The organism is Mesorhizobium muleiense (assembly GCF_900099905.1).
GTDB lineage: Bacteria > Pseudomonadota > Alphaproteobacteria > Rhizobiales > Rhizobiaceae > Mesorhizobium > Mesorhizobium muleiense.
The window spans coordinates 49,091-279,776 of the sequence record NZ_FNEE01000001.1 but is presented as its reverse complement, the minus strand read 5'-3'; the positions used below and the strand labels follow the sequence as shown (position 1 = coordinate 279,776).

The window sequence follows — 230,686 nt, the reverse complement described above, 5'->3', positions numbered from 1 at the left end:
CCTCCGCTCCGGCAACCCAAAATGCATGGCACATCTTTGCGACCTGTACCGCATTGGCGGCCGGCGCCGGGACGTGCGCAGAATGTATATAGAGAAGCCGCATCCACAAAGCCTATCTTTCACGCGTCGCGGCAGGTCTGGTTCTTCGCCTCTGAGCCGCAAGTTCGGAGACCACGGGCTGGGCGGACGCACTCAGGTCGAACGACAAAAGCGCCCTCGCCCCAGTGGCTCCATGGGTTGCGATAGTACCACTCTCCGGTTGCCCTACCAAAATCGAGCGTCGCCCTTTTTCGCGAACTGACGGCAGGCCCAGCGGCAGCACACGCCGCCTCTTCACGGACAGGTTCTGACCACAGCCGTCATCAAAGCCCCAGCCAGCCAGCAATAATGTTGCGCTGTATCTCAGAAGTTCCGGAATAGAGCTTGCTGCCGATGGCATCACGCACGGCACGTTCGACCTCGAATTCGCTTAAGAAACCATAGCCGCCGAAGACCTGGACGACATCGAGCGTGGTGCGAACTAGCGATTCGCTCACAAAGAGCTTCGAAACAGCGGCGTCGAGGGAAACGGACTGGGAGCGCTCAAGGCCCCAGGCCGCCTTGTAGACGAGCAGTCGGGCCGCCTCCACCTGCATCTTCATGTCGGCGATCTTATGGGCGACCGCCTGGTGCTTAGAGATGGCCTGGCCGGACTGACGTCGGGTGCGCGTATAGGCCACTGCCTTTTCCAGAAGCCGCTCCATGGTGCCTATATGACTGGCGAACAGGCACGCCCGCTCCCAGTCCATACTATGAGCGAACAGCCTGGAGCCGCCGCCCACTCCACCGAGAACAGCGTCCTTCGAAACAAATACGTCCTCGAAGACAAGCTCCCCGATCGGAGACGTCCGCAGTCCCATTTTTTCGAACTTTTGCGCGACCCGATAGCCCGGCAGCGCGCGGTCCACGAGGAAGCTCGTGATGCCGCCGAAATATCCCTTGGCGCGGTCAGTGACAGCAAAGACGACGGCAACATCTGCCACCGGCCCGTTGCTCACGAAGGTCTTCGTGCCGTTGATTAGAAAGCCGTCGCCATGAGGCTCCGCCCGGGTTTGCATCGCAAATGCATCGGAGCCCGACTCCGGTTCGCTCATCGCATTAGCTGCGATCAAAGTGCCATCACAGAGCCCCGGAAGATATCGATTCTTCTGCTCTTCAGTGCCGAACTTCCAAATCGGCACCACGCAGGCCAGAAGGTGGGCGCAGATCGAGAAGACCAAGCCGGAATCCTCGCAGCCGTAGCCAAGCGCATCGATTGCAATGGCCGTGGACAGGGAATCGAGACCGGGTCCCCCGTAGGCCTGGGGGACTGGCAGGCCGGTCAGGCCCATCTGCGCGCAAGCCCCCCACAACTCGCGCTGGAATACTTGGTCTCGGTCGCGCTGCCTGACATCTTTATTGAGCTTATCTTGCGCGAAGCGAAGGATCTGGCCACGCAGGATACGCTGCTCCTCGTTCAGCGCGAAATCCACTACTCCATCCTCATCAGATGCTGGTAGTCGATTTTATCTGTCGAGGTCTTGGGAAGTAACTGCTGATGCGAGAACCAGTCCGGGGCCATGTAGGCCGGCAAGTTGTGGGCGCAGAACCGCTTCAGCTCGATGAGCGACAGCGCATGGCCGTCGCGCGAGGCATAGAACACCTTTATGGAGACGCCCGACTCTTCCGAGCGAGCGATCGCCGCCACCTCGGAGATCGCTGGATGGCGATAGAGCGCCGTCTCGATCTCGCCGAGTTCGATCCGATATCCCCGTCTCTTCACCATCCGGTCGCGTCGACCGCGGAAGGTGTAGACTCCGCCATCGCCTTCGATCACTACATCGCCGGTGCGGTACCAGCGACCGCTTGAATCGAAATGAAAAGCGGCGCTTGTTCGCTCAGGCATGTTCCAATAGCCCAGCATCACGGGAGCACCGCTGATTGCGAGCTCGCCTTCCTGGCCTCGCGGCACGTTGCGACCATTCGCATCGATCACCCGCGCCTCAACATGCGAGCAGGCGCGCCCGATCGGAAACGGCGCCGAGCGGTCTTCGGCGATCGTCTGCGGGATTTCGTAGTAGGTGCAGACGTTGGTTTCGGTTGGGCCGTAGAGATTCAGGTAGCGTGCGCGTGGGACCACAGCCTTTAGCCTGCGCAGATGCTTGACCGGAAAAACCTCGCCGGCAAATAGAATGAACCGAAGAGCGTGGTCGTCGCGAGCATCAAGACTGCCGTGCTCGACCAGAAGCGTGAGTACGGAGGGCGTGGAATACCAGACGGTCAACCGCCGCTCGGCGATAATCGACGCCATCCGGGCCGGATTCTTGCCGAGCTCCTCACCGATGAGGAATACGGTCGCGCCGTGCTTCAGCGGTACGAAGATGTCGAGAATAGACAGGTCGAAGTGGAAAGGCGCATGGGAGGAGAAGCGGTCGTTCGCGTCAGGGGCGAGGATTTCGGAACACCAGTCCACGTAGCTCGAGCCATTACGATGCGTCAGCATCACGCCCTTCGGCTGGCCGGTCGAGCCCGAAGTGTAAAGCACGTAAGCGAGGTTGTCCGGCCCCGGCCGCGCCGATTCGTCCTCCACCGCCAAGCCGCCGGCCTCTACGCCAGCCAGGTACGCCGCGAGCGGCGACGGACCGTCGGACCAGTCGAGCGGCAAGAGACTAGGTTCCGCAGCCAAGCGCGCCAACTCACAGCGCAAAGCTTCGGCCCGGGACGCCTCCACGAAAATCGCGCGCACGCCGCAGTCGTTAAATATGAACGCGTTACGCGCAGGCGGTGCCAGAGAGTCGACGGGCACATAGGCCGCGCCCACCTTCAGGATGCCGAACAGAACAGCGAGCGAGGCGATCGATTTTGGAAGGCAAATGCCGACGCGGTCCGCCGGCCGGACGCCGATCCGACGCAGATGGTCGCGGACTTGGTCCGACAGAGCGTCGAGCTCGCCGTAGGTGATCTGGCGCCCAGAGTTCGCCTCGACAGCGGCGCACGTCTGGGGATACCGCTTCGCGCTCTGTTCCAGATACTCATGTAAGGCAGCGACCGTCATGGCGAGCTCTATGTGGACGCCTGCTTCGACTGGACGAAATTGGCAATTTGGGCGATGGAGTTCAGGTTCTCCGGCACGAGTTCGTCAGGGGCGATTTCGATGCCGCAGGATTTTTCCAGGTAGGCAACGAGCTTAAGCGTCGCCAGCGAGTCGAGAATGCCGTCCGTTATCAGCTCCGTTGAATCCGTCAGATTCTCCGGCCTTTCACCGGGCAGGAACTCATTCAATATGAAATCCCTGGCCATCGTCCTGATCTGGATCGAGTTCATCGGTCCTCCTTTGGCGGAGCAACCGCCAGGTTCAGGGGAATTAGATCCTGGTGTTGCTGCAGGACCTCGTAAAGTTTTTCCGCGATGAGCCTATGGCCGGTGGCGTTTGGGTGTTTGTCCCAAGGTGCCACAAGAAGGGTCCGCCAATCATACCCGTCATACACACCGGAAAGATCGAGAACGTTGAATCCAGCCTCGGCAGCGAGGCGCCTCTCCAGCTCGGGACTGGTCCCCTCGTCCGGCCTGGGAAGATAGATCCAAGAGACCCCAACACCTTCTCGCTTCGCGGTTTCGACGATTCGAGAATAGATCACACGCAGAAGTCTTTCCTCATAGCGCTTGAGCTCTCTTGTAAGCACGTCGGGGTCGGTGCTGGTATCTATTCCGCTTTCGCGTACAATGTCGCGCACAAAGTCGTAGCGATATGCGGAGCCATTCTGGATTGCTTTCACGACCTTCTCTATCATTCGCGGAACAAGCCCGCTGTGCTCAAAGTAGAAAATGTAATTTGGTTTGAATGAAAGCACCCGATCCTCGATGATGGCCAGTATGTCCAGGCTGGAATAATCCCCGATGGCAAAGTTCAACACGTCGTAGTGTCGATACCCGCTGTCGGCCGCCTGTTCATTCAGCCGCTGCTCCAGCAGGCCCTCGAAAGTCTCCTCATCCGCGACGCCCGCACCGAAGACGTGCGAAGAGCCGACGATTGCTATTCGCAGGGTGCCGGGAGAAGGAAGCTTTTCGTAATCCTTATCGCGCATGCCCCAGCGGTTGATGTGGACCCGCGTTCCCTTAAAGTCTGCCTGGGAGATTGGACGCAGATAGGTCGTGGGAAGCGCACCCGTGAACTCGATCAGCGGCGACTCGTTTAACCCTTCCCATCCGTCGGGTGGTCGTTGGCCATAGACAATCCACAGTTCCGGGTTAAATGCGCCGACATTGACGAGGTTCTCGTAGTAGCCGCGCTCCAGGTTCGCATTGTCACGGCTATTCAGGTTCGGCGTTCTAATATCGGCCATTGCGGTGCTGACCGTCTCGCCGAAGCGATCGTGAACCACGGGGAGCGAGATGCAAACCGCGATCAACCCGCAGACACCGACCGACGCAACCGACCGTCGGAAACTGTACTGGCGGTCAGCGCCGCCGCGCGCGAGCGCAAGCGCAGGAATGCCAACGATAGCTGCCACCGCGACGAGTACGAGGGCGGGCGTCGTTTTGCCAGGGTCTTTCACGCCCACAGTGTCGAAGACCGAGAACCATTGCGGGACCGAGCTCGCGCTCCAAAAGGACCAAAGGAGGCAGATGACGACGAATACGCCAATAGTCCGGCCCGCGGTTTGCAGCGCACCGTTCCAGCTGAGCGCCCCGCCACGCAGGCGCCGCGTGCGACCGTGCCGCATTTCATAGAGGGCGTTGATCGTCACAAGCACGGCCAGGATCATCCAGAAGAGGAAGTCGTTCCAGGTGAATACCCAGGTGCCACGTAGCCAGAACCACTGATAGTTGTGCAGCAGCCAAGTCGCGACGAACGCCAGGAGGGTCGCGCTGACCAGCGCTACGCTCTCTCCCCAGCGTCGAAAACGAAAATACAATGGATAGTATACAATTTTCATTATGAAATCCTTCCAGTATATATTTATTCGACGCCAGAAATCTGTGAAACTTGAGGAAAGAAAGTACAGATTGTGGGTTTCTGGAAGATTAAATCCAAATAAATGCAAAATTCCGGTGATTATGTGAAAAGTTCCTGAAACCTTCAGGTAAAGTAAAAATGGCCATATGATAAATTGCAAAAGCTCAATCTGATTGTGTACGTCCGCAGCATCGATCACAAACCGCTGGTACACGATACGGTAGCATATCAAATGGACAGCGCCGCGGAACATCCACTGAACGCCCGTTTGATAGATGTAGTGCCGGTCAGCATTGTAGTAGCTGCTACGGAAAGTTCTAAAATCTACGACCGGAAAGAGCGGGAAGCACACGTTCGGCAACATGAAAAAATACGCGAGACGTTCCGAAACCGTCGCCATCCTCTGGTCACGCCGCATTTCATACGCATAGACAATGAGACGGAACATGAACATCGAAGCGAGCACGGGCCAGACGGCGCGCGTCCACGGGGTCGCAATCCAGTCCATTCGTGCGGCGGCGAGCCCGCAGCCGGCGCCAACCAGCGCCAGCACTCTCCATCCAAAAGCGATGGGTAGGTGGACAATTCCGATCAGTACGAGCCCAATGGCGGCGATCCAGGCGGCATCGATGAAACCCTCAAATCTCCAGTGGTGCCAGTTGGGCCCAAGGTTCGCGAAGACTGCGGCGATAGCCGCGAACGAGAGCAGCACGAAAAACGGCAGCCGGTAACGCTGTGGCAGGAAGTAGTGCACGCACCAGCCGGCGAGGGCAACGAGCAGGACGCGGACAAGCGCATTAGTCTCGAGCCTGAGGAGATAGACCAGCGCGATGAAGAGGGCCAGCTGGCCGGCTATGGCGAACCAAGCCAGGATGCTTCTCGACTCAGTCTCCGTAGGATCCGCCGACCAGGGAAGAGACAATGTCTTGGCCCAATGCACGCTGGCGCGCCTCAACCAGCTGCCGGCGGACATCGACAAGAAGTAGCTTTGGGGCACGCGAAAGATCCGCAAGCTGCTGGTCCCCCCTCCCATGGCCCCCATCTCCTGACGGGTAAGCGCCCGGTCCTTGGAGCGTTGCCTTGACTTCTTTGAACGAGTCCGGTTCCGCGCAAACGCAGAAGTTCCAGTACATAAGTTTATCACGACAAAATCGCTCCGCTGTGCCCGAGGTAACAGCGACCCGTCTCTAAGTCGCTTAAATCCAGCTAGCTAAATCTGACCGATTGAAAGCCGATTCCGAATGGGATCGAACTGCCCCGCAATCCGCGCCGCGAGCCGAACGCCGATGGCAGTCGACGCTCTATCTGCCTTGGTCATCTTAGTCCGGAACGCTCGGGCACATGATCGACGAATTCGCGGCACTTCCCGCCGAGGCAAAGGCGCAACTCACCATACTGGGCGATGGCCAATGCCGCGCCACTCTCGAGGAACAGGCGGCCCGGTTGGGCCTTTCCAGCAGGGTCACTTTCGCTGGCTCGGTCGAAGATGTCTTTCCATCCCTGTGGGAGGCTGAATTCAATCTTTCCACCTCGGTGTCGGAAGGTATGTCAAAGTCAAACGCTCCTGAAAACAGCCTCTATTCCTGGAAGACCGTTAAATACAATTCGGCCGAGGAGGCAATTGTTGCCTACGTGCTGGTGTGATACTTTACTTGACGGGAAAACTTGCCGTTGATAGCAACGGACCTGCTAAATGTTGATTGGCACACTAACTTTGCACACCGGTTACAACGAGGGGGCGCAGCTTCAGAGCCTCGCCCTCCAACGCTGCATTTCGGACCTGCGTCCCGGCTCGCCGGCGGAGATCGTGGACCACCGCTATCCAAGACGACTGGAGACTGGCTATGGGCCGGCGACAAACGCACGCCAGCGAACGCTTGCCGCCTTCGCCGATGGACTGCTGCTCAGCCCCAAGAGGTTCTACTCGGAGGATAGGTCACCAACGTTTCGCTACGTAAGCGACCGCTATGATGCGGTTGTGGTCGGTAGCGATGAGGTTTGGAAGATCGACTACGTCTCCCGTCTCGGTGGGCTGATCAAGCTTCAGACCAACCCACTATGTCCCCCATTTCCCAATGTCTACTGGCCAGAAGTGGCGTGCTCGAAGATAGCATATGCGGCGAGCACCGGCAGCAGCACCAAATGGACCGAAATGCCGCGCCGCAATCGATATTTGATGGCCAAATGCCTGAACGAATTTGTCGCGATCGGCGTGCGGGACGAGCGGACACGTGAGATGGTCCTCTGGGCAGATCCAAGCCTCGCGGATCGTGTGACATTGACCCCAGACCCGACAGTCACTCACGATCTAACTTCGAATGCCACTCATGAAAGCCTGCGCGTAAAGCTGGCTTCCTGGGGCGTGGATTTCAATCGGCCCCGGGCGTTGGTGATAGCCGGCCAGCACGAGCTCTATGCAGAGGCTACGACCTCTCTGCGGGCGCGCGGCGTGCAGATTGTATCGGTCTCGGATCGCAATCACCTCGCAGACATCGATCTCACCGAAAAGCCTATAGATCCCCTCGAGTGGGCAAATCTGGCATCACAATTCTCCTACTGCTTGTCAGAGCGCATGCATGGGGCACTATTTGCTCTGCGGAACCGGTGCCCGTTGATTTGCCTGGACAGTCGGCGACCTGCCATCGGCTTCCCCACTAAGAACGAAGCTTTGATGACGCTGATGGGCATTCCCTCTCAGTACGTGTGTATTCACCGCAAGGGTGCCAGGGACAATTTGCTGGACATGTGCGAAAATCTCGGAAAACTTGTTCACGACTACATGAAGATAGACAACCGACTCCGGGAACTAGCTGAGATTGGCCGTACGTTTCTGGACAGGGCCCTGCCTGCGGCCAAGTAAAAAAACAAATTAAGATGTTATAAAAATGCTTCGAAAACTGCAAATTCTTCTGTCTGCTCAAGCGAAGGTAATCATCTCCTACGTATATGACGTTGGAAATTACCTACGTTACAACGGGGATTCGCTGTTGGTTCCCAAGAAAGAGCGGCTATATTACCGAATAATCGTGGACGCTCACTCGATTGAGAAGGGCCTTTCTCTAAAGGACAGGAGGCCCGGTTTTGGCCAGGAAAAAATCAAGCGACTTATGAATGAGGTGTCCTCCTACGACACCTCGCTAGGGGCGTTTCCGCTTGAAATGGCTGTCGGCGCACTTCGCGCCTATGTTGACCTTCATCCACCAGGAGAGCCTGAGCAGCCCTTTGTTGAGACAGTTCGTCAATTCGTCGAGCGTTTCAATGGGCTTGATGGAGTCGCCTTCACCGGCGGGGTTCAAAGCGCCGTTCTGCCAATTGGGGGGCCAGCCCTCACACTCCTGGAAGGACTTCAGTGTCGTCGCTCGGTTAGATACTTTGACGAACAATTAATAGATCGCACCACATTGCTGGAGTTGGTACGCTTGGCCCAAGGTGCGCCATCCCAATGCAACAGGCAGGCGACAAGAGTATACCTCTACCAGGGCCGTCATCAAATCGATCAGATACTCGCCCTGCAGGGCGGGGCGCGAGGCTTTTCACAGTCCATATCAAACCTGGCCATTGTCACGTCAGACACAAGGGCCTGGCGAGGAAGCAATCAACGAAACCAGATTTATGTCGATGGTGCGCTGTTCCTAATGCATTTCCTGTTGGCCGCGGAGGCACTTCGGCTCGTGGCTTGCCCACTCAATCTTGCGGTCGATAGTCGAGTTGAACGGCAAATTCGTGACGTAGGTCGAATTCGAGCAGGCGAGAGATTGATTGCATGCGTCGCCCTTGGCCCTATGGCAGGTACTGCCATCAGATTTGCCAGGTCGCCGCGCAGGCCGATTGATGAGGTGGTCTCGTTTGTAACCGAGGAGTAAGTCTCCGCTGGCACTTGCAGAGCGATCGAACCAAGCTGGCTTCTCGGGGAAGGGACAACGTCTTGATCGACTGCCCGCTCGCGCGCCCCAACCAGCTGCCGCCGCACATCGACAATAAGTAACGTGGAGCACGCGAAAAATCCGCAAGCTGCGGGTCCGGCCCCTCCCATAAGTCCCTTAAAGCACTGCCTCCACTACTTTTTTGAACGAGTCCGGTTCCGATCCGATTTCGCGCAAACGAGGTGAGGCAGAAATATTGGTACAAGGTATACCACAAAATAATCTCTCCGCTGTGCCCGGGGTAACAGCGGCAGTTCTCTGAGACGTTTAAATCCAACAAGTTAGATCTGATCGACTGGAAGCCGTTGGAATAACCCTCCTTACGGACTGCATGTGTCATGGCCCAAGAAGGAAGGGCACACTTAGGATTCGGGGTTCATCTCCATACGGCATGCACCCACCGAGGCGTGGCATGTCACTCCAATGCAGTAGCACCGATATCGGGACGCATGGACCAAAAGCGCGGCTGGGCGTGGGAACGCACCCAACTGATAAATTCAGCGCGATCGGTGCGGCGATATGAAAGTACAGGACGCGGAAGGCAAGATTGACTTGGGGCGTCGACTGCGTATCGCTCATGTCATCACTCGTCTCATCAATGGCGGTGCTGATGAGAATACTGTCCATTCCTGCAATTGGGCCGCGCAAGGGGGGCATGATGTTGTCCTGCTACATGGCGAGACGGTCCAGCCGGAAATCATAGCTAAAGTGGACCCCCGGGTGGAACTCATTGGCGTCCCGGGCCTGACTCGGTCCATTTCGCCTGTCTCCGACATGCGGGCATTGTTGGCGCTCACCCGGAGATTCCGCGCGTTGAATGCCGACATCGTGCATACGCACACCAGCAAGGCAGGCATTCTCGGGCGGCTCGCCGCATGGGCGGCGGGAGTTCCAGCGATCGTTCATGGCGTGCATATCGTGCCTTTTGTCAATGTCGGCGTTGCCGAGCGGTTTGCTTATCTCGCCTTGGAAAAGCTGGCAGCGCCGATCACCAGTGCGTTCATCAGTGTGAGCGAGGGCATCCGCGACTTATGCTTGAGCGCGGGAGTGGGACATCCAGACCAACATTATGTCGTTCGTTCCGGATTCGATCTTGATCGTTTTCGCAACGCCGATCCGCCCGACGGTTGGCGCGATTTGTTGCGCTTGACGCCGGGCGCGCCGCGCCCGCCCGTGCTCTTGATGATCGCGGCTTTCGAGCCACGCAAGCGACACACGGAATTTCTGGACGCTTTCAACAAACTCGCCGTCCGCTTACCCGACGCGGTGCTTGTGCTGGCGGGCGACGGGCCGCTTCGCTCGACCGTTGAATCGCGGGCCAAGCGGCTTGGGCTCGAGCGCCAAGTGGTCTTTGCCGGTTATCGGGACGACCCCGAGCGGCTGATCGCGCTCGCGGATCTCTGCCTGCTCTGTTCCATGCGGGAGGGATTGCCCCGCGTGGTCATGCAATATCTCGCCGGTGGCAAGCCCTGCGTCGCTTGCGATCTGCCAGGCCTTCGCGAAGTGCTCCGCCCTGGTATCAACGGTATGATTACACCCGCGGATGATTTGGCGGCCATGGCCGAAGCCATTGCCGCCCTCCTGGAGGATCGTGAAAGACTCGCTTGCCTTGCCCAAGGTGCCACGGCGACGGATCTTTCGAACTGGGACGTCAAGCTGATGGGCAAGCGCATTGGTGCCATTTACCGCGAGGCTCTTGACCAGCATCAGGCAAGCACGGGAGTATCAACGATACCTCCTGTTCGAAATGTGGCACTTCCGCGGTGAACGGGTGCAGCCTATGCGTTTGACGGTGATCGGGCAGCTTGCCGGATTGGTTAGCGGTGCATACTTCGCCGATTTCGGGGATGAGGTGGAGTGCGTCGATCTGGATGATAGGAGGATCGATGCGTTGAAAGGCAGTGAGATGCCAAAGAGGCATCTTCTTTTTTGCACATGGAACGGGGTTGTAATCTTGGTGGCCGCCTTGGCTCTAGGAACGCTATCTGGCGGATTGATATGACTGCAGCAGAAGTTGCCTCCGCTTATCCGACGAAGACCCCGCGAGCCGAAGCTCTTCCCAGCACACGTGTTCTGCTCGTGCTCCCAACCTATTTTCCTGAGTCATATGGCGGTGCCGAACAACAGACGCGCCGATTTGCTCGGGTGCTGGTTGAAAGCGGCGTTTCCGCAACCGTTATGGCACCCAGATTGTCACACTCGACGCCGAAACGGTCCGTCATCGACGGAGTGCCCATCGAGCGCCTTCGCTTGCATGCCGCGCCGAATTTGGGCGGGCGGCATATGCTGTCGTTCCTGTCGTGGTGTGTCCAGGTAGTGATCTGGATGCTGCGCCGTCGCGACGAATTCGATGTCGTACATATCATCCATGCCCGACTTCACGCTGTTCCGGCGGCATTGGCAGGGGCCTTCCTGCGCAAACCGGTTCTCGCAAAATTGGGCCGGGGCGGACGGTGTTTCGATCTCGACGCTGTGCGCGAAAAGAAAATCATCGGTCGCTGGGCGTCCGCCTTGATTAAACGTCACGTCACAGCCTTCATCGCCAATAGCCGCCAAATCGCTAGTGATCTGAAGAGACATGGCATCGGCGCAGATCGCATTCATATGATTCCGAATGGGATTGATCTGCCCCACAAGCCGCGCCGCCAGCCGAGCACAGATGACACCCGACGCTTTATCTGCCTTGGCCGCCTCGATCCGGAAAAATGCCTTGAGCACATGATCGATGCGTTCGCGGCACTTCCCGCCGACGCAAAGGCGCAACTCACCATCCTGGGCGATGGCCAGTGCCGCGCCGCGCTCGAGGAACAGGCGGCCCGGTTGGGCCTTTCCGGCAGGGTCACATTCGCCGGCGCGGTCGAAGATGTCTTTCCTTTTCTGTCGGACGCAGATTTCTATCTTTCCACCTCGGTGTCGGAAGGCATGTCAAACGCCCTGCTCGAGGCCATGAGCTGCGGCGTGGTGCCGATCGTCACCGATGTCAGCGGTGCGTCCGACATTGTGGAGCATGAGTGCAGCGGCTTTTTGGCTCGCTCGCATGTGGAGTATTGCGGACTCCTTCGTCGCGCACTCGGCCTATCGAAGGCCGAGCGCGATGACATGGGAGAGCAAGCAGTGAACACCATCGCAATGCGCTTCAGCATGGAGAGGGCTGCCCAAGAGCAAATGAAGCTCTACGCGGCTCTTCTCAGGGAAGGGACCTCTTCGCTGCGCGTCCGGAGTGTGAATCGCACATGAAGCTCATCCTTTGCGCGCGGCAGCGGCATCCGCAGATTGTTGTTGAAGGCAACAAGACCGGGTTCAGTGAGCGGCTGCCGTCTCTGCGTTTGAATGGGGGCAAGGAGCTGCCGCCGAGGGAACAAACCAGATGAGGCTCATCCTCCAATATTGGTACCCCAAGCGGGAACAACACCGGACTACCACCGCTATCTATCGGTTTGACGGGATGTTTTCGGGCGTAGCGCTGGTGAGCTGCGGATGCCGTCATGAAGTGGCTTAGGCGCAGATGGACCTCCGGCTGGAGCGTGTTTTCAAGCGGATGGCGTCCATAGCGCGTCGGCGATTGCCGTTTCTGTCGTTGGCGCTTGAGATGGTGCGCGCCACTGGGATGCACAGGATGCTTGTCGTTGCATTGAGCCGTTTCAAGTAGTTGAGCGCATTGTTCTCAGTCAGGGTGGTAGGCGCGTGAACGAAAACCGGAATTTGACACGCGAGGCTGCCCGGGGACTTTCCTGGTCGGGCACAACTCTGCTGGCCCGAGTCTTATTGCATGTCCTGGTCACGGCCGTTCTCGCGCGCCTGCTCTCCCCCCGAGAGTACGGCATTGTCGGCGCTGCGATGATCATAGCAGCCATCGGCAATAACCTTGCCAATCTCGGCATGTCGCAAGTCGTGGTCCAGCGACGGGACATCGAGGAGCGCCATGTCGGAACCGTAGTTTCCTTGTCCATGATGATGGCTGCCATTCTCGGCTTACTTCAATGGGTGTTTGCACGGCAGATTGCCGATTTTCTTCGTGTGCCGGAATTGGTCCTCGTTTCGCGCGTCCTTGCGGTGATGATGGTCGCGAACGCGTTCAATCTGACCACCGAGGCCCTTCTGTCGCGGCACCTGAAATTCAAAATATCCTCCATGGCGAGGCTGGTCGCATGGATTGCTTCCCACGTCGGCCTAGCCATTCCGCTTGCCTATTTTGGGCTCAGCTATTGGGCCTTGGTGGTCGCGTACATGGCCGAGGCGTTCATCCTGGCCAGCATTTATTTTTTCATTGCCAGGGACTATCTCGTGAGTCCCCGTTTCGACATGCAGTCCTACCGCGATATCCGCAGCCAGAGCCTGGGCTATTCGCTGGCCGGTATATCGAGCTTCACCGCCAAATATATAGACAATATAATTGTGGCACGGTTGATCGGTACTGCAGAGCTTGGCATTTACTCGCGAGCATATTATCTGATCGCAATGCCGGCAAATCTGTTCGGCAATCTGAACAAGAGCGTCGTTTTCCCACTTCTGTCGAAGGTTCATCACGACAACGCGCGACTACGCAGCGCTCAGCTCAAGGCGTATGCTTTGACTGCTGCGCTCTCTATACCGACCAGCGCGTTTCTATGCTGCTTTGCAAAAGAGGTTGTGTTGACTGTCCTCGGCGAAAAGTGGATGGATGCTGTCGTTCCTATTACCGTGTTCTCTGTAGTAATGTATTTCCGCCTAGGTTATAGAGTTTCCGGAGCCGTGATGCTTGCGACAGGCCAAAGTTACCAAACAGCCTTCATGGCGTTCGTTTATATGTCACTTGTCGCTTCATTCGCATTGCTCTCAGCGCCCTACGGCGTGAACGCGGTGGCCTTTGCAGTGTCCGGCGCCATCGCGACGAGTTTCATCCTTTATGCGGCGGTCGGTTGTCGGATGACAGGATTATCAGCTCTGGATTTCGCGCTCGTCCATGTGCCGCCTGTCGCATTCGCCGCTGCGGTGTTCGCCACCGGCTCGGCGGTCAAAATGCTGCTTGCCGGATCGCCCGACTATCTTGTGCTCGCGACCGGGCTTTTCGTTACAGGTACATTGTCCGTTGTCACTGTCTATCTGAGAGCGTCGCTCCTCTTCGGGAAATATGGCGCGGAAGTTCTGCAAACGCTAACATCCAAGCAAACAAACCGAATGCATTAGATTTTCATAGCCCCACAATACCTGCGTTCTCGGCGTGTTTTTCGACAGACCATCAGAGGATATGGAATGCATCATGAAGGTACGGAGGCTTGACGATACAGTCGACGGAGTTCAGTCACGACGCCCCCTTACTGTAACCGGCTCAGGGGCGAGACCGTTTGTGAAGCCAGTTGTCAGGCAAGGAAATGCCAGATGAAGCTTATCCTCCACATTGGCACGAGCAAAACAGGAACAACTGCGCTACAATATTTCCTTTACGCGAATGCAAAGAAGCTCCGCGAGAGAAGAATTTACTATGCTGTACCTCCAAACCAGTTCAATTTTAACAGTGTTACCAACAGCTATTTGCTATCCGGCACGGACAACTTCCAGGCATTCTTCCTGCATCATCTGAGGGCGGCCGAACGAGACGGAGCGCACACGATCATTGCAAGTTCTGAAAACCTTTATTTGATCAGATACCTTGCGCGTTTCATGGCCAATAAATCCAGCGCCGACGCCCTATCACAGGAGCGCAATTTGATCGAACGGTTGCGTGCTTCCATTCCGGCGAAGATGGAATGCCGTGTGCTGTGTTATGTGAGAAGACCGGATCATTGGCTTGAGTCAATGTATAATCAGAACGTCAAGCGCGGTGTTCTGTTCACCGGAGATGTCCTCGACTTTCTAAACACGATCGAGGATAGTTTGGATTATCATCACTGCCTGTCCATCTGGCGCGAAGTCTTTGGAAGCAGCGCGTGTTTGGTACGCGTCTACGAGTCGGCGCTGCCGAATCTGATCGATGATTTCATGAAGGATGTCGTCGGGATCGAGTATCTCTCCGCATTCGTACGGCCCTATCGTCGGGCTAATGAACGCCTGAGCCGAGATGTCTTGGAGTATAAGCGCCTCAAAAACGAGCATATCCTGTTTTCTGAGCGGCGGCTGGAACGCAAGATCTATGCATTGGTTGATCGGAGAGTGACGAATCCCGACAATAATCACGAATACCTTTCACCCGATGAGAGAGCCGACCTCCTATCAAGGCTGGAACCAAGTATGAGGTTGCTACAGGCGGAGTTTTCTCTGCCCCCCTTTCCGCAACTCGATCTCGATGCGGCCAGGGCCACGTGGCAGCCCTATCCGGGACTTGCGCTCGAGAAGAGAAAGGAGATCGAATTCCACTACAACGCTGTTCAAGGTCGGATGGGCTTCCGTCTGGAGCGCATTCTGAGGCGATGGGCCTCCTTCACTCGCAGGCGGTTGCCTTTTCTCTCATTGATATTCGACTTTGCGCGCGGCAGCGGCATACGCAGATTGCTGTTGGAGGCAACAAACCGATTTCAATGACCGGCTGCCGGGCGCTAAGGACTGGATACCGTGAACTTGTCTACGCCTATCCCGTGCCTATTCCGGGCCAATCGGCAACGCCGTTAACTGCACAAACTCAGAAATTGTCAGCTCCATAGTCGAACAATTCCGCAGTTGCGCGGGTGCCTGTCCAAATCCGCTGTCGTGCTGAACGATCGAGGCGGGCAACCGCTCGGGTGTTGACGTCTGGTGCGATGTGATCGGGTGCTTCATCCAACCTTATCCGCAGCTTTTCGCCAGTTGTGGCGTTTGTGTTCGTCGTCCGCTCCGTCCCAAATGATTTGACCTTAAACCGGATACTTCCGTCCTCCGCTGCTGCTATGCCGAGCGCGTCGTAAAGGCCTTTTACAAAGGTATCCGGTGATTGGATCAAGTCCTCGAATCGAAGCAATAGCGCATCAGGCTTTCCCGAGGCTTTGAACATCAGGCTAGTCACATCATTGTACCATTTGATCGCGCGCGCCTCGCTGAGACCGCTGCGTATGAGCCCTTCGCACATCGGTAATGGATGCCGCGTAAGCACAAGGTTCCGCGCTTCCATAAAGCCGCGCGCAATCGCGTCGTCGAATGCGATGCAGTAATCCATCACCTTCAAAACGACGTAGCGCGCTTGGGACTTTTCGTTGCGCTCCCCGTGGCGGAGCGACTCGGCAGTCGCTGCGCGCATATGCCGCCAGAGGAAGGGAACAGACGCCCAGTTGACGGCCCCGCCAACATGGCACGCAGCCTTGCGCAGCTTGTAGAAACGTCCGAATACCCCCTCATGCCATTCGCGGTATGGCATCAACACATCCGGCGAGCTGCCGATGATATTCCAGACAATGTTTGACCCACCTCGGCCAAAGCAATTCAATAGAAGCGCATTGGGCGGAAGAGCCTTGCCCGGCCTAGTGAGAGGCGAAGCACCGATGCTGTCAGCGGTCTGCATCTGCTTTCTCCGTTATCGCATCAGGCGCGACACACTTTCCCTGGCTGTCGTTGAAAGGCTAAGACTATGATATGCTGCGGAGCTTGTGAGGAGAAGCGCGATATTAAGAAGTCTCATCCCGAAAACCAACAATTATTGGCACACGATAATGACCAACCGCATTTCTCGCCGCGATTTGGCACGGGCCGCATGCGCCGCCCTTGTGCTGACGGCATCCGGTCGCTCAGGACGGGATGCTCGGGCCGCCGGCCCGGCGGAAGGCTCGCTGCCGGAAGCTGACTCCTGGCGTCCTCGTCTGTTCCCGGAAATGATTGTGAAATCTTGGTTTCAGGAGGATCTGGCCGAAGGCGAAATCTCCTCGTGGCAATCCGGCGGCGTGAAGCCGGTGGCTGCGGTGCAAGCCGAGCCCTCCCTGCGCCCAACAAAGCTTCCGAATAACGGCGGCGTCCTCTTCAAGAAGGGCACGAAACAGGCGTTGACCTGGCCAGTCGATAAGGATGCCCCCTATCTCCACCGGTGGTGGTTGGTGATCGCCCGGTGCAATTCGGCGGTCAACGCCGACGCGAAAAACGTTTCCGTTCTTTGCGTCAATGGGGCGGAGGGTGGCTCGGTGCATCGCCAGCCGCAGGTCTTTTTCAAGCCCTCGGCCGGCACATTCATTTCGCAGCTCCATGACGGCAAGCGTAAGAGCGAGGAAGGGCAATGCTCGACGGATTTTGGCGACTGGAATGTCATGGTCGGGTACCGCCGCGGATTCGTGATGCAGGGCGTGGTGAATGGGGTCAAGACGGCCGGCCAGACGATTTATGCATTGGCGCCCAACCTGATGAAATCGCAGAGCTTCATGGGCGATGTGAACAGGCCGATGAGGGCCGATGTCGCGATCGACTGCGTCATCATCGGACAAAGCGAACTGAATCACTCGCAGGTCGACAAGCTGATGGGATGGGGCATGTGGCGCGTCGGCCGGCAATCCGCGCTACCCGACGTTCATCCCTATCGCCAGAGCCCTCCTTCAGCCGTGGATGCGAATGACAAACCGGCACGTTATGAGTTCGATTCAGCCTCGTGGGCGTCCTGGGCGGCCATCGGCAATGAGCGATATGCTCATCGTGGTGAGGCGGCGCCCCCGATCCACGGTTACACAACGGTTTTTTTTGACGACTTCGTTTCCAACACGGTAGTCGATGATTCCAAAGGCGCGCAAGGCAGCATCTGGTATGCGCCGACCCATCTGACGACCGTCGGTGTTGACGCCATTACCCAGCGGATCTCGGCGTCGCCCTCCTCCTATGTGCACGACGCCACCAGCCAGACGCTGGCGCTCCGGCTCTTGCATAAGGGCCGTTGGAGAACAGGTGCGTTCTCTTCCGTGAACAACAATGGCCAAGGGCGGTGTTGGGGAAAGGGGATCTTTGAGATCCGCGCCAGACTGCCGAAGATCGCAGCGCCCCGCCCTGGATTTTTTCCTGCTTTTTGGGCGTATGGCAGGGAGCATCTATTCTGGCGGACACGCAATCGTCTTGAGACGGACTTTTGGGAGTATGACGGCCTCAATGGGGCCTATATCAACATCAGCCAGCACGTGCACAAACCCAGACTAGGCTATGCAGATCCACGTATCGCCCCGCGTGACGTGCGCCGGAAAATCGCCGGCTATCAAGTCGACCCATCGAGTGGCTTTCCCGGAACGATCGACGTATACGATGGCGAATTTCATACGTGGTACGCGCAGATCGAGGATGATTATACTTATTTCGTGATCGACGGCTATGAAGTGGCGCGCGTTCCGACGACGCCGGAACTCGCAGCGAAAAAATACATCATGGTGGATTTCGCTTACGATGAAAAAAAGGGTCGCGCTCAACCGGACCCGTCGCAGACGTATGACATGGTCATTGACTATATAAGGGTCCGGCAGACGGAAACGGATCTGGCTAGGGTCCCGACGGGCTTCAGCGCATTGCCGGCCTTCTCGGGCCAGGCTTCACCGGGCCAGGCGCTGACCGTCGTACCGAACGTTATTGCGTCGCAAATAGAGTTTCTATGGTATCGTGACGGCGTTCCGATCGTGGGCGAAACCGGCACAAGCTATGAGCTCAGTTCGCGGGATGTCGGGCATAAGATTCGCTGCCATGTTCGCGCGGTCTCTGTGCTCGACCAGCCAGAAGCCTGGACCCCGGAGAGCGAGACCGTCGGCTAGAACGCATCGACTGCGCGACGCCAGCATGCGTCATCACTCTCCGTCGGACTGCCTGACGAGCAGCCAAGAGATTTCGATTCATATCGACCGGTCTTCTCGCCGGTAAAACAACCTTCCTTCATCCCGATGACTAGGCTGGGGGCGGCATACCGCGCGGGACGAACAGGTAGTTGACAACCTTGGGGTTTGCCTGCGCGGCGAGAAAGGCCCCTTCATCCTCGCAAGGCTCTAGCGCGCCTCGGTTGACTGCGAGGCACTGATACCCAGCACCAGCAACCTTACGAAACGTCTCCAGAGCATCCGGCCCGTGGTGCCTCTCAATCTCTATGAAGAGCGCCGGCCTATCGGTCCCGCTCAATGTCGTCCGCGCCCCGTCAAGAACGCTGCCCTCGTGACCCTCGACGTCAATCTTGATCAGACCGAATTTGGCACCGAGGCGTGCCAAGATGGCATCGATCGTCGTCACGGCAGTCAGGGACGTGACGAGCCGCACATTCCCCCGCGCCCTCTGAAACTCATCGACGTTGTCCTTGCCGATACTTCCGAGGCTGTGGAGAGCAGCGCCCCCCTCTGCGATCGGCACGGCGAGCTGCTCGACCCCGCTTGTGGCGCTGCACGCGGCACAGAGGACCGAAGCGCGTTCACCAAAGGCACGGCGCAGGAAGTTAGCGCGCTCTAAGTTAGGCTCTACCGCAACAACCTTGGCAAAGTGCTCAGTGAACGGCTGCGTGAAGAGGCCGGAGTTCGCGCCAACGTCTAGCGCTGCGGTGTCCTTAGGAATGTTGGACCAGACGTAACGCATCAGCGTCACAAGGTCCGCCTTGCTGTCGGCCCGCCGAAATTTCTTGCCCGCCCGCAACGCTACTGCTGTGGCGGGAAACAGACCTTCAGTTACTTCGACCAATATCCTTCGCACAATTGTGGAGCTAATATTGCATCTGCCCCGTTGGCAAGCCTTTAGATAAGGCTTGCGGAGTGCGAGGCCGATCATATGAGCATCTGAACGGGCAGGAAGATCGTCTCGTCTTCGACCTGGCAGAACGGCAGCGTCAGCAGGAACGTCACCATATCCGGCACGTGGGTGTGATACGCCCCGTCGTTCACGATGCGGACGAAGCGCGCGATGGAGGCATTGGCAGCCGTCTGCGGGTTTCAGTAAGTCCCGGACACCTTTTCCGGTAAGTCCCGGACACCGTTTCACTAACTCCCGGACAGTGATTCCGCTAAGTCCCGGATAGTTTCCGGGGTGGATTTGACGGTCGGTTCTCGGCTGCGCCGTTCTGGCATTTGGCTCTCTCATCATCGAACCGAGAGAGCCCATGCCAAGACGGAAGCAAGCGAGACGAACTAGCGTGAGGGATATCCGGACGATCCTGCGCCTGACCCATGAACAGGGTCTTTCGGTGCGCGAGGTGGCAGAGCGACTGAAGATCGGCGCGGGAGGCGTGGCTGTCGTGCTGGCCCCCGCCTGCGGGCCTTGACGACGATGCGGCGCTGGAACAGCGTCTGTTTCACCGAATGGGCCGTCCGCCGCAGGATCTGAGCGAGCCGGATTGGGCGCGGGTCGCCCGGGAGCTGAAGCGCGAAGGGGTGACGCTGACGCTTCTGTGGCAGGAATATCGCGCCGCCCTTCCCGACGGCTACGGCTTCACCTGGTTCTGCGACCGGTTTGCCGCCTTCCGGCAGCGGACGAGCGCCGTGTTCCGCAACCGGCATGCGGCTGGCGCGGTGATGCAGACCGACTATGCCGGGCAAACGGTGCCGGTGATCGATCCGGCGACCGGCGTCATTCACGCCGCCCAGATCTTCGTCGCGGTGCTGGGCGCCTCCAACCTGACCTTCGCCTTTGCCAGCTTCAGCCTGAGGCTGCCGGACTGGATCGACGGCCAGGTGCGGGCGCTCAGCTTCTTCGGCGGGATCACCAAGGCGATCGTCTGGGACAATTTGAAGGCCGGGGTTGCCAAGGCGCTGTGGTTCGAGCCGACGCTGAACGCGACCTTTGCCGCCATGGCCGAGCACTACGACACCACCATCCTGCCGACCCGCAGCCGCAAGCCGCGCGACAAGGGCAAGGTCGAGGGCGCGGTGCTGATCGTCGAACGCTGGATTCTCGCCCGGCTCAGGAACCGGTCCTTCTTCTCGATCGCCGAGCTCAACACGGCGATCGCGGAGCTGCTCGAGGAGCTGAACAACCGGCCGATGCGCCATGTCGGCAAAAGTCGCCGCGAACTGTTCGAGGAGATCGAGCGGGCGGCCTTGAGGCCGTTGCCGGCGGCGCCGTTCGAATACGCGGAATGGAAGACGGCCAAGGTGCATCCCGACTACCGACAAGACCTTCTACTCGGTGCCGCATCGGCTGATCGGCCGCACCGTCCAGGTGCGGCTCACCCACCGGGTGGTCGAGATCTTCCACGATCACCAGCGCGTCGCCAGCCATGTCCGGCGCTCGCAGCGCTCCGGCCATGTCACCGTCAACACCCACATGCCCAAGGCCCATCAGCGCTATGCCAATACGACACCGGCCAACCTGATCGGCCGGGCGGCCCGGATCGGCCCCAACGCCGCCATCCTGGTCGAGCGCATGATGCGCGACCGGCCACATCCGGAACAGGGATACCGCGCGGCCATGGGCATCCTGTCGCTGTCGCCGCGCTAAGGGCGGGAGCGCACCGAGGCGGCCTGCGACCGGGCGCTGCTGATCAACGCGATCACCTACGCCTCCGTCACCGCCATCCTCAAATCCGGCCTCGACCGGGCCAGCTCCGCAGGGCCGGCAAAGCCGACACCGCCGCACGCCAACATCCGCGGCTCCACCTATTACCAGTGAAGGAAAGGAAGAAAGAATGCTGACAAATCCAACGCTCGATCAGATGCAGCTCCTCGGGCTCGCCGGCATGGCCGCCGCTTGGCGCGAACTGACGAGCTCTGCCACTAGCAGTCCTCCCCGCAAGCGAGAAGGGTGAGCTTTCCCAACAGGCGGAAACCTCTTCGATATGCGATTGCCACAGCGGGCGGAACGATGGGGTCGTCGGCTGGAGCAGGGTGTTTCTCCGCGGGCTGGCATTGATACATCCAACAAGTTCTGTTTCCGGGAAAGAGAACATGCTAAAAGAATATCGCGCCGCGAGGGGGCTGTGATGCGTTATCTCCTCACATTCGCGATACTGAGCCTCTTCCTGCCAATCAGGCTCGAGACGGGTCTTGTATTGCTGCGTCCGTTCGAGCTGATCGCATTGCTGATGCTCGTGGTTGGCCTGGCGGCGGGGCGTTGGCGAAATTTGGTTTTTTCAGCCGGTTTTCTACTACTCCTGCCCTTCTTGGGCTGGCACATGGTCTCGGCCTTCAGCGTGGACGCAGAGAACGGCCTGCGCGAGCTGTTGCAGATGTCCATTGTGGGCGCCTTTGCGTTCGCCATCGCACAGGAGGTTAGATGGCTCGACACGCAGAAGGCCGTCAACATCTTGCTTTTCGGCATGGTGCTGATTCTCGCCTATACGATCTCCTGGCATGTGGCTCATGGCTACTCAGTCGGCTGGAAACAGTTGGCCGACCCAAGGCTCGTATTCACCTTCCTTCCAATTGCGCTCGCAGGGCTCCTCCTCTTCGCCAAACGGGGCAAGCGGCGCGCCCTTTGGTTTGCATGGGCAGGGATACTTCCCCTGCTCCTGCTATCCGGGGAACGCAAGGCGTTTTTGATCTATCTCTTTCTGACCGCTGCGCTTCTGATGCGCGGACGGCTCGCTGCAATGGTGCCAGCGATCGCCGCCGGCTTCGTGGGTCTTTTCGTGCTGTCGACCGCGATTGATAACGCCTATGTCGAGAAGCAAATGCAGACCATCGTCAATCCGCTGAGCATGGGGCAACACGAATATTTGGCCGCGACGGGGAAATATGCCCCCGGGGACACCCCGAGCAATGTCCAGCGCGCGTTTGCTTTCACTCTGTCCAGGCAACTCATCTCCGAACATCCACTGATGGGCGTGGGTACGAACCAATTTAAGAATATTATCGATAGGGATTTCAGCGGACTTCCTGACGAGTTGCGGCTGGGGATACATGGCGAGTTTCAACGCATCCTCACCGAGAACGGCATCATTGGGCTCAGCCTCTATATTCTCATTTGGATTGCTGCATGGTTTCGCTTAAGCCGCACTCTAAGCTGGGCCTTTTCTCACGGATTGATCGGAGCGGCCCAGGCACGGCTTCTGCCCCTCGTGCTTCTTGTTCCTTGCGCCTTTTACGTTGGAACCGAAGCCTCCGGCACACGAGCTTTCGTCACGCTAATCCTTGTCTCGCTCCTGCCTGAATTGACGCGGCACGGGCTTTGCCTATCATTACATAGGATGCGGAGGAGCCACCCCAGGAGCATAAGGCATCCTCGATTTCTCGGGAGCCCCTTGCTAGGAAACACAAGATGAGTGTTTCGGTCATCCTGACATGCCACAATGAAGAACGCTTCATCGTGCAGGCCGTGGAAAGCGTGATCAATCAGACCGCGTCGAGCCGAATCAAAGAGATCATCATTGTCAATGACGGCTCAACCGACGGCTCGGCGGAGGTCATCGAGGTGCTGGCTCGCAGGGAGCCGCGCATACATGTGCTGACAGCAGCGGGTGTCGGGCCTTCATCGGCGAGGAATCTTGCCATCAGACATGCTACTAGTGATTTTATTGCATTTCTCGACGGCGATGACTTCTGGGCTGAGGACAAGCTTGAGCGCCAATTGGCCGTCTTTGGCAATGGCTGCAAGGCAGGTCTTGTCTATGGTGATTTTGTCGATTTTTCCGCTCCGGATATTTCCGATGCTCTACACGTCACCGTTCGCCGCTATCGTGGGGACCAAAGTGATACGCTGCCGACATATTTTCTGCTTGATGGGCCGATTGTTCCCTCCAGTATCCTTATGCGGCGGCAGATTGTCGAAGATATCGGGTTGTTCAACGAGGCTTTATGGCTTGCCGAAGATACAGAGTTTTGTATGCGCGTAGCCGAGCGTTGGACATTTCAATATGTGGCCGGAGCACTCGTCTATAAACGACGCCATGACTCGAACGCTACCCGCAGACTCGATACGCTTCTGCCGGCAGCCGAACGCCTCACGCGAGAATGGATCATGCGACGGCCGGAGCTTGCGCACCTCGCGCGCCGGCGCAACGCGCGTTTGTACGCGAAGGCCGGCAATGATTGCGTGGTTAAAGGGGAAAAGAAACGCGGAGCGCGCTTGCTCATTCGCGCGATGCGGCACGATCCATTGTCCTGGCGGATATACGTTTGCATTTTCCTTTGCGCCATGCCGAGGGGCATGGATCCACAGGTGCGCCGCGCAGCCAAGCTATTGTTCTACCGGGCCGTGCGGAACGGCTATGCTGACGGCTCTTGAAGATGCTGGCGGAATGGGGAGAGGTCGAGCATCTCATGCGGCAGCCGGGGAATCCTTCCGTACCGATTATTCTGTACCGCCGCGGCGCGACCATCACGGAGGCGAAATCAGAGCTCTCTGGCGCGCGAGCTGCCGAGTATCCGGTTGTGCATGGTCAGCCGGCACTGATCGATTTCTCTTGCAGCCTCGTGCGTGCCGATGTGCTGACGGCAAGTGGGATCTCAGCCATAAAGAGGCGGCCGAACTGGCTGAGGATCACCAAGGGGTGGCTCTTCGGAACTGCGAATCTCAGCGCGCGCAACGTTGTCAGCTTTCGCGATCACGTTCTCTCCCATGGGATTGAGCGCCCCCTCGTGCTCATGATCGGCGCCGCAACCAAGGGGGCGGGGACCGATGGCCTTTATGAAACCGAAGCCGTTCGACAGATTGCATTCGACATCTACCCGTCCGCATACACGCATTTCATCGCGGACGCTCATCAGATTCCGCTTGCCAGCGGCTCGGTGGACGGCGTCTGCATTCAGGCGGTCCTCGAGCATGTGATTAACCCGGAACAAGTCGTTTCAGAGATATCTCGCGTGCTCAAGCCCGGCGGTCTCGTCTACGCCGAGACACCGTTCATGCAGCAAGTGCATGAGGGCGCATATGATTTTACGCGCTTCACTGAGGTCGGACATCGATGGCTGTTCCGGAATTTCGAAACGATCAGTCGTGGAGCCCTCGGTGGACCCGGCTTGTCACTCTACTGGGCGGCGAAATATTTCGTACGTGGCCTTACCCGGAGCCGGTGGCTTGGTGACGTCTTTAGTCTTCCCTTCGCGCTGGCCGCGCTTATGGACGGCATCATCAGAGAGGATCACAAGATTGACGGCAGCAATGGAGCCTATTTCCTGGGAAGGCTCACCGGAACCAGTATCTCATTAAGCAGCATTGTCGACGAATATCGGGGTGCTCAACGCTAGTACCGGGAACGGCGTCTCGTCCCCCGCGCTCAGCAGCTCTGTCCTCGGCCGTTCCATACGCCTGTGCGAGGCTGTCATCGGCAAGTCTGTCGCCCTTGGCCCGGCTGCAACAGACGGCGTCTTCGGCGCCTGGTTCAGGCATCAAAAAATGGAAACCATCGACTTCAATGGCTTCTCTCAGCCCCATTTCAGCTCCGGAAACGTCGCGCCTGCACAGGTTGCCCAGTCGAAGGTGCGTGCCCGTGATTTGGCAAGAGCACCGTCGCGCTCACGCAGTTCTGCATTGGCCACATAGGTTGCTATCGCGCGGGCCATCGCGTTCACGTCTTCCGGGGGCACCAGCACACCAGTGGAGCCCATGACCTCGGGTATGCCGCCGATGGCCGTCGCTATCGAAGGACATCCTTGCGCTCCGGCCTCAACCAACACTAGCCCGAAGCCCTCGATCTTTCCCTGTAGCTCTCGTGCGAACAATGTGTGGCACGCCGCACGGCGGTATAAGCGCTTTAAGTCGTCGTCGGACAGCCTACCGGTAGCGATCACTGGAACACGAGCTCGTGCCGCTTCATCCAATATCTTTGAGGCATAGGCCTGATCTTCGGCCCGTCCAGCCATCACAAAGATCGGATTATCTAATCCGTATTCATCGCGCGCGCTTGCGATAGCCCGGACAGTTTCCAACTGGCCCTTCCGAGGCTCAATACGTCCCACTGCGCAAATGACGCTTGCAGCTTGTGGTACAGCTGCAAGTTGCGGGTGTTCAAAATTCCCATGGATTGGCTGAAACCACATGGGATCCACGCCGAGATACGTGACGACACCCTTCCGGGGCATTCCAAAACTTTCGGAAAAGATCCGCAGCGTCGCATGTGAGTTGGCGAAAACGACCTCTGCTCCTTCGTAGGCGCGGCGTACAAACCGAAAAAGGATGGAATCGGTCCTGAATTTGCTGACTTCGCTGCCATGAACCATCGCTCGATACCCTCTGCGATGGAACGGTCGTAGCACAAATGTCACAAGTACACTGCGTATGTCGGCGGCCAAAAACAACCTGTCCTTAGGAACGTTGCGCAGAATAAAAAGCGCCCGCAGCGCCCCGAATGGAGAAAATTGATGATGCCGCAGAATGCGATGGGTATCCGGCTCCTGGGGAACGGCAGGAAGGTCAGGATAGGCAGGCGCTATGACGGTCGCAGCGTGGCCGCCAGCACGAACGATGTCGACCAACCGTCCGGCGTATGTTCCGATGCCACCAGGAAATGGATGATATTCGTACGTCATCAGGATGATGCCGTGCGGAGGCTGAGATATCATGGGTCAAGAACTCCCAATGCCGCCCGCCTCGCCTTTAGCCGATGAGAGGATACTGTAGGCGGGCCGCCTGCTCCACAACTAGGCCTGGTAATACCGATGATAACGTTCACTGTAAAATTCGGCGCTGCCGAACTTTTGGTACCGCTTGATTCTTTTTATATCGACCTTGTTGAGCAGAACGCCGATGCATTTATCCGCCAAGATCGGGTTGTTGTCGAGGATTTCGCGCACGAACGTACGAGCCGTCACACCCCATTCAACAACCAGAACAAGGCCGTCGAGGTGCTGGACAAAGGACCTCACGTCCGCGACTGGAGCCAACGGGGGCAAATCAACGACGACGTAATTGAACATAGGGCCCACCTTGAGCAGAAAGTCGCCCATTTTCTCGATAGGCTGCACGGTGTTTGCGAGCTTTTGTTGGCTCTGGTTCACGCCGGGCAGGAACCTCAACGGCAATGACTGATGGGCCAGCACGTCTCTCGGATTGAATTCTCCAGCCAACAAGTTGGCCAGGCCTCCTTCCCAGCCGTTGGCTAACATAGGGGACAATCCAGGATTGTGGATATCGGCATCGATCAACAATGTCTTACAACGCTGCATAGCAAGAACCATCGCTAAATTAGCAGCGACCAGAGACTTCCCTTCTCCCGGGAGGCAAGAAACGATGCCGAGCGCCTTGGTGCTCTTCTTTGGTAACTCGACGTCAACAGCGACTTTCACCGTTCGCATCGCTTCAGCGAATTCCGAGCGCGGATGTTGCTCTACCCAGTTGAAAGCGCTGTTCCCCACCTCGATGAACGACGGCTCTCCGGCAGCACGATCGTGCTTGTTTCGGCGAATTGGCTTCCCGTCCAGCAAAGGGATCATTCCGAGCGTCTGAAGTCCGAGCTCATCGCGCACTTGAGCCGTCGTGCGGAAAAAGCGCTCCCGGTACTCCCGAATTCCGCCCACACCGGCGCCAACCATGCCGGCGGCCACGACGCAGAACGCCAACGTAAGACTCCTGTTCGGAGAACTCGGTCTGCTGGGGGTTGGTGCCTCCGAGATAGTCCGCGCCTCCGTCAACGCCATCGAAAGGTTCTGCAGGCTCGCTTGGTACTGCTGCAGGACCTCTTCATATTGCGACTTGAGAGAGGACGCCTCAAGTTCGAGCTGGCGCAACGTAACCAGCGTTTCCTTGGTCAGCGTATTGTCTGTTCGAAACCTGTGGATTGCGAGCTCGGCATCGACCGATCGCTTCCGCACCGTCTCGAGCTCTTCCGCCAGTGCGCCGCGAGCTCGGATAATCGACTCGTCTTTGGCTCCGACTTGGTCAGAAATATAGATTTCTGCATACTTACTGGCTATTTTTTGCGCCATTTCGGCGCTAGGCGACCGAAATTGGACTTCCAGAATGTAAGAAAGCCCTACACGAGCTACCGTAATATTCTCAGCCAGAATGCCAAATGCCTGCCATCGAAGATCGGATCCTCGCGCGGCACTCGATTTCACCGGCGCTCCACTTGCTTCGGAACTGCCGATGAATGGCCAAAACAACCGAGCGACCGATCCTGTGAGACTGTTGAGCAATGAATATGGCGCTGACAAGAAAGAGCGATCGGCAGCGAGACCGAGGCTGTCAACGACCTTTAGCCCGATGCGGTCGGAACGCAACAATTCGACCTGACTCAGCATCATCGGGTCAAGCTGTGCGGAGCTTCCGCTCTCTGTTAACTTCGTCACGACGGATGGCTGGTTCTTGTCGATCAGGATTCTGGCCGTCGACTCGTACAAGGGCACCTCGGCCCAGAGATACGCCAGCCCCAGCACAAGTCCTGCGAGCGCGCATGTAAGGACGAACCTCAACTGCCGTCGCGCTGCCGCCACGAGTGTTTCGAGATCAATCGTTCCCCACTGAGGATCGCCGAATGTGAAGGCAGAATCCGGGTGCTTTTCAACTTCGCGGAGCATAAGCCTTCAAACCCGTGGCATGAGACTGGCAGCGCATTAGTGACAAACACCATACCACATCATCTGGCTAAATGTCTGCAAATTCAGTATCGACGCCCGCGGAGCACAGGGCACACTGCTCGGGGCGGGCATCAGCCCGCTCTTCGCCAAAGGCGCAACTCCTATCCTCTGATGCAATAAACCGAAACCTCACGAAGCCCATGCTCCGACTGCCGCAATTCCGCTGCATGTCGTAAGCTCCAATTGAAGGAAGAAATTGAGTCGTATTGCCAGATGGCAAAACATCTGAGCAAGAGATTCCGGGCTCCGGTTGAGCCTGTCTTGCGGGAAAGAGGGATGTCGATTGGAATGGCTCGTCGATCACAGGCGCGCGATAACGATCACCGCAAGGGTCCTGCGCGCATCTGGCGCCTCGCGGAAAGCCTCTCCGCTGCCCGAATGAGACAGGTTGCAGTCACATTTTGTTTCGTGGTGTGGGGTGTCATCTTGCTGATCGTCCTGCTCTAGCAGCCACAGCCTATAAAGGCGGAGAGTAGCCCGCCTCACTAAGTGGCTCGGCAAGTTGCTCCCTTTCGGACTCATCGCGCGATATGTGACTTCGGAGTCACCGATTCTTTGGAGACCGAGCGCCACACTAGCAGCATGACAGACAGCAACAAAGTACCCAATCTGTATCAAGACCCCACAAATTAACGTTTGGACAAACGTGCCCCAGAGGGAGCCGGTGAGCAAATATATACTGATGGCGAATGCCAACAGTACTATGATAAGGCCTCGCAAAAAAAGCAAAAAGGACATCGCCGTCCCACTCGCAACCGCTGACGTGACGCGCTCCTTGGCTATCCAGGCCTCAGCGCATTAACCATCATAACATATCGGAACGGGTCAGAGCGACCGATATATTAGCAGGTGCGAATAAAGACGCCGCAACCTGTGCCAGGACGCTTGCTTCCAGGCAACCAACTCCCGTTCGACGGCCAAGGGAAGTTTGCCACACGGACTGTATCTGCCGCGCAGCTTCCGTGTTTAGCGGAGCGGCGGACATGGCGGCCCCGCGTCAGGCGGGCCAATGCCGCTCAGGCCACCAGGACGCGACTGCCATCAAGCAGGTAGCGCGCCGACCGGCTGCTCGCTGGCCGGCGGTGTCATGATTGTGACGTCAGCCATAGCGTTTACGGCTCCACGACTGCACCAGATTGACGACTAGGAGCATCGCGAACGATGGCAAAACCATGATCGCCGCGATCGCGGCGGTCGCCGGATAGTTGTATTCTTCCAGCCGGATGATGATCAGAGTGGGCCGATTTCGGAACATCGTCTGCCTGGTTGCCATTGTTCAGAGCGTAAATTCGCCTCAAAAGGATGGCGTTGTGAGAAAGGTTTGCTTCGATGTCATGCTCGAGCGTTGCGGGGTGATCGTGAATGTTGAATAGATCGGTGCGCTGGATACGGGCAGGCAGCTGCGCTGCGCTCGCATGCATGTTTCTGTTGTTCGCAAACGCGAATCCGTCGAATGGCCTTGCCCTAGCAGAGGAGTACAATGCCGGCGAGTACCGTCTGCAGACTGGCGACGTGATCGGCTTCGCTGTCATAGGCTATCCCGAGATGCAAAAGCGAGCTGTGATCGACCAAAGCGGTGTAATTGTGTTGCCCGCCCTGGGCCCCCTAAACGTTCTCGGGAAGACAATAGAGGATGTTCGCAAGGAGGTAATTGAGGTTTTAAAACCAAAATCCCTTCCGCAACGATCCGCCGACGGCACTGAGACTTGGACTGGTTTTTACCCGGATCAGATTGTAGTTGATATTGAGGAATACCGACCCGTCTATATTGACGGGGACATTGCCGCTCCTGGGATTCAGCCCTTCAGACCAGGCATGACTGTCCGACAGGCTGTGGCGGCTGGCGGCGGCTACCAGCTCGGTCGCGGTGAGCTTCAAAACCCTGAAATGACAGCAGCGGACCTTGGCGGCCGCCTCCACATTCTGCGTATCAGGTATCAGGAAAGCGAAATCAAAGCTGCTCGCATAGAGGCGCAGCTGAGCGGCGCCAGAGCGATTGAGCTTCCGGACACAGAACGTGACCCGAGCCTCGAACCTCGTCGCGAAGAAGCTTTGCAGCAGGAGGGGAAGCATCTTGAAGCTGTCTATGCGGATCAGGAGAAGGAGCGCGCTTCAATTAAGTTGGCCGCAACCAAGGCGGCGGAACGAATGGGCTATCTGAAGGAGCAGCAGAAGGCGGATCAAGCGGGCGCAGCCGCAGATGCGGCGGAACTTGTTCGCCTCAAGAAGCTCTTCGAAAAAGGTCTGATCCAGATCACTAGCGTCAACAATGCTCAACGCGCAGTGCTCTTGTCAGCGACCCGCGCTTTGCAAACCAACGCTGAGATCGCTCAACTTGAACGCGACCAAGGGGATTTGCAGCGCAGTCTTGATAAGTTTATCGACCAGGGTCGAATCGACCTGTTGGCTGACTTGCAGACTGAACGCGCGGCGATGAACCAAATGCGCGCTGAGATGGATTCATTGACCAAACAAATCGCCTACGTGATGCAGATGCGCAGCGACCTTGTAGGCGAAGGGGACCGAATTACGATCGGTGTAACCCGCTCCACTGACGGACAGGCAGCGACGACCGAGGCGACTGAAGATACTCTGCTTGCTCCGGGTGACACCATCACAATTACGCTGGAGGTCCCACCAGGAGCGGCGGTCGCGAACTGAACTAAACAACTAAAGCCTGCCATTAAGCATCTAGCTTCAACAGCTTGGGCTCGGTACGCCCGAACAGGGACGCGCTCACCTCTCCAGATAAATCTCTTCATAAAGAGGCCGAGACTCGGCGTTTCGCATCCGGTTCACTCGAACCTTGATCCAGCGAGGAACCAGCCCCCGGCAGTAGACGTCGACCGTGTGAGGCAGACGTGAAATGGCCGTGCGCGGCTCCAGGACAAAGAGCTTCTTCGACAGGTACCAGGCTGCGGAAGGCCGCCCTTGAATCAAAGCCCTCACGGCAAGCGCATTGACCGTGTCAAGCAGATGGGCATTGAGATCGCTCCCAAATTGCGGATATTTCTCGCGAAACTCGGCTAGGACAATTTCATACGAACGAAACATCTGCATGACATCGCTCGACATGTTGCCGATCGTCCTCCGGTAACCCACAAGATGTTGTGGCACGACACGAAACTCGTAATTCTCCGCTATTTTGAGGCACATTAGAAAATCTTCGCAGCCTTGTGCGTTCCTCGCCCTCAGGGAAGGATCAAACTGTCCTGCCCGCTCGAATGCGGAGCGACGTACAAGCATCGAACTTCCGTTACCGACAAAGTTGTTTCTGCACATGCGTTGCAGCACGCGACCCTCAGCATCGGGCTGTTTGAAGGAAAATATCCGATCGTCCTCGTCGATCTCCGCAAACCAGCAATATGCCAGGCCAGCTGACGAGCCTCCTTCCTGCAGGACGCGCAGTTGCAGTGCGATTTTGGATGGAGCCCAAAGATCATCCGCGTCCACGAACGCTAGAAACTCCGCATCGGTGGCAGCGGCGCCGCTGTTGCGTGCGTGCGCAACACCCGCGTTCGGCTGCCTGAAAAGGCGTATACGCCGATCTTGCTCGGCATAGGCGGCCACGATTGACGCGGACCGGTCCGTCGACCCATCATCCACTACGACAATGTCCAGCGCCTGATGGCTCTGCTGGCAGATGCTGGTCAGCGTCGGGAGAATGGTTCTCTCGGCATTGAACATGGGCACCACGACGCCTATCACAGTGGCATTGTGCTGGCTCATTTGCCTTCGTCTTCTCTCACGACGTGGTAAAATGGCACATCAGGGCCGGTAGTTCCATCAGATTTCACTACTTTAGCTGATGAGGATTCAGCCACGGCGGCCAAGCGGCAAGGCAGAGGCCCCGGCGAGTTCCACTCAGCACTCCTGGAAGCGATAAAGTAGCGGCTTCCGGACTTTAGCTGGATATTTAGGAACCGCCCCCGTCGAGATCGCCGGCTGCCCACGCATGCACGCGATTCAGCCGTTCATCATTCAATCACCGCGATCCAGGACATACCGATATAGCGGCATGGCATCGGATCTCCAGGGCCGCCGCCGATATCGACCAGACGCAACGCCAAGATTACCTCCGGTCGCCGTGGGCCACCCGCAACTGGAAACGATGACGGGCGTTGCTGTGACGAACAGGATATAAGCGTATCTGGCAGCAAGCCTGGTTGAAGAAAGCCCGACGGTCATGAAGCCAATGAACGAAGAGCACCTCGCAGTGCTGCGCAGGCACATGGTCGAGATGATTGCAATCCATACCGACCTTGCAAGCGAAGAGCTCGGCAAGGCGGCGCTCGATGAACGGGTGATGGCAGCGATGCAGCGGGTGCCGCGCCATCTCTTCGTGCCAAGCTCGGTCGCGCCTTATGCCTACCAGGACATGCCATTGCCGATCGGCTTCGACAAAACCGTCTCGCAGCCGTTCATCGTCGCGCTCATGACCGATCTCCTTGCGCTCCAACCGCACGAGGCGGTGCTCGAGATCGGCACCGGCCTGGGCTACCAGACCGCAATCCTGGCGGAACTCGCCGGGCACGTTTGGAGCGTCGAAATCATCGAGGAATTCGCAAGCCATGCCGAGGCTCTGCTGCAGGACCTCGGTCTGTCCAATGTCAGCATTCGTGTCGGGGACGGGTCTCGCGGCTGGCCAGAGCACGCCCCATTCGACAAGATCCTGGTCAGCGTCGCGGCGGGGCGGGCGCCGCCGGCTTTGCTCGAGCAGCTCAAGCCGGGGGGCCGCCTGGTTATGCCTGTAGGCCCTGAACAAGGGCAGTTGCTGACGGTCATCGACAAGGATTCGGCAGGACAACTGAAGACCCGCAAAATCATCCCGGTTCGCTTCAGCCGGCTCGAAACGGTCTAACGAGGGGTGCGGACAACGGGCACGCAGGGAGCGCCAGGCGCCTCATCCTTATGGGATTTCGCGTCTCACGGCTGCTTCGCGTCGGCTCGTTTGAGCATCGCAAATGCGCGATTGATCCGTTGCAGCGCTGTCGCGTTGGCCACGAGTGCGTACAGCGTGAACCCGCCCGCCAGAATCCAGGGCGAAGCGGCGCCCATGGCGGTAGCCAAGCCGTCGGCGACCAACAGCACGCAAATGAACACCAGGCGTTCCATCCGTTCGAAGAAATCCGGCCACGCGTGGTTTTCTATGGGGATTTCGATCGCCGTCCGCGCCTTGGCGTAGCTGGTGAGGAGTCCGCCGGCGAACGCGATCATGGCGATCGCCCACAGGTCGGCGACCCAGCCTATTGCCGCAAACACGGCAAGTTCCTGATAACGGTCGGCCATGGCGTCGAAATAGCCACCCGCCTTGGTGCTCATATGTCTGCGACGGGCAACCGCCCCATCGAGCGCGTCGAAGGTGAAGGCAAATGCCAGGCAAAGGCCAAAGGCGAGGCTCGACTGGTGGTACAGATAGGCGGCGCACGACAGGGCGACGAGCACCAGCCCGCCTGACGTAACCTGGTTCGGGGTCATGCCGATCCCGATCAGCGGAGAGGCGGCGTGCTCCCATAGCGGGTCGATACGGCGTTTCATGAGACCGGCGATCATGATGACTTGGCTCCTCTGATGATGTCGACGTTTAACCGGCAAATTGAGGGTTCGTTCCAGCCCGTCGGCGCCGATCGAGGTGGTCAGCGCAATGCCCGTTGTGTCCGCTGTCGCAAAAATCGACTGGCGGTCTATAGCGCGTCGCGGCCTGACCGGCTCACGCCCGAGGGCATGCTTTTGCGCGACCGCATTAGCGGAAGTAACCGGAAAGACTGATACAACGCATATCCGCAATTCACCGGGAAACCGTTCGAAACGCCATGCGTAAATTACTGCCCAGGCTTGCTTACCTGCTCGCGACCTCTGCCGGCGCGGGATTATCTCCGGTATGGCCGGGCACCGCCGGCGCGGGCGTAGGAGTGGCCGTTGCCGCGGTCCTGATACCTGCAGCGCCTTGGCTGATCGTGCTCGCCTATTTCGCCTTTTTCGCCGTGGGAGTATGGGCGTCGTCGCATGTCGTCGCCCATACCAGGACGGAGGATCCGCAGATCGTCGTCATTGACGAGACCTTCGGCACCGCCGCAACGCTTTCCATGCTGCCGCTCGACCCGGTCTGGTGGGCAGCAGGTTTCCTTGCTTTCCGGTTCTTCGACGTCGCCAAGCCTTGGCCCATCGGCGTCGTGCATGAAAAGGTAAGGGGTGGACTCGGCATCATGCTGGACGACGCGGCTGCGGCTGTCTTCGCCGGCGCGACGCTGCTTTTGCTGAACGATTTGATTCACCGTTTGCCGTGAAGGAGGACATCTCAGTCTTCACCTTCCACCCAGCGCGAAAAAAAGACCTGTTTCCACTAAAATCTGCCGAAGCTGCGCTAGACCGCAGCGTCGCGCGGCCGCGCCAGATTGTTCGTTCCCTCCGGGTCCGGCGCTTGGCCATAGCTCATCTTCCTCATCTGCTCGATCACCCGCGCCATCTCCTCGTCGGAAAGGACCGGCGGCTCGCCAAGGCTAAGCGCCTGGACATACATGCGCGACAGGGTTTCGACCTCGTTCGCCAGCCACAACGCCGCTTCCATGGTCTTGCCGAGCGAAATCTGGCCGTGCTGGCCGAGCAGGCAGGCGAGGCGATCCTTGAGCGCAACCAAGGCATTGTCGGACAAGGCCTGCGTGCCAAAGGTTGCGTATTCCGCGCAGCGGATGGTGGTGCCGCCAGCCACTCCCGTCATATAGTGGAAGCTCGGGATCGTCTTGTGATGGCAGGCCAGCGTCGTGGCGTAGAGCGAGTGGCAATGCAGCACGACATCGACCTCCTGCCGCTCTTTCAAAATGTCACGGTGGAAGCGCCACTCCGAGGAGGGCCGTCGGCCGACATAGGTGCCGTCAAAGCCCATCTCGACGATGTCTTCGGGCGTCATCGTTTCGTAGGGCAGCGACGAGGGCGTGATCAGGAAACCGTCGCTAGAGCGCACCGACAAATTGCCGGCATTGCCCTGGTTGATACCGCTGGAGTTCATCCGGCGGCAAACATCCACCATTTCGCGGCGCAAAGCGCTGTCATCAGTCATCGATTGTTCCTTTGCTGGTCTTGCGCTGTTGCAAGTTGTTTCGCTTCGCCAGGTCGCGCCACCGCTGTGCATAGGCTGCGAGCGCCTCACGATCGCCGGCAAAGGCAGTCGGCAGGCTGACTGCGATCGGAGCCGGCGTGTCACGCGTTTCATGTTCGCCAAGTAGCGCCGCACCCGACGCGGTGCCATAGGAGTCGAGGTTGTAGACCGTTTCGGCGTTTGGCCGTAGTGCGGCAACCAGTGTGGCGTAGAGCGGGTCTCGCAGGAAGGTGCCATCCAATGCAACCAGCCCGTTTTCGTTCAGCGCATCGATACATTCTACCGTCAGCAGCGCGGCGTAGAGCACCGCGAGCGCCTTGCGCTCTGCAGGGGTTTCTGCAGGCGGCCCTCCAAACCGGCCGAGCCCAGCGCTGCCTGGAAACAGGCCGTCATCGTCGCCGAACGACGGCAATGCGAAAGTGCCGCGCTCAATCAGCAAGCTGACCAGCGCAGCGTCGGCTGCAGTTCCTTCTTGCCCCTGCCCTGCCACATGACTGAACTCTCGTCCGCCCATGGTCAAAACGCCGCCGACCGGGCGTCCTGTCACGTCGCTGTTCAGCACCATTCCGCGATTTTCATCGAGTTGGTCGAGAGGTGTCGCCGCGCACATTCCGACGATCCAGGTTCCGGTAGAGATCACGCAGGCGTCGCGCATGCCTGCCGCCTGGTAGCGGTAGAGGTTCAGGCTGCTGTCGTGGCCGCCTGTCAGGACAGAGAGCTCTTCCGGTATGCCGTGCCGGCGCGCCAGATCCTGCCGGATTGGCCCCAACCTCTCCCAGGCCGGATGAAATGGTGGCATTAGGCGCTGCCACCCCTGCCCCGCCACAATGGGCGCCCACTGCTTGCGCACATTGTTCCACAGATGGGATTGCGCCGAGAGGACCGTCGTTTCGGCCGATGGCACGCCTGACAGCCGCCAGGCCCAATATTGAGGCAAGCCCAGATACCAACGAGCCTGAGCGACGCGCTCCGGATCAACCTGCTGCATCCAGTACAGCTGGCGCGCCTGGTGGGCAGCCTTCAGCATGATCGCGCTGCCGCGATCGAAGAAATCGCCCGAAAGCGGCGCGTAGCCTTCGCGAATTGCAGGCGGCAGATCCTGCTCGTAGTCAATCATCGGCAGGGCACAAGTCTCGTCGGGATCTGCGTTCACCAAGACCCCTGCGGAGCCATGTCCGGTGCCGACCACCTTTTCCAGCGGATGGTGTCGGCACAAAGTGGCGAGCGAGCCGAACAGCCAGTCGGTAATGCCGTTGAGATCGTGCTGCCGCCAAGGTGGACCGGGCCGCACTTCGTTGTGAACAGAGAGGCTCTCCACGAGCACGCCGTCGAGCGTCATCGCGGAGAGCTTTATGTTGGTCTTGCCGACATCGAAGACGGCGATCCTTGCGCCGTCCGCCTTCTGCCCGTCACCCATCGTCTCAGATCAGACCGTATTGGCGAGCCTTGTTGCGCAGGAACGGCAAGCCATTGCCCATCACTTCGGCCTCGTCCTTGGCGACTGGCCGCCAGACCGAGAGGCCGTAGGAGACTTCGGGCGGCATGTTGATGAAGCTTTCCATGGCTAGTCCGCCCTTGAAGCCGATCGCCGCCAGCGTCGCGTAAATCTCGTCCCAGGGGCAGTTGCCGGTGCCTGGTGTGCCGCGATCGCTTTCAGACAAGTGGATGTACTTCAGGTGATCGCGGGCGGCCAGAATGCCGTTGCCGGCTCCTTTCTCCTCGATGTTCATGTGGTAGGTGTCGAGATGAACAAAGATGTTGTCGGCCCCGACTTTCTCGACCATCCAGACGGCCTGCGCGCCGGTATTGATCAAATGGTTCTCGTAGCGGTTCACCGCCTCGATTCCGAGCTCGATGCCGCGATTCTTGGCGTGCTTGGCGGCGACGGTCAGCACATGCGCGATATTGTCGTATTCCTTTTCGGTCGGTGGCAGGCCGGTGCGTTCGCCGATACCGCCAAAAATCACGCCGGAAAGCGCCAGCGCGCCCATTTCCGCAGTCTTGTCGATCGCCACTTCGAGATGTTCAATGGCGGCATCCGGCCGCACCGAGGCCCAGGCCCGCTCCGGCAGGCCAAGCGAGCAAACGGCAGGAAGATTGTGCTTTTCGAGCAAGGCGCGTGTGTGCGCGGCATCGACCGCCGGCGCGTTCAGAAGCGCGATCTCGATAAAGTCCATCCCGTATTTGACGGAAGCCGCGATCGCCTTCTCCGCGCCGGCCCGGTCCCAGTTCATCGTCCACATCGAGGTGTGGACCCCAAAACCATGCATCTGACTCACCCTCTGTTTGTGTTCAGGAATTTGAGGCGCCCGGCAAGCCAGCGCAGGATCATCACCGTGATCATCAGGATGCCCCAGACTGCCGTCGCAAGGTGCTGGCTTGCGCCCATCAGATTGAGTCCCGAGGACAGAAGCTGGAGCACGGCGAGCGCAACGAAGACCGGGATCACCCGACCGAAGCCACCGAACGGATTGACCCCGCCAAGGAAGCAGGCAAGCACGGTGATCAGCAGATAAGACTCGCCGTGGCCGACACGCACCGAATTGAAGCGCGCCAGCATGATGATGCCGGCGACCGCGCACATCGCGCCGGACAATGTGTAGACGAGAACCTGCACCTTGCGCGTATTGATACCGGAATAGCGTGTGGCCTCGATATTGGAGCCTATCATGTAGGTGTTGAAGCCTAGCTTCATGCGCGTCAGCAAGACGTGCCAGATCAGCACGCAAGCGATGAAGATGAGCAACGGCACCGGGATGCCAAAAATCGAACCGTAGCCGATCGGCGCCAGGAAGCCGGGAATGCCGGACACGTCGCCGCCGCGCGTCAGGAATTCGCCGAGACCGCGCAGGAAGATCATCATCGACAGCGAGACCAGGATCGGGTGAGCCTTGGTGTAGGCGATGACGAGCCCCATGATCAGCCCGCTCAGTGCGCCGACCGCGATGGCAAGGACCGAGCCAAGGAGGAAGGCGCCGATGCCCGCGTCGACGCCTCCCTGGCTCTGCAGTACCCAAGCCAGCGTCAGGCCGGCCATGTTGGCGGTGAAGGTGATGGCCAGGTTCAGGCCGCCGGTCAGGATCGGCAGCAGCATGGCGAGTGTGAGGAGGCCGAGTTCCGGCAGTTGGAAGGCGACGGATCCAAAGGTAGCGCGCGAAAGAAAGTTCGGCGCGGCAAAACCGAACACGATCATGACAGCTACGAACGCGGCAAACGGACCTGCAAGTTCGGGGCCGAGCGCGTTGCGGACGCGTTCAATCAAAACCGTCATGAAGGCACCCGTCGGCTTTTCAGGAACGGCAGCAGGCGTTCGATGCTGGTGTTCGAAAGCGTGATTGCGGCAAGAATGATGGCGCCGACGATCATCTTGAACGCGAAAGGCGACACGCCCATCAAATTAAGTCCGTTCTGGGTAATCGAGACCAACAGAACGCCCAGAATGCAGCCGAGCACGCTGCCCTTGCCGCCGCCGAGCCGCGCACCGCCAAGGACCACCGCTGCCAGGACGTCGAGTTCGCGCCCATAAAGGGCATTCGGCACAACCTCCTGCGCGTAATGCGCCTGGACGAGGCCGGCGATACCCGCCATCAGGCCAAGCCAGCCGAAGGCGATAAATTGCATGGCACCGATATTGATGCCGAAGCGGCGCGCGCCCTCCGGGTTGTCGCCAAATGCGTAGAGTTGGCGGCCGGTGGTGGTGCGCGTGATCAACGCCCAGGTAGCGAACACGCATATGGCCATAATGAGCACAGGCAGGGTGATCTCCGCCCAGGTCCCGTCAGCCATCTCTCGCTCGAACAGCACGACGCGGGTGGTGAGCCAGTCCGGCAGGTTGTAGATCGACACGCCGCCCGTGAAAAACATCAGCAAGCCGAAGAAAATGTTGAAAGTCGAAATCGTGGCGACGATCGAGATGATCCTGAACCCGTGGATCAGGAAGGCGTTGATGCAGCCCAACGCGACGCCCAATGCGCCAGCGATGATGAAGCCGACAATCCAATTCCCGCCGCCGATCCAGCCGAGGACGGTCGCGGTCAGATATTGCACAACGGAGGCAGCAACCGCGAAGGAAATGTCAATGCCGCCGGCGATCAGCACGACCAGCAGGCCGACGGCGAAGATGATGTTGACCGAGCTGGTGTTCAGAAGGTCAAACGCGTTGCCCAGGGTGAAGAACCGGTCTGTCGCGAACGAAAGGAAGACGCAGATGACTGCGATAACGGCGAGCAAAGCCAGTTCCGTTGCGTGGGAGCGGACAAACCTACGCATAGACCGCCTCCTCCATCGCCTGGAGGGTCGTAGCGCCCGGCGTAAATTCGCCGACAATGCGCCCCTGAGCCATGTGCAGCACACGGTCCGCGTTGAAATAGACTTCAGGCACCTCGTCCGAGATCAGGATAATGGCCAGGCCGCTGTCCGCCAGCTTGGAAACGATGTCGAAAATGCCGGCGCGCGCGCCGACATCGACGCCGACGGTCGGTGCGTCGAGGATAAGCAGCTTCGGGTCGGTCGCCAGCCATTTTGCAATGGCGACACGTTGCTGATTTCCCCCTGACAGGGTCGAGATCGCGTCGTCCTGCTTTCCGATCCTGACGCCGAGGTCCCTTATCCAGCGATTGACCAGAGATCGCTTGCGATCGCTCGAAATGAAACCGCCTGAAAGGATCTTGTCCAGCGAGGCGATGACCATGTTGTCGGCGATTGCCTGGGGCTGAATGAGACCGAGCGACAGCCGGTCTTCCGAAAGATAGGCGACGCCGGCGGCGATCGCGTCACGGTTGGAACCGAAGCGAACGGGTTTGCCATCCAGGGCGACAGAGCCCGATTTCGGCTTGCGCATGCCAAACAATGTCAGCGCCAATTCGGTGCGCCCTGCCCCGAGCAACCCGGTGATGCCGAGTGTCTCGCCGCGCCGGACCGTCAAGGACACGTCGTCGAATTCGCCGGGCCGCGACAGTCCCTTGACCTCAAGCATGACCGGGCTCCTGCTTAAATCCCGATGCAGGACGGAATAGTCGAAGGTCTTGCCCGTCATCAACTCGGTGATGCGCGACTGGGTCAGGCCTTTGGTTGGATAGACGCCAACCAGGGCGCCGTCGCGCAGCACGGTGACGCGGCTAGAGATTTCAAGAACCTCCGCCAGGCGATGACTGACGAACACAACGGCGACGCCCGACGCCGACAGATTGCGCACAACGTCCAGCAGATAGTCGGTTTCGGATTGGGTGAGCGACGCCGTCGGCTCGTCCATGAAGACGAGCTTTGCCTCACCGATGAGGGCGCGGGCGATTGCTACGATCTGCCGCTGTGCGATGGGAAAGTGGTGGAGTGCCAGATCGACATCGAAGGTAACACCAAGACGTTGCAAGGCGTTGATCGCGACCCGACGCATCTCGGCATAGTTCACCAGCCGCGGCCAGCGGCCGATGACGGTCTGGAACGCGATATTCTCGGCGACAGTCATCTCGGGAAACAGGGCGAGATCCTGCCAGATGACCTGAATTCCGCTGGCCTGCGCCGTAACCGGCGACATATGGGGGTAGCTCTGGCCATCATAATCGATTTCGGCGCCCGCCTCGGGCTTGTACACGCCTGTAATGACCTTGATCAGCGTGCTCTTTCCGGAGCCGTTCTCGCCGGCAAGACAATGCACCTCGCCCGGCAACACCTCAAAGCTGACATTCTTCAGCGCCTTCACGCCGCCGAACGTCATGTTGACGTTGCGGAGCGACAGCAGCGGCCGTGGTGCGGCGCCATCGAGTGCCTGATCAGCCATCGAGTCGAAACCTGGATCCAATCGCGTTTGCAATCCTGCAGCCGGGCCGGTTCGAGGCCGGGCCCGACTGCCATTAGCCCTGGGAGGCTTTACAGGCCCATCGCCGCGAGATCGTCGACAGTATCCTTGTTGATGGGGACGAGTTGATCGACGATGATGTTACGGTTTTCGAAGTCGGGCTTAACTGTCCCAAGCCCTTCGATCGTATCGCCATCCTTGATCTCTTTGCCCTTCATGAGATGGTCGGCCAGCGTGACGAAAACCTCGCCCGCCTGCTTCGGATTCCACATGAAGCCGCCGGAGATCGCGTCGCTTTTGATGAGCTTCCGGCCCTGGCCTGGCGAGAATGGTCCGAGCACGAAAATTTCGCCCACCTTCCGGCGCTCTTCGATTGCGCGGCCAGCGCCGATCGGGCCTTGGCTGCCGAAGGCGAGGAAGCCCTTCAGGCCGGGATTTGCGGAAATCAGGTCAAGCGCAGTGCTGCGGCTCTTGTCTACATCCTCGGCGACGCCATAACGTTCGCCGACGAGTTTCATGTCGGGATTATTCTTCTTCAGATACTCGATTGCCGCGTCGGCCCAGGCATTGTGCAGCGGCACCGTCAACGAGCCGACGAACACTGCATACTCACCCTTGCCGCCCATCTTCTCCGCCAGGAGCTTGGCGTGAGCCTCGCCGAAGCCGGTGGCAGACGCGAGTTCGAAATCCCAGTCGGCGCCCTTCTGGCCAGGCGATTCATGTGTGATGACGATGATGCCGGCGTCCTTGGCCTTCTGCAGGACCGGTTCAAGCACTTTCGCATCATTCGGCACGACGCCGACGACCTTGACGCCCTGCGCGATCAGATCCTCGATGGCGCGAACTTGCAGTGCTGGATCAGCGCTGGTCGGGCCGACCATGAATGCGTCGATCCCGAGCTTCTCGCCGCGCTCCTTGATACCCGCCTCCATTGCGTTGAACCACGGAATGCCGCCGATCTTGACGACGACGCCGACCTTGCCGGCCTGCTGTGCCATCGCAGCGAATGATCCGCCAATCATAAGGGTCACGGCAAGCGCCGCGATCAAGAGCTTTTTCATCTGTACTCCTCCCATAACGTTCCTAGTGGGAACACACTCGAGCCGTCGAACGACGGCGGCCGTTAGAAACCTCCCCGAAAGAGACGGGGCACTTCCCCATCAATCATCCACCGGTTTTCGCTTGCACAATCGATGGTGCAGAAACTATTGTGCATCGAGAAGCTCTCGTCAAGCGGGATATTGCTCTAAATAGACGCGCCGGAGGCGCCAGATGGATCAGCGGGTCAAGAAGAAGGCGACGATCTATGACCTGTCCGTGCTGTCGGGCAGTTCGCCGTCGACCGTGAGTGCCGTCCTGAACGGCACTTGGCGCAAGCGCCGCATCAAGGAAAGTACGGCGCAAACAATTCTCGGCCTCGCCGAACTCCACCAATACACCACCAATCTGCAAGCGCGAGGCCTGCGACGCTCGCGATCAGGCCTGGTCGGCCTGATGCTGCCCGTGCACGACAATCGCTACTTCTCCTCCATGGCGCAGACGTTTGAGGGGCATGTGCGCAGCCGCGGCCAATGCCCGGTCGTGGTTAGTGCCAGCCGCGACCCCGAAGAGGAACGGCGGACCGCGGAGACGCTGATCTCCTATTCAATCGACCAGCTCTTCATCGTCGGCGCCACCGATCCCGATGGCGTGCACGAGGTCTGCGAACTGGCGGGGCTGAGGCATATCAACATCGACCTGCCGGGAACGAAGGCGCATTCGGTGATCAGCGACAATTATCAGGGCGCGCGGATGCTGACGGAAGCAATCATCCGCCGCTTCGGCAACGACGATCCTCTGCGGCCGGACGAGCTGTTTCTGTTTGGCGGCCGCAACGACCACGCCAGCCGCGAACGCATCGCCGCTTTCCATGCGACCAAGAAGGCGCTGCTGGGCGCCGACCCTGACGATGGTGTGCAGTCCTCCGGCTATTCGCCTGATATAACTTTGCGTGCCTTCGAGGCGTTTTACCAATGCCGTGGCAAGCTGCCGCGCGCGCTGTTCATCAATTCGTCGATCAATATGGAAGGTCTGCTGCGTTTCATGGCCGGCCGGCCGGCGGAAATGTTCAGCGAACTCGTCGTCGGTTGCTACGACTATGACCCCTTCGGCTCCTTCCTGCCCTTCCCCGTAATCATGGTGCGGCAGAATGTTGAGGCGATGATCACGAAGGCATTCGAGCTGATCGATGAACCGCCGACGGCACCGCACACCTTCCTGATCGCGCCAGAGTTGATCCAGCCCAGGTCTGCATTGAAAGGGCCGCTGGATACGCTGAAGGATATAGCCTGAGGGTGACCCGGCGCTATAGGGCGACACGGCCTTGAGGTTTTCAATGGTTCATCGTGCCGACCCTCACGGGAGTGTCGCCGTCCTCAGCGCGAGCCAACTGGGTGGGTGCGTAGGCGCCTGTAAGAAGGTCTACAGCACCAAACGTTAGAAGCGATAACGGATGCCAAGAGCGTTCGCATTGGAACCCTCTGTCATATCTCCAAACGTGCCATCGGCGCCGGATCTATGGTGGAGTTGGTAGACGAGTTCGACGTTGGGAGCCTGCCTCACTCTGAACGAAAGCTCCGCGCCGACGAAGCCGAGGAATGACGCATCGCCATCGTGGCGGATTTCGCGTTCGCGCTCGATCTCAGTAGGGCCGGTAACGGCACTGAATCCAGCTGTCAGTGCGGGCGCAATCGCCAAATCACCAATGACCAGGCCGTGGTGGCGCAGTCGCGCTCCGGCCCAAAGTTCGCCAGTCGTATCGTCGTCCTGGCCAAATCTTATGGCCGCGCCGGCGACGCCACCAAGAACGAAGCCAGCGCCGATATCGACGAAATCGCGACCGTATGCAGCTCCGACTATATAGTTGTCGGTGTAGTCGGCACCGAAAACATTGATCGCGTCGCCGAAGGCCCCGCGCGTAAAGACGCCACCAAAGACAAAGACATCGTTCTTGGTCGGCAAACCGTCTGCGAAAGGGTCCTGGGTCGCAAAATAGATAAAGGGAGAATTGTCATCGGCGAGTCCAGAACTGACTGAAATGCCCAAGATCACCGCAGCCAGGGCCACTTGCAGTCCACGCATAGACAAGCTCCGAATCAATCCATTTCCATGGTTGGCAATTGCAATGGGGAAAAACAAGGTACGAACTGTTTTATCGCCAAAATACTGGATGCGGGTGGCTCGAACCATTCTTCAGGCTTTGCCGGGCGCGCGCAGGTGACCTTCGCCACAGGCCGTAACGGCGCAGTCTTCGGCCGCCGGCCTAACAGTAATGGCATCTGCCTATACCAATTCACGTGCGTTGCTGCGTTCGACTGCCCCGATCATCTGCTGAAGTTCCAAAGAAACCACGATTGAAGACCGTAGATCTCGGAACTTTTTCGCGCCGGCGCGGGTTGTCGATGGAGATGCATCGAACGCATGGGACGCCGGTGAAATGGCCATTCTTTCGGGAAAACCGGGAAGCTGTTGGGTGGCGGCAGCCACCGCTACGAACTATTCTCCGCTCGAGGGCTCGGTCCATGCCGATGCCGTTGTCGTGGGCGCCGGGGTTGTCGGGCTCACAACGGCGCTTCGCCTTTGCGAGGCCGGTCGGTCGGTGATCGTCATCGAAGGCCTGCGGACAGGCGGCCAGGTGACCGGCCGCTCGACGGCCAAGATCACGACGCAGCACGCGCTGATCTATCGCCATCTCATCGACACGTTCGGGCGGGACCTGGCGCAGACCTATGCCGATGCGAATTCCGCCGGCGCCGTGCAGATCCGGGATTGGGTTCACGACTATGCCATCGCCTGCGATCTCGAGAACAAGGATGCCTATACCTACAGCTGCGATGCAAGCCGGCGCGCGGAGATCGTGGCGGAGGCAGAAGCCGCGCGCCAGATTGGGCTGGACGCCGATGTCCTGGAGCGCGCGCCGCTGCCTTTCGAAACGGCCGCCGCCCTGCGTTTTTCCGACCAGGCGCAGTTCAATCCGGCGATGTATCTGGTTGGCCTGGCTCAAGCGGTGACGGCCCGTGGCGGACGGATTTTCGAAAACAGCCGCGCGATCTCTATTGGCGAGGCAAGCCGCTGGCGCGTCGTTACCGACAGCGGCACCGTTCACGCCGAGCATGTGGTCGTCGCCACCAATATGACAGTGAAGAGCCCCGTCGGCATGGCGAACCGGACCCAGCCGCGCTGCCACACTGCCATGGCGTTTCGGATCGATCACCCTCTTGCTGTCGACGGCATGTTCATCGGCATCGACGATCCGACGCATTCCATCCGCACCGGCCGCGACGCCGAAGGCCCGCTGCTTGTCGCACTCGGCCCCAAGTTCGACACGGGCCAGGATGGCGATGTGGCGAAACGGTTTGTCGAGCTGGAACAATGGGCAAGAATGAGCCTTCCCGTTGGGGACGTTGCGTGGCGCTGGTGCAATGAGGACTATGATACCGCAGACAGGGTTCCGTATGCCGGCGAACCCGATCCGGACAAAGCCTCCGGTTTTCATATCGCCACGGGATTCAACGCCTGGGGCATCACCAACGGAACGGCCGCAGGCATGATGATCGCGGATCTGATCTGCGCGCGGCCGAGCCCATTGCAAAAGCTCTATGATCCGGCGCGGCCTTATCCCGAGGACTTTCACCAGAATGGCCGCAGCCAATCGATTGTCTCAAGCCTCGACGACATCGTGCCCGGCATGGGCGGTGTGATCGTCAGGGGCGACGAAAAGATCGCGGCGTGGCGAGACGCTGAAGGGGTGCTCCACCCGGTTTCGGCGACATGCACCCACAAGGGCTGCACCGTGACCTGGAACAATGCGGACAACACCTGGGATTGTCCCTGCCATGGCTCGGTTTTCGCGGCCGACGGCTCGGTCATCCACGGCCCGGCTCGAAAGCCGCTTGATCCGGCTGCGCTGTAAACGGCGGCCACCGGCACGGGCCGGTGTTACCGTGCGTAGGTTCCGACCAACTCGGTCTGCTCCAGCGCATGCTTCCGGGCTTCCTTCCAGACGAGCTGCACGCCCGCCTGTCCCGGCACACTGAGGCTCGGCACGTCGAGCGCGGCCAGCCGGAAATGATAATGATGGACGCCATGTCCCACCGGTGGCTGCGGGCCATCGTAATAGGCATTGCCGAAATCGTTGGTGCCTTGCCTGAGTGCCGACGGGCCTGGCTTGCCGTCTTGCGCCTCGGCAAGCTCGCCGGCATCGGGCGGGATATTGAACACCGCCCAATGCCCGAAAACCCCGCTCGGCGCGTCGGGATCCTGCACGACGAGAACAAGGCTCTTGGTACCGTGGGGAATACCGGACCATTTTAGCGGTGGTGAGACGTTCTGGCCGTCGCGGGTATGCCTTTCAGGGATTTTCCCGCCCGCCGGGAACGCAGGACTGATAAGGGTGAGTGGCATTTCCATCTCCCCAAGAAACGAGACCAACTGTATCTGGCGCTATTTCACGCCGCTTGCTGAGCTGCCGCGACGCGCCTGATTTCTGCCGGCAAGGATTCCCAAACCTTGATCATCTGCCCCTCTCCCACGTGGTGAGCGAGCACCTTGGATACGACCCTGAATGCATCCTTGGAATCGACCGGTCGGGTGAATTCCAACTCCGCCTTGATTTTGGCCAGGAACTCGTCGAGCGACCGCAACTTCTCGGGAGTCGTGGAGGGCTGATATTGGTCGTAATAGGCGCCGCGCACGAGGATCGGCAGCTGCGAGCCGAGGTGGGCGGCAAGATCCGGCTGCATGCGGTCTCGCAAGGCGTGGAGCACCGCTCCAAGCACATGCCATGCGACCTGCCGATCCGGTCCGATCTCGGTCATGATCTCGTCGAGCCAGATGTTTGTTGTCTGCAGCGTCTTGTCGAATACGTCGAGTCCGGTGGCGCTCATCGGAAGCCTCCTTTCAACAGGTTGAATGACTCTTGGACGAAACGGCCTTGGTCGGCTGTTGTTCCCGTCCCTAAAGGCCGCCTCTCGCGAAAGCGTGTGATCTATTCGGCCAAGTTTACGCTAACGCGTTTCCATCGAGAGTTGGCCCGTCAAGATTTGGCCGTGGCCACGGCAACGAAAAGAGATTGCCCTTGCCTGCTGATGCGGAACAACATCGGCTTGTTCAGCTGGCGGGATTTCGCCCACTCCTCTTGGATGTCCGACGGCTGTGTCACATCCCGGTTGTTGGCCGAGACGATCACATCGCCAGGCTGAACGCCGTTTTCGGCGGCGAGGCTGTTTGGAGCCACTTCCTGGACGAACACGCCTGTAGTATCCGGCCGGAGTCCGAGCTGCTGGCGCGCCTCATCCGGAATTGGGCTGAGCGACAATCCAAGACGCGCGTCGGCCGTTTCCGACTTTGGAACGGCGCTGGTCTGTTGCTCCTCATCGTTGCGCTGTCCAATGGTCAGAGCTATTTCCTGTTGGCTGCCTCCGCGGTTCCGTGTCAGCGTCGTTTTTGTTCCCGGCTTTTGGCTCGCAGCCGCGAGCGTCAGATCATGGACGCTCTGGATGTCCTTGCCGTTAAAGCGTGTGATCACGTCTCCCGCCTGTATGCCTGCCTGCTCTGCCGGACTGCCGGGTTCGACCGAGGCGACCAGCGCTCCCTTGCTGCCGGGTATTCCAAGCGCCTCGGCAATCGACGGCGTGACCTCCTGGAGACGCACCCCGATGAAACCGCGCTCGATCCGGCCAGTGCGGATCAACTGGTCGACAACGTTGCGGGCGGTTCGGGATGGCACCGCAAAGCCAATCCCGATGCTGCCACCTGTGGGAGATACGATGGCCGTATTGACGCCGATCACTTCGCCGCGCGCATTGAACAGGGGGCCGCCTGAATTGCCGCGATTGATCGAGGCGTCGGTCTGGAGAAAGTCGTCGTAAGGACCGGCATTGATGTCGCGCGAACGGGCCGAAAGCACGCCGACGGTAACGGTCCCGCCGAGCCCGAACGGACTGCCGATAGCGATCGTCCATGCGCCGGGTTGTACTGCATCGGAGTCACCCCAGGCGGTCGCTGTCATATTGGGCCGTGGCTCGATCTTCAGCACCGCGAGGTCGGTTGCCGGATCGCGACCGACGAGTTGCGCAGGCAACGTCTGCTTGTCGGAGAACACGACATGAATTTCGCTTGCCTCGGCAACGACATGGCTGTTGGTGACGATGTACCCCTCGGAGCTGATCACAAAGCCGGAACCAAGGGCCTCTCGCACCTGCGGTTGCGCCGGTCCGAGGCCGGGACTGCCGAAAGGGCTAAGAAAGTCGCCCAGCGTCGCCTGGTCCTGGATGATCTGTTTGGTCGTTATTGCGACCACGGCCGGAATTTTCTCGCGCACGATCGCCGTGAAGTCGTTCGGGATTTCCTGAGCTGCGAGCGGAGCAAAGCCGCCGGCCGAGAGCATCAGAGTTCCGGCAATCAGGCCGGCGCAAAGTCTTTTGTTCAATACCGGTAACATGGCCTGCGACTCCTCCAGCGTTCAGTGATCAAGCATGCGACCGCTCCAGCATGAGCCAGCGGTTCACCAGCGGATTACGACAACCCTGTCGTTCCCGTTGGCGAGTTCGACAGCTTCGGTGCCGTCCGGTTTCCGGCTTTCGATCCGGGCACCTTCTACTGTTTCTATGCCGGCAATGTTGGCCGCAAAGGCCTCGTCAATCTCGGCGGCACAGACGAGGGTATCCGGGGGCAGATCCTTCACTTGGTCCATCAACTCGCGAAGCTTCATGGCGAACCTCCTTGGCACAGGCCCGGATTCTTTCAGCCGCACATTCCAACCATGTGCCTCCAGAAAAGTTCCCAGACGCGATTGCGGGCATGTCACAGGGACGAGATTCCGCCAACGATGCATCGGTGGTGGCATGGATCAGGGGCGCGGGCCGTGTTCACATGAATCGAGAGCTTCCTGCCTCCGACAAGGGACCTGGCCATGAGCCTTCGTCCGGCCGCCCTGAATGCAAGGCGTCGGCTCGATCAACACTGCGGCACCGGCGATGCCACCAGCCTTTTGCCGGCCAGCCGCTAACGAGAACGATCAAGACTTGTCGTCACCGTTCTTGGCTGGCCTCAATGCACAAACCTTGCCCTCAGCCAGGCCAGAAGTCTGTTCCCGGTAATCGTCCGGCGGACTCTGGCGGCAGCCCATCGCGCTTGCATCGTAGCACCAACGTGACAGTGACAGACGATGTTGTGCAACTGCCAGTCACTTAGCTCGAAGAAGCGCTTTGCCTCACCGTAGGTATCATCTTTCAGACCCATGGCGCGCAGCACCGGATCCTCATAGGCAACGGTGATCGGCGACCCCGCGCCACGCGCTACGTCACGAGCTTCAGGACTGAGATATTCGGTGCCTGAAAGGGCTCCGAGGCAACGCCGTGGATTTTGTTCGAGAAGCTCTGCCCAACGCTCGATCCGCTGCGCCCGAGTCATGACCGGGTATGTCGCCGAGGGCTCAACTTTCGCAACTGTCTGCAGTTGGTCGAGTGTTTGGTGTTTCATGGTCGGCTCCTTTCAACAGGTGGAAGTGCCCACGCCCTAACAGAAGATTATTGCGCTGCGACGCGCCGACAAGGCCGGAATTGGCAATGTCAGGAGTTTGCCCCTCGCCCGGTTCGTATCAGGAACCTTCCCGGGGGCCTGCTTGTTTTGGCTAGTGAAAGGAGACGGTCATGAGCACAAAACCACCACCCGTTCCGACAGAGAACCAAAGCCCAAAGGGTCCGGGCGACAAGAAGTCGGTTCCTGTCGACCAGACGCAGCACAGCCATTCCGCCCCAAATCCCGACAAACAGGGCCAGCAGGGCAACACGAAGGTCAATACGACCCATCAAGGCCATCAGCAGGACCGTTAGGTGATTTCATGTCCACGTCGAAGAAGACCCGCGCCAGTATTCGCCATGGCGGTCCTGGCGCATCGCACGAAAACGCCAAGGAGCCGCTGGTGATAGAAAAGCCGCCAGCCGATTCCGATCTGCGCAGCCGCAGCAAGATCTCAGGTGGCGGAGGCGAACGCGACAGCCACCATACTCATGACCCCGAAAAGAAGGGCGGCGGCACCCGGCCGGCAAACAAAGGGCGGTAGAGTGGCTGTGGCCTACTTTGGCCTACCGCCGCAACTTCCGACTGCGTCAGGCATTTTTGCTGTGATCGCCGTTCCTCCAGGCGGTCCGAGGCTGAGAAAGTTTGTCCCCCCGCGGGCTCCCGGCCGGCGGGTTGTCTCGTCAGCCTACCGGCTTTTCCCGCGAGACGAGCGACAGCGTTGCTACTTCCGGTGGAACAGGAAGCCCCCTCTGGGAGTTCATACCGTCATCAACAGGCGCATGGACGTGCCCTTGTACGGCGCGGCAGCGCACGAATGGGAGAACCACCATGAGCCTCGGAACCATACTCATCATCATTTTGATCCTTATCTTGCTTGGCGGGTTCAGCGGTTTGGGTGGTGGACCGTTTTACGGCACCGGCTATTATGGTGGCGGTGGCCTCGGTCTCGTGCTGCTGATCGTTATTATCCTGGTCCTTCTCGGGCGCATTTAGTACACGATTAGGCGGACAATTTTGCGATGATCCTGTGTCGGCCTGATGCCTTGCCCAGGAATGTCGCCGCGACTGCGGGCAAAAGGGACCGCACGTGATTGTCCGGACGGAACCGAAACCGCTCAAGGGCATTATAGCCGCTCAGAAATCCACGAGAATGGCGCCATAAGTGAACTTCGTTGAACAAGCCGATGTCGGCCTCGGAGTTCCGGGCATTCCCACTGCCGATCTGATGCAGGCACTGCCGGTCGCCATCTACACCGTCGACGGGCAGGGACACATCACCTTCTTCAACGAAGCCGCAGCTGAGCTCTGGGGCCATCGTCCTGTTATCGGTCGGGACCTATGGTGCGGCTCGTGGAAGCTTCGTCATCTGGACGGTCGGGATATGGCGCATGGCGAGTGTCCGATGGCGGTGGCGCTGCGCGAAGGGCGGGATGTCTCCTGGGACCAGGCGATTGCGGAGCGGCCGGATGGCGAACTGGTCCCATTCGGGGCTCACCCACGCCTGCTTCGCGACGAAGCGGGCAATGTAGTCGGTGCCATCAACACGCTGCTCGACCTGCGCACGCAGACGCTGGGCGATGAAGCCCGCATGCGTCTTGCCGCCATTGTCGAGTCGTCGATGGACGCCATCGTCTCGAAGGACATGAATGGCATCATTACCAGCTGGAACGATGCTGCAGAACGCCTGTTCGGCTACACGCCTGCCGAGGCGATCGGCCGGCCAGTGACGATGCTCATTCCGCCTGACCGTCTCGACGAGGAAGTCTCGATCATCAGCCGCATCCGCGCCGGCGAACGCGTCCCCTCCTATGAGACGATGCGCCTGCGCAAGGAAGGCACGCTCGTTTCGGTCTCGCTCACCGTCTCACCGATCCGCGACGGGATCGGGCGGGTCGTCGGCGCCTCCAAGATCGCGCGCGACATCAGTTCCCACAAGGAGAACGAACGGCGCATCCGACTGCTCATGCGCGAGGTCAACCATCGGGTGAAGAACCAGTATTCGGTCATCATCTCGATGATCCGCGAGACAAGCAAGCTGACGAGCACACCTGAGGCTTTCCTCGGGCAAGTTCGAGAGCGCATCATGGCGCTTTCGGAATCCCATGATCTCCTGGTCAATGCCGAATGGCGCGGCGCGACGGTCGGCGAGCTCATCCAGGCACAGCTCAAGGCCTTCGCAGCGCAGTCCCGCGTGTCGATGGCCGGGCCACTGGTGGTACTGCAGCCGAACGCCGTCCAGTATCTCGGCATAGCCTTTCACGAACTCGCCACCAATTCGGCAAAACATGGAGCGCTGTCGTGCAACGGCGGACGCGTCGAGATCGATTGGCACGTGGTCCCTGCGGGCGACGGCGCTGAGACCTTTCGACTGGTCTGGCGTGAGTTGGACGGGCCAATCCTGGACGCTGTCAGGGGGCGCGGTTTCGGACTGGTCGTGCTCGAGCGAGTGGCGCCGCAGGCTCTCAGCGGCAGCGGGCGACTGGAGTTCCACGCCCGAGGCATCACCTGGACGCTCGAGGCGCCGCTGCATTTCGTCCAGACATCACTGGCCGAAATCGCGGCCGATTGAAGGAATTTCGTCGCGCTTGTGACGTGAAGCTGAGCCCTTCCCCGCGACCGACTGTGTTCGGCCAGACCTATTGCGTTTGGTCCGGCGGGCGAAAATAAGGCGAAACAGCCCTGTCCTCCAGAACATCGACGTCGCCTCTTCCAGGCAGGGCATCGCAGCCAAGCGAGTGCCGATCGACGTTACCTGGTTCAAACACGGTCAGGTTGTCGAATTCCATGGCCGCCCCGTAGAACTGGGCAGCTTGCAACACCAAGCATTCGACGTCTTCAAGCGCAACGTTTTCTGCGAGGTTTCGCAGCCGCACAGCCTCGGCCACCGCAGTGACATTGACTATCCCCTTGCACCGGGCGGCGGTCCAAACTTGCAGGTTAACGTCGTGACACAAATGGGCCGAATAAACGTCTCTCATGGAAAACCCTTCCTTTCAGGAGCGGTTTGTCCCTCAAGATCAGCATGTGCCATAGCAGCTCGAATGGCAAGCGTAATCCATCAAATAACACACAAAATCAATAAGTTAGCATACCGCTCAGGCTACACGATCGACGCTTGACGGTAACTGTGAGCCTTTCACGCCGATGGCCAATGAGCCGGTCTTGACGGCTGGCGAGGCTTTTCCTACTTCTTAGACAAATACTAACTTTGAGCGGCTGGAGGGCAGAAATGGCCGAGCTGGAAAGACCCGAACGACTGCAGATCATGCTAACGTCGGAGGAATTGGCTGCTTTGGAAAACTGGCGCTTCGAAAGGCGCATGCCAAGCCGGTCTGCGGCCGTGAGGGAGTTGCTGCGGCGCGGTCTCCACGCGGACGGATTTTTGACAGCGGCACAAGGTGCCAAGTCGCAGGATTTTGGAATTCTGCCCAGTTCCGGCATTGTCGATGGAGCGTCCCGCGACCAGGGCGGCAGCAAGCTGTAAGGCTGCCCTCGCGGCGCTGGAGATGTTTCGGCGCCGGAGCCTTGCCCATTCTGTGGAACTTCAGGCAATCGTCGCGCGTTCGGTGAGGCATGTTGTGGACCGGAACAAGGCCGATTGCAGCATCACACAGGCCAGCAAGGATCGAGGCAGTGAGCTTCCTTTACCGCGCGGCAAAAATCGCCGAACAAGCTCATGCGGGGCAGACGGACAAGACCGGACGGCCCTATATCGAGCATTGCCGCCGGGTCGTTGATGCCGTCGAAACGCTCGACCAGAAGGCCGTTGCCTACCTCCACGACGTTGTTGAGAAAAGCGACGATTGGGATCGCGAGCGGCTCGAGGCGGCAGGTTTCGGAACATCCATCGTATCGGCCGTCGATGCGATGACACGCAGGCCGGACGAGGACGACCTCGCTTTCGTGCGCAGAGCAGCAGCCAACCCATTGGCGCTGCCGGTCAAGCGCGCCGATCTTGCCGACAATTTATGGCAGGCACAGCAGATTGGCGCGTCGACATCGAAATATGAAGACGGACTGCGGATCCTCGACGAAGAATTCTCCTGATGACGAAAGGATTGTCGCCTGTGGCGTGATCGGCCGATGTGCGATGCGAGGCTCTATTCGGGGATGTGAGGCGTATGTCGCTTGTCCTCGGCAGGATCGGCATCGATCCGGGCCTTGCTGGGATCGAAGGCGCCGTGGCGGGCGATGGCCAATGCCGGCGTGTCGGGCGTCTCGTAGGCCCACATGAAGTCGTCGGCCGCTCCGCCGACCGCGTGGACCCGCCAGTAACCGGCCGTGCCCTTCAGCGGGGAGTGGGTTGTGGTGTTGGTCTTCTCCAGAAGGTCGAAATAGATATCCTCGAACGGGATATAGAAGACCGGATCTTGCCCCTCTTCATGGAGCACTTTTGCCCGCTCTGTCGAGGCAATGATCGCGTCGGAGAACCTGACCGTCACGGTTCCATTGAACGGGGTAATCGTCAGCGCGCCGGGACGGCTGGTGGAATTTACGGCTAAGGGCTGCATTCGACTTCTCCGTTGGCTGCCGATCTCCTGGAACGTCGTATCGCCCATCAGGGTTCCAGCCGCGAGACGCTCATTGGAGCGGCGACATCGGGGAGCCGGCGACATCGGGTGGTTAAAGACAACCGCAAGATGCCCGCGACGCGGGCGCTCCCAGCCTTCCGGCTCCAGGTGAAAAACCTCCCGCGAGGCATTCAGATTCAAGGGAACGTTACCGCCGAAGAGTTCGTTTCCTAGATTGACACCGGAACCGGCGGCGGGGCTTCGCAAGTTAAGGGAGATTGCCATGAAGGTCGGCAACTGCATGACGAGGAATGTACAGGTCGCGAATCCCGAACAGTCGATCCGCGAAGTGGCTGAGAACATGGGCAGGCTCGACGCTGGAGTGATGCCCGTTGGCGACCACGACCGGCTGGTCGGAATGATCACCGATCGGGATATCGCGATCCGCGGCGTAGCATTGGGTAAGGGACCTGACACGAAGGTGCGTGAGGTCATGAGCCCGGAGGTCAAATATTGCTTCGATGACGAAGACGTCGAGCATGTGCTTGAAAACATGGGCGACCTGCAGGTACGTCGGCTCCCGGTTCTGAACCGCGACAAGAGGCTCGTCGGCATCATCTCGCTTGGCGATCTCGCGACGAATGGCGAAGCGGCAGAAGCGGGCGAAGCTTTAAGCGACATCTCGAAGCCGGGCGGCGAGCATTCCCAGACTGCTCACTGACTAACGCCGCGACATGTCGGCGCTAGGTCATCACTTGTTTCGCGGTGCGTCGGCTAACGCCGGCGCCCCGCCGGAGCCTTCTGCATTGCGATGTTCTTCGGCAAAGGTTCAGGAGCATCCATGACAACGATCCGAAGCACCGTGTCCTTCAGCGCCGAAAAAAGCGCGACAGGGCGAAATCATCGTGCAGGCGCGGACGCGTCAGATCACGCGCCGAGACGTTCACCCGGATGTCGTGTCGTGATAAGCTGTTCTTGCGACGGGACCGCGCGACACCGAGGCGGGCATCTCGCGGCCGGGCAGCCCTTAGTCGCAGACGATGAGCTTGAGCACCTGATGTTCTCGAACGATTGCAAGCGTCCTGCCAGACCCTGTTGCGAAGGTGGGGCCTGTTGCGAAGGTGGGGCCTGTTGCCAAGGTGGGACCTCTTGCGAAGGTCGGGCCTCTCGGAGTGGACGGATTTGGGTTGGTCGCTGAACCTCGGGACGATCGCCGGCACCACCGTGCGCGTTCACTTTACCTTCCTGCTTCTGCTCGTCTGGATCTGGCTGACGCACTATCAGATCGGCGGCACGCCAGCGGCCTGGCAAGGCGTTGCCTTCATCATTGCGGTTTTTGCCTGCGTGGTCCTGCATGAGTTCGGCCACATCGCCGCTGCGCGGTATTTCGGCATCAACACGCCAGACATTACGCTTTTCCCGATCGGCGGCGTCGCCAGGCTCGAACGCATGCCCGAAGAGCCGGGGCAGGAGTTCGTGATCGCGGTCGCGGGGCCGCTGGTCAATGTCGCGATCGCCGCACTGATCTTCGTCCTGCTCGGCGGGTCGGCGGGCGTCGAACAGATGGCCGGGATCGAGGATCCGCGTATGAGTTTTCTCGCCAGGCTTGCCGGGGTCAACGTCTTCCTGGTCATCTTCAATATGATCCCAGCCTTCCCGATGGATGGTGGCCGTATCCTGCGCGCCGCACTCGCCGCCCGCCTGTCGTGGTCGCGCGCGACCCAGATCGCAGCCACGATCGGGCAAGGATTGGCCTTCGTTTTCGGTTTCGTTGGGCTGTTCTACAATCCGCTGCTGATCTTCATCGGCATCTTCGTCTATCTCGCCGCGGCAGCGGAAGCGCAAAACGCACAGATCCGGGAGGTAGCCACAAGCGTCCTTGTCGCGGATGTGATGATCACCGAGTTCGCCCGGCTGGAACGGTCGGCGACGCTCGACCAGGCAATCGAGATGCTGCTCGCGACGACGCAGCACGAATTCCCTGTCGTCGACTCCGCTGGCCATCTTGAAGGATTGGTGACACGCAACGACATGATCCGGACATTGAAGGAAAAGGGACCCGCCGCACCGGTCGCGAGCGCAATGCGGCACGATATCCCGAAAATACATTACCGCAAAAGTCTCGAGGAAAGCCTGCGGCTGATGCAGCAGGCAGATGTGCCTGCTGTAGCCGTCGTCGACAGTTCCGACCGGCTGGTCGGGCTCATGACACACGAAACCATAGGCGAGATGCTCATGATCCGCTCGGCCGTGTCGGATGCCTTCCGATTTGGTCGTTTGCGTGGGGCCAAGCCACGATTCACACGGATCTGAGCACAAGTGTTCTTTTCACCGCCGGATCGGGTGAGTGCGCTCTAAATCGTAGCGGAGCGATAAGCAGAAATCGGCCGGAACGAAGGTCGTCCCGGCCCTTTTTTCTGTGCCTCAAGCGCCCCCGACATGAGGCAGAAGTTCAAGCGCACCGCGATAGATCATGTCGCCAGCGACGTAGAGGATCACCACCAGGCCGACATAGGCAATCCAACGGTGCTTCTGAAGCAGATTGGCAATGAGGTTTGCAGCGATGCCCATCAGCGCTACGGAGAGGACAAGGCCGAAGATCAGCACGTTCGGATGTTCGCGCGCAGCACCGGCTACCGCCAGAACATTGTCGAGTGACATGGAGACGTCGGCGATGATGATCTGCCAGGTTGCCTGGGCCAGGGTCTTGCGCGGAGCCTTGCCAGCTACGACGCCATCGTAGTCGACGTCGCTTTCCGAAAGCGCTTCGATCGCCTGTGCTTCCTGCGCATGGTTTTGCCGGAGTTCGCGCCACATCTTCCAGCAGACCCACAACAGCAAAAGACCGCCGGCGAACAGCAGCCCGACGATCTGCAGGAGTTGGGTTGTCGCGGCCGCAAAGCCGATGCGCAGAACGGCCGCTGCGATTATGCCAACGACGATTGCGTTTCTGCGCTGCTCTTTGGGTAGTCCGGCCGCGGCAAGGCCGATAACGATGGCATTGTCGCCGGCCAGCACCAGGTCGATCATGATGACCTGCATGAGAGCGGTCATTGCTTCGGGACTGAAAAAATCTGTCATACGGCACCCTTGCGTTCAGCGAGGGGTGACGCGGCTTGCGAGTATAACCGTAGAGCAACGCGGACACCGCGTATGACAAGAGAAATGCCGCTACAGCTGAAGAAAACTCAAAGCCAGGCCACCCGGATTGGAATTCCAGTCCGACATCGCAGTCCTGATGGACTGCCAGAGGGGCCCGGCCTGGTAGCACCTAGCTATTGCCCCAAGCGCAAAAACTCAAGGCTTAATTGTGATCCGCATATGCGGCATCGAGCTCGGCAAGCTGGTTAAGCCAGGTCGATCGGCCACGACACCATTGAACGAGCCGGCAGCCGCAAGTAGACTGATACAGTTCGGTCAATTTCTCCAACACCCGATCTGCGACCGTCGATGGCGATGAAGGAATTCCGTCTTGGCTGCTCATCGACGATCGATCGGCCAATATCTGTTCCCAATCGGCTCCTTGGGCCTGGCCGCACTCATTCATTTCGGCGCAGCGTCGATCGAGCATTCGCCGCTCTCGATCAAAATCCTGGCGTTGATCGTCGTCGCTATCTTCATCTTCGCGACAGTGTTTGTGGTTTTGCATCATGCAGAAGCCGTCGCACTGCGGCTCGGTGAACCATATGGCACGCTGCTGTTGACATTTTCGGTGACGGCCATCGAAGCATCGGTCATCGTTTCGATGATGCTGCACGGCGAGAACAACCCGACGCTGGCACGCGAATCCGTGTTTTCGACGGTCATGATCGTATGCGCTGGCGTCGTCGGGGTCTGCCTCACCCTGGGCGGGTTGAAGCATCGATATCAGGACATCAAACGACAGGGCACCAACGCCTCGCTTGCCGTCATTATGGCGCTGACAGTTCTTACGCTGATCCTTCCAAACTACACGCTTGCAACAAGCCCCGGTACGTTCTCCGCCTCGCAGCTCGCTTTCGTGAGCGTTCTTTCAATCCTCCTCTATGGTGCCTTCGTCTTTGCCCAGATGGTGCGCCATCGGGGCGATTTTATCGAAGACCTGACCTCCAGCGCGGAACATGACAAGCAAGTATCTGAGGGTGGGAGAGTGACCACCAATGTGCTCCTCTTATTTGTCGGACTGGCAGGGATCGTTCTTCTGACCGAGCAGGTGGCCGGCAGCATCGAGAATGGGCTCGAGTTTCTTCATATTATCCAGGCGGACGCCATCGTGGGCTTCTTCGTCGCTGCGCTTGTGCTTATGCCGGAGGCGGTATCAGCGGTTCGGGCAGCGCTCAATAACGAGCTTCAGCGAGGGCTGAATGTCGCCCTCGGCTCGGCCTGCGCCACAATCGGCCTGACAATCCCGGCGATCGGTGCGGCGAGCCTGCTCACCGGACGAAGCCTGACTCTTGGTCTGGGTCCGGGGGATACCGTGCTTCTCCTCCTCGCGCTTGCCATCAGCATCGTGAGCTTTGGGACGGGCCGAACAACGATGCTGACGGGGCTCGTTCATCTCGTCGTGTTTGTCGCCTATCTGTTCCTTATCTTCGTGCCGTAGGTGATCGCCCGCCGTCTTCGGCCATCGCTGCGTTCTGTCGATTTGCGGCGCACATGCCTAGCCTGCAATTACTGGACCTTCGAGCGTAGGCGATCCGTCACGAACTCCATCAACACCACGATGGCGAAGATCACGAGAATGATGGTCGAGGCATTCCTGTATTGGAAAAGATCGAACGCGACCTTCAGCTCCTGGCCGATGCCACCGGCTCCAACGAGGCCGAGAACAACTGATGAGCGCACTGCCTTTTCAAGCGCGAAGAGCGTGGTGTTTATCAGGGACGGCATGGCGTCAGGCAGTACTGCCCCGCACAGAACAGAGAATCGTCCGGCGCCGATTGCAAACAGCGCTTCCTGAGGTCTTTCGTCGGCATCCTCCATCGCCTCGGCGAAGAAGCGCCCGCAAAAGCCGATCGTATCGACGACGATGGTCATGGTGCCGGCAACCGCCCCGAGACCAACGGCTGACACGAAAAGTAGTGCCCAGACCAAATCTGGAACAGTCCTGAACAACGAGACCAGCATCCTGGAGATATGCCGGAACGGGCCGATCGGGGTTATGTCCTTGGCCGAGAGCCAGGCAAACGGCAAGCTGAGGACGACACCTATTGCTGTCCCCACGAGCGCTATCTGAAACGTTTCGACCATGCGCCAGAAAACCCTCAGGAGGAACCCTGGCTCGACATTTGGGGGTATCATGCGGCCGACGAGATGGACCATTCGGGGCACCCCGCCTGCCAGTTGTTCCGGCGAAGGTGCGACCTGCCCGGCGGAAACGATCACGAGAGCGGCCAAAGCGACGGCAAAGCTGAAAGTGACGGGCGAGATCGATGGAATCCGGCTCGGCGAAAGGCGGTCATGCATCGAAGACGTCTTTCAGGTCAGCGCGGGTCACCTGCGCCGTCGGTCGGTCGAAGAAGACCTTGCCCGCCTTGAGCGCTATCAAGCGGTCGGAGTAGTCGAGAGCATGCTCCATGTCGTGCGTGGTGTAGACCAAGGTGATCGCCTGTTCCTGGGTCATCTCGGAGAAGACGCGCATAACATCATGTCCAGCCGCCGGGTCGAGACTTGCCGCCGGTTCGTCTGCTATCAAAAGCTTCGGACGCCGGATCAACGCACGGGCAATCGCCACCCGCTGCGCCTGCCCTCCAGAAAGCGCGTCGGCGCGGGCGCCCGCCTTGCCGAGAAGCCGCACTTCGGCGAGGGCCTGCATTGCTTCCTCGCGCCAGTGTTGCTTTGCGATGGAATGGTGCCAGCCGCGCCAGCCGCCGGGCAGCCCGAGCTTGCCCTGCAAAACGTTTGTAAGAACCGATTGGCGGCTGACCAGTCCGTGGTGCTGGAAGACAAATCCGATCTGCCTGCGTATGCGCCGCAGCTGGGCGACGGACGGCGCCGAGCGGAAGCTCTCGCCGAGGGTGACGACCTCGCCACCGCTCGACGGTAGAAGACCGATGAGGCATTTGAGCAGGGTGGATTTTCCAGCACCGTTCGAGCCAATCAGGGCGACCCGTTCGCGCGATGCTATGGTGAGGCCGATACTGGAGAAAATGACCTTTCCGTTCGCATAGCTCTTCGCAAGATCGTGCGCCCGAATGATGGCTGTCATAGTGACCTCTTGGCCCAGACCGAACTGCGAAACAGACCGGCGGTTAGCCGCCGGCCTTGTCGCTGAAAGGAGCAAGTCGATGAAAAAGGAGCAAGCCTCAGTTTACGAAGTCGGTGAGGGTCTCGATTCCGATCGTGCGGTACATCGAGCGGACATAGTCGTAGTCCGAGTCCCTGACATCGGTCAGGAAGAAACCGCCCTTGAATTTCTGGTTGTCCTCGCCGGTCAAGATTGCTTTCATCAGCTCATTGCCATTCTTCGCAAAGGCATCGCGGATCTTGACGAACACGTCATCTGAAATGTCCTTGCGGGCGACAAGAATGTCGTTCGGCAGATCGCGGCCCCGTGCGATGACCGAGAAGGCAACGCCGGGGAACGCTTCCCGAACCGAGTTCAGATAGCCGAAATTCAAGCCGATAGCGGCGATGTCGCCGCGGATGAGAGCCTCAGCCGCGATGTTGCGCGATATGATTACCGGTTCGTAATCGGTGGCATATTTCAGGTTGAAATCGGCCAGCGCCTGCGCGGGGCCGAGGTGCTGGGAGGTCGAGCCGACCGAGCCGAATGCGACCTTCTTGCCCTTCAAGTCTTCGACCGAGCGGATCGGTCCATTCGCCAGCACGGCGATCTGAGCGAAATAGTCGGGGCGCTGCCAGGCGACAACAATCTTGGGCTGGCTTAATTCCTTCATGACGACGTATTCTGCAGGACCGGTCAGGACAAGATCGACCTGCCCGGAATTCATCGCCTCGACGGCGGTGGTCCGCGAACTGACCGGAAACAGCTCGACATCCAGGCCGGTCGCCTCTTCAAGAGCGGTCTGGAAAGCACCGAATTCCTGCTGAAGAGCCTCCAGTCCCTCCATGTCGGTTACCGCGAATTTCACCGGCTCCGCAAACACTGGAAGAGCGGAGGCAAGCGTCAGGGCGAGTGCGGTTGCGATGCTGCGGATCATCGTTTTTTCCTTTGCTGTATAGACAGGAAACTGTTACCCGCTAATCCGTATACGCAGCAGATGACGTGCTCGTGACATTTCGCCGGCGCCACCGGCAGCCTTTGCTTTTTTGAGGGATACAGTGAACTGGCACATCCAGGGTGGTCGCATCCTTACCGAACGGGGACTTGAAACCGCGGACCTGAGCGTCACCGGCGGGATCGTGTCAGAGCTGCGGGCGGCCCATGCCTCCACGATCGATGCCGATGGTCTGCTCGTGCTTCCGGGGATCGTCGATATTCACGGCGACGGCTTCGAGCGCCAGATCATGCCGCGGCCCGGTGTCCGCTTCGACACCGCGCTGGCGCTGAAAGATACGGACCGCCAGCTTGTCGCCAATGGCGTAACCACGGCCTTTCACGGCGTCACGGTGTCGTGGGAGCCTGGACTTCGCTCGCTCGACGCTGCCAAACAGCTGATCGGCGCGGTCTGCGATCTCCGCGATAGCTTTGGCTGCGATACGCGTCTGCATCTGCGCTGGGAGACCTTCGCGCTTGATCAGATGGCGCAGGTCGCACGATGGCTCTCGCTTTCGCCACGGCCGATCATCGCCGTCAACGATCATACGACGGGGTCGGTGCTGAACGGCACGATTGCCCGCAAGATCGGTCAGATGGCGGAGCGGTCTGGCTTGAGCCGCGAGCAATACATGACGTTGCTCGGCCAGATCTGGTCCCGCCGCGCCGAGGTTGAGATCGCGATCGGGAAGCTGGCCGCAACTGCGCGGGCCAATGGCAATGTGCTTCTTGCCCATGACGAAGCGTCTCCCGAGGAACGCATCTATTTTCGCGCCCTCGGCGCAAAGGCCTCGGAATTTCCGCTGACGCTCGAAACAGCCAAGGCCGCGCGGCAAATGGGCGAGGACGTGATCCTCGGCGCGCCCAACGTCGTGCGCGGCGGCAGCCATAATGGAGCGCTGAATGCCACCGAGGCCGTCAGGGCCGGACTTTGCACGGTGCTGACCAGCGATTACCACTACCCTTCGCCTCTGCATGCGGCCTTCAGACTGTCTTCGCCAGACGCCGGCGACTTCCCCTCGATCTGGAATCTGGTTTCGGCAAACCCGGCCCGGGTGGCCGGCCTCGACGATCGCGGCTCGCTTGTTGCCGGCCGCCGGGCGGATCTGATCCTGGTCGATGCTGGCGATCCAGAGCATCCGCGTGTGGTGGCCACCATGGTCCATGGACAAATTGTCTATAGCTCCGGGCTCTCCCGCACAGACCGACGGTCTGCACGGCGGTCGCGGGTGGATAAGGTTTCATGACCTTGGACACGAAAATATCAACACCACACGAGCGCAATGGCAATCGCCTTCTGGCCTTTGACGGGCTGGTCTTTCGGCCACGCAGCGATACGCCGATCTGGCAGCAGATCTACGATCACATCTTCGATCTGATCGAGAGCGGCAGTCTTGCGCCGGGCAGCCAGCTTCCCGGAGAAACGCATCTGGCACAGAAACTCGCGGTCACCCGCATTACGCTTCGCCGGGCGCTGCAGCAGTTACAGCATGAGGGCCACCTCACCGCCCGCAAGGGCGTCGGTATCTTCGTGCGAAACCTGCCCTCGACATTCACTGTTCGCGACGGACAGCGCTTTCTCGACAATTTCGAAGCCCACGGCCAGGAAATCGGCACCAATACGCTGCTGATCGTCCGGGAACCGGCCGAACCGGCCGTGGCCGAGCGGTTGCGTCTCGCACCTGACACCACCATTATCCGGCTGTGCCGGATCAGAACGTCGGACAAGCAGCCGGTTTACGTCAATACCAAGTTCTTTCCGGCGCATCTCTTCCCCGACTTCGAGCAGAGATACGATGTGCGTCAGTCGGTGACCGATGTTTTCCGCGCGCATGGCATCGACAACTACCGGCGGGCCGAGACGCGCATCAGTGGCGGCTTTGCATCCCCCGATGAAGCGGAGATCCTGCGGCTGACGCCCGGAACGCCAGTATTCCGCATCAATGCTGTCAACGAGGACCGCAACGGCGTACCAATCGAATGGACCCGCGGCTGCTGGCCGCTGACATCCGTCGAATTCGTCTTCTGATTATGGCGCATGTCAACACGACCAGTTGAGGACGTCAGTCGGGCCATTGGGTCGACCCTTAGACAGACGCCACAAGGCGGTTGAGAAAAGGCCGCTGGCCGACCAGCAGCTTTTCCCGGGCCGTTTCGAGGCCGAACCACCCTGCGCGATCGATCTCTGGAAAGGTTTGCATGCGGCCGCTGCGCGGCGGCCATTCCATCTCGAACATGTTGCTGCGCAAGGTGCCGGCATCGAAATCGCCTTCGGCCCCAAAGGCTGTAACAAGCTTGCCGCCGCGCTGGCGCAGTTCCCCTAGCGGAATCAGTGCTGCCTCAAGCTCCCAGCCAGTTTCCTCGACAAATTCGCGGCGCGCCGCAGCTTCCGGCTGTTCGTCATCACCATACTCGCCCTTTGCAATCGACCATGCGCCAATATCCCGGCTTTGCCAGAACGGCCCGCCAGGATGGACAAGCAGCACCTGCAGTTCACCGGTTGATCTGCGGTAAGGCAGGACGCCTGCACTTCTTTTCGCCATCGCCTCATATGCCTCCGCCATCCAGCCTATCATTGCAGGCAGGCTGAACGGGGCATGTTCCGTTTGTCGAAAGACTGCCCTGCCCTGCGTCGATGCGACCGGCTACTGACGCCAGGTCAAATCTCGCTCGTTGCTTGGCCAACCCAGGGATTGACAACATTCAGCCCCGCAGCCTCGAAAGGGCTGGTGTCGCGTGTTGCGATCATGAAGCCCCGTGCAGCGGCTGTGGCGGCGATATAGCCATCAGCCTTGCCGATTGCCTTGCCGGCCGCTTTGGTGTTCGCCGCCAGTTCGGCATAGGCTTGCGAAGCGTCAAGATCGAAGGGCAACACGCGCCCCCTGAACAGCGGCAACACGCCCCGCTCCATGCGCTCGTGCAAGGTTTCGCGGCGCTTGCCGGCAGGCAGCGCTGCGATACCGAAACGCAACTCGGCTACAGTGATGGCCGATAGATAGAGCGTTTCGATAGCCTGCGCGTCGATCCACGCCACGACACCCGGGTCGGGCGCGAGCTTCCACGGCTCGGAAATCACGTTTGTGTCGATGAGGATCATTCAAACTTCATCGGCTCGGCTGGGGTCTTGTCGCGGAGTTGCTGTATTGCGCGCACGTCTTCATCCGCAAGTCCGGCCTCGCGGCCGATGGCGGCCAGGAGCGAGCCGAGCTTGACACGGCCCTCGGGCCGCGCCGCCTTCTCCAGGATGTCGCGGATTTCTGCTTCTGCGCTACGCCCGTGCATGGCTGCGCGCACCCGTAAGGCGCGGTGCACTTCGTCGGGCACGTTGCGGACTGTGATGGATGGCATTACTTGCAAGCCCTCAAGATGATTGATATGCTTGCATTCTACGCAAGTGCAACAATAGGCGCAACCCTGACCGGAGAACATCTGGTCCCGATCCCCATCTACTCATGCGAGTTGAACGGGAGTGGTGCGCCTGAATGGCAAATGCCGTTGGGCTCGAGACGATCTCAAATGATACTGGCCGCCGCCGCAAGTCGCTCATTCGGGTCGCATTCGACTTCCATGAGCGGTGGTAGTGACGGAACTCCATCCACGCTGGCCATCAGCTCCAGATAGCGCTGAGCCGACGCGGCCCACTGAAATCGCGCCGCCCTGGCGCGACCGCGTGCGATCGAGTTGGTTCTGAGGCCTTCTTCGTGGACCAGGCGCATGAAACAATCGAACCATGCATTCTCATCGCAAGGTGATGCGTACAAGACCGCATCGCCGCCGATTTCGGGCAGGCTGGCACGGTCCGACATGACCACCGGACATCCCAGTGCCATGGCTTCGAGGGGCGGCAGCCCGAAACCCTCGACCAAGGAGGGGAACGCGAGGCATAGGCAATCGCGCAGAAGCGCGCCGAGTTCCGCGTCCGACCTTCTTCCCAGCCAAATGACGTTTTGCGATTTCTGGTCGCCGCTGCTGGCGAAAACGCGGGACGTTGAAGCGCCGACAACAACAATCTGCAGCCCCGCCGCGGCAAGACGCTCGTGCATGCCGATTATCAAGCCGACATTTTTGTGCGGGATAGAACTGCCAAGCACGACGATCGTACCAGGGCCGGCCACTGCCAGTGTTTGTTGCGAGTGGCAAGGAGCCCATCGCAACGCATGTTCATGCCCATTGCCTACAATTTCGACCTTTGCCGCCGGGCACACGCCATAGCGCGCCAGTTCACCCGCAGAGTATTTCGACACCGTCGTAATCTTATGCGCGGCCCGGCCCAAGGCAGGAACCAAGGTGCGGTAGAGAAGCCGAAATGGAAATGAATAGCTCTGCGGGCATGCCCGTGTATTGACGTCGTGAATGCATAACACTTGTCGACGAACCGTCACAGGGCCCGTATTGCAGAGGCTAAGCAGCCCACCGCGAAGACAGGCCGGAAGCACAGCCTGTTCCCATAAATGCCCGCCAAAGCTGCCGACAGTCCGGACACGGATCGCTGCCAAGGGCAAATTGTCAAGCGCCCCCGGCGGGACCAGCAACTCGACCGTCAGATCCCGTGTCAAGGCAGCCTGGCCAACGATCAAGGCGTCCAGCGCCGAAACGATCTCGCGTGCGTAGCGCTGAACTCCGGTGGTCGGCTGCGCGAGAAAGCGGCCGTTGATTGTCCAATGTCGTGTCATCACAGGGTTTTTGATCACCAGCGCCATGCCTCAGTTCCACGACTTTGGACGACCAGGACAGCGGGGTCATCCTGGCCTTTGGGACGCACCCGGTCGTTTGCTTCAGAGGCTTCCCGGCAGCTCTCATCCGAATGGCGAGGCCAATCATGGGCGTTTACGCCAAATGTGTGAGGTTCTGCGTGGCGCGGTTTTGATAGACTGCGTTGGGCAGTGCGGCAGATCTCGATTGTCGTGCTCGGATGAACGTCAGGCGAGTTCAGCGAGTGGAGTGATGCCGCATGATGTCTGGCGCAAAACAGGCAAGTTCGCGCTGATGCAGCGGCCGACCAATCCATCGCAACCAGGTTCCGTTGGACGGGCCGTCGCCGCGACCAGACGTTTGTGGACAACCCTGGCATGCCTGCTGGGCATGACAGCTTCGTGCGCAGCGGATCTGCTCTGGGGGGTGAATGGCCATCCCTTTACCGCCTATCCCGGGATATCGATCGAACAGCAACTCGATTATGTCCGCGACCTCGGCATGAAGTCGTATCGCGTCAACATTTCCAGCCTCGACAGCGCCACCAAACTTGCCGAACTGGTCAAGGCGGGCAAGGAGCGCGGAGTCGAGATCCTGCCGGTAATCACGCCCGGCCTCGACCTGGACAATGGGACCGTCGATGACCTCTATGCGCAAGCCTACCATCTCGCGTCGACACTGGTATCCCGCTTCAAGGACGACATCCGCGTTTGGGAGCTTGGCAACGAGATGGAGAATTATGCCATCTTGATGCCCTGCGAGATGCGGGAAGGCGGAATACAATACAATTGCTCCTGGGGGCCTGCCGGCGGCACCGAGACAACCCATTACTTCAGCCCGCGCTGGTCTAAGGTGAGCGCGGTGCTGCGCGGTCTGTCGGATGCAACCGTCGCGGTGGATCCGACCATAAGAAAAGCAATGGGAACGGCCGGCTGGGGTCACCGCGGAGCGTTCACCCGCATGCTGCAGGACGGCATCAGATGGGATATATCGGTCTGGCATCTTTACGGGGGCGACCCCGAGGAAGCATTCAAGTTCCTGGCCACTCTCGGTCGTCCAATCTGGCTGACCGAATTCAACTACCCTGGGGGCAGCCAGGGGGGAGAAAATCAGCAGGCGGACGGTCTGGTGCAGACGATGACTATGCTGCGCCGATATCAATCTCCATATGGATTGGAAGCAGCCCATATCTACGAACTGCTCGATGAGCCGTACTGGGCGCCAAGCTACGAAGCCTTTATGGGCCTCGTGCACCTGAAGAAGCGCGGCGATGGGCTATGGGCGCCGAGCGGGCGAAAGCCGGCATATGATGCCGTAAAGAAGGCCATTGCGAACGGCAATGCAGGCTCGAGTTCGTCGACGGTCGCGAGGGAGAGCCCGCCGCCTGCGGGCCAGGTGTCGGTGCCCAGCGTTCCCGTGACCGACACATTTCAGCCCTGTTCGCTTGATGCGTTCGACACGTCTGCCCTCCCGGCCAACCAGATTGCATATGCTTACTGCGTTATCTTGCATCGCATGCCGTCTCCAGCCGAGCAGTGGCGCGAGGTCGTCGCGATGAAGAAGGATCCATCCATATTTCCGATACTGACAAAGCTGTTGCTTTCGGTCGAATTCAGGACCGACAATCAGCCAGTTGGTCTTGGAAATGCGCAATATATCGCCATTCTCTATCGGACATTGCTGGGACGGGAGCCAGACGGCCATGGGCTTTCTGATTACGTGTCGAAACTGGACAGCGGCGAGGCGAGTGGAGAACGGATCGTGGCGGAATTGATCCATTCACATGAGTTCCGCTCCAGACACAAGGTTCTGTTTCCGAACGAGCCTCAATAGTTCAATGAACATCACTGGCCGCAAGATTGTCGTTGGGGTGTCCTGGACAGCGGTCGAAACATGATGCTGGCAGTTCGCCATAAGCACCATCTTTGCGCATTGTCCTGTGGCCCGAGCGGTGCCCCGGCCGCCTTTTTCGCGACTACCGGAACGGGCAACGCCAATTGCGAGGATCATGAGTGCGGATCTCCGGGATGGCGGATTCTGCCCATATCAAGAACATATTCGGGTTCGATGCGCCCCGTCAGGACATGAAGCATGGCAAGGATGTTGCCGCGCAGCCTTCCGCGGCGGTCGATGTAAGACTCTGGCCGCACGCTGCGCACAAGGTTGGCGGCGACATTGCGCGCCATGAGCGGCAGAGCGAATGTAGCGGGCATGGTTCCCTTCTTGATCAGATAAACCGGATTGACGATCTGCGAATATCCGAACCGCTCGCCGCTCACGCGCCCGGTCTTGATGCCAAGATGGATGCCGCGGATCGTATTCACCGCGACGACGCGGCCGCATGACCTCAACTGGCTGCTGAAATCTATGTCCTCCTGCCAGCCGTAGAGTACCAGGCGCTCGTCGAAGCGCAGCTTGCCAATCCTGGCGGCCCGGATGGACATGTTGCAACCATAGGCGCCGAGATGATCGACGACCTCGGGCTGTGGCGGCGGCTCCTGCTCCGACTGGTGGAGAGCCAGCATGGCGTCGTGCCAATCCAATCCCGCGTTGACGGCGCCGTCCTTGACCACTCTGCCCATGACCACAGCCCAGTCGTCATGCTCTTCGAAAGCTCTCGTGACGCGCTCGAGATAGTCGTCGGCCGGCACGAAATCGTCGTCGAAGAAGGTGACGACATCGAAACGTCCGCTTGTGTGATCGAGCGCGCTGTTGCGTTGCACGCATGACCCTTTCTTCCCGAAGACAAGGGAAACCGGAAAGCAACTTGTCTCGGGAAGCTCGACATGCGTGGCATCGGGCGCGGAAACGACGACTTCGTCAGGTGGTTGAGTCTGGCGCTGCAGATGCGATAGCAATCGGCAAAGTTGGCTGCCGCGGCCAAGGGTTGCAATGATCACGACGAGCTTCATGCGCAATCCTGCTAGAGGCGACAAGGGCGATTTCGCTGCGACGGTAAGCCCTGGGATGGGGGCAGACAGCCTGTTAAAAAGGGGGGCTGCGGGGCTAATCCGGCGCTACCGCCTGCCTCGATAGGTGTAGCAACCCCATCTTCGGATCGCATGCCTCTCCTTTGGGCTTAGCGGCCGCGCAGGTTCACGGCCTTCCACGATTGGTGCCCGAATCTTCCCAGGGTGAACGCCTCACGCGGCCGGACAGGTGGCACGACCAATTTCATTTCAATGTCGCGGGCATGACTCTGCTCCGTCAGCAGCGCGAGGCAGTGCGGACCTCGGATTAACGCCAAGGGATAAGCTCATACTTCGAAGGTGCAGAGGTTCGCACTGTCTCCCGGATGCTAGGTTGAATGTGGATCACGCGACATGGTGCACTTTATGGGACAGCGAAATTTCGGAAGATCTGCGCCCGTGGCCGCCAGGGCGGCCGGGACAATCGGCACCGATCCGTTTCCATTCGAGAGGTATGGCAAGAGCTCGTTTCCGGCGGTTCCCGCTGAGGACGGGGGGCCCTGCGGTGGCCGCACCAGGCGCTGGACCATAAATGGGGATTTCGTCGCGCTGCCTCCAAACGGCGTTGCCCGCTATGCGCGCGAGGTCACCCTTGCGCTCGACGCTCTCCTGGACGAGGGCCATCCGTTGGCGCAGGGACTTGAACTTGATCTGGCAGTCCCGCGTCGGGAGCAATTGCCGCTGCAGGCGATTGGCATTCGGGTCGTCCCCGAATTCAACAAACCGCGCCTTCCGCAGTTCTGGGTGCAGATGCAACTGCCACGCCACGTTGAGGGCGGGTTGCTCAGCTTCTGCAATCTGGCGCCGGTGGCGCTGACACGGCAAATCGCATGCATCCACGACCTGCATACCAGGCTGATGCCGGAGAGTTATGGGCGCGGGTTCCGATGGGCCCACCGTTTCATTCTTCCGCTCCTTGGCCGACGGGCTGCACATATAACCACCGTCTCGCAGCTTTCGCGGCAGCATCTCATCAAATACGGCATCGCACCGCAGGAGAAGATCACCGTCACATATAACGGCAGCGACCATGCAGAACGATGGGATGCCGATCGATCGAAGCTGCAAATCCGGCCCGACCGCCCCTATGTGCTATGCCTGGGGCGTGATCAAAAATACAAGAACGCCGAATTGCTGGTCCGGCTTGCTCCGCTGCTTGACGCGTTGGGCTTGGACCTGTGGATGGCGGGCGAAATCGACGAAGCGCAGATTTCCCGGTTTGCGCAGCCGAAGCCAGGCAATCTCCGGCTCCTCGGACGGATCAGCGATGATGACTTCAAGAAAGCTCTGTCGGGTGCATTGTGCTTTCTTTTTCCGTCCAGGATCGAGGGTTTCGGGTTGCCTGCCGTCGAAGCCATGAGGATCGGATGCCCGGTCGTGGCCTCGACATCGCCTTGCCTCCCCGAGGTCTGCCAGGACGCAGCGCTCTATGCCGATCCGGATGATCTGGCACATTGGGCCAGAGCGGTACTCGACATCCAGCGATATCCGGATTTGCGCCAACGTTTGATCGAGGCAGGCCATAAAAGATCCCTCAGCTATTCCTGGCGCTCCATCGCTGAAATCTACCTCGAGCTGATGCTGCAGGTGGACGCAATGGCTCTGCGCTGATCAAGGTCCGCTGAGCCTATCGAACGACTCGAACCGGAGGCCGTCGATCGGGGGCGGCATGCCGGTCGCGTCAAAGGGCGGCCGCCTGGCGGTCTTGACGTTGGCTGCTTCGACCCTGACGTCTTGGCCGGACCCGTCCGCGCAACCTCGAAGGCGAACAAAAGCACCAGCTTTGGCCGGCTACGGCGGTGTTAACGTGAAAGTCTCCGCCAAGGTGGATCCATGTCAGACGAACATGCCGCGCCCGCGATGGGCCAAACCGTGCCCTCGTCTGGCTTCGGGCGACACCGGCGTTCTCACATCAGCCTTCTGCAAACATTTCTCAGTTGCATGGAGAATCGAATTAACGAAAAAAATGATCCGGCCGCACGTTCGAACGCAACGTCCGCCTTCTCGCCGATCCTGAGTCAAGCAATGAAGTCGGAAGCCGGGGAGCCGCGCGTCGCCGATCTCTGCATGGGAAAAAATAGCCCAGTCGACCCGGGACAAGACAATCGTCAACCACCGCTCACGGCTTGGAAAACGAAAACCTTTTTTCGCTCAGCGCCGGGCCTTGAACGACGTGAACACCGAGCCCGTGTCATCTTCCCATTCCCAGTTGACGGCGAGCCCGACCCGCAAAATTTGAAGGGCAGCGTCGTCGGGATAGATGTCGGTGAGGCTTCGCTGCATCACCAGTTCGTCGTCGATCAGGATCGCAAACCGATTTCCGTCGAATGCAACGCGCATGCAAAAGCGTTTTCCCCAAACGACCTTGTCCGCCACATTGGTCCAAACCGCGTCATAAAGTTCCTCAAAGCCGAGCCGCTTGATGAACACCGAAATCGAAGCACCCTGGTGGACATCGTCGAGCCAGGTCGTGACACAAACGTAGTTGTCGCTGTCTTGCCAGAAGACCAGTCCTGCCCGGCTGCGCTGATCTTGTCCTCGGCGCTCCCCAGGAGGCTCGATTGTGACCTCGAGATCGGCGAATCCCGGTAGATCCCATGGCAGCGAATAGAATGTTCGACCCGGGTTCGGTCTGTCCACGCTCGCGCGCACACGGGCGCTGCCCAGCCCGTCGACGTCGATGACCCCGGTGCCCAGTGTTCTCACCCATTGTCCGTCGCCCAGCTCCGACGTGCGGCGATCCAGTTCGCCGGCAATACCGGCAAAGCCGTCGGCGTAGGACAGGCTTGCTCCGAGTTGGTTCCAAGGCGCCTCCAGAGGCGCCATCAATGGGATGGGAACTTCGCAAGGATGAGCCTCGAAATTATGCCAGCGCGGCTCGCTGTCGAAGCTTTTCCATATACCTACCCCTGAAGCGTTTTCAACTGAATCGGCATTGACAGACGATTCGAAGAGGCGAACTCCGTCAAGAAAGCAGCTCAGCTGACCGTTCCAGTCAAGAATCTGGACCGAATGGATAGAACACTTGCGCAAAGCGTGTTCCGTACCGGTCGCGATCGTAATCTCTTTGCCCGATTGCTTGCGCACCAAGGTCCATCCGAGCGTCGACAGTTTCAGCACCCAGAAATTGTCGTTGTCCCGAAACCGACAGACAAGACCACACACATCCGAGATCGCGCCAATTGCCAGCAGTCCGTGGATCAATCCTGAAGGGCGACCAGGATCGACGACGGATAGGTTATCGCCAGCGTCCTGCGAAAAATGCCACCGCCCCCCGATTGCAGCGATTTGCCCCGGCCAGCCTTCGACGAGTGCATCGGCAGCGTGGGCGGTGCCAAACAGCGTCGAAAATTCAGGTATCCGCCCGACTTGAACCGCTTGGACGCGTGTGTCGACCCGAAACCCGATCTGGCCAAGTGCCGACTGATGAACACCCGCAAACAGCTTTTCGTCCTTGTTGAAAGGATCGATCGCGATCGGACGCATCATCGGAAAAGCGGCAAGACCGTGGGCTTTTTGGTCGGCGGCCGCATAATAGACAGCGCCCTGCTCTCGCAACGCCACGACATAATAGACATGAACGTTCTTTAGGCGCCGAAACGCACTCAGGCATTGCTTTCCTACACGAGCCCACAGCTCGCCGTTTTCGCCTTCGGCGGCATGAACGACAAAGCCGCAGCCCTCTTCCACGGGATTAATCGGCGCCTCACTGGGGAACCAACCGACAGCCAGGTTCTCGTCGATGTTCGGTCCCCGGTAGGTTCTGGAGGTGCTAAGCGTCCACCACCAAAAACGGCGAAGGGTGAGCCTCTTTCGCGGCGCACGTATCAGGGAAACCAGACGGCCGGGCCATGGATCAATGCCGGGTCCTCGCAGCCAACGGTAGACTCGCCTGGCGAGGTCATCAGGCAATGGCGATCCCTGCGATGTGTTGTGGCCGTTGGTGATCGAGACCAATAGCACCAGACCAGCCTCTCGCTGAAAGGGACCATAGGAGATCCCTTGCCGGCCCCAACCTGGCCTGACGAGCGGCTGGAAACGAAGTGCGCCGTGATCGATCGCGATCTGGCGTTCGATGTCGCGTCCTCGCCTGACGCCTCCCTTGACTGCCAAGGTGCCAATTACCGCACCGCGGGCGCGTTCATCCTGAAAATCGTCTGCGACAAGAACCTCCGGCCGGGCAACTCCGGACCCAGCCTCTTCAGCAGTTTCTACCCAGTCATGACGGTGCAACAACAAGACCCTCCTCACGTCGTCGTACGAGATTCTTCAAGGCATCGATGTCGTGTCGCAGTCCCGGACAGAAGTCGCGCACTGCCTCGCTTGTCCCGTTGATCAGGCTTGCTGTCCCTGCGTGGAATCCCTGCCATGACGCCGCAAATCCAGTTCTTAAGCGCCCACCGGCTGCGCCAAGACGTGTTCGACCCGCCATTCGCCATTGCCATAGGAGGCTGGCAGCGGTTTCAATGCGTAGCCGGAAGCAGTCAGGAGTTCCGCGATCTTTCGGGCCTTGCGGTCGAGCCCCTCGCGCGTTGCATCGTCGACCTCATAAATCACCTTCGGACGGTGACTCCGCAGCGTCTCCGTCATACCGCCCAGGACGTCGATTTCGGCGCCTTCCACGTCGATCTTGACCAGCGAGGGCGGCCTGAGGCCTCGGTGGGCGATGGCATCGTCGATAGCGACTATGCTGACCTCCAGCCGGCCACTCATGTCCGGCGGTGCTCCCGCCGAGGCAAGCGCGGCGCCGCCGATGTGATGGGCGAGCAGAAGCTGGCCACGGCCGGATGTGGCGCCGGCGGCTTCGGCAAACACCCGTATCGTGTCGAACCCACTGAGCCGTGCACTTTCTGCGACAGCGGCGGCGTTGCGGGGAACAGGTTCGAACGCATAGACTTGGCCGCGCGGCCCGACGCGGCGCGCGGCGATGAGGCTGAAGAAACCTATATTCGCGCCGATGTCGAAAAAGGCGTCCCCAGGCGCCAGGTTTGCCGCGATCGCCTGTTGGATGGGCGGCTCGTAGGTGCCGCGAACAAAGTTGGGGTCGGCGCGCTTCGCCACGAGCTTGAGACCGGCGGCCTCGCCCTTGGCTATGACGCGCGCGTCGCCGAACACGCTGAGGAACCTTGCCGTCAATGTCACGCGCTCTTCCCCATTTTGCGACGCCTCGGGACGGGGCCAGCCCATGCCGCTCGCCGCGAAGGTGACAGATTGTGCGCTCGGGATCGAGCCCGACAACGGTCGCCGGCTCATACTCCCTCCGGCTGATCGCTACTCCGATTGTCGGGCCATATCTCATCTTTGGGGTACCTGCCCGGCCTCCCGGTCCGATGGAACGGTGGCATCGTTGCGCAAGATATGGATCGCGTGGGGAGCATCCCCACCCGATCGAAACGATCTCACGATCGCCGTCGCCGTCGAGGTCGCGTTCGGGCGCCGAGATGGCTCTCGACGCCCTCGTCGACCACCTGCTCGATGAACCGCCCGCCGCCCAAATTGCGCCAGAGCGAAAGGCGCAGGGCGCCGCGGTGCTCGCCCATGACGAGGTCCGGCCGGCCGTCGTCATTCATATCGGCCACCGAAAGACTGTTGAGCGAGCCGCGCGAGGTGATTTCCTGCTGCTCCCAGTTTTGGTTGATGTCGCCGGGATTGCGCCACCAATAGGCCTTTGCGTGGTCGGCCTGCCCGTTTTCTTCACTCACGACGATGTCGGTTTGTCCGTCGCCGTCCAGATCGGCGACCGCCACGCGGTCCGGATAGACTATGTTGGGGACATTGGCGACGTCGCGGCGCCGCCAGTCGGCAGAGCCATCCCCGGATTGCCCCACCATGCGATCTCCTTTGCGGGCCGCAAGGTCGAGCAGGATGTCGCCGTCGATATAGGCGAACGCGATCCCCTCGTCGGAGGCCTCAGGGCAAATGCGGGTTAGCGGCCCCCCCCGCCGCCGTGTCGTGGGGATGGGAAAGTAACACTCCGCACCGCTTGCGACCGCAAGCTCGGCCGCCTTCGACGATCTGCGCCAGTGCATGGCCCTGAGCCCCGAGCTCGTGGCTGCCGGCCTCGCCGATTGCACGTTCCTCAAAGCCCCGCGCTGACGCCTGCTGCGCCTGAAGCCACGCCAGGTTCAGTGTCTCGCCCCGCCTTGCTGGGCGATCACTTCCGCGCGTCAGTCGTCAACATCGATTGCCGCGATCGCATCCACTCCCTCGCCGAGCCGTATCTGTTCCCATTCACCTTGCCAGGGATCGGCCGGCCGGCGATACCAGAACGGACCCGAGGCTCTGTCTTGGATGGAACGGCGGCGCATCCAAAACGGGCCGCAAGTAAAGTCGCAGAGGGATCGAAGCCGCACCGCAGCTTTGGGTCGAACCCGAACAGGTCATGGCCAACCGCCGACTTCCTCCCGAGACGCTTCAGGCCGCCTACGTTCACGCATTAAGCTCGTATCGCGTGAACATCTCGTGCTCGCTCAGCAGCCGATTCAGCAAATCGCCCCCACCTACGTCCGCCAGGATAGGCCAGTCGTCGAGTCCCGTCGGCCGCTCCATCTGGGACCGGTGAGCCGCCAGCGCGTGACGTTTTACATCTATCACGTCGCCGATAAAAGCGTGGGAGTTGAACATCTTAACGCCGCGCAAGCCGGCAAGGGTCCGGACCGTTTGCCGCAATGCGGTGCGATTGAATCCAAGCACTCGATCGTGCAGACGAACCCACGGCCACTGATACCAGTACCAGACGGGATATTCGAACACGGTCACGCGCCGGCCATACAGTTGCAGCGCGCCTCGCGCGCCAAGATTGGTGGCAACATGGTCCGCCGGCGGCTCTTTTGCATGGGTGACGAACACGCTCTGTGGTTGCCAAGCGAAAAGCAACTCAGCGATCGCGTCTGCGATCTTGCCGACATGATGCTTAGCCATGCCGTCGGGAACTCGCAGAAATCTCACCCGATCAGCAGATCCGCCCAACCGGCAAACCGCCTCGATCGCTTCGCCCTCACGGATGATCCGTAGGGCCTGGCCCTCAACCCGATTTGCATGCGACGCCGAGCCGTCGGTGACGAAAATAAACTGGACATCGGCGCCCGAGCTAAGCTTCTTGCTGGCGACCCCTCCACATCCCAGCGTTTCATCATCGGGATGGGGTGCGATGATGACCGCCGATGCCTGCCAGTCTGCTAAGTCGAATGGATGAGACTGGTTACACATCGCTCTATCGAGCATAGCGCCAATCGTATGCCTGACGTCATGCATCGATGGTTCCGATCATCCCTTCTTCGGTGTGGTTCAACCCGACCTGCGCATGGTAGCAAAACACTGTAGGCGATTGGGGTGAGAAAACAATGAAGGTAGGAATTCTTGCTGGCGGACTGGGAACACGGCTGGCGGAAGAAACCGAGATCCGGCCGAAACCAATGGTCGAAATCGGAGCAAAGCCGATCCTTTGGCATATCATGATGCATTATTATGCCTATGGACACCGCGAATTCGCCGTCGCGCTGGGATACAAGGGCGAATACATCAAACGCTGGTTCAGCGACTATGTCGCATTCGATGGCAGCTTGACTGTCAATGCCGCATCGGGAAGCGTCAAGCGCCACTCGAACTCGCTGCCTGACTGGTCCGTCGATCTTGTGGAGACGGGACTGAATACGCTGACGGGCGGCCGCATAAAACGCCTGATCGACTGGATGGGCGACGAGACGTTCATGCTCACCTGGGGCGATGGCGTTTCGGACGTCAACCTTGATAGGCTGATCGCCTTCCACAAATCGCATGGCAAGCTTGCAACGATGACGGCGGTGCGTCCGCCAGCACGCTACGGGCACATCGAATTCGATGGCCATCGCGTCGTCGACTTCACGGAAAAGCCACAGGCCTCAGAGGGGTGGATCAATGGCGCCTTCTTCGTGCTCGAGCCGGGCATAAAGGACTATATCGACGGCGACGATGTCATGTTCGAACACGCGCCAATGCAGCGGCTCGCGACTGACGGCCAACTGATGGCATATCGCCACGAATCCTTCTGGCAATGCATGGACACCATCCGCGAAAAGCATCTCCTTCAAAAATTGTGGGACAGCGGGCAAGCGCCCTGGAAAACATGGGAATCGATCGATGAAAGTTCTGGTTACAGGCCACCTCGGCTACATCGGTTCCGTCCTGACTCCGATGCTGCTTGAACGCGGCCATGACGTCACCGGCCTAGACAGCGACATCTTCCGGTCATGCACTTTCGTAGGGACGTTGGCCGAAGTGCCGACGATCGAGAAAGACATCCGCGACATCGAAATCGACGACGTCGCCGGCTTCGACGCGATCATCCATCTCGCCGGACTGTCAAACGATCCGTTGGGGGACTACCGACCCCTGCTTACCGAGGAAATCAACTGCGGCGCTTCGGTAAGGCTTGCGCAGCTCGCCAAGGCCGCCGGCGTCCAGCGGTTCCTGTATGCCTCCTCTTGCAGCAATTACGGCGCGGCCGGCGACAGCTTTCTAACTGAAGATGCTCCCTTCAACCCGGTTACGCCTTACGGCGCCTCAAAGGCAAATGTGGAGCGAGCGGTCGCGCCGATGGCGGATCGATCGTTCAGCCCGACATTCCTGCGTGCTTCCACTGCCTACGGCCTGTCGCCTCGCATCCGCTTCGATCTGGTGGTCAACAACCTGACCGCCTGGGCCTACACGACCGGCCTGGTCTATCTCAAGAGCGACGGTTCGCCATGGCGTCCGATCGTCCATGTGGAAGACATTGCGCTGGCCTATATCGCGGTACTCGAGGCCGAGCGAGAGCTGGTCCACAACGAGGCATTCAATGTCGGCTTGACCACGGAAAACTATCAGATTCGGGAGATCGCGGAGTTGGTGCAAACGATCGTTCCCGACAGCCGGGTGAAGTTCGCGCCCGACGCCGGGCCAGACAAACGGTGCTATCGCGTCGACTGCACCTATATTGGTCGCCGCCTGCACGGGTTTAAGCCGCAATGGACCGCGCGGCGCGGTATCGAACAGCTCTATCACACATTTCGCGCGGCGGGCCTTGCACTTGGGGATTTCGAGGGCGAGCGGTTCAAGCGCATCGCCCATGTGCAGAAGCTGATCCAAGATGGCGAACTGGATACCGATCTGCGCCGCACGTCGCAGTTAGCGGTAGCGGTTTGAACAAACACAGCCGGGAGCCATGGCCATGATGATTGCTGGTGCAGGCTCTGTAACCGAGCAGGTTTGCCGCTCCTGCGGCGGAAGTCACATCGACACTTTCCTGAAGCTCGGCACGACGCCCCTAGCCGATAGGATTTCCCTCAAGGTCGAGTAGCTCAGCCATTCGGCTTTGTGGAAACATGGACCGGCGTGCCTGGGCGCAGTTTCTGATAGACTGACTTGAGCCGTTCTGCGCGCGCCTCCCACGAATACAGCTCGACGGCACGCTTGCGCCCTTCGCTTCCCATTTCGCTTGCCCGGACCGTATCCTCCAGCATCGTGATCAATGCCTGGGCGAGCTCGCCAGGAGCATCGACTTCGACCAGCATCCCGGTGCTGCCAGCTAGAATGGATTCACACATCCCGCCCACGCGCGTTCCAACCACCGGTATCCCGCAGGCCATGCCCTCCACGACCGATATTCCGAAGCTCTCGCTGAGTGACGGATTCACCACAATGTCGGCCTCATGGTACGTCGCTACGAGGTCCTTGTGGGGCACGTTGCCCACGAAGTGAACTCGATCACGTAACCCGTGGCTCTCGATGCGTTCTTCTAAGTGTTCCCGATATTTGCAATTGCCCCAGCGATCGTAGAAACGGTTCAATGCGGTAACCCGCGGATCCGACGAGAGGCTGGTCAGGAAGTCTACCGAAAGCGGCGATTGCGGCCCTGCGATCCGAAGGTCGACGTCCGCAAACCTGGCCGCAACCTCACTGAAGGCCTCGATCAGTGTGTGAAGCCCCTTCTCTGGCGATACCCGCCCAACGAACAAGATGGCACGTCGGGTTCTGGTGGATGCGGAGGCCCGCTGCTCGCTCGGCCGAAAGTAAGAAACGTCCACGCCATTACCGACAGTGGCAACGACGCCAGGATAGTCCGGGAATGCAGAACGAAAGGTGCTTGCGATGTGGTCGCTGACGGCGACCACCGCATCCACCACCTTGAGCTGACGGGCCACCTGATGGCGGTCACGCTGTGACAGCCACTCACACTGCATCTCAAGCACGAGCCGATGAGATGAGCTGGCTGCCTTCAGTTCCCGGCACCATGCCCAGTAATTCATCAAATGGACGATATCTGGTCGATCGACGGCGAGGTAGCGACGAACCTTGTTACGATATTGCGAGTGGTCATCGGCCTTCCGATCCAGCCGCAGCCAGCGCGCCAGGCGCGGAAACTGGCGGATGATCCGCTGCAACGCGCGGTCACGCCGCGCCGCAGCCCGCCGCACCGCGAACGGCAGGTCCGCGGGCACCGTGTCGTCTCGATAATGCTTGCCATAGAGCGTAATCTGCAGGCCTTCGCCGAGCCGCAGCGCCGTATTGTAGACGATCAGACCGATTGAGTTTTGAACAGGCGGAAAAAGTCTATCGTACGGCTGACCGACGTATACGAGCTTCATGTCACTCCCCACCGTCAGCTCGTTCAGGCGACTCTTCTAAGTGCAGGGCGGTCTTCCGGTCGGGAGAGGTGGTCGGCGAGGCGGCGAATGCCCTCTTCGAGCGGCACCAGGGGACGGTTCAATATAGCCTTCATCTTGTTCGTGTCAGGACAGCGGCGCGTCATGTCGCCCTCCGCAAGGGGCGGTCGGAATTCCAACTTCGATGACGAGCCCAGCACTTCGATGACAAACTCGGCCAGCTGTCGAATGCTCATTTCCACGTCGCTGCCCACGTTGATCACTTCGTTCTCGTGCGCGCGCGTTCGATGAACCGCGATGCAAGCGTCAACCGTGTCGTCGACATAGCAGAAGGTGCGGGTCTGCGAACCGTCCCCGTAAATCGTCAGGGGCTCGCCGCGCTGGGCGGCACGCACAAATCGCGGCAGAACGAAATCCTCGCTCTGACGTGGTCCGTAGGTGTTGAAGAAGCGAAAAATGGTAAATGGCAGTCCAAACTCACGCTGAAAAGTGCGCAGATAGACCTCTCCAAGATTCTTCACCACTGCATACGGCAGACGAGAGTTAAGCGGCGTGGTGCTCTCGTTTTGAGGAATCTCGAAAGGCTCGCCATATACCTCCGATGACGAAGCGAAGTAGACACGCTCGGCGCCGGTGTTCTTGCATAGCCTCAGCACGTTCTCGATACCGGTGATGTCGCGCAGCACGAGCAACGGATTTGCCAAAGTCCGCTGCACACCGACCACGGCTGCGAAGTGGAAGACGTGGGTGAAATGGAAGCGGTAGAACAACGACGAGATGTCGTCGAAATCGTTCGCATCCGCCTTTACTACGGTCAGATTGCCCGCGTCTATTTGTACCTTGTCTCGACTTCCGGTCGACAGGTTGTCAGCGACGACCACCTGGGTCTGAGGTAGCTTGACCAACGCGCGAGTGAGGGCGCTGCCGATATTGCCCGCTCCACCAGTTACCAGGATCGATTGCGTCATATTCCCCACCTCAACCGAACAGTTTAATCGACTGACGCAGGGTGCGTCCCTTCGCCAAACGCGGCATCTTCGATCTCGCGAGCGAAGGTGGCTCCCAGATCCTTGAGGACGTCGCTTGAAAGTTAAATGTGGCAGCGCAAGGTTTATTTGACAACGTGGCTTGGGGTAAGCATTTCGGCTGTTCTCCCATTGGTGCAATCCATGCTATTTTCAGCTCTGGGGTTGGCTAAGCGCATACATTTTGCTGATTGCTGTGAACTGCTTCCCCGCGGTAATTGAGGCGATCCTTTATTGTCGACATTGAAGCGAAAGTTGCCAGCATCTCATGCAGACTGCTCCAGACCTTCAGGAACTGGTTAACCGCATCCGAACGCGGGACTACACCATTGGCATCATGGGCCTCGGCTACGTTGGTCTGCCGCTCGCCATGATCTCGCTGGACGCGGGGTTCAAAGTCATCGGTTTCGACATTGACGCGTCTCGGGTTGCACTTCTTAACCGCGGAGAAACAGGCATAGATCATTTGCCTGGTGCTGCCATCAAAGTGGCTGTCGACAGCAAGCGGTTTCGCGCCACCAGCGATTTCGCCGACCTAAGCGAACCCGACGCGATCTTGATAGCGGTGCCAACGCCGCTTACCAAAAACCGGGAGCCGAACCTCTCGTTCGTCGAAAACAGCGCACGTGCGATCGCGGAGCGGCTGCGCCCTGGTCAACTTGTCGTTCTGGAGTCGACGACCTGGCCAGGAACGACGCGTGAGGTCGTGCAGCCGCTGCTCGAGGCGACGAATCTTTCTCTAGGAAAGGACTTTTTTCTCGCCTATTCGCCCGAACGGGTGGACCCAGGCAACGACGTACACACCACCGCCAAGGTTGCAAAGGTGATAGGCGCCGACGACCCATTGTCCCTACAAGTTGCCAAGGAGCTGTATGATCAGATCATTGTGCAAACCGTTCCCGTGGCCTCCACCGCAACGGCAGAGGCTGTGAAGTTGACCGAGAACATTTTCCGCTCTGTGAACATTGCGTTGGTCAATGAGCTAAAGGTGATTTTTGACAGGATGGGCATCGACGTCTGGGAGGTGATCGAAGCCGCCAAGACCAAGCCGTTCGGATATATGGCGTTTTATCCAGGCCCCGGCCTCGGCGGCCACTGCATCCCGATCGACCCATTCTACCTGACCTGGAAGGCAAGAGAGTACGAAGTAACAACACGCTTCATTGAGCTTGCCGGTGAAATCAACACGAACATGCCGCATTATGTGGTTGACCGCCTTGTGGAGGCCTTGGACCGGCGAGCGAGCCGCGGCCTGAGCGGTTCGCGGATCTTGGTGATCGGGATGTCCTACAAGAAAAACGTGGGTGACACACGAGAAAGCCCATCGTTGAAGCTGATCGACATCATGGAGCGACGCGGGGCAGTCGTTGATTACCACGACCCCTACGTACCGGAAATACCCGGAACAAGAGAGTACGCCAACCTGGCAGGTCGCCCCTCTGTGGATATCTGCGCTGGCAGTTTGGCATCGTATGATGCCGTTGTCATCTCGACAGATCACGATGCGATCGATTGGCAGAACATCACCAAGCACGCAAAGCTGGTGCTCGATACCCGAAATGCTTGTGCGCGTAGTCAGTCACGCACCGACAACGTCGTAAAGGCATGAGCGGCCCGACTTGCGCACTGGCTTGGTGAACCTGCTAGCGACAACGTCGAATGGTTTAGCACGTCGAGCGGTTGAATTCATTCAGCGCATCGCACTTTCCCGGACTTGAGCGTCGAGGCATGAGCGCCTGCGCAGCCGTGCAAACAGGTGGAGCCGGCCGAGTTCGCTACGGTTCATGCGGCGCCGGCAGGTGCTCAACCCTCCTCGTCAGCGGGCCTTTTGGTCGCCATCAGCATCCTTGCCGACCGCGTCATTCCGCCAGACATGGATCGCTTCGAATACGTCCCATGCGATCGACACAATTTCGAGATCCCCGTCACCGTCGAGGTCGACCGTCCTTGCTCCCAGATGGCTTTCCATCCCTTCGCCGACCAGCTGCTCGATGAACCGTCCCCCACCCAGATTATGCCAGCTCGAGAGACGAAGTGCGCCGCGATGCTCGCCCATGATAAGATCCGGCCTGCCGTCGCCAGTCATATCGGACACTGAAAGGCTATTAAGGGAACCGCGCGAGGTGATTTCGTGTTGCTTCCAGTCGGAGGAGCTGTCGCCGGGGTTGTGCCACCAATACGCCTTAGCGCTGTCGGCTTTGCCATTTTCCTCGGTCACGACGATGTCCGCACGTCCGTCGCCATCAAGATCGGCGGCCGCGACGCGGTCGGGATAGACCATTTCAGGAACTTTTCCAACATGCCGAAGCTCCCAGTCTGGCGAGCCGTCACCCGGATTGCGCCACCATGCGGCCGTCTTTGCATCGCCGGTCGTGGCGACAAGGTCAAGTAGACCGTCCCTATCGATATCGGCGAATGCGATCCCTTCATCAGACGCTTCGGCGCAGATGCGGGTGCGCGGCCATGGCTCGACTGTTGGATCGTCAGGAATCTTAAAATAGAAAACCCCACCGCCACTCGAGACCGCCAGCTCCGGCTTCCCACCTTTTACGACCTGGGCTAGCACATGGCCCTGAGAGCCGAGCTCATGACTGGCGGCGGGAACCTCTCCGATCTCGTGCTCTTCAAAGCGGTGCGCTTCAATGTCCTCGGCATGGAGCCACACCAGGTGCAGCGCCCTGCCTCCGCCGCGCTGTGCTATGACCTCCCCGCGCCCGTCACCATCGAGATCCAGGGCTGCGACCGCGTCCACACCCTCGGCAAGCGGGGTCCGTTCCCATTCTGTGTTCCAGGCTTCGGACGGTTGACGGTACCAGAACGGACCCGAGATGATGTCAGTGAGATCATCACCATCCATGGCGGAAAAAGCGATCCCAAAGGAGCGGACGTGCCCGTTCGTGATGCGATGATAGGTCCAGCGGTCAAGGCGGACCGATGCAGGCGGATCCAGCCGATTGATCCACACTCTGACAGGCGGGTTGCCCACCCAGTTCGCCCCATAGATGTCAAAATCACCGTCCCTGTCGACATCGGCGACGACGCCGTTGTGGAGACCCACATCGTCGATCACTTGACGGGCCCAGCGCGTTCCTCGCCCGTCGACATTGTAATGGATCGCGAGCTTGCGCTCCTCGGTCGTATGCATCTGCCCGACAACGACATCGTTGTCCCCGTCTCCGTCCATGTCGGCGGCCTGCAGCGTATGGGCACCCTCGACAGAAGGCTGAATGACATGGCGGATCCAGCGGCCCGTCGGTCCGGCGAGGGGCTGGAACCAGGCAACGTCGTCGGTGTGCTCGGAACTTGAAGTCAGAATGTCGGCGCGGCCGTCCTGGTCAAGGTCGGTGACAAGCGCCTTGAATGCAGGATTGAACGGACCAAGCTCGTAGCTGCGCCATAGTGCTGCATCGCGTGCTGCCGCTGCGCCTGGATTCGACGCCCATACTCCGTGCAGGACGAGATCGACATCAGCATCGCCGTCAATATCGCCGATTGCCATTCCCTCTTCGCCAAGGTTGAAGAACAAGCCCACGCGGGCCCAGGAGCTCGGGCTTTCCTGGAAGAAAATCATCACTTCGCCAGGCGCTCGAACGACGATATCAACGAGGTCGTCCCCGTCGAAATCAGCCGCCTTGATGTCTTTGCCCCAGCTGCCGACTGCACCGATTTCCCAACGCTTCCAGCTGGGACCGTGGGTCGGGTTACCATTCGGCCGCGGGTTCTCGAACCAGACGAGATTGACAGCATCGGGCCCATCGGCCGTGACGATGTCGCGATCACCGTCCCCATCGATGTCGGCAAGCACTCCGTCGGTGGTGAACTCGACGCGGGGCCTCGCGATTACGGTGTGAACCAGATCGGGCCACCGCCACCAAGACATCGCATCCTCGGGGAAGCCGCCAAGAACGAAATCCAGTCGACTGTCGCCGTCTATATCGCCAACAAGCTTTACGTCTCCTGAATAGGGGGCAATCTCTTTGCGTTCAAAAACAAGACCCGACTGTAGAATTTCTTCGGGAGGTCCCTGTCCCTGAGCGGCCTCGCAACTTGCGAGGGTGTAGCCGATCATCAGGACCGCGATCAGGCGGCCGAACATGCTAAATGTTGATTTCGTAGCGTGTGAACATTTCCTAGTCGGCCAGCAACCGCCCGACGAAATCTCCCCCCGACAAGTCCGACAGCGTCCGCCATTCATCTTGGTTCTCCAGGCGCTGCATCTGCGACGCATGCGCCGCCAGCGCTTCCCGCATCACGCCGATAACATCGCCAAGACAGGCGAGGCTATTGAGCGTGGACGACGCAATGGTACCAATCCAGACTGGATACTCGAATACCGTAACAGGGCGACCATAAGCACGAAGCGCCGCGCGAACTGCTGCATTGACGGCGACATGATCGGAAGTCGGATCCTTTGCATAGTTCACGAAAACGCTCTGCGGTCGCCATGTGTTGAGCATCGACACGACCGCATGTGTTATCGCATGAACGTGATGATTGGCCGCCCCGCCTGGAAGGCGTAAGAATGTAACACTTTCGGATGATGCGCCCAGACGATGAACTACTTCACTTCTATGGCTCCGGCCTCGCGTGTCGTCCGCAAGGTTTCAGGATGCCTAAGGTCGCGATGAGGACGCGGCGCCATCGGTGACAAAAACCAAAACGGACCTAGGCACCCAAGGCAATCTTTTTGGCCGCAACGCCACCGCAACCCAGCGTCTCATCATCCGGATGCGGCGCAACAATGACAGCCGACGCTGACCAGTCGCGTACTTCAAACGGCCTAAGTCGCAGTCGCAATTGACTATCAAGCATGGTGCTGAAGGTCCGCCTAAAGGTCCACATTGGTGCGCTTCCATCATCCGTTCGCTCGCGTTGTTGAACGCCGATCGCCCATGGTAACAGAACTCACGGACGTTCGAGACGTGTGTTTGTTGGTGGGGAAGACTTTATGAAAGTGGGTATCCTCGCGGGCGGATTTGGGACACGGCTGGCCGAGGAAACAGAGAGCCTGCACGCGTTCAAGCCGCAACGGACGGCCCGACGCGACGTCGCGCAGCTCTACGAGGCATTCGGCACTGTTGGTCTCTTGCTTGAAGAGTTCGAGGGGGAGCGCTTCAAGCGCATCGCCCACGTGAAAAAGCTGATCCGCGATTGCGAACTGGACGAGCACCTGGTCGCGTTCCCGTTCTGGCCAAAGCAGACTGAGCCGGGCTAAGGGGGACGATATGGACATGATGTGCCTAGATGCGAAGTCGGTAACCGAGCGGGCCTGCCGATCTTGCGGTGGAACTGGCATTGAGACGTTTCTCGAGTTCGGTAAAACGCCACTGGCCGATCGCCTTCTCACCAGCAGCGACATCGGCGAACCGGAGCCCATTTTTCCGCTGCGCGTCGCGTTCTGCAAAGACTGCAGCCTCGTCCAGATCACCGAGACGGTGAATCCGATAATTCTTTTTGCCGATTCCTATCCATATTATTCCTCTTTCTCCCCTGCTCTCTTAAAGCATTCGCGTGCGAATGCGCTTGATCTGATCAATCGCCGCGGTCTTGGCCCGGAGAGCCTTGTCATCGAATTGGCGAGCAATGATGGTTATCTGCTGAAGAACTACGTCGAGGCGGGAATTCGGGTGCTCGGAATTGATCCGGCCGACGGACCTGCCGCCGCTGCCGAGAGGGTCGGCGTGCCCACGCGCTGTGCATTCTTCACCCGCGATGTCGCTGAAACGCTGCGCGCGCAAGGCATGCGCGCGGACATTATCCATGCCAATAACGTGCTCGCCCACGTGGCCGACACCAACGGATTTGTGGCAGGAATTGCCCGACTTCTCAAGGATGACGGTGTGGCGGTTATCGAGGCACCCTATGTCGAACCTTTGATCGAACATTGTGAGTTCGACACGATCTATCACGAGCATCTTTGCTATTTTTCAGTTACTGCACTGGATAAGCTCTTTCGCCGCCACGGGCTTTACCTCAATGAGGTCAAGCACCTTTCAATCCATGGCGGTTCGCTGCGTCTTTATGTGGAATCGCGCGAGAACGTGGGGGCGACAGTAAAGGACCAGCTTGCCCATGAAGCCTCGCGCGGGATCGATGCGATCGGCTATTTCCGCGATTTCTCCAGCAAGGTCGACGCGCTGAAGCGCGACCTTTCCACGCTCTTACGCCGGTTAAAGTCGCAGGGTGCCACGATTGCCGCCTATGGAGCGGCAGCCAAGGGAGCAACGCTGATTAACACCGTCGGCATCGGACGCGACCTCGTGGACTTCGTCGTGGATCGCAACGTCTATAAACACAACAAATATATGCCCGGACAGCGCCTGCCGATCCGCTCGACTGAAGCGCTTCTCGAGGTGCAACCCGACTACGTGCTTCTCCTTGCTTGGAATTTCGTAGACGAAATTCTCGATCAACAGGCCGAGTATCGTGCACGCGGCGGAAAATTCATCCTCCCCGTCCCAACGCCGAGAATCATATGACAAAACAGGCGGACCGCGCACAGATGGCTTGCCTGAAAGCCGATGGACCGACGCAGTCGACGGGTTCCATTCGAACCGATTGCTTGGTCTGCGGTCAGCGAAATCTGCTCAATTCGGTGCTATTCGAAGCGTTGCCCCTGCTCTGCAACGCGCTTTGTGCGGACGCGGCATCGGCGCGCGCGGCACAGACCGGCAGATTTGCGACTACCTTCTGCCTCGGCTGCACGCACGTCTTCAACGCCTCATTCGAGGAAAATCGCATCGGTTATACGCAAAGCTACGAGAATTCGCTTCATTACTCCCCCCGTTTCGTGGCGTTTGTTGAAACGCTGGCCGAGCGCCTGAGCAGGACCTACGCGCTCTCGGGGAAGACGATCGTCGATATTGGATGCGGCAAGGGGGATTTCCTGAAGCGGCTAAGCTTGATCAGCGGTGCGCAGGGAATCGGTTTCGACAAGAGCTTCGAGGACAACCGGGGGGGCGCGGTCCCTGGAGTACGATTTATCAAAGACTGGTTCGGCGATTCCTACGCGGATCTGCGTCCTGACCTGGTGGTATGCCGCCAGGTTCTCGAACATATCGCCGAGCCGGTGAAATTCCTGCGCGCCCTTCGCGCCCATCCGGGCATCGCACCGGAGACGGTGTTCTTCTTTGAAGTCCCGAATGTCCTTTACACGCTCCGGGATATGGGAATCTGGGACCTCATTTATGAGCACGCCTCCTATTTCACGCCCGCTTCGCTGAACGCGGCGTTCGAGACGGCTGGCTTTCGAGTGCTGGATGCAGGGACGTCTTTCGGCGACCAGTATCTTTACATTGAGGCGCGGCCGGCTGCCCCCAAGTACGCTACTTCCGTTGACAGCCGCGAAATCGAGATGCTCGTCCGCGATTTCGAGCGCGCCTATCGCGACAAGATCGAGCGATTGGGTGATTACATCGCGAGGCGCAATCCCCAGCAGATCGTCGTCTGGGGAGGGGGATCGAAGGGCATTACATTCGTCAACGTTGTGCCAGGCGCCGATCGGATCCGCGCGATCATCGATGTGAATCCGCACAAGCAAGGTCGTTTTGCGCCAGGAACCGCCACTCCGATCCTTGCTCCGGAGGCGTTGCGCGGCCAGCCAGTCGAATCAATCATCGTCATGAACCCGCTCTACCGCGAGGAGATCACCAGTCTCGTAGCGGAACTCGGCTTCACACCCGAGATTGCGGTTGCATGAAAGTTCAATTCAACCGCGGCGGCACGAAAGCGCAGAACGGGATTGGTGGGGGATACAGTCCAATGACCGTGCCGGTCGAGATCAACATGGCCATTCCACCAAGGGTCATCGGACATTCTCGCCTCGTTATAGCCCGACAATCTGGCAGAGAGGGGCTCTCACTTTGATTGCCGCGGCGCACCTCGTTTGCCCTTGAATATCAGCCAGCGCTTAAAGAGGTAGCCCCCGCTTCTTGATCGCCTGCGCGGATGGGCGTGTGGGACGCGGGATGGTCCATCGGTAATCGGACTGCACCAAACTGCCACGGGTGCGTAAGACATACGTCGTTTGGGGACGTTTACGTTCCCACGCTCCGGCGTAAGGTTTGCAAGATGCACTCGAACGAATTCGCATCCCGGCAACGCGGCCGCAGCGATATCATCAGGATATCAGCCAACACCGCCTAATTTGATTGCGCTACAAAGAGGATTTCCAGAGGAGCTGCCTATGACCAATAAGAACTGGATGCAGCCACCCTTCCTCGCCAACCACAGCATCCTCAGCCATGCGTGCTTGTGGATGGTGGAATAGAATGACGAGCAAACATGCGAAACGCCATCTGTGTCCCGCGACGACTCTGCGTTCGCGAGATTCCAGCTCGATAAACGATGGCCGGAGAGAGATCGACGGCTCTCCTTTTTATTCACGTAGACCAGGCCAGATCGCTAACGGCGCAGCCGTGAGACGAAGACGGAAAGCCTTGACTGCGCGATCGAAGGTCGCAGTTCCGTCCTCCAACGGGCAAAGAGACATGCGATGACATCGATCGGCGCGAAGATTGTCAGCGGCGCAGCTTGGACAGCAGTCGAAACATGGGGGCGGCAAGCAGCCATGTTTGCCATTTTTGTCGTATTGGCCAGGCACCTCGGACCTGAGGCATTCGGCCTCGCCGCCCTCTCCATGGTTGTACCCGTCATTCTTGCTGTTCCGGTCACGATCGGAATACCGGAGGCACTCATTCAGCACCCTAAAATTGAGTCCTTACACTTTGACTCGGCCTTCTGGCTTCTCGCCGCGAGCGGCGCAGTGATTAGCGGGCTCATCTGGATGTCTGCCGGTTTGATTGCTGCAGCGTTCGGACAGCCCATTCTCGAAGATCTCATCCGCTGGAGCAGCGTGGTCGTCGTAATTCAGGCCCTCTCGTCGGTACCTGCGGCTGTGTTGAAGCGCCAACTCGAGTTCCGCTTGTTCGCGTTGCGTACACTTGCCGGCACCGTCGTCGGCGGCACACTCGGCATCGTCTTGGTAATAGCCGGTTTCGGCGTATGGAGCATGATTTGGATGCACCTTGCAAAAGCGGCTGTGGAAACCGCTGTCCTTCTCGTTGGCAGTTCTTGGCGGCCCCGTCTGACCTTCTCCTATGCAAAGGTTCGTGACCTATTAGGATTTGGCGGCCCGCTTATCGTCCAGACTTTTTGGAGTTTTTTGAATGAGGAAATTCCAAAGGTCCTACTCGGCACGTTCCTCGGCCCCCACGCGGTCGGAGTCTATGCTCTCGCCCGTCGTCCGCTCGACCTTCTGGTGCAAGTATTCCTCAGTCCGCTGATGGCTGTCACTATGCCCACCGTGTCACGGATACAAGATCAACCCGACAAGATCGACCGTTTCTTCAACACGACCGTCCGCATCGCCGGGATAGCAGGGTTTCCTGCATTCATCGGATTTGCCGCGATCGCACCGATCGCGGTTCCCTTTATCTTCGGCCCGCAATGGGCCAGCGGGGTCGTCGCTGTCCAGATTCTCATGCTGCTGGGCCTGCAACGCACGATTGACAGCCTCTGCGCGTTTACGATCCTTGCAATGGGTCACTCCAGGTTGATCCTGAAGTTGAACATTGCCTACTCTGTCGTCGCAACGATGCTGTTGTCCGTCACTGCGCAGATCAGTCTTGAGATGACGATGGTGGCGCTCGTAGCCTGCGGCCTGGTCCTCCTACCAGTCTTCCTCTTCTACGCTCAGCGCATCGCGCGTATCGACGTGCTGAGACCCCTTGAGATCTTCCCACGACTGGCTCTCGCCGCCCTCCTGATGTTCGGCGCCGTCAGCGCGTGGCTAAGCAGGGCGCCTGAGCACGCTGCGCAGGAGACGCTTCTTATTAGCGCAATTGTCCTTGGAGCCGCTGTCTATTGTACGGCTCTCTTCGTGCTGGTGCGCTCTGACCTGTTCAATGCGCGAGACTTGTTCCTCAGGCTTCGCGGCTAGTTTGGTGTCGGGCGCGACCTCTAGAAGAACCCGGGGAAATAGGAGCCCTTCCTGAGCTTGGGGATGGGCAGCTCGACGGTGCCGGCGCGCGTCTCCCAGTCGCGCTCGCGATAGCCGTTGCGCTGGGCCATGCGCAACGGGTTCTTCTCGCCATGGCCGGCGCCGGTGGCGGCCCCAACCTCCAGCTCCATCAGCCGCTCGGCGGCAAAGCCAATCCAATCATCTCGCGCAAGAGATCGGAATCCGGAGTCTTCTCCACGAGCGCGCAGGTTCTGTCGATGACCACCGCAAAGCCGCTCGCTCGCTACAGCGCTATCGAGGGCCGCTCGCGAGCGGCCTCGCTACCGCCGAGCTACACCACCTAACCTAGGGACGCGACCGTGACCAATACCTCTTCATCGAAGCAAGCCTCCCGAAACCGGGATGACCGCTGGTCTTTCAAGACCTGGAAAGATTGATGCGTTGGTCCGTCGCTTCGACCAGACCTATCGTGACAAAGTCGCCTGGTGGCGGGATTACCTTGCAACGCGGGATCCGGAGCAGACCGTGGTCTGGGGTGCGGGATCAAAGGGCATCACTTTCGTCAAGGTCGTTCCCGAGGGCGCGCGGATGAGCGCTCTCGTCGACGTCAACCCGCACAAGCAAGGGCGCTTTGCTCCAGGCACAGGCACAGCTGTGGTTGGGCCGGAGGGCCTGCGCGGCCGACCCGTGCGGTCAATCATCGTGATGAACCCGCTCTATCGAGACGAAGTTGCCCAGGCGGCACACGAGCTTGGTCTTGCCCCCGATATCATCGTTGCCTGATCCTGCGATCCACCCTTTGCGGCTGATGGCCTGACTTTATCACTCCATCGACGTCGATCCGTTGCAGGTTGACCGGCCTCAGCCAGCAGTGTCGCGTATAGTCGGTCGAGCGGCGCGTAAACTGCGGCCATCTAAGCGGCGTCTTGGACAGCGCCCGCCAAAGGGACAGGGAGTTAAGGCCGATCAGAAAGCGAGACCGGATGAGCTGCCCGCGCCGGTCCACCGCTGCATAGGTTACGAACCCGCGAAACGCAGCGCCGAACCTCTTCAGCACCGCATCCATCTGCACGTCATAAGGCTCGTTGGCGGCGAAACCTTGAAGCGACTTTGTTGTCCCCACCGGCCGCGTGTGTCTTACAACGACATCGTCAACGATGGCGTACCGCAACCATGGCGTGTCAGTCAGGCGGGTCCAAAGAAGGTCTATTCCCGTCTCGTAGCCGAGCCCGAACAAATTCAACGCCGATTGCAGGCATCTGGCGCTGAACACCGGGCACATCATCTCGACCGTGTTGGTATATCGCAACACGTATCGCTTGCCGCTGACAAGCGTCGCTGCGTAGGAGAAATAGCTGTCCCAAGACAGTGCTGGCTGAAACAGATCAAGTTTATAGCGGCGGCCGATGGCGAACAGACGATTCAAGTCCAGCTTCGTCGTCTCGATGTCATCGTCGATCAGGGCAATGAGATCATATCGCGTCACAATTTCAGGGTAGCATTGAAACAAGGCATGATAGCCGGCGATCTTGCGCCCCGGGAGAAATACGCTGAAATCGTTCTGTCCATGGGAGACGCCAGCCTCGTAGGCGGCGACGAGAAGATCGAAGTCGGCGTCGCCCGCCCCCTCAGTCCAGCCGGCATGCAAAGAGCTACGCCCCGCCCGGACGATCACCAGATTTCTCTTGCCCGAGCTCTCCGGCAATTTTCGGAAGGCTGACACTGCTGCGGCCGCGGGCGTGACTTGGCGAAGGTTCATACAAAGCCTCCCGGCGGACCACTCGTTTCTAGGCAGGCGATCGGTTTGAACCGGCATGAATGCGTTTCAGAGCCCCCAAGCCGGCGCCGCGGAGCTTGGCACGAAGCTGCGGAGAAACAGCGCCTACAAGTTCCAGGAACAATCTCGCGATAAGCAGCGGATCCAAGATCCACGCAACCAGATGAAGCAGTGTCATGCCCAACGGTGCTGTGCGCCTGTGCCGATAGGCAATTGCGACGAGGTGTTTTAGCCGCCTTGACAATTCAAAGGCATTCGCCGTGGAGCCATCAGGATTTTGCCAAGCCAATCGCTCGGAGCTTGGCAATCGCACCGAGCGCGTCGGATGGTCACGGCTGTATAGTATCGCGTTGGGCGCATGAACAAACGTCCCGAGAAGAGCCATCTCGGCCAGAAGCGCACAATCGGAGCCGTAGTAGGGCTCGTGCAGTGTCGTTTTAGCTAACGACGCCCGGCGCCAGAGGCCGAACATCGCAGCGTCCCAACCGTGCGCAGCAACCATCAACCGGAAGCGGGATGCGGGCGTCGATCCTCCCATATCCGGCAGCACCCTTTCGACATAGGAAGTTAGCTGACCGGTCTCGTCGATCCCCAGCAGTCGCGGGTAGGCAATGACGTGGCGGGCATTCGCGTCAAGCGCACGCACGCAGTCTGTCAAGAAACCACTGCCCAAGCGGTCATCGTGCGCGCACCATTTGAAATATTCCCCTGTGCTCAGTTGGAAAGCTCGATTGAAATTGGCACCGGCTCCCAGGTTGCGAACGTTTCGGACATAGCGTATGCGCCTGTCCCGCTGCGCAAACTCCAAGCATATATCCGCTGTCCTGTCCGTCGAAGCATTATCGGTGATGACAAGTTCGAAATCGCCGAAGTCTTGATCGAGGATCGACTGAATCGCATCGGACAGGAAATTCTCGCCGTTGTAGACGGGTAAACCAAGGGATACCTTTGGCGACTTGGAATGTTCCATTTCCAGGCTCCTTCTGGGGTGGATGTCAGACCGCGACGACTTCCGGCCGCAGGTCCAGTGCAATCAAGGATTGCGCCACTTCGTTGAGGTATATCGGGTTCATGACGATGACGAGATCAGGGGGAGCGTCCAACAAGTCGCTTGGCGCGATGACCGGGTGACCGGTCCCGGGCGTAAACTTGCCTTGCTTGTATGGGTTGATGTCGACTGCTGCCCAGACTTCGTCTCCAAGCTGCAAGGTCGTCAGGAACGACACTGCCTTGGAGCCGCCGCCCCACAGGACCACCCGCCGGCCGGCGGCGTATGCGGCGCGGATGCGCTCCTGCCAGAAATCCTGAACCGCACGCACGCGAGCGGGAAAGGTTTCCGCCAAACGGTGCATCACTTCCAGATCGTGCTCGAGCGGTAGTCTCGGCATCGTCCGGCCGGCTGACGGCCGGGCGTACTGAACGATGTACTGGTTGTCATAGACGAGCTCCAGATCAGTAACGTCGAAACCTTCCTGGCGAAACAGGCGTGCGTGTGCGCCAGGACTGAAATAGGAGCAATGCTCATAGTAAATGTCCCAGAACGCGCTCTCCACGAGCACACGTTTTGCATCAGGCGTCTCGAAGACCGCCCAATCCTGGGTCCTTTTGCCGATCATCTTGCGGATCAGCCGCACGAAACTCGACACCGAGCTGACGTGTTCGAGCGTGTGGCGACAGAGGACCGTATCCGCCTGGAGATGCTGGTAGTCCGGTCCGAAATAGTCGACGATGATCTTGACGTCGCCGTACTCATCATTGCGGCCTTTGTCGGCTCGATAGGCTGGATCAATACCGAGCCCGGTGGCGCCGCCCGATATGCAAAGTTCGCGGAGAAATTCACCCTTGCCGCAGCCGATCTCCAACACGTGCTTGCCGGCTATCGCACATTTTTGTGCAATCTCGCGTGCAAGTCCTTTCGCGAAACTGTTGAAGGTGCTGGAAAAATGCTGGGATTCCTCGAAATTGGTCGAGTAACCCATGATCGTCTCGTCAAAGGCCCTGTTGAATATGAATCCGCATGCGTCGCAGAATGCGAGGTCAAGGTCGCGGCGGGGAAAGGCGTGGGCGTCTCGGGCCGAGTTCAGCAGGACACAACTATGCACCGGGATGGATTCGACCCGGTAGATTGACCGGCTGACCGGCGCCGAGCAGCACGGGCACGCGGCCGGTCGAAGCGCTTTTCTGTTGCTTGCCATGTGAAGGTCTACTGTATTCATTGTAAAATTGGCTCGACAAGTGAACCGGTTATATCGCGCGTCGAGCTCTCGGCTCCGAAGAGTTCATTGTACTCGGTCGCGCGAGCGAGTTGGACAGACTGGGCCAGGCCAAGGGCGTCGAGTATCGCCAGGTCGAACCTTTCCTCGGAGAACCGGGTCGCGTTCACGCGACAGGCGTGCGGCGTAATGGACAGCGCATTTTTCTCGAATAGATCAATGGCCCCAGCTACGGAATCGATGGCCTGACGGTCGAAGAGCACACCTGTCGGATGGGCGCTCTCGCCAAGCGGCCGGACAATGTCGCGCGCGCCGCCGCGGCCGAAAGCGATCAATGGCGTGCCGCACGCCTGGGCCTCGGCAAGCGTTATCCCGAAGTCCTCGCATCCGGCGAACACCATCGCACGAGCCTTGGCGATTTTTTCGATGTATTCATGCCGCGGCAGATAGCCGGTGAAGACTATGTTGGGGCCGGCAAGCGATCGCAAATGCCTGGATTGTACTTCGTCGCCGACGACAACCAAGCGACGCGACGGGGTTTTGCTGAACGCCTCGATTATCAGATCCGTACGTTTATACGGGGCGTGGAACGCGGCCGTGACGTAGTAGTCATCCTTGTTGACGACGAGTTTAAGATCCTCGGTGGCGACGGGCGGATGGACGACCCGCGCGTCGCGGCCGTAAATCCGTTCAATTCGAGAGCGGACATAATTCGAGTTTGCCAGCATCAGGTCAGGACCGTGCGCCGTTCGCGTGTCCCAGGTCCGCAGCCTGTGAAGCATGTAGCGAAAGACGAGACCCTTCGGCCCAAATCCCAAGCCGGCCTGCTGCAAATAGGAGAATTGCTCGTCCCACGCATATCGCACCGGACTGTGTACATAGCACAAATGTAGTTGGTCCGGGCGGGTCAGAACGCCTCGAGAGAATGCGGCCGAAGAGGAAATTACCGCGTCATAACCCGTGACATCAAATTGTTCGATCATAAACGGGCAGAGAAAGAATAGTGACCTGTAGTACTTTTCCACGAAGGGAAGTCGATTCATGCCGGAAACGTGGAAAATTACGCCTGGAAAATACTCTTCCTTGATCTCCTTCGGGAGAAAATCAAACAGGGTGAAAACCTCGGCTCTCGGAAAAATCTTGCAGATCCGGGCAAGGACCTGCTCCCCTCCCCGAAAGTTCGGGCACCAATCATGCACGACGGCGATGCGCGCGTTGCGGTCGATGCCGGCAAATGGCGTCTTGCTGATCGATCGCAAATGTTTGGTATCCCGGCCCACCATGGTGGTTGCTTTCGGCTGTCGCACATGGCGCATGCATTGCCCTCCCGGAATGTTGGCACCTTTTTCCGGAATTCTTTGTTGCCCGGATGCTCAGCGACTGTGTGTCGTCCGCCCCGTCCAAACAAGCTGCCTATCGGGTTAAGCGCCGCACCCTCCCGAGGCCCGATGTACTCCAACGAGGTACGCCTCCTACTTCGATGGGCCTAAGCACGCATCAACGCTAACCTTATGCGCAGGCTGTATCGGCGCGACGGGCGGATTAGGATCATGGCGCGCTCACTTCGCAAGCAGTGGTCGCGCGCCGTATCTGTACCCATTGCCCGCGAGGAGAGTTGATCGTCGATGATAGTGGTCGTGATCGTCGCAACGTTTGGTCGCAAGGAACAAGTGACTCGGCTTCTTTCACAGTCGCAAGGGGCTGGGTGGAGCCCGAGTAGAATCTGAAGATCTAGTGCAGAGGTAAGAGATGCTCCAGGAACTGCCTTTTTCCGTCGACAGCGGCGCTCGTTCAAATCATCGAGTTCGGCGCCTGGGCAACCTGTCGGCTCGGCGCGACGGTTGGCGCATTCTCCACGTCGTGGTGTATGCGGGGATGTCCCTGGCCTGCATGTTGGGTGCCTCGGCTGCAAACCCCACAGACTATGTGCTCGGCCCGCAGGACAAGCTCCGCGTCAAGGTCTACGAATGGCGTGCATCACGCGACAAGATTTTTGGCTGGGATGCTCTCAATGACGAATACATAGTCGGTCCCAATGGCTCCGTTTCGCTACCGCTGGTCGGCGAAATCAAGGCTGCCGGACTCACCACCGGTGAGATCGCGAACTCGATCGGCGACAGCCTCATGAAAAGTGTCGGCCTCTCGCGAAAACCGAACACCGCTGTTGAAATCGTCCAGTTCCGACCGTTCTACGTCGTCGGCAAGGTGACGCAGTCGGGAGAATTCGCATACCGGCCCGGGCTGACCGTCTTGCAGGCATTGAGCATCGCGGGCGGGTTGCGGACTCGAGAGGACAGGGACGCCAGGTTCGAGCGCGAAGTGATCCAGGGCCAAGGGGATGTGAGCCTGCTCAGACTGAGCGAGGCCAGTCTCCTCGCACGCAAGGCGCGGCTCGAGGCGGAACTCTCGCATGCCAGCGACATTCAGTTTCCGGCCCAGTTGACGTCGCGTATTCAGGACGACGTCTTTGCCGTGCTCTTGAAGCAGGAACGCTTGATCTTCCAGGCGCGCAGCGAGGGATTGGACACTCAGGTCAAGGCGCTTCTTGGTCTCCGCGAGTTCCTCCAGAAGGAACTTGCCTCGCTGGAAGCGCAACTCGTTTTCCTCGACAAGCAGATCGGCTCAATCCAGAAGGAATTGACAGCGGTTTCGGCGCTTGTCGCCAAAGGGCTTGCGGCGGCGCCGCGCGAGTTTTCTCTGGAGCGGGCCCTTGCCCAGGCGCAGAGCGAGAGGTTGTCGGCGGAAACCAGTCTGCTGCGCGGGCGCCAGGAAATCAGTAAAACTGACATATCAATTCTCGAGCTCCAGGATGGGCGCGAAAATGAGATAACGGTCGATCTGCGTCAAACGCAAGCTGAGCTCGATGCTCTCGAAAGCAAGACAGAGACGACAAGGCGGCTATTGTACGAGTCCGCGGTATCTGCCCCGAGCCTTCTTGCCCGCCGAGCCGACGCGGAGCTGGCTGCGCCGATCTACACGATTTTCCGGCCGTCGGCGGACGGTGCGACAGTGCAAATCCAAGCTGACGAAACGAGTGCCGTCGAGCCCGGAGACACGATCAAGGTTGAAATACCACTGGCTGAGGATGAAACGGGCGCGCTGGACCTGACATCGACCGAGCGGCATGAGGCGCCGGGAATAGAACTCAAGGCAGAGACCGCCGGCGACACTGTAGGCATTCCGTAGCCTCCCGGCGGATTTTTGGCAGGATGAGGCAGACGACTTTGAGAGGCGACGAGGAGAAGCCACAAAAGCGCCTTCAGCCACCTGAGCAGGAGGGAGAAGCTCGGACCGAAGGAATATGAGCATGCCAACGCAGTCGATGATGTCTCCGTACATGCCGAAAAACAGCCAGCGAGTTGGCCCAGTTGACGCATTGAGAGGCTTAGCCATGACGGCGGTCGTGGCACAGCATTGCGGATTGTTACCATTTGGATGGACGGGTGTGTGGCTCTTTTTCGTGATCTCCGGATACGTTGTTACCCTTACGGTGATAAGCCGGGAAAGCGATCAACCGGCGCTAGAGAGGTTGGTAGGGTTTTTTCGCAGGCGCGCACTTAGGATCGTCCCTGTCTATTTCGCCTACATCTGCGCAGGTGTCGTGACCATCCTTGTGAGTGGGAGTAGCCTCGACCTGATCGCTCTTGGCTCGCTACTGGGGTTTATCAACAATCTGGCCATGACGCTTGGGCGAGGTGAGCTTGGTTCTTGGCCCGTCGGGCACCTGTGGACTATCTCAGTGGAGATGCAGTTCTACGTCATCTACGGCTTTGCGCTGTTCCTGATGTCCCGCCGCACCGTAGTCTTGCTGCTACTTTCTATGCTCATCTTGGCGCCTGTGCTGCGCCTGGCCGTATCGATTGGCCTAACCAGAATCGGATGGGGTGCCGAAACCAGCGCGTACGCGGTCTACGCTGGATCTTTTCTTCATACCGACGCCTTTGCGACGGGCTGTTTGCTAGCTTTTTTAAGTAAATATGGAATGCTCCAAAGAAAAGCTCCATTTGTTGCAATAGTTGGAATCTGCTTACTTTTCATCTATGTAATACTTTACACAAGCATTAACTACTATGTCGTGCAAGCGCGGGGCATCGACATCCTAAAAAACGTCCTCTCCGGAATCCTGTGGGGGCAGTATCGCGAAGTATTCCTTTACAGTGCGCTAGCCGCTGCCTCTGGCGGCCTTGTAAGCCTTGCCGCTGTGGAGCACCGTTCCGTTCACTGGCTTTTGAGACTGAAATCTCTCCAACATATTGGAGAGATTTCATATGGCGCATACATTTACCATGCGATTGCGGTCGTCGCGGCCAAGTTGGCCCTCTCTCCGATAATGGACTTTTCGGCGAACCCGAGGCCAATCCATACGTGGATCGCGTTGTTCTTGTTGGCATACCTTCTGACGATTGTCGCCGCAGAACTTTCATTCCGATTTTTCGAACGCCGCTTCCTGGGTATCCACAATCTGCGATCTCCCACCGGGCAAATTTCCGAGATGCCGACATGACAACAGTGCGTATTGCTCTTGCTTTCCTCTCGCTTTTGTTTGCCAACTCTGCCAGCGCGGCGCGGGAGCAACACCTTTGCAAAGAGCCGGCGCCCGTAAATGTGAACCGCCCCGAGTTGATCGAAGCTGTTTCGTTTGAGTCACGCGGCTATGGCTGGTTCATCCAACATGGCGTCGTAGCGTTCCTCGGCTTCGGCCGGCGGCATGTTGCCGATGGACTCCAGCAGCCGGCGATTGTTGAACCAGTCGACCCATTCGAGCGTGGCGAACTCGACGGCCTCGAATGAGCGCCAGGGTCCGCGTCGATGTATCACTTCGGCCTTGTAAAGACCGTTGATCGTTTCGGCGAGAGCATTGTCGTAAGAGTCGCCGACACTGCCCACCGAAGGCTCGACGCCGGCCTCCGCCAGGCGCTCGGTGTATCTGATAGAGACGTATTGGCTGCCTCTATCGCTGTGATGGATGAGCCCGCCTCCCTGCACGGGCCGCCGATCCTGGAGAGCCTTGTTCCAGAGCGTCCAGAACGAAGCTGGCATGCGCCGTCCGGCTCACCCGCCAGCCAACGATCCTTCGCGCAAAGGTGTCGATGACAAAGGCGACATAGACGAAGCCCGTCCAGGTCGCGACGTAGGTGAAGTCGGAGACCTGCGGGCAAATCTTGTCGACCCAGTCCCCTGCACTCCGGCCTCGGGCTGGGAGAAGGGCCAGGTCGAGAACCTGGTGGGGTTGGTGCGCGAGCGCTTCTTCACGCCGCGTCGGCGGGTCAAGAGCTATGACGAGTTGAACGTTGTGCTGCTCGATAAAGCCATGGCTTATGCCCGGGCGCATCGGCATCCCGAACTCCGAGACCGGACGATCTGGGAGGTGTTCGAGACCGAGCGGCCGAACCTGGTGCCATATGTCGGCCGCTTCGATGGCTTCCACGGCGTGACGGCATCGGTGTCCAAGACCTGCCTGGTGCGCTTCGACAACAGCCGATACTCGGTTATGGCAAGTGCAGTCGGCCGACCGGTCGAGATCAGGGCCCATGCCGATCACATCAAGCTGCGCCAGGACGGCAGGATGGTCGGCGAGCATCCCCGCTCTTTCGGTCGCGACCAGACGACCTTCGATCCGTTCGCACTACGTGCCGGTGCTGGCCCGCAAGCCCGGGGCTTTGCGTAATGGCGCTCCCTTCAAGGACTGGGTGCTGCCTGCCGGCATCGACAAGATCAGGCGTCGTCTCGCCGCTCTCGATGATGGCAATCGGCAGATGGTCTCGATCCTCACGGCGGTGCTGCAGGATGGGTTGCAGGCGGTCGAAGCCGCCTGCGCCGAAGCCCTGCGGGAAGGAGTCTGCTCGGCCGACGTCATCCTCAACATCCTGGCCCGGCAGCGTGAACCCACCGCGCCAGTGACCATCATGACGACGCCACAAGCCCTACGGTTGCGCAGTGAACCAGTGGCCGATTGTGCCCGCTACGACAGCCTGAGGAGGGCAATATGATGGAACGGTCCAAGATCCTGACCACAAGCTCTACGGCATGAAGAATGCCTACGACGAGATCATAGCCACCGCCATCAAGCGCCAGCACGATCCCCAACGCGTCGCGGCCGACCTGCTCACCTCCGAGATCGCCGAGAAGCAGGCTCGCTCGATCAAGTACCAGGGTGGCCAATTGCTATTCCACCTGGTCAGCCGCCTCTACGAGCAGACCTCGGTCATCGTCACTACCAACCTGACCTTTCGGGAATGGCCGTTGGTCTTCGGTGACGCCAAGATGACCATCGCGCTCCTCGACCGGCTCGCTCACCACTGCGATATCGTCGAGACCGGCAACGAGAGCTGGCGCTTCAAGAACCGCGCCTGAACCCCAACCCGCTGAACCGCCCAGGTGCGCAACCCCGAGCAGCCTCGACGGATCAGATCAGCTCACCGACCTTAGGGGGTCAATATTGTGATCCGGAAAATTCAAAGGTAAAGAGCGAGTATCGTCGACTTTGAAGCCATCGGTGGGGATACTCAAAACGTCGCACCGTGCCATTCGGTATCGAGCTGTCACGCCTTACTAGGGATCCTCACATGGACAAAGCGACGACCATCATTGGAATAGACTGCAGCCCACGCGCGTCCAGTAACTCAGCGCGGATGCTCGGCGAGGTTCTTCGCTCGCTCGAGAGAGATCGGGGGGTGAAGGTCGTGGAACAGGTGCGTCTGGCCGATGAGCGTATCGACTGTCTCGGGTGCGAGCAGTGTTATCAAACGTTCGGATACCACGGCGACGGGATCGATCGTGTTCTGTCACTCATGAAAGAATCGGACGTGATTCTGATGGCTACTCCCACCTGCTTCGGAATGCCGCCGGCCCTGGGCGTCGTCTTGCTTGACAGATCGGATCCCCTGTGGCGCGACGGACAACAGCTCAAAGGAAAACTCGGAGCGGTCATCGTCAACGGCGCCACCGATCCCGCGGACGATCCGAGTGTGCGCCTATGCGCGGACAACATGATCAAGTTTTTCGAACAGCACGAGATGCCCTGCGTTCAGCCGGTCCATCTGGGGGGAACGCTCGCGTATCCCGAGCAACGGTTTCCGGACCCGCTCCCCGCCGGGACGATGGGCGTTCTCGAGCAATTGGCTGACGAGATCCGGCAGTGGGTCGGGAGCAGGTGATACCGGCACATCTCTTGCCTCCTCGCGTGGTGAGACACGACCGCCCAGGTGCGCAACCCCGAGCAGCCTCGACGGATCGGATCAGCTCACCGACCTTAGGGGTCAATATTGCACGCCGATAAGGGGTCAATCTTCAACGCCGTTTGACAGGGATCTCCGTATCAGGAGCCTTCAGGCGATCCGACCCGCCGGTCGCGGGCCGAACTAGGAGTCCTGCGTCGGGAGCCGCGTGTCGGGCGTACTTGCGCCTAGAGCACGGACCCTGGTTGCGCAGATGACCGCAACAGCAATGAAAAAGCCGATACCCGGATCGGCGCTCCCACCGGCAAGAGAGCCGGCAACAATGGAAGCCAGAGCACAAGCTCGCACGCTTGACACCACTGCGTTGGTTTCTGGATCGATATACTGTTTGAGGCTTCCCATGCCCCGAAAAACCACCACCAAGAGCACTGCCATCATCAGGCCGCCGACCAAGCCAAGCTGTGACGCAACTGCGATCGGCCAGCTAGATGCACGCGAACTGCCCAAGCCTACACCGAGACCGCTCGTCTCGAAGAACGCCTCCATACTTTTAGCATTCCAGTAGGCTCGCTCCTGGCCAGAGGAGGAATTTCCCTTATTTATAACCATAGAATCAAGTAGTTGGACGTATGGAGTGAAGAAACCCTCATCATAAAGGCCAATCGCCAAGGCCATGCAAACACCAAGCGAAACGACGGTGAGGATCAAGATTTCGGTCTTGTCGAAGCGGCCGGAAAGGAATGAGCGCAAGATAGAGATCGCAACAGGAATGCTCAGTATGGCTAGTCCCACATAGGCCACCGAAGACGTGGAAAGGGCCAAAAGGACAAGCACCAGAACTGCCAGCCCCCCCGCCAGCCGCGACTTAGTTTTGCGCCAGTAAACATAACAGAATGCTAAACAGGCGAGTGATCCGCCGCCGAAGGCCGATGCCTCGGAGGCGGCACCCGTAATGCGCCAAAAACCACCCGTCTTAACTTCTGAGAGCATCGCGTAGTTGGCTGTGCGGATCGGCCGAAGGACATCTCCTGCTCCTGCTAGCTTGCCGATTAGGTCGATCAATCCCATCCCGCAGTGGAGACCGCATGAGAGAAGGAATGCGCGCCGAATTTGGTCCATTCTATCCTTGTGCAGAAGCAGAACGCACAGGGCGATAGCAGTGAGGCCCCCCAAAACGAAATATCCGGTTTGTGAGATATTGCCCGACACGGGTGCAAGCGGAGCCTCCACGACTCCGCGTCGCATTGTCGATTGTACAAAGACAATAGTATCTCCCGCGAAGAAGCGCGGGAACAACCAGGCGCCGACCATGGCATAGAGCATCAGCCCGCAGAGGGCCCAGATCGGTCGGATTTCGCCGAATACATCGCCGAGGTGCCGCCAAATTCGTCGCCTGAAGGCGACGGCAGTCACCAGAAGCGCAGCGAAGAACGTGAAGATGAGTGGCGACGATCCCCCAAGCGAACTTAGCGTAACAACGGCAGTTGCACCGAATGTCAGCGACACAATGAGCCCGATGATTAATGGAGCCCGGAAATAGCATCCTAGAAGCAATATTCCAGTGCAAACTAAGAGACCGATGAACGAGACCTGCATGACGCTAGGTCCAACCCAGCGGCGGCGTGAACCGATCGCTTTGACTTGCGTTTGGATAGTACGAACATTGCAGCGACGCGGGACATCGTTCAGGATAAGAAATCCAGATAGTCTGTACGCAAAATTCGAGCGCTGGGGCGGCAATATCGTTGCAGGCTTCGAACCCTTTTGCCGAAGCTATCTCGCCAGCAGCGGCGCGCAATGGCTTCATCTGCACAATGCCCCTAGAACTTGACCCGCTTAAAAACGCCCTCAGGCATCGCGGCGATTACCCCCATGACAAGACGCCAGCTTCTTCTCACGTAGATGATGTCGCGGTGCCGCGATTCCGCAGCCTCGTAGATGGCTTCGGCTACTTCATCAGGTTCTGCCGTTAAAAATGGTGACAGTTTCATCCCGTCTGTCATTCGGGTCCGGACGAAACCCGGCATGACCGTCACCACCCTCACGCCTGAGTGCCACAATCGACCTCGAAGCCCCGACAGGAAAGCAGTCAATCCGGCTTTGGCGGAGCCGTAGACATAGTTGGAGGCGCGGCCGCGGTTTCCGGCGACCGAACTGACACCAACGATGGTGCCGGTGCCCCGCTTCTCGAATCGGTCCGCCAGCATGCCAAGGAGAATTGCGGGTCCCTCAAAATTCGTACGGAGTGACAGTGAGGCGTATGCCGTGTCGGCAACCGCTCTCGACTGGGTTGGAAGCATTCCCACCACGCAGACGACTGTATTGGGCAATGTGCCGAGTGAATTGATGAACGGCCCGAACGACTCCGTATCCAAGATGTCGAGGCGGCAAAGTTCGGCCTTGGCCTGCGAGGCGGTGAGAAGGTGGTTGACCTCCCGCAGGCCTTCTTCGTCGTTTCGGGCCGTAAGGATCACTTTCCAGCCATGCTCGGCATAGACGAGGGCCGTTGCCCTCCCTATGTCCGAAGTGCCGCCTATGATCAAGGCGGTTCCCGGTTGTGTCGTCATACTGCGATCCTTTTCGACAACATCGATGCGAGCCGTCCTTCGGCCCCAATCGCGCGGCGCTGCTGACGAAATACAGAAAGGTTCGGATAGCCCGCCTCGAACGTTTCGGGCCGCTGGCGGGCGTCCTTAGCCAGATAGAGCCGCCCTCCCCCTTCGACGACCAAGCGGTCCAATCTATCCAGAAGTGAGAAGATGCTGTCGGATACGGGAAAATCGAGAGCCAGCGTGACTCCCGGCATAGGAAATGAAAGCTGGCCGCCACCCTTGCCCAACGTCTTGAGGACGGCAAGGAACGACGGGTCCCTCGTTGTGGCAATTTCTCCCATGATTTCAGGCAAGACGCGTGACGCTGTCTGATGGGGGAGAACGAATTGGTATTGCAGGAACCCGCGGCGGCCGTAGAGCCGGTTCCATTGGTCAAGGCCGTCCAGGGGGAAGAAATAGGATTGCCACGTCACCAGTTCATCCTTGGTGCGGGCGCGGGCGTAACGGAGCGCATTAAAGGCTCGGATGGAGTGCCTGTTGAGAAGAAAGCCCGGGGCATCCAATGGCACGGCAATCCCGCGACCACGGGTATTCGGGTAGATCGGTGCACCCGGGTTTCTTTCCTGGAGAGCGTCAAGGCTGACATGTTCGCCGAGGTAAACCAGCGAGCGGCCAAGCGCGTTTCCCCTGGAAAGGCAATCGACCCAAGCTACGGCATAGCTGGCGCCTTCATTAGCTGTCAGTAGCTGCACGGCCGATAATATATTCTCGGCTCGTACAGTGTTCTGCCTCATCCATCCTGTTTCGACCTTGATCAACCGGATCGTAGCCTCGACAATCGTTCCAGTCAGGCCCATCCCCCCAATCGTAGCTTTGAAGAGGTCAGAATTATCATCCCGGGAGCATCGGACCGTCTGTCCCGAGGGAAACATCAGTTTCAGCGCTTCTACATGATCGCCGAAGCCCCCGACCCAATGATGGTTTTTGCCGTGAACGTCCGCAGCAATCATGCCGCCGATCGTGACAAAGCGCGTGCCCGGTACCACGGCAGGGAAGAACCCTCGAGGCAGGAATCTGTCGATTAGGTCAGCTAGTAACACACCAGCTTCGACTGTCAGTAAGCCCGAGGTTTCGTCGAAACCCTTCATTCGGTCGAAGCGACGCATATCGAGCGTCACTCCTGCACCGATACCGGCGTCGCCATATGAGCGTCCGTTGCCTCGCGCCACGTAGGTCGGTATGTGCCGCTGCAGCATCGCCAGTTCGCGAGGAGATCCCGGGCTGACGACGTTGCTGCTGTGCCTCGGATACCGTCCCCACCCGCTTAGCTCCACTGTGGCCTCCCGGAACGGAAGGTATATCTGCTGTCGAGGGCGAACTTGGTTGCATAGCCGATGGCAAGTCCGAGAATCGCGCCCGAATATTTGGCAAGAGACGTCCCCCAAATGTGCCAGAATCCTATTTCGAAGGCCCAGGAGATAATCGTCGTTAGTACGCTGAACACCCCGTAGAGCGTTACCTTGCGGGCTTCCTGGTACCTGCCTTCAAACGGATCAAAGAAGATGTAGTTTTTGTCGAGAACATATTTGACGACAAATCCCCCGACGGTGCCGACCGTGATTGAAACGAAGAGAGTGAAAAACGGTGCGGCGCGAACTGTTGCCTCCTGCAACAGGAGGTTGGCTGCCGTCGCGATGACTGCGAAAGCCGCATAACGGGTCGCGTATGTTGTGAATTGAAGGGAACGCATATCGTTACACCATTTCGCGTTGCCTAGACCGCCGCCACGACAGCTAGCCCGGCAATGAGGAATGACAGCAGGCTGTTGCGGTCGGTCATCGCAAACACAATCGGATCCTCGGTCATGCTGCGCCTGTGAGCAATCATCACCAGACGGCTGGTCCAGTAGATGAGCACGGGGCAGACGAACCAGAGCATTTGCGGCCGTTGGTAGAGCACGTTCACGTCCGGCGAGGATATGTACAGCGCGAACACGGTGACGGAATTGTAGCCCGCGGCCGCTGCAAACGCGGCAACCACGCCGAGATCCTCGAACTTGTAGTTCCGGTTCGAAGGCTCGGACAGTTGGAGATCTAGGCGTGTGGCAAGTTCGGCATATCTCTTGACCAGCGCCAGCGCCAAGAAAATGAAGATGGCGAAGGTCAGAAGCCACGGAGAGACGTGCACTCCGATCGCGATAGCCCCGGCAATGATGCGCACCGTGTAGAGCATCGCGAGCGTAACGACGTCGATGAGCATCTTGCGCTTGAGGTAGAACGAATAGGCCGTGGTAAGGACGAAGTACCCAAAGAGGACGGCAAAGAAGGCAGGAGACACACCAGTAGAGAGGATGAATGACGCGATTAAAAGCAGCGGCGCGGCGAGCAACGCGTGGATCAGTTGGATTCTGCCCTCCGCCAGCGGTCGATGCCGCTTGGTCGGGTGCGCCCTGTCGGCCTGAAGGTCAACGAGGTCGTTGATAATGTAGACACTCGAAGCGCAAAGGCAAAAGCTGAGGAATGCGATTCCGAGCTCGATCAGGTTCTCGGCAGTGAACTGGTGGGAAGCCAGCAACGGAACCAGCAGCAGAAGGTTCTTCGTGTATTGGTGCACCCTCAAAAGGCGCGCCCATGTCCGCCAGCTTGGTTTCTGGTGGGGCAGGTATTCCTTTTCGACAGGCATTGCCGCAAGCCTTCTGGAAACCCGTCCAGATGTGCGGATTGCAATTGCCGTTCCGCATTTTGACCAGACAGCGAGGTCGTCGGCATCGTTGCCAATGTAGTCGAACCTTCCCTCGCCGAACACTGCGACCAGCTTGGCTGCTTTCGTCTTGCCCGAGCAGTTCGTGGTCGCATCCGACCCGATGTACCCATCAAAAACGCCCAAGTGATCTGCAACAGCTCTGACGATGCGTTCGGAAGCGGCGGATGCAAGGTAGACTTGCCGCCCGTCCTTCTGCGCCGCCTCAATCTCTTTGAGCACAGCTTCGTCGTATGGAAGCGCAGACGCGTCGAACTCTACCGAGGAAGCAGCGCACTGTTTTAACGCAGCCTTGCCAAGCCTCAGTGCTTTTAACATGTCGACCGCAGATTGAGGTCGGCGTGCAAACTCCGACAGGGCGGTTTCTATCAACAGGTCTGAACGAACCAGTGTCCCGTCCATATCAACAACGAGCGGGCGACGGCAAGCCGGCTGCGGCGCCGCAACTTCGACATGTATCGATTCTTGCGCCATTTGCGCTTCGCCCACTCTGCAGGTTGCAGAGCTGAGCAGATCACGCGCTCATGACGAAGCGTAGTGCGCAAAACGGAGTAAACGATACCACCATCGTGTGAGTTTTGCGCTCATTGACGAAGCGTAGCGCGCAAAACGAAGTAAACGATACCACCATCGTGTGAGTTTCGACGAATTATGATGCGTTGCAGCGGGGGCGGCTGGGCCGCACAAAGCTTTGGCACATATGGAAATTCGTCTCGAACTGGCCACAGCGATGTTCAAAAACTTGGTAGCGCACCGCGGGAGCTCCAGACGTGTAGACCGCGTTCAAAATTGCATCCATAACGGCAATAAATCTCTATGTTTGCCAATATTACAAATGCGTCCTGAATAACGATGGCGGGATCAGGGGCAATGGTGAGTGTTCTCAAAGTCGAGCCAGGTAATAACATTCAGAACAATCCCATCGATGGTAACAGTGTCGCTTCAGAACCCAAGGACGGAATTGACAGGAAGTTCACCCTATTTTGCGTCTTTGCCGCCATTGCAATGGGGGCAATGTTGCGTTGGCTCGTCAACTCAGACGAGGCGTTTTGGTATGACGAGGTGTGGACCGCGACGATTGCACTGCAGGACTGGCGCGGGGCACGTGAGATTCTGGGGATCGATGTAAACGCACCCCTCTACTACCTGACTATCTGGGGGTGGGGGCAACTCTTCGGCGTGTCTAATGTTGCAATTCGTGCGCCTGGCATGATTGCCACCGCCGCTGCGCCATTAATGGCATGGATGCTGTTGCGCGGACGGATGCCACTGCATCAAAGGGCCTTGTTCACGATCATCATCGCGCTGTGGATTCCCAGTTTGTATTACGCCGAAGAGGCGAGAAGCTACGCCTTCACGGTGCTCGGTTCCGTGTTGCAAACCGTTTTCTTCTTTCGTGCGCTACGGGGCAAAGGCGAGACCGGGGACATCACCGGGTGGGCGCTGTCGGGGCTGTTTCTCGGACTGAACCATTACACGACCTTGGTCATGTCAGCAGTCCAGGGGGTGTCGCTTCTTCTTCTTTTTTGGCGAACGCGGCCCCTCGCGATTGCCTTTGCAGGTTTTGCCTACACGCCAGTTGCCGCGGTCTTCCTGAGCCACTACGAAGCCATTTTGCACATAACCACTTCCCAGAACTTCTGGCTCAAGCCGTTGTCGCTCTTCGATCTCGGACGTGCGTTGAAGTTCCTGGCAGGCGAAATCTATGTCGCCCTCCTCCTGGTCTGCGTTATTGGTGCGGCGCTTCTCATCGATGCCAAAAACGCGGCTGATGAAGGCACGCTGGGCCGCTATCGCGTGACCAACGTCGCGTTGTTGTGGATAGCGCGCCTGCGCAACTCCATCCGATCATCCCCGCTATTCCTGACCGCCTTGGTAAGCTTCCTTGGGTTATGCCTTTTTCTCGGCATTGCAGTACTTCGACCTACTTTCATGCCTCGCTTCCTGTTCCCCTTTGCACCTGGCCTTTTCCTCGGCTTGATATGGTTCATCGACGCAATGCCGAGCACTCGCTTATGCGCACGCTACGCGACAGTTGCCGTGTTCTTTGCAGGTGCCTTGATCTGGGGGGTCCAAAACTCTACAGAAATTAACAAACACCTGACATGGGAGCACGAAAGCGCGATCTTGAAGGACGCTGGAGTCTCGGAAGTCCTTTTCATCCTCGATCAGGGCTTCCCAACTCCCTACCCCGAATTTTTGCATCCCAAAGTGTTCGGCTTTTATTTTTCCCGCGCCGGAGCCGACGTAAGGGTCCGGGAGTTCGTTCCCGATTATCAGGGATACTCCGATCCGAGGCCGCATCTCATCAGCTTTCTCAGTGAGAAGCCTGGACGTGGTCTCATCTGGAGCATTTTTCCGGGGCCCTCTCCCGACCCCATACCGTCTGACCTCGAAGGCAAGATCAGGCGAATTCGCGAGCGCGGATTCTCGGCAGTATATGATCATACCGTCATGGAGGATACTGAGGGCGTTGATTGCTACGCGACACAAACCGGACCCTGGTCAAAGTATACCTGCTACTCCGCTCACGATCCGACGGCACAGGGTGAACTTCGCGATGATTAAGGTTTGACCTTCGGCGTGCCATACCAACGCAGCAGGCGGCTTGCGCGTGCCCGAACGGCGCCTGTTAATCCTTTGCAGTTTCGAAGCAAGCGGACATTCTCCTGAGTGCAGCTCCGAAGCATGGGGCAGGTCGACCGAAATATGACATTGCTTTTTTGCGTCAGCTTCGACCTGTCGAAGCCGACGCGCATGCCGCAGGCGGAGCCACGGGCCGCATTCTACGGTGAAGCGCGACCGCTCCTTGCTGTCGCCGGATCCCGGCATTTTCTTTTTGTTGCGATGTCTACCCGCAGTTCGCGGCAGGCTGTTCAAAAAGTGCCTCCAGCCGTTTTGTGGACGGCACTCTCTTAGCCCCGACGATCGCGAGAAATCGCGAGATTGCGCAGAATGCAAAGCGACAGAAATTCGCCATTGGAGAGGGCGACAATATCGAGATCGCCGTCGACATCGAGGTCAACGGCTCGCGCGGCCACAAAACTGCCGGAGCTAATATACTGCAGGCCTCGACGACCGTTGCCATGGTCGGCGAGGATATAAAGGCCGCCCAACCCAGTAGTACCCGCCGCGATCACATCCGGCGCATTGTCGCTGTTGAGGTCAGCAGCCGACAGAGGCGCAAGATCGGGTGACACTAGCCGCGGCCCATTCGATTCATCGTTTGCGGAGTTTTTGACCCTGGCGTTGACTGCTCGTGGCCAGCCCTCTGCAAGATCGCCTCCAGTGTTGCGCCATGCCAATGCGCCGCAAGCCACATCGGTCACACCATCTCCATCGACGTCGTCTGTTGAGAGGGTGCATGTTTGCTGCCCTGTGTCTATTGAAGCCGCGAGTTCCCATCGGTCCAGAGGCAACCGGTCGCGTGGCAAATCGAGCGCATTGACCCAGATGTGAACTGGCGGATTCGTCACCCAATTGGAGCCGTAAACATCAAGATCACCATCAGCGTCGAGATCAGCGAGAACGCCATTGTGGACTCCACCCTGACCGATGACCTGGACCCTCCACATCTCACCACGCCCGTCGATATTGTAGACAGCGGCGATCAATCGGTCGCTGGAGGTATGCATCTGACCCACCATGAGGTCTGGATCGCCATCTCCGTCCAGATCGCCGACGGCCAGGGTGTGCGCCTTCTCGACGAGAGGCAATATTTTGTTGCTTTTCCAATATCCTCGGGGATTTCCATCCTTGGCTTTGTACCACACGATGTCTGCAACGTCCTCCGAGGATGAATACAAGACGTCGGGTTGGCCGTCTTGATCGATATCCGCAACGACCGTTTTGAAGTTTTCAGGTGCCGGCCCTATCGAATAACTCTCCCATTTGTCCACTCGTGCTTGTGCATATCCTGGATTTTTTAACCAGGCTCCACTTACGACGATGTCCTGTATGCCGTCAGCATCTATGTCCCCTATACCCAACCCTTCCTGACCAAAGTCGCGGCTCGCCAAAGGGCGGCCCATCCATGATCCGTCAGCATTCTGGAAAAAGATGATGACGCTATCTTGCGACCGCGTTGCAATATCTAGACGTCGGTCACCATCGAAATCGGCGAGTTTGACATCCTTGCCCCAACCTCCGATCTCTCCGATCTCGCGACGGAGCCATTGTGCGCCATCGGTAGGGTCTCCGCTTGGCAGTGGATTCTGGAACCCCACTAGATTGGCACCTTCCGGCCCATCGGGAACGACTATGTCAAGATCGCCGTCACTGTCGATGTCGCCCAACGCACCGTCGGTCGTAAACTGGTTTTTGGGCCGTCCGATCAGATATGGACGCCAACCCGGTGCACGATACCAGACCAACGCTTCCTTGACTTCCCCTCCGATCACGAGGTCGAAGAGGCCGTCGCCGTCAATGTCACCAACCATCTTTACGTCGCCGGATCGATCGTCGACGACTTGCATTCGAAATTCGAGGCCATCCCACAGCGCAGCCGACGACAGCGACACCGGCTCGCTGGCCGTGAACTTCGTGCACCCCACTATCACGGCCATTGCCAGCAAGCAGGTCCACCAAGCGGCACAGTGCCGTCTCCGCCGTTCCAATGTGCTCAACAGCATCTGAAAGACCTCAATGCTCACGACATCGGCTCGAATAGGAAAACCTCGACTAGGCCTTTTGGCCACCGTTTCTCCGAGAATGATCCGGCCTCCAAGTCGCCCGAGCAAAGCACGTGAGGCTAGGCGGCCGTTAGAGGCCCAAAGGGAGTATGTGTACCACGTTTGAGGGCGCGGTCCTGGCAAAGCGGGAACCGTGGTTGAGGTGAAGGCGATCGGCTCCTTCGTGAGTTGGCTAATGAAGGGTTTCCCCTTTCGGTCAAGTACCGGAAATATTAAGATCCGCTAATGTTGTTCGGCGATGAGCAAGGACAACATCATTTCTTTGGACGGGGCCATCAGGGCCGAAATCCGCAGGAACCTGGCCGATGTCATGGGATTGCACGGCTTCGACTTCGAAGTCGACACCATACTCTCCAGTTGGGAAGGCACGATAGATGATCGTCAGGTGATGGAAGCCCTACGCATCATTAAACTCGCCGGCTTCATGTTCGACGAGGTTCCGTACAGAGCAGACTGAAGTGGCTGCGTTTGCCCGCCAAAAAAGCCAGATCGTTGGCCTGATGAGGGTTCGGCTGCGGATCAAGCGCGGACACTCGACGCGATCGCGTCGACCTCCGCGACCACCCCGCCCCCCACCGGCATTGCCAACAGAAGAGCCGCCAAGCGAGGCTCGAGGCTATTGTCCCGATTTGCCGTCGCAGCAAACGCCAGAGAGGCTATGAGCGCAGTGATCATCGACCAGCGCATATAGACGACGAGGGCCAGGATTCCCGTGCAAATCAATGCCACAACGACGGAAACCTGCATTTCACACCCTGACCATCGATGATCCAGACCCTGACTGCGCCGCCGGAACCGCTGAGCTAGAAGGTTTGGGCTTCACAAAAACGAGCGACTCTGATTTCCTTGGGACAGGGTTCGTCTTCCGCGGCGTCGATTGACCCTGGGAGGAGGTCGCCGTGTTGCTTGCCATTGCCGGCGTTGCCGGTCTTGCCCTGGCAATAGGGTTTACGTTGCGCGCGCCGGCGCTGATCGTGGCGACCCTGGTGGTGATCGTCGGCAGCGTCGCTGTGGGCAGTTTTCTTCACCTGTCTGTTCCAAACACCATCCGCTCGACGTTTTATCTCGTTGTCGTCACCCAAATTGCCTATCTGGTCGGCCTTGCAATTGCCGTGCTGCGGCATCGCCCAAGGCGACAATAGAGTGGGCGACAATCCGTTGTGGGCGACAATCGCTTGAGGCCGTTTCTGCCGCGCCCCCTGACATAGCCAAGGGTCAGGAGGTCTGATCGAACTTCATCATGGCCGGTATCGTCCGCATCAGGATCGAAAGATCGCGGCGTAGAGACCATGTCCGAACGTACTGCGTGTCCAGCAATACGCGATGCGAATACTCGGTCGTGTTTCTCCCGTTTATCTGCCAGAGGCCGGTCAGTCCTGGCCGCGTCTTCAAATATTCATGCGATGCTGCGCCATAGCGTTGCAATTCGTCGGCAACGACAGGACGCGGGCCGACGCAACTCATGTCGCCCCGCAAGATATTGAACAACTGCGGCAGCTCATCCAGGCTCGATTTGCGAAGCATCCTTCCGAAAAACAGGATACGCGGATCGCAGCTCAGCTTCTGATTGGCCGCCCACTCCTGGGCGGCTTGTGGATTGCAACTCAGATGCTGTTCGAGCACCTCCTCGGCATTCCGCACCATGGTGCGGAACTTGTAGCAGTCGAAGGCCTTTCCATCGAAACCAATGCGCTGGTGAACGAACAGCACCGGACCGCCTGTGGTCGCCTTGATCAGAAGCGGGATCACAACCAGGATCGGACCGGCCAGGATGAGCGCTGTCGAGGCTACCATCAGATCCAGCAGCCTCTTGGCCCAACCGCCGAGCGGCTGTCGGCCTTCGCTCCGCGGACCATCGTCAATGCTCGCCGTGCGCATGTCCGGCTCAAACGGAACGGCGCCATGGTCATGGCTTGCGTTGAGTTGAGGCGACGACAGGTCTGGCGTATTCGATCTCGCGGCCGCATCGCTTTCATGCCGAAGAAGCGAAGTCGCGGCGGGCCTGGCTCCGACCAGTAGAACCCAGCCTTCAATAGCCAGGTCTTCGCACTGCCGCAGGTTACTTTCGATCACGTTGGACATTTTCCGCTTGCGCTCGATTTCAACTTTTCGTTTGCATTTTGGCGACGACGGTTGATCTCCGGCAAGCAGGGAAAAGGTGGTAGATCGGGGGTGTTTGGCAGCGTGGCCTACCGCTTAGTTGCTAGGCCGGGTACGGACGAATGGCTGCTCCGTCCAATGCCTGGCATGATTTCGGAATCGATTGTTCGGCTCGCGACGCCCTGAAGGGGCGCGGATTCACTTTGACAGGTGCCGGATTGACGGGGCGGCGTCGAGACTTGCCGCTGGGCTCTAAAGCGCGTCGCGTTTGAACGGATTCATGCGACGCGCTTTAAGTTCTTGTCTGATGCATGTCGTCGTCGCGCGAGACCGCTGCGCACCCTCGGTTCGAGCCGGAGGGCATGCTTTTGCGCGACATGCATTAGCTCGACGCCACCGCGAGGAGGACAGGATGTCAGCGCGGCGCCTGACTTGCGCGCTTCCGGTAACGCCGAGCCGAAACAGTACGAACACGTGTCATCAACACGCCAAGGACGGAAGAATTGGTGCTTTTGAGTGTCTGCGTCAGGTCTTCCAGTTGATCAAGCGACGTCACGCCCCACTGCGCCACCACAATCACGCCATCAAGAAGCGGGCAGAGAGCAAGGCCTTCGGCTCCTGAACTAAACGGCGGGAGTTCAACAATGACGATATTGTAACTACCAACTTCGTTCAGCAATTTCTCCATATTATCGGGAACAAGCAAATTCGCCGAATTCGACGCATCGTTCTTCAAGTAATAAAACGATGCCTTTTCAATGTATCGGATTTGCTTGCCGATGTCTTTGGGGCTGCCGGAATCCCGATCGATCATATTGAAATCGGCGGAAAAGAGACGTTCGTTGGCCAGTGCCGACTTATCGTCGGCGTTGATCACGAGGGTCGCTGTGCCCGCTCTCCCACACAGCGCCGCCAGATTGCTTACAATGGTGCTCTTTCCGTCGCCGGGGGACACGGATGTAATTCCGATGCGACGCCTTGAAGGGTTGGCCCCGGCCAGGCCCATGATCGCCTTGACGCTCCTGAGGCTGCCGCTGAATGAAGAGTCCGGGTTCCTGAGCACCTCGTCAAGCCGGCCAAAACCACCCCGCCTGAAGCTGACCGGCGGCAATTCTCCAACACAGGCCAGGCCCAGTTCGCGACGGATCTGACGCGGGGTCCTCACGTTCCGATCGAGCCCGCGTCGCGCCACGGCGAACCCGATGCCAGCTACCATCCCGGCAAGTGTGCCAAAGGCGAGGATCAGCGTCTTGCGCGGCCGACTTGCCGTCTTGGGGCTCGTCGCGGACGTGATGACGCGAGCATTGGCGATCAGATAAGGCTGTTGGTCGACCGAGTTTGTATACGCCGCGAGCAGGCTCTCATACATCTTTCGATAGGTGTCGGCGGTAACCTCCAACTGCTCCAGCGTAATCTGGTGTGTTGGCTGTCCTTCGCTGTGTGCGAGGTCCTGTCCGGCGACGGACGTCTCGTCCTGACCGATGCTGTAGTCGTGTTTTGCGCGAAACTGCTGGGCGACCCGGGTCGCCCGGTTCATCTGATCACCGACCTCCCGCATCCGCCTTTCCAACCATGCGATGCCTTCGCTAGCCGTTGCCGTTGTCGTTTGCACTTGCTCGCGCACGAACGCTTCCGCCGTGGCGTTCGCGATGCGTGCCGCCAATGCCGGATCCTGAGACTGGAATGTAATGTCCATTGCATAGGAGACACCGACACGCTGGATATCCAGGCCATCGCTGAACATCTCCACCGCCTGACGCCGACGCTCGGATTCCAGCTGCGGGCTGTTCGCCTCCATTCGATCCGGCCAGGGAAGCACGCGATGGAAGAAATCCGTCAGCGCAGCATTGCCGGCATGGAGCCCGCCGGCATCGACGATGCTCGTCCAGGCTCTGCGAAACCTCTCGCCTATGGTCGGACCGTCCAGATCTCCGAAAGTTGGATTGTCCATGAGTCCAAGGTCATCGATCACCATCATCGCGATCTTCTGGGAGCGCAGCACTGCAAGTTGGCTCTCGACCTGAGCGGTATCGAGCGACAGGTTCACTTCGGCGGGTTGCTGCTGAAGGTTTTTGGGTATCTTCGGTTCGATCAGGATCTGGGTGCGCGCCGAATAAATCGGATCCGAGGTTGCAAAGTAGAACGTGGCGAAAACGATTCCGGCGACGACGAACGCCAGAATCGAGAAAAGATACTGCCGAGCAAACGAGACGACGTCAGCGAGGCTGATAAAGTCCTGCGGTGCGTCCGCCCCGAGCCATGGCTTGTGAGCAATTGCCGCCGACGGCCGGTCTAGCATGGCTTCAATCCATATCTGCAACAAAAAGAGCGGCGAACTGCAACGGTCGAGCAGCATCGCCACCGATGGGTCCCGGTTCGAGCATGCAGCCGCGCCACTGTTATGATGACAACCGTTTAGCTCGATCGGCCCAACAGGTGGGCGCCAGGAAACATCTCATTGAGCTTGTAGACGACCTCCGTCCTGTTCGTCGCCTTCAGCTTCTTCATGATGTTGCGGATATGGACCTTGACCGTGCTCTCGCGGAGGTTGAGCTCATGAGCGATTATCTTGTTCGCCTTCCCACGCCTGAGAGCCTGGACGACCTCTTCTTGCCGCTCCGTGAACACACTCGCCATGGGCCTTGTCATTTCGACTGTCGTGTCGATTGCCTTGTGCTGGGCAAGCACGCTGCTTGCAGGGACAAATGTGCCACCGGCAAGGACAAGATTTACGGCTTCAACACAGATCTCGAACCGGATCGATGAAGGGATGTAGGCTTTTGCGCCATAATTCAACGCCTTCAGAATCTGCTCCAGATCGTCGGTATCGGCCAAAATCACCACCGGAACCGGGTGGGCCTCATTCACAAGATCGGCAATTTCGCTGCCGGTCCTTGCATCTGTCACCTTTCGGCTGCCCACGTTCAGCAGAATGGCCGATATCGACAGTGCATTCTCTTGATGCCGCCACTCTTCGATCGAACCGAACGACAGGATTTCCTTCCCGATGCCATAGGCGGTCAGGCATTGCGCAAGACATTGTCGGTCAAGCACTCGCTCGTCCAGCAGAGCCAGGCAGGATTCGGTCAAGCCATGTCTATGAAGATGTATTCCATTCCCGGCCTTGCGCGATACGAATTCCAGTGCACCGGGTGATTTGTTATCCAGTTGAATTGTCGGAACCATGAACTTACTCCCCAAACTCTACCCAACGTTTCGAGATCCAGTACGAGATATACTTCAGGCAAATACTATTTCCCGCGAACAATGTTCTGTTCGCGTCGCCTTCACTATAACTGCGGGATTTCCCAAAGCCCCACCTTGGACAGCACTACCCCGTCACTAATGTTTATAGCCTAAAAGCTGTGCCTTCACTAATTTAGGTTAACAAAACGTAAAAAATTTTTACCCCTTCACTTGGCCGTAGTAATTTGGTCTAGGAGGGGTTAGCCAGAGAACACACCGACCGCGATCTGGACCGCGCGTTGTTTGCCAGGCGCGGGTAGCCCGTCGGTAAAGACAGCCGTCGTCGCCGATAGCCAGTGCGGCTTCAAGGCGCGTCGCGCCGCGTTTGCATCGTGCGCCAAAACAAGTGTCAACCATCGATATACCTGTCGTCGAACTCGGCAAACTTCGTTACGCCCAGCCGATCCAGCACGCGGACATGACCTTGGCGGAACTCCAAAAAACCGCGTTCCCGTAATTCCCGCAGCATTCGATTGACATGGACCGGCGTCAGGCCGAGCGCGTCCGCGAGGTCGTACTGGGTGAGAGGGCATGCAAAGCCAGTGCGGCTGGCAGCGCCGACGCGCTCCAAGCGCGCTCTCAGTTCGAGCAGCAAGTGCGCTGTACGCGCCAGGGCGCTGCGTCGGCCTATATTGGTGAGGTGTTGGGCAACAAGCGCTCGCTGGCGCGCGAGCGTTTCAAGAAAAAGCGAGGCTATGTGTGGCGACTTCGGTGCTCCAAGAGCAAGCGTCTTGGCCGAGGCTTCCAGCACCGCAAGGTCGGTTTGAGCCACAAATGTCTGAAGAGCAGCGCCCGTGTAGGTCTGTGGCAGGACAATGTCGCCCTTCAGGGCAAAGTCCAAAATCTGTCGCTGTCCACCGGCAAGGTCATGAGAAATGCAACCCCAGCCAGACTCGATTATGAAGACGCGATCGCCGTCCTCACCCTGATTGACGATAGCGGTTTCCGCCGCATATCGCTTCGGCACGAAGCCCAGCGCCTTGATATACGCCTTATCGTCGCTTTTGACTGCGACTGACGTCGGACGGTTTTCATTCTCACTCAATGAAAGGCTTGTAGCATACGTCATTCGAAACCCCGCCAATCCTCCCCTAGATACCTCCCTGGGCAAAAACGTACTCCAGCTTTGACGTGTTGAGTACCCTGCACGGGCTACAACCATTGGGTGATGTTGCACTGCACTCTCACAAAAAAGCAAGGATCACGCCTGGTCGAGCGCAGTACGACCCGAATTCATCATAGAATTCGACCGACTTTCTGCACCATCCATTCGAATGGCATGGCCTCCGGCGGTCCGATGCGATTGGTGGCACCGTGCAACTTTCGAACACGCCACCCTTCCGGATCGCTTACGGCTTTCGGCGTGACTGGCTCGCCCTACCGACGCAATGCCAGGCATTGCTGCTGACTTGCGGTCGCGCTGACGTTGTCGGGGGCGAACCGGCGGTCGTTCAACATCGGGCGGAACGTGCCGCTACCCCATCCATGCAACGTTCTGATTTCACTCGCAGATTGCACCTCGGGGTTCCGCCAGATCGAGCAACACCGGGTCACTCAAGTGCAACCGCCGCAGACCAGATGCGTCACAAAACCGGCAGGTCGCGCTGGGCCCGGTTCGAGATTAGTTGTGTGCGTCAAGTTCTGCAAAAATGGCGTGGCATTCAGCGGTGACGTTGGCGTGTCCGCCGCGCAGCCCCCGTGTTTAGCGGAGCGGCGGTCATGGCGGCCGCGTCTCAGGCGGCCAGTGCCCTCAGGTTCTCCTTCTTGTGCTCGCGCAGATGATCCATGTTGAGGTAGCGGGTCGCCTCGAGCCAGTTCTCGTGGATCTCCACCGCCAATGCCCGAACCAGCCGCAAACAGCTCTGCGGGTTGGGGAAGATGCGAACGACCAGGGTGCGCCGCTTGATCTCCGGGTTCAGCCGCGACACAGGCGCGAGGTATACTCCATTCGCGTTAGCTTCGCCCCCGATTGCCTCGCACCTGCGAAGAGACCACTCGCCACGTACCCTGAAGAGGGGGTATGTCTGACGCTGCGAGCGGCCGCTTCAACCGCACTGGATTGTTCGGCGCCTCGATATGTTGAGCAGCGTTGCGTCCGATCGTTGCCATTGACGAAGAATGCTACGTGCCGTCTTCAAGGTGACCGCATGGCTGTTGCTCATCGCCGTCTTGGCCGCGACCTCGCAAGGGATAGCTGGTTGAGACGGTGGATGGCGGTGAGGCTCCTACGGCTCCACCCGCTCTGCTCTACTCCTAATTGGTGTCGCCCTCCTAAATGATGCCGTGCTAATGTTCTAGCCGGCTTGGGAGGTTCCAATCGACCTCATTGCGAATGTTTTCGCCGGCACGTGGGCTGCCGGGGTGCTTGCCGCCATCTGGTATGTCTGGACGCGGCCCTCGCTGCCCGTTGCCGAAAACAAGCAGGACCGCGATTTGCGGGAATGGCTGGACGGGCAGATGTAGAGGGCGCTTGTGCGAAGCAGCGCCCGACCCTGGTCGAAACGATACGGGCCGTCCCGGCGCCCGCGAAGAGCGCGCCCAACCCGGTGTTCGGCGAGGTCGTGCCGCAGCACGGCGCGAAGACCGGCCGTCTGCGCGGGAACCCCAAGCGGCGTTAGGCATCGCCACCGCCAGCCGCTGGGGCTTTTTGGCTGGGCTACCGGCTCGCCGAGCGCGAAAGAGCAGCCTCTGCTTGATCGGCACTGCTCAGGAATTCGTCGCGTTCGGCTATCCACAGATCCGCATAGTCGACATTCTGCCACTCGGCAAACCACGGACCGCCACTTGTATAGTGGACCGCCTTGGGCGTGCCATGCGCCGGCTTTTCGTTCCAACCTTCAAGCCAGTTCCACTCTACCGGCAGCGAGCCCAGATCCTCATCGGCGACCCACTGCATTCGGTGGAGGTAGGCGCCGCTTTCGCGGTTCACGACCTCCGGCGTAAGCGATTTAACCGCAGGATGCGCGCAATTGAACAGCATCAGCGAGGACCAGTTTTTTCGAGGGTAGGATGTCTGGACAACGCCATCCATCTTGGTGGTGGCCTTCGGCGTGTAGTCGTGCTGGACACAATAGACCGCCTTGTTCGACTTCGTGTATTCCAGCAGACCTGCAACGTCACCGAGCCACAGGAAGTCGCAATCGCAGAACAAAGCCCAGCCCGTATAGTCGGCGAGAAAAGGCGTGAGAAACCGCGTATAAGTGAACTCTGTTGACGCGAGCGGATCTTTCTCCCTCCAATACAGTTCACGGGCACGCAGCTCGTCCTGCTTGATTGGAATGACGGAGACGGGCACCGAAGCGTTTTTGAGCAAAGAGTGCCGCGCCACGTCGTAGGCGATCGGCTCACGGCTGTCCCATCCAACGAATACCCTAAACGCATCAGTCATATTCAGTACCTTGGCTCCAATTTCAAAACGGGCACACACTAACTGTCTGGCAACAACTCGGCAACAATGGCGCGGAAATTAGCCAGGGCGATTTCTGAAACCCGCGGATTTGCCGTTCACCCCGGCCCGGCTTTCCTCGGCGCACCTCGACGTGCCACCCAACGCGACAAGCGCCCATTTCTGATAGGTGTAGCCGGCCGAATAAGCGGCGACCATCGCACCGGTCGAACCGTCCAGAAACCCCAGCCTGAAGACATAGCTGTTCATATAAGCCCAGACCGAGCGCAAAACCGCCTTGCTGATCGAGCTTTTTTTCCCCTCGGCAAGCATCCGCGCGGCGGACGCTTGCGCGTATCTGCCGATCTTGTCATGCGCGTCCGCCAGGTCGGCGATGGAGTCATGCTCCAGGGGATGGGACAATCGCGAGACCTTGCCATTCACCACCACCTTCTCATGCACGGTGTCGTTGCTGAAGCGGCCGGACTGGCGACGGAAAAGCCTAAGCACCAGATCGGGCGACCAGCCGCCATGGCGGACAATGCGCCCGCAAAAACGCGATCGTCTTGGTATTTCGAAGCCGTCACAGCCTTTCGGGTTGGCGATTGCGGCCCTGATTTCCGCGGCCAGCGGCGGCTCGACCCATTCGTCGGCATCAAGCGAAAGGACCCAATCGCCTGTCGCCGCGGCGAGGGCGCGGTTTTTTTGCGCGCCGAAGCCCGGCCAATCGAGGGTGATCAGCACCTTGGCCCCGAGCCCACTGGCGATGTCCCTGGTCTGATCAGTACTGTTATTGTCGAGGACGACGATTTCGTCGGCAAAAAGTACCGAGCGAAGGCAACGTGCAATGCACGCTTCCTCATTGCGGCTGATTATGACGACTGAGAGCGCCGGCACGGTCAGACGGTTCCGGCATCAAAACTGCGACTGTTGTTCAAATGAAACTGTCCCCCGGCCGGTTGGCACTCCGGTGATCCTAACGGATTCAAAAAATATGTCGAAAATTATTTCAGGTCGAGATTTTCGTACAGCGCTATCATTCTCCTGATCATGACGTTGAAATCGTAGTGTTCGGCTGCCGCCCTGACCTTGGCCGCAGTCTCAGGCCGTGACGACAGCTGCAACGCGCGGGCAAGCCCGGCGGCGAGGTCGTTTACGCTGGCTGCGTCGCAAACAAGCGTCGGCTCGAAGCGATCGACAAGCTCGCGCGCCCCACACCCGGTGCTGACGACGGCGGGCAAGCCGCTGGCCATGGCTTCGATCACCACTGTGCCGAATGGATCATAGATGGAAGGCAGCACCGCAATGTCGGCGGCGCCGTACCATGGCAGCGTATCTTTTTGCGGTCCCAGCATGCGGAGCCTTGCACCAAGACCAAGCCTGTCACCGGCCTGCTGGAAGGTATCGGCGCGCGAATCGTGGCCAATGACCCATAACTCCGGCTCACCATCGAGCATTGCGACAGACTTCATCAAGGCAAGAAGTCCTTTTCGCGCAAAACCCGAGCCAACGAAGAGAACGACCGGCCTGTCATCGTTGACGCCAAGCCGTGAGCGGACCACGGCTCGATGCTGTCGGCGCAACTTAGGGTTGAAGCGCTCCAGGTCGACCCCGTTGGGAATATGGTGCACGCGTTCGGCCGGATAGTCGTAGTGACGGACAATGTCCTCCGCCACCATTTTCGAAATGGCAATCACCGCTTTAAGCCGTGGGCTGCCATAGGTCGCGCGCTCGAGGCGCAGCGTCTGGCGGTGAAACGGGCTCAGCGCCATCGCTGCCGTGCCAAGCCGCGTCTCGAAACGCCGTCGCTCGGCAAGATAGGCGGCATGAACGCCTTCCCCGGCCCGGAAGACGTCGCAGCACGGAAGGCGATCGTTGCTCTGCACCAGGGCCGGCGGCATTTCGGCGATCTTGCGGCAGGCGGCTCGAGCAAAGGACGTCGCCCGCAGGGAGCGGGGAAAGCGGCGGCCGGCGCAGTGGATGAACTCGATGCCTTCGTGTCGCGGCCAGTCGCCTGACAGCACGGCCACCGGCCGTTGACGCGCGGCGAACGCCGCCATGATGTTTTCCAGCATGATCTCGCCTCCGCCAAAGGGCGCGTAACGCTGGCGCACGAACAGGATAGGCTTCTTCGGGTCAGCTTGATCCCGTTGATCATGCCGTGACAAATCCATGCGACCTCGCTACGCCCTTTTGCACCCCGATCAAGCTTTCGAACTTGGCGGGACTTTGCTCGCAGTCTATTAAGCGTGGCAAGCCGGTCCTGGATAGGGGCGCTGGCGTATAGTTCCGCGTGGTTGCGGCTATGCCACGACGGTAGACTGCTTTCAAGGCGAGGGTTTTTGCCGATGACCACCAGCCATGTCTCGCCCGCCGACAAGACCGTCTCGGGCAAACGCAAAGTCGGCGTGGTCCGCCGCCTGGAGCGCTCGTTGCGACCGGGGCTGCGAAATCTCCGCGGTCTGGTCAAGGAGCCGTTTCTAGCCTGGGCGCATCCGGAAGCTCTGGCTTTCTACCGCAGAGCGATGCAAACCGCTTATCTGCCGGACGACCTGATCGACGTCGTCCCGCAACTCAAGATCCTGTATCTCGCCACGCCGAAGGCGGCGAGCAGCCGCATTCGCAGCAACCTTGCAGCCATGATCGGCAATGACACCGTGTCGGAGTGGCGCAGCGACCAGAACTGGAAGGTGCACAACCGAAAAGCGTCGAGCTTGCAGGCGCCTCGCCATGGCATTGTGCAGTTCCATCGCATGGCCACAAGTCCCGAAGCCTTGCGGTTCACCTTCGTTCGCAATCCCTATGCAAGGCTGTTGTCGTGCTGGGCCGACCAATATCGCGACCGCCCCCTTGTGCCTGGCTATGGCAGGGTGGAGGTCTATCTGGCCCATCGCGAAAGGGCGGATCCGTCGCTGCCTGTCGGTGCTGACAAGAGCCTGTCGTTTGCTGATTTCGTCGCCTTTGCCTGCACGACCTCGACATGGCGCATCGACAAGCATTGGCAGAGGCAAAGCGACATCGTCGACCTTCCAGGCGTTGTGTTCGACCTCATCGGCAAAACCGAGACTTTTGCACGAGATTTCGAACGGGTTCTCGATCATGTCGGTGCAAGCGAGGAAATGCGACGCGCGGCGATGCCACCTCTGCACACCTCCTCGCGCCGCAGGCTTGCCGACTATTTCACGCCAGAACTGGCCGATACCATTTACCGCGCCTATGAGCGCGACTTCGATCAGTTTGGCTATCCGCGCGCGCTTCCAGAGTGAACAATCCGCGCGACGGAACCCTTAGACATACCCGAACGCCTGCATCAGCGGTTTGCCGCGTCCCTCGGTAAGCTCCTTCAATTCCATTTGACCCAGTTCGGTCTTCCAGCGGCCGCGGCCATCATAGATCGGCTTGTTGACCTGCTGGTTGCGGAGCGCGGCATGTTGGGGTTGCGCATCGAGTGTGAACCATCGTTGCGGGTTCCGATGATAGTCGAGCAAACTCTGGTCGAACGACAATCCCAGGAAGGTGCAGATCTTTTCGATGGTCGCTTCCGGGTCATTGACAAGATCTTCGTAGCGGTAAATCAGGACGTCCGTGCTGCCGCGCTCGGCAAGCACCATTGTGTTATCCGAAATCCAGCGATCCAGGCTCTCGGTCGCATCGCCAAGCCGCTTGGTCAGCGAAGCAACGGTATCGCGCCCATCGCGTACCGGCATCACGAACTTCGCGCCCGGCACCAGACGTCGTATCCGGTCGACACGCCTGATATGACGTGGTGTCTTTTCAAGCAGCACCGACTTGCCCGCCCCAATGGCCGCCTGTTTCAGCTTCGAGTAGCGATACAGCGCAAGTGGGGTCCATTTGAAAAACACGTTGGTTTCTTCGAATGGCAAAAAGACATCGGCATGCGAGGCAAGGATCGTCGCTATCAGCGTGGTGCCGCTATGCCCGCAGCCGCAGACAAAGCCTTTGCATCGGATCAATTCACACCTGCCCTGTCGTCGGCATGAGATCTGCCATGCCGCTGAAAGGCTTCATCGAGCCATTTCCAGTAATCGAGCCGGGCAAGCATCGTTTGTATCCCGCCGCACATCTTCATAGCGCAGAAGCGCAATCTTTCGAACGTGACTTGCGCCTGAAATATCAGACACCGCAGTGTCGCGCTAGGAGCCGTTTGTAGCGAGATTTGTCGGGTCGATTTGCGCAATGTCGCTCAGGTTCTTCTGTTCGGCGTCGCCCAGATCGTCAAGCACTACTCGCAGCCATGTCCGCCCGGATTTGGGAAACGAGACGACAAGGAGGGGGCGGCTTCCTTGCAAAAAGGCGGACAACAAACTCAACTTATGGACTCCGATTGCGGCACTTTGATCGAGCGGATCAGCGATCGTAAATATCGATTAAGGCTTCGGCGATCCGTTGCGAAGCCGGCACCTTTGGATCAATCGACAGATTGGCATTGAGGAAATCCCGGCTTTGCTCAAAATAGGTCGGTCTTGACCTGACCGCAGCGCGGATATCCTCGACGAGGTCATGCTCCGACAATGTTGGTTTGAAGGCGCCCATGGGCCTGTCGAACTCGACCATGGGCGAAACCGGCGGAAACAGCACCACCGGAATGCCGCAGGCGATTGCTTCGTAAACAGTGGTGCTTGGGCGCGTTACGAGCGCCAGAGCGTCCGGGAGCAGCTGTGCGAAATCCAGCGGCGATTTGTTCGGCATATCGACTTTTGCGAACATCGTGGGGTGGACGCTAACGACATGGGCAAGGCCGAGTTTCGCACATGCGGCTGCCACGGCTTCAATCGCCTGGCGATCTGCGGGATCCTCGATACTCCCCTTGAAGTTCACCAGCACAAAAAGCCCTTCGTCGTGCCTGGCACCAGCGCTTGCGGCGGCACGCTCAATGACCGGGGAGCCGACAACATATGTCGGCTGTCGCCTTTGCTGCAGCGCCGCTGGTCCCATCGACAGGATGTAGTCAGCTCTCACAAATCGATGCGGCCGCAGCTCTCGCGCACCTCCGATGAGGCCGACCACACGGACCATGCCGAAGTTGATGGAGTCGATGAATCGCCTAAAAAATTGCGGCGCAAAGTCACTTCCAGTCACCAGCATGTCACCGGGCCTGATCATCCGCTCGAGGTCAGCAAAGCCGATATGCGATATTCCTCGGGCGTTGAGTTCAGGTCGCGCTACGCCGCCGCGTTTCAATCCATCGAGATGCGCGAACACGCAGCGGATGCCGCGGTCACCCAGAATTTCTGCCGCGTCAGCCAGCAGCCGAACATTGTTGCGGTTGTGTGGGACGAAGTAGACCGTCCTCGTCGCTGCCCTGCCGCGAGTGTAGATACGCCCGCGCTTGAACAGATTTCCTGGATGCACAAGCCGGTAGGCTGCGAGGAGCCGCTGCACAAAGCCATCGCTGACAGGAGAAGACGCCTTGTTTCCCAAACTACTACCCAAAGATATGCATCGCCTCTTGCCCGTGAAATTTAGAACGGCCGCCCGCCGGTTAGTTTACACTGGTCTCGCCGTCAAGAAGGCGCTTGACTGTCCGCTGGTTGTAACCTGCCTGGGACACTCGCGATGCCTTGGGTGGTGGATTCAAACAGTGCTGATGAGTGAGCCCATGTGGTTTTGTGCGTCTTCCATCACCGCAGCCCAGGGTCGTTCCCGCTTCGAGACCAGCACGGCGGAAGGATAGTAGGGCGTGCGGTCGCCCTCGACCGGCCAGGAACGTTTGAAGCCGTCTCCAAGGATGAAGACCGAAGGGATGCCGAGTGCGCCGGCCAGATGCGCCCCGGTGTTGCTGATGGTTACGACGGCGTCCATCGCCGCGACCTGCGCGGCGAAAAGATCCATGTCGACGAGTTGATCCACCAAGACGTCGTGCAAGATGCGCGCGGGATCACCATCGGTCAGGATTTTCAGGTCGGGCTCGATCCGGCCATATTGCAGCGAAACGAACTGCAGGTCCTGTCGACCGAGCAGGCCGCGCCATGCCGTGAGCGGCGGCAGGTCCTTGCCGGGATTGGAGCTGCCCCATGCGACGCCGACCAACGGCCGGCCGTTCCTGCGATAGCGGGCGCGAAGTTCAGCGACCCGCGCCGGATCCGGCTTGAGGGGAACAAAATGCTCCCGGATCGTGGTTTCATCCGTCTCGAACACGGCAGTCAGATGCTGGACGCCGGCAAAGAGCTGGGCCTCGCCATAGGCTGCCTTGCTCCCCTGACCGACGGCCCGCACATCGGCGGCGGGAAATGTCCGCTGAAACAGCGGCACCAAGCGGTGCTCGACCAGGACGATCAGACGAGCGGCCCGGGCGAGCGCGCGGCCGACGGAACTCGCATGGTGGATCGCGGTGGCCAGACCCTGCTTTTCGGTTTCCATCAGATCGACGAGCAGGACCTGGCCCGAGATATCCTGGCCCAGCCATTCGCCGTCGGCGCGGCCCTCGACGATGTGGCGCCGGGCGATCTTGAGTTCGGCCGCCGGGCCGTAGGCGCCCATGCGCATCAGCGCCTTGCTGAGCTCGTCCAGCAGGTGGACCTCGCGCCTCGACTTCGCGATCGATCCCAGCGCCAGGGCTTTCGGCAGCGCCGCCGACCAGTCGCGCGCCTCGATGCTTCGCCTATAATCCGCCATCTGATCGGCAATGTCGCCATCGCGCCAGCGCAGGAAAAGCTGCCGCCGGTGACGACGGAACCAGACCTTGTAATTGTAGCCTGCGAGCGCGACAAAGCGGCGAACACGGCGAAGCAGTTGACTAGCTTCCATCACCAACTCCACCGATGATTTGCGCAACCCGTCCACCTGCTTCCCGCATCGCGGACGCCCACGCCCGGCCGCCCTTTCGCACCAGTCGAACGCTTGGATATGTGGCGACGGTCTCGCCGAAGGCAGGCCACGACAGCCGAAACCCATCGTCGAGCAGGACGACGGTCGGCACGCCGAGCGCTCCCGCCAGATTGGCACCGGTATTGCTGATCGTCACCACCGCGTCGAGGGCGGCGATTTGCGCGGCGAAGCGGTCCATATCCGACAATTGGTCCACGGACGCGTCATGGATGATGCGTCCCGGCGCCCATTGCTCGAATTCGGAGAGCGCCGGCCCGACATCGCCATATTGCATGCTGACGAAATGGCCCGGCAGACCGCCGAGCAGCGCCCGCCAGTCATCCAGAACCGGCAGGTCCTTGCTTTTGTTCAGACTTCCCCAGGCAAAGCCGATCAGGGGCCCCGGGCCATGATCGAGATAGGCGCCGCGCAACTCGGCGACAAGCCGGCGGTCCGGCTCCAACGGAACGAACGGCGCACGCGCTGTCGGCTCATCCGGCCAAAAGTGCCTCGCCAGTGTCTCGAAGCAGGCAAAGACATCGGCGTCAACCGCCGCCGCCGCTTCCGCCTCTGGTCTGACATCGAGCGCGGGATATGTTCTGCGATAAAGTGGCGCCAGTCGCGGCTCGATCAGGACGGTGCACCGGTCGGCGGCCGCGACCACCGGGCCAAGCAGCGACGCGAACTGGAGGAAGATTGCGAGATCGCCTTCGCGCCGCTCGACGGCAAGCCTGCGACCCGCAAGATCACTGCCATCCCATTCGGGCCGGCCGGGCACTTGCTTGCTCGACGCAATCAACTGCCAGGCACGATTGCCGCCGCGGAGGCGTCTCAGTCCACGCCCGGCTTTTTTGACAAGCCCGCGATCGCCAAGCTGCTCACCGAGCAGGCCGAGTGCCAGCGCATGTTCCCGGGCCGCCTGCCAGTCACGCCGTTCGACACTCTGCGCCATCAGGCTCGCATGGCGTTTGACGCTTTCGTCAGCATGGCGCGAGGGGCGCTTAAAAAACTTCTTTGCCCGATCGAGAACCTTCTGCAGCCGCTTGCCGTCAACACCTTGCGGGCGCAGGTCGGCGGCTTTTGCCTTTTCAAGGATGGACCGTCTGCTCGGCACAGCGACCCTCAACTATCGCTGGACAGCGTCGAACGCGCCGTCAGAATCGACGAGAGCCGCCGGCCGACATCGTCGAGCACCATCGGCCACGGACGTCCTTCCTTGCGCATGACGACGCCGTTCGGATACCAGGGCGTTCGATTGCCAGTCACCGGCCACGCTGTTTGAAACTTGTCATCGATCAGGAAAAGGGTCGGCACGCCGAGTGCTCCGGACAGATGGGCCGCCGTATTGCTGATCGTCACCACGGCATCGAGCGCGGCGATCTGCGCGGCGAAACGGTCCATATCAAGCATCTGGTCGACACTGTCGTCATAGATAAGCCGTGCGTCATTGCCGTTGCGCAGGCGCCGCAGCGCCGGCTTGATCTGTCCGTATTGGAGGGAAACGAACGTCGCCTGTGTCCGGGCGATGAACCGTGCCCATTCGGGGAAATCAGGCACGTCCTTGCTATGGGATTTGCTGCCCCAGGAGAGGCCGACCAGTGGCAGATCCGTCATCGAGCGATAGCGTTTGCGGAAGATCTCGACGAGTTCAGGATCTGCCCGCAGCGGCACGAAGTCGGCGGCTAGTCTTTCGGCATCGCGGCCGAAAATCCAGGCGAGATTTTCGAAGGTCGCAAATTTGTCACCAACGACATTCTGCTGCGCTGGGACCACGGTCACGTTGGGGAACGTCCGCTGCACAAGCGATACGAGGCGCGGCTCGACCCTAATCGTCGCACTTTGCGCACATGCAGCGGCGGCGCCGGCCAGTCGCGCATGGCGGATAACCCGGCCAAGACTGCGAGGGTCATCCTCCACAAGATCGATCAGCAGCCTATCCGAACCGAGGTCTTCTCCAGTCCACTCATTGGCACCTTCCCCTTTTCGTTGCCGGCGAGCGGAAAGCCGAAGCTCGGCCGCCCGCGCGAAGTTGCCCAGCCGTTCGAACGCCTGGCCTGCCTTCTGCATCATCTCAGGGTCGCGGGCACGATCGGCCATGATGGCCATTTCATTGGTACTTGCTTCAAGCCCTGTCCAGTCCCTGCGCGCGATCAGCGCGTCGACCTTGGCCTGCTGCTCAAGAACGGAACGAGGCCTGGAGCCGGTAAACAGCGTCCGCACGGCCTTTGTGTATCTGCGCAACCGCAGGCCCAATCCACCAATCACATACCGGATGTAGGAACCGTGGTAAAAACTGGTCATCGGCCTTCAGCGCAATACGCTCTGCCGCAGCTTTTTGCCGCTTTCGACGAGCGGAGCGGACGTCTCCAGATGGAAGATCGAGCGATAGATTTCGCTGCGCCTGGCAAGCTCTTCATGAGTCCCGGAGTCCGCGAGGATGCCAGCGTCGAATACGAGAATGCGATCGGCCGCCTTGATGGTTGAAAGCCTGTGCGCAATGCAGATCACAGTGCGCTGAAATGCATCGTCGAAGGCAGCCTCCATGACCGCCCGTTCGTTTTCGCCGTCGAGCGCGGATGTTGCTTCATCGTAGACAATCACCGGAGCGTCTTTGAGCAGGGCGCGCGCGATGGCAACGCGTTGCTTCTGCCCGCCCGACAGGTTGGCACCGCCCGGCCCGACAAGCGTGTCGAGCCCGCTTTCAAGGTTCGATGCAAAACTTGTGACCCGGGCGAGTTCCGCCGCGGAATCGATTTCTTGATCCGTGGCGTTCGGGCGTCCGTCGCGAATATTGTCACGGATAGAACCTTCGAACAGGAAGATATCCTGTGACACCAGTGCGATATTGTCGCGAACGTCGGCCAGGCTGATCTTGGCAATGTCCTTGTCGTCGATGAAGATCCTGCCCCTGTCCGGCTCCATCAGGCGCAAGATCAGATTGACGATGGTGGTCTTGCCAGCGCCGGAGCGGCCAACGATCGCCAGCTTCTCACGAGGTCGGACCTCGAAGGAAACACCGTGCAGCGCCGGGCTGTTGCCTCCATAGGAGAAGGCCACATCTTCAAAACGGATACCGCCCTCGACGCCGGTCAGTCGCTCGCCTGCGGTTGCGAGTTGTCGCTGTTCGGGCGTGTCGATCAAATCATACATCTGCTCGACGGCAACCATTAGCTTCTGGATATCGACATTGACCCGGGCCAGCCGTTTGGCGGGCTCATAGGCAAGCAGAAAGGCGGTTATGAAGGCCATGAATTCGCCTGGTGTCTTGCCGTTTCCGAGGGTCTGCCAACTGGCATAAATGAGGAAAAGGCCGATGATGAAGCCGCCGCCCGTCTCCATCAATGGACTCATCAACGCCGATGTCCGGTTGATCTGGACGCCGCGCCTTTCCATCTTGCGGACAGCCTTAGCGAAACTGGCGATCGCCTTGTCCTCGAGCTGGAACGATTTGATGGTGCGAATGCCGTCTATGGCTTCCGTGCCGATCGACTGAACCTGTGCCGCCAGCTCTGTTTCGCCCCTTGCCAGCGACTTGATCTTTCGCGTGATCGTGCTCACCGAGAGGAAGATCACCGGCAAAGCCGCCGCCGATACAAGCGACATGGTCGGGTCCTGCACGACCATGACACTTGCCAGTCCGACCAGGGTCAAAACGTCAGAGGCCGTGTTGCTCGTCAGCGTGATGATGACGGACGCACCGGCGCGTGCATTGAACATTATCTTGGAAATGAATTTGGCCGGATGCTGATTGACGAAATGGCCAATGTCGAGGCGCATCAGCCGGGAAAACTGCCGGTGTTGGAGGTCCGACACGATGGCCCTGCGGACGTTTCCGGTCGTAATGGTTTGACCGTATGCCGCGATGCCCTTGACAGCGGAAAGTCCGATGATTGCCGCGCTGATACCCCAAACGGCGGCGGCGTTCCTGTCGATATAGATGCTGTTGATCATGTCACGCATGATCCAGGCAAATCCGGACGTCGCCGCCGCACCGGCAATCGTGCACAGCAAGCCGGCGAGATACAGCTTTATGTGAGGCGGCAGGTTCTCGAGGATCAGGCGCTTGACCAGCGGGTACGCCAAGGCCGCTGAAATTCGTCTCTTTGCGCTCATTCGGTTTCCTGCTGCGATGTGTCGTCGGTGCCAGTTGGCCTTTGCCGATCCATGCGACTTTCGCGACACCGCTCGCACATCTGCTATAAATCTATGTCGGATTGCTTGTCTGTGACTTTGTTCGGACCCGCAGTCAATGCCGAATCCGGATGCCAGCCCGCGTTGACGGGATCGGCGACTATGGGAGCATACACAACTCTCCGAAGGGTCCAAGAGGAATGATCGCCTGGGCTTTGGAATAGAGCCTCTAGCAAAATCGGGCTCCCAACCGCGAGAATTGGTGAGCAGCCAAGGACCGGGTTGTCGATCTAATCATTCCAGGAAATAGCTTGGGTCAGGCCCGCACCGATTATATCCTGAATACCCGAATACCTTTGCGAAATATCGCTCATCACATTGAAGTCCGGCTTGCCGATAGTGGCGGAAAGGTATTCCTTGTATTTTGACGCACCGTTCCAATATTGGCCTTCATCGACCGCGACCTGAGCCTTCGTCGTGAAATTAGAGAAAAACTTAAAATGAAGAAGAGCGCCATAACTCTCCACGTGGTTACGCCAATAGGGTAGCGGAGCGTGAATTGAATTTAAGATCGTCAATCTATCTCCGTATACGAACGGATATTTGGTTAGGGTGTGCGTACCAAACGCCCGGCTTCTCGGGCCACCTCGGATTTTGATATTTTGCGGGCTCGTCGTGTAATCGTATCCTGAAGCATCGAAATGATCGGCTATCTCCCAAGGAGCGCGGTTTGGGTCAAACGGAAAGTCCCTTAAGTCTCCTGCCGGATACATGTCGATCATCGGCGCCAGCAGGTGCTTCATGCCTCTTTTTTGGATCCAACCGGCGAGGTCATGCAGGTCGTGGCGATCCATGCCATCATAAACCAGGTATTCATCCGCATCCACGATCACGTACCACCGGTTGAACCCGTATCTGCGGATTATATCCTGTCGCCAGAAAGTTCCGCGCCCTGCTTCTCCATAGGTCTTTCGTGAGATGAATACGTCCACATCTGGCTGGCTCAACAGAAATTCCCGTGTCCCGTCCTCAGAACGGTCATCGACAATGGCAAATCTGGAAACGCCGATCGATCGATAGTGATCAAGGAATGGAATTATCTCAGGGTATTCGTTCCTGACGACTGCCACAAGCAAGATTTCTTTTTGAGAAACTGGCGATAGATTTCCACGCGCTTCTAAATCGTCTTTCCTCAGCGCATTGCGAAATCTATACTGAATTGTGTCGGCAATCGATCTACGGAAAATATGAAACTGGCTTCTTTTCTTCATTTGAGCTCACAAATTTCAAGGGGCTGGTCCGCACAAGGTCGCAGCGGTCAGGTTCGGATCGCCATGTTTTTTTCGAACGTCGCTCATCACTCGACTTGTTATAGGTGATGGCAAAGGTGGTTATGAAGGCGCGATCCAACTCGTCAACATCCAGTGGAGATGACTAGTGCCAGTCCAAGTTGATTTTATTGGCCCAATCTCGTTTGATTGCTTCGCGGAGCGCGCGCGTACGTTCTGCAAGCTGTGGGATTTTTTTCTCGTGGGTTTCAGCAAAGATCATATCGATCTTGTTCATCAATCCGCAGGATAATATCGATTCGAGCATTGGCACTTCCGCGCCCTCTACATCAATCTTCAGTATCCGCACTGGAGATCCAAGCCCTCTAACGAAATCAACTACGCTTAACTGCTCAACCTCAGTGTAGTCGTCTTTCGAGATGTTAGATTTGTCGGCATACAAGGAAGAGGATTGCGACCAAAAGTCTGGGTCAGAACTGAATTTACGTGACCGGTAGAGCTTCGCAGTCCCGGATTGGTCGGCAAGCGCCTGCTGATAGAGATGGACATTTTTGAATGCTCCAACGTTCTTGCGCAGCCGTTCGAACGTGTAGGGGTCTGGCTCGAAGGCATGAACCGTCGAGCCCGTCTTGGCCAAGGCCGAGGTGATCTCACCCAGATTCGCGCCGGCATCTATGACAATATCGCCTGGCTTCAGCCGCCGGCAGGCCCGTCCGAACAGATACGAAGCATTCCATGAGGGACGCCCGAACCAACGGCTGTAAGCGTGATATTTTAGCAATTTAACGTTCATAGTCACACAAAAAGATCCTGTCGACTCCACTGAACGTCGGCACCAAAATCCTCTATGCGCAAAATCCAGATGAGAGGGAGACGTTCTATGCCAATTTTGGTGCTGCTCTGCAACAGCGTCGCCGCGATTCTTGGCGTGTCTTAGAGCAGTCGCTTTAATGATCGGGGCTTGGGGCCTATTTTCGGTTGGCTTTGAAGAGAGCGTTTGCGACGATAATGGGCTTCCGCACGACGGCAGTGATTGCGAGCTTTGGCGGCGTGCCGGCCGGATTGCGGCCAGCGGGGAAGCGGGCTAAACGTCGGGCATTGCTGTCAGCGGCCAACTATGACGATCATGGAGCGATGTGACATTGCTAGAGCGAGTTCGACGAAAGTATCTTCGGCTCCGCAAGCGACTCGGGTACATTCAACCTATCCATTTGGCGGCTGCGGACAAACTGAATAACAAATATGGCGATTTTTCCAGTTCAGGCGTCATTACAATCCGTAAAAATGCATTATTCACTCGAAAAGATATATTCTTCACGATGGGAAGTTGCTTTGCGGAGGAAATTCGTCTTGCGTTAACAAGCAAGCAGGTCGCCTGCGTTCCGTCTTACAGAAATATCAGTTTCGACCCAGCGCAAGCCATTGTAGATGAGCTGCCCGGGCGAGAGCATATGAACTTCTATAACACCTTCACTGTTCGCCTTCAGATTGAGCAAATGCTCGGCTTGTGGGATCAAGCCAATGACGACTGGTGGCAGATCAAAAAACCTGCGCCTTGGGGTCCGATCTGCTTTCAGGACCCCTACCGCCGTCTCATCCTCGCCAAATCTCCGGAAGTTCTCAAAGAGGTGATCGAGAGCATGAACAGGGAGATGCGGGTTGGCTTCGATGCGGCCACGGCATTCATATTTACCTTCGGAATGACTGAGGTCTTCATCAACAGGGCCAGTGGCAAGGTAGCAGCACAGAAACCGCTTTATCGTGGCGGAGGCGGAATGCAGGAAACGACGCTTCACGTCAGCAGCTTTCAGGAAAATTATGCCAACGTGATGGCTACCGTGGACATGGTCCGTCAACACAAACCCGATGCACCGATAATTCTCACAGTCTCACCGGTTGCATTGGCTCGGACGTTTCAAGACGCGGATGTCGTCACGGCGAACACTGAAGGCAAATCCGTTCTTCGGGCTGTGCTTGGTCAAGTCTGCCGGGAACGGGACAATGTCCATTACCTTCCATCATTCGAGCTTGTCACCTATGGAGGCCTCACTCGTAGCTACGAAGAGGACTTACGGCACGTAAGGAGATCGGTCGTCGACGACATCGTTGAACAGTTCTTCAACGCGTACTTTGCTCCGTCGTAGGCGTCATCGTACGGACACCCCGTGCCCTTGCCGCCGTGACATCGTCTCTTCGTGTGGATGGAGAGTAGCCGCAGCCACTAGACTAGCGCAGCGCGCTCTTGGCCGATATACAACGCCGACCTGGTCCAGCCACGAGAGGCTAATTCATGCTATTTTGGAACACCCGCAAGAAATTCGCAGGAACGTGGGAGGATCGCCTCGACGGGCTGTTTTCGTGCGGGGTAGACTACGCCGGCAAGACGATCCTCGACGTCGGCTGCAACATGGGCATCGTCGCTTATGAAATCGCCAAGCATAGGCCGGCTTACATCCACGGCATCGACATCCTGAAACCGCATATCGGCGTGGCTCGCTCGATCTTTCTGGGATCTGGCGTCGAAAGCCGATTTGATGCCATGAACTTGGGGAGCCGAAAGCTTCCATCCGTTCTCAGGGACAGCTATGATGTCGTTCTGCTCCTCGCTGTTTACCAGCATGTCCGCAGGGGATTGGGCCAGGATAAGGCTGATCGCATCTTTGCCGACATCATCAACCGCGCACAGACCGTTGTGGCGCGAGTTCCAAAAGAAAAAGATACTCGTCTTCAGTCTTTAGTCGAGGGCGCTGGATTCAGCTTATCTCATCGCCACCAGTCGCCGCGCGGTTGCACGGTTCAGGCTTATCATCGCCACTAGGGCTTGTTGCGTTCAGTCCCGCCTTGTCGCGCAGCGACACCTTGCGCTTTGGCGCCCGATATTTCGCCACAGACTGACCGTTCCTATGTCGACCGTGACCGCGAGGTCCGATCGCGAACCTGCGGCTGGTTGACGCGGAATGCCGCGCACTAGCTTGCCTTTACGACAATCGCCTGCCCCGTTGGAAGTTCGATGACGCCTTCCGGGCGGTTTTCGAAAAATTGATCAAAGGCCTTTCGGGCTCCAGGACAGAGCGCAGAGCCGTAGTCGTCACATATGATCATGCCATTCGCGCACACCCGATCGTAGAAGAAGGCGAGCGCGTCACGTGTCGGCTCGTAAAGATCGACGTCAATATGGACCAGGGCGAAACGCCGGTCAGATACGTTGGAAAGAGTTTCCGGTATCCATCCGACATGAAAAGTGGTGTTGCTGAAGTCGGAAATATTCTCTCTGGCTACCTTCTCGTCGGTGCTGAGATCGCCGGACTTCCATGGCGTTCGGCCGTTTGGCTTGCGATCCTCTGCGGTCGGTTCCGAGAGGCCAGCGAACGAGTCAAAAAGGTGGTAGTGCCGTGGCCGAAGATCGCTCATCAGCATGAATATCGTCGAGCGGCCTTGCCTTACGCCGCATTCGGCCACATCACCGTCGATACGCTCGATCGATCGCAAGCAGCTTTGCAGGACGAAAGCCCGGGGATCTGGAATCCCACGGATGTTTTTGACCCGCTGCAGCGCCTTTCGGAAAAACGGCTGGTCTTTCCAGACCATATGACTGGAATAAACATAGAAGCCGTATTTGTCGGCCTTCTTCTGAGAGACCTTATACCAGGCCACGCCTCTGCGTTTTTTCGAAATGACAGCAAGTGCCGCGTCTCTCAATTTCATCCTGTATCCTCCAGCATTCGACATGTCCATAACACGGGCAGAAGAGAAAGCTCTACCGGCATCAGGCGCGGAATGAAATCGAGTTCCGGCTGAGGGGACATTAGCTTATCGAGCGCCGCAAGGAGTGCTTCCCGGTGCTCGTAATAAGCCTATGCCTGGAATGGAACGCCCATGCAGTGCGACTCAAGATCACGGGTCATGTGCCTGGGCCGGTGCGGAACAGGCGCGCAGCCGGGCATCCCTGGCCGTTCTCCGGCATGAGCGCCAGCGCCAGGCATTGTCGATCCGCTAATTCGGGAGGTTCAGTCGACTGCCCCGACCAGTACATCGGGGTGTTCGATTATCGCGACCCAGCGCCCGGTATGCGTAGACGACTGCCTTTTTATGAATCGATATCCAGTTACCGACCAAGGCTTCACATCGTCGTTGAGGTTGTCGAGCACATAGTCGCCTTTGTCGGTCTTGACGGTCAGCACCGCGTGCCCCTCGCCGTCCTGCTTCCTGACGACGGTGATCAGAAGGTTCGACAGCGATATGCCCTGCTGCCTGAGCAACTGGCGCTTGAGCAGGACATAATCCTCGCAGTCGCCGAGCGCGCCGTCAGGATAGGACCAGAATTCCATCATGCCGTGAACGTCCAAATCGCTCGCGGGCCTGACCGATCTGTTCACCAGCTTGTTGACGGAGGCGAGCTTGCCTTCCATGCCCGCGGACAGAAGGACTGGGGCGCTCTTGCCTGATCGTATTGCGCACTCCGCGGCCCGCCGTCTGCAGAATTCGATGTAGCCGACAGGGACGGAGGTTGGCTGCCCGGTGGCCATGGCGCCAGGCACGACGTCGGCCGAAGCCTTCTCCATCGGCGTCGCGGACATCATCAAGCCTATCAGTAGGCCGGCACACAGCCATGCCCGCGGTACCACCAATCCCATTCGCCCCGCCCCAGAGGTAACAACCCGAAACAATCTTTAATACCGCGTTACCATCTTTTCATAAGCGCATCAACACAGCCGCCGCACAATTTAAAGCGACGGTCGCGAACCACCTGATGGTGGGCCGATCAGCAAATTATGCGTTCACCCGATCAGGGGAATTGTCCCGCTTTTACGTCATCGGCGTTCTTCGGCAGCTCCGCTTACCTGGACCTGATGACCGGCGCCCGACAGGTATCTGGCCGCGCAAACGCCGACAGGCGGCCAAAAAAATTGTAGCCAAATTTGTCGAAGTCCAAGGGCTGCGGGACCTCGCATGGATTCTCATACATTCGGATACACTTCGATAGCACTCGGGCAAACCTCTGCGACAGGCCCAACCTAGTTTCATCCATGAGCAGGAAGCCTCGTCATGATGGCGAGACAGAGAGCCGACGGGATTTCGCAAAGCAGGAGTCAATTCCGCGCGAGCCGCCGTCGGCGGGTCTGCTCATTATTGAAAGGAACAGTACGATGAACAAACTTGTAACCGCTATCGCCCTCCTCGCCCTGTCGACAGGAGTCTCGCTCGCTGCCAATCAAAACCCGGACCGCGACCCGACCCGCGGCTTCCCTACTGGCGTCGACAACAGCGGAATGACCTTGGATACCAGTCACACAGCTTCCTTGCCACTATCGGTGGCAACCACAAAGGAAGAAGGACAGCCACAGCCCGGCAAGGTGCTTAAGGGTCGTGCGCCATGGGCGGGCGGCCGTTGATACGCTGAACTTTCCCTCCCATGCAAATTGTCCAATCACCCCGCATTCAGCGGGGGTGGTTGGACAGGGCTGGAAGAAAGTTGTGCCGCCATGAATGAATTGACGTCTCAGGCGACAACATTGACTGTGTGAGGCGCCTCGCAAATGACGCTGGTCTCTAGGAAGATCGGGCGGGTTCACGATGGTCGGATTTGTCTCACCAACAACGCTGCCGAACAGGCGCTGCGTGGTTTTGCTCTCAGCAACAAAGCTAGTTGTCCCCGGGGTCCCGAACGAGGTGCCGATCGGCCGCCTTCATGGCGACGCTGATCGCCACCGCCAAGCTCAACGAAGTCGATCCCAGGCGTGGCTGGGCGATGTCCTCGCTTGCATGGCGGACACCCCGATCACTAAGTTCGAGCAATTGCTCCCTCAATTCTTCCTCGGTTGAGCGCAAAAGCCTCAGCCTCGCGTCGCCAGTGCTCAAAGTGGCCGCCCAGTCGCAATCGATCCGCTGCTTGTGCGCCCAGGCCGGCTCTCACTCTTTCTTCATCTCCCATATCAACCAGCACTTCCATCACCATGTCTAGCAATGCTTGATCAATCGGAACGCCGTAGTGGGCGCAGAACCGTATCAGCCGTCTGCTGCTGTTGGCGACGTCAGCCTCCGTGTATGGCTTTATCTCGGGTGCGCTAAAACAAAGCGGAGTCATCCAGTATGCCGCATAGGCGACATCGCGCAGCCGAGGCCCCGGTCCCGCGAGATCGAAATCAATCACTGCGTAGGGGATCCGGGCCGAGAAAACGAAATTATAGGGCGCAAAATCATTATGGCAGATCACTTCATGACGCCGACGATCTTGATATGAGAAGGTCCAGTCGTCAGATTCCAAAATAAGAAAATCCTTCGTCGCATCGTGATACCGACGCAACAATCCGGCCGCCGAGAACAGGGCTTCGTCGGTCTCCCAAATGCGGGGGTGGACGCCGACCTCGCCGTGAAGGTAGCTCAGAATCTCTCGCTGCTGACCATCGATCCCAAGGAACCGTGGACTGCCGTTAAAGGCTTTTGACTCAAGATGAAGCAGCAATCTGTGGATCGCCGGGCTCGATCGCGACATCGCTCGTCGAACAGTGTCGCCCACCCGCACGACGCCAACGTTCACGTTCCCTCCACCCAAGACGATCTCCGGTTCCGGCAAAGCCATCCTCCGCATTTCCTGTACTCAGCAAACGGTCCTCCCGAAAGATAGCAGATTTGTGCCCTGCCTCGGGCCGAGACCCGTTGCTGTCGGGATTTCTCCCCGGCTCTATCGAGGACGTGGCCTTCGGCGAATGCTTATGCTCATCGTGGGTGCTGGCGAGGTGGGAAGACCCAGCGCGTGTCGCTTTGGTGGCGAGCGCGAGCAGCAGCGCAACATGTATAGACAACCGGCCGCAACTGGTGTTCGTTTCCAATCCGACCGCATGTTTTTTTTGGGAATGCAGGAAACCGCCATGGACGCCGCTCGCCTGTTCGACCTGACGGGAAAAAAGGCGCTGGTGACGGGCGCCAGCCGCGGCATCGGCCAGGCATTGGCGGAGGCGCTGTCGGCGGCCGGCGCCGATGTGGCGGTGACCGCCCGCGACGAAAATTCCCTTCGTGAAACGGCGGACCGAATTAGCGCACACGGGCGAAGGTCGCTTTGCCTGTCTCTTGACGTGCTCGACACCGATCGCATCCGCGCCGTGGTCGACGAGGTCGCGGATGCCTTTGGTCGGCTCGACATTCTGGTCAACAACGCCGGCTACGAAAAAGTCCAGCCCTCGCTCGACGTGGACGAGGCGGTATGGGACCGCATCGTTTCGACCAATCTGAAGGGCGCCTTCTTCTGCGCGCAGGCTGCGGCGCGGCGGATGGCTGACGACAACAGCGGTGGCGCGATCATCAATCTTTGCTCCCTGACCTCCTATGTCGGCATTCCGACCGCGGTACCCTACGGCTCGTCCAAGTCTGGGCTCCTGGGCATGACCCGCGCACTCGCCGCGGAATGGGCATCGCTCGGCATCCGGGTCAACGCCATCGCTCCGGGGTATTTCCATACGGCGATGACGGACGCCTTTTACCAGGATCCCGACTGGCAGACGGCGATGCTGGCCAAGATCCCGCAGCGGCGCTTCGGCACGATGCAGGATCTGGCCGGCGCTGTCGTGTTTTTGGCGAGCGGGGCATCCGCCTATGTCACCGGGCATTGCCTCCCGGTCGACGGCGGCTATCTCGCATCCATCTGAGCGACTGAGAGGATCGTGTAGACCGAGCTTGTATATGGTTGTATATACCACCTGACACGCTGGGCGTTCTTGCATGCGACCGGCGACAATTGGGGAACCACAATGCAGGAGCGTTTTCGGGCCACAGCTTCGCACGAAGCGGAAGGCGACGGGGAAATCGCCGTCACGGTCCGCAACGTCGGGATGGACTTCGATGGGGTTCAAGCCGTCAAGAATGCGTCCTTCGATCTGCCGAAGGGCCGGTTTCTCACCATTCTCGGGCCGTCTGGGTCCGGCAAGACAACCCTCCTGCGGATGATCGCCGGGTTCCAGACCCCGAGCAGCGGCGAGATCTTCATCAACGGTGAAGCGGTGAGCGCGGTGCCACCGCACAAGCGGTCGATCGGTATGGTCTTTCAGAGACTTGCCTTGTTTCCTCATATGACGGCGGCCGAGAATGTCGCCTTCCCGCTGAAGATGCGTCGGCGCGACGCACGCACCATTCCCGATCGCGTCGAGCGATATCTCGCGCTGGTGCGGCTCGGAGGCTATGGCGGCAGGCGCATTCACGAACTGTCCGGCGGGCAGCAGCAGCGCGTCGCGATTGCGCGCGCGCTGGTGTTTGAGCCCGACCTGCTGCTTCTCGACGAGCCGCTCGCCGCACTCGACCGCAAGCTGCGCGAGGAAATGCAGCTCGAATTCCGCCGCATCCAGCGTGAGCTCGGCGTCACGACGATCAATGTCACTCACGACCAGCGCGAGGCGCTGGTAGTTTCCGACGATATCGTCGTCATGGATCAGGGCGAGATCCAGCAGAAGGCACGGCCGATCCACACCTACCGCCAGCCACGCAACGCCTTCGTCGCCAATTTCATCGGCGTCACCAATTTCATTGCCGGCACGGTACGGGCCGTATCGGAAATGGGCGATGTTTCCATCGTTCGGGGTGATCTGATGCTTGCCGGAAAGGTCGGCGATCCGGTCAATCCGCCTGCCGAGGGCGACAAGGCATCGGGAGTGATCCGCGCAGAGCAGATCCGTCTCGCCGGCGATGCTGCGCAGCTGTCGAAGCTCGATTGCATGCTGGCCGGAACTGTCACCGACACCATCTTCGAAGGCGAGCGCATGGTCTACGAGGTCGCCTGCGCCGCAATTGGCGACGAGGTCATTCGCGTTTTCGACCATGATCCCGCCGCGCACACGCAGTTCGACATAGGCGAAAGCGTGTTCCTGGGGTGGAATGCCAGGGACATGCTTGTTTTTCGATAGAACCGGAGACCGGTCAAACCCAGAGGAGAATGCAGATGAAGCGCTTCAAGCCGAAGATATCCCATCTTTCCCGCAGAACCTTCCTTCAGGCCACAGCTGCGCTCGGCGGCGCCTCGGCGCTTGGCCTGCGCGGTGTCTATGCGCAGGAGCCGGAAAAGCCGGCGGAGATCATCGTGCGCGCCTGGGGCGGTAGCTGGGTGGATAGTTTGAAGGCTGGCGTGTCCGACAGCTTCACCAAAATGACGGGGATTGCTGTCCGTCACGACCTGACCGAAGACAACGAGATTCAGCCCAAGGTCTGGGCGGCGGTGGCGCAGAAACGCGTCCCGCCGATCCATATCAACTGGGACACCACCACCAATGCCACGAAATCGGCGCTGCGCGGCGTGACGGAAGACCTCTCCGACCTGCCGAACCTGGCCAATGTGACGGACCTTGCCAAGCCCGCCGGCCTGGAAGGTTTCCCGATCGTCAATACCTACGGTTATGTCTATGTGCTTGCCTATCGGCCTGCGGCATTCCCGGACGGACCGCCCAAGTCCTGGAAAGATCTGCTCGACCCGAAGTTCAAGGGTCGACTTGCCTTCTACAATGACGGCATCGGCTTCCATTTCCCCGCCCAGGTCGCCGGTGGTGGCAAGCTGGAGGACATACCGGGCAACATGCAGCCGGCATGGGATTTCATCACCAAGATGAAGGCACAGCAGCCGCTGCTCGGCGAGGATCCCGACTTCACCACCTGGTTCCAGAACGGCGAGATCGACGCCGCCTGCACCATCTCGACCAACGCCCGGGAGGCGCGCAAGAACGGCGTCAAAATCGAATGGGTGGTGCCGGAAGAGGGTGCAAAATTTGACACTGACGGTCTGTGGATCCCCAAGGGCCTGCCGGAAAACGAACTCTACTGGGCCAAGCAGTACATCAATCACGCCTTGACCAAGGAAGCCCAGCAGATCTGGCTGGACGGGCTTGGCTTGCCGGGCGTGGTGCCGGGCCTCACGCCGCCCAAGGATCTGGTGGGCGATCCGTCCTATCCGACCACCGAAGCGGATTTCCAGCGCCTTATCCGCATCTCGTCGAAGATCCAGGTCGAGAACGAGAGCGAGTGGTTTTCCAAGTTCAAGGCGATCATGCAGGGCTGACGCCGGTCGGCCGGTGCTGCGCTAACTCTTTGTTTTTACGCAATTCCGGACGGAAAACCGCTATACACTTTTCCTGGAATTGCTCTAGCGCGGCACCGGCTCCTTGACGACGTCGGATACGGATTTTTCATGCGGGCAGCCAGGACAGCCTATCCCCTGACATGGCGCATCATGGATGCGTTGGAAGGCGTTGCCGCCGCTATCTGGCCGGCGCGGTTCAGGCGCGCTACGCCCTATCTGATGCTGCTTCCGGCGGTGCTGCTTGTCGGGCTGCTCGTGCTTGGTCTCATCCAGATCGCGGATGCCAGCCTGCGCACGCTCGACACCACCACCTTCCAGTTCTCCGACGACTATTCCATCGCCAATTTCCGCCGCGCGCTGACCGAGCCACTGTTCCTGGTCGTCGCGCAGCGCAGCCTCGTTGCCGCCCTGATCGTCACCGCGGTGACGCTCGTCTTCGCCTTTCCCTACGCCTATCTGATGGTGCGCACGCGTTCGCCAGGATTGCGCAAATTCCTGCTGATCGCGCTGTTCCTGCCGTTCTTCATCGGCCAGGTGGTGCGTGCCTATGGCTGGCTGATCATCCTCGGCAACCAGGGCATGGTGAACGAGGCGCTCGGCCTTGTCGGGGTGGCCCCGATGCGGCTCATCTATAACTACCCCGCCGTGCTGTTCGGCCTCGTCCAGTACATGCTGCCGTTTGCCGTACTGATGCTGGCGCCGGCGCTCACCGCCATTCCCGAAGAGCTGGAGGCAGCCGCTGGATCGCTCGGCGCGAACTGGGTTCGCACGTTCATCCACGTCGTGCTGCCACTCGCTCGTCCAGGCTTCGTCGGCGCCGGCGTGGTGGTGCTGACGCTTTCGCTCACCGATTTCGCAGTCCCTGCGATCCTTGGCGGCGGCTCGCAGGATTTCATCGCCAACGCCATCTACGACCAGTTCTTCCGCACCTCCGACCAGGGTCTCGGCGCGATGCTGGCGCTTATGCTGGTCGCGCTCGGGTCAATCCTTGTCGGCTTGGTGTTCGCGCTGTTTGGAGCCGGAACGCTCGCCATGGGGAGGTCGCGCACGTGATCGGCTCGCGCAGCAAATCGATTGTCCTGTGGACCCTGGTGACGATCGCCCTGGTAACCCTTTCGGCGCCGACGATCGTGGTGCTCGGCGCTTCCTTTACCGACGGCAACATCATCACGTTTCCGCCGGATGGACTGTCGCTGCGGTGGTACGCGCGTATTTCGCAGGCCTCCGACCTGCGCAATGCTTTCATGCGCACGCTCCAGGTCGCGACGGTCTGTACGATCGTTGCCATTCCAGTGGGCACGCTGGCCGGCATCGCGCTGGCGAAATATGCGGTGCGTTTTGAGAAGACGATCCAGATTTATCTGCTGCTGCCATTCACCATCCCGCTGATCGGATCGGGCATCGGCCTCATGCTGATCTTCGGCAACGCCGGCATTCTCGGCCAGCTCTGGCCGGTCGGCATCGCCTGCTGCGTTATCAACCTGCCCTTCATGATCTGGGCGGTCACGGCGAGCGCCACCGGGCTTGACCCGGACCTTGAACTGGCCGCCGCCAATTGCGGCGCGCCGCCGCTCCAGGTGTTCTTCTCCGTCACCTTGCCGGCGGTCATGCCGGGGGTGATCACCGGCTCGCTGCTGATGTTCATTCTTGCGCTCAACGAATTCCTGGTCAGCCTGCTGCTCGTGGATGCGCGAATCGTGACGCTGCCGGTGCTGATCTACAACTCCATCCGCTCGATCATCACGCCGGATCTCGCCGCGATCTCCGTGGTCTTCATCGCCTGCTCGGCCGTCGCCGTTTTCCTGCTCGACAGGCTGGTCGGGCTCGACATCTTCCTGAAATCGAAATGAGGAAAGCCGGCTCGTCGGGCCGCAAAGGAAATCCTATGCCAAACGTATCATTCCACGACCTGAGCCAACTCGACGCCGACGCTCGTGCGGCATTGATGCGGCGCTCAGAGACCGATCTCTCCGGCTTCATGGAGAAGGCCGCACCAATCGTCGAAGCGGTCCGAACAGAGGGCGACGCCGCGCTCGTTCGCTTCGCCCGCGACTTTGACAAGGCAGATCTCGATGCCGCGCGGCTGAAGGTCAGCCCCACCGAGTTCGACGCCGCCTTCGGCATGGTCGACGAGGACGTGATCGCCGCCATTCGCTTCGGCATCGACAACATCCGGCATTTCCACGAAGAGCAGAAACCGGAAGCGATGTGGCTCAAGGAAATGCGGCCCGGCGCCTTTGCCGGCGACCGCTTCACGCCGATCCGCTCGGTGGCGCTCTATGTCCCGCGCGGCAAAGGGGCGTTCCCTTCGGTGACAATGATGACCGCAGTGCCCGCAGTGGTGGCGGGCGTCCCGGAGCTTGCCATCGTCACGCCGCCGGCGCCCGATGGTTCGGTGGATGCAGCGACGCTGGTTGCGGCGCGCCTCGCCGGCGTCGAAACGGTCTACAAATGCGGCGGCGCGCAGGCGGTCGCCGCGGTCGCCTACGGCACAGAGACGATCACGGCCGCGCTCAAGATTGTCGGTCCGGGCAGCCCCTGGGTGGTTGCAGCCAAGCGGCTGCTTGCCGGCGTCATCGATCCCGGCCTTCCCGCCGGTCCGTCCGAAGCGATCATCCTCGCCGACGACAGCGTGCATGGCGGGTTGGCCGCGCTCGACCTCCTCATCGAGGCGGAGCACGGACCGGACTCGTCGGCCTATCTGGTGACCCACAGCCGCCGCGTGGCGGAGGAGGCACTGGCCGCGCTGCCGGAGCACTGGGCGCGCATGAGCGAGCAACGGGTCGCGTTCTCCACCGCGGTGCTGACCGGCGCCTGTGGCGGCATCGTGCTGACGGCCTCGATCGAGGAGAGCTACCGCTTCATCAACGACTACGCACCGGAGCACCTGGAGATCCTCTCCACCGATCCCTTCGCGCATCTTGGCCACATCACCGAAGCTGCCGAGATCCTGATGGGACCGCACACGCCGGTTTCGATCGGCAATTTCGGGCTGGGCCCCAACGCCGTGCTGCCGACCAGTCGCTGGGCGCGTACTTGTGGACCGCTCTCGGTCACGGATTTCGTCAAGCGCTCTTCGATCGGCTACGTGACGGCCGCGGCCTATCCGGAATTCGCGCGCCATGCCCGCACACTTGCCCGCTATGAAGGCTTCTCCTCGCATGAACACGCCGTCTCCAGCGTGCGCGACCGATATCTGGCGCGGTAGCGGAGGATGAAGGCGGCCAGACTCCATGCGGCGGGTGATTTGCGGGTTGAGGACGTGCCATCTCCCGGCGAACCAGCGCCTGGCTGGGTGCGACTCAAGGTGACGGCCGCCGGCATTTGCGGCTCCGATCTCCACAACTTCCGCACCGGTCAGTGGATCAGCCGCGCGCCGAGCGTCGTTGGACATGAGTTTGCCGGCGAGGTGACTGCCGTGGGGGCCGGCGTGTCCCAGTTTGCGCTCGGAGAGCGGGTTGTGGCCGATTCGCGCTTCTGGTGCGGCGAATGTCCTGCTTGCCGCGCCGGCCGGCATAATGTCTGTGCCACACTGGGCTTTGTAGGCGAGGTCTGCGACGGCGGCTTCGCGGAAGAGACGCAGCTGCCGGCGCGGCTGCTCCTGCGCCATGACCCGGCGCTCGATCCCGCAATCGCCGCCATGGCGGAGCCGCTGGCGGTCGCCCTGCACGCAGTGCGGCGGCTGTCGGCGCCGGCCGGGGCGCCGGTGCTTATCGCTGGTTGCGGCCCGATCGGCGGGCTGGCGGCGCTGCTCCTGTCGCGGCGCAGCGAGAGACCGGTGCTCGTCGCCGACCGCAATGCAGCGCGTGCGGATCTTGTGGCCGAGGTGAGCGGCGCGACCGTCGTCGACCTGGACGCCCTGCCCTGTGATCCCAATCTGCGCCATGCCCCCGATCTACGCCATGCCATCGACGCGACGGGCAGCGTGGCGGTGATGGCGCGGCTGCTCGATGTCTTGGCCGGCGGCGGCACGCTGGCGCTGGTCGGCATTTCGCATGGCCGCCTCGACCTCGACTCCAACTTGCTGGTCGAGCGCGAGATCGCGCTTGTCGGCTGCCACGCCTTCGCCGACGAGCTTGCGCCGGCCGTCTCGATGCTTGGCGATCTCGCGCCCGCGCTGTCGCGCTTCGTGTCCGACGAGATCGCGATCGGCGAAATTCCCGCCGCCTACCAGCGCCTGATCGACGGCGCGAGCGACGGGTTGAAGACCATCGTCCGAATGGAGAGCGGACGATGATCAGGCTTACCGAAACCGCCGGGCCGCTCTACGAAAAGGTCAAGGACTACGTGCTCGGCAACATCGGCAGCGGCAACTGGCCGAAGGACCGCAGGCTGCCTTCCGAAAACGAGCTGGTCAGCACGCTCGGCGTCTCGAGGATGACGGTGCACCGGGCGCTGAGGGAACTGACCTCGGAAGGCCACCTGCTGCGCATCCAAGGCGTAGGCACCTTTGTGGCGCCGCCGAAACCGCAATCGGCCCTCATCGAAATCAGGAACATCGCCGGCGAGATCGCCGCGCGCGGCGCACGCCACAGGGCCGAGGTCATCGTCCTCGAGAAGATCCGCAACCCGGCGCTGGACCTCGTCGTCGCCTTCGAGTTCACGCGCCGCAGACCGGTCGCCCATTCGATCATCGTGCATTTCGAAGACGATGTGCCGGTCCAGCTCGAGGAGCGCTTTGTCAATCCGGCGCTCGCACCGGACTACCATCGGCAAGATTTCGTGGCGACCACCACCTACGACTACCTGCAGCGGGCGACGCCGCTGACGGAAGTGGAGCATGTGATCTCGGCCGTCGCCGCAGAAGAGATGGCGGCCCGCCATTTGAAGATCCGACCCGGCGACCCCTGCCTGCTCCTGCATCGGCGGACCTGGTCGGGCGCGGCGGTCGCCACCGTCAACAAGCTCACCTATGTCGGCAGCCGCTATTCGCTGGGCAGCCGCTACGCGCCCTCACCCGCCGCATGAGCAGCGACAGCCCAGGCAGGGCGGGCGGCGCTGTCGGCCAAACGGCTGCCTTGATAGGCAATCAGCTCCGCCTGCGCCGCCGTTTTTCTTGTTAACGCCGATCAGATCATTTCGGGTCAAGTCTGGCCGCCGGTCAAATTGCACCGGAGCGGCCAGACTGATTGGCCGACCGTTCAAACCAAACCGGGGACCACGAAAACCAGCCAGGCGATGACAGGGCCGATGATGGCGATAAGCGCGCTGTAGATCAGCAACGTCTTCAGCACGCCCTCGCGCTCTGCTTCCCGGGCATTGGCGACGACCAGCGCACCGTTGGTCGAAAACGGGCTGGTGTCGACGATGGTGGTGGAGATCGCGATCGCCGCAACCACACCTATGGCACTGATCTGTCCCTGCAGGAGGAAGGGCACGGCCAGTGGAATGATGGCTCCCAGCAATGCCGTGGACGAGGCGAATGCCGATACAATGGCGCCGGTGAAGCAGAGGAGGAGTGCAACCAGCAGCGGCATGCCCAGGCTTGAAATGCCTTGGGCGACGTAGTCTATCGTGCCGATCTTCTCCATGACGCCGACATAGGTGATGATGCCGGCGATCAGGAGCACCGTCGACCAGCTGACCTTGTCGATCGCTGCCTTTTGGGTCTTCGGCGAGAGGAGCGCGAGCGCGACCGCGACGGTGATCGCCACCAGGCCGACATTGAACTTGAAGACGAGTGCGCCGACCGCGAGCGCGGTTAGGCCGACTAATGTCGTCAGCCTTTCCGTAGTCAGGCCGGAAAGCGCCGACACATTTTTTGTCTGCTCCTCAAAGACGTGATGGCTGATCGGAGTAGCCGGCGTGCCGCCGTGGCCGACGATTGACTGCGTGACGCCTTCGGGGTGGAGGTCAGGCAGCGGTCCCGACGCGACCGAATACTTACGCAGCACCTTCGAGCCGCCGAAGACGAAGAATACGAGGACGGCGATGGCCAGGTTGAAGAAGAAGCTGGAGAGAAACAGTGATGTCGGCGCGAACGGCAACCCCGCCTTTTCGACGATCTGGTTGGTGATGCCGCCATAGACGCTGATCGGCGAAAAGCCGCCCGCCTGTGCACCGTGAATAACCATCAATCCCATCATGACCGGATTGATGCGGTACTGGAACGCAAAACCCAGCGCCACCGGGGCCAGGATGGCGACCGCCGCAGGTCCGAGCGCACCGAAGCCGGTGATGACGGCCGCGACCAGGAACATGACCCAGGGAATCCACGCCACATGTCCGCGCACCAGTTTGACCGCGCCCTCGACCAGCCAATCGATAGTGCCGTTGATCTGGGCGATGGCGAACAGGTAGGTAATGCCGACCAGTGTCAGGAAGAGGTCGCTCGGGAAGCCAGCAAATATTTCCGCCGGCTTCATAGCCATGACGAGCGAGCCGACCAGAAAGGCGCATGCGAAGGCGAGTGCGCCCATATTGATCGGCTGCATGGTGGCGATCACGAACATGCCGACCAGCAGCGCGATCGACAGAATCTGGATGTTCATAGCTTCCTCCCTCGGGAAACGCCTTCAGGCGCCCGTTCTCATTTCCATCGGTGGTAGATCAGCCTGCTTTGGTCTCGCTCCCAAGCCCCAACGCAGGGTCGTCAGCGCCTCCTAGAGCCGGATGATTTCAGGTCAAGTCGACCTGAAATCTGAATCCGGTTCTAAATCAAAGAGATAGAGCATGATGTCGTCCGAAAACCGCTTCACACTTTTCGGCATCATGCTCTAGGAGGCGGGCATGTAAAGATTGCTGAACCGGTCGCGCAGAAGGTTCTTCTGCACCTTTCCCATGGTGTTGCGCGGAAGGTCCTCGGCGAAGATCACCCGTTTCGGCTGCTTGTAGCGCGCGAGGCGGTCGCGCAGCGCGTTCAGCACCGCCTTTTCGTCCATTGTGGCACCGGGCTTGAGCACCACGATGGCCGTCACCCCCTCGCCGAAATCCGGATGTGCAATGCCGATCACCGCGCTCTCGGCGACGCCGTCGAGTTGATCGATCTCACCCTCGACTTCCTTCGGGTAGATGTTGTAGCCGCCGGAGATCACCAGGTCCTTGTCGCGGCCGACGATGTGGAGATAGCCCGCCTCATCGATCTTGCCGAGATCGCCGCTGATGAAATAGCCGTCCTTGGTGAACTCCGCCGCGGTCTTTTCAGGCATCCGCCAATAACCCCGGAAAACGTTCGGGCCCTTGACCTCGATCATGCCGGTTTTGCCTGGTCCGAGCGTCTCGCCGGTGGCCGGATCGGTGACCCTCACCGACACGCCCGGGAGTGGGAAACCTACTGTCCCTGCCCTTCGCTCGCCGTCATAGGGGTTTGAGGTGTTCATGTTGGTTTCGGTCATGCCGTAGCGTTCGAGAATGGCGTGACCGGTGCGCTGCTTGAATGCGGCGTGCGTTTCAGCGAGCAACGGCGCCGAGCCGGAGATGAACAGCCTGATGTTGGCGACCGTCTCCCGGTTCAGGCCCTCATGCTGCAGCAACCGGACATAGAAGGTCGGCACGCCCATCATCAGCGTCGCCCGCGGCATCAGAGAAAGGATTTCCTCCGGATCGAACTTTGGCAGCAGAAACATCGAGGCGCCGGCGATGAGTGTGACATTGGTCGCCACGAAGAGCCCATGCGTGTGAAAAATCGGCAGCGCGTGGATCAGCCGGTCGGCTGCCGTCACCTGCCAGCATTCGCGCAGTGCTATTGCATTGGACAAAAGGTTGTCGTGCGTCAGCATTGCGCCCTTGGAACGGCCGGTGGTCCCGGATGTGTACAGGATCGCGGCGAGATCGTCAGGCGCGCGCGCCGCGTCGAGAAAATCGTCAGACTCGTCCCGGGCCAACTCCATGAGCGACCCGGCGCCGTCCGCATCGAGCGTTTCGACAATCGCGCCGTAGCCGTGCGCGATCGTCTCGACATCAGTTCGCGACTTCGAGGAGACGATGACGAGCCGCGGTTCGGCGTCACCGATAAAATAGTCGAGTTCAGTCAGCGTATAGGCGGTATTCAGCGGCAGATAGATCGCCCCGCAGCGCACGCATGCGAGATAGAGCATCAGAGCCTGCGGGCTCTTGTCCACCTGGACCGCGACGCGGTCGCCCGGGCGAACGCCGAGCACATCAATTGCGCTGGCGATCTGTCCGGAGAGCCGCAGCGCATCTGCATAGGTCCAACGCTGACCATCAATGGTCTCGATGAAAATCGACTCGCCTGACTTGGCGGATGCTCGCATGGCGTCGAACAGATGATTGCTCATTGAACTCCTCCCAATCTGCTTATTAGGTTTTCTGCATTTCGGTGCGGCGTCGACGAACCGGGGCCGCGATATCGGTGTCGGTCGAAGCGGTTGCCGCCAGTTTTCTCACCTCCGGCGAAGCAGCGATCTCGCCATGCTGCGCCAAGGCTTCGTGGTTCGCCTCGATGTCGTCCAACTTGTAAAAGTAGTTGACCATCAAGCCGTGGGACTGCCGCATCGCCTTGGCGGAGCGATCGGCGAGGAAGTTCAGCCGTTCAAGGCGAGCGCCGTTGCCCAAATGAAAACGCGCCACAGGATCGACCGGCCGTCTGCCGGTGGCCCGTTCCCTAATGAAATAGCGTGCGGCGAGCGGGAGAAGCACCGCTTCAACGAGCCGTGCCTTCTGCGGATTGTCCGCCCAGTTCGGATCGTCCAGTAGCTCGAGCGTCTTGACGGTCCGATCATCGAGGCTGGCATCGGCCGCCTTGCGCAGTCTTGCCAGCCAGCCAGCGAAACCCGGAACCGGCGACAGCGTCACGAAGGTCTTCAAGCCGGGCAGGTCGCGGCGCAAATCCTCCACCACCTGCTTGATCAGAAAATTCCCGAAAGAGATGCCACGCAGTCCGTCCTGGCAGTTGGAGATAGAATAGAAGACAGCGGTGGTGGCGTCCTGGGCCGTGATCGGCGAACGGTTTACATCGAGCACATCAGCGATGGCAGAGGGAATCGCCCTGGTCAGCGCAACCTCGACGAAGATCAGCGGATCGTCTGCGAGACGCGGGTGGAAGAACGCAAAGCATCTGCGGTCGGCTGGAGCTAGCCTCCGCCGCAGCTCCTCCCAGCCGGCGATTTCATGCACCGCCTCGTATCTGATGATCTTCTCCAGGATGTCAGCTGGCGTCGACCAGTCGATCGGACGCAGCGTCAGAAAACCGCGGTTGAACCACGAGCCGAACAGGTGGGCGAAGTCGGCATCGACGGCGCGAAACGGTTCCGTCGCATCCTTCATGGCCAATAGGCGCTCGCGCATCTCCACCAGCCTTGCCGTGCCTTTGGGGGCCAGGTTCAGTCTGCGCACCAGTTCCTGGCGACGCGGCTCGGCGGCCTGGTGCAGTTCGATGACGGCGTCCGAACTCCTGTCGCTGCGGTAGCGCTCGATGGCTTTGTCAAGCTTGGCGATGTCTGGGCCGAACTGTTCGTGCAGCATACGCACGAAGTCTTGCTGACCGGCCGCGTCCAGTTGGGCCCAGCGCTGAAGGACCTCGGCGGCCAATGCCATGCCCGAGGCCTCGCCCCGGCTCGACAACAGCATGTCGCAGAGTGTTTCGATATTCGTCTCGGCTTGGACCGGTTCGCTACGCGCCCCTGCCGCAACCAGCCTGCGGCCGCGATCGGTAATGCTTTGCACCATATCGCTAAAGAACGAGATGCCTGCCATGTCGGAGTCCCTCCTGGCAAAAAAATCGAAATCGGCGCAAGCAGACCCGCCGCGCGGCCTCGACGCGTGCCGGTGCTGCGTCCACCCATTTGTGTGCGACTTGCCTTCTGTGGTATTGTTCCTAAACATTCTTGTACGCAAAGTCAATGTTCTTGCATACAAGATTTATCATGCTGCATTGGAAGGCCCAGAAAATGTCGGAGAATGTCGTTCAGCGCCTACGTGACGAGATTGAAAACGGCATAATCTCGAACGACTTCGCCCCCGGTGCACGACTGGACGAGGTGCAATTGGCAACACGCTTCGGCGTCTCGAGAACGCCGGTGCGCGAGGCGCTGATGCAGTTGAACGCAATCGGGCTGGTGGAGATCCGGCCGCGCCGGGGTGCCGTGGTGATCGATCCGGGACCGCACCGCATTTTCGAAATGTTCGAGGTGATGGCGGAACTTGAAGGCTTGGCCGGTTCGCTGGCCGCGCGACGGTTCACCGATGCCGATCGCACGACCATCCTGGCCGCGCATGCAGATTGCGAGCGTTCGTCTTCGGCCGGCGACAGCGACGCCTATTATTACGATAACGAACGCTTTCACAAAGCTATCTACACTGCCAGCCACAGCGGTTTTCTGGCCGAGCAGTGCGTCGCACTGCATCGCCGTCTGCAGCCCTACAGGCGTCTCCAACTGCGCGTGCGCAACCGCGTTGCCACGTCGTTCGCCGAGCATGGCGCGATCGTGGAAGCAATCCTCGCCGGCGACGCGGAGCAGGCGCGCACGCTCCTGCGCCAGCATGTCAGCATCCAGGGCGAGCGTTTTAGCGATCTTGTAGCGACGATGGCGAGCAGATAGTCCGTCGCACGTCGAGCCTCTCGCCTTTCACCGCCGCCTCAATGAAGCCAAGCCGCATGCCGAGGCCGGCATGGCAGCGGGCGTGCATCTGAGCAAGCGGGCGTTCCGGTTATCTAAAATCCCGTGTAGCAGCCACCTGCTACCAGCAAAGCAAATTTTGGCGCTATCTTGATATGAATGGCGAACTTCGCCGAGGCGGTGTAGGGTTCACCGCAAAAGAAGAATTGAGCCGTAGAAACGGCGACGCGGAGCGAATCTGGGAGGGATTCATGGTCGAGATTATCTCCAAGCGGGATGGCCCGCGGCGCGAGGACGCACAAGTCAAAAGACTGATCGAGCAGAACCGCTCGACCATCGTCCGCCTTGCCGACCAGATCAGCGGTGGCGGCTATTCAGCTTCCAGGAAGCCACGACAGCAACCAAAGGCGGATGGCCTGATCATCCATGTCGGCGGCGGCGCGGCACCGGTTGCCGAGGCCAAGCCGTCCATCCAAGTCACCATGAACGGCCGCGTCATTTCGAAGGATCGGAACACCGGCCGTCAACTTCATCACATCGGCGATATCCGCGACCGCGGCGGCGACCAGGTCTTCGTGCTGGCAACAAAGCAGAATGGCTTCTTCTCGCCGGTCGACGAAATCGTTGCCGAGGCGCTTGCCGACATGGACGGATCCCGCCTCGCTGCCACCTATACCGAAGAACAGCTTGCCTTCGACATCGGCGCGAAACTCGGCATCAACTGATCAGGCTAACGCCTGGGCGTGCTTCTTCACGTCCAACTCGCGGCAGCCTATGAGCGCGACAGCATACAGAAATGGCATGCCTCAAAGGTTCTGTGATGACTGAATGAAACGCGAGATAGCCCCCAATCAGATGAAGATCGATGCCCTTCCGGCGCGTAGGTCGCTGGCCACCGGCCAAATGGCTCTGAGCAACATCGACTATGACGAGCGTGCCACCATGCGCGCCTGGGAAAGTTTTCTGGCTGACGAGCCCAAATGCGCCGGCGATCCAGTCCACCCAAGCCACGTCCGCTCCCTCATTCACGATTCCTGGTACCGCAGTGCCACCGGCGGCATCAACGCTCAAGGCATTGAAGCGCCGCTGAGCAGTGATCGCGACGAAATCGAATATCTTACCCGGGCCAATGCAGAACTGCTTTCGGCGGCGCGGCGGTCGTTCGCATCGCTTGGCCAGTTACTGGACGGGACCGGCGCGATGCTGGTTCTGGCCGACAGCGACGGCGTGCTGATCGACGCCATCGGCGACAAGAAGACGCTGCATGACGGCATGGATATCCACTTGGCCATCGGCGGCAAATGGAACGAGGATGCCGTCGGGACGAACGGCATCGGTACGGCGCTGTGGACCGGCGAGCCGACTTTCGTGCATGCGGCCGAGCATTTCTGTGCCGGCATCAAATCCTGGACCTGCGCCGGCGCGCCGATCCGCGACCCGCTGGACGGCAAGATCATCGGTGTGGTCGACCTGTCAGGCTATTCGCCGATCTTCAGGCCGCACAACACCGCGCTCGTCGCCGCGACAGCCCGGCAGATCGAAAAGGCATTGGCCGAACAGCAGCACGAACAGCGCACGCGCCTGCTCGAAGCTTTCATTTCATCGGCTCCCGGCTACCGCCGAAAGGACGGGCTGGTAATCGTCGACCACCGCGGTCGTGCCATCTTCTGCAACAATGTGCCTGATGGCGAGGCCACTGAGATGATGGACGGCCCGATGGAGCCAGGCCGTGGCCGCTGGCTGATGAACCTTCCGTCCTCCGGCTCCGAAGCCGACCTTGCCAGGGCGCTGCCGGCCCATCTGCGATCCTGCCATATCACCCCGCTGAAGCTCGATGGCGACCTCCGCGGCGCGGCGCTGGTGTTCCCGTCCGTGCCGGCAGTCTCCAGCGCGGCGGTGGTCCACCGGGAAGTGAACAAGCATCTTCAGGATGCTGTCGCCATGATCGTCGGCGAAAGCGAAGCGCTGCATGCCGCCATCGACGTCGCCTGCCGCGTCGCCCGGTCGAGCAGCGTAACATCGCTGTTGGTCGAGGGTGAAACAGGGGTCGGGAAAGAGCTGTTTGCGCGGCTTGTCCATGCCGGCAGCCGGCGCACGGCGAACGATCCGTTCATCGCCATGAATTGCGGGGCGATCACCAGGGACCTGTTCGGCAGCGAGTTGTTCGGCCACGTCGCCGGCGCCTTTACCGGCGCCTCGCGTGAAGGCAAACCGGGGGTTTTCGAGCTCGCCCATGGCGGCGTCCTCAGTCTCGACGAGATCGGCGAATTGCCGCTCGAGATCCAGCCGTTTCTGCTGCGTGTCCTGGAAGAGCGCGTGGTCAACCGCATTGGCGACAGCCGGGGCCGCCCGGTGGATGTGCGCCTGGTCGCCTCGACCAATCGCGATCTCAAGCACGAAATTGACGCAGGCCGATTCCGCCGCGATCTCTACTATCGAATTGGCGCGGTTTCGATCACTGTTCCACCGCTGCGCGAGCGCGGCGAGGATGCGCTGCTGCTGGTCGAACATTTCAACCGGCAGATCGCCACCGCAGCGGGCGAGGACCCGCTGGAATTTTCGCGAGAAGCGCTCGATGCGCTGCTCGCCTATCAATGGCCGGGCAATGTACGCGAACTGAAGAACCTCATCGGGCGGTTGCATGTCCTGGCGCGGGGCCGAGATATCGGGCTCCACGATCTCCCCGGTGAAATCGCGGCGCCCAGCGCCACGTCCGATGATGGCAAGACCCTGTCGGCCGAGTCGCCTGGAGGCACACTCGTCGAGGCGGAACGCCAGGCGATGAAGAACGCGTTGGCAGCCGAGGGCGGCAATCTCAGTCGGGTCGCGCGGCGGCTCGGCATTTCCCGGCCGACGCTCTATCGCAAACTCGACCAATACGGCATCCGCCGCGGTTTCCTCTAGGATCAGAACCCGTCACCGGCACAAAAGCGCCGCGCGGCATTCGCGCCACTGGCTGGGGAAAGTCATGCCAATTGTCAGCGAAATTACCACAGCCGCGCCGATCTTGCCGCCCGGACCCTTTCTCTCCCTCTTGATGTGACCGGACACCGCACCCGACCGCGCGAATCCGGCCCATATATTTCAGGGCACGATGACGCCGCGGCCGGTGAACCGACGGTTCTTGAAATCGTCGAGCGCGGTGTTGATGCTGGCAAGGTTGTATTCGGTGTAGTGCATCTTCACCTTGCCGTCGGCGTTGAGCTCCATCAGTTCGACAAGCTCGGTGAAATTGCCGACCAGGCTGCCGCCGATGTTGATCTCCTCAATGACGAGATGGGCGGTCGGCACATTGATATTGCCGCCATAGCCGACGACGAACAGTTGCCCGCCCTTGCGCACCATCTTCCAGCAGATGTTTTCGACGCCGAGCTCGCCGACGAAATCGATGACCACATGGGCGCCTCCGCCGGTGATCTGGCTGACCTCCTCGATGACGTTCGGTCCGCCATCGAGGACGAAGTCGGCGCCCAGATCCTTGGCCAGCACCTGTGCTGCGGGCTCGCGATCGACGGCGATGATGCGGCAGCCCGAGATCGCGTGCAGCGATTGCAGGGCGATGTGGCCGAGCCCGCCTATGCCGAGCAGCACACAATAGCTCCCTGGTCGCAGCAGTTTGGCGGCGCGCTTGGCGGCGCGATAAGCGGTGATGCCGGCGTCGGCAAGCGGCGCCACCTCGATCGGCGTGACGTTGGCGTTCAGCTTGATCAACGAACGCTCGCTGGTGATGAAATACTCCGCGAAACCGCCATTCATGCCGAGGCCCGGAAATTGGCCGTTATCGCAGTACATATCCTCGCCGTGGCGGCAGTTGAGGCAGATGCCGCACGAGCGGAAGGGGTGGCAGATCACGGCGTCACCGCGCTTGACCGACCTGACGCCGCTGCCGACCTCCTCGACCCAGCCTGCATTTTCATGGCCCATGATGTAAGGCAGCAGCGTCCCCTCTGGATCCATGGTCGGCTTCCACACACCCTCGATGATGTGGAGGTCGGTGCGGCAGAGGCCGGCGGCACCTACCCGCACGATGACCTCGTCGGGAGCGGTAATGGTCGGCGCCTTGACCTCCTCGACCCTGAGCTGGACATTCATATGCGGGTCGTATTCGTAGAGTCTGGCAGCTTTCATCGTCGTATCCTTTCAACGTCGAGATTGTTCGGATTGCTTCAGGCGCGGCCGAGCTTTTCAGAGCCGCCACCGCGAGCCGGTCCGGCCGTCGGGTCCTCGTCCTCGGCGAGGTGGCCGATCAGCGTTTCGGTGGTCAGGATCAGCGTCGCCACCGAAGCTGCGTTGGCGAGTGCTGTGTAGGTGACGCGGACCGGATCAATGATCCCTGCCTCGAACATGTTCTGGTAGCTGCCGGCAGACGCGTTGTAGCCGTAGCCGCCGTTGATGCGCGTGACTTCCGCCACGACCGCCTCGGGATCGGCGCCGGCATTGACGGCTATGCGCCAGAGCGGCCGCGACAGCACCGATCGCACCAGGCGCACGCCTTCGGCGACATCGCCGTCGACGTCTGCCGCCACCCTGTCGAGCAGCGGCGCGATCTGGGCAAGCGCCGAGCCACCTCCGGCGACCACGCCCTCTTCGGATGCGGCGCGCACCGCATTCAGCGAATCCTCGATGAGCTGAATGGTTCGCTTCTGCTCGACCGGCGTGACACCGCCGGCATAGAGAATCGCGGTGCCGCCAGAAAGCTTGGCCAGGCGTTCGCGCAGCTTGTCCTGATCGATATTCGGCGGCGAAGCTTCATACTGCCGCTGCACCTGAGCGCGACGCGACGCGATTGCCGCGTGGTCGCCGCCGCCGCGGATGATCGAGGTGTAGGACGAACTGGTCTTCACCCGGTCAGCCGTTCCGAGATCGTCGGCGGTGATGTCCTCCAGCCGACCGCCGAGGTCGCGCGCGATCACCTTGCCGCCGGTGATGATCGCCAGATCCTCCATCATCGCCTTGCGCCAATGGCCATATTCCGGCGGATGGACAACGAGGTATTTTCCAGCTCCTTGCTTGCCGAGCAGCGTTACCACGACTTCCGGCGACATTTCCTCGGACACGATCAGCAGCGGCCGACCATCCTCGGCGGCAATGCGGCGAGCCGCATCCAGCGCCTCGGGCTGCTTGATCTTGAGATCGGTCATCAGGATGTACGGCCGTTCGAGAACAGCCTCCATCTTCTCCTGGTCAGTCACCATGTGATGAGAGAGATAGCCGCGGTCGAAGGACATGCCCTCGACCACATCGAGCGTGGTCTCGGTGGTGACGCTGAAGTCCGTGGTGATGACGCCTTCGGCCCCCACCCGCTGGTGGGCTTCCGCCACCAGTGCGCCAAGCTTGGCATTGGTCGCCGCAATGTTGGCGACCGAGGCGAGAATGCCGTTGCCCTTAGCCGGTTTGGCCGAAGCCTTGAGCGCCGCCACCACCGCTGTCACGGCAAGGTCGATGCCCTTGCACAGATCGACGGATTTCACGCCGCGTTCATTCGCCTCCACACCGCCCTGGATGAGAGCGTTGGCGAGCACGATGGCAGTCGTGGTACCGTCGCCGGCGACCTCGTTGGTTTGCATCGACACTTCGCGAACGACCTGCGCGCCCATGTTTTCGAAACGGTCGTGCAATTCGATCTCGGAGGCGATGCTGACGCCGTCACGGGTCACCATCGGCGTGCCGATCGGCCGATCGATCATGGCGTTCATGCCTTTGGGGCCGAGCGTCGGCTCGACGGCAGCGGCCAGCCGAAAGACGCCACGGGCGAGAGCGCGGCGGGCGTCGGAGTTGTGAAGCATTATTTTGGGCATGATTCCTCCTTCCGCCTTACGGGCGGGTTGTTGGTTAGGGGCCTCGTGCGAGGGAGGCCGTTGTTTTCGGCTCTGCTTCAGACGGTCGGCGCGGCTCGTGCCGGCACGCGATCCATGATGAAATCGACCAGTGTCGGTTCGCCGTCGACCACATCCAGTTCCTTGTATCTGGTCTGCTTGAGCCCACGGCAAAGCGCGCCGTTGAACTCCATATTGACGCGCACACCGCGCAGTTCAGCGAGATGGGCGCCGAGTGCGGCAGTCGGTATGCGTTGCCCTTCCCAGGTCACGAAGACAGGATCATCCGCCCGGCGGCCGGGAAAACGCTCGATCAGAGCCGCACGGTATCTCGGCTTCTGTTTGGCCGCTTCGCCCGCCTCGAGCCGCGCGACGTCGTATGCCGGCAGGTCCATGCCGAGGATTTCCCGATCCGTCAGGCCATGCTGCCGAAGGCCCCGCAAAACCGCCTCCTGGCGCCGCTTGAATGCCTTCATCCTGAAGGTGTCGCGCAAGGCGCCGAGATCCTGATCCTCGGCAAGTTCAGCGAAAATATCGCCGAATGTCTTGCCGGCTGCCATGCCGCGATTGACTTCTTCCGCGAACATGTGGTCGTGCAGCTTGACGCGATAGGCCGGCGACCATGAGAGTTGGTCGAGCGCCTTGCGGACGCCGTCCAGCATCAGGAACGCGAAGTTGGGCGAGCACCAGTAGGTCGGCAGGCGGAAATCTATCTCCACGCTGCCGTCGCCCGTCATCACGGCTCGCTCGACGAAGCCCATCTCGGTGATCGGTTCGTCGAGTTCGGGGTCATTGACCTCACCAAGGCACCGCCAGAGCTCCTTCTCGCGGTTGCCGGAAACGCTGGCGGCGGTTGCCATGGCCCCTACTCCGCCGCGATGCTGAAGGGCGAACTGGCGAGCGCCGTCTTCTTGGCTGCGATGTCGATGTTGTAGAGACGCGCGGCATTAAGACCGAGGATCTTCTCCTTGATCTCGTCGGTCAGTTGCACGCCGCGTTCTGCGGCGATGTCGTCGGGGATCTGGTAGGCCCAGAATTTCTCGACCAGCCAGCGTGGCGTCCAGATCGCGTAGTCGGAACCGAACAGGATTTTCTCCGGCCCGATCCAGAACAGCAGTTCGGCGATGACCTCGCCGAAATAGCGCGGGCGAGCATGGATGAAGGGCAGCGCCACCGCAAGCCCGCCATAGACGTTGGTTTCCTGCGTCGCGATCCAGCAGAAATCGTCAAGACGCGGCAGGCCGCAATGCTCGATGATCCAGTTGAGGCCCTGGAAATCCGTCGCCGCATGATCGACGTCATGCACGTCGAACGCATCCTTGCTGAGCGGCAGGATCGTCGGGCCCTTGTGGACGTGGATGTTCCTGATGCCGAGCTTGTCGCAGAGTTCGAAGCATTTGTAGGCATCGGGATCGGTGAGCTTCCAGCCCTTGGAGGCGCCGTTCCATTCGGCCGTGTACATCTTCACGCCCTTGATGTCGTAGGTCTCCTTGAGGAAATGGATGTACTCAAGCGCCTTCTCACCGTCGCGCGGATCGAAGGCGCCGTTGACGATGAAACGCTCCGGATAACGCTTGGCCACCTCGGCGTTGCGTTCGATCGTGTTGAAGCCGTTCTTGTAGAAGTCCTTGAGATAGGTCGACTGGACGATCGCCATATCGTCTGGACCGTCGATGAACAGGTCGCGATAGAGATCGTCGGCACTGTATTTCTCGAACTTGCTCTTCTCCCACAGCTGGTCCTTGGGGCTCATCCCCGTGTGATAGGCGTAGAAGCAATCGATGAACTGCTTGCCGTGAATATTCTTCTGGTTCTCCGGGCTGCCGTCCCAGAAATGGGTGTGGCCGTCGACCACGAAAATGTCCTTGCCTTCCGGTGTCCTAAACATTCTTTCCTCCGCAAGATGTGTGTTGATCGGTTCGGCGTGCCGCAATCAGGCGGCACGCCTGATTTTTTGCCGGCTATTCGATGTATTCGAACATCTCGTCCATGTTGCCGAACAGGATCACGGTGTTGTCGTCGATGCGCACCATCCGCCCGTAGTGGGTGGAGCTGTTGACCTCGAAGGTTTCCGCAGTCATCTCGCGGCCGAGATATTCGCTGATTTCATCCATCTTGAAGATCAGCTTGCCGGTGCCATCGATCCGGATCATCGCCGGTTGGTAGGTTACGATCACGTTCGGCTTCAGGCCCATGAATTCAGCGATGGCCCTGGCTTCCACCGAGTCGTTCATGGTGACGCCGCACTGATGCGAAATCGTCTGTTCGAAGGTGATATCCTTCATCGCCCTGAAAATGTTGGATTGCGATGCGTCGCGTGCTGCAGTTGACATGACGGTTTCTCCCTGTGTCAGCGCTTGAGGCCAAGTTCGCCGAGTATCTGACCAATCCGTTCCTCGGATTTGGCACGGACATCCGCAAAGGCGACCGGCTTTGAATGCGGCATCGACCAGATCGGCTGCAGGCCGGTGGCTGCCTTGTCGGCGAGCGCGCCGTGTTTCTCGACCCAGCCCTGGAAGAGCTTCTTGTTCGCCGCGCCGTGCTTCTCGTCGTTGGCGAGCATGTGCATGAGGTCGATCGTGTTGGCGAGATTGCGTTCGTAGTCGGCCTCGGCTGCCGAGATCACCGCAGGCGTTATGAAGTCGTGGTTGGCGGCGGCGATCTGCATCAGGAAGCCTGAGCGGAATGCTTCCCCGACCAGCGGCTCGAAGACGATGTTGATGGCGAAATACTGTTCGAGATAGTCGGTCGCGCCCATGATGGTTTCGACCGCCTCGCGGGTACCTTGCCAGTTGTTGTCCTCAAGCCAGGCCTTCTTGCCGAGTTCGTCGTCCCAGCCGGGAAGGTCCATGCCGATCTCGGCAAGGTAGAGCGTGATGTCCTGGGCAAGCCGCAGCTTGTAGGACGAGTTGGTCAGCGTCGCGTTGTTGATCATCTGGGTGTAGCCGTAGCGCTGCGCCTGCATCAGCGAGGTGCCGAGTCCGAATTCGGTGTGCTTCCAGGCGCCGAGCTGCGTCTGCAGGATCTTGACCCAGGCCTTGTCGAAGGTCTTGGGCGCCCCCGACTTGCGGGCGTTGTTGATGACGCTCTGCACCATCGTCTCGATTTTCGACTGGCGCTGGTAGTGCGTGCGTTCCCATTCCTGATCGGGGGCGCGAAAGGCATGCCAGTTGGAGCTCTGCGCAGCAGTGTTCTGCTTGACATAAGCGCCCTTGCCGTCGGCAAAGGAGATGATCCAGTCCTGGATCAGGTAACGCTCCGGGTCAGGCTGCACGTCGACCGTCATGTCTTCGTAGTGCGTGGCGCGCTGGCCCTTCGGGTCGAAATACCGGTACTTCCGGCTGTCGGAATCGGCAAAGATCGCCGCGCCGGCGGCTCCGGATCCGACTGAACTCGAGATAGCTGGCATAGTCTTCACTCCCTTGTTGCAGTTGTGGTTGCAGTTGCGTGGCCGTCCCCTCAGTGGGTCGGCGTAGCACCTGTCGATGTGGTGAACTTGTCGAAGAAGATCCGCTCGGTCTCGAACCCGTTCATGAATAGAACCGGCTGAAGCGAATCAATCATCGGTGGCGGGCCACAGGCATGGACATCGCCCTGCCCGTCGACCGCCAGTTGCTTGAGCTTGGCATCGACACTCTGGTGTACGAAACCGCGTTCGCCTTCCCATTCGGCGTCATCAGTCGCGTGCGACAGCACGGGAATGAAAGTGACATCCGAATGCTGGCCGACCAGCTCGGCGATCCTGTCGAGATAGAACAGGTCGTTGCGGGTCCTGGCACCGTAGAAGAAATAGACCGGACGTTTCTCGCCGCTCTTCAGATGGTCGTTGAGGATCGACCAGATCGGCGACATGCCCGAGCCGGCGCCGACCAGGACTAGGGGTCCTTGCCGTTCTTCCCGACGGAAACAGGTTCCGTAAGGTCCGACGACGGTGACTTCGGCTCCAACCTTGATTCCTCCGGAATCGAGTTCTCCAGAGAACTTTCCCTCAGGGTATTTTTTGATGATGAAGCAAAGTTTTTCGGTTTGGTCCGGCGTATTTGCCATGGAGAACGAGCGCGTAATCGTCTCCCCTTTTTGCGTGGTAACCGTGATGTCGACATATTGCCCCGCCCAGAACTTTATCGGCGAGCCGAGTTCGATCTCGATGCCGCGAATGTCGTGAGTCAGGTGCTCGATCCGAGCAATCCGGCCCTTGAACGTCTTCACGGCGATCGCTTTCGCCAAAATCTCCTCGTCGTAGTTGAGAAGCTCGACTTCCAGATCGGAGTAGGCGATGCAGCGGCACAAAAGGACGTGGCCGCTCTCCTTCTCCATGTCGTTCAGCGCGAAGGTCGAGTATTTCAGCATGTCGACTTCGCCTTCGAGCAACACGCTCTTGCAGGCCGAGCATTGCCCTTCCTTGCAGCCGTGCGGCAGGGCGATGCCCTGGCGGAAAGCGGCGTTGAGCACCGTTTCGCCATGCTCGACGTCGAATTCGACGCCGACCGGGCTGAGCCTGACCGTGTGGGTTTCCGACATACGGACCTCCAGTGAAAGGAAGGGGCAGGACGAACCCGCCCCCCTTTGGCCTGATCAGTTGCAGGGGGTGATCGTGAAGCCGGCCCGGTATTCCGCCAGGTGCTTCTCACGGTCCGCGGGTGACATGGCACGCAGCGCGTTGAGCGGCGACCCAAGCTTGTTGCCGCGCACGTCGTCCAGCGTCCACATCTCCTTGTCGTCGAAACGCATATGCGGCTGCGGGACCAGCGTCTTGCCGTCGGAGCGGACGAAGTTCAGGTCCTTGATGGCATCGGCCAGATCCCAGCCGTCATAGAGCGTCTCCCATTCGCGCTTGCCGCTGAAGCGGCCCATCGCGGGCGTCGGACGGCCCTGATATTCGTCGGCGAACGCCACGGTGGCAGTCCACTTGTCGAGTTCGTGGGCGAAGGTGTGCAACTGGCCGTCGATCTCGCCGACCACCATATCCTCGCGGATCAGGCAGGGTACGAGACAGGACCAGCAGCGGTGCGGGTAGACGTAGCCGACGTCGCTGTTGAACAGCAGCACCTTCTCGCCCTTGTGGCTGAGCTTGGCGTACCATTTCCAGAAGTCGCCGAATTCGGCGTACCAGCCCGGATATTTGTGCTCGAACCACTCGAAGTCCTTGTCGGTCTGGGCTTCGATGCGCCAGAAGTTGACCGGCCAGCCGACCGCGAAGAACTGTCCGACCTTGTGGACATAGTTCTTCTTGGTGATGCGTTCCCAGGCCGCCTGGACGTCGTCGTGATGGACCTTGATGCCGTATTTCTCGAGCGGCAGCATGTAGGTGCGGTAGTAATCCTCATAGATCCAGCGGTGCCACATTTCCGCGTAAGACTCCTTGTTCTTGTCGCGGTTGGTGGTGCCGTATTCGATGAAGGTGCCGATGGCCGCATCGACGATCGCGTGGTTCTGCCAGAAGGCATAGCGCAGGTCGCGCTCGAGCAAGAGGTGATTTTCCGGCTCCTTGAGCGCCGCCATCAGCAGTGAGTGGCCATTACCGATATGCCGGCTCTCGTCCGACTGCACCGACAGGAAGACGGTCGGCAGCGCATAGTCGCCGTTGCGGGCGGCTTCCGAAGGCATGGCGACAAAGAGCGTGTTGGTAAAGGCGGTTTCGGCCACCACGGTCAGGTACATGCAGGCGGCAGTCATGGTGTCGCCGGTGATGAAGCCTTCCGCGAACTGCCGGCCGATAGTCGTGGCGTAGCATTTTCCGAAGGCTTCCTCGGTGATGTCGAAGCCAGCCGGATCGATGTAGTTCTCCATGTACCATTTCTTCAGGTTCATCTGGATCGTCGAGTGCCGGAACTCGTCGATCATCTGCATCGTGAAGCCGGTCCTGAGTTCCTCGCCAGGAGCGATACGGGCGACCATCGCCATCGAGCGGGCAGCCGAAATTTCCGGGAAGGGAATGATCGCCAGAAAGAGCTTCATCCACTCGACCCAGCGCGGTTCCACATTGCGGAACATGTCGCCGCGCAGCGCCGCATCCAGCGCGCCGTAAACCCGGTTGTCCTTCTCTTCCTGCATCGGAAAGTACGACCGCAAAACCTGCTTCATCGGGTCGCGCGGCGTCTTGTTGATCTTGTAGTCCGTCGGAAACGTCATCGCTTCCTGGACGTAGGAAGGATTCCAGCCGAGATCGGCAATCTTCTTGGTTGCCTCGCCGACGGAAATTCCGCGTTGCGAGGTAATCTTGTTGAGCGTCAGAGACGTCATGGTCATAAGCCTCCACCAGGTTTGAGCCGCAGGTCCCTTGACCCCGGCATGGAGCGGCGCACAGCACCGCTAGTGACAGTGCGAACGGCACGACAAAGGGTTGCGCGTTCAGGCGCGACTCATGGTCCGGCCATTCAAGTGGATCGTGGCAAAGGTTCTCGAGGCGTCTGGCAGGGACCGCGGAGCCAACCGCATATGCGATGGGCGTATCGAAGCGGACGTGACCTGCTTCCTCCGTTCCTTCGTTCTTTTGGCACCGCGTCAAAAGCGCGATGGGCTTCTTGTGGAAATGTATAAAGCAAGCGCCGTGCCAATTTGAAAATGGCGCCCGTGCCTGACGCTAAAAACAAATCGCCGCCCTTTCGGCACATGAAGAGGACGGCAACTGTAACGTTCTTTTACAGTTGTAATGTACGCATGTAATATTTAATATCTATTCGCAATTGCGATATATCAAGTTAGCATTCGCAGCAAATTTGAAAAACACACATCATCTATTTTATTCTTCTCCTTTCTCTACTATTTGAGGGCGATGGCTCACGGACGGGCCTCGCACTGGAGAAAAACCGTGGCGAACGACAAAGACAGCCGGAGGCAGCCCGAGCCAATGTCCAGCCAGGCTGATGGCGTCACCGGCGATCTTGTCAGGCTGATGCCCCGCGATCTGGTCTTTGTCATGCGCTTCATGGGCGAGAGCCAACATCGCCTCCAGAGCCACTTCCAGGACTTCATCCGGGCCGAGCTTGCCGCCGGCGGCGTCACCACGGAAACGCATCCGATGATCCATCTGTTCATCGAGAACCATGCGATCCTGTTGCGCGACTTCGTGTTTTCCGGCGTTTCGCTGTCGCGGCAGTTCCGCGTCGAGGAGATCGAGCGCCTTACCGGCGATACGACATCGATGATTCGCGTCGACATCTGGGATCAGCTCAAGAGCCACATCGAAACGGCCGAAAAACAGTTCCAGTCGCAGGCCGGCACATTGCCCAAATTGCTATCGGCTTTCGAAAAACCACCCGGACCGACGGCTGGGACCGAAAATGATGGAGGATCCGATGGGGCAAACTACCAGGCGTGACATGTTGCTCGCCCGCCGGCTCGATCTTGTCGCCAACGTCTCCGCGCTGACTGCCGAGGCGCTGCGGCTCAATCAGATACGCGCCGGTATCGAGATGGATGTGCTGCGCCTGGAACTCGAAATCGGCAGGAGCGGCGCCAGCGCGCAACTGGTGCAGGATTTGCATGAGGCGGAGGAGAGAGCCGCGGCGGTCATGCAGGAAGGCGCGAGGTGCGAGCAACGCATCGCCGCCGCGGAAGCCGACGTCGAGGACGTCGACCGCAGCCTCGCGGCGACGGTGGGTAACTGACGAAGGGAATGGTCATGAACCAGCACGCGATACAGAACCTGACCTTGTTCGACCTGCTGGCGCGAAGCTGGCGTCGCCCGTCGGCGATCGCCAACCTGCGCTTCAGCGCCGATGGCTCGGCTGTCGCATGCACCAGCGTGGACGGAACGGTCGCCATAGCCGCGGTCGCGGACCAGGAGCCGCCGGAATCGCGGATCAGGGTGAGCGGCGATCTCGGCCAGACGACGATCCGCCCGAGGGAGAAGCCACCGGCACCATTGATCGCCACCGCTGCGTTTGGGGATGGAGACGTCCCGCTCGCCAGCTACCTTTCCTTCGGCTTCCTCGTTGGAACGGCGGCTGGCGAAGCGGTGCATCTGGCCGCGGACGGCAATGTGATGGAGACGCTGGTCAAGATCGACGGGCCGGTCGTCGCCGTCGACCACAACCCCCGGACGACCATCACAGCCGTCAGCAACGGCCAGGATGTCTTCCTGGCACGCGGCCAAGGCGATGCAGTACGACTGCGACACGATGCGACACCGTCCACGGATGCGCTTGCCTTTTCGCCAGGCGGAAGGCGCCTAGCCTGCGGCCGGGATGATGGACTATCGATCTGGGCGGTCGACGGCGACGCTACCCCGATACGCGACGTTTCTTTTTCGGCGCGCCCGGTGTCGATCCGCTGGAGTGGCGATGGCACATGGCTGGCCTGTGGGCTCGAAACAGGCGGCTTTGCCCTGGTCAGCATGACCGATGATCGCTACGGCATCGTCGAGGGATTTCCATCGCCGGTCCGGACACTGTGCTGGAGCCGGCCGGAGCATGCGCTGTTTGCGTCGGGCGCCTTCCGGATCGCCGGCTGGTCGATGACCGCTCCGCCACTTGACGGCGACACCTCGGGCGCGCTGGAGACTGGTCGAGCCGGGCTGGTTCCGGTCGAGACAGTGGCTGCGCACCCGGAGAAAAAACTGATTGCGGCCGGCTATGCCAACGGCCGGATCACCATCGCCCAGATCGGCGCGCGAGACGAACTCCTCGTCAGGCCGCTGGGCAGCGCGGTGACCGCGCTTGCCTGGTCCGGCGACGGACGCCACCTGGCGGTGGGCGCAGTCGACGGCACCGCCGCGATCGTCACCTTTCCCGCACAGATGTTCAAATAGCAAAGGCAGGCCGCATGCAAAAGGAGCACAAAATGCAAACCGAACCCACCCCCGAGGACGAGAGCAAGGACGAATTCTTCGAACGGCTCGCCAAGCTGTCGGAAGAAATGGTGGCCAAACACGGCAAGGATTTCAGTATGGGCGCATTGGTGCTTGCCGCCCGCTGGATTGCCGAAAACCGCGTCGGCCAGTTGAAGACCAACTAAACTCACGACCAATCAATGCGCTCGAAAAGCCAAAGCTCCGAAGGAGCTTCAGGCGGATTCGCCGTACAGGTTTTGCGCTGCGCTGGCTGTGTATGCCATTCCTTCAGATTGCGACTTACCCTGGTCGAGGCTCACCCAGGCGCGACTCAATCCAGCGCTCGCAAATGCAGCAGGTACCACCCTACAGTCGGTGCGCTGGCGATCGGCGCAGGTACCAGTTGCGCCGTAGTCATTGATGGCAGTGTCCATCACGGAGCGCATGGGGAGCCGGCCTGCGTTATGAGCGCACCACCAGAGGCACCAGACCCTCATGGCGGTGGTCGAGATAACACGCAACACGGTCGCCAATGCGCTCGAAGATGAGATCGACTTTCGCCTCGCCGATGGCCAGGTGGCGGATAACGATGTTGTCGATGCCGATCGGCAGCCGCGGGCGTTCGACGGTGATCTCGCGCTTCCAGCCGTCAACCCGGATGCCCAGACAGGCCTGCAGCATCATGAAAGCGGAGCCAGCCGACCAGGCTTGCGGCAGGCAGGCGACCGGGTAGGCCACCGGTGAATCGCTGGCCGCACGCGTAAAGCCGCAGAACAGCTCTGGCAGCCGCATGTTGAAACGGACCGCCGCCTCGAACATACCGCTCATCAGCTTCACGACGCTGTCGCGTTCGTGATAGCGGGCGAGCCCGGAGGCGCAGAGCGCGGTGTCGTGCGGCCAGATCGAGCCATTATGATATGACATCGGGTTGAATGGGATCTCGTCGTCGGCCAGTGTGCGAACGCCCCAGCCACTATGAAGATGAGCAGAGAGCAACTGGCTGGCAAGTGCCTGCGCCCGTTCCGCCGACGGCAGCCCGACATAAAGCAGGTGACCGGCGTTGGACGTGCGGACCGCGCATTGCTTGCCTTCTCCGTCGATCGCCAAAGCATAGAAATCGCGGTCCGGCATCCAGAAATTCGTCTCGACCGCCTGACGGATCCTCTCTGCCAGGGCGCTCCAGTGCGCCGCCTTGGCGTCGTCGCCGCGCCTGGCGGCCAGCGCCGCCATCCCTTGATATGCGGCGAAGGCATAACCTTGCACCTCGACCAATGCGATCGGCCCTTTGGGGATGGTGCCGTCGGCATGGAAGACGGCATCGGAACTGTCCTTCCAGCCTTGGTTGAACAGACCCGTGTCGGCCGCCCTGTTGTAGGTTACAAAGCCTTCCCCGTTGCGGGCTCCGACCTCTTCCATCCACGCAGTGGCAGCGCCCAGCGAGTCCCACATACGGTCGACGAACGCCTCGTCTCCGGTGCGATCCGCGTAGGACGAAGCCAGGTAGACATAGAGTGGCGTGGTGTCGACGCCGCCATAGTAGCGGCCGAACGGCAGCTCGCGCAGCACAGCCATTTCTCCCTTGCGGGTTTCATGCATGATCTTGCCGGGTTCGGCATCATCGAACACAGAGGTGTCGGTCGACTGATAGTGGGCAAGATAGGCCAGTACCCCACGGGCAAGCTCGGGATTGAGCCAGAGCATCTGCAAGGCGGAAATGACGCCATCGCGGCCGAAAGCCGTCGAAAACCACGGGATGCCGGCATAGGGGTATGGCCCCGTCTCCAGATCCGTCGTCAGCAGCGCGATGTCGGCGCGCGTGCGTGTCAGCCAGTCGTTGAACACGCGGCCGGAGCTGAACACGGTGGCGCCCTGCCGGCGCTTTGAGCGCATGGCAAAGCGGGCGCGCGCGGCGGCCGCGCGGAAGCGATCACTGGAGGGGACGGCTTCGCTGTGACCGACCTCCAGGTACAGTGCCCTGCTGTCACGCCTTGCCACGAGAATGAGGAAATCGGCGTGGTTGGGATGCAGCTGATCGGGCTTGGACGAGAATGCGATGACCGATTGACGGGCCACATTGTCGAGGCCTTCATACCGGAAGGTGACGCTCGCCGCACCGACCAGCGCGTCATGGGCGCGACCACGGCGGCTGCGCGTGGTGCCGCGCACCTCGAACATGTCACGGAAATCGGCGTCGAAGTCGAGCCGAACCGGCAGGACCACCTCGCGCGCGGAGTAGTTGGTGAAGGTGATGCGTTCGAACATGCGGTCCTGCCAGATGAACCGCGTCCGGTCGATGTGGACGACGCCCGGCAACGCTTCGCTGCCATTCGGCCCGATAGTCGCCAGATTGGTGAGATTGGCGGTAAACAGGATGTTGTCTTGCGACAGCGAGGCGCCGAGCAGCGACAGCATCCGGCCGCCGATGAACAGACGGAAGCGCGACAGTACACGCGTGTCGTCGCGGAAAAGCCCGTCGCCGGTGCCGCGTATGTCGCCGTAGCTGTCTGAGACGACGAAGCAGTCCTCGTGCTTCAGCGCAAATTGCCGATGCGGCTCGCGCGGCGCCATCTCGTCGATCGCCGGGAGCGCCACGGCTGGATCAAGCTTGCGGTCTTCCAGTTGACTGGTCATGGTCAACCTCTCCTGTTCAGAAGCGGCCAAGTGGCTCAGGCGCTGATCCCTGCCGGCTAACGCCAGGCAGCCGAGCCATCTCCCTGCTCCGTTAGCTAGATATAGTCATTATTGCGGTGTTTTTAGCGCCTGTTTCGAGAGCCAAGTGCTTTCGTTATGCCCTCCGAGAGCGAACGATAGATCGCCAAGCAGTCGCTGCACATGCGCTCGACCGTGAACCGCTCTTCAAAAGTTTGTCGAACCGACGCATCTGAAAAATTGCAGCCTTGACGCGATGTGCATTAGGTCGTTTGTTGCGGGGCGGGAAAGCCACGGGAGGAACCATGGAAGTCACCCTGGGGGCGGGCAGCCTCGCAGCCGTTTCCACGTTTTCACGCCGATGATGGGCGAAGGCTTTCGCGCATGAGTTCCGGAGCGATCCTCGAAGCAGCGGGATTGACTAAGGAATTTGGGGGCTTTGTCGCTGTCAACAATGTCAACCTGACGGTGGAGCGAGGATCGGTCCACGCGCTGATCGGCCCCAACGGCGCAGGCAAGACGACCCTCTTCAACCTATTGACCAAATTCCTCCAGCCAACGCGCGGCGCGATCCGCTACCAAGGCCGCGACATCACCAAGATGCAGCCGGCCGACATCGCGCGGCTGGGCCTTGTGCGCTCCTTTCAGATATCGGCGGTGTTTCCGCACATGACGGCACTCGAGAATGTCCGCATCGCACTGCAGCGCCGGCGCGGCGACAGTTTCGATTTCTGGCGCTCCGAAAAAGTGCTCTCCAAGTTCGATGGCGAGGGTGCGGCGCTTCTCGCCGATGTCGGCCTGACCGCGTTCTCAGACATCCGCGCCAGCGATCTGTCCTACGGCCGCAAGCGCGCGCTTGAAATCGCGACGACGCTGGCGCTGAACCCTGAAATGCTGCTTCTCGACGAGCCCATGGCCGGCATGGCGCAAGAAGACATCGAGCGCATCTCGGCGCTGATCCGGCGCATTTCCAAGAACCGCACCATTTTGATGGTTGAGCACAATCTGTCGGTCGTCGCCTCGCTGTCGAACCGCATCACTGTGCTCGCTCGCGGCAAAGTCCTCGCCGAAGGCGACTATGCTGCGGTTTCCAAGGATCCGCGCGTTATCGAAGCCTATATCGGGGCCGGACATGCCTGAAGTTGAACTTGCAAGCAGGCCGGCTGCTGGCCCCTCGACGAGACCCCTGCTTCGCGTCGATGGCCTGCAGGGCTGGTACGGCGAGAGCCATGTGCTTCACGGCGTCAGTTTCGAGGTTGGCGAAGGTGAAGTGGTGACGCTGCTCGGCCGCAATGGCGCCGGCAAGACGACGACGCTGAAGGCGATCATGGGAATTCTTTCCAGGCGCTCGGGCTCGGTCACCTATGAAGGTCGGGAAACGATCAAGCTGCCGTCGCGGTTGATCGCACAGATGGGCATCGCCTACTGCCCCGAGGAACGGGCGATCTTTTCCAGCCTCTCTGTCGAGGAGAATTTGATGCTGCCGCCGCAGGTGCGCCCCGGTGGGCTCACCGTCGAGCAGATTTTCGAGCTCTTCCCGAACCTGAAGGAACGACTTTCGAGCCAAGGCACCAAGCTATCGGGCGGCGAACAGCAGATGCTCGCCATCGGCCGGATCTTGCGGACGGGCGCCAAGCTCTTGCTGCTCGACGAGCCGACCGAAGGGCTTGCGCCGGTCATCGTGCAGCAGATCGGCCGCACCATTGCCCGGCTCAAGGACGAGGGATTCACGATCGTGCTCGTCGAACAGAACTTTCATTTCGCCGCGTTGGTCGCGGACCGTCACTACGTGGTGGAACAGGGGCGCGTGATCGACACCATCCCCAACCACGAACTCGACGCCAACATCGACAAGCTGCACGCCTATCTCGGCGTCTAGACAATCATCAACGGCGCGTTGCGCCGCAATCGGAGGGAAGTAGCGATGAAAAAAATGGGATTTGTCCTGGCTTCGACGGCGAGCCTGCTGATGGCCGGCGCGGCCTACGCCACAGATGTCAAGATCGGCGTTCTGAATGACCGTTCCGGCATCTATGCAGACATCGCTGGCGAAGGCTCGGTCATCGCGGCCCAGATGGCGGTCGAAGACTTCAAGGCGACGGACAAGGGCATCAATGTGTCGATCGTCTCCGCCGACCACCAGAACAAGCCGGACGTCGGCTCGAACATCGCCCGCCAGTGGTACGACACCGAAAACGTCGATGTAATCGCCGATGTGCCAACCTCGTCGGTGGCGCTCGCCGTCAACGAGATCACCAAGGAGAAGAACAAGATCTTCCTCGCCTCGGGTCCGGCCTCGTCCGACCTCACCGGCAAAGCCTGTTCGCCCAACACCGTCCACTGGACCTACGACACCTGGGCGCTTGCCAACGGCACGGGCTCGGCCATGGTCGCACAGGGCGGCGACAGCTGGTTCTTCGTCACAGCCGACTACGCCTTCGGCCACGCGCTCGAGCGCGATACGACGGCGGTCGTCGAAGCATCGGGCGGCAAGGTTCTCGGCGCCGTCCGTCATCCTTTCCCCGGCCAGGATTTTTCGTCCTTCCTGCTGCAGGCGCAAGGGTCGGGCGCCAAGGTCGTCGGCCTCGCCAATGCCGGCGGCGACACGATCAACGCGGTCAAGCAGGCGTCGGAATTTGGCATCACGCAGGGCGGCCAGGCGCTCGCCGCCCTGCTGATGTTCATCAATGACGTGCATGCGCTTGGCCTCGAAGTGGCGCAAGGCCTCGTGCTCACCAGCGCGTTCTACTGGGACAAGAACGATCAAACGCGGGAGTTCTCTGCCCGTTTCCAGGAGCGGAATGCCGGACAAAAGCCTTCGATGATCGAGGCCGGAGTCTACGCTTCTGTCCTGCATTACCTTAAGGCCGTCGAGGCCGTCGGCGACAAGGATGCGGCCAAGGTGATGGCCAAAATGAAGGAAATGCCGACCGAGGATCCGCTGTTCGGCAAGGGCACCATCCGCGCCGACGGGCGCAAGCTGCACGACATGTATCTGTTCCGCGTCAAGAAGCCGGACCAATCGAAGGCTCCATGGGACTATTTCGAGACGGTGGCCACCATTCCGGCCGATAAAGCGTTCCGCCCGCTCGCCGAAGGCGGCTGTTCGCTCGTCAAGTAAGCGAGCCTCGCCAACGATGCGCCGAACAGCTCGGCGCGTTGTTTTGTCGACAAGTCAGCTGGAGCGACCATGTTCGAACTGCTTGGAATTCCGCCTCAGGTCCTGTTCGGGCAATTGCTGCTCGGGCTGATCAATGGCTCCTTCTATGCGGTTCTGAGCCTCGGGCTGGCGGTCATCTTCGGTCTCCTGAACATCATCAATTTCACGCATGGCGCCCAGTACATGCTGGGCGCCTTCGGCGCCTGGATGCTGCTCAACTATCTTGGCGTCGGTTACTGGTGGGCTGTGTTCATCGTCCCGCCGATTGTCGGCGTCACCGGCATCGTGCTTGAGCGCGTCCTGATCCGACGGCTCTATCACCTCGACCATCTCTACGGGCTGCTTCTCACATTCGGCCTGGCGCTGATCATCGTCGGCTTCTTCCGCCAGTTTTTCGGCGTATCCGGCCTGCCGTACCCGCCGCCGCCGCTTCTGAACGGCGGGTACAATCTCGGCTTCATGTACCTGCCGAATTCGCGCGCCTGGGTGATCGTGGCTTCCCTCATCGTGTGCCTTGCGACCTGGTTCATCATCGAAAAGACCCGGCTTGGCGCCTATCTCAGGGCTGCGACCGAGAACCCGACCATGGTCGGCGCGTTCGGCATCAACGTGCCGCTGCTGGTCACGCTCACCTATGGTTTCGGCGTCGCACTCGCGGGTTTCGCCGGCGTGCTCGCCGCGCCGATATACGCAGTCAATCCGAACATGGGGGCAGACCTGATCATTGTCGTCTTCGCCGTCGTCGTCATCGGCGGCATGGGCTCGATCCTGGGCTCGATCCTCACCGGCTTCGGGCTCGGGCTGATCGAGGGGCTGACCCGCGTATTCTATCCGGAAGGCTCGGCGGTGGTGATCTTTGTCATCATGGCGCTCGTGCTGTTGGTCAAGCCCGCGGGTCTGTTTGGACGGAGTGTGTGATGACAACCGACACCAACCCGATCGCTATGGCGGCCATAACGTCCGTCGGCGCTGCGGGCATGCCCCGTCATCACCTTGCGATCTTCGCCGCGCTGTTCGTCTTCCTCGTCGCCGCGCCATTTCTGCTCTATCCGATCTTTGTCATGAAGGTGCTGTGCTTCGCGCTGTTTGCCTGCGCCTTCAACCTGTTGCTCGGCTTTGGCGGTCTCCTGTCCTTCGGCCATGCGGCCTATTTCGGCATGGCGAGCTACGTCTCGGCCCATGCGGCAAAGGTGTGGGGCCTGACGCCTGAACTTGCCATTATCGCGGGCACGCTGGTGGCAGCGGTGCTCGGTCTCGCCATCGGCTCGCTCGCCATTCGCCGCCACGGCATCTATTTCGCCATGGTGACGCTGGCTTTTGCGCAGATGATCTATTTCTTCTCGCTGCAGGCGGCGTTTACCGGCGGCGAGGACGGCATCCAGGCCGTGCCGCGCGGCCATCTGTTCGGGCTGATCGACCTGCGTTCGAGCGAAGTTCTCTATTTCTTCGTGCTCGCCATCTTCTTCGCCGGCATATTGCTGATCTATCGGATCATCCATTCGCCGTTTGGCCAGGTGTTGAAGGCGATCCGCGAGAACGAGCCGCGCGCGATCTCGCTGGGCTATCGGGTCAACCGCTACAAGCTCGCCGTATTCGTGCTGTCGGCCACGCTCGCCGGCGTCGCCGGCGCAACCAAGGCCATCGTGTTCCAGTTGGCGTCGCTTACCGACGTCTACTGGACGATGTCCGGGGAAGTCGTGCTGATGACGCTGTTGGGCGGCATGGGCACGGTGTTCGGACCGATCGTCGGCGCGGCAGTCATCGTCACGATGCAGAACTACCTCGCGACGTTCGGCGACTGGGTCACGATCGGCCAGGGCATCATCTTCGTTGTCGCGGTGCTGTCGTTCCGGGAAGGCATCGTTGGGGTCCTGGCAAAATGGATCCGAAAACCGCTCTGACCGGGTCGTGAAACCTAAATTTCGGATGATCCTGATCCACGGTCGACCAAGTGGGGCCGCAGCGACAGGGCACACAGCGTGGTCAGCATCATCAACTATGCAGGTTCCTCATTGGATGAGACAACCAGCAGTTCGAACGTCACGCAGACGGGGTTAGCGTCGCGGCGAAGGCGACCTGCTGATATCACACCGTCCATGCCGACCAGCGCGATGTGGAGCGTGCAACGACCGGAGCGCACGGCGCCGTCCGTGACGAGAACTTCCGTCGCATAGGAGGAGACCGCCGAGCCGTCGTCGAAATCCGCGCCGACCAGGCTGCCGATGCCCTGGATCGAGGCGTGGTCAAAGCCGTGCCGTCGGCAAAGGGCTTCGATCGCCTGGCCGATATCCTCGTTGGGCCTTACCGTGCAGATGGCGGCGCGGCGGCCGCGGCGCTCACCCAGGAGCGGAGCCCTGATCGGCGCGAAAAGGCGAAAATTCGTCTCGGCGTCGTCGTGCACGTCGAGCAGTGCGCCCTCGATACCCCAGGCGGTGACCTCGACCGGCTCCGCCAGGTGCGAGTCGAGCGGCAGGAGATGGCCCATGCGGCGCACGCCATCGGGTGTTCGCCAGATGCCATGGCAATGAAGAAAAGGCTGTTCGTCGCGCCGGCCGGCAACAAGGCCCGCATCCTCGATGACCGTTATGCCTTCCGGCGCTGATATATCGCTGTACCACGCGGCGTGCGTGCCATCTGGAGAGGCGGCGGGGACGACGTAGCGCATTGGGTCAACCCGCGCGTTGCGCAGGCGGATATACCCGCCGCTGAACCCGGCGACCGCGAGGGCCTGCGCCACGGCGTCATTGATCGAGCGACCGGCTTCGAGCCGCAGCGTCAGCCGCTCTGCGGCGCAGGGCATCGCTGCGAAACGTTCCGAGGCGATCGGACCGGGATGGCGGATGCTGCGCATCGGAGCCATCTCAGGCGACAAGGCCGGCATGGATGAAGCCGCCATCGACGGCGAGAATCTGGCCGTTGATGTAGCTGGCCTCGTCTGAAATCAGGAAAGCCACCGCTCCCGCGATCTCGCGCGACGTGCCGTAGCGGCGCTGCGGCACGCGATCCAACCACTGCCGGCGGACATCCTCGGTGTGGACGGCCTGCGTCAACGGCGTTTCGATCGGCCCGGGTGCGACGGCGTTGACGCGGATGCCATCGACGCCGAGCTCATTGGCCATGACGAGCGTGAGCAGATTCTGGCCGCCCTTCGATGCGCCGTAGGCGCTGCGGCCCTTGTTGCCGCAAAGACCAGAAACAGAGCTGATATTGACAATCGCTCCCGGCAGCTTCCGTTCAAGCCAGTAGCGCGCCGCAGCCCGCGAGACGATGAACGTTCCGGTGAGGTTCACGTCGACAATGCGGCGGAAATCCTCGACGCTGGTCTCGACCGACGGCCGGTCCATCGCTATGCCGGCACAGTTCACGACCGCGGTGAGGCTGTGCGCGGCGGTGATCCGGCCGATGGCCTCGTCGACAGCCGCTTCGTCGACGACGTTGCAGACGATGCCGCGTTCCTCGCGCAGGCCGAGATCCGTGCAGGCCGAACCCAGCGCTGGCGCGGCGAGGTCGAGGAGGAAGACCTCGAAGCCGCGCTCGGTCAGCAGGCGCGCCGTCTCAAGGCCGATGCCCGATGCGCCGCCGGTGATCGCCACGGCGCGGCTTTGGTGGCTGCTGTTCATCGCCTGCTCCTCATGCCGAGAGCTTCGGCTCGGACGGTCCCAACTCGCCGCGGCGCTCCAGCTCTTCGCGAATCATCTTCTTGGCGATCTTGCCATAGGCCGATTTGGGCATCGTCTCCCACCACACGAAGCGCTTGGGCATCTTGTAGCGGGCGAGCTTGCCTTCCAGCCAGCGCTCAATCGCGATCGTTTCGCGCACAACGCCGGCGCGGGCGACGCAAACCGCGACGCCGACCTCGCCCCAGACAGGATCGGGAATGCCGAGAACGGCGGCTTCGCTGATGTCGGGATGGAGCAGGATCTTCTCCTCGATCTCGCGCGGATAGATGTTGGAGCCGCCGGAGATATACATGTCGGACGAGCGGCCGGTGATGTAGACGAAGCCGTCCTCGGACATGTGGCCCAGATCGCCGGTGCGGAACCAGCCGTTGCGGAACGCTGCGGCGTTGGCTTGCGGGTTGTCGTAATAGCCGGCGAAGACTGCAGGCCCGATCACGCAGATTTCGCCGGTTTCGCCCGGCGAGACGGCATTGCCGGCGTCGTCCTGGATCTCGACCTGCATGGCTGTGCGCTCGAAACCGCAGGTTCCGATGCGCGCTTGCGGGCCATCCTCGACGGAATGATAGGAAGGAGGCTGCACAGTGATATTGCCCGTGACTTCCCCCAGGCCAAAATACTGGACCAGAACCGGCCCGAGCTTCTCGAGCGCCCGCTTCTGGTCGGCGCGGTACATCGGCGCACCGGCATAGATGACATAGCGCAACGAGGAATGGTCGAACCGGTCGACGCTGTCGTCCTCGACCAGCATCTTGAGGATGGTCGGCACGGTGAAGGCGTTGGTCACCCGCCATTCTTCGACCAGCGCCCAGACCGTCGGCACGTCGAGCTTGTCGGTTGGCAGCAGGATAGACTTGGCGCCGTGCGCCACCTGCACGAGTTGATGAATGCCGGCCCCATGAGACAGCGGCGCCACCACGATCGAGGCGTCGTCGCGCGTCGTGGCGGGCATCAGGTCGCACAAATGATTGGTGATGACAAAGCCCATCTGGCCATGCGTGAGCACGGCGGCCTTTGGCCGGCCGGTCGTGCCGGAAGTGAAGAAGAACCAGCAGGGATCGTCGCGATCGACGGCGACGCTGGCAACGGTCCGGCCGGCAAAACGGGCGGCGACGGCGTCGTAGTCATCGCCGAATTCGGCCGCGCCGATCGACAGGACGAAGTCGATCCCGGGGGCTGTTTCCCGGCAGGCAGCAGCATGAGCCGGGAAGACCGCGCCGCAGATCAGGCCACGCGCGCCGCTCGCCTTGGCGAGGTAGGCGACTTCGTCCGGCGACTGGCGGTAGTTCGCCGGCACCCAGACGGCCCCGAGCCGGAAGCAGGCGAACATTGATTCGAACATCTGGTTGCAATTGGCCGACTGGACGAGGATTCGATCTCCCTTTGTCACGCCGAAGTCGTCGCGGAGTGCGGCGGCCATCGCGTTGACGCGCGCTTCCATCTCGCGCCACGTCCACTGCCGCTCGCGCCAGACGAAGCCGATGTCGTGCGGATTGCGGCGTGCCGCCTGGGTCAAAAAATGCGAGAGGTTCATGACGCGCGTGGAGGGAGGCGTCACGCCGCCTGCAGCCATGGTCATCACTTCGCGCGCTCCAGCGACGACACGGAGACGAAGATGGCGGCGACGTCGCAGGGCTCGACACCGGCATGAGCAAGCGTGGGCGCCGCTGCCGTCGCCATCAACTGCCCGGTGTTTTCCAATTCCGACTTTCCTAACGCGGAATGCGTCCGTCCGTCGGTGTGAGCCTTCGTCATTGTGACAACCTCCTGGTGCGCGGCTTTAAAGTGGGGTGCTCGCGCATATGCGCGCGCGAGGCGAACATCTGGGCAAGCCGTTCCTCGACGCGCTTTGCCTCCTGCATGAGATATCCGACGAGTTCGATTTGCCTTGCCGGCTGCATCCGGCTGTCGATCGCCGCGATCGACAGTGCGCCGACTGGCCGCGCGTCGGCGCTGCGAAGCACAACCCCGACCCCCCAGGAATTGGTGACGATGCGGCCGGGATTGAGCGAATAGCCGTTGGCGCGCGTCGTTTCGACGTCGCGCCGGATCTGCTCGACCGGCAGCATTGGGTAGTCGGATTTGAGCACTGCGTCATTGGCGGCCAGCACCGCTTCCACTTCCTCGTCGGGGAGTGCGGCGAGCATGGCGAGGGAGCCGGCGCCGACGCCCAGTGGGTGCTCGAATCCGGCCTGCAGCGCGTGGGTCCTGACCGGGTATGTGCCTTCCTCGCGATAGAGGCAGACCGAGTATGTGTCGCGGCGAACCGAGAGGAAGCTGGCATCCTCGGTCTTTCTGGAAAGGCGCAGCAGACTTTCCATCGAAACCTGAAGCAAGCCGAAACGTCGCGAGGCGAGGCTGCCCAGCACGTAAGCCTCCTCGCCGAGATAATAGCGCCGCGTCGTCTCGTCCTGCTCGATCATTCCCGCGCGCATCAGCGCCAGCAGCAGGCGGCGCGTTGTCGGCTTGTTGAGCCCACTTTCCTCGACGATATCGGAGAGCGAAACACCGCGGTCGGCGTGCCGGCCGACCATCGAAAGAAGGCTGAGCGCCCGGTCGACGCTCTGCGAGCCGGTCTGATCGCGTTCCGGGGGCGGCGCGATGTCCATGGTCAGCGGAGCTCGCAGACGGCGCAGCTTTGGCCGCCATCGACAGGCAGGCAAACGCCGGTGACGAAGCGCGCCTCCTCGGAGGCAAGAAACACGGCCGCCGCAGCGACGTCCCACGCTGTTCCCATCCGCCCCATCGGCACCATGGCGTTGCGGGCGGCCACCATCTCGTCGGCCGAACCATACTGGCCGGAAATCTGCTTGTAGATCATCGGCGTGTCGATCAGGCCCGGCATGATGCAGTTGGCGCGAATACCTTGCCGGGCATATTGCATGGCCAGCGCCACTGTGGCCTGGTTCACCGCGGCCTTGGCCGCATAATAGGCGAAATAGGGATAGCCGACGTAGCGTATCGCGGCGAGCGACGAGATATTGACGATTGCACCGCCGCCGCCCTTGAGCATATGCGGCAACACCGCCTTGGCGGTGCGGTAGACCGGTCCGATATTGAGATCGAGGGCGGCCTGGAACGCGTCCTCATCGAGTTCAATGGGACCGCCCATATGGGTCACGCCGACATTGTTGTGCAGGATGTCGATGGCGCCGAACGCCTCCATTGCCGCCGCTGCTGCCAGTTCGACTGAGGCCAGATTGGTCACGTCGGCCGACAACGCGATCGCCTGGTTGCCTTCGTCGCGGATGATTTCAGCGGTTTCAGCGGCGGCCGCCGCAGCGAGATCGACGCAGGCGACGCGCGCGCCTTCGCGCGCGAAGGCGACCGCGGCTGCCTTGCCGTTGCCCCAGCCGGGTCCGGATGACCCGGCGCCAAAGACGATTGCGGATTTTCCCCTGAGCCGGTCGACCACCATGGAATTCCTTACAAAAATCGCGGCTGTTATCGGGCGGTTGAGCCACATGCCCTGCCCGTCCGGGAACTGCCCTGCGCTCAGGTCAGGCTGGCGCCAACAGCCTTTTCCAGGATGGCCCAGGCTTCGTCGCCGTACTTGCCCTTCCACTCGGCGTAGAAGCCGGCGTCCTTCAGCGTCTGCCGGAACGCGGCCGCATCCGGATGGTTGATCTTCATGCCCTTGCCGACGAGCTCCTGCTCAAGCGTGGCATTGAGCTTGGCGACGTCCTCGCGCTCCTTCACGCCGGCCTCGTTGAGGTTCCTGGCGACGATCTCGCGCATGTCCTGCGGCATCGCCTCCCAGGCCCGCTTGTTGGCGAGGAACCAGAAGCCGTCCCACATGTGGTTGGTGAGCGAGCAGAACTGCTGCACCTCATAGAGCTTGGCCGTCGAGATGATGGCGAGCGGGTTTTCCTGCCCGTCGACAATCTTCGTCTGCAGCGCCGAATACACTTCGGCGAAGTTGATGCTGGCCGGCGCCGACTTGAAGGCGGTGAACATCGAGGTCCAGAGCGGGCTGACCGGGACGCGAATCTTGAAGCCTTCGAGGTTGGCGGGCGTCTCGATCGGGCCGACGGAACTGGTGATCTGGCGGAAGCCGTTGTCCCAGATCTTCTCCATAACGACCAGGTTCGATTTCTCGATCTCGCCGCGCACATATTTGCCGAGGTCGCCATCCATCGCCGCCCACACCGCGTCGTAGTCCGAGAAGGCAAAGCCGATGCCGCTGATCGAGGCATTGGCGACGAGCGTGGAAAGGATCAGCGGCGACAGCGTGAAGAATTCGACGCCGCCCGAGCGAACCTGGCTCAGCATGTCGGTGTCGGCGCCGAGCTGGTTGCTGGGGAATATCTGGATGGCGACGCGGCCGCCGGTCTCCTCGCGGATTTTCTCGACGGCTTCCTGCGCGCGCAGGTTCATCGGGTGGGTGAGCGGCAGGTTGTTGGCGTATTTGTAGTTGAACTCCGCCGCCTGCGCCCCGGCGTAGCGGATGGTGCTCACGAGCGGGATGGATGCGGCTGCGCCAATCATCAAGCTGCGGCGGGTGATGGTCATCGTGTTTCCTCCTGGTTGAATCCGAGTGGCTAAAGATAGGCTACCGACAGCGCCGGGACGGCAGCGATCAGCAACAGGCCGGCAAGCAACGCACCGAGGTAGGGCCAGATGGCGCTCATGGCCTCGTCGGGCGAGACGTCGCCGATCTTGCAGGCGATGTAGAAGCCGATGCCGATAGGCGGCGCCATAAGCCCGATGTTCATCGCCGTCACGACGACCATCGAATAGTGCACGTCGTTGATGCCCAGCCGAGCGGCGATCGGAAACATGATCGGCGCCATCAGAACGATCGCTGGCAGACCTTCAAGGACGCAGCCGAGAACCATGAAGACGGCGATGGTGACGAGCATGAAGGAGAACCAGCCTCCGGGCAGGTCGGTCATGTAGATGGCCAACTGGTTGGCGAAGCCGGTTTGCGTCAGCGCCCAGGCCATTGCCGAGGCGGTGCCGAGAATGAGCAGGATGGCGCCGGATAGCGCCGCCGTCTCGACCAGCATGGCGTAGAATTTCTTCGCGCCGATGCCGCCATAAAACAACGCGCCGATGACCAGCGCATAGAGCACGGCGATTGTGGAAACCTCGGTGGCGGTGGCGACGCCGCCGCCGACGGCGCCGCGGATCAGGAAGGGAAGCACCAGTGCGGGGGCGGAGACGAGCAGCGTCTTCCAGACGAGCGAGAACGGAGCGCGATGTACGCCTTCCATGCTCTCGCCCGAAGCCTTCCAGCGCGCGAGCACCGCAAGGACGAGCAACAGAACCACAGCGATGACGAAGCCGCTGGTGAAAAGCGCGGCGATCGAAACGCCGGCGACCGAGCCGAGCACAATCAGCACGATCGATGGCGGCACCGTATCGGCCATCGCAGCGCCGGTTGCGAGCAACGCGATCATCTCCTTGGGCTTGTGGCCGCGCCGCTTCATTTCGGGGAAAAGTGCCGGAGCGACAGTCGCCATGTCGGAAACCTTCGAACCGGAAATGCCCGAGACGAGGAACATCGAGCCCAGCAGCACGTAAGACATGCCGGCCTTCACATGGCCGAGCAGCGACGCCATGAATTCGACGATCGCCTTGCCCATGCCTGTCGCGTCGAGCACACAGCCGAGCAGGACGAAGATCGGCACCGACAGCAGGATGAGGCTCGACATCCCCTCGTCGATGCGGCCGACAAGCACGATCATCGGCACGTGCGTGCTGAAGGCGATGAAGGCGATCGTGCCGACGCCGAAACAGAAAGCGATCGGCACACCGAGCAGAAGGCAGACCGCCACCACGCCGACGAGAAAGATGACGATGTTGGCGTAGCCGAGCGTGAGGAACAATGGCGAAAGCAGCCAGCCGACCACGGCCAGTGCGGCAATGACTGCGACAGCGGCGGCCAGGTTGGCGAGCGTCGCTGCGCGGATCGCGTGGCCCACGGCGATAACCGACATCAATGCCAGCCCGGCGACAATTGCCGAGGCGCGGAAGCTCATCGGAATGTTGAGCGCCGCCGAGGTGACGTACCACTCTTCCTGTACATACTGGCTTGCCGGCACGATCAGCGCGAGCAGCACCGTCGCCACGACGAGCAAAGCGAGGGCGTCCACGAAGTGGCGGCCGCGCTCGGGGATCAGGTTGAGGAAGATGGTAAGACGCAGATGCTCGTTGCGGTCGATGGCGATCGCCGAGCCGAGCATGGCGAGCCAGAGAAAGGAGATGGAGGCGGCCTCATCGATCCAGACGATCGGCAGCGATAGCACGTAGCGCGAGATGACGCCGGCGAGCAGCAGACCGATGACGAAGACGAGCAGGATCGAGGCCACCGCCTCGACCGGCCACATCAGCCGTGACCCTGGCCGCGCATCCAGCACCTCGGCCGGCGTATCGACGATCATCGTGTTGTTGCTGGCGGCTGCCATGCTTCAAGCTCCTCCGCTCGGACCAGGCAACAACGCCTGCTCACGCCGAAATCGGGAACGAAGCGATCTCCTCCCGCTCATTCCAGATTTTCGCATACAGGTCTATATCATGGACCAGTTATTTCGCATAAGCGATTTTTGCCATGCAATCGGCTGTATATCAGCGACTTGCGGCGAAAATGCGATCCATATTGTGGATCGATGTCGCTAGTCGCGACTATTTGTGGTTGCAACAAGGCATGTGGCAGCGCCGAGGCAATCTCCCGATCACTCGCAATCGAGAAGCCACGTATCATCGAATTCCATGCCCACAGTGGCTGCTTCGCACGAGACGATCACTGTCGTTAGCGCGGCACGCGCGTGTGCAAGAACGGCCGCAAGCAAGTCCCGGTCCTTGCAGACATCGATGTCGTCGATAAGGAGCACGGCCGCTGATCGAACCAGCGCTCGTGCGGCACGGATCCGGGCGGCCTGCATGGCACTGATTTGAGGGGGCTCCAGTCTCTGGCCGCTGTCTGGCGGTCCATCGACTGCCAGGCCGCACAGCGAGGCCGTGGCGATTATCTCTTCCTGCGGGGTCGCTGAGGGCGCTCCCAGGGCTATATTGTCGACCATTGTAGCCCGCACCAACGGGATCGCCGGCGACAAAAGGGTGATTGCCCGGCGCCGGTCGCGCTGCGAAATCTTGTCGACAGGAATGTCATCGAGGAAAATCGCCAGGCCGCTGTTTTCCTCAAAACCTGCGATGCTGGAAAAAAGCGCGCTGCGTGCTTCAGGCGTATCACCGCCAAGCAGGATCGAGGCGCCGGGCGCGGCATCCAGCACTTTTGACGGCGTGCCGTTTCGGCAATGAAATTCGATGCGCAGCCGCCGGCCTGACGTCGAGCGCGGCAGGGGAACTGGATTCACAGGATCCGCAAGCACCGGCCTTGCCAGGATGGAGGCAATCCGGCGGCGGGACTCGACATAGGCAAGCCGATAGTCGGCGGCGCGAGCGAGGTCGGAAAGCTGGCCAACCGTCAGTCCGGTGAGGAGCAATAGCGTGCTGAGATCGCCAACCAGCATCGCCGGGCGGCCCGAAAACGCATAGGCCACGAGGATGACGACGATCACGGGCATGACGAAGTCGCTGGACGCGCGCGCAGCCCCCGACCACCCTGCCCGGCGGACGAGCCACATGTTGAGCGCTTCCGACATCCGGTCGATCTTGCGTGTGGACGTTCCGCTTTTGCCGAAATGGGCAAACGCCGCCCGGGCGGCAACGATGTCGCCGAGACGGCCGGCAAGCCGTCCCCGCCTCCGCCGGCTTTCGCGGATGGCCCGGTGAAGAAACGGCAGGGCAACAAGACAGACGATCGACCAGGCAAGAACGCCGCAAAGCAGGAACGGCGCAACCCCTGGGGCAAGCCAGAAGGCGCCAAGCACGATGAGAACGACGGAAGGACCCGCAACAAAGAGGGAAGCCACGCCGTCGGCCAGCCAGGATCTGATGGCGGAGAGGTCGGTGACGAGGCGGGTCATTACCAGGCCGAGACCGGTCCGGCCGGCGCCAGGCGGCAACGCGAAGAGTTGCTCGACCAGCAGTCTGCGGACCTCGCGCACATAGTCCAGTGCAAAAGCTGCCCCCTGTCGGCGCTGCATCACCCCGAGTGCGAAGAGCGCGATGCCGAGCGAAAGGCTGGCCACGATCAGCCTGCCCTGCCCGAGCGGCTGCGGTTCCCCGGAAACCGCCGCACCGACGATGGCGACAAGAGCGAGCGACGTGGCGGCCTTGGCAAAGCCGATGGCGACAAGAACCGCAAGGGCGACCAGTCGCGTGCCGATCAGGATTCCTGGTAGAGGCATTGTGCACCTCCAGCGATCACCATCAGGCGCGGGTTCAATATCCCTGAGACTATGCTTGCCGCGGTCGCCGGATCGGTGAGTTCCTTCACGCCATAGACAGGGACGTTGGCAGCGCCTGCTTCCCGGCGCGCCAGCGGCGAGCAGGTCAGGAGCCCGCTGAGCCCGAGCACGTCGTATCCAAGCTCGCGCAGCCTTTCGCAGCCCGCCACCGCCCCCATCGCATCGCCTGCGGCAAACAGCACGCCGCCGGTCAGCTCGCGGAATTTCGGGGACTTTGCCAGCGCGGCCGTCTCGGACTGGAATAGCCCATCCGCGACCTCCAGAACCGCGATCTCCGCCCCGGTGGCGGCAAGAGAATGCAGCAAATTCTGCGCGCCCTCGACGATGGCATCGATTGGGGCAAGATAGGTCGTGGCAAAGCCGGCATCAGTAAAATCAAGAGCGGCGCATGCTCCGGCATCCATCATCGACCAGAGATCATTGCCGGCTCCGGTTCCGGTCACCTTTGCCGCACCAACTGCGAAACCTGCCCTGGTCAAACCACGCACGAGGCTTGCAGCTGTTGTCGTCTTGCCCGAATTCATCGACGTTCCGAAGACAACGATTGTCGGCGGGGTAAGCCGCGCCGGCTGCGGCGCGACCGCAAAGTCTGCAACGTTCAGAACGCGGCCGCATGAGTTGGTGACGAGGCCGAGCGGCACGATCGCAGTCGGAGACATGGTCTTGTCGTGCCATGCCAACGCCCGCGAAGCCACTCCGCCTGCCGCCACCATATGGCACGGTCCGAGATCTGCCGGCACGATCGCCTCGAACTGATCAGGGGCGTAGCGGTTGCCATAGGCCAGGACGACTTCGTCCGTCGCGGCAAGTGCCGCCTTGCGTCCCGAGGGCAGCTCGACCGACTTGTGGTGACCGAGCGCCTCGATCCGCGCGAGCACCAGGTCGCCTGCCTTCGGTTCGGCAGGAGGCGAAAGCAACATCCGCATGCGCTCGGTCGGAATTCGGCGGGTCGTGAAAGCCCGCTTGGCCTTCGCGATGCGTTCGCAGTCAAGAATTTCCATTGTGGTCTCTCCGGTCACCAAGGGGGCGCTGTTACCTGGGGGAGAACGCGGTCGAACCAGGATTATTCTCGGTGTTGCGATTCTTTTCGCCATGATGGCGTCGACCCAAGCCGCGGGGCCTACGCATACGCCGCGCGAAGCAGCGGACGAGAAACAGGCGTGCGGTCATAGCGGACGGCAAGTTCGGCATAGACCGCATCGTTGATCAGCAACGGCCCATTGAGGCTTGCCGCCTCAAGCCGGTCGATCGACCAATCCGTCCAGTTCGCATCGTCCGTTACAGGATCGAGCCGACCAGCGTCACGCGTCGCCACGCGTCAGTGCCAGGATCGCGTCGGTGTCGAGGCCCTTGCCGGCATGGCCGCGCAATTTCGCGAAGCGGCTCGCGGGCTGCTTCTTGTCACTACGCACAATCACCACATTGCCGTCATCGGTGCGGCGGAAATCAACCTTGCTGCCCGGAACGATTCCGAGCAGGTCCCGGACCGGCTTCGGGATGGTCACCTGTCCTTTGGCTGTGACTGTGTTGGTCATGTCCGCACCTTGGTAGTACCCATTTTCGGTATTATTATGTGGACCGAATTTCAACCTCCGCAAACGGCTGCCAAAGCCATGATTTTGTGACTTGTTTTCCCAGGCGCGCCTGTCGACGTCGTAATCCGCAGGCACGCACCCTATCTACGCCGCATGAATGACATCACGAACAGACGCGCGCTTCTACTCATCAATCCAAAGGCACGACGCGGGCAGGAATCTCTCGCACCGGTCGTCGAGCGGCTGGAAGCCGGAGGGCTCCGCGTCAGCGTCGAGACATTTGAGGCACTGCCCGAGATAGCACGCGACATCGTGCGCCTTCGCCATAGGGCCGATCTTGTGATCGTGTGCGGCGGCGATGGCTCGGTGTCCTCGGCGGCGGTCGCGGTCATGGAAAGCGGGCTGCCGATGGGCATCATTCCGATGGGGACGGCGAACGATCTGGCGCGCACCCTCGAAATACCGTTGGATCTTGGGAAGGCGGCCGACGTGATAGTAGAGGGCGGACGACGTCTGATCGATATCGGGACCGTCAATGGCCACGCTTTCTTCAACGTCGCGAGCATCGGCCTCAGCACCGATCTTGCCCAGGGGCTGGATCCGGCGCTGAAGAAGCGTTTCGGCAGGTTTGGCTATGCCTTGGCGGCCATGAAAGTGTTGACCAAGGCCCGCCACTTTGAAGCAAGGATTACCGAAAAGGGCGCAACGACCGAAGTCGAGACCTACCAGATAGCGGTCGGCAACGGCCGCCACTATGGCGGCGGCAACGTCGTCGAGGAGACGGCGGAGATCGATGACGGCCATCTCGACCTTTACAGCCTGGAAATGACGAATCTCTGGAAGATGGCGCTCTTGCTGCGCTCGTTCCGCTCTGGCACGCACGGCGCCTGGAGCGAGGTTCGCACAGCCAGATGCGTCGAGTTCGACATCGAGACGAAAAGGCCGATGCCGGTGAACACTGACGGTGAGATCGTCACCTCGACCCCGGCGCATTTCAAGGTCCACCCGAAGGCAATTTCGGTGTTCGCGCCTGCCGCCGCGCGCATACAGCCCCGCACAAAGGTGCTTGGTGACGCGGTCAGCGCAAACAGCGGCTAGACTGGCGACCAAGCGCGCGTCGAACAAACCCAATCGCCCGCGGTCATCTCTCGATCAGGAGTCGGCGCCCATGGAAGAACGCCGCGGGCTGATCGGGCAACAGCAACATAGCCTTCCAAGCATGTCTTCGATCATTGCTTGACGAACGCGCCCGTGTAGGTCTGGCCGGCAAGCCTGACGGTTCCGGCGAGGGTTCTGTCGGGCCGCATGACAAAACTGACGTCTGCGCCACTCGGCAGGCGCTCAAGCTTCAACGTAGTCCCCACAATTTTTCCAGTGCCGGCGGCCTCTCCCGGATGATTGTCGCCCAGAGTTCCCCACGCATAGGTGACCGTCACCTTGCCATTGGAAGAAATCGTCTGAACAGCAAGTTTGGCGTCATACATCCCCTCCAATCGTCCGGCCCATAGACCCGAAAAAGCAGCATATTTTGTCGGGACGGTCTTGGCAGGGGGAGTGACCGCCACGGATTGATCAATAATTGCCGAGCCGGAAGGAACAGCGGCAGGATCCGAGGCGGTTTGGGCAGGAATGGGTCCAGGTCCTAACGCAGGTTCGACAGTGGGTCGCGGCGTTTCAGGCGCCGATTGGCACGCGGTTATGGCAAGCGCCGCGAAGCCAAGCATTGCGTTGCACATTCGGCGTGCCATCATCTGGTGCCCCGGCCATCTCTGAATCTAGCGCAGGCTAACCTTATCGCGCGTTTTCACGACCTCTGTCTACCCAAGATGTCTCGTAGAACAGCAGCTCGTCGAGGGACGTGCAGCGGTCGAAAGCGAACGCTTCCATTCGTCGCCAAAGTAACCGCCTTGGCGTCTGAAAATGTTTTTAATTCAATTATTTACCCTAGAATTTTGATCTATTTTCCAGGCTTTTGGCTTTCGACCACAGACGCTCTAAGCTGCTATCGATGCAGTCGCTGCCGTTTCGGCGGCAACGCCGTCTACCATGACATGACCGATGCTCCGCGAGCAGCGCTCGATCCTCGCCTCGACGCGGTACACATCACGCAATAGCGCCGGGGTGACAACCTCTTCCGGCGTGCCGCAGGCGACCATCCGCCCCTCGGCGATGACGATGCATTTGTCGGCGAAGCGCAGGGCCTGATTGAGGTCGTGAATTGCGATCAGCACTGCGATCCCGTGCTTGCGCGCAAGCCCGCGCATGAAGGTCAGCACCGCGACCTGCCGGTGCAGGTCAAGCGCGGACGTCGGCTCGTCCATCAGCAGGATTTCAGGTTCGCGAGCCAGGGTCTGGGCAATGCTTACCACCTGCCTTTGCCCGCCGCTCAATTCTCCCACGTTGCGAAAGGCAAGATCCGAGATGCTGAGCGCGGCCAGGATGCCGTCTATGAGTGCGAGGTCGCCGTCGCTGACCGACCAGGCCGAGCCCTGCTTGCGGGCGAGCAGGATCGATTCATAGACGGTCAGCACCGCGTCGGCTGCCGTATCCTGCGGCATATAGCAGATGCCGTCCGGTCCCTTCGCCGCTCCCTCGAGGCAGACGCGTCCCGGGCCCTTCAGAAGTCCTGCGATGCGCTTGAACAGCGTCGACTTCCCCGCTGCGTTGGGCCCGATCACGGCGACAACCTCGCCACCCCGGAAAATGGGAGTTGAAACATCCGAAAGGACGAGCCGCGCCCCGTGGAAGGCTCCGAGACCATCGAGCCTGATCGTTACCATGAGCGCCTCACATTCGAGAGGATCAGCGAGATGAAGAAGGGAATGCCGATAAGCGAGGTGACGATGCCGATCGGGAAGATCGTGCCTGGAACGAGCGACTTGCTGGCAACCGAACTCGCCGAAAGGATGAGCGCCCCCGAAAGCGCCGAGGCGGGCAGGAAGAAGCGCTGATCTTCTCCGATCAGCATGCGGGCGATGTGCGGACCGACAAGCCCGATGAAGCCGATCGTGCCGACGAAGGCGACGGGAATGGCAGCAAGGAGGCTCACCATCATCATGGTTTCGAGCCTAAGGCGTGCGACCTTGACGCCAAAGCTCGCGGCCTTGTCTTCGCCTAGCCGCAGCGCCGTCAGCGCCCAGGCGCGGCGCACGAATATCGTAAGTGTTGCGAGAAGGATGAGGCTGGTAATGATGAGCTTGGGCCAGGTGGCTTTGGTGAGGCTTCCCATCGTCCAGAACACGACCGCGGCGAGCGCCTGCTCGGAGGAAAGATACTGGACGAGCGACAGCAGCGCATTGAAGGTGAATACGAGCGCGATGCCGAGAAGCACGATGGTTTCGACCGTCACGCCGCGCTTGAGGCTCAGAAGGTGGATGACGAGCGCGGTCAGCATCGCCACCACGAAGGCGTTCAGCGGCACGATATATTCGATCGCGGCCGGGATCAGCGCGACGCCGAAGGCGAGCGCGAGGGCTGCGCCAAAGCTGGCCGCCGCCGAAATGCCGAGCGTGAACGGGCTGGCGAGCGGATTGTTGAGGATGGTCTGCATCTGCGCACCGGCGACCGACAGTGCTGCGCCGACGACTACTGCCATGAGCGCGATGGGAAGCCGGATGTCCCACAACACGACGCGCACCTGAAGCGGCACACTGCCGGGAGAAACCAGGGCGAGCACCACCTGGTCGAGGCTATAGCTTGCGGGCCCGAGCGCGAGGTCGATGCAGAGGCTCAGCAGCAGCGCCAGGGCGAGCCCCGCCAGGATCAGCTGCTTGCGCAGGACAAGGGCGCGGTAGAGCCCGCGCCCTTGTTTGGCTGACAGTGCGGCCGGTTCACTGCTCATCGGAGAGCGAGACCCAATGGCCAGGCCTGTACCCGACCGGCAGGAACTTCTCGTGCAACTCCTTGAAGGTGGCCTCGGCGTCGAGATCGGCGAACAGGTCGGGATGCAGCCATTTGGCCATCTGCTGTATGGCGACGAACTGATAGGGGCTGTTGTAGAACTGGTGCCAGATCGCGTGGACCTGCCCGTTCTCCACCGCCTTGATGCCGGTTAGCGCGGGCCGCTCGGTCAGCCCCTTGAGTTTCTTCAGTGCCGCCGCTTCGTCGGCGCCGGGACCGACGCCGACCCATTTGCCGCCCGGCACATAGGCCTCCCAATTGCCGCCCGTCACAATCACCTGGTCGGGATCGCTGGCGATGATCTGTTCGGGATTGAGCGCGCCAAACGTGCCCGGGATCAGGTCGGCCGCGATATTGGCCCCGCCGGCCATGTCGACGAACTTGCCAAAATTGTCGTTGCCGAAGCTCATGCAGCAATCATCGGAATAGCCCCCGGCGCGATCGATGAACACGGTCGGGCGCTTGGGGTTCTTCTCTGCGATCACATCGGTGACGCGCGCGATCTGGGCCGCGCGGTAGGCGATGAACGCCTCGGCCCGCTGTTCTTGGCCAAGCAGCTTGCCGATCAGGCGCATGCTCGGCTCGGTGTTGGTGAAGGGTTGCTCGCGGAAATCGACATAGACCACCGGAATGCCGACGGCGGCGAGCTTCTCGATGTATTGCGCGTCCTCGGTTGCCTGCTTGGACTCGATGTTCATGATCATCACGTCCGGGTCAAGTGCGATGGCCTGCTCGATGTCGAAGGTGCCGTCCTTGAAACCGCCGAAGGTCGGTATCGCCGCCATCGACGGGAATTTTTCCAGATAAATGGCGTAATTGTCCGGATCGGCCTGGGAGAAATCCTCGCGCCAGCCAACGATGCGCTTGAAAGGGTTGTCGGTATCGAGCGCGGCGATCAGGTAGATCTGCCGGCCTTCGCCGAGGATGACCTTCTCGACCGGCGTCTTCACCTCGACCTTGCGGCCGGCAATGTCGGTGACGGTCTCGGCGCGCGCGCCTGGGGTAAGCGGCATCAAGGCCGCGAGCGCGACCGCGGCCGCAAATATCGATTTCAAAATCATTGGGCTCTCGCAATTCAGTTGCCGGCCCCGCTTATGAAACATGAATTGTATAATCAAGAATTTTCTTTTAGAGCAATTCCAATGTAGCCGCTTTGGGGAGTGCGTTTCGGGCAATGACGGCTCACGCAAACTATTCGCTGCGCGACGAGATTCGGGACTATTGGTCCGACCGCGCCGAGACATTCGACCTGCAGGTCGGCCACGAGATTTTTTCCGAGCAGGAGCGTGCCGCCTGGCACGCGCTCTTAACCACACACCTTGGGCCAGGCGCCGGGCGGGCGTCTCTGGATCTCGCCTGCGGGACTGGCGTCATTTCGCATCTGATGCACGATCTGGGCTTTGTGGTGACAGGCCTCGACTGGTCGGAAGCCATGCTTGCCAAGGCGCGCGCCAAGGCACAAAAACGCGGCGCCGATATCCGCTTCATCGTGAGGGATGCAGAACGGACGCTCGAGGACAGGGCGAGCTACGATGTCATCGTCACCCGTCACCTGGTCTGGACGCTGCTGGATCCGAAGGCGGCCTTTGCCGAATGGTTCTCGCTGCTGAAGCCCGGCGGCAGGCTGCTGGTCATCGACGGCGATTTTGTCAGCCGCAACTGGGCGACGCGTATGCGGGAACTTTGGGAGAAGCTCACGGCCGGCAAGTCCCAGGTCTCGGACGATGACGGCGCCGCCATGGCCAGACGTCACCAGAACATTCTTGCCCGTGTCTATTTCTCAGGCGGCGCACGGGCGGAAGAGATAGTTCGCTTGCTGGCCGAAGCCGGGTTCGAGCAGCCGGTCGTGGACTGGAAACTGGGCGCGATCCATCGCGCCCAGGCTCGACGCATGAGTTGGCCCAAGGCGCTCGAACGCGCTACTCAACATCGCTTCGCGATCTGCGCGACAAAGCCGCAGTAAACGACTCGGCGTTGCCGCATCGGTCGCTCCATGCCACCTTAACTGCCACCGCCGCCGTCGCTCTCCCCGCGAACGGAGCGGTGCCGCGCTCGACGACGATGTCCGACGCGCCACCAAAGTCGATCCATTATACGCGTTCGCGCCTTTTTTTCTTTTAGTCGAGGATGCGTATAAAATCGAAATATACGCAATCACGTATATTGCTGATCTATACGTCTTCGCGTATATTGTTTATTGGAGGTGCTCCATGACCGAGCAAATCGCCCGAACAGAAAAACAACTCGGCGCCATTTTACGCCGCGTCCGCAAACAGGCCGGCCTTACCCAAGGCGGACTGGGTGATCGCATTCACCTGCGCCAGGGGACAGTGTCACGCCTCGAAGCCGGAGAGCCCGCGGTCCAGCTGCGGACGCTGATGGCTGCGCTCTCGGCGCTCGACTTGGAACTCGTCATCCGACCACGCACCAAGGGCAGCGCCGCCGACATCGAGGACCTGTTCTGATGGGACGCCCGCGCGCCCACGCTCCGCTCAACGTTTTCCTGAACGGCCGCCTTGTCGGCGTCATGCGGCGTGAGGCGACAGGCGCGGTCGATTTCAAATATGCCGACGAGTGGCTGGCATTCCGCGGCACCTTCCCTGTATCTCTATCGCTGCCGCTGCGGGAGGACCGCTACATCGGCGAGCCGGTCATCAACGTCTTCGACAACTTGCTTCCGGACAGCAGCGATATCCGCAAGCGCGTTGCTGAAAGAGTCGGCGCAGCCGGTACCGATGCCTACAGCATGCTAGCCGCACTTGGCCATGACTGCGTCGGCGCACTCCAGTTCCTGCCGGACGGCGTCGATGCCGGCCTCGCCGGAGAAGTCAACGGCAAGCCGGTGACCGACGCCGAGATCGCCGACATCGTCAAAAATCTCGCTTCCACTCCGCTCGGCATGGGCGAAGACGAAGATTTCCGTATCTCGATTGCCGGCGTCCAGGAGAAAACGGCGCTGCTGCGCAAAGACGGTCAATGGTTCAAACCGATCGGCACGACAGCCACCACCCATATTCTCAAACCGCAGATCGGCCGCCTGCCGAACGGCATCGACCTGTCGAACAGCGTCGAAAACGAATATCTGTGCCTCAAGCTGGTGGAGGGAATGGGCGTTCCCGTCGCCCGCGTCGAGATCGCTGATTTCGGTAAACGGCGAACGTTGATCGTCGAGCGCTTCGACCGCATCTGGACAAGAGACGAACGCTTGCTGCGCCAGCCGCAGGAGGATTGCTGTCAGGCCCTCTCCGTGCCGCCGACCAGAAAATACCAATCAGAAGGTGGGCCGGGCATGCGCGAGATCATCAACCTGCTCAAAGGCAGCGATACGCCAGACGCTGATATCCTGACATTTATGCGGGCCAGCATAATTTTCTGGCTGCTGGGTGCAACGGACGGACACGCCAAGAACTTCAGCATTTTTCTGTCGCCCGGCGGTGGCTACCGCATGACGCCCCTCTATGATGTGTTGAGCGCACAGCCGAGCCTGGATTTGCACCAAATCCCACGAAAGAAATTCAAGCTCGCAATGTCTGTCGGCAAGAGCAACCACTACGCCTTGCACGAAGTTGTACCGCGCCATTTCCTGCAGACGGCCGACCTTGCCGGCGTTGGAAAACCGGCAATGCTGTCGTTATGCGACGATCTGGCGGCAAATGCAGAACGCGCGGCCGCAGCGGTTGTCGACAAACTCCCCAAAAGCTTCCCGGACCCGCTCGTCAAATCGGTGGTGACCGCCATTGCCGACAGAGCCCGCCTTCTCGCCGATGTGAAATCCTGACGCCATGCGTTGGCAGGACCGACCTTCCTACCAGCCTGCTTCGGCTGAAGCCTTCTGTCGCCTCACAGGAGGCACGACAGGCCGGTCGCGTCAGCTCAGATGCGCCACCGAGTGTTATTTTTCGTGGCTGGCGTCCTGCAGGATCATTTCCGATGCCTTCTCCGCGATCATCACCACTGGAGAGTTGGTGTTGCCGGAAACGATCGTCGGCATGATCGAAGCGTCGACGACGCGCAGGCCAGAAATGCCGTGCACCCGCAGCCGGCCGTCGACCACTGCCGTCGAGCCTGCGCCCATCTTGCAGGTGCCGACCGGGTGGAAAATCGTCGTGCCGATATCGCCGGCCTTGCGGACGAGTTCTTCGTCGCTTTCATAATGTGCGCCGGGCAGCATTTCCTCAGGCGCGTAACGGGCAATGGCGCGCGCCTTCATCAAGCGGCGGACGTGGCGGAGCGATGCCACAGCCACGGTCCTGTCTCCCTCGGTAGACAAATAGTTCGGCCGGATCTTCGGAGCCGCCTGCGGATCGGACGCCTCCATGTGGACGGTGCCGCGGCTTTCCGGTCTGAGATTGCAGACCGAAACCGTGACCGCGGGGAAACGATGCAGCGGCTCGCCCAGCCGGTCAGTGCTCAACGGTTGGACATGGTATTCGAGATCGGGCGTCTCCAGGCGTGGGTCGCTTCTGGCAAAGATGCCAAGCTGGCTCGGCGCCATCGACAGCGGTCCGCTGCGACGGATAGCGTATTCGACGCCCATGGCCGCGCGGCTGAACAGATTGTGGTAGCGCTGGTTTAGCGTCGAGGCGTTGGCGACCTTGAAGACTGTGCGGATCTGCAGATGATCCTGCAAGTTCTCGCCGACGCCTTCAAGCGCGTGGCGAACCGGGATTCCTGCTGCGCCAAGCACGGCAGGTCGGCCGACGCCGGAAAGCTCGAGCAGCTTCGGCGAATTGATCGCGCCGGCGGCAAGGATCGTCTCGCCTCCCCGCGCACGATGCAGTTGGCCGCCCATGCGAAAGACAACGCCGGTGACGCAAGCTCCGTCGAAATCCAGCATCTCGGTCTCGGCGCCGGTGACGACGCGCAAATTCGACCGTCGCAGCGCGCTGCGCAGGAACGCCTTAGAGGTATTCCAGCGCACGCCTTTCCTCTGGTTGACCTCGAAATAGCCCGACCCTTCGTTGGTCCCGCCGTTGAAATCCTCGGTCCGGGGGATGCCGAGTTCCTCGGCAGCATCGCGGAAGGCATCCAGGATTGGCCACGACAGGCGCTGGCGCTCGACGCGCCATTCGCCACCGGCGCCGTGAAGGTCGTTGGCGCCACCAAAATGGTCCTCGGACTTGCGGAAATACGGAAGCACGTCATCCCAGCCCCAACCGAGATTCCCGGCTTGCCGCCAACCATCATAGTCGGCCGCCTGGCCACGCATGTAGATCATGCCGTTGATCGACGAGCAGCCGCCCAGAAGCTTGCCGCGCGGATAGTTGAGCGCACGACCGTTCAGCCCGGGCTCCGGCTCGGTCTTCATCAGCCAATCGGTGCGCGGGTTGCCCATGCAGTAGAGATAGCCGATGGGAATGCTGACCCAGTGATAGCGATCGCTGCCGCCGGCTTCCAGAAGCAGCACGCGCATGCCTGGATTGGCCGACAGTCTGTTGGCCAGCACGCAGCCGGCTGAACCCGCGCCGACGATGATGAAGTCGTACTGTCCAAAATCGGCAGCGGTCTGTGTCAATTGGACGTCCGTTCGCTTGCCATCCTGTCCCATAGCGGACCCATGGCCTTGTTGATCTCACCATAGAGACGATAGCGCCGCTCATAGACCGGTGCGATCGCGCAATTGGGCTGGTAGCATCGGTCGGGCGCGGTCATCGCGGCGGCGCCCGCAGAGAAGTCGGCAAATAAGCCGACGCCTGTCCCGGCTGCAATCGCAGCTCCCAGCGCACCTGTCTCACGGCTGCGCGCCACGGTCACCGGCACGTCCAGCACATCTGCGAATATCTGCGGCCAAACGGCGCTGCGCGAGCCGCCACCCGAAAGAACCGCCTGGCTGACAATGGCTCCCGCTCGACGCAACGTCTCGACATGGCGCCGGTGCTCGAAGACGACGCCCTCGAACAGTGCGCGCAGCATATGCGCCCGCGTGTGCCAGCCGGCGATGCCGTAGAAACCGGCACGCGCCTTGCCATTCTGCTGCGAGCCGTAAAGGAATGGGTGGTAGATCGGCATGTCTCCCGCGGGATCGACGGAAGCAACAAGCTCGCTGCAGATCTCGAATGGCGATGCGCCTGCCGGCGGCGCATGCTCGAAGAACTCACGCACGATCCACTCGAGATTTGCGGCCGAAGTGGCGCTCGATTCGATGGCGAGATAGCGCAGCGGATCGAAGGTCGACAGCATGAAGATAGACGGATCGCGGATCGGCTCTTGGGTGATAACCTGGTTGATGCTCCAGGTGCCGGCAATGATCGAGGCGGCGCCGGTGCTGGTGACACCCGAACCGATGGCGCTGGCGACGACGTCGAACAGGCCCGCCACCACAGGCGTGCCCGCAAGAAGGCCGGTGGCAGCGGCGACATCGCGCGTGACATGGCCGGCGATGGCGGAGGCTTCCAGCACGTTCGGCAGCAGTTCCATGCAATCGTCGAGACCGTAGGCGGCCAGCAACTCTCGCTCGTAGCGCCGGCCGGGCATGTGCAAAAGCCCGCAGCCCGACATATCCGAGGTCTCGGTCGAGCGCGCGCCGGTGAGGCGGTTGACGATAAAATCCTTGCACAGGAAGACGGTGCCTATTTTGGCAAAAAGTGCCGGATCATGGCGCTTGAGCCACGCCAGCAGAGTCGGCGTCTGCGCCGCCCAGGGCCGTTGCAGGCAGTGGATATAGGTCCGGTCGCCAACGCCTGCGGCCGCCCATTCGCTGACGATGCCGACGCCGCGCGTGTCGAGCGACTGGATGCCGAGCAGCGGGTCGCCGCCGCGGTCCAGCGCATAGAGCCCGTTGCCGTGGCCGGCGCAGCCGATCACCGCGATGTCGCGGGGGTCGATGCCCGACTGGTCGAGGCACTGGCGGATGACCTCGACGGCGTTGCGCCACAATTCGCCGAGGTCCCGCTCGACATGGCCGGGCTCTGGCATGCAGGAACGGCCGTCGCGAGCGGCAAGTGCGAGTTCGCGACCGGCGGTGTCGAAGATGATGGCCTTGATGACGGTATTGCCCGCATCAAGGCCAAGAATGTATCGCTGCATTGAAGCTCCTCCCAAGCTGCAAAGATTATTCTTGCTGGTAGAGCTCCCAGGCCAGCGCGCCGTCGGCATTCTCATGGATGATCGCCATCAATCCTCTCACGACGGCGCGAGGGTTGGAATGCTGGTATATGTTGCGGCCATAGACCATGCCTGCCGCGCCTTGTGCCATCAGCGCCGCCGACTTGTCGAAGACGGCGCGCAAATCCTCCCTGCCCCCACCGCGCACAAGGACAGGACAGCGTGCCGCAGCCACCACCCGGTGGAAGTCGTTCGGATCGGTCGTCGGATCCGCCTTGATGATGTCGGCGCCCATCTCGCTGGCGAGCCGGGTCAGGGTGACGATCTTTTCGGGGTCGCCGTCGACCATGTAGCCTCCGCGCTCTGAATTGGGCAGCATTGCCAGCGGCTCGATCATCAGCGGCAAGCCATATCTTTCACAGTCGGCGCGAACCCTGGCAATGTTGTGGACGCATTGCCGAAACAGGTCCGGCTCGTCGGGCAGCATGAACAGATTGACGACCACGCAGGCCGCGTCCATCTCCAGCGCGCCGATCAGCGGCTCGGCTTCGTTCTGCAGGATGGCCCACATCGAGCGATGGCGGGTTTTGTTATAGGGATTGCCCATGTCTATGCGCATGACCAATGCCGGCTTGTCCTTGCCGGGCAGGGTCTGCAGCAAATCGGCCTGGCCATAATTCATCTGAATGGCGTCCGGTCCCGCGGCGACCAACTGGCCGACGACGCCGGCCATATCCTCCAGCCCTTCCAGGAACGTCGGCTCGTTGCACACGCCATGGTCGATTGCGACGTCGAGACAGCGCGCCCCGCCGAACAGCCGGTTCATGCGGACTTTCTTGTTGATGCGCATTCGGCGCTCCTTCCTTGGTCTTTTTGCGATAGCTGGTCGAGATCGACGCCGTGCTGGCGCTGCAGCAGGGCGAGGAAATCGGTGCGCTCGAATGCCTTGCGCGCAGCGTCCCAGCTCTTTTCGACTGCGAGAATATCGAGAACCGCATCGAGAAGGTCGCAAGAGAGTGCACCGGTGATGGCAATTGTCGTGCGGCGGAGCAGCAGGTCCTCCAACTGCTCGACATATTCATTGGCGATGAGATACTGAATCTCCCGGACCGAGTAGTCGCTGCCAGGCAAGAGCTCGTCCTGTCCCGCCGCCAAAAAAGCGGCGACGGCATCCGCCACGGTGCCGTAACGCTCGAACAGGCTGCGCATGCGGTCAAGCGACAGGCCATGCACCGCCGCGCGTTCTGCGCACCATTTTTCGGGCGCCATGGGAAAATGCCGGCCGCCGCCGATCGGCATGTTTTCGGTGCCGACGATGCGCTGTCGGCACAATCGCTCGAGCACGATATCCGCTGCCAGTTCGCCGAACGACCGGAAGGTTGTCCATTTCCCGCCGATCATGCACAGCGTCGGCGGCACCATACCGGCGCCCTCGATGAGCTCGCAGAAATGATCGCGGGGAATGCGCCCGGTAAAACTGTCCCGGCTTATCGGTAGCGGCCTCACCCCGGTGAACTGAAAGACGATGTCGGTATCAGTGATCTCGATCCCGGGAAACACGAAGGACACGGACTGCCGGATGTATTGCCGCTCGTCGTCCTCGCAGCGCGCCTGGTCGGGATCGTCGGCACGGATATCCGTCGAGCCGACCAGCACATTGCCGAGATAGGGGAACAGGATGCAGATCCGGCCGTCCTCGTTCTCGTAATAGATCATGTGGCCGTCGAGCGCATCGTGAAGCTCGCGACTGTCGACGATCAGATGCGATCCTTTGGTGCCACCCATAAATTTCGGCGCAACGGCTCCGATAGCCGAATTGGTCAGGTCGATCCAGCCGCCTGTGGCGTTGACGACGAGGCGCGGCTTCACGGCAACTGTTTCGCCAGACAGTCCGTCGTTAAGCGCAAGGCCCGCGTCACCAAGCGATACGCGTGCATAGTTGAGCGCTCGAGCCGATGGCTTTTCGTTCATGGTGTCGCGCAGCATCTCGGTACCCAGCCGCTCGGGGTGGCTGACCCAGGCGTCATAGTATGTCGCCGAATTGCGGATAGCAGGATTGATTGCAGGCCAGACCTTGAGTGTTTCAGCACGGCTCCTGAACTTGTGCGTCGGGACGATACGCCGTGCGGCGGTGAAGAAGTCATACATCGCCAGGCCGGTCTTGATGACCAATACGCCGCGCCGACCCGGACGACGGCTTAGCCCAAGGAAGCGGAATGCACCATTTGCGATGCCTGAGAACAGGTCGAAGATTGGCACTGTGGTTGGCAGTGGCGCAACGTAATGCGGCGCGTTCTTCAATAGCCGATCGCGTTCTAGCAGGGATTCGCGGACCAGCTTGAACTCGCCGTTTTCAAGGTAGCGCAAGCCGCCATGAACCATGCGCGAGAGGGCTGCGCTGGCGCCGGAGCAATAATCGCCCTTTTCGGCGAGCAGGACATCGACGCCCTGCAAAGCGAGCTCGCGAAACACGCTGATGCCGTTGATGCCGCCGCCTATCACGAGGACATCAACATCGGGGTTCTCGCGCAAGCAGGCGATCGTCTGGATGCGATTCATCTTAAGGACGCGCTTTCGATCACGCGTCTATCGCTACGAGATGCCCGGCCACCGCCGCATCGATCGTCCCCAGTTCCGCCGCGCTCAGTAAAATCTCCCCTGCCCTGGCGTTGTCGAGCGCCTGCGTGGCGTTTCGCGCTCCACACAACGCGAAGGTGATGCCGGGCTGCGCCAGCGTCCAGGCGATGACGATCTGCGCCATGCTTGCCTGGTGGACCTCAGCGACCGGGGCCAGGGCATGTTTCAGCGCGGCTACCTTGCGCCGGTTGGCCTGAGAGAATCGAGGATTGTCCTTGCGCTGGTCGTCGCCGCTGAACTCACGCGCCGGATCGATGGCGCCCGAGAGCAGGCCGAGTGCAAGCGACGAATAACTGAGTGCTGCAACTTGATGCTGGCGCGCGATCGGCAGCAATGTCTGCTCGATGTCGCGATCCAGCATCGAATATCTTTCCTGGATCGCGTCGAGCTGGCCAGCGGCGACATACTGCTGCAGCTCGGCAGCATTGAGATTGCTGGCGCCGATGGCGCGGATCTTGCCAGCGGATTTGAGGCGTTCGAGCGCTTCCATTGTTTCGGCAATGGGTGTCGTCGGGTCCTGCCAGTGGGTGATGTAGAGATCGATATAGTCGGTGCCGAGCCGCCGCAGGCTCTGTTCCACTTCATAAGCGATGCCGTCGGCGCCCAGATATCGGTTCACCGGCGTTCCATCCTGATCGAAGAAGTGGTTGCCCTTTTTCGAATGCCAGTTGAGGCCACATTTGCTGGCGATGACCGCGCGGTCGCGCCGGCCCTTGATGGCCTTGCCGACGATCTCTTCGCTGCGGCCAAGACCGTAAGCCGGCGCGGTGTCGATCAGCGAAACGCCGGCATCGAAGGACGCCTGGATGGCGGCGATCGATTCTGCTTCATCCGTGCCACCCCACATCCAGCCGCCGATGGCCCAGGTGCCTAGGCCCACCGCCGAAGCTACAACGCCGGACTTGCCGATTGAGCGGGTGATTTGTCGATTATTCATGCAGCATTTCCTTCGGCGAGCTCGAGGATCTTCAAGCCGGTGGTTTCGTCGGTGACGAGAGTGTCGAGGTGAGAGCCGCGCATGGCGCTGAGGATCGGGACCACCTTGCTGGCGCCGCTTGCGACCCCGATCGACTGCGGAATGGTCGCGAATTCCTCGAGCGTCAGCGAGACCAGTGAGCGGTTGAGGCTGTAGTCGGCGAGCTTGCCGTCGCCGTCTATGAGATGGGCGAGCAGCTCGCCCGCCGCGCCCGAGCGCTCGATGGCCAGCCGGTCGGCGCTGGAGGATGGGTGCAGATCGTAGTAGCTCGAATCGTCGGCCAGGATGGAGCCGATGCCGACGACCGCAAGCGTTGCTTCGCGCGCCTTGTTGAAGACGTCCGAAACCGCCCGGACTCCCATCAGCATGTCACGTTGGGCCGGGCTGTCGGCAAACAGCGGCGCGTGAATCTGATAGGCGCGGCCGCCGAGCTTGTCGGCCATCAGAGACGCGACATGATTGACGTCGGTGTAATGCTTGCCCTGGACCAGGCCGGTCGCGGGAACAACCTCGATGTCGTAGCTGCGGCTCGGCTTGAGGCCGGCGACGACGGCACTCACCCCCTTGCCCCCGGTAATGGAAATCGTGTCGCCGTCCTTGATCGTCTCGAGCACCAGCCTGGCTGCGGCCTCACCGACACGCTGAAGCGCAGTCTGCGGATTGTCCGAAACGGAGGGGACGACGACGGCCCTTTGGAGTCCACCGATCGCGACAAGTCGCGCCTCGATGTCGATCAGTTGCTCGACCGGCGACTTGATCTTGATCTCGACAAGCCCGAGTTGATGACCGCGTTTGATGAGGCGGTTGACGGTCGCATGCGAGATGCCGAGCTCCTTGGCGATTTCCGCCTGCGTCTTGGCTTCCATGTAATGAAGCACAAGCGCCTGATACATCTGGCGGACGATCGTGACGTCGTCCCGCGAATTGGGTGGTGACATGATGGATGCTCAACTCTCGCGCTGCTGCTCAGGACTTCCTGCGGTGCAGGAAGTGGTCGATCGATACCGCCGCGAGCAGGATGCATCCCTTGATCATGTCCTGCCAATAGACGGAAACGTCGAGCAGGATCAGCGAGCTTGTGACGACCGAGAGCAGCGCCATGCCCAGTATGGCGCCGAAGATGGTGCCCGAGCCGCCATTGAGCGATGCTCCGCCAATCACCGCCGCGGCGATGATGTTGAGCTCCATGCCAGCGCCGAAGGTCGGGGTCGCAGCGCCAAAGCGTGACATATAGATGATGCCGGCAAAGCCCGCGAGGGTGGAGCAGAGAACCGTGACCCAGAATTTGACCTGCTTGGTCTTGATGCCTGAAAATTGGGCCGCCTTCTCGTTGCTGCCGGTATAAAAGACCTTGCGGAAGGCCGTGGCACGCCGAAGCAGAAAATCGAATATGGCCACGACCACAACAAAGATGACGATGACATAAGGCACATTGCCGAAGCTGCCCTGGCCGATCGCCTTGAACCCGGGCGGCAGGGTGAACAGCGACAGCGGGGTTCCCTTGGTGATGACAAGACAGAGACCGCGCACGATCACCATCGCCGCCAGCGATGTGATGAAGTGATTGAGCCCGATAACGGTCACGAAGAAGCCCATCACCGCGCCGATCAGCGCGCTGGCGCCTATGCCGATGAGGCTCGCGGTCCACGGATCCAGGCCCATCAGGAACAGAGCGCCTGACACGACCATGGAGAAGCAGACCACCGACCCGACGGAAAGGTCGATGCCGCCGACAATGAGGAGTATCGTCATGCCGACCACGACGATGCCTTCAATGGAGAAGCTCATCAGCATGGCGCGGAAATTTCCCCAAGTCAGGAAATGCGGCGAAGCGAATGTCATGGCGATGCACAGCGCCAGCATGATAGCGATCAGCCCTGCCTCGCGCATCGACCCAAGACGCAGCCCGTTGCGCCCGCCAAGCCCGGGGGCGCTCGCCTTGATTTCAGCGTCCATGAGGGTACCTCCGGTCTGTCTAAGCGACATTCTGAACCTGCCTTGCGTTTGATCTTTGCTGCCGGAGACCCGAAGCCAGCAGCATGATTGCCTCTTCGGTCAATTCGTCAGCCCCCAGTTCGCCGACGATGGCACCTTCGTGTATGACAAGCACCCGGTCGCTCAGTCCGATCAATTCCGGAAGCTCGGATGAAATCACGATGACGCCGATGCCCCGCTCGGCGAGATCGCGCAGCAGGCGATGAATTTCCACTTTGGCGCCGACATCGACCCCGCGTGTGGGTTCGTCCAGAATGACCACTTTGGGGCCGACCGACAGAAGCCTGGCGATGGCGACTTTCTGCTGGTTGCCACCGCTGAGCGTCGACACCTGTGTCTCGAGGCCGCTCATGCGCACACCGTGGCGCACGACCAGGTCGGTGGCTTGCTTTGCCTCGGCGCGGCGATCGAGCAGCCCAAGCGGCGTGGTCAGCTTCCGAAGGTCGAGCGCGGAGATATTGGATGCAACCGACAGGTCGAGGAACAGGCCCGACGCCTTGCGGTCCTCCGAGAGGTAGACCAGGCCTGCGCGCACCGCATCGCTGTAGGTCCTGATGCTGACCGGCTCGCCATTGAGTTCGACCGATCCCGACACTTTCGGGCGCAAGCCGCAAACGGTCTGGACCATCTCGCTGCGACCGGCGCCAATCAACCCGCCAACGCCAAGAATTTCGCCTGCTCGAAGCGTGAAACTGACGCCAGCGGAACCCTGTCGATAGGAGAGATTTTCGACCGACAGCACAGGGCGGTCCGTACGCCGTTCAGGCGAGAGCTTTTGCGGATAGAGCTGCGTGATTTCGCGCCCGACCATCTTGCGCACGACATCATTGGGAGTGACCGAAGCGATGGAATCGGTCGCTACATATCTGCCGTCACGAAACACCGTGACGCGGTCGCACAGGCTGAAGATCTCCGCCATGCGATGGCTGATGTAGATGATTGAAATTCCGCGCGCCTTGAGATCGCGGACGATTGCGAAAAGGCGCTGCGCCTCGGTCTCGGTCAGCGCGGCCGTCGGCTCGTCGAGCATCAGCACCCGGCATTCGAGCGTCAGCGCCTTGGCGATTTCCACAAGTTGCTGGTTGGAAATAGAAAGATCGGCGACTGGCGTCTCGACCGGGATCGGTGCCAGCAGGTCCATTATCCTCTGCGCATCGGCGTAGAGCCGGCGAAAATTCATCAGCGGCGCGCGCCGATTGTTGACGGCCGCCATGAGGATATTCTCGGCCACCGTGGCATCCTGGCAGAGCGCGATTTCCTGATGGACGAGGCCTATGCCAAGCCGCTGCGCGGCGGATGGCGATGTGATGGTGACGTACTTGCCTTCGAGACGAATGGCGCCTTCGTCGGGTTGCGCAATGCCGGCGATGATATTCATCAGCGTGGACTTGCCCGCGCCGTTCTCGCCGCACAGCGCATGAATTTCGCCGCGCTGCAGCGTGAAATCGACCCCGGTCAGCGCTTTGATGGCGCCGAACGATTTCGAGATGTCGCGGATTTCAAGAATGGCGGCGGCAGTCACTCCGTCCCCCTTCAGCGTTGAAATTGATGATATGGCCCGGGTCGACGGGGCGCGAACGCGCCCCGTCCGGTCTAGCGTTCCGAAGGAACTCCAGGAGCGGCAGGCCTTATTCCTCGATGCCCTTGGTGCCGCGCCGCTTGAGGTAGGCGTCCCAATAGAAATCGTCGGCATTTTCCGCGGTGACGATGGAAAAGCCGTTGTCGACGAAGGGCACGCTCATGCCGTTGAAGCCCGACCGCCGGGCGTCGTTCATCGGATCGATCAGTTCAGGATGCTTGGCCAGCCACAGCAGCATGAACCCCATATAGCCCTGCATGCCCTGGTTCGGGTTGACTGAGCCAAAGATTTCGCCGGCCTTGATCATGTCGAGGATCTTGGCGTTGACGTCGGCCAGCATGACCCGGATCTTGCCGCCGCCTTCCTTGGCGGCCTGAGCTGCGCCGATTGCCGAGTTGGCTTCCGGCATGAACACCGCGCCCAGATCGGGATGCGCCTGAGCAAGGCTGAGCACGGCCTGATAGGCCTTCGTCGCATCCTGGTTCGACGCAGCGCGGCCGACGAGCTTCATATCCGGCCATTTGGCTTCCATGCGGGCGATGAACGCGGCAATGCGCTTGTCGTGATTGTCCTGTCCGGGGTTTTCGAGGACTGCGTATTCGCCCTTGCCGTCCATCGCCTTGGCGACTGCATCGGCAGCATAGGTGCCTTCGGCGACGTTGTCGGAGGTGATGTAGGATACTCGTTTGGAGTTGGGCGAGTCTGCGGCGAATGTGACTACTGCCGTTCCCTGCTCAATGGCCCGATTGATTGGCTCGATGAAGGGATCGGAGTTCATCGGATGGACCAGGATGCCAGCCGGCTTCTGAGCCAGCGCCTGGTCGAACGTCGCTATTTGCTTGTTCACGTCGTATTCGGGGGTCCCGGTATATTCGGTCTCGCAGCCGAACTGTTTTCCAGCCTGCTTGAACATCTCGTAGACCGGGAACCAATATTCGACGCCGGAAACCATGACGTTCATGACGTATTTTTCACCCGGCTCGCACTTGAACGGGTTAGCGGCCTGGGCAGCGGCGTGGCTTGCCCCCAACACTGTGGTGGCGGCTGCCGAAATGGCGAGCATGCTCAAAAATTTGCGCAAGAGTCCTCCCTCGGCCGAAGCCTGGTCAATTGGGCGGTCGGACACTTGCGTGCCGCCGCTTGTGGTTGATGAGGCCGAACCTCCTCCCGAGGCCCAGCGGTTGATCATTCGCAGCAGTTGGCTCGAGTGTCAATAAAATTCACATACAGAAATATATTTCACAGCTCATCGTGACCGGCAGCTTCGCCCATTGCCGATCTTCCCGGCGCTTCTCCGAAGCCGCGCTTCGCTGCGGCCCAAAAGACGAATGCGACCAGTTCCTTGCGGCAGTGCCTGCTCGAACGGGCGTAAAGCATCCATTGCCGGCATTGCCCAGATGACCGCCTTCTGAGGTTGATCCGCGCAGCTGACTAGGATAACATGACAATCGTAGTTTAGTTTTAGCCGCGGCCGCAGCAAGGCTGGCCCTTCACGCGCGGCGCCATCAAAACCTTTGAAACTCAGCACAGAGCGCCTGCCCGGCGCCTGTGCGACATGGCGTCCGCAACGAATGATCGACAAGAATCAGATTGCAGCAGAACAGGCAACGTTTCGAGCCTTCGCAAACAGCTATTTGCGTGAGCTGAATTCCGGGATGCCGGTGTTCCACCGCATCGGAGAACGGAACTTCGATTGCGTGGAGATTTCCCTGCCGTCGCGGCATGCCGTGCTGCGCATCGAAATGAAATCCCGATCGCTTTGCGGAATGCACCTGTTTGGACAGATCTGGATTCGTCAGGATGCAGGTCCGAACTGGCACGAGATAGAACCGATCCTGGCCGTGCATCTACTTGTGCTGGGAGCCAGAGAAGCCGGATCGGCCACGCACCGACAAGCCGATCTGGAGCTCCTCGAACGGATTCTTCAGAGCTGTCAGGCGACGAAGCGTTACCTCGATGCCGCCGATCGGGCGCCGCCACCGATCGGCTTTATAGCCGCGGAACAATCCCTGTATTTTGGACATCCGCTGCATCCGACGCCCAAGAGCCTGCAGGGCATGTCGAACTGGCAGCAGGATGTCTATGCCCCCGAATTGCGCGGCGGTTTCCAGCTGGCCTATTTCGCCGCCGCTGCCGACCTCGTCCGCGAGGATTCCGCCGGCACCGCGGTGACCGCGATCGTCAGCTCACTGCTGGGGAATGACGCCGGCAAGGTCGCCGCAGGTAACGGCGAGATGCTCCTGCCCATGCATCCGCTTCAGGCGCAAGCGTTGATGCTCGACCCGGCGGTGCGAGCGCTCATGGATTCAGGGCAGATCCGGTATCTCGGCCCGGCAGGGCCGGTGTTCACGGCGACTTCTTCGGTGCGCACGGTTTACAGCGATGATGCCGCCTGGATGCCGAAATTCTCGCTGCCCGTCCGCATCACCAACTCGAAGCGCGTCAATAGGCGGCACGAGCTGGAGGCGGGCGTTGCGGTGGCGCGCCTGTTCGAGCGCGCCGGGATCGACATGTTCGAGCCGCGCCTCGGCTTTCTCCACGACAGCGCATACGTGACGCTGGATTTTTCCGGGCAGGCCGAGAGCGGTTTCGAAGTCATCTTCCGCGAAAACCCGTTCCGGGGCCGCGCCGACCACCCGGTGATCACCGTTTCGGCACTGACGGCCGAGCCACGTCTCGGGCACAGCTCATTGTTCGAAACCGTCGTCCGGCGCGTCGCGCAGGATCATGATATCTCGGTGCGGCAGGCGTGCCGTCGCTGGTTCGAATGCTATCTCGACTGTGCGCTCGATCCGCTGGTCAAACTCTACGATCGGTTCGGCGTCGCGCTGGAAGCGCATCAGCAAAACAGCTTGCTTGACCTGTCGCAGCAGGGGCTGCCCAGCCGATACCTCTATCGCGACAGCCAGGGGTTCTACCTCTCGAACAGCTTCAGGGCCCGGTGGTATGGCCTGATGCCCGACATTGTCCAGATCCGCAGTCTTTTCTTCGACGACCGTGAGATTCGCGAGCGGCTCTCCTACTACCTCATCGTCAATCAGATCTTCTCGGTCGTCGCTCGCGCCGGGCATGACGGCCTGGCAAGCGAGGCCGAACTGCTCGCCATGCTGCGTGCGCGGCTCAAGAAGCTGGCGCAAGAGCTCACTGGCGCGGGCGGGGAATTCGCGACCAGCCTGCTGGACAAGCCGCACATCACCGCGAAGGCCAACCTGGCAATCCGACTGCAGGATGTCGATGAGCTGGCCGAGGGCGGCAGCGCCGTCTACACGCATTTTCCCAATCCACTCAGCCGTGTCGGGCTATTTGTCGCCGCGGAGCAGGCACATGCCATTGCCTCTTGATCTCCACGGCATCCCCGAGCTGCGTGTGATGCGCCAGCTCGCGGAAGCCCTGGTCTATGAGGGCCTGGTCGATTGCGCGGTGTCGCGAGACGGCGGGAAAGCCCGCTTCGAATGGCGCTGCGGCGGCGCCTCGATACGCTGCGAGGGATCGATCGGCGCCTTCGGCCGGGTCAGGGTTGTCGCCGAGACGATCGAGCGGGGCTGCGCCGACCAATGGCGCCCGGCGACGCTCGGCGATCTGCTTGCGAGCATAGACACCTGCCCCGAACGGCGCGCGCAACTCACGTCCGAACTGGATCGGACGCTCGATTTCAGCGCCTGGAACCAGCTCAATCTCCGGCCCAGACCGCGCCGCGATCTGCCATTTGCGCAACTCGACAGCGCGATCGATGAGGGTCATCCCTATCATCCGTGTTTCAAGGCGCGCACCGGCTTCGACTACGCCGACCACGCGGCGTACGGCCCGGAAGCAGGCAACGCCTTCCAACTGGCCTGGCTGGCGGTCGCGCCCGAACGTCTGCACTCGGCGTTTCCCACGGACGAGCAGGCTTTCTGGATGCACGAACTCGGCACCGAAACCTACGCGCTGCTGGACGAGCGCCGTGCCCGGCTCGGCGACAATGCAAGGCGGTTCGGCCTGATGCCGCTGCATCCCTGGCAATGGAAAGCGTTACAGGGCTCGGAGCTGTCGCGCTGGCTGGCGGAGGGCTCCGCCGGTTTCCTCGGCCATGCCGGCGATCGCTATAGCGCCAGCCAATCCGTGCGGACGCTGTTCAATCGCGATCACCCGCGACGCGCCAATCTCAAACTGCCGATGAATCTCGTCAACTCTTCGGCCAGGCGCATCATCGAGCCGCATTCGGTGTGCAGCGCGCCGTCGATCAGCCGCTGGCTCAAGGACATTGTCGCCAGCGATACGCTGTTCGAGGCGCGCTATCCGCTCACGATCCTCGCCGAATATGTCGGCACGATCGCAGATCGGGAAGGACCGCTGGCAGGACAGATCGCCGCGATCTGGCGGGAGGACGTTACGAGCAGCCTCCAGCCCGGCGAAACCGCGGTGCCGCTCAACGCGCTGATGGGCCTGGAGAGTGACGGCCGGCCGTTCGTCGCGGACTGGGTCGAGCAGTACGGGCTGGACGCCTGGCTCGACAGGCTTGTGGCTACGGTGGTGATGCCGGTGTTTCACCTGCTCGTCGGCCATGGCATCGCCACGGAAGCGCATGGCCAGAACCTGATCCTGATCCATCGCGATGGCTGGCCCGTGAGACTGGCGATGCGCGACTTCCACGACAGCGTCGAATATGTGCCGGGCTTCCTGCGCGATCCCTCCACTGTTCCCGACTTCCTCGCCTTGAACCCCGCCTATCGTGACGCCGCGCCGAACCAGTACTACTGGATGGAGAGCGCCGATTTGCTCGGCGAGCTCTGCCTGGACGCCTTGTTCGTCTACAACCTCGCCGAGATCTCGCATCTGCTGCGGCATTGTTACGGTCTCGACGAAGACAGCTTCTGGTCAGACGTCGGCAGGCGGTTGCAGGACCATTGCCGGCAGTTCGGACTGACACACCGGCAGGCCGCGCTTGGCCTGTTCCAGCCACGCATCCGCACGGAATCGCTGCTTCGACGCAAGCTCGCGCCACCGGGCACCGAATGCGCTCACGAAATCCCAAACAGCCTTGCAGTCGCGTAAGGAGACAGAAAACATGATCGCAATCAACGACACGGTCTTTGATCAGGCCTATTTCCGCGACGCGGCGCACCGCATTGCGGCTGCGGTGCAACTCGACAAGCGCGCAGGCGACCGTTTTGCGGTCTGTTTCTCCGAGGCGCAGGATTGGCTGGCGTTCTTCTTTGCCGCGCGCGCGGCCGGCGCCAGCGTGCTGCCGCTGCATCCCTCGACGCCATATGCCGCGGCGCGCCGGCAGGCGGAGACGGCGAAGTGCAACTGGCTTTTCTACAACCGGCTGGATGGCGAGCCGATCTGCGAGGAGCGCGCCAGCGAAGCTGGACAGCTGCTGCAGATGAGTTCCGGCACGACCGGCGAGCCGAAATGCATCGCGCGCGCCTGGAGCGACATAGACGACGAGATCGACAGCTACACCTCGGCGTTTGTCGAGCCACAGGACATGACGCCGTTGATCGCCGGCCCAACCACTCATTCCTATGGCTTGATCTGCGGCGTAATGGTGGCGCTGAAGCGCGGCCAGTCGCCCGCCATACTGGACACAGGGAACCCAAAATTCCTGCTGCGCAAGCTGCGCGAAACGGAGCGGCCCTACCTGATCTCGTCGCCGGCCATCCTTCACACGCTCGCCAGGCTCTTGCCGGCCGGCGAGCAGATCCACGCTACGATGACATCCGGCACCCTCTTGCCCGACCCCTGGTTCGGGCAGATCAGAGCCAAATCGAAATACATGTTCCAGCAGTACGGCTGCTCGGAAGCCGGCTGCATAGCGATCAACCCTGATGTGCAGGCGGCTAATGAAATCGGCCATGTGCTGCCGCGCTTCGCGTTGCGCGACGCCGGCACGGCCCGTGAGCCGAAGGAAATTGCCGTCGAGCGCAAAGGCGTGGTCGTCGAGACGCGCGACCTCGGCTACCGCCGCGACGACGGGATGCTGGTTTTCCTGTCGCGTCTCGACGATCTGATCAACGTCTCTGGCCTCAACGTCTATCCGAAGGAAGTCGAGGACGTGGTCATGACGTTCGGCGGCATTGACGACGCGGTCGTGTTCCGCAAGCAGGATGCATTCGCGGGCGAGCGCGTCGCGCTTCTGTTCAGCGCCGAACATGCGGTCGACCGGGCGCAGCTTCGGCAATGGTGCGCCGAGCGGCTTGCAGCACACCAGATGCCGACCGAGATCGTTCAGGTGGAGCGGATCCCGCGCCAAGCGAACGGCAAGATCAGCCGGCGTGACGTGGCTGCGCGCTATGGCACGGGCGAATTCGCGCCGGTACGGACGGAGGCAGCCTGATGACCTACGATCAAATACTCGACGCGATGGGGACGATCCTGCGCGACAAGCTCGACAACCAGCACATGGATAGCTTCGCACCGCAAGCCAGGCTGAACGAGGATCTGTATCTCGATTCCGTGCTCATTCTCGAACTCATGCTGGCGCTTGAACTCGACCACGGTGTCGCGCTTCCCGAGGAGGTGATCAGCCGTCAGGATCTGGATACGGTGGACGATCTGGCGCGGCTGTTCGTCAACGCCTCGGAATCCAATGAGCCACTGGTCAAGCCGGCTAAGGAACTTGTTCTCGCTCGCGCGGAACGAGAAGCGGCTGAGCGGATCGGCGTGCATGGCGAGGACTTCGTCGACATCAAGGTCCATTGCTTCGTCAGCAATGTCTGCCACGCGGTGAAGCAAAGGCAGCTCGACCATCGACCTTTCTTCTTCGGCGTCTGGGATGCGGGTTTCGCCGTCGATAAAAGCTGGCGGCTGGCGTATCACGCGCCTGAAATCAACCACGACTTCTTCCGCGATTGGTTCGAGCGCCTGTATGGCGCCAAGGTCCGCCAATGGTATCGGCCGGACGCCGCCAAGGTGGAGAACCTGGCGACGATGCTGGAGCTTCTGGAGCGCAAGAAGCAGAGCGAGTACCTGATGGTCATGCTCGATCTCTTCCATCTGCCGGAGCGCGAGAACAAGTTCAACCAGAACCCGTTCCCGCATTATCTGATGTTGGAACACACCGAGGATCCCGCAGTATGGATGGTTCTAGATCCGGATTTCCGCTGGGAAGGCAGGATCGAGAAGCAGAAAGTCATCAATGCGATCATGCAGCCGACCGTTGCCGGCGGCTTCATTTTCGACGCTGCCGACATCAGGAAACCGTCCGCCGTCGATCTGCGCGACTATTTCCTTGCCTGTTTCCATGAAGACGACAATCTGCTGACGCGCGCAACGCGCGAAGTCGTTCGGGCGCATCTGGAAGGCCGCGACGGCGTGAAACTGCCCGATTTGTCGATGGCGCTGCGCGAGCTGCCGGTCATCTCGATCCGCAAATACGCGCTGGAGCACGGCTTCGCCTTTTTCTGGCGATCGCTGCAGCTTTCCAACGCCGGGTTCGACCCGATCTGCGACGACATCGAATCTCTGATCCAGGAATTCAAGACGCTTCACTACGCCATCATGAAACTCAGCCAGACAGGCGACGAAGCCCTCGCGTCGCGGGTGTTCGAGAAACTCGATATGCTGGACGCGATGGAGCGCTCGCTGAAGCGCCGCCTTGCCCAAACCTATCGGGTGTGGTGCGACACGCGCGGCCTCCTGCACGCGCCGCGCCTCGATGTCGAGGACGCCGTCGCATGAGGCTGTCGCTCTGCACGATCACCTTCCGCCATCATCTGCTGTCGCTGGAGGACATCGCGCGATGGGCAGAGGCGAACGACTTCCAGGGCATCGAGCTCTGGGGCGCACACGCGCGCAACATGCAGCATTTGACCGACCGCAACGCCGACTGGATGGCGGCATTCGGCCTTTCGGTGCCGATGCTCAGCGACTATCTGCCTCTCGATGAGGATCTGGCGTCGCTGCGTCACGCCACGTCGAACCTCTGCCGTCTGGCCGGCCGCTGGGGCGCCCGCAAGGTGCGCACGTTCGCCGGCAAGTCGGCAAGCCGGGACACCTCGCCCGAAGCGCGCTGGCGACTGTCGGCGCGGCTCAAGGACGCCTGCATGATGGCGCAGGACCAGGGCTGCGAGATCCTGGTGGAGACACATCCGGGAACGCTTGCCGATACGCTGTCGTCGACGCAGCGCCTGCTCGAGGAGGTCGACCATCCGGCGCTGGGCATCAATTTCGACACCTTGCACGTCTGGGAAGGCGGCGCCGATCCGGTCGCCGCGCATCGCGCCCTGTTGCCGCATATCCGGCACTATCATCTGAAGAATGTCCGCTCGCGTGCCGACCTCGCCGTCTTCGAGCCGGCAAACGTCTATGCCGCGTCCGGAAAGCGGACGGGCATGACCGCGCTTTTCGACGGCGCGGTGGATTATTTGCAATTCCTCGACGAATTGTTCGAGCGCGAGGAGGTGGATGCCTCGCTGGAATGGTTCGGCGGCGACTGCTTCAACATACTCGCCAACGACGCCCGCAATATGCGTCTGCTGCGGGCGGACCGCGAAGCACCGGTTCGCGCCGGCGTAGCGTAAGCGACCGCGTTTCGAGACCAGTTTCAGGGCCGGCACAGGTCACTCCCGCGCCAGCCTTTTCGACGCGCCGTGGCGCTCCGGGTCAGAACCGCGCCGTGACGCTCAGACGGAACGAGCGGCCCGGATCTTTGTGTGGTTCATTGCCCGGTCCTAGTTCCGCAAAATCCTGACCGTAGGCGGCTCGGTCCGTATAATCTTCGTCGAATATATTGAGAGCGTCGGCGCGCAGCGTGAAGTTCGGCTTCGAAGGCGGCGTCCATTCGACATAGGCGTTCACCACCTCATAGCCCGGCAGTTCCTTCTTTGCGCTTGTCGGGTCGGTGTAATGCCGCACCAGGGTCCTGTCGGTCTTCAAGGCGATCTCGATGTCGCCACCGACTTTGACGCCCCAATCGTCGAATGTGTAGCCAGCGCCGATCATCACGATCTGGCCGAGGGGCGTCGTCAAATAGCGGCCGATCTCCGTATCGGCCGGTTTGCCGTCTACGTCGGCGTTGATGTCGGCGTATTTCACACTGACAAAGCCGGCGTCCCAATCATAGCGGCCGCCGATCTCCCAACCCTTGGAAACGAGATCGAGCGTTCGGATCGATGTGAAGGCAGGTACTGGCGCGCCACGTCCGAACACCGGCAGGCGCGCGTCGTTGATGTCGGTGCGAAACACGTTCGCCTCGAAGGTGAAACCGTTGTAGCGCGCCTCCAGACCGGCCGTATAGTTGTTTGACGTCACCGGCTCCGGGCCGTCGCCATAGGTCCACAGCGGGTTCTGCAGGTAGTTTTCCGCCAACGGAACGCCGCCCCAGACATGCGAGGTCCCAGCCTTTACCGTCAGGAACTCCGGCATAAGGTCATACTCGCCCGAAATGTTGCCGCTGATACCGGCGTTGTTCCAGTCCGAGTCGTCTACGCCGGTGAACCATTGGTGATCGGCGCGCCCGCCGAAGGAAATCCTGGTGCGGTCGAAAGGCTCCAGGCGCGCCTGGGCATAGGCGCCGATATTGGTGGCGCGCTCGTCCGTGAAGAACGGCTCGGTCGAGTTGAGATAATCCAGGTCCGCCCTGTCGTTGTAGAAATCGAAGCCGGCAGTGACGCTGCCGATGTCGAGCGCGAAGCGGTTCTCCACCTTGCCGTTGAAGCTGCTGGTCGCGCCGTCGGTCGGCGACACGATATTGGCGTCGGTGCGATCCGTTTCCAGTGTCCCGATCTGGGTGCGGCTGTAAGCGAGTACGATCTTGGGGTCCCACCAGCCTTCCGGCGACGTATCCGTATAGGTAAAGACCGTGTTCTGGCGTCGCAGATCATAGTTCCGGAGTTCAGGCTCGGCGCCTCGGTCGATATAGACGTTGGCGCGATAGGGGCGTAGCGCATCGTCGCGGACCTGCTCGTGGCTGAGCTCGAAACGATGGCCCTCGACGCTCTCATAGGCGATCTTGGCTAACCCGCTGATCAGATCGGTTCCGGTCCCCGGCATCTCCTGGCCGTTGCCGGCGGTAAAATTGCCGCCACGGCCGTAATTGATGTAGCCGAGATACTCGAAGCCGTCCTGCTGGCCGAAGCCGCTCACCCCGGTGGTGAACGTCTCGCTGTTGGTGTCCCATATGCCGGTGACGAAACAGCCAAAATTGCGGCCGGGTTCGAGCAGATCGACCGCATCCTTGGTCTCGAATCCAAGCGAGCCCGCGAGCGCGCCCGGACCGGCGTCGGCCGGCGCGACGCCTGCCTGCACCGACGCGGCCTTTAGAAGTGCCGGGTCGAGCAGATAGGTGCCGTTGTGGTGGAACACCTTGTTGTTCTGTCGCGACCCGTCGACGGTCACGGCCAGATTGTTCTCATCGACGCCGTTGACGTAGATCTTCTGCGTGCTGGGGATCGCGCCGCCGACGGCGATCTGCGGCTCACCGGAGAACACCTCCCTCAAATCCTGCGGTTTCTTGCGGTCGATCTCCTGCTGGTCGATGGTGATCAGGTTGGCGCCGGCCGTCGCGTTGGCGCCCGCCCCGACGTCGACGACGAGAATGGTGTCGAGTTGCGTGCCCCCGGCCGGAGCCTGGGCTTCTTCATTTTCTTCGGACGTGGTCGTCCCGGCTTCCGCTTCCGGGGCGGGGGCAGACTGCGCCAGCGCTTCTGGACACAAGAAAATAGACATCGCGGTGCTGACGGTCAGCGCTCGCAACAGATCTGATGACATCGGCTAAATCCCCTCGAATACGGTAGCCCCGGCTGGCGCGAACCGCGCCTGTTGGGACTGCCATAACCCATCGGTTGCGCTGCGGCAATAAACTTGATAATAAAAATCCAGTTATTTAAGCCATTGTAACTGCTGCGCTCTTCGAGCGCTGCAGTCGCGGAAGCATTCTCAGCGTGGTGCAGATTCTCAGGCGTGATGCAGGACGGTCAGCCGACCGGCGATGTTTTCGACCCGCATCGAGAAGCCAAAAATGCTCTCCAGTATATCCGGCCGGATGATGTCGCCGGTTTCGCCCGATGCGATAACGGCGCCGTCCTTCATCGCGACGATGCGGTCGGCGTACGAGGCTGCATGATTGATGTCGTGGAGCACGATGAGCACCGTCTTGCCGTGCTCGTCGGCGATTCGTCTCAGCGTCCGCATCAGGTTTCTTGCATGAAACATGTCGAGGTTGTTCAGCGGCTCGTCGAGAAGGATGTAATCCGTCCCCTGGCAGAAGGTCATGGCGACGAGGGCGCGCTGCCGTTGCCCGCCTGACAAGGTGTCGATAAAGCGCAGCGCCAGGTCGCTGAGATCGAACTGTTCGAGCGACGCCGCAATGATTTCGCGGTCTTTCGCGGTCAGCCGCCCGCGGTTGTGCGGGAAACGACCGAACCCCACCAGTTCGGCGACACGCAGGCGGCTTGCGACGCCGGGATCCTGTCGCAGAATGGCCATGATCCTGGCCAACTGCCGGCTCGGCGTCGTATCGACCGGCAGCCCGTCGACTGTGATGCGGCCGCTTTGCAGGGGCCGCAGGCGGGCGATCAACGACAACAGGCTGGACTTGCCAGCGCCATTCGGTCCGACAAGCGCCGTGACGCCGCCCTTCGGCACGGTCAGGCTGACATTATCCAGAATGCGGCTGCCGCCAAGAGCCAGGGAGACGCCTGCAATCTCGATCATTGCCGGCCCCCGGCAAACAGAATGGCGAGGAACACGATGCCGCCGACAAACTCCACGACGATGCCGAGGCTGCCTTCCCCGCCCAGAGCATGCTGGAGGATTGTCTGGCCGCCGACGAGCACGATTATCGCCGTGAGCGCGGCTGCCGGCAGAAGGATGGCGTGCCGGTCGGTGCCGACGATGCGCTCAGCGAGCGAAACCACCAGCAGCCCCAGAAACGCCATCGGTCCAACCAGCGCCGTCGACGCCGACACGAGCGCGGCGACAACAACCAGCAGCCCGGCAGCCGTGACGCGCCACGCCACGCCGAGCCCAATGGCTGTGTCGGTGCCCAGCGCGAGCACATCGAGAACATGTCGCGCCCGCCAGGCGATGGCGACACCCGCCACGGTGATCAGGCCGGCCAACAGCAGGAGATCGGGTTCCACCGCATTGAAGCTGGCGAAGACCGTACCCTGCAGTACGGCGAAATCGTTCGGATCCAGCAGCCGCGCCAGCAACGTCGTCAGCGATCGGAACAGCACGCCCAGCACGACGCCAGTCAGCAGCATCAGCGTCAGGTCGAACCGCCGGCGAAGCATCGGCAGGAACAGCGCCAGCGCGAGGCTGGTCATTGCCGTGAAATTGCCGAAGAAGTGCAGGCTGGGATCGATGCCGGCAAAGCCGAAACCGCTCAGCGCAAAAACCAGCGCCGTCTGGCAGAAGACGTAAAGCGCATCCAGGCCCATGATCGACGGCGTGATGATGCGGTTGGCGCAAACGGTCTGGAACACGACCGTCGAAACCGCCACCGCCACGCCGACCAGAACCATCGCAGCCAGCCGCGCTGCGCGCAGTTCGACCACGAAGGCGAGATCGCCGCGCAGGCCGATCGTCATGAAGGCCACGCCGACCAGCACTGCGACTGCCGCCATTATCACGAGGCGGCCCTCGTGCCGCACCAGGCCGCGTTGCATCAAAACTTCAGTCATTGCTGTTTCGGCCAAGCAGCAGGGCTAGGAACAGCACCGCCCCGACGACGCCGAGGATCGTGCCGACCGGAACCTCGTAAGGGAAACGGATGAGCCTGCCCATGATATCGCAGGCAAGCACCAGCGCCGCGCCACCGCCGGCGACCCACGGCAAGGTGTGGCGCAGGTTTTCGCCGGCGAAGCGCGATACGATGTTGGGCGCGACAAGGCCGACGAACGGGATCGTACCGACGACGACCACGGTCAGCGCGGTGATGGCCGAGACGATGACAAGGCCGAGCCGAAGCATAGCGGCATAATTCAGGCCGAGCCCTATGCTGACGTCCCTGCCCAGCGAAAGCATCGTCAGGCGGTCGGCCGTCCACCAGGCCAATACGACCAGTGCGCCCGCAACCCACAACAGTTCATAGCGCCCGCGCAGGATGCCGGAAAACTCCCCCGTCATCCACACTTCGAGATACTGCAGAAGGTCCAGGTGCCAAGCAGCAAAGATCGCGGCGGCGCCAATGACGCCGCCATAGACCAATCCGAACAGCGGAACGAGAAAAGGTTGTGTCGGCGGCAACCTATGCGCGAGCATAAGGAAAACGGATGTCCCGGCGAGAGCGGTCACCGCCGCGCCGGCTGCCTTCCAGCCAAGCGATGCATCGGGCCAAACCAGCGTCACCACCAGTATGCCGAGTGCCGCGGATTGCGCGGTTCCAGCCGTCGAAGGCTCGACGAAACGGTTGCGGGCAAGCGTCTGCATAACAAGCCCTGCGATGGCCAGGGCGCTGCCGGCCAGAAGTGCCGCCAACGTCCTCGGCAAGCGGCTGATCATGATCAGCCGCAAGGCTTCCGGATCGGAGGCCAGACTGCCTATGGCAAGCTCTCCGACGCCGACGAACAGGCTGGCCACAAACAGCGCCAGCAGGGTTGCGGCACCGATTGCCTGATAGGCGAAGCCTTGAGAGCCAAGCGATCCGGCGGTCATTGGGTCCGCGAGAAAGCGTCTCGAATGATCTCAAGCACGCGCTTCGTCGACTGGACGCCGCCTGCAGCGATGTAGAAATCGGCAGCCGGCATGTAGACCACCTGCCCTTTCTTCCAGGCCGTGGTTTCGGCCACCAGTTCATTGTCGAGCGTCGCTTTGGCGTTCTGCTCCCCCGAGCCGATCGCCGCGGCGCGATCGAGCACGATAAGCCAGTCCGGATTGGCGTCGCGGAGGAACTCGAAGGAGATCGCTTCGCCGTGGGTCGCGGCCTCGACACCCTCGACCGCCGGCGTGAGCTGGAGCGCCGAATGCAGCCAACCGAAGCGGGACTCCTTGCCATAGGCGGTCACCTTCGGGCCGCTGGTCATCAGGATCAGTGCCGTGCCCTTGCCCTTGACGGCGGCACGTGTCGACGAAAGCGCCTCATCGAGTTCCGAAGCAAGCGCAGCCGCCTCGGCCGGCTTGCCGACGAGAGCGCCGTAGGCCGTCAGGCGCTGCTTCGCCTGCGCGAACAGATCATCGCCATTCATCGTCATATCGATGCTCTGCGCAATCCGGCTGGTCGCCGCCAGTTGCGGCGAGGAGCGCCCGCCGACAATGACGAGGTCCGGCGCCAGCGCGCTCAGCGCCTCCAGATCGGGCTCGAAGATGGTGCCGACGATTTCCGCGTCGTCCTTCAACCCGGCGAGTTCGGGCACATAGAGCTTATCGGGCAAGCCGGCGATCTTCACGCCCAGGCTGTTCAACGTATCGACCGCCGCAATGTCGAACACCGCGAGCGTTTGCGGCGTCTTGCCGACCGTTACCGGGCCCTTCGCGGTCTCGATCTCGGTTGCGAACGCCTGAACGAGGAAAAGCGCCAATGCCGGCAAGGCCAGGACCGACTTGAGCCATCTCATGAGCATGCTCCGTGTCGCAAACGACGCTTCAATCGCGCCAGGCCAGCGGCTGGAGATTTTCGCGGAAGGCGAACCGGACGAGATGCGACTCAATGACCTGCTTGGTCTCGGTCAACGCCTTGGTGTCGGCCGCTTCCACCACTATGTCCAGCCGTTCGAGACCGGCATTCATGGTAGCCGTGCCGCAGGAGAACCGGCACTGCCCATGCCCATCGCCATAGGCGACCTCGACCTTGTGCGCGAAATGCTTGCAAAGCTGCTGGAGATATTTGCCCGCATTCGGCGTTTCGCAGCGCGTGATCGCAGTCAGCATGGAGACCTCATAATATGATGTTTACACTCCACTTATCGTAAGCTATCCGTTCGGACAAGTCGGCGCCGCTGAGCAGTCGCCGCAAGAAATGCCTTTAACGACAGCCCTCGCATAGCCATGCTCCTGGCAGGCCAGACCTTCGAACAGAAAAGCGTCCCAATGCTGCGCAGATTTTTCGCCTACTACCGCCCCTGGAGGGGTCTGTTCATCCTGGATTTCTGCTGCGCGGTCCTGTCTGGCCTGCTGGAACTCGGGTTTCCGATGGCGGTCAAGCTGTTTATCGACGAGTTGTTGCCGACTCAGCAATGGCTGCTGATCCTTGCTGCGTCGGCCGGCCTGCTTGCCATATACGTGGTGAACACCGGACTGATGGCGGTCGTGGTCTACTGGGGCCATATGCTCGGTATCAACATCGAGACCGAGATGCGCCGGAAGAGCTTCGATCACCTGCAGAAGCTCTCGTTCCGCTTCTATGACAATCACAAGACCGGTCACCTCATCGCCCGGGTCACCAAGGACCTGGAGGAAATCGGCGAGGTTGCCCATCATGGCCCGGAAGACCTGTTCATCGCGATCATGACGTTCATCGGCGCCTTCGCGCTGATGTTCCTGGTCAATCCGCAGCTTGCGCTGATTACGGCGGCAATTGTGCCGCTGGTCGCCTGGGTGACAAGCCGCTATGGCGCGCGCATGACGCGCAACTGGCAGGCGCTTTACGGGCGGGTCGGCGATTTCAACGTTCGCATCGAGGAGAATGTCGGCGGCATGCGGGTGGTGCAGGCTTTCGCCAATGAAGACCACGAGCGCAACCTGTTCGCGCGCGACAACGCCAGCTACCGCAAGACCAAGCTCGATGCCTATCGTATCATGGCCGCAAGCACGTCGCTGAGCTACATGAGCATGCGGTTGATCCAACTGGTGGTGATGATCGCCGGAAGCTATCTCGTGCTGCGTGGCGAACTTTCCAGTGGCGGCTTCGTTGGCTTCCTGCTCCTGGTCAATGTGTTCTTCCGGCCGATCGACAAGATCAATTCGGTGATTGAAACCTATCCGAAAGGCATCGCCGGATTTCGCCGCTATGCGGCCCTCCTCGACACTGAGCCGGACATCGCGGATCGGCCTGGCGCTTTTGACGCACCGACGCTCCGGGGTGACATCAGCTACCGGGACGTCAGCTTCGGCTATAGCGGCGAACGGCCGGTTTTGAAGAGCATCAATCTCGACATCGCAGCAGGACAGACCATCGCCTTCGTCGGGCCATCCGGCGCCGGCAAGACGACCCTGTGCTCGCTGCTGCCGCGTTTTTACGAGGTCGACAGCGGCGGCATCATCATCGACGGTCTGGATATCCGCGATATGACGCTGGCCTCGTTGCGCGGGCAGATCGGTATCGTGCAGCAGGACGTGTTCCTGTTCGGCGGCACGATCCGCGAGAACATCGCCTATGGCCGGCTGGACGCGGTCGAGAGCGAGATCGTCGAGGCCGCGCGCCGCGCGCGCCTCGACGAACTCATCGCCTCGCTGCCGGAAGGGCTCGATACGATCATCGGCGAGCGCGGCGTAAAGCTTTCGGGCGGTCAGAAGCAGCGCCTGGCAATCGCGCGCATGTTCCTGAAGAACCCGACGATCCTCATCCTGGACGAGGCGACTTCGGCACTCGACACGCAGACCGAGCGGGAGATCCAGCAGTCGCTGGCAGAGCTTGCGCAGGGCCGAACGACGCTGGTGATCGCTCACCGGCTGGCGACGATCCGCAATGCCGATCGCATCGTGGTGGTCGCCGATACAGGCATCGTCGAACAAGGCCCGCATGATGAACTGGTGGCGCGCGGCGGTGCTTACTCACGACTGGGCGCGGCTTCAGATTAAATGAGATGCCGCTCGCAAAGCTCGGGCCGAGGAGAGTTCTCCTGAAACGCACCCGATCGGGCTGCGCAACCAAGCCCGCTCCAGCCCACGCTACGCGATCGAAAGGATCTTCCCTGCGCTGGGCGTGAGGTGATTCCAGGCGGCGGGCGAGCCCGCCGCCTGGAAGTCGAATCCCGACCGTGTGGCCGAACGCTGTTATCGGCTCCCCCACATCCCCTGTCCGTAACCCGGTGCGGGCTTATCGAAGATCGATTTTCCTGCCGAGGTCGGTGCGCTGTCGGTCGTGTCGACACTCGCTGTGCCGCTCGGGTCGAGCGCGTAGCCGTTGTCGGACGCCATCGAATGGTCACCGGTCTTCGGATAGAAGGACCCATGGCTGTAGTCGGAGCCATAGTGGTCGCTGCCGGCAAAAGCCATGCCGGAGGCAAACAGCAAGGTGGCAGTGGCAAGAACGATCTTGAGCATTTCAATTCTCCATTTTGAGGGTTAGCGTTTGGCCTCAACGCGCCGTGCCCCGCACCGCATCGATGAAGCCGTCTTTTCATGCACTTTGGGCAAACCGACCAACCGCTATCCTCCTGGATGTGCGGCGGCAGGTTGTGAAGCGCACGTCTCTTGTTGCGTTCGTGCGCTGTTCGGTGGGCTGCTCAATGGCAGCCGAGATCATCACCAATCGGCAGTGTCAGCGCGGCCGTACGAATGGCGGCTGTTCCCGATCAGCCGTCGCGTAGCGGGGTTGACGTCTGCCCCTTGTCGATCATGGCGTTGCAAGAGCCGGCGAGCCGCTTCATGGGCCGGGTGTTTTTGGCCAACAAGGCTCGCGCGGAGCCGGTCGGGGAAATCGTATGAAGCAACTGGCCTATGCATTTTGAACCTCAGGTTTCGGAGCAAAAAATGTCGACCCTCGCCAAGACTAGATGTTCGGTCTTAGGCTCTGGATATTTTCGTTTCGTCGGTTTATTCTTTCACGTCTTCGGATCTTATTGTCATACACCGCTTTCGTTTCAGGCGTTTTTCTGCATCGCGGTGGGAGTGTTTCGTTTGTTTCAGAGGCACGCGCGACGGGGCGGGACGCATTTTGTGGATGGTCGTCCTCGATGGCGCGACACCGGCTTGCGCATGCCACAGGCCTGTCAGCCTCGGCTTACGGCCGGATGTTGTGGTTGACGCGGAAGAGGTTCGCCGGATCGTATTGGCGCTTGGCCGCGACGAGCCGCTCATAGTTGGCGCCGTAGGCGGCGCGTACACGCGCCTCGCCTTCATCATCCATCATGAAGTTGATATAGGCGCCACCATGCGGGTTGTGCTTGTGCACCGCGGCCCAATACTCGCTTGCCCAGCGCCTCAGCGCGGGCGCCTTCGTCGGGTCGGGGTCGATGCCGGCGATAACCATGGACCAACGCGCTCGCCGCGCTCCCCAGGCGGTAGCGTCCGGAGGCACTTCCTGGGCCGCTCCGTCGATGGGGTAGAGGTGCATCAGCGACAGTTCGCTCGGCGTCTTCGAGCTGTGCTCGGCATGGGCTGCGATGGCCGCATCGGACAGCTCGTCGACATAATCGCCCTTCCAGTACCACTGCAAGCCCTTCGGCAGCAGCGGATCAAACAGCGCCTGCAGATCGACGAAGGGCATCTGCATCATACCGTCCATCAGTGGCCCGGGAAGCGCGTCGCGCACGGGCTGCATCGCCCGGATGCCGTCCTCCTCCGCGCCGTTGTAGCAGCTGATCAGCGCGCAGACGCGCCTTCCCCAGATCTCGCGCGGGAAAGGGTCGCAGGAGGGCACCGTCTTGATGCCGAAGAACATCCCGAGCTCTCGCGGCGCTCCGGGCAGGAAGCCGCGGTACCAGCGCATGATCTCTGCGGTATGCTCGATGTCGAAGAAGATCGGCCCGGCATAGACATCCTTCGCCGGATGCGCCTGAAATGTGAAGCGCGTCACGACGCCGAAGTTGCCGCCGCCGCCGCGCAGCGCCCAGAACAGCTCCGGGTGTTCGTTCTCACTTGCCGTCACGACGCTGCCGTCGGCCAGCACGACCTCGGCCGCAAGCAGATTGTCGATGGTGAGGCCGTGTTTGCGCGTTAGATGGCCAGTGCCGCCGCCCAGCGTCAGTCCGGCGATGCCTGTGGACGAGACGAGGCCAGCCGGCACCGCCAGCCCATGAGCGCTGGTGGCGCGGTCGACATCGCCTTGGGTGCAGCCGGCCTCGACGCGGACCGTGCTGGTCCCGAGATCAATATCGACCCGATTCATCGGCGACATGTCGATGGCCATTCCGCCGTCGCAACTGCCGAAGCCCGGACCGCTGTGGCCGCCGCCGCGAATGGCAAGAAGCAACTGCTTCTCCCGGGCATGATTGACTGCCGCGACGACATCGGCGACCTCGGCGCAGGGGATGATCCAGCGCGGCCGCTTGTCGATCATGGCGTTGTAGAGCCCGCGAGCCTCTTCATAGGCCGGATGGTTTTGGTCAATAAGGCTCGCGCGGAGCCGGTCGGGGAAATCGTGGGAAGTAACTGGCTTATCCATATTGAACCCTCAGGTTTCAGAGCAAGACGCGTCGACACTCGCCAAGACTAGATTGTTCATCCTGGGCGCTGGACATTTGCGCTTCGCCGGTTGAATCTGCCGCATCTGCGGCTCTTCTTGTCCTACACCGCCTTCGTTTCAGGCGTTTTTCTGTGGTGTGGTGGGAGTGTTTCGTTTGTTTCAGCGCGCGCCCCACGGGGATGACAGGCGACACGTCAGCGCCGGCGATGTCGCCCACGCGCCGAAACAGTTGAAACAAATCACGCGTCGGCCGAACGCGTGCTGAAACAAAGAGGGGCTATTATCCGCCCTCGCGGGATCACGCGAACAAAGGGAACGACCATGCGGCCTGATAATCCGGTGCCATCCACACACACAGGCTATGCCCTTTTTGACGCCAACCATGTTCTCGTCGACAGCAATCCGCAGATATTTGGAAGCCGGTGGCTCGACCGCGGCGAGATGCAGCCGACGGACGCCATTGCCGCAGTCGCCGAAGCCCTCTCACGTCTAAAGAGTTTCGACGGCCGCCCCATCGAGCCCGGCAACGCATTTGTTGAAAGCGCCGCGGCGCGATGGACGCAAATCGACGACGCTCCAGTTGAAGCTGAGACATTGGATGGCCGGTGGAAGTTGCTCACCGCACATCCTCGGCCGGATGGCGGCATGGCCCTGGTAAGCGTCGACATTACCGAGATGAAGCGGGCGCAGATCGCGCACCAGGAGAACGCTGAGATATTCCGCTGCATCACGGACAGTCACCCGCTGCCGGTTTGGGTGGTGGACGCGGGAAGCGGGCAGATCCTCTACGAAAGCCTCGACGCGTCGAACCTGCTTGGCCGAAAATGGACGCCGAACGAGCCGCAATTCCTGACGGATCATTTCGTGAATTCTGGCGAATTCGATGAAATCAGTTCTCTCGCCAGCCACAGCGAGATCGTCCGGGATCACGAAATCCAGCTTAGAAACACAAGCGGATCGGCCGTCTGGTGTTCGACCAACTGCCGTCGCGGCGTCTACGGAGGGCGCCCCTCGCTCATCATCGGGGTATTGGACATCACGGAACGCAAGCAGCGCGAGGATCTGTTCGGTTTCCTGATCAAGCATCATCCGTTGCCGGTATGGATGAACGACGCAAGTTCGGGGGAACTCATCTACCAGAGCAATGCTGCCGAACGGCTGCTTGGATGGAGCAGAAAGGCGCAACGCGAGACGGTGCGGCTTGGCGATTACTTTGTCGATCCCGAGAAGCACCGGGAAATCAATCGGGAGCTCATGCAGAAGGGCGTCGTCGAAAATTGCGAGGTGCTCCTCAAAAGACCCGATGGCCAGGAGTTCTGGGCCACGGGCAATCTCAGGATCGTCGAGTTCCAGGGCCGGCGAGTGGTTCTCGCCGGCATCGCCGATGTGACCAAGCAGAAGAAGCGTGACGGCGAAGTCGCCGCGGCGCGGGAGATGCTCGCAGACGCCGTTGAATCACTCTCCGAGGGATTCGCGCTGTACGACGAAGACCACCGCCTGGTCATGTGCAACAGCCTTTACCGCGAACTGAACCACCAGGTGCGGGATCTCGTCGAACCGGGGGTGGAATGGAACGAACTCCTCCGCGAATCCGCCAGGCGCGGCGTGTACCGCAATGCGGTTGGGCGCGAGGATGAGTGGCTCGACGAGCGGCTCCAAAGCCGGATCGAGTTCCACTCCCATTTCGAGGTCCCCCTCTCCGACGGCAAATGGCACTCGGTATCGATACATCCCACCGATCTTGGCGGCTTCGTCGTAACGCGCACCGACATCAGCGAGCGCAAGAAGGCCGAGGCTTTCGAGCGCGACGCCACGACGCTGCTGCAAAAGGTGCTCGATGCCTGCCCTTCGCCGATACGCATGACCACGTTCGAGGGAGAAACGCTCTACCGCAATCCTGCTACCAGAGATCTCTACGCCGACCGTCCTCGGATAACCGACCATTATGTCGATCCAGACAAGAGCGCAGTATTGGAGCGCACCCTGATCGAAAAGGGCAGGATCGATGATTTTCGGGTCCAGCAGTACGACACCGAGAACAAGGCCTTCTGGGCTTCGATTTCCGCTCGCCTGATCGATTTCCAGGGAAGGCAGGTGATCGTGTCGAACACGACCGATATCACCGGCATGATCGCCGCCCAGCAAGAAACGCGCAAGGCGAACGAACGGCTGATCGACGCGATCGAATCTCTGGCCGAAGGGTTTGCCCTCTACGACAGCAACGATTGCCTGGTGCTGGCCAACAGCAGGTATCGCCAGATGCACGCGATAAGCGCGGATGTGCTCGTTCCCGGGGTGAACTGGTTCGATTTCCTGCGCGTGACCGCAGAGCGCAACCAGTTTCCGGTCCCACGCGACAAGATCGACGACTGGCTTGCCGAGAGGGCACGGGACCGCCGCGAGTTCCGGCAACAGGAATTCCGTCATACGGACGGGCGTTGGTTTTTTGTCTCGAACTGTCCGACCCGCGAAGGCGGGTTCGTGGTTACCCGTGTCGAGATTACAGAGCGCAAGCGGGCCGAGGAGGCGGCCAAGGAAGCGGATGAACTGGTCCGTAAAGTCCTCGAAGCCTGCCCCGTCAACATCCAGATGACCCGCGCGCATGATGGGAAGCTGCTTTACCGCAGCCCCGCCACCGTTGAACTGCTCGGCGACGTCACCAGCGCCGTCGACTATTATGTCGATCCTTCAGAGCGGATCCGATACGTTGAGCGGCTGCTCGCGACGGGATTAGTCGACGATTTCGAAACCCAGCTCAAACGCAAGGACGGTGGAACCTGCTGGTGCTCGGTTTCGTCTCGACTGATCGATTACCACGGTGAGAAGGTGATTGTTTCCCACGCCTACGATCTCACCGACCGGATAAAAATGCAGCAGGAATTGGAGCGGCAGCGCGAGACGCTGCACCAGAACGAGAAAATGGCGGCGCTCGGTGGATTGCTGGCCGGGGTGGCGCATGAGCTCAACAATCCGCTCTCGGTGGTGCTTGGCCTGTCATCGCTGATGAAGGAGACCGCTGCCGACGCCAAGGTCGTCGAACGCGCCGACAAGATAAGCAAGGCAGCCGAACGCTGCGCCAGGATCGTCAAGACTTTCCTGGCTATGGCCAGACAGCAGCCGACGCGAACCTCAAACGTTGCGATCGACGATATCATTTCCGAAGCGGTCGAAGTGGCGAGCTATTCGATTCGATCGTCGGACATCGGGCTTTCAGTTCATCTTGAACCTGGTCTTCCGCCGATCTGGGCGGATCCCGATCAGCTTGGCCAGGTGCTGATCAACTTGCTTGTCAATGCAGAACAGGCGTTGCACGGCTGGCAAGGGCGACGGACAATCACGGTTTCAACGCGGCTTCACCCTAGAACCGGCAACATAGTCGTCAGCGTTGCCGACACCGGTCCGGGAATTCCCAAAGAGATACTTCCCCGGATTTTCGAGCCGTTCTTCACGACCAAGGAGATTGGAGCAGGAACCGGGATCGGGCTATCCTTCTGTCATCGTATCGTTCAATCCCATGGAGGAACCATCGAGGTCGATTCCCCAGAGGGGGGTGGCTCGACCTTCATACTTTCGCTGCCTGCTTCGGACCGTCTCGACGACGGAACCGAAACGGCCGAAGACGAGCTCCCGAATTCGACCGGCATTGCCTGTCTGGTGGTAGACGACGAAGAGGAAGTGGGTGAGCTGGTTGCTGAGGTGCTCAGGCGAGATGGTTTCAACGTCACCATTGCCAGATCCGGCGAAGAAGCGCTGCTGCACCTCAAGAACCGCAATTTCGCGCTGATCCTGAGCGATCTGAAAATGCCTGATATGGACGGGCGGGGATTGTTCAACCAGATTGCCAAGCTCCATCCGGCTGAACTCGACAGGTTAGCCTTCCTGACGGGGGACACAATCAGTCCGGACGCGCAGATGTTCCTGCGCGCCGCGAAACGGCCCTATCTCGAGAAACCGATCAAACCGAACGAGCTCCGTTCGTTTGTCTCTAATCTGGTCAACAACAATGCTTGACAGACCCGTTGATTTGCACGTCACTTTAGAGCCAACTTATCCATTGGGCTGGTTGTTCGGTGGTCGATTTTGACGACGCACGCACACATAGTGGTCTGCGATGACGAACCGGATATCCGCGACACGGTGGCGGAATATCTCGAGCACCATGGCTATGCCGTGACGCCCGCCAACGCGGGGCCTGCCCTGCGTGAACTTATTGAGAGCCAGCACGTCGATGTGGTCATATTGGATATCCGAATGCCAGGTGAGGATGGCCTCTCCCTGGCGCGATATCTACGAGAGCACTCAGACGTTGCCATTATCATGCTGACCGGATCGGCGGAAATCGTCGACCGCGTTGTCGGATTGGAGATCGGCGCCGACGACTATGTCGTCAAGCCCGTCGACCTGCGGGAGCTGCTGGCGCGGGTCAAGGCCGTGCTGCGCAGGACATCGGCGAGCGAACGCGCTGCGGGGAAAGCGAGTACTCTGGGCCCTCACCAGCTCCAGTTCGGCAAGTGCCGCTTCGACCCGGACGCACACAAATTATACAACGCCGAGGGGGCCGAAATAGCGATCACCCCGATGGAGTTCCGGCTTCTGAAAGTATTCAGCGAACATCGCGGACGCGTACTCAACCGCGATCAACTGCTCGAACTCGCCCATGACCGCGGGTGGGATCCCTTCGATCGCAGCATCGACATTCGCGTTTCGCGCCTGCGGAAGAAAATCGAGGTCGATCCCTCCAAGCCGGAGGTGATCAGGACGATCCGCGGCATGGGTTACCTCTACTCCTGAGCGCTGCCGCCTTTGCCGGCAACGCGGATCGCCCGTCTCGTGGGCATTGGCGGCGGAGGCCGCCAGATGGGGCATTGGCGGCGGACGCCGCCAGAAGGTGGCCATGGACTCAGCCCGCCTTGTCTTCTTGGCCACGCTGCAAGCCGCGGACCACCAAGCCAATCTCGGACCGGCTGATCCCGATGTCCTTCAGGAGGCCATCGTCCATTGCCGCAAGGGTCCGTTCCGCCATGCGGTGAATCCGGTAATTCCGAAATGAGCGGTAAGCTGCTCGCATTCTCGACATCGCAATACTCCATTGATTGGCGCCGCGGGATGCAGCGGTGCCATTGGATTTAAACCATCGCTGTTTCAGGCGTTTTTCCGCGCCGAACTCGAAGTGTTTCGTTTGTTTCAGTGTCGGGATGGACTTGTGAGAAGGAGTTCCATAGTCCGGCCGACGACATTCAAAACCACCTCTTCAACGAGGCGGTGGACCAGCCAGCCGCGGCGGAGTAAGGCTGCGCGTTCGAGGCTGTTTGGGTCTCATACAAAAGGCGCGTGGCGCAGCATGACGTGCAAGCGTTGCGAATGCGACCAGACCGGCTATCGGTGGAGTACGCATGAAGAAGACTGTCGTTAGAGTTGTCTGTGCCATTGGCCAAGCGGGGCAGCTCGGCCTCAAAGGGGGCCTTCCCTGGGAAGGCAACCGGTCGCCGGAGTTCGTCGCCGACGTTGCACGATTTTTCGACCTCACCAGAGGACACGTCTTGCTCGCCGGTCCCAAGACGATCGCGAGCGTTCCGGATTTTGCTCGCGCTGATCGGGACCTTGTCGTCGTTCGCTCCAGCATGGATCCCGAGGACACACTCCAGCGCTTTGCTGGCCGCGTCGTCTTCATCGGCGGCGGTCCACCAGTGTGGGACGCCTATGCGCGCTTCGTCAGCCATTGGGATATCACGCGGCTGCCCTATGGCGGACCGGCGGACCGCTGGTTCGATGCAAGATGGCTTACGGCGGGTGGCGAAGTTGCCAAAAATCACCGCGACCCCAGCAGTCACCGCGACCAATGAAGGCTCGGCTCACAGTGGGCACCGCGGTGGAACGATCGCAGTGCCCGTAGTCTGTACCCGCACACTTAGCAGTTCGCCCCAGTCTGCGGATCGCACGCCTTGTTTTCTTGCTTCTGTGGTTCGGGCTCGGCCGCCTGTTCGGGCTCGGCCTGCTGCTGCTCGGCGGCGGGCTGCTCCTCGGCCTTCGGCTTCTCAGGCTTGGCCGCCTG

Annotated in this window: 201 protein-coding genes and 7 pseudogenes (1 of these 208 only partly in view); 85 read left to right on the top strand and 123 right to left on the bottom strand. The window is 60.3% G+C overall.

Translation table 11 applies throughout. The features are described 5' to 3' along the window. From BLT09_RS01235 to BLT09_RS01215, 5 genes are all read right to left on the bottom strand, one after another. Positions 1–103, bottom strand: partial view of a glycosyltransferase gene (locus tag BLT09_RS01235; RefSeq protein ID WP_091590122.1) — the 5' end (the start) only. The gene continues 1,049 nt to the left of window position 1, outside the view; the window shows 103 of its 1,152 coding nt (coding positions 1–103); it begins with the start codon at positions 101–103; its stop codon lies beyond the left edge, outside the window. 259 nt (positions 104–362) lie between these two features. Then, a complete protein-coding gene (locus BLT09_RS01230; RefSeq protein ID WP_091590121.1) occupies positions 363–1,511 on the bottom strand; it encodes an acyl-CoA dehydrogenase family protein in 1,149 nt (382 codons plus the stop codon). Next, positions 1,511–3,073, bottom strand: a complete 1,563-nt coding sequence (locus BLT09_RS01225; RefSeq protein ID WP_091590119.1) for an amino acid adenylation domain-containing protein — start codon at positions 3,071–3,073, stop codon at positions 1,511–1,513. Before BLT09_RS01225 ends, BLT09_RS01230 begins: the two co-directional genes overlap by 1 nt. An 8-nt stretch (positions 3,074–3,081) precedes the next feature. Continuing rightward, a complete protein-coding gene (locus BLT09_RS01220; protein WP_208602465.1) occupies positions 3,082–3,342 on the bottom strand; it encodes an acyl carrier protein in 261 nt (86 codons plus the stop codon). Continuing rightward, entirely contained in the window at positions 3,339–6,008 is a 2,670-nt protein-coding gene (locus BLT09_RS01215; protein ID WP_139172473.1) for an SGNH/GDSL hydrolase family protein, read from the bottom strand. The genes BLT09_RS01220 and BLT09_RS01215 overlap by 4 nt, the downstream gene beginning before the upstream one ends. Before the next feature lie 308 nt (positions 6,009–6,316). Between BLT09_RS01215 and BLT09_RS01210 the strand changes: the two genes are divergently transcribed. The 8 genes from BLT09_RS01210 to BLT09_RS01180 all read left to right on the top strand — a co-directional run bounded on the left by BLT09_RS01210 (position 6,317) and on the right by BLT09_RS01180 (position 15,396). Continuing rightward, complete coding sequence (locus BLT09_RS01210; protein WP_091590116.1) at positions 6,317–6,619, top strand: glycosyltransferase; 303 nt, start codon at positions 6,317–6,319, stop codon at positions 6,617–6,619. Positions 6,620–6,668: 49 nt separating this feature from the next. Continuing rightward, the gene (locus BLT09_RS01205) at positions 6,669–7,835 is read left to right on the top strand and encodes a polysaccharide pyruvyl transferase family protein (protein WP_091590114.1); all 1,167 of its coding nucleotides are present in this window, start codon (positions 6,669–6,671) and stop codon (positions 7,833–7,835) included. A 25-nt stretch (positions 7,836–7,860) separates the two neighbouring features. After that, the gene (locus BLT09_RS01200) at positions 7,861–8,838 is read left to right on the top strand and encodes a nitroreductase family protein (RefSeq protein WP_091590112.1); all 978 of its coding nucleotides are present in this window, start codon (positions 7,861–7,863) and stop codon (positions 8,836–8,838) included. A 579-nt stretch (positions 8,839–9,417) separates the two neighbouring features. Continuing rightward, positions 9,418–10,665 carry a glycosyltransferase family 4 protein gene (locus BLT09_RS01195; protein ID WP_091590111.1) on the top strand — a complete coding sequence of 416 codons (1,248 nt, stop codon included), beginning with the start codon at positions 9,418–9,420 and terminating at the stop codon, positions 10,663–10,665. A gap of 231 nt (positions 10,666–10,896) precedes the next feature. Further along, positions 10,897–12,135: a glycosyltransferase gene (locus tag BLT09_RS01190; protein WP_167366289.1), complete on the top strand. Its 1,239-nt coding sequence runs from the start codon at positions 10,897–10,899 to the stop codon at positions 12,133–12,135. Continuing rightward, a complete protein-coding gene (locus BLT09_RS34140) occupies positions 12,132–12,269 on the top strand; it encodes a hypothetical protein (protein WP_167366288.1) in 138 nt (45 codons plus the stop codon). Before BLT09_RS01190 ends, BLT09_RS34140 begins: the two co-directional genes overlap by 4 nt. Positions 12,270–12,582: 313 nt before the next feature. Next, positions 12,583–14,064 (top strand): lipopolysaccharide biosynthesis protein, encoded by a 1,482-nt coding sequence (locus BLT09_RS01185; protein ID WP_167366287.1) that lies wholly within the window; start codon positions 12,583–12,585, stop codon positions 14,062–14,064. Between the two features lie 192 nt (positions 14,065–14,256). Next, entirely contained in the window at positions 14,257–15,396 is a 1,140-nt protein-coding gene (locus tag BLT09_RS01180; RefSeq protein ID WP_091590106.1) for a hypothetical protein, read from the top strand. Positions 15,397–15,493: 97 nt separating this feature from the next. Here the strand turns inward: BLT09_RS01180 and BLT09_RS01175 are convergent, their stop codons facing one another. Then, positions 15,494–16,345: a sulfotransferase gene (locus BLT09_RS01175; RefSeq protein ID WP_139172470.1), complete on the bottom strand. Its 852-nt coding sequence runs from the start codon at positions 16,343–16,345 to the stop codon at positions 15,494–15,496. Positions 16,346–16,493: 148 nt separating this feature from the next. On the opposite strand from BLT09_RS01175, the gene BLT09_RS01170 reads away from it, so the two are divergent. Further along, a complete protein-coding gene (locus BLT09_RS01170) occupies positions 16,494–18,548 on the top strand; it encodes a hypothetical protein (protein ID WP_091590103.1) in 2,055 nt (684 codons plus the stop codon). A gap of 130 nt (positions 18,549–18,678) precedes the next feature. Here the strand turns inward: BLT09_RS01170 and BLT09_RS34135 are convergent, their stop codons facing one another. Further along, positions 18,679–19,452 carry an FkbM family methyltransferase gene (locus tag BLT09_RS34135; protein ID WP_167366286.1) on the bottom strand — a complete coding sequence of 258 codons (774 nt, stop codon included), beginning with the start codon at positions 19,450–19,452 and terminating at the stop codon, positions 18,679–18,681. A 415-nt stretch (positions 19,453–19,867) separates the two neighbouring features. On the opposite strand from BLT09_RS34135, the pseudogene istA reads away from it, so the two are divergent. The 4 genes and pseudogenes from istA (at position 19,868) to BLT09_RS01145 (ending at position 24,890) form a co-directional block, all read left to right on the top strand. Continuing rightward, positions 19,868–21,375, top strand: a pseudogene (gene istA / locus BLT09_RS01160) (IS21 family transposase). 310 nt (positions 21,376–21,685) lie between these two features. Next, positions 21,686–22,966 carry an O-antigen ligase family protein gene (locus tag BLT09_RS01155; protein WP_167366285.1) on the top strand — a complete coding sequence of 427 codons (1,281 nt, stop codon included), beginning with the start codon at positions 21,686–21,688 and terminating at the stop codon, positions 22,964–22,966. Next, positions 22,963–23,928, top strand: a complete 966-nt coding sequence (locus BLT09_RS01150; RefSeq protein ID WP_091590100.1) for a glycosyltransferase family 2 protein — start codon at positions 22,963–22,965, stop codon at positions 23,926–23,928. Before BLT09_RS01155 ends, BLT09_RS01150 begins: the two co-directional genes overlap by 4 nt. 2 nt (positions 23,929–23,930) lie before the next feature. Beyond that, positions 23,931–24,890 carry a class I SAM-dependent methyltransferase gene (locus BLT09_RS01145; RefSeq protein ID WP_091590099.1) on the top strand — a complete coding sequence of 320 codons (960 nt, stop codon included), beginning with the start codon at positions 23,931–23,933 and terminating at the stop codon, positions 24,888–24,890. Between the two features lie 177 nt (positions 24,891–25,067). Here the strand turns inward: BLT09_RS01145 and BLT09_RS01140 are convergent, their stop codons facing one another. The 4 genes and pseudogenes from BLT09_RS01140 to BLT09_RS34775 all read right to left on the bottom strand — a co-directional run. Then, positions 25,068–26,171, bottom strand: a complete 1,104-nt coding sequence (locus tag BLT09_RS01140; protein WP_167366284.1) for a glycosyltransferase family 4 protein — start codon at positions 26,169–26,171, stop codon at positions 25,068–25,070. A 111-nt stretch (positions 26,172–26,282) separates the two neighbouring features. After that, a complete protein-coding gene (locus tag BLT09_RS01135; protein WP_091590095.1) occupies positions 26,283–28,157 on the bottom strand; it encodes a Wzz/FepE/Etk N-terminal domain-containing protein in 1,875 nt (624 codons plus the stop codon). A 360-nt stretch (positions 28,158–28,517) separates the two neighbouring features. After that, complete coding sequence (locus BLT09_RS35775; protein ID WP_091590094.1) at positions 28,518–28,955, bottom strand: exopolysaccharide production repressor protein; 438 nt, start codon at positions 28,953–28,955, stop codon at positions 28,518–28,520. A gap of 361 nt (positions 28,956–29,316) precedes the next feature. Next, positions 29,317–29,457: pseudogene (locus BLT09_RS34775) on the bottom strand (molybdate ABC transporter permease subunit); the annotation flags it as partial. Positions 29,458–29,636: 179 nt separating this feature from the next. On the opposite strand from BLT09_RS34775, the gene BLT09_RS01125 reads away from it, so the two are divergent. Continuing rightward, positions 29,637–30,878, top strand: coding sequence for a polysaccharide biosynthesis/export family protein (locus BLT09_RS01125; protein WP_167366283.1), 1,242 nt, complete (start codon positions 29,637–29,639; stop codon positions 30,876–30,878). A gap of 75 nt (positions 30,879–30,953) precedes the next feature. On the opposite strand, the gene BLT09_RS01120 is transcribed toward BLT09_RS01125, so the two are convergent. Continuing rightward, positions 30,954–31,946, bottom strand: coding sequence for a glycosyltransferase family 2 protein (locus tag BLT09_RS01120; RefSeq protein WP_091590091.1), 993 nt, complete (start codon positions 31,944–31,946; stop codon positions 30,954–30,956). Positions 31,947–32,403: 457 nt separating this feature from the next. Between BLT09_RS01120 and BLT09_RS01115 the strand changes: the two genes are divergently transcribed. Continuing rightward, positions 32,404–33,078 carry a protein-L-isoaspartate(D-aspartate) O-methyltransferase gene (locus tag BLT09_RS01115; protein ID WP_091590089.1) on the top strand — a complete coding sequence of 225 codons (675 nt, stop codon included), beginning with the start codon at positions 32,404–32,406 and terminating at the stop codon, positions 33,076–33,078. Between the two features lie 65 nt (positions 33,079–33,143). Here the strand turns inward: BLT09_RS01115 and BLT09_RS01110 are convergent, their stop codons facing one another. After that, complete coding sequence (locus tag BLT09_RS01110) at positions 33,144–33,770, bottom strand: CDP-alcohol phosphatidyltransferase family protein (protein ID WP_091590088.1); 627 nt, start codon at positions 33,768–33,770, stop codon at positions 33,144–33,146. Positions 33,771–34,030: 260 nt separating this feature from the next. Between BLT09_RS01110 and BLT09_RS01105 the strand changes: the two genes are divergently transcribed. Continuing rightward, positions 34,031–34,504: a phosphatidylglycerophosphatase A family protein gene (locus BLT09_RS01105; protein WP_091590086.1), complete on the top strand. Its 474-nt coding sequence runs from the start codon at positions 34,031–34,033 to the stop codon at positions 34,502–34,504. A gap of 77 nt (positions 34,505–34,581) precedes the next feature. On the opposite strand, the gene BLT09_RS01100 is transcribed toward BLT09_RS01105, so the two are convergent. From BLT09_RS01100 to BLT09_RS01070, 7 genes are all read right to left on the bottom strand, one after another. Further along, complete coding sequence (locus BLT09_RS01100) at positions 34,582–35,274, bottom strand: class II aldolase/adducin family protein (RefSeq protein WP_091590085.1); 693 nt, start codon at positions 35,272–35,274, stop codon at positions 34,582–34,584. Beyond that, positions 35,267–36,730, bottom strand: a complete 1,464-nt coding sequence (locus BLT09_RS01095; RefSeq protein WP_091590083.1) for an FGGY family carbohydrate kinase — start codon at positions 36,728–36,730, stop codon at positions 35,267–35,269. Before BLT09_RS01095 ends, BLT09_RS01100 begins: the two co-directional genes overlap by 8 nt. 4 nt (positions 36,731–36,734) lie before the next feature. Further along, the gene (locus tag BLT09_RS01090; RefSeq protein ID WP_091590081.1) at positions 36,735–37,583 is read right to left on the bottom strand and encodes a sugar phosphate isomerase/epimerase family protein; all 849 of its coding nucleotides are present in this window, start codon (positions 37,581–37,583) and stop codon (positions 36,735–36,737) included. A gap of 5 nt (positions 37,584–37,588) precedes the next feature. After that, on the bottom strand, positions 37,589–38,584 hold the full coding sequence (locus BLT09_RS01085) for an ABC transporter permease (protein WP_091590080.1): 996 nt from the start codon (positions 38,582–38,584) through the stop codon (positions 37,589–37,591). Then, positions 38,581–39,582 carry an ABC transporter permease gene (locus BLT09_RS01080; RefSeq protein ID WP_023799539.1) on the bottom strand — a complete coding sequence of 334 codons (1,002 nt, stop codon included), beginning with the start codon at positions 39,580–39,582 and terminating at the stop codon, positions 38,581–38,583. The genes BLT09_RS01085 and BLT09_RS01080 overlap by 4 nt, the downstream gene beginning before the upstream one ends. Further along, positions 39,575–41,089 (bottom strand): sugar ABC transporter ATP-binding protein, encoded by a 1,515-nt coding sequence (locus BLT09_RS01075; RefSeq protein ID WP_091590078.1) that lies wholly within the window; start codon positions 41,087–41,089, stop codon positions 39,575–39,577. Before BLT09_RS01075 ends, BLT09_RS01080 begins: the two co-directional genes overlap by 8 nt. A gap of 89 nt (positions 41,090–41,178) precedes the next feature. Beyond that, positions 41,179–42,168 carry an autoinducer 2 ABC transporter substrate-binding protein gene (locus tag BLT09_RS01070; RefSeq protein ID WP_091590077.1) on the bottom strand — a complete coding sequence of 330 codons (990 nt, stop codon included), beginning with the start codon at positions 42,166–42,168 and terminating at the stop codon, positions 41,179–41,181. Positions 42,169–42,379: 211 nt separating this feature from the next. Here BLT09_RS01070 and BLT09_RS01065 point away from each other — a divergent pair, with 211 nt between their 5' ends. Further along, a complete protein-coding gene (locus tag BLT09_RS01065; RefSeq protein ID WP_091590075.1) occupies positions 42,380–43,438 on the top strand; it encodes a LacI family DNA-binding transcriptional regulator in 1,059 nt (352 codons plus the stop codon). Between the two features lie 144 nt (positions 43,439–43,582). Here the strand turns inward: BLT09_RS01065 and BLT09_RS01060 are convergent, their stop codons facing one another. Continuing rightward, positions 43,583–44,335 (bottom strand): hypothetical protein, encoded by a 753-nt coding sequence (locus tag BLT09_RS01060; protein WP_139172467.1) that lies wholly within the window; start codon positions 44,333–44,335, stop codon positions 43,583–43,585. 247 nt (positions 44,336–44,582) lie between these two features. Between BLT09_RS01060 and BLT09_RS01055 the strand changes: the two genes are divergently transcribed. After that, positions 44,583–46,058 (top strand): FAD-dependent oxidoreductase, encoded by a 1,476-nt coding sequence (locus BLT09_RS01055; protein WP_091590071.1) that lies wholly within the window; start codon positions 44,583–44,585, stop codon positions 46,056–46,058. A gap of 26 nt (positions 46,059–46,084) precedes the next feature. Here BLT09_RS01055 and BLT09_RS01050 read toward each other — a convergent pair whose 3' ends face one another. The 5 genes from BLT09_RS01050 to BLT09_RS01030 form a co-directional block, all read right to left on the bottom strand. Then, the gene (locus tag BLT09_RS01050) at positions 46,085–46,549 is read right to left on the bottom strand and encodes a YbhB/YbcL family Raf kinase inhibitor-like protein (RefSeq protein WP_091590789.1); all 465 of its coding nucleotides are present in this window, start codon (positions 46,547–46,549) and stop codon (positions 46,085–46,087) included. 44 nt (positions 46,550–46,593) lie between these two features. Beyond that, on the bottom strand, positions 46,594–47,031 hold the full coding sequence (locus BLT09_RS01045; protein ID WP_091590070.1) for a DUF2267 domain-containing protein: 438 nt from the start codon (positions 47,029–47,031) through the stop codon (positions 46,594–46,596). Between the two features lie 149 nt (positions 47,032–47,180). Next, entirely contained in the window at positions 47,181–48,587 is a 1,407-nt protein-coding gene (locus BLT09_RS01040) for a Do family serine endopeptidase (RefSeq protein WP_091590068.1), read from the bottom strand. Between the two features lie 63 nt (positions 48,588–48,650). Next, the gene (locus BLT09_RS01035; RefSeq protein ID WP_023799550.1) at positions 48,651–48,857 is read right to left on the bottom strand and encodes a hypothetical protein; all 207 of its coding nucleotides are present in this window, start codon (positions 48,855–48,857) and stop codon (positions 48,651–48,653) included. Positions 48,858–49,195: 338 nt separating this feature from the next. After that, the gene (locus BLT09_RS01030) at positions 49,196–49,627 is read right to left on the bottom strand and encodes a hypothetical protein (RefSeq protein WP_091590066.1); all 432 of its coding nucleotides are present in this window, start codon (positions 49,625–49,627) and stop codon (positions 49,196–49,198) included. Between the two features lie 170 nt (positions 49,628–49,797). Between BLT09_RS01030 and BLT09_RS01025 the strand changes: the two genes are divergently transcribed. The 4 genes from BLT09_RS01025 to BLT09_RS01010 all read left to right on the top strand — a co-directional run bounded on the left by BLT09_RS01025 (position 49,798) and on the right by BLT09_RS01010 (position 52,238). Beyond that, positions 49,798–49,980: a hypothetical protein gene (locus BLT09_RS01025; RefSeq protein WP_091590065.1), complete on the top strand. Its 183-nt coding sequence runs from the start codon at positions 49,798–49,800 to the stop codon at positions 49,978–49,980. A gap of 8 nt (positions 49,981–49,988) precedes the next feature. Next, complete coding sequence (locus BLT09_RS01020) at positions 49,989–50,210, top strand: hypothetical protein (RefSeq protein WP_023799552.1); 222 nt, start codon at positions 49,989–49,991, stop codon at positions 50,208–50,210. Positions 50,211–50,497: 287 nt separating this feature from the next. Then, the gene (locus BLT09_RS01015) at positions 50,498–50,662 is read left to right on the top strand and encodes a DUF3309 family protein (protein ID WP_023799553.1); all 165 of its coding nucleotides are present in this window, start codon (positions 50,498–50,500) and stop codon (positions 50,660–50,662) included. 169 nt (positions 50,663–50,831) lie between these two features. Beyond that, on the top strand, positions 50,832–52,238 hold the full coding sequence (locus tag BLT09_RS01010; protein ID WP_236473101.1) for a PAS domain S-box protein: 1,407 nt from the start codon (positions 50,832–50,834) through the stop codon (positions 52,236–52,238). A 67-nt stretch (positions 52,239–52,305) separates the two neighbouring features. On the opposite strand, the gene BLT09_RS01005 is transcribed toward BLT09_RS01010, so the two are convergent. Continuing rightward, on the bottom strand, positions 52,306–52,647 hold the full coding sequence (locus BLT09_RS01005; RefSeq protein WP_091590063.1) for a hypothetical protein: 342 nt from the start codon (positions 52,645–52,647) through the stop codon (positions 52,306–52,308). Between the two features lie 251 nt (positions 52,648–52,898). On the opposite strand from BLT09_RS01005, the gene BLT09_RS01000 reads away from it, so the two are divergent. Further along, positions 52,899–53,153 (top strand): hypothetical protein, encoded by a 255-nt coding sequence (locus tag BLT09_RS01000; protein WP_023799556.1) that lies wholly within the window; start codon positions 52,899–52,901, stop codon positions 53,151–53,153. Between the two features lie 149 nt (positions 53,154–53,302). After that, complete coding sequence (locus BLT09_RS00995; protein ID WP_091590062.1) at positions 53,303–53,716, top strand: HD domain-containing protein; 414 nt, start codon at positions 53,303–53,305, stop codon at positions 53,714–53,716. Between the two features lie 53 nt (positions 53,717–53,769). Here the strand turns inward: BLT09_RS00995 and BLT09_RS00990 are convergent, their stop codons facing one another. After that, a complete protein-coding gene (locus BLT09_RS00990) occupies positions 53,770–54,180 on the bottom strand; it encodes a DUF427 domain-containing protein (RefSeq protein ID WP_091590060.1) in 411 nt (136 codons plus the stop codon). 283 nt (positions 54,181–54,463) lie between these two features. On the opposite strand from BLT09_RS00990, the gene BLT09_RS00980 reads away from it, so the two are divergent. Both BLT09_RS00980 and BLT09_RS00975 read left to right on the top strand, forming a co-directional pair. Next, the gene (locus tag BLT09_RS00980; protein ID WP_091590057.1) at positions 54,464–54,901 is read left to right on the top strand and encodes a CBS domain-containing protein; all 438 of its coding nucleotides are present in this window, start codon (positions 54,464–54,466) and stop codon (positions 54,899–54,901) included. 461 nt (positions 54,902–55,362) lie between these two features. Next, a complete protein-coding gene (locus BLT09_RS00975; protein WP_091590055.1) occupies positions 55,363–56,493 on the top strand; it encodes a site-2 protease family protein in 1,131 nt (376 codons plus the stop codon). A 111-nt stretch (positions 56,494–56,604) separates the two neighbouring features. On the opposite strand, the gene BLT09_RS00970 is transcribed toward BLT09_RS00975, so the two are convergent. After that, positions 56,605–57,261 carry a TerC family protein gene (locus BLT09_RS00970; protein WP_023799561.1) on the bottom strand — a complete coding sequence of 219 codons (657 nt, stop codon included), beginning with the start codon at positions 57,259–57,261 and terminating at the stop codon, positions 56,605–56,607. Positions 57,262–57,652: 391 nt separating this feature from the next. On the opposite strand from BLT09_RS00970, the gene BLT09_RS00965 reads away from it, so the two are divergent. Next, positions 57,653–58,762 (top strand): calcium:cation antiporter, encoded by a 1,110-nt coding sequence (locus BLT09_RS00965; RefSeq protein ID WP_091590054.1) that lies wholly within the window; start codon positions 57,653–57,655, stop codon positions 58,760–58,762. 68 nt (positions 58,763–58,830) lie between these two features. Here BLT09_RS00965 and phnE read toward each other — a convergent pair whose 3' ends face one another. The 3 genes from phnE to BLT09_RS00950 form a co-directional block, all read right to left on the bottom strand. Further along, complete coding sequence (gene phnE, locus BLT09_RS00960; protein ID WP_091590052.1) at positions 58,831–59,625, bottom strand: phosphonate ABC transporter, permease protein PhnE; 795 nt, start codon at positions 59,623–59,625, stop codon at positions 58,831–58,833. After that, entirely contained in the window at positions 59,618–60,367 is a 750-nt protein-coding gene (locus BLT09_RS00955) for a phosphonate ABC transporter ATP-binding protein (RefSeq protein WP_091590051.1), read from the bottom strand. The genes phnE and BLT09_RS00955 overlap by 8 nt, the downstream gene beginning before the upstream one ends. Before the next feature lie 97 nt (positions 60,368–60,464). After that, positions 60,465–61,322, bottom strand: coding sequence for a PhnD/SsuA/transferrin family substrate-binding protein (locus BLT09_RS00950; protein WP_091590049.1), 858 nt, complete (start codon positions 61,320–61,322; stop codon positions 60,465–60,467). A gap of 121 nt (positions 61,323–61,443) precedes the next feature. Here BLT09_RS00950 and BLT09_RS00945 point away from each other — a divergent pair, with 121 nt between their 5' ends. Both BLT09_RS00945 and phnF read left to right on the top strand, forming a co-directional pair. Continuing rightward, a complete protein-coding gene (locus BLT09_RS00945) occupies positions 61,444–62,625 on the top strand; it encodes an alpha-D-ribose 1-methylphosphonate 5-triphosphate diphosphatase (RefSeq protein WP_236473100.1) in 1,182 nt (393 codons plus the stop codon). Continuing rightward, complete coding sequence (gene phnF / locus BLT09_RS00940) at positions 62,622–63,407, top strand: phosphonate metabolism transcriptional regulator PhnF (RefSeq protein WP_091590046.1); 786 nt, start codon at positions 62,622–62,624, stop codon at positions 63,405–63,407. The genes BLT09_RS00945 and phnF overlap by 4 nt, the downstream gene beginning before the upstream one ends. Positions 63,408–63,465: 58 nt before the next feature. Here phnF and BLT09_RS00935 read toward each other — a convergent pair whose 3' ends face one another. The 4 genes from BLT09_RS00935 to BLT09_RS00920 form a co-directional block, all read right to left on the bottom strand. Next, the gene (locus tag BLT09_RS00935; protein ID WP_091590786.1) at positions 63,466–63,921 is read right to left on the bottom strand and encodes an NUDIX hydrolase; all 456 of its coding nucleotides are present in this window, start codon (positions 63,919–63,921) and stop codon (positions 63,466–63,468) included. 116 nt (positions 63,922–64,037) lie between these two features. Next, positions 64,038–64,475: a type II toxin-antitoxin system VapC family toxin gene (locus BLT09_RS00930; protein ID WP_091590044.1), complete on the bottom strand. Its 438-nt coding sequence runs from the start codon at positions 64,473–64,475 to the stop codon at positions 64,038–64,040. Further along, positions 64,472–64,726, bottom strand: coding sequence for a FitA-like ribbon-helix-helix domain-containing protein (locus BLT09_RS00925; RefSeq protein WP_091590043.1), 255 nt, complete (start codon positions 64,724–64,726; stop codon positions 64,472–64,474). The genes BLT09_RS00930 and BLT09_RS00925 overlap by 4 nt, the downstream gene beginning before the upstream one ends. 164 nt (positions 64,727–64,890) lie before the next feature. Next, a complete protein-coding gene (locus BLT09_RS00920) occupies positions 64,891–66,051 on the bottom strand; it encodes a glycosyltransferase family 4 protein (protein WP_091590784.1) in 1,161 nt (386 codons plus the stop codon). Between the two features lie 271 nt (positions 66,052–66,322). Between BLT09_RS00920 and BLT09_RS00915 the strand changes: the two genes are divergently transcribed. Next, complete coding sequence (locus BLT09_RS00915; RefSeq protein WP_236473099.1) at positions 66,323–67,903, top strand: DUF4214 domain-containing protein; 1,581 nt, start codon at positions 66,323–66,325, stop codon at positions 67,901–67,903. Between the two features lie 173 nt (positions 67,904–68,076). Here BLT09_RS00915 and BLT09_RS00910 read toward each other — a convergent pair whose 3' ends face one another. Beyond that, positions 68,077–68,982, bottom strand: a complete 906-nt coding sequence (locus tag BLT09_RS00910; protein WP_091590041.1) for a glycosyltransferase family 2 protein — start codon at positions 68,980–68,982, stop codon at positions 68,077–68,079. A 411-nt stretch (positions 68,983–69,393) separates the two neighbouring features. Between BLT09_RS00910 and BLT09_RS00905 the strand changes: the two genes are divergently transcribed. Continuing rightward, the gene (locus BLT09_RS00905) at positions 69,394–70,650 is read left to right on the top strand and encodes a glycosyltransferase family 4 protein (protein ID WP_329608769.1); all 1,257 of its coding nucleotides are present in this window, start codon (positions 69,394–69,396) and stop codon (positions 70,648–70,650) included. 540 nt (positions 70,651–71,190) lie between these two features. Here the strand turns inward: BLT09_RS00905 and BLT09_RS00900 are convergent. From BLT09_RS00900 to BLT09_RS00885, 4 genes are all read right to left on the bottom strand, one after another. Then, positions 71,191–73,275: an oxidoreductase gene (locus tag BLT09_RS00900; RefSeq protein ID WP_236473097.1), complete on the bottom strand. Its 2,085-nt coding sequence runs from the start codon at positions 73,273–73,275 to the stop codon at positions 71,191–71,193. Between the two features lie 153 nt (positions 73,276–73,428). Continuing rightward, complete coding sequence (locus BLT09_RS00895; RefSeq protein WP_236473096.1) at positions 73,429–74,292, bottom strand: FkbM family methyltransferase; 864 nt, start codon at positions 74,290–74,292, stop codon at positions 73,429–73,431. Between the two features lie 146 nt (positions 74,293–74,438). Next, positions 74,439–75,068 carry an FG-GAP repeat domain-containing protein gene (locus BLT09_RS34770; RefSeq protein ID WP_236473095.1) on the bottom strand — a complete coding sequence of 210 codons (630 nt, stop codon included), beginning with the start codon at positions 75,066–75,068 and terminating at the stop codon, positions 74,439–74,441. A 400-nt stretch (positions 75,069–75,468) separates the two neighbouring features. Next, the gene (locus BLT09_RS00885; protein ID WP_091590038.1) at positions 75,469–76,293 is read right to left on the bottom strand and encodes a PIG-L deacetylase family protein; all 825 of its coding nucleotides are present in this window, start codon (positions 76,291–76,293) and stop codon (positions 75,469–75,471) included. A gap of 89 nt (positions 76,294–76,382) precedes the next feature. On the opposite strand from BLT09_RS00885, the gene rfbF reads away from it, so the two are divergent. Together rfbF and BLT09_RS00875 are read left to right on the top strand one after the other, a co-directional pair. Then, on the top strand, positions 76,383–77,222 hold the full coding sequence (rfbF, locus tag BLT09_RS00880; protein ID WP_036262410.1) for a glucose-1-phosphate cytidylyltransferase: 840 nt from the start codon (positions 76,383–76,385) through the stop codon (positions 77,220–77,222). Beyond that, positions 77,158–78,201: an NAD-dependent epimerase/dehydratase family protein gene (locus BLT09_RS00875; RefSeq protein WP_091590036.1), complete on the top strand. Its 1,044-nt coding sequence runs from the start codon at positions 77,158–77,160 to the stop codon at positions 78,199–78,201. Before rfbF ends, BLT09_RS00875 begins: the two co-directional genes overlap by 65 nt. A 155-nt stretch (positions 78,202–78,356) precedes the next feature. Here the strand turns inward: BLT09_RS00875 and BLT09_RS00870 are convergent, their stop codons facing one another. Next, positions 78,357–79,643, bottom strand: a complete 1,287-nt coding sequence (locus BLT09_RS00870; protein ID WP_091590035.1) for a glycosyltransferase family 4 protein — start codon at positions 79,641–79,643, stop codon at positions 78,357–78,359. 23 nt (positions 79,644–79,666) lie between these two features. After that, positions 79,667–80,629 carry an NAD-dependent epimerase/dehydratase family protein gene (locus BLT09_RS00865; RefSeq protein WP_027153593.1) on the bottom strand — a complete coding sequence of 321 codons (963 nt, stop codon included), beginning with the start codon at positions 80,627–80,629 and terminating at the stop codon, positions 79,667–79,669. A gap of 325 nt (positions 80,630–80,954) precedes the next feature. Between BLT09_RS00865 and BLT09_RS00860 the strand changes: the two genes are divergently transcribed. Continuing rightward, positions 80,955–82,295 (top strand): nucleotide sugar dehydrogenase, encoded by a 1,341-nt coding sequence (locus tag BLT09_RS00860; protein ID WP_091590033.1) that lies wholly within the window; start codon positions 80,955–80,957, stop codon positions 82,293–82,295. Positions 82,296–82,502: 207 nt separating this feature from the next. Here the strand turns inward: BLT09_RS00860 and BLT09_RS00855 are convergent, their stop codons facing one another. Then, positions 82,503–84,782, bottom strand: coding sequence for an FG-GAP repeat domain-containing protein (locus tag BLT09_RS00855; RefSeq protein WP_236473094.1), 2,280 nt, complete (start codon positions 84,780–84,782; stop codon positions 82,503–82,505). Between the two features lie 34 nt (positions 84,783–84,816). Next, positions 84,817–85,236, bottom strand: a complete 420-nt coding sequence (locus BLT09_RS34765; RefSeq protein ID WP_329608778.1) for a PIG-L deacetylase family protein — start codon at positions 85,234–85,236, stop codon at positions 84,817–84,819. A gap of 398 nt (positions 85,237–85,634) precedes the next feature. On the opposite strand from BLT09_RS34765, the gene BLT09_RS00845 reads away from it, so the two are divergent. The 4 genes from BLT09_RS00845 to BLT09_RS00830 all read left to right on the top strand — a co-directional run bounded on the left by BLT09_RS00845 (position 85,635) and on the right by BLT09_RS00830 (position 90,626). Further along, positions 85,635–85,901 carry a hypothetical protein gene (locus BLT09_RS00845; RefSeq protein WP_236388171.1) on the top strand — a complete coding sequence of 89 codons (267 nt, stop codon included), beginning with the start codon at positions 85,635–85,637 and terminating at the stop codon, positions 85,899–85,901. A gap of 10 nt (positions 85,902–85,911) precedes the next feature. Next, entirely contained in the window at positions 85,912–87,165 is a 1,254-nt protein-coding gene (locus tag BLT09_RS00840; protein ID WP_167366280.1) for a class I SAM-dependent methyltransferase, read from the top strand. Next, on the top strand, positions 87,162–88,385 hold the full coding sequence (locus BLT09_RS00835) for a class I SAM-dependent methyltransferase (protein WP_236473092.1): 1,224 nt from the start codon (positions 87,162–87,164) through the stop codon (positions 88,383–88,385). The genes BLT09_RS00840 and BLT09_RS00835 overlap by 4 nt, the downstream gene beginning before the upstream one ends. A 795-nt stretch (positions 88,386–89,180) precedes the next feature. After that, positions 89,181–90,626, top strand: a complete 1,446-nt coding sequence (locus tag BLT09_RS00830) for a lipopolysaccharide biosynthesis protein (RefSeq protein ID WP_091590029.1) — start codon at positions 89,181–89,183, stop codon at positions 90,624–90,626. Between the two features lie 26 nt (positions 90,627–90,652). Here the strand turns inward: BLT09_RS00830 and BLT09_RS00825 are convergent. Then, positions 90,653–90,912, bottom strand: a pseudogene (locus BLT09_RS00825) (transposase); the annotation flags it as partial. A gap of 176 nt (positions 90,913–91,088) precedes the next feature. Between BLT09_RS00825 and BLT09_RS00820 the strand changes: the two are divergent. Beyond that, a complete protein-coding gene (locus BLT09_RS00820) occupies positions 91,089–91,430 on the top strand; it encodes a hypothetical protein (protein ID WP_236473091.1) in 342 nt (113 codons plus the stop codon). Here the strand turns inward: BLT09_RS00820 and BLT09_RS00815 are convergent. The 4 genes from BLT09_RS00815 to BLT09_RS00800 all read right to left on the bottom strand — a co-directional run bounded on the left by BLT09_RS00815 (position 91,417) and on the right by BLT09_RS00800 (position 95,920). Next, positions 91,417–92,406 carry a DUF707 domain-containing protein gene (locus BLT09_RS00815; protein WP_139172465.1) on the bottom strand — a complete coding sequence of 330 codons (990 nt, stop codon included), beginning with the start codon at positions 92,404–92,406 and terminating at the stop codon, positions 91,417–91,419. The two genes, BLT09_RS00820 and BLT09_RS00815, sit on opposite strands and share 14 nt — an antisense overlap. A 28-nt stretch (positions 92,407–92,434) precedes the next feature. Next, positions 92,435–93,394 (bottom strand): glycosyltransferase family 2 protein, encoded by a 960-nt coding sequence (locus BLT09_RS00810; RefSeq protein ID WP_091590026.1) that lies wholly within the window; start codon positions 93,392–93,394, stop codon positions 92,435–92,437. A 25-nt stretch (positions 93,395–93,419) separates the two neighbouring features. Then, complete coding sequence (locus tag BLT09_RS00805) at positions 93,420–94,403, bottom strand: class I SAM-dependent methyltransferase (RefSeq protein ID WP_167366279.1); 984 nt, start codon at positions 94,401–94,403, stop codon at positions 93,420–93,422. Between the two features lie 233 nt (positions 94,404–94,636). After that, a complete protein-coding gene (locus tag BLT09_RS00800) occupies positions 94,637–95,920 on the bottom strand; it encodes a glycosyltransferase (RefSeq protein WP_413468403.1) in 1,284 nt (427 codons plus the stop codon). A 466-nt stretch (positions 95,921–96,386) separates the two neighbouring features. Here BLT09_RS00800 and BLT09_RS00795 point away from each other — a divergent pair, with 466 nt between their 5' ends. Then, entirely contained in the window at positions 96,387–97,823 is a 1,437-nt protein-coding gene (locus BLT09_RS00795; RefSeq protein WP_091590021.1) for a polysaccharide biosynthesis/export family protein, read from the top strand. A gap of 121 nt (positions 97,824–97,944) precedes the next feature. Beyond that, positions 97,945–99,141, top strand: a complete 1,197-nt coding sequence (locus BLT09_RS00790; protein WP_167366278.1) for an acyltransferase family protein — start codon at positions 97,945–97,947, stop codon at positions 99,139–99,141. A 140-nt stretch (positions 99,142–99,281) separates the two neighbouring features. On the opposite strand, the pseudogene BLT09_RS00785 reads toward BLT09_RS00790, so the two are convergent. Further along, positions 99,282–99,786 (bottom strand): annotated as a pseudogene (locus BLT09_RS00785) (IS3 family transposase); the annotation flags it as partial. A 12-nt stretch (positions 99,787–99,798) separates the two neighbouring features. Here BLT09_RS00785 and BLT09_RS00780 point away from each other — a divergent pair. The 3 genes and pseudogenes from BLT09_RS00780 to BLT09_RS00770 all read left to right on the top strand — a co-directional run. After that, a pseudogene (locus tag BLT09_RS00780) lies at positions 99,799–100,627 on the top strand (Mu transposase domain-containing protein); the annotation flags it as partial. A gap of 37 nt (positions 100,628–100,664) precedes the next feature. After that, complete coding sequence (locus BLT09_RS35430) at positions 100,665–100,991, top strand: ATP-binding protein (RefSeq protein WP_091590018.1); 327 nt, start codon at positions 100,665–100,667, stop codon at positions 100,989–100,991. 212 nt (positions 100,992–101,203) lie between these two features. Further along, a complete protein-coding gene (locus tag BLT09_RS00770) occupies positions 101,204–101,794 on the top strand; it encodes a flavodoxin family protein (protein ID WP_091590017.1) in 591 nt (196 codons plus the stop codon). A 204-nt stretch (positions 101,795–101,998) separates the two neighbouring features. Here BLT09_RS00770 and BLT09_RS00765 read toward each other — a convergent pair whose 3' ends face one another. From BLT09_RS00765 to BLT09_RS00745, 5 genes are all read right to left on the bottom strand, one after another. Further along, positions 101,999–103,411: a hypothetical protein gene (locus BLT09_RS00765; protein WP_091590015.1), complete on the bottom strand. Its 1,413-nt coding sequence runs from the start codon at positions 103,409–103,411 to the stop codon at positions 101,999–102,001. A gap of 224 nt (positions 103,412–103,635) precedes the next feature. Further along, complete coding sequence (locus tag BLT09_RS00760; protein ID WP_091590014.1) at positions 103,636–104,382, bottom strand: SDR family oxidoreductase; 747 nt, start codon at positions 104,380–104,382, stop codon at positions 103,636–103,638. Continuing rightward, the gene (locus BLT09_RS00755; RefSeq protein ID WP_236473090.1) at positions 104,379–105,623 is read right to left on the bottom strand and encodes an FAD-binding oxidoreductase; all 1,245 of its coding nucleotides are present in this window, start codon (positions 105,621–105,623) and stop codon (positions 104,379–104,381) included. Before BLT09_RS00755 ends, BLT09_RS00760 begins: the two co-directional genes overlap by 4 nt. Before the next feature lie 68 nt (positions 105,624–105,691). Beyond that, positions 105,692–106,117, bottom strand: a complete 426-nt coding sequence (locus BLT09_RS00750; protein WP_091590011.1) for a GtrA family protein — start codon at positions 106,115–106,117, stop codon at positions 105,692–105,694. Between the two features lie 23 nt (positions 106,118–106,140). Further along, positions 106,141–107,601, bottom strand: a complete 1,461-nt coding sequence (locus BLT09_RS00745; protein WP_091590009.1) for a UbiA family prenyltransferase — start codon at positions 107,599–107,601, stop codon at positions 106,141–106,143. A 396-nt stretch (positions 107,602–107,997) separates the two neighbouring features. Here BLT09_RS00745 and BLT09_RS00740 point away from each other — a divergent pair, with 396 nt between their 5' ends. Then, complete coding sequence (locus BLT09_RS00740) at positions 107,998–109,695, top strand: glycosyltransferase family 39 protein (RefSeq protein WP_167366277.1); 1,698 nt, start codon at positions 107,998–108,000, stop codon at positions 109,693–109,695. Positions 109,696–110,042: 347 nt separating this feature from the next. Here the strand turns inward: BLT09_RS00740 and BLT09_RS00735 are convergent, their stop codons facing one another. Beyond that, entirely contained in the window at positions 110,043–111,779 is a 1,737-nt protein-coding gene (locus tag BLT09_RS00735; protein WP_091590005.1) for an FG-GAP repeat domain-containing protein, read from the bottom strand. Positions 111,780–112,056: 277 nt separating this feature from the next. Between BLT09_RS00735 and BLT09_RS00730 the strand changes: the two genes are divergently transcribed. Beyond that, positions 112,057–112,275, top strand: coding sequence for a hypothetical protein (locus BLT09_RS00730; RefSeq protein WP_091590003.1), 219 nt, complete (start codon positions 112,057–112,059; stop codon positions 112,273–112,275). A gap of 62 nt (positions 112,276–112,337) precedes the next feature. On the opposite strand, the gene BLT09_RS00725 is transcribed toward BLT09_RS00730, so the two are convergent. After that, positions 112,338–112,565, bottom strand: coding sequence for a hypothetical protein (locus BLT09_RS00725; protein ID WP_091590002.1), 228 nt, complete (start codon positions 112,563–112,565; stop codon positions 112,338–112,340). 155 nt (positions 112,566–112,720) lie between these two features. Here BLT09_RS00725 and BLT09_RS00720 point away from each other — a divergent pair, with 155 nt between their 5' ends. Beyond that, positions 112,721–112,960 carry a hypothetical protein gene (locus BLT09_RS00720; protein ID WP_139172464.1) on the top strand — a complete coding sequence of 80 codons (240 nt, stop codon included), beginning with the start codon at positions 112,721–112,723 and terminating at the stop codon, positions 112,958–112,960. Positions 112,961–113,033: 73 nt separating this feature from the next. Here the strand turns inward: BLT09_RS00720 and BLT09_RS00715 are convergent, their stop codons facing one another. The 8 genes and pseudogenes from BLT09_RS00715 to BLT09_RS00680 form a co-directional block, all read right to left on the bottom strand. Then, positions 113,034–113,900, bottom strand: coding sequence for a sugar transferase (locus BLT09_RS00715; RefSeq protein ID WP_236473089.1), 867 nt, complete (start codon positions 113,898–113,900; stop codon positions 113,034–113,036). 433 nt (positions 113,901–114,333) lie between these two features. After that, a complete protein-coding gene (locus BLT09_RS00710) occupies positions 114,334–116,274 on the bottom strand; it encodes a GNVR domain-containing protein (RefSeq protein ID WP_236473250.1) in 1,941 nt (646 codons plus the stop codon). Between the two features lie 59 nt (positions 116,275–116,333). Continuing rightward, on the bottom strand, positions 116,334–117,104 hold the full coding sequence (locus tag BLT09_RS00705; RefSeq protein ID WP_091589999.1) for a response regulator transcription factor: 771 nt from the start codon (positions 117,102–117,104) through the stop codon (positions 116,334–116,336). A 409-nt stretch (positions 117,105–117,513) separates the two neighbouring features. Then, positions 117,514–118,233, bottom strand: coding sequence for a Crp/Fnr family transcriptional regulator (locus tag BLT09_RS00700; RefSeq protein ID WP_091589997.1), 720 nt, complete (start codon positions 118,231–118,233; stop codon positions 117,514–117,516). A 664-nt stretch (positions 118,234–118,897) separates the two neighbouring features. Next, positions 118,898–119,092 (bottom strand): annotated as a pseudogene (locus BLT09_RS00695) (transposase); the annotation flags it as partial. Between the two features lie 728 nt (positions 119,093–119,820). Further along, a complete protein-coding gene (locus tag BLT09_RS00690) occupies positions 119,821–120,552 on the bottom strand; it encodes a glycosyltransferase (RefSeq protein WP_091589996.1) in 732 nt (243 codons plus the stop codon). Between the two features lie 78 nt (positions 120,553–120,630). After that, complete coding sequence (locus BLT09_RS00685) at positions 120,631–121,446, bottom strand: glycosyltransferase family 2 protein (protein ID WP_091589994.1); 816 nt, start codon at positions 121,444–121,446, stop codon at positions 120,631–120,633. Between the two features lie 107 nt (positions 121,447–121,553). Further along, on the bottom strand, positions 121,554–122,723 hold the full coding sequence (locus BLT09_RS00680; protein ID WP_091589993.1) for a glycosyltransferase family 4 protein: 1,170 nt from the start codon (positions 122,721–122,723) through the stop codon (positions 121,554–121,556). Between the two features lie 174 nt (positions 122,724–122,897). Here BLT09_RS00680 and BLT09_RS00675 point away from each other — a divergent pair, with 174 nt between their 5' ends. Then, positions 122,898–123,815 carry a sulfotransferase family protein gene (locus BLT09_RS00675; RefSeq protein ID WP_091589991.1) on the top strand — a complete coding sequence of 306 codons (918 nt, stop codon included), beginning with the start codon at positions 122,898–122,900 and terminating at the stop codon, positions 123,813–123,815. Between the two features lie 21 nt (positions 123,816–123,836). Here BLT09_RS00675 and BLT09_RS00670 read toward each other — a convergent pair whose 3' ends face one another. The 8 genes from BLT09_RS00670 to BLT09_RS00635 form a co-directional block, all read right to left on the bottom strand. After that, complete coding sequence (locus tag BLT09_RS00670; protein WP_167366276.1) at positions 123,837–124,433, bottom strand: sulfotransferase family protein; 597 nt, start codon at positions 124,431–124,433, stop codon at positions 123,837–123,839. A 484-nt stretch (positions 124,434–124,917) separates the two neighbouring features. Further along, a complete protein-coding gene (locus BLT09_RS00665; protein WP_091589987.1) occupies positions 124,918–125,991 on the bottom strand; it encodes a glycosyltransferase in 1,074 nt (357 codons plus the stop codon). Between the two features lie 153 nt (positions 125,992–126,144). Beyond that, entirely contained in the window at positions 126,145–127,317 is a 1,173-nt protein-coding gene (locus BLT09_RS00660) for a glycosyltransferase family 9 protein (protein WP_091589985.1), read from the bottom strand. Continuing rightward, positions 127,307–128,491, bottom strand: a complete 1,185-nt coding sequence (locus tag BLT09_RS00655) for a glycosyltransferase family 9 protein (RefSeq protein ID WP_139172463.1) — start codon at positions 128,489–128,491, stop codon at positions 127,307–127,309. Before BLT09_RS00655 ends, BLT09_RS00660 begins: the two co-directional genes overlap by 11 nt. A gap of 8 nt (positions 128,492–128,499) precedes the next feature. Further along, complete coding sequence (locus tag BLT09_RS00650; RefSeq protein ID WP_091589982.1) at positions 128,500–129,678, bottom strand: glycosyltransferase family 9 protein; 1,179 nt, start codon at positions 129,676–129,678, stop codon at positions 128,500–128,502. Positions 129,679–129,684: 6 nt separating this feature from the next. Next, on the bottom strand, positions 129,685–131,490 hold the full coding sequence (locus BLT09_RS00645; protein ID WP_091589980.1) for an ABC transporter ATP-binding protein: 1,806 nt from the start codon (positions 131,488–131,490) through the stop codon (positions 129,685–129,687). A 308-nt stretch (positions 131,491–131,798) separates the two neighbouring features. Continuing rightward, positions 131,799–132,779: a glycosyltransferase family 2 protein gene (locus BLT09_RS00640; RefSeq protein WP_091589979.1), complete on the bottom strand. Its 981-nt coding sequence runs from the start codon at positions 132,777–132,779 to the stop codon at positions 131,799–131,801. Between the two features lie 163 nt (positions 132,780–132,942). Continuing rightward, entirely contained in the window at positions 132,943–133,590 is a 648-nt protein-coding gene (locus BLT09_RS00635; RefSeq protein WP_091589977.1) for an FkbM family methyltransferase, read from the bottom strand. Positions 133,591–134,008: 418 nt separating this feature from the next. Between BLT09_RS00635 and BLT09_RS00630 the strand changes: the two genes are divergently transcribed. Next, on the top strand, positions 134,009–134,941 hold the full coding sequence (locus BLT09_RS00630) for a GSCFA domain-containing protein (protein WP_139172461.1): 933 nt from the start codon (positions 134,009–134,011) through the stop codon (positions 134,939–134,941). 146 nt (positions 134,942–135,087) lie between these two features. Beyond that, positions 135,088–135,615: a class I SAM-dependent methyltransferase gene (locus tag BLT09_RS00625; protein ID WP_091589974.1), complete on the top strand. Its 528-nt coding sequence runs from the start codon at positions 135,088–135,090 to the stop codon at positions 135,613–135,615. Positions 135,616–135,764: 149 nt separating this feature from the next. Here BLT09_RS00625 and BLT09_RS00620 read toward each other — a convergent pair whose 3' ends face one another. After that, on the bottom strand, positions 135,765–136,502 hold the full coding sequence (locus tag BLT09_RS00620) for a TylF/MycF/NovP-related O-methyltransferase (RefSeq protein WP_023799626.1): 738 nt from the start codon (positions 136,500–136,502) through the stop codon (positions 135,765–135,767). A 302-nt stretch (positions 136,503–136,804) separates the two neighbouring features. Then, a complete protein-coding gene (locus BLT09_RS00615) occupies positions 136,805–137,377 on the bottom strand; it encodes a transglutaminase-like cysteine peptidase (RefSeq protein ID WP_236473088.1) in 573 nt (190 codons plus the stop codon). A 567-nt stretch (positions 137,378–137,944) separates the two neighbouring features. Between BLT09_RS00615 and BLT09_RS33365 the strand changes: the two genes are divergently transcribed. Together BLT09_RS33365 and BLT09_RS00610 are read left to right on the top strand one after the other, a co-directional pair. Next, positions 137,945–138,190, top strand: coding sequence for a hypothetical protein (locus BLT09_RS33365; protein WP_139172460.1), 246 nt, complete (start codon positions 137,945–137,947; stop codon positions 138,188–138,190). Between the two features lie 174 nt (positions 138,191–138,364). Further along, positions 138,365–138,620, top strand: a pseudogene (locus tag BLT09_RS00610) (transposase domain-containing protein); the annotation flags it as partial. On the opposite strand, the gene BLT09_RS00605 reads toward BLT09_RS00610, so the two are convergent. Beyond that, positions 138,580–139,377, bottom strand: a complete 798-nt coding sequence (locus BLT09_RS00605) for a phosphotransferase (RefSeq protein WP_167366275.1) — start codon at positions 139,375–139,377, stop codon at positions 138,580–138,582. The pseudogene BLT09_RS00610 and the gene BLT09_RS00605 overlap by 41 nt on opposite strands. Before the next feature lie 289 nt (positions 139,378–139,666). On the opposite strand from BLT09_RS00605, the gene BLT09_RS00600 reads away from it, so the two are divergent. From BLT09_RS00600 to hutC, 8 genes are all read left to right on the top strand, one after another. Beyond that, positions 139,667–140,440, top strand: coding sequence for an SDR family NAD(P)-dependent oxidoreductase (locus BLT09_RS00600; RefSeq protein WP_091590768.1), 774 nt, complete (start codon positions 139,667–139,669; stop codon positions 140,438–140,440). 102 nt (positions 140,441–140,542) lie between these two features. Next, entirely contained in the window at positions 140,543–141,688 is a 1,146-nt protein-coding gene (locus BLT09_RS00595) for an ABC transporter ATP-binding protein (protein ID WP_091589969.1), read from the top strand. A 35-nt stretch (positions 141,689–141,723) separates the two neighbouring features. Further along, positions 141,724–142,830, top strand: coding sequence for an ABC transporter substrate-binding protein (locus BLT09_RS00590; RefSeq protein ID WP_091590765.1), 1,107 nt, complete (start codon positions 141,724–141,726; stop codon positions 142,828–142,830). Positions 142,831–142,959: 129 nt separating this feature from the next. After that, positions 142,960–143,904 carry an ABC transporter permease gene (locus BLT09_RS00585; protein WP_091589968.1) on the top strand — a complete coding sequence of 315 codons (945 nt, stop codon included), beginning with the start codon at positions 142,960–142,962 and terminating at the stop codon, positions 143,902–143,904. Then, positions 143,901–144,701 carry an ABC transporter permease gene (locus tag BLT09_RS00580; RefSeq protein ID WP_091589966.1) on the top strand — a complete coding sequence of 267 codons (801 nt, stop codon included), beginning with the start codon at positions 143,901–143,903 and terminating at the stop codon, positions 144,699–144,701. The genes BLT09_RS00585 and BLT09_RS00580 overlap by 4 nt, the downstream gene beginning before the upstream one ends. Before the next feature lie 35 nt (positions 144,702–144,736). After that, entirely contained in the window at positions 144,737–146,059 is a 1,323-nt protein-coding gene (gene hisD / locus BLT09_RS00575) for a histidinol dehydrogenase (protein WP_091590764.1), read from the top strand. Between the two features lie 6 nt (positions 146,060–146,065). Beyond that, positions 146,066–147,088, top strand: a complete 1,023-nt coding sequence (locus BLT09_RS00570) for a zinc-dependent alcohol dehydrogenase (protein WP_091589964.1) — start codon at positions 146,066–146,068, stop codon at positions 147,086–147,088. Then, positions 147,085–147,819: a histidine utilization transcriptional repressor HutC gene (gene hutC / locus BLT09_RS00565; protein ID WP_023799637.1), complete on the top strand. Its 735-nt coding sequence runs from the start codon at positions 147,085–147,087 to the stop codon at positions 147,817–147,819. The genes BLT09_RS00570 and hutC overlap by 4 nt, the downstream gene beginning before the upstream one ends. A gap of 173 nt (positions 147,820–147,992) precedes the next feature. Here hutC and BLT09_RS00560 read toward each other — a convergent pair whose 3' ends face one another. The 3 genes from BLT09_RS00560 to BLT09_RS00550 all read right to left on the bottom strand — a co-directional run bounded on the left by BLT09_RS00560 (position 147,993) and on the right by BLT09_RS00550 (position 152,505). Further along, positions 147,993–149,342, bottom strand: coding sequence for an SLC13 family permease (locus tag BLT09_RS00560; protein ID WP_091589963.1), 1,350 nt, complete (start codon positions 149,340–149,342; stop codon positions 147,993–147,995). A gap of 225 nt (positions 149,343–149,567) precedes the next feature. Beyond that, positions 149,568–151,088, bottom strand: coding sequence for a malonate--CoA ligase (locus tag BLT09_RS00555; protein WP_091589961.1), 1,521 nt, complete (start codon positions 151,086–151,088; stop codon positions 149,568–149,570). 22 nt (positions 151,089–151,110) lie between these two features. Next, on the bottom strand, positions 151,111–152,505 hold the full coding sequence (locus BLT09_RS00550; protein ID WP_091589960.1) for a malonyl-CoA decarboxylase: 1,395 nt from the start codon (positions 152,503–152,505) through the stop codon (positions 151,111–151,113). Between the two features lie 194 nt (positions 152,506–152,699). On the opposite strand from BLT09_RS00550, the gene BLT09_RS00545 reads away from it, so the two are divergent. From BLT09_RS00545 to BLT09_RS00535, 3 genes are all read left to right on the top strand, one after another. Continuing rightward, positions 152,700–153,350 carry a GntR family transcriptional regulator gene (locus tag BLT09_RS00545; protein ID WP_027156426.1) on the top strand — a complete coding sequence of 217 codons (651 nt, stop codon included), beginning with the start codon at positions 152,700–152,702 and terminating at the stop codon, positions 153,348–153,350. Positions 153,351–153,619: 269 nt separating this feature from the next. After that, the gene (locus BLT09_RS00540; RefSeq protein WP_091590762.1) at positions 153,620–154,093 is read left to right on the top strand and encodes a hypothetical protein; all 474 of its coding nucleotides are present in this window, start codon (positions 153,620–153,622) and stop codon (positions 154,091–154,093) included. A gap of 103 nt (positions 154,094–154,196) precedes the next feature. Next, the gene (locus BLT09_RS00535; RefSeq protein ID WP_091589958.1) at positions 154,197–156,272 is read left to right on the top strand and encodes a sigma-54-dependent Fis family transcriptional regulator; all 2,076 of its coding nucleotides are present in this window, start codon (positions 154,197–154,199) and stop codon (positions 156,270–156,272) included. 180 nt (positions 156,273–156,452) lie between these two features. On the opposite strand, the gene BLT09_RS00530 is transcribed toward BLT09_RS00535, so the two are convergent. From BLT09_RS00530 to BLT09_RS00495, 8 genes are all read right to left on the bottom strand, one after another. Next, positions 156,453–157,496 carry an NAD(P)-dependent alcohol dehydrogenase gene (locus tag BLT09_RS00530; protein ID WP_027156423.1) on the bottom strand — a complete coding sequence of 348 codons (1,044 nt, stop codon included), beginning with the start codon at positions 157,494–157,496 and terminating at the stop codon, positions 156,453–156,455. A gap of 38 nt (positions 157,497–157,534) precedes the next feature. Next, positions 157,535–159,166 carry a molecular chaperone GroEL gene (gene groEL / locus BLT09_RS00525; protein ID WP_091589956.1) on the bottom strand — a complete coding sequence of 544 codons (1,632 nt, stop codon included), beginning with the start codon at positions 159,164–159,166 and terminating at the stop codon, positions 157,535–157,537. Between the two features lie 77 nt (positions 159,167–159,243). Then, positions 159,244–160,044 carry an iron-sulfur cluster assembly protein gene (locus BLT09_RS00520; RefSeq protein ID WP_091589954.1) on the bottom strand — a complete coding sequence of 267 codons (801 nt, stop codon included), beginning with the start codon at positions 160,042–160,044 and terminating at the stop codon, positions 159,244–159,246. Between the two features lie 5 nt (positions 160,045–160,049). Further along, positions 160,050–161,072, bottom strand: a complete 1,023-nt coding sequence (locus BLT09_RS00515; protein ID WP_091589953.1) for an amidohydrolase family protein — start codon at positions 161,070–161,072, stop codon at positions 160,050–160,052. Between the two features lie 73 nt (positions 161,073–161,145). After that, the gene (locus BLT09_RS00510) at positions 161,146–161,517 is read right to left on the bottom strand and encodes an MmoB/DmpM family protein (RefSeq protein WP_091589951.1); all 372 of its coding nucleotides are present in this window, start codon (positions 161,515–161,517) and stop codon (positions 161,146–161,148) included. A 17-nt stretch (positions 161,518–161,534) separates the two neighbouring features. Next, entirely contained in the window at positions 161,535–162,593 is a 1,059-nt protein-coding gene (locus BLT09_RS00505; protein ID WP_091589949.1) for an aromatic/alkene monooxygenase hydroxylase subunit beta, read from the bottom strand. 50 nt (positions 162,594–162,643) lie between these two features. After that, positions 162,644–163,705 carry an NADH:ubiquinone reductase (Na(+)-transporting) subunit F gene (locus BLT09_RS00500; RefSeq protein WP_091589948.1) on the bottom strand — a complete coding sequence of 354 codons (1,062 nt, stop codon included), beginning with the start codon at positions 163,703–163,705 and terminating at the stop codon, positions 162,644–162,646. 54 nt (positions 163,706–163,759) lie between these two features. Beyond that, the gene (locus BLT09_RS00495; RefSeq protein ID WP_208602463.1) at positions 163,760–165,433 is read right to left on the bottom strand and encodes an aromatic/alkene/methane monooxygenase hydroxylase/oxygenase subunit alpha; all 1,674 of its coding nucleotides are present in this window, start codon (positions 165,431–165,433) and stop codon (positions 163,760–163,762) included. A gap of 562 nt (positions 165,434–165,995) precedes the next feature. Here BLT09_RS00495 and BLT09_RS00490 point away from each other — a divergent pair. Genes BLT09_RS00490 through BLT09_RS34130 form a run of 4 tightly spaced genes read left to right on the top strand, consistent with a single transcriptional unit; the run spans position 165,996 to position 168,142 of the window. Next, positions 165,996–166,505, top strand: coding sequence for a hypothetical protein (locus BLT09_RS00490; RefSeq protein ID WP_091590758.1), 510 nt, complete (start codon positions 165,996–165,998; stop codon positions 166,503–166,505). A 1-nt stretch (position 166,506) separates the two neighbouring features. Then, complete coding sequence (locus BLT09_RS00485; RefSeq protein ID WP_091589946.1) at positions 166,507–166,794, top strand: hypothetical protein; 288 nt, start codon at positions 166,507–166,509, stop codon at positions 166,792–166,794. 14 nt (positions 166,795–166,808) lie between these two features. Then, positions 166,809–167,936, top strand: a complete 1,128-nt coding sequence (locus BLT09_RS00480; protein ID WP_091590755.1) for a WD40 repeat domain-containing protein — start codon at positions 166,809–166,811, stop codon at positions 167,934–167,936. A 32-nt stretch (positions 167,937–167,968) separates the two neighbouring features. Beyond that, positions 167,969–168,142 (top strand): hypothetical protein, encoded by a 174-nt coding sequence (locus BLT09_RS34130; protein ID WP_167366274.1) that lies wholly within the window; start codon positions 167,969–167,971, stop codon positions 168,140–168,142. A gap of 277 nt (positions 168,143–168,419) precedes the next feature. Here the strand turns inward: BLT09_RS34130 and BLT09_RS00470 are convergent, their stop codons facing one another. Beyond that, a complete protein-coding gene (locus tag BLT09_RS00470; RefSeq protein WP_091589944.1) occupies positions 168,420–170,588 on the bottom strand; it encodes an amylo-alpha-1,6-glucosidase in 2,169 nt (722 codons plus the stop codon). A gap of 402 nt (positions 170,589–170,990) precedes the next feature. On the opposite strand from BLT09_RS00470, the gene BLT09_RS00465 reads away from it, so the two are divergent. The 5 genes from BLT09_RS00465 to BLT09_RS00445 all read left to right on the top strand — a co-directional run bounded on the left by BLT09_RS00465 (position 170,991) and on the right by BLT09_RS00445 (position 175,667). After that, complete coding sequence (locus BLT09_RS00465) at positions 170,991–171,746, top strand: ABC transporter ATP-binding protein (protein ID WP_091589942.1); 756 nt, start codon at positions 170,991–170,993, stop codon at positions 171,744–171,746. Next, a complete protein-coding gene (locus BLT09_RS00460; RefSeq protein WP_091589941.1) occupies positions 171,739–172,485 on the top strand; it encodes an ABC transporter ATP-binding protein in 747 nt (248 codons plus the stop codon). Before BLT09_RS00465 ends, BLT09_RS00460 begins: the two co-directional genes overlap by 8 nt. A gap of 54 nt (positions 172,486–172,539) precedes the next feature. Next, complete coding sequence (locus tag BLT09_RS00455) at positions 172,540–173,727, top strand: ABC transporter substrate-binding protein (protein WP_413468402.1); 1,188 nt, start codon at positions 172,540–172,542, stop codon at positions 173,725–173,727. Positions 173,728–173,796: 69 nt separating this feature from the next. Continuing rightward, positions 173,797–174,684 (top strand): branched-chain amino acid ABC transporter permease, encoded by an 888-nt coding sequence (locus BLT09_RS00450; RefSeq protein WP_027156409.1) that lies wholly within the window; start codon positions 173,797–173,799, stop codon positions 174,682–174,684. Then, positions 174,684–175,667, top strand: a complete 984-nt coding sequence (locus BLT09_RS00445; protein ID WP_027156408.1) for a branched-chain amino acid ABC transporter permease — start codon at positions 174,684–174,686, stop codon at positions 175,665–175,667. The genes BLT09_RS00450 and BLT09_RS00445 overlap by 1 nt, the downstream gene beginning before the upstream one ends. Before the next feature lie 95 nt (positions 175,668–175,762). Here the strand turns inward: BLT09_RS00445 and BLT09_RS00440 are convergent, their stop codons facing one another. From BLT09_RS00440 to BLT09_RS00390, 12 genes are all read right to left on the bottom strand, one after another. Continuing rightward, a complete protein-coding gene (locus tag BLT09_RS00440) occupies positions 175,763–176,617 on the bottom strand; it encodes a PCC domain-containing protein (protein ID WP_091590753.1) in 855 nt (284 codons plus the stop codon). Between the two features lie 10 nt (positions 176,618–176,627). Then, a complete protein-coding gene (locus BLT09_RS00435) occupies positions 176,628–177,386 on the bottom strand; it encodes an SDR family NAD(P)-dependent oxidoreductase (RefSeq protein WP_091589938.1) in 759 nt (252 codons plus the stop codon). A 10-nt stretch (positions 177,387–177,396) separates the two neighbouring features. Beyond that, positions 177,397–179,022, bottom strand: a complete 1,626-nt coding sequence (locus BLT09_RS00430; protein ID WP_091589936.1) for an acyl-CoA synthetase — start codon at positions 179,020–179,022, stop codon at positions 177,397–177,399. After that, positions 179,022–179,198, bottom strand: a complete 177-nt coding sequence (locus BLT09_RS34125; RefSeq protein ID WP_167366273.1) for a hypothetical protein — start codon at positions 179,196–179,198, stop codon at positions 179,022–179,024. Before BLT09_RS34125 ends, BLT09_RS00430 begins: the two co-directional genes overlap by 1 nt. Then, entirely contained in the window at positions 179,195–180,046 is an 852-nt protein-coding gene (locus BLT09_RS00425; RefSeq protein ID WP_236473242.1) for an IclR family transcriptional regulator, read from the bottom strand. Before BLT09_RS00425 ends, BLT09_RS34125 begins: the two co-directional genes overlap by 4 nt. Positions 180,047–180,054: 8 nt before the next feature. Next, on the bottom strand, positions 180,055–180,858 hold the full coding sequence (locus BLT09_RS00420; protein WP_167366319.1) for an SDR family NAD(P)-dependent oxidoreductase: 804 nt from the start codon (positions 180,856–180,858) through the stop codon (positions 180,055–180,057). Between the two features lie 80 nt (positions 180,859–180,938). Beyond that, a complete protein-coding gene (locus BLT09_RS00415; RefSeq protein ID WP_091589932.1) occupies positions 180,939–181,955 on the bottom strand; it encodes a TRAP transporter substrate-binding protein in 1,017 nt (338 codons plus the stop codon). Between the two features lie 29 nt (positions 181,956–181,984). Beyond that, positions 181,985–183,829, bottom strand: a complete 1,845-nt coding sequence (locus BLT09_RS00410; protein ID WP_236388962.1) for a TRAP transporter large permease — start codon at positions 183,827–183,829, stop codon at positions 181,985–181,987. Between the two features lie 291 nt (positions 183,830–184,120). Then, a complete protein-coding gene (locus BLT09_RS00405; protein ID WP_091589928.1) occupies positions 184,121–185,698 on the bottom strand; it encodes an ABC transporter transmembrane domain-containing protein in 1,578 nt (525 codons plus the stop codon). Further along, positions 185,677–186,759, bottom strand: a complete 1,083-nt coding sequence (locus BLT09_RS00400; protein WP_091589927.1) for a P-loop NTPase family protein — start codon at positions 186,757–186,759, stop codon at positions 185,677–185,679. The genes BLT09_RS00405 and BLT09_RS00400 overlap by 22 nt, the downstream gene beginning before the upstream one ends. Before the next feature lie 119 nt (positions 186,760–186,878). Further along, positions 186,879–187,073 carry a hypothetical protein gene (locus BLT09_RS00395; protein WP_091589925.1) on the bottom strand — a complete coding sequence of 65 codons (195 nt, stop codon included), beginning with the start codon at positions 187,071–187,073 and terminating at the stop codon, positions 186,879–186,881. Beyond that, positions 187,060–187,293, bottom strand: a complete 234-nt coding sequence (locus BLT09_RS00390) for an AbrB/MazE/SpoVT family DNA-binding domain-containing protein (protein WP_091589924.1) — start codon at positions 187,291–187,293, stop codon at positions 187,060–187,062. The genes BLT09_RS00395 and BLT09_RS00390 overlap by 14 nt, the downstream gene beginning before the upstream one ends. Before the next feature lie 153 nt (positions 187,294–187,446). On the opposite strand from BLT09_RS00390, the gene BLT09_RS00385 reads away from it, so the two are divergent. Continuing rightward, a complete protein-coding gene (locus BLT09_RS00385) occupies positions 187,447–188,391 on the top strand; it encodes a lipid kinase (protein ID WP_091589922.1) in 945 nt (314 codons plus the stop codon). Positions 188,392–188,522: 131 nt separating this feature from the next. On the opposite strand, the gene BLT09_RS34120 is transcribed toward BLT09_RS00385, so the two are convergent. From BLT09_RS34120 to BLT09_RS00365, 4 genes are all read right to left on the bottom strand, one after another. After that, positions 188,523–188,777, bottom strand: a complete 255-nt coding sequence (locus BLT09_RS34120; protein WP_167366272.1) for a hypothetical protein — start codon at positions 188,775–188,777, stop codon at positions 188,523–188,525. A gap of 510 nt (positions 188,778–189,287) precedes the next feature. Beyond that, positions 189,288–190,073 (bottom strand): ABC transporter ATP-binding protein, encoded by a 786-nt coding sequence (locus tag BLT09_RS00375; RefSeq protein ID WP_091589919.1) that lies wholly within the window; start codon positions 190,071–190,073, stop codon positions 189,288–189,290. After that, entirely contained in the window at positions 190,067–191,134 is a 1,068-nt protein-coding gene (locus BLT09_RS00370; RefSeq protein ID WP_091589917.1) for a FecCD family ABC transporter permease, read from the bottom strand. Before BLT09_RS00370 ends, BLT09_RS00375 begins: the two co-directional genes overlap by 7 nt. Then, a complete protein-coding gene (locus BLT09_RS00365) occupies positions 191,124–192,206 on the bottom strand; it encodes an ABC transporter substrate-binding protein (protein WP_236473239.1) in 1,083 nt (360 codons plus the stop codon). Before BLT09_RS00365 ends, BLT09_RS00370 begins: the two co-directional genes overlap by 11 nt. Positions 192,207–192,367: 161 nt before the next feature. On the opposite strand from BLT09_RS00365, the gene BLT09_RS00360 reads away from it, so the two are divergent. The 3 genes from BLT09_RS00360 (at position 192,368) to BLT09_RS00350 (ending at position 194,971) form a co-directional block, all read left to right on the top strand. Continuing rightward, a complete protein-coding gene (locus BLT09_RS00360) occupies positions 192,368–193,156 on the top strand; it encodes a class I SAM-dependent methyltransferase (protein ID WP_091589913.1) in 789 nt (262 codons plus the stop codon). A 247-nt stretch (positions 193,157–193,403) separates the two neighbouring features. Beyond that, positions 193,404–193,658, top strand: coding sequence for a helix-turn-helix domain-containing protein (locus BLT09_RS00355; protein ID WP_091589911.1), 255 nt, complete (start codon positions 193,404–193,406; stop codon positions 193,656–193,658). Beyond that, on the top strand, positions 193,658–194,971 hold the full coding sequence (locus BLT09_RS00350) for a type II toxin-antitoxin system HipA family toxin (protein ID WP_091589910.1): 1,314 nt from the start codon (positions 193,658–193,660) through the stop codon (positions 194,969–194,971). The genes BLT09_RS00355 and BLT09_RS00350 overlap by 1 nt, the downstream gene beginning before the upstream one ends. A 114-nt stretch (positions 194,972–195,085) precedes the next feature. Here BLT09_RS00350 and BLT09_RS00345 read toward each other — a convergent pair whose 3' ends face one another. From BLT09_RS00345 to BLT09_RS00305, 9 genes are all read right to left on the bottom strand, one after another. Beyond that, the gene (locus tag BLT09_RS00345) at positions 195,086–196,708 is read right to left on the bottom strand and encodes a GMC family oxidoreductase (RefSeq protein ID WP_091590751.1); all 1,623 of its coding nucleotides are present in this window, start codon (positions 196,706–196,708) and stop codon (positions 195,086–195,088) included. Continuing rightward, positions 196,705–198,219: an FGGY-family carbohydrate kinase gene (locus BLT09_RS00340; protein WP_091589908.1), complete on the bottom strand. Its 1,515-nt coding sequence runs from the start codon at positions 198,217–198,219 to the stop codon at positions 196,705–196,707. The genes BLT09_RS00345 and BLT09_RS00340 overlap by 4 nt, the downstream gene beginning before the upstream one ends. A gap of 25 nt (positions 198,220–198,244) precedes the next feature. Beyond that, positions 198,245–199,087, bottom strand: a complete 843-nt coding sequence (locus BLT09_RS00335; RefSeq protein ID WP_091589907.1) for a class I fructose-bisphosphate aldolase — start codon at positions 199,085–199,087, stop codon at positions 198,245–198,247. Further along, positions 199,060–200,796, bottom strand: a complete 1,737-nt coding sequence (locus BLT09_RS00330; protein ID WP_091589905.1) for a glycerol-3-phosphate dehydrogenase/oxidase — start codon at positions 200,794–200,796, stop codon at positions 199,060–199,062. The genes BLT09_RS00335 and BLT09_RS00330 overlap by 28 nt, the downstream gene beginning before the upstream one ends. Positions 200,797–200,815: 19 nt before the next feature. After that, positions 200,816–201,811, bottom strand: a complete 996-nt coding sequence (locus BLT09_RS00325; protein WP_091589903.1) for an aldo/keto reductase — start codon at positions 201,809–201,811, stop codon at positions 200,816–200,818. Continuing rightward, positions 201,808–202,788: a sugar-binding transcriptional regulator gene (locus tag BLT09_RS00320; protein WP_091589901.1), complete on the bottom strand. Its 981-nt coding sequence runs from the start codon at positions 202,786–202,788 to the stop codon at positions 201,808–201,810. Before BLT09_RS00320 ends, BLT09_RS00325 begins: the two co-directional genes overlap by 4 nt. A 28-nt stretch (positions 202,789–202,816) precedes the next feature. Then, the gene (locus BLT09_RS00315; RefSeq protein ID WP_091589900.1) at positions 202,817–203,806 is read right to left on the bottom strand and encodes an ABC transporter permease; all 990 of its coding nucleotides are present in this window, start codon (positions 203,804–203,806) and stop codon (positions 202,817–202,819) included. Between the two features lie 19 nt (positions 203,807–203,825). Beyond that, positions 203,826–205,367 carry a sugar ABC transporter ATP-binding protein gene (locus BLT09_RS00310; protein WP_091589898.1) on the bottom strand — a complete coding sequence of 514 codons (1,542 nt, stop codon included), beginning with the start codon at positions 205,365–205,367 and terminating at the stop codon, positions 203,826–203,828. Between the two features lie 106 nt (positions 205,368–205,473). After that, complete coding sequence (locus tag BLT09_RS00305) at positions 205,474–206,505, bottom strand: substrate-binding domain-containing protein (RefSeq protein WP_027156384.1); 1,032 nt, start codon at positions 206,503–206,505, stop codon at positions 205,474–205,476. Between the two features lie 490 nt (positions 206,506–206,995). On the opposite strand from BLT09_RS00305, the gene BLT09_RS00300 reads away from it, so the two are divergent. Genes BLT09_RS00300 through BLT09_RS00280 form a run of 5 tightly spaced genes read left to right on the top strand, consistent with a single transcriptional unit; the run spans position 206,996 to position 213,928 of the window. After that, positions 206,996–208,765 (top strand): IucA/IucC family protein, encoded by a 1,770-nt coding sequence (locus tag BLT09_RS00300; RefSeq protein ID WP_091589897.1) that lies wholly within the window; start codon positions 206,996–206,998, stop codon positions 208,763–208,765. Continuing rightward, on the top strand, positions 208,749–210,458 hold the full coding sequence (locus BLT09_RS00295; RefSeq protein WP_091589895.1) for an IucA/IucC family protein: 1,710 nt from the start codon (positions 208,749–208,751) through the stop codon (positions 210,456–210,458). Before BLT09_RS00300 ends, BLT09_RS00295 begins: the two co-directional genes overlap by 17 nt. A gap of 13 nt (positions 210,459–210,471) precedes the next feature. After that, a complete protein-coding gene (locus BLT09_RS00290) occupies positions 210,472–211,743 on the top strand; it encodes an AMP-binding protein (protein ID WP_091589893.1) in 1,272 nt (423 codons plus the stop codon). Then, entirely contained in the window at positions 211,743–213,086 is a 1,344-nt protein-coding gene (locus tag BLT09_RS00285) for a DUF6005 family protein (RefSeq protein ID WP_091589892.1), read from the top strand. Before BLT09_RS00290 ends, BLT09_RS00285 begins: the two co-directional genes overlap by 1 nt. Beyond that, entirely contained in the window at positions 213,083–213,928 is an 846-nt protein-coding gene (locus tag BLT09_RS00280) for a sugar phosphate isomerase/epimerase family protein (RefSeq protein ID WP_091589890.1), read from the top strand. Before BLT09_RS00285 ends, BLT09_RS00280 begins: the two co-directional genes overlap by 4 nt. 82 nt (positions 213,929–214,010) lie before the next feature. On the opposite strand, the gene BLT09_RS00275 is transcribed toward BLT09_RS00280, so the two are convergent. The 6 genes from BLT09_RS00275 to BLT09_RS00250 all read right to left on the bottom strand — a co-directional run bounded on the left by BLT09_RS00275 (position 214,011) and on the right by BLT09_RS00250 (position 220,217). Beyond that, a complete protein-coding gene (locus tag BLT09_RS00275; RefSeq protein ID WP_091589888.1) occupies positions 214,011–216,116 on the bottom strand; it encodes a TonB-dependent receptor domain-containing protein in 2,106 nt (701 codons plus the stop codon). Between the two features lie 186 nt (positions 216,117–216,302). Then, positions 216,303–217,061: an iron ABC transporter ATP-binding protein gene (locus BLT09_RS00270; protein WP_091589887.1), complete on the bottom strand. Its 759-nt coding sequence runs from the start codon at positions 217,059–217,061 to the stop codon at positions 216,303–216,305. Beyond that, positions 217,058–218,032, bottom strand: a complete 975-nt coding sequence (locus BLT09_RS00265) for an iron chelate uptake ABC transporter family permease subunit (protein WP_091589885.1) — start codon at positions 218,030–218,032, stop codon at positions 217,058–217,060. Before BLT09_RS00265 ends, BLT09_RS00270 begins: the two co-directional genes overlap by 4 nt. Next, positions 218,025–219,005, bottom strand: a complete 981-nt coding sequence (locus tag BLT09_RS00260; protein ID WP_091589883.1) for an ABC transporter permease — start codon at positions 219,003–219,005, stop codon at positions 218,025–218,027. Before BLT09_RS00260 ends, BLT09_RS00265 begins: the two co-directional genes overlap by 8 nt. Continuing rightward, entirely contained in the window at positions 219,002–219,904 is a 903-nt protein-coding gene (locus BLT09_RS00255) for a siderophore ABC transporter substrate-binding protein (RefSeq protein ID WP_091590749.1), read from the bottom strand. Before BLT09_RS00255 ends, BLT09_RS00260 begins: the two co-directional genes overlap by 4 nt. A gap of 28 nt (positions 219,905–219,932) precedes the next feature. Then, on the bottom strand, positions 219,933–220,217 hold the full coding sequence (locus BLT09_RS00250; protein ID WP_091589882.1) for a DUF2218 domain-containing protein: 285 nt from the start codon (positions 220,215–220,217) through the stop codon (positions 219,933–219,935). Positions 220,218–220,376: 159 nt separating this feature from the next. On the opposite strand from BLT09_RS00250, the gene BLT09_RS00245 reads away from it, so the two are divergent. Further along, positions 220,377–222,086 carry an ABC transporter ATP-binding protein gene (locus tag BLT09_RS00245; RefSeq protein ID WP_091590747.1) on the top strand — a complete coding sequence of 570 codons (1,710 nt, stop codon included), beginning with the start codon at positions 220,377–220,379 and terminating at the stop codon, positions 222,084–222,086. 195 nt (positions 222,087–222,281) lie between these two features. Here the strand turns inward: BLT09_RS00245 and BLT09_RS00240 are convergent, their stop codons facing one another. Both BLT09_RS00240 and BLT09_RS00235 read right to left on the bottom strand, forming a co-directional pair. Next, the gene (locus tag BLT09_RS00240; protein WP_091589880.1) at positions 222,282–222,551 is read right to left on the bottom strand and encodes a hypothetical protein; all 270 of its coding nucleotides are present in this window, start codon (positions 222,549–222,551) and stop codon (positions 222,282–222,284) included. A gap of 679 nt (positions 222,552–223,230) precedes the next feature. After that, on the bottom strand, positions 223,231–224,613 hold the full coding sequence (locus BLT09_RS00235) for an FAD-binding oxidoreductase (protein WP_091589879.1): 1,383 nt from the start codon (positions 224,611–224,613) through the stop codon (positions 223,231–223,233). 342 nt (positions 224,614–224,955) lie between these two features. Here BLT09_RS00235 and BLT09_RS00230 point away from each other — a divergent pair, with 342 nt between their 5' ends. Continuing rightward, positions 224,956–228,645, top strand: a complete 3,690-nt coding sequence (locus BLT09_RS00230) for a PAS-domain containing protein (RefSeq protein ID WP_091589877.1) — start codon at positions 224,956–224,958, stop codon at positions 228,643–228,645. A 69-nt stretch (positions 228,646–228,714) separates the two neighbouring features. After that, on the top strand, positions 228,715–229,425 hold the full coding sequence (locus BLT09_RS00225) for a response regulator (protein WP_091589876.1): 711 nt from the start codon (positions 228,715–228,717) through the stop codon (positions 229,423–229,425). Positions 229,426–229,534: 109 nt separating this feature from the next. Here BLT09_RS00225 and BLT09_RS00220 read toward each other — a convergent pair whose 3' ends face one another. Then, on the bottom strand, positions 229,535–229,702 hold the full coding sequence (locus BLT09_RS00220; RefSeq protein ID WP_139172486.1) for a DUF1127 domain-containing protein: 168 nt from the start codon (positions 229,700–229,702) through the stop codon (positions 229,535–229,537). Between the two features lie 325 nt (positions 229,703–230,027). On the opposite strand from BLT09_RS00220, the gene BLT09_RS00215 reads away from it, so the two are divergent. After that, positions 230,028–230,477, top strand: coding sequence for a dihydrofolate reductase (locus BLT09_RS00215; protein ID WP_091589872.1), 450 nt, complete (start codon positions 230,028–230,030; stop codon positions 230,475–230,477). Positions 230,478–230,686: the final 209 nt, after the last annotated feature.

Coding starts and splice junctions, on each gene's coding strand:
- BLT09_RS01225 (WP_091590119.1), bottom strand. CDS start 3,073: ATGACGGTCGCTGCCTTACATGAGTATCTGGAACAGAGCGCGAAGCGG.
- BLT09_RS01220 (WP_208602465.1), bottom strand. CDS start 3,342: ATGAACTCGATCCAGATCAGGACGATGGCCAGGGATTTCATATTGAAT.
- BLT09_RS01215 (WP_139172473.1), bottom strand. CDS start 6,008: ATGGGAGGGGGGACCAGCAGCTTGCGGATCTTTCGCGTGCCCCAAAGC.
- BLT09_RS01210 (WP_091590116.1), top strand. CDS start 6,317: ATGATCGACGAATTCGCGGCACTTCCCGCCGAGGCAAAGGCGCAACTC.
- BLT09_RS01205 (WP_091590114.1), top strand. CDS start 6,669: ATGTTGATTGGCACACTAACTTTGCACACCGGTTACAACGAGGGGGCG.
- BLT09_RS01200 (WP_091590112.1), top strand. CDS start 7,861: ATGCTTCGAAAACTGCAAATTCTTCTGTCTGCTCAAGCGAAGGTAATC.
- BLT09_RS01195 (WP_091590111.1), top strand. CDS start 9,418: ATGAAAGTACAGGACGCGGAAGGCAAGATTGACTTGGGGCGTCGACTG.
- BLT09_RS01190 (WP_167366289.1), top strand. CDS start 10,897: ATGACTGCAGCAGAAGTTGCCTCCGCTTATCCGACGAAGACCCCGCGA.
- BLT09_RS34140 (WP_167366288.1), top strand. CDS start 12,132: ATGAAGCTCATCCTTTGCGCGCGGCAGCGGCATCCGCAGATTGTTGTT.
- BLT09_RS01180 (WP_091590106.1), top strand. CDS start 14,257: ATGAAGCTTATCCTCCACATTGGCACGAGCAAAACAGGAACAACTGCG.
- BLT09_RS01175 (WP_139172470.1), bottom strand. CDS start 16,345: ATGCAGACCGCTGACAGCATCGGTGCTTCGCCTCTCACTAGGCCGGGC.
- BLT09_RS01170 (WP_091590103.1), top strand. CDS start 16,494: ATGACCAACCGCATTTCTCGCCGCGATTTGGCACGGGCCGCATGCGCC.
- BLT09_RS01155 (WP_167366285.1), top strand. CDS start 21,686: ATGCGTTATCTCCTCACATTCGCGATACTGAGCCTCTTCCTGCCAATC.
- BLT09_RS01150 (WP_091590100.1), top strand. CDS start 22,963: ATGAGTGTTTCGGTCATCCTGACATGCCACAATGAAGAACGCTTCATC.
- BLT09_RS01145 (WP_091590099.1), top strand. CDS start 23,931: ATGCTGGCGGAATGGGGAGAGGTCGAGCATCTCATGCGGCAGCCGGGG.
- BLT09_RS01140 (WP_167366284.1), bottom strand. CDS start 26,171: ATGACGTACGAATATCATCCATTTCCTGGTGGCATCGGAACATACGCC.
- BLT09_RS01135 (WP_091590095.1), bottom strand. CDS start 28,157: ATGCTCCGCGAAGTTGAAAAGCACCCGGATTCTGCCTTCACATTCGGC.
- BLT09_RS35775 (WP_091590094.1), bottom strand. CDS start 28,955: ATGTCCTTTTTGCTTTTTTTGCGAGGCCTTATCATAGTACTGTTGGCA.
- BLT09_RS01125 (WP_167366283.1), top strand. CDS start 29,637: ATGTTTCTGTTGTTCGCAAACGCGAATCCGTCGAATGGCCTTGCCCTA.
- BLT09_RS01120 (WP_091590091.1), bottom strand. CDS start 31,946: ATGAGCCAGCACAATGCCACTGTGATAGGCGTCGTGGTGCCCATGTTC.
- BLT09_RS01115 (WP_091590089.1), top strand. CDS start 32,404: ATGAAGCCAATGAACGAAGAGCACCTCGCAGTGCTGCGCAGGCACATG.
- BLT09_RS01110 (WP_091590088.1), bottom strand. CDS start 33,770: ATGATCGCCGGTCTCATGAAACGCCGTATCGACCCGCTATGGGAGCAC.
- BLT09_RS01105 (WP_091590086.1), top strand. CDS start 34,031: ATGCGTAAATTACTGCCCAGGCTTGCTTACCTGCTCGCGACCTCTGCC.
- BLT09_RS01100 (WP_091590085.1), bottom strand. CDS start 35,274: ATGACTGATGACAGCGCTTTGCGCCGCGAAATGGTGGATGTTTGCCGC.
- BLT09_RS01095 (WP_091590083.1), bottom strand. CDS start 36,730: ATGGGTGACGGGCAGAAGGCGGACGGCGCAAGGATCGCCGTCTTCGAT.
- BLT09_RS01090 (WP_091590081.1), bottom strand. CDS start 37,583: ATGCATGGTTTTGGGGTCCACACCTCGATGTGGACGATGAACTGGGAC.
- BLT09_RS01085 (WP_091590080.1), bottom strand. CDS start 38,584: ATGACGGTTTTGATTGAACGCGTCCGCAACGCGCTCGGCCCCGAACTT.
- BLT09_RS01080 (WP_023799539.1), bottom strand. CDS start 39,582: ATGCGTAGGTTTGTCCGCTCCCACGCAACGGAACTGGCTTTGCTCGCC.
- BLT09_RS01075 (WP_091590078.1), bottom strand. CDS start 41,089: ATGGCTGATCAGGCACTCGATGGCGCCGCACCACGGCCGCTGCTGTCG.
- BLT09_RS01070 (WP_091590077.1), bottom strand. CDS start 42,168: ATGAAAAAGCTCTTGATCGCGGCGCTTGCCGTGACCCTTATGATTGGC.
- BLT09_RS01065 (WP_091590075.1), top strand. CDS start 42,380: ATGGATCAGCGGGTCAAGAAGAAGGCGACGATCTATGACCTGTCCGTG.
- BLT09_RS01060 (WP_139172467.1), bottom strand. CDS start 44,335: ATGGTTCGAGCCACCCGCATCCAGTATTTTGGCGATAAAACAGTTCGT.
- BLT09_RS01055 (WP_091590071.1), top strand. CDS start 44,583: ATGGCCATTCTTTCGGGAAAACCGGGAAGCTGTTGGGTGGCGGCAGCC.
- BLT09_RS01050 (WP_091590789.1), bottom strand. CDS start 46,549: ATGCCACTCACCCTTATCAGTCCTGCGTTCCCGGCGGGCGGGAAAATC.
- BLT09_RS01045 (WP_091590070.1), bottom strand. CDS start 47,031: ATGAGCGCCACCGGACTCGACGTATTCGACAAGACGCTGCAGACAACA.
- BLT09_RS01040 (WP_091590068.1), bottom strand. CDS start 48,587: ATGTTACCGGTATTGAACAAAAGACTTTGCGCCGGCCTGATTGCCGGA.
- BLT09_RS01035 (WP_023799550.1), bottom strand. CDS start 48,857: ATGAAGCTTCGCGAGTTGATGGACCAAGTGAAGGATCTGCCCCCGGAT.
- BLT09_RS01030 (WP_091590066.1), bottom strand. CDS start 49,627: ATGAAACACCAAACACTCGACCAACTGCAGACAGTTGCGAAAGTTGAG.
- BLT09_RS01025 (WP_091590065.1), top strand. CDS start 49,798: ATGAGCACAAAACCACCACCCGTTCCGACAGAGAACCAAAGCCCAAAG.
- BLT09_RS01020 (WP_023799552.1), top strand. CDS start 49,989: ATGTCCACGTCGAAGAAGACCCGCGCCAGTATTCGCCATGGCGGTCCT.
- BLT09_RS01015 (WP_023799553.1), top strand. CDS start 50,498: ATGAGCCTCGGAACCATACTCATCATCATTTTGATCCTTATCTTGCTT.
- BLT09_RS01005 (WP_091590063.1), bottom strand. CDS start 52,647: ATGAGAGACGTTTATTCGGCCCATTTGTGTCACGACGTTAACCTGCAA.
- BLT09_RS01000 (WP_023799556.1), top strand. CDS start 52,899: ATGGCCGAGCTGGAAAGACCCGAACGACTGCAGATCATGCTAACGTCG.
- BLT09_RS00990 (WP_091590060.1), bottom strand. CDS start 54,180: ATGCAGCCCTTAGCCGTAAATTCCACCAGCCGTCCCGGCGCGCTGACG.
- BLT09_RS00980 (WP_091590057.1), top strand. CDS start 54,464: ATGAAGGTCGGCAACTGCATGACGAGGAATGTACAGGTCGCGAATCCC.
- BLT09_RS00970 (WP_023799561.1), bottom strand. CDS start 57,261: ATGACAGATTTTTTCAGTCCCGAAGCAATGACCGCTCTCATGCAGGTC.
- phnE (WP_091590052.1), bottom strand. CDS start 59,625: ATGCATGACCGCCTTTCGCCGAGCCGGATTCCATCGATCTCGCCCGTC.
- BLT09_RS00955 (WP_091590051.1), bottom strand. CDS start 60,367: ATGACAGCCATCATTCGGGCGCACGATCTTGCGAAGAGCTATGCGAAC.
- BLT09_RS00950 (WP_091590049.1), bottom strand. CDS start 61,322: ATGATCCGCAGCATCGCAACCGCACTCGCCCTGACGCTTGCCTCCGCT.
- phnF (WP_091590046.1), top strand. CDS start 62,622: ATGACCTTGGACACGAAAATATCAACACCACACGAGCGCAATGGCAAT.
- BLT09_RS00935 (WP_091590786.1), bottom strand. CDS start 63,921: ATGGCGAAAAGAAGTGCAGGCGTCCTGCCTTACCGCAGATCAACCGGT.
- BLT09_RS00930 (WP_091590044.1), bottom strand. CDS start 64,475: ATGATCCTCATCGACACAAACGTGATTTCCGAGCCGTGGAAGCTCGCG.
- BLT09_RS00925 (WP_091590043.1), bottom strand. CDS start 64,726: ATGCCATCCATCACAGTCCGCAACGTGCCCGACGAAGTGCACCGCGCC.
- BLT09_RS00920 (WP_091590784.1), bottom strand. CDS start 66,051: ATGACACGACATTGGACAATCAACGGCCGCTTTCTCGCGCAGCCGACC.
- BLT09_RS00915 (WP_236473099.1), top strand. CDS start 66,323: ATGCCGCATGATGTCTGGCGCAAAACAGGCAAGTTCGCGCTGATGCAG.
- BLT09_RS00910 (WP_091590041.1), bottom strand. CDS start 68,982: ATGAAGCTCGTCGTGATCATTGCAACCCTTGGCCGCGGCAGCCAACTT.
- BLT09_RS00905 (WP_329608769.1), top strand. CDS start 69,394: ATGGTGCACTTTATGGGACAGCGAAATTTCGGAAGATCTGCGCCCGTG.
- BLT09_RS00895 (WP_236473096.1), bottom strand. CDS start 74,292: ATGAGCCGGCGACCGTTGTCGGGCTCGATCCCGAGCGCACAATCTGTC.
- BLT09_RS34770 (WP_236473095.1), bottom strand. CDS start 75,068: ATGCACTGGCGCAGATCGTCGAAGGCGGCCGAGCTTGCGGTCGCAAGC.
- BLT09_RS00885 (WP_091590038.1), bottom strand. CDS start 76,293: ATGCATGACGTCAGGCATACGATTGGCGCTATGCTCGATAGAGCGATG.
- rfbF (WP_036262410.1), top strand. CDS start 76,383: ATGAAGGTAGGAATTCTTGCTGGCGGACTGGGAACACGGCTGGCGGAA.
- BLT09_RS00875 (WP_091590036.1), top strand. CDS start 77,158: ATGAAAGTTCTGGTTACAGGCCACCTCGGCTACATCGGTTCCGTCCTG.
- BLT09_RS00870 (WP_091590035.1), bottom strand. CDS start 79,643: ATGAAGCTCGTATACGTCGGTCAGCCGTACGATAGACTTTTTCCGCCT.
- BLT09_RS00865 (WP_027153593.1), bottom strand. CDS start 80,629: ATGACGCAATCGATCCTGGTAACTGGTGGAGCGGGCAATATCGGCAGC.
- BLT09_RS00860 (WP_091590033.1), top strand. CDS start 80,955: ATGCAGACTGCTCCAGACCTTCAGGAACTGGTTAACCGCATCCGAACG.
- BLT09_RS00855 (WP_236473094.1), bottom strand. CDS start 84,782: ATGTTCGGCCGCCTGATCGCGGTCCTGATGATCGGCTACACCCTCGCA.
- BLT09_RS00845 (WP_236388171.1), top strand. CDS start 85,635: ATGAAAGTGGGTATCCTCGCGGGCGGATTTGGGACACGGCTGGCCGAG.
- BLT09_RS00840 (WP_167366280.1), top strand. CDS start 85,912: ATGGACATGATGTGCCTAGATGCGAAGTCGGTAACCGAGCGGGCCTGC.
- BLT09_RS00835 (WP_236473092.1), top strand. CDS start 87,162: ATGACAAAACAGGCGGACCGCGCACAGATGGCTTGCCTGAAAGCCGAT.
- BLT09_RS00830 (WP_091590029.1), top strand. CDS start 89,181: ATGACATCGATCGGCGCGAAGATTGTCAGCGGCGCAGCTTGGACAGCA.
- BLT09_RS00815 (WP_139172465.1), bottom strand. CDS start 92,406: ATGAACCTTCGCCAAGTCACGCCCGCGGCCGCAGCAGTGTCAGCCTTC.
- BLT09_RS00810 (WP_091590026.1), bottom strand. CDS start 93,394: ATGGAACATTCCAAGTCGCCAAAGGTATCCCTTGGTTTACCCGTCTAC.
- BLT09_RS00805 (WP_167366279.1), bottom strand. CDS start 94,403: ATGGGTTACTCGACCAATTTCGAGGAATCCCAGCATTTTTCCAGCACC.
- BLT09_RS00800 (WP_413468403.1), bottom strand. CDS start 95,920: ATGGTGGGCCGGGATACCAAACATTTGCGATCGATCAGCAAGACGCCA.
- BLT09_RS00795 (WP_091590021.1), top strand. CDS start 96,387: ATGCTCCAGGAACTGCCTTTTTCCGTCGACAGCGGCGCTCGTTCAAAT.
- BLT09_RS00790 (WP_167366278.1), top strand. CDS start 97,945: ATGCCAACGCAGTCGATGATGTCTCCGTACATGCCGAAAAACAGCCAG.
- BLT09_RS35430 (WP_091590018.1), top strand. CDS start 100,665: ATGAAGAATGCCTACGACGAGATCATAGCCACCGCCATCAAGCGCCAG.
- BLT09_RS00770 (WP_091590017.1), top strand. CDS start 101,204: ATGGACAAAGCGACGACCATCATTGGAATAGACTGCAGCCCACGCGCG.
- BLT09_RS00765 (WP_091590015.1), bottom strand. CDS start 103,411: ATGCAGGTCTCGTTCATCGGTCTCTTAGTTTGCACTGGAATATTGCTT.
- BLT09_RS00760 (WP_091590014.1), bottom strand. CDS start 104,382: ATGACGACACAACCGGGAACCGCCTTGATCATAGGCGGCACTTCGGAC.
- BLT09_RS00755 (WP_236473090.1), bottom strand. CDS start 105,623: ATGCTGCAGCGGCACATACCGACCTACGTGGCGCGAGGCAACGGACGC.
- BLT09_RS00750 (WP_091590011.1), bottom strand. CDS start 106,117: ATGCGTTCCCTTCAATTCACAACATACGCGACCCGTTATGCGGCTTTC.
- BLT09_RS00745 (WP_091590009.1), bottom strand. CDS start 107,601: ATGGCGCAAGAATCGATACATGTCGAAGTTGCGGCGCCGCAGCCGGCT.
- BLT09_RS00740 (WP_167366277.1), top strand. CDS start 107,998: ATGGTGAGTGTTCTCAAAGTCGAGCCAGGTAATAACATTCAGAACAAT.
- BLT09_RS00730 (WP_091590003.1), top strand. CDS start 112,057: ATGAGCAAGGACAACATCATTTCTTTGGACGGGGCCATCAGGGCCGAA.
- BLT09_RS00725 (WP_091590002.1), bottom strand. CDS start 112,565: ATGCAGGTTTCCGTCGTTGTGGCATTGATTTGCACGGGAATCCTGGCC.
- BLT09_RS00715 (WP_236473089.1), bottom strand. CDS start 113,900: ATGTCCAACGTGATCGAAAGTAACCTGCGGCAGTGCGAAGACCTGGCT.
- BLT09_RS00710 (WP_236473250.1), bottom strand. CDS start 116,274: ATGCTGCTCGACCGTTGCAGTTCGCCGCTCTTTTTGTTGCAGATATGG.
- BLT09_RS00705 (WP_091589999.1), bottom strand. CDS start 117,104: ATGGTTCCGACAATTCAACTGGATAACAAATCACCCGGTGCACTGGAA.
- BLT09_RS00700 (WP_091589997.1), bottom strand. CDS start 118,233: ATGACGTATGCTACAAGCCTTTCATTGAGTGAGAATGAAAACCGTCCG.
- BLT09_RS00690 (WP_091589996.1), bottom strand. CDS start 120,552: ATGACTGATGCGTTTAGGGTATTCGTTGGATGGGACAGCCGTGAGCCG.
- BLT09_RS00680 (WP_091589993.1), bottom strand. CDS start 122,723: ATGGATTTGTCACGGCATGATCAACGGGATCAAGCTGACCCGAAGAAG.
- BLT09_RS00675 (WP_091589991.1), top strand. CDS start 122,898: ATGACCACCAGCCATGTCTCGCCCGCCGACAAGACCGTCTCGGGCAAA.
- BLT09_RS00660 (WP_091589985.1), bottom strand. CDS start 127,317: ATGGAAGCTAGTCAACTGCTTCGCCGTGTTCGCCGCTTTGTCGCGCTC.
- BLT09_RS00650 (WP_091589982.1), bottom strand. CDS start 129,678: ATGACCAGTTTTTACCACGGTTCCTACATCCGGTATGTGATTGGTGGA.
- BLT09_RS00645 (WP_091589980.1), bottom strand. CDS start 131,490: ATGAGCGCAAAGAGACGAATTTCAGCGGCCTTGGCGTACCCGCTGGTC.
- BLT09_RS00640 (WP_091589979.1), bottom strand. CDS start 132,779: ATGAAGAAAAGAAGCCAGTTTCATATTTTCCGTAGATCGATTGCCGAC.
- BLT09_RS00635 (WP_091589977.1), bottom strand. CDS start 133,590: ATGAACGTTAAATTGCTAAAATATCACGCTTACAGCCGTTGGTTCGGG.
- BLT09_RS00625 (WP_091589974.1), top strand. CDS start 135,088: ATGCTATTTTGGAACACCCGCAAGAAATTCGCAGGAACGTGGGAGGAT.
- BLT09_RS00620 (WP_023799626.1), bottom strand. CDS start 136,502: ATGAAATTGAGAGACGCGGCACTTGCTGTCATTTCGAAAAAACGCAGA.
- BLT09_RS00615 (WP_236473088.1), bottom strand. CDS start 137,377: ATGATGTCCGCGACGCCGATGGAGAAGGCTTCGGCCGACGTCGTGCCT.
- BLT09_RS33365 (WP_139172460.1), top strand. CDS start 137,945: ATGAACAAACTTGTAACCGCTATCGCCCTCCTCGCCCTGTCGACAGGA.
- BLT09_RS00605 (WP_167366275.1), bottom strand. CDS start 139,377: ATGGCTTTGCCGGAACCGGAGATCGTCTTGGGTGGAGGGAACGTGAAC.
- BLT09_RS00600 (WP_091590768.1), top strand. CDS start 139,667: ATGGACGCCGCTCGCCTGTTCGACCTGACGGGAAAAAAGGCGCTGGTG.
- BLT09_RS00595 (WP_091589969.1), top strand. CDS start 140,543: ATGCAGGAGCGTTTTCGGGCCACAGCTTCGCACGAAGCGGAAGGCGAC.
- BLT09_RS00590 (WP_091590765.1), top strand. CDS start 141,724: ATGAAGCGCTTCAAGCCGAAGATATCCCATCTTTCCCGCAGAACCTTC.
- BLT09_RS00585 (WP_091589968.1), top strand. CDS start 142,960: ATGCGGGCAGCCAGGACAGCCTATCCCCTGACATGGCGCATCATGGAT.
- hisD (WP_091590764.1), top strand. CDS start 144,737: ATGCCAAACGTATCATTCCACGACCTGAGCCAACTCGACGCCGACGCT.
- BLT09_RS00570 (WP_091589964.1), top strand. CDS start 146,066: ATGAAGGCGGCCAGACTCCATGCGGCGGGTGATTTGCGGGTTGAGGAC.
- hutC (WP_023799637.1), top strand. CDS start 147,085: ATGATCAGGCTTACCGAAACCGCCGGGCCGCTCTACGAAAAGGTCAAG.
- BLT09_RS00560 (WP_091589963.1), bottom strand. CDS start 149,342: ATGAACATCCAGATTCTGTCGATCGCGCTGCTGGTCGGCATGTTCGTG.
- BLT09_RS00555 (WP_091589961.1), bottom strand. CDS start 151,088: ATGAGCAATCATCTGTTCGACGCCATGCGAGCATCCGCCAAGTCAGGC.
- BLT09_RS00550 (WP_091589960.1), bottom strand. CDS start 152,505: ATGGCAGGCATCTCGTTCTTTAGCGATATGGTGCAAAGCATTACCGAT.
- BLT09_RS00545 (WP_027156426.1), top strand. CDS start 152,700: ATGTCGGAGAATGTCGTTCAGCGCCTACGTGACGAGATTGAAAACGGC.
- BLT09_RS00540 (WP_091590762.1), top strand. CDS start 153,620: ATGGTCGAGATTATCTCCAAGCGGGATGGCCCGCGGCGCGAGGACGCA.
- BLT09_RS00535 (WP_091589958.1), top strand. CDS start 154,197: ATGAAACGCGAGATAGCCCCCAATCAGATGAAGATCGATGCCCTTCCG.
- BLT09_RS00530 (WP_027156423.1), bottom strand. CDS start 157,496: ATGAAAGCTGCCAGACTCTACGAATACGACCCGCATATGAATGTCCAG.
- groEL (WP_091589956.1), bottom strand. CDS start 159,166: ATGCCCAAAATAATGCTTCACAACTCCGACGCCCGCCGCGCTCTCGCC.
- BLT09_RS00520 (WP_091589954.1), bottom strand. CDS start 160,044: ATGGCAACCGCCGCCAGCGTTTCCGGCAACCGCGAGAAGGAGCTCTGG.
- BLT09_RS00515 (WP_091589953.1), bottom strand. CDS start 161,072: ATGTTTAGGACACCGGAAGGCAAGGACATTTTCGTGGTCGACGGCCAC.
- BLT09_RS00510 (WP_091589951.1), bottom strand. CDS start 161,517: ATGTCAACTGCAGCACGCGACGCATCGCAATCCAACATTTTCAGGGCG.
- BLT09_RS00505 (WP_091589949.1), bottom strand. CDS start 162,593: ATGCCAGCTATCTCGAGTTCAGTCGGATCCGGAGCCGCCGGCGCGGCG.
- BLT09_RS00500 (WP_091589948.1), bottom strand. CDS start 163,705: ATGTCGGAAACCCACACGGTCAGGCTCAGCCCGGTCGGCGTCGAATTC.
- BLT09_RS00495 (WP_208602463.1), bottom strand. CDS start 165,433: ATGACCATGACGTCTCTGACGCTCAACAAGATTACCTCGCAACGCGGA.
- BLT09_RS00485 (WP_091589946.1), top strand. CDS start 166,507: ATGTTGCTCGCCCGCCGGCTCGATCTTGTCGCCAACGTCTCCGCGCTG.
- BLT09_RS00480 (WP_091590755.1), top strand. CDS start 166,809: ATGAACCAGCACGCGATACAGAACCTGACCTTGTTCGACCTGCTGGCG.
- BLT09_RS34130 (WP_167366274.1), top strand. CDS start 167,969: ATGCAAACCGAACCCACCCCCGAGGACGAGAGCAAGGACGAATTCTTC.
- BLT09_RS00470 (WP_091589944.1), bottom strand. CDS start 170,588: ATGACCAGTCAACTGGAAGACCGCAAGCTTGATCCAGCCGTGGCGCTC.
- BLT09_RS00465 (WP_091589942.1), top strand. CDS start 170,991: ATGAGTTCCGGAGCGATCCTCGAAGCAGCGGGATTGACTAAGGAATTT.
- BLT09_RS00460 (WP_091589941.1), top strand. CDS start 171,739: ATGCCTGAAGTTGAACTTGCAAGCAGGCCGGCTGCTGGCCCCTCGACG.
- BLT09_RS00455 (WP_413468402.1), top strand. CDS start 172,540: ATGGGATTTGTCCTGGCTTCGACGGCGAGCCTGCTGATGGCCGGCGCG.
- BLT09_RS00450 (WP_027156409.1), top strand. CDS start 173,797: ATGTTCGAACTGCTTGGAATTCCGCCTCAGGTCCTGTTCGGGCAATTG.
- BLT09_RS00445 (WP_027156408.1), top strand. CDS start 174,684: ATGACAACCGACACCAACCCGATCGCTATGGCGGCCATAACGTCCGTC.
- BLT09_RS00440 (WP_091590753.1), bottom strand. CDS start 176,617: ATGCGCAGCATCCGCCATCCCGGTCCGATCGCCTCGGAACGTTTCGCA.
- BLT09_RS00435 (WP_091589938.1), bottom strand. CDS start 177,386: ATGAACAGCAGCCACCAAAGCCGCGCCGTGGCGATCACCGGCGGCGCA.
- BLT09_RS00430 (WP_091589936.1), bottom strand. CDS start 179,022: ATGACCATGGCTGCAGGCGGCGTGACGCCTCCCTCCACGCGCGTCATG.
- BLT09_RS34125 (WP_167366273.1), bottom strand. CDS start 179,198: ATGACGAAGGCTCACACCGACGGACGGACGCATTCCGCGTTAGGAAAG.
- BLT09_RS00415 (WP_091589932.1), bottom strand. CDS start 181,955: ATGACCATCACCCGCCGCAGCTTGATGATTGGCGCAGCCGCATCCATC.
- BLT09_RS00410 (WP_236388962.1), bottom strand. CDS start 183,829: ATGATCGTCGATACGCCGGCCGAGGTGCTGGATGCGCGGCCAGGGTCA.
- BLT09_RS00405 (WP_091589928.1), bottom strand. CDS start 185,698: ATGCCTCTACCAGGAATCCTGATCGGCACGCGACTGGTCGCCCTTGCG.
- BLT09_RS00400 (WP_091589927.1), bottom strand. CDS start 186,759: ATGGAAATTCTTGACTGCGAACGCATCGCGAAGGCCAAGCGGGCTTTC.
- BLT09_RS00390 (WP_091589924.1), bottom strand. CDS start 187,293: ATGACCAACACAGTCACAGCCAAAGGACAGGTGACCATCCCGAAGCCG.
- BLT09_RS00385 (WP_091589922.1), top strand. CDS start 187,447: ATGAATGACATCACGAACAGACGCGCGCTTCTACTCATCAATCCAAAG.
- BLT09_RS34120 (WP_167366272.1), bottom strand. CDS start 188,777: ATGTATGACGCCAAACTTGCTGTTCAGACGATTTCTTCCAATGGCAAG.
- BLT09_RS00375 (WP_091589919.1), bottom strand. CDS start 190,073: ATGGTAACGATCAGGCTCGATGGTCTCGGAGCCTTCCACGGGGCGCGG.
- BLT09_RS00370 (WP_091589917.1), bottom strand. CDS start 191,134: ATGAGCAGTGAACCGGCCGCACTGTCAGCCAAACAAGGGCGCGGGCTC.
- BLT09_RS00365 (WP_236473239.1), bottom strand. CDS start 192,206: ATGCCGCTTACCCCAGGCGCGCGCGCCGAGACCGTCACCGACATTGCC.
- BLT09_RS00360 (WP_091589913.1), top strand. CDS start 192,368: ATGACGGCTCACGCAAACTATTCGCTGCGCGACGAGATTCGGGACTAT.
- BLT09_RS00355 (WP_091589911.1), top strand. CDS start 193,404: ATGACCGAGCAAATCGCCCGAACAGAAAAACAACTCGGCGCCATTTTA.
- BLT09_RS00350 (WP_091589910.1), top strand. CDS start 193,658: ATGGGACGCCCGCGCGCCCACGCTCCGCTCAACGTTTTCCTGAACGGC.
- BLT09_RS00340 (WP_091589908.1), bottom strand. CDS start 198,219: ATGCAGCGATACATTCTTGGCCTTGATGCGGGCAATACCGTCATCAAG.
- BLT09_RS00335 (WP_091589907.1), bottom strand. CDS start 199,087: ATGCGCATCAACAAGAAAGTCCGCATGAACCGGCTGTTCGGCGGGGCG.
- BLT09_RS00330 (WP_091589905.1), bottom strand. CDS start 200,796: ATGAATCGCATCCAGACGATCGCCTGCTTGCGCGAGAACCCCGATGTT.
- BLT09_RS00325 (WP_091589903.1), bottom strand. CDS start 201,811: ATGAATAATCGACAAATCACCCGCTCAATCGGCAAGTCCGGCGTTGTA.
- BLT09_RS00320 (WP_091589901.1), bottom strand. CDS start 202,788: ATGTCACCACCCAATTCGCGGGACGACGTCACGATCGTCCGCCAGATG.
- BLT09_RS00315 (WP_091589900.1), bottom strand. CDS start 203,806: ATGGACGCTGAAATCAAGGCGAGCGCCCCCGGGCTTGGCGGGCGCAAC.
- BLT09_RS00300 (WP_091589897.1), top strand. CDS start 206,996: ATGATCGACAAGAATCAGATTGCAGCAGAACAGGCAACGTTTCGAGCC.
- BLT09_RS00295 (WP_091589895.1), top strand. CDS start 208,749: ATGCCATTGCCTCTTGATCTCCACGGCATCCCCGAGCTGCGTGTGATG.
- BLT09_RS00290 (WP_091589893.1), top strand. CDS start 210,472: ATGATCGCAATCAACGACACGGTCTTTGATCAGGCCTATTTCCGCGAC.
- BLT09_RS00285 (WP_091589892.1), top strand. CDS start 211,743: ATGACCTACGATCAAATACTCGACGCGATGGGGACGATCCTGCGCGAC.
- BLT09_RS00280 (WP_091589890.1), top strand. CDS start 213,083: ATGAGGCTGTCGCTCTGCACGATCACCTTCCGCCATCATCTGCTGTCG.
- BLT09_RS00275 (WP_091589888.1), bottom strand. CDS start 216,116: ATGTCATCAGATCTGTTGCGAGCGCTGACCGTCAGCACCGCGATGTCT.
- BLT09_RS00270 (WP_091589887.1), bottom strand. CDS start 217,061: ATGATCGAGATTGCAGGCGTCTCCCTGGCTCTTGGCGGCAGCCGCATT.
- BLT09_RS00265 (WP_091589885.1), bottom strand. CDS start 218,032: ATGACTGAAGTTTTGATGCAACGCGGCCTGGTGCGGCACGAGGGCCGC.
- BLT09_RS00260 (WP_091589883.1), bottom strand. CDS start 219,005: ATGACCGCCGGATCGCTTGGCTCTCAAGGCTTCGCCTATCAGGCAATC.
- BLT09_RS00255 (WP_091590749.1), bottom strand. CDS start 219,904: ATGAGATGGCTCAAGTCGGTCCTGGCCTTGCCGGCATTGGCGCTTTTC.
- BLT09_RS00250 (WP_091589882.1), bottom strand. CDS start 220,217: ATGCTGACTGCGATCACGCGCTGCGAAACGCCGAATGCGGGCAAATAT.
- BLT09_RS00245 (WP_091590747.1), top strand. CDS start 220,377: ATGCTGCGCAGATTTTTCGCCTACTACCGCCCCTGGAGGGGTCTGTTC.
- BLT09_RS00240 (WP_091589880.1), bottom strand. CDS start 222,551: ATGCTCAAGATCGTTCTTGCCACTGCCACCTTGCTGTTTGCCTCCGGC.
- BLT09_RS00235 (WP_091589879.1), bottom strand. CDS start 224,613: ATGGATAAGCCAGTTACTTCCCACGATTTCCCCGACCGGCTCCGCGCG.
- BLT09_RS00230 (WP_091589877.1), top strand. CDS start 224,956: ATGCGGCCTGATAATCCGGTGCCATCCACACACACAGGCTATGCCCTT.
- BLT09_RS00220 (WP_139172486.1), bottom strand. CDS start 229,702: ATGCGAGCAGCTTACCGCTCATTTCGGAATTACCGGATTCACCGCATG.
- BLT09_RS00215 (WP_091589872.1), top strand. CDS start 230,028: ATGAAGAAGACTGTCGTTAGAGTTGTCTGTGCCATTGGCCAAGCGGGG.